192 protein-coding genes, 2 tRNA genes, 4 pseudogenes and 1 riboswitch (2 of these 199 cut by a window edge) are annotated in these 230,686 nt (G+C 61.8%); of the genes and pseudogenes, 79 read left to right on the top strand and 119 right to left on the bottom strand.

Translation table 11 applies throughout. The features are described 5' to 3' along the window. The 11 genes from M1D99_RS27055 to rnr all read right to left on the bottom strand — a co-directional run. On the bottom strand, positions 1–150 hold the 5' end (the start) of the coding sequence (locus M1D99_RS27055; protein ID WP_434572730.1) for a transglutaminase family protein. Its footprint begins 3,144 nt before the window's first position; only the first 150 of its 3,294 coding nucleotides appear in the window; it begins with the start codon at positions 148–150; its stop codon lies beyond the left edge, outside the window. Positions 151–324: 174 nt separating this feature from the next. Next, positions 325–786 (bottom strand): hypothetical protein, encoded by a 462-nt coding sequence (locus M1D99_RS27060; protein ID WP_434572732.1) that lies wholly within the window; start codon positions 784–786, stop codon positions 325–327. Beyond that, positions 783–1,703: an NAD synthetase gene (locus M1D99_RS27065; protein WP_434572734.1), complete on the bottom strand. Its 921-nt coding sequence runs from the start codon at positions 1,701–1,703 to the stop codon at positions 783–785. The genes M1D99_RS27060 and M1D99_RS27065 overlap by 4 nt, the downstream gene beginning before the upstream one ends. Before the next feature lie 284 nt (positions 1,704–1,987). Further along, positions 1,988–4,288 carry a YgiQ family radical SAM protein gene (locus M1D99_RS27070; protein WP_186707857.1) on the bottom strand — a complete coding sequence of 767 codons (2,301 nt, stop codon included), beginning with the start codon at positions 4,286–4,288 and terminating at the stop codon, positions 1,988–1,990. Between the two features lie 189 nt (positions 4,289–4,477). Further along, positions 4,478–5,875, bottom strand: coding sequence for a replicative DNA helicase (dnaB, locus tag M1D99_RS27075; protein WP_027911801.1), 1,398 nt, complete (start codon positions 5,873–5,875; stop codon positions 4,478–4,480). Between the two features lie 117 nt (positions 5,876–5,992). Next, positions 5,993–6,439, bottom strand: coding sequence for a 50S ribosomal protein L9 (gene rplI / locus M1D99_RS27080; RefSeq protein WP_003186385.1), 447 nt, complete (start codon positions 6,437–6,439; stop codon positions 5,993–5,995). An 18-nt stretch (positions 6,440–6,457) separates the two neighbouring features. Next, positions 6,458–7,351, bottom strand: coding sequence for a YybS family protein (locus tag M1D99_RS27085; RefSeq protein ID WP_024618455.1), 894 nt, complete (start codon positions 7,349–7,351; stop codon positions 6,458–6,460). Between the two features lie 36 nt (positions 7,352–7,387). Further along, positions 7,388–7,618 carry a 30S ribosomal protein S18 gene (rpsR, locus tag M1D99_RS27090; RefSeq protein ID WP_002551829.1) on the bottom strand — a complete coding sequence of 77 codons (231 nt, stop codon included), beginning with the start codon at positions 7,616–7,618 and terminating at the stop codon, positions 7,388–7,390. A gap of 28 nt (positions 7,619–7,646) precedes the next feature. Next, the gene (gene rpsF, locus M1D99_RS27095) at positions 7,647–8,075 is read right to left on the bottom strand and encodes a 30S ribosomal protein S6 (protein ID WP_003186395.1); all 429 of its coding nucleotides are present in this window, start codon (positions 8,073–8,075) and stop codon (positions 7,647–7,649) included. A gap of 307 nt (positions 8,076–8,382) precedes the next feature. Next, entirely contained in the window at positions 8,383–9,141 is a 759-nt protein-coding gene (gene rlmB, locus M1D99_RS27100; protein WP_060739416.1) for a 23S rRNA (guanosine(2251)-2'-O)-methyltransferase RlmB, read from the bottom strand. Next, positions 9,138–11,768, bottom strand: coding sequence for a ribonuclease R (gene rnr, locus M1D99_RS27105; RefSeq protein WP_186707859.1), 2,631 nt, complete (start codon positions 11,766–11,768; stop codon positions 9,138–9,140). Before rnr ends, rlmB begins: the two co-directional genes overlap by 4 nt. Positions 11,769–11,995: 227 nt before the next feature. Here rnr and M1D99_RS27110 point away from each other — a divergent pair. After that, positions 11,996–12,082: transfer RNA gene (locus M1D99_RS27110), tRNA-Leu, on the top strand. Positions 12,083–12,257: 175 nt separating this feature from the next. Continuing rightward, positions 12,258–12,344 (top strand) — tRNA-Leu (locus M1D99_RS27115). Positions 12,345–12,567: 223 nt separating this feature from the next. Here M1D99_RS27115 and M1D99_RS27120 read toward each other — a convergent pair. The 14 genes and pseudogenes from M1D99_RS27120 to M1D99_RS27185 form a co-directional block, all read right to left on the bottom strand. Next, on the bottom strand, positions 12,568–13,452 hold the full coding sequence (locus tag M1D99_RS27120; protein WP_434576627.1) for a methyl-accepting chemotaxis protein: 885 nt from the start codon (positions 13,450–13,452) through the stop codon (positions 12,568–12,570). Positions 13,453–13,473: 21 nt separating this feature from the next. After that, a pseudogene (locus M1D99_RS27125) lies at positions 13,474–14,166 on the bottom strand (methyl-accepting chemotaxis protein); the annotation flags it as partial. Between the two features lie 17 nt (positions 14,167–14,183). Next, on the bottom strand, positions 14,184–14,501 hold the full coding sequence (locus M1D99_RS27130; RefSeq protein ID WP_458131061.1) for a hypothetical protein: 318 nt from the start codon (positions 14,499–14,501) through the stop codon (positions 14,184–14,186). Between the two features lie 150 nt (positions 14,502–14,651). Continuing rightward, positions 14,652–15,944: an adenylosuccinate synthase gene (locus M1D99_RS27135; protein WP_003186407.1), complete on the bottom strand. Its 1,293-nt coding sequence runs from the start codon at positions 15,942–15,944 to the stop codon at positions 14,652–14,654. Positions 15,945–15,998: 54 nt separating this feature from the next. After that, positions 15,999–17,186: an ATP phosphoribosyltransferase regulatory subunit gene (locus M1D99_RS27140; RefSeq protein WP_186707978.1), complete on the bottom strand. Its 1,188-nt coding sequence runs from the start codon at positions 17,184–17,186 to the stop codon at positions 15,999–16,001. 326 nt (positions 17,187–17,512) lie between these two features. Beyond that, positions 17,513–18,382 (bottom strand): protease modulator HflC, encoded by an 870-nt coding sequence (gene hflC, locus M1D99_RS27145; RefSeq protein ID WP_053117908.1) that lies wholly within the window; start codon positions 18,380–18,382, stop codon positions 17,513–17,515. Next, complete coding sequence (gene hflK / locus M1D99_RS27150; RefSeq protein ID WP_186707980.1) at positions 18,382–19,554, bottom strand: FtsH protease activity modulator HflK; 1,173 nt, start codon at positions 19,552–19,554, stop codon at positions 18,382–18,384. The genes hflC and hflK overlap by 1 nt, the downstream gene beginning before the upstream one ends. Positions 19,555–19,639: 85 nt before the next feature. After that, positions 19,640–20,941 carry a ribosome rescue GTPase HflX gene (gene hflX, locus M1D99_RS27155; protein ID WP_053117904.1) on the bottom strand — a complete coding sequence of 434 codons (1,302 nt, stop codon included), beginning with the start codon at positions 20,939–20,941 and terminating at the stop codon, positions 19,640–19,642. Between the two features lie 12 nt (positions 20,942–20,953). Continuing rightward, positions 20,954–21,214 carry an RNA chaperone Hfq gene (gene hfq, locus M1D99_RS27160; RefSeq protein WP_003186419.1) on the bottom strand — a complete coding sequence of 87 codons (261 nt, stop codon included), beginning with the start codon at positions 21,212–21,214 and terminating at the stop codon, positions 20,954–20,956. 91 nt (positions 21,215–21,305) lie between these two features. Continuing rightward, the gene (gene miaA / locus M1D99_RS27165) at positions 21,306–22,277 is read right to left on the bottom strand and encodes a tRNA (adenosine(37)-N6)-dimethylallyltransferase MiaA (RefSeq protein ID WP_434572740.1); all 972 of its coding nucleotides are present in this window, start codon (positions 22,275–22,277) and stop codon (positions 21,306–21,308) included. Further along, complete coding sequence (gene mutL / locus M1D99_RS27170; protein WP_458131062.1) at positions 22,277–24,190, bottom strand: DNA mismatch repair endonuclease MutL; 1,914 nt, start codon at positions 24,188–24,190, stop codon at positions 22,277–22,279. The genes miaA and mutL overlap by 1 nt, the downstream gene beginning before the upstream one ends. Beyond that, complete coding sequence (locus tag M1D99_RS27175) at positions 24,187–25,617, bottom strand: N-acetylmuramoyl-L-alanine amidase (RefSeq protein WP_186707988.1); 1,431 nt, start codon at positions 25,615–25,617, stop codon at positions 24,187–24,189. Before M1D99_RS27175 ends, mutL begins: the two co-directional genes overlap by 4 nt. A gap of 3 nt (positions 25,618–25,620) precedes the next feature. Next, the gene (tsaE, locus tag M1D99_RS27180; protein ID WP_186730683.1) at positions 25,621–26,088 is read right to left on the bottom strand and encodes a tRNA (adenosine(37)-N6)-threonylcarbamoyltransferase complex ATPase subunit type 1 TsaE; all 468 of its coding nucleotides are present in this window, start codon (positions 26,086–26,088) and stop codon (positions 25,621–25,623) included. Next, a complete protein-coding gene (locus M1D99_RS27185; RefSeq protein WP_458131063.1) occupies positions 26,076–27,575 on the bottom strand; it encodes an NAD(P)H-hydrate dehydratase in 1,500 nt (499 codons plus the stop codon). The genes tsaE and M1D99_RS27185 overlap by 13 nt, the downstream gene beginning before the upstream one ends. Before the next feature lie 63 nt (positions 27,576–27,638). Between M1D99_RS27185 and queG the strand changes: the two genes are divergently transcribed. Next, on the top strand, positions 27,639–28,718 hold the full coding sequence (gene queG, locus M1D99_RS27190) for a tRNA epoxyqueuosine(34) reductase QueG (protein WP_458131064.1): 1,080 nt from the start codon (positions 27,639–27,641) through the stop codon (positions 28,716–28,718). On the opposite strand, the gene M1D99_RS27195 is transcribed toward queG, so the two are convergent. After that, positions 28,700–29,314, bottom strand: a complete 615-nt coding sequence (locus M1D99_RS27195; protein WP_186708082.1) for a TRIC cation channel family protein — start codon at positions 29,312–29,314, stop codon at positions 28,700–28,702. The two genes, queG and M1D99_RS27195, sit on opposite strands and share 19 nt — an antisense overlap. Positions 29,315–29,547: 233 nt before the next feature. After that, positions 29,548–30,090, bottom strand: coding sequence for an oligoribonuclease (gene orn / locus M1D99_RS27200; protein ID WP_186730685.1), 543 nt, complete (start codon positions 30,088–30,090; stop codon positions 29,548–29,550). Positions 30,091–30,199: 109 nt separating this feature from the next. Between orn and rsgA the strand changes: the two genes are divergently transcribed. Next, positions 30,200–31,231, top strand: a complete 1,032-nt coding sequence (gene rsgA, locus M1D99_RS27205; RefSeq protein ID WP_458131065.1) for a small ribosomal subunit biogenesis GTPase RsgA — start codon at positions 30,200–30,202, stop codon at positions 31,229–31,231. Positions 31,232–31,451: 220 nt separating this feature from the next. On the opposite strand, the gene motB is transcribed toward rsgA, so the two are convergent. Further along, positions 31,452–32,498 (bottom strand): flagellar motor protein MotB, encoded by a 1,047-nt coding sequence (gene motB / locus M1D99_RS27210; protein ID WP_458131066.1) that lies wholly within the window; start codon positions 32,496–32,498, stop codon positions 31,452–31,454. A 3-nt stretch (positions 32,499–32,501) separates the two neighbouring features. After that, a complete protein-coding gene (motA, locus tag M1D99_RS27215; RefSeq protein ID WP_186707998.1) occupies positions 32,502–33,353 on the bottom strand; it encodes a flagellar motor stator protein MotA in 852 nt (283 codons plus the stop codon). A 166-nt stretch (positions 33,354–33,519) separates the two neighbouring features. Here motA and M1D99_RS27220 point away from each other — a divergent pair, with 166 nt between their 5' ends. The 6 genes from M1D99_RS27220 to M1D99_RS27245 all read left to right on the top strand — a co-directional run bounded on the left by M1D99_RS27220 (position 33,520) and on the right by M1D99_RS27245 (position 40,543). Next, a complete protein-coding gene (locus tag M1D99_RS27220) occupies positions 33,520–35,058 on the top strand; it encodes an HDOD domain-containing protein (RefSeq protein ID WP_434572750.1) in 1,539 nt (512 codons plus the stop codon). A 42-nt stretch (positions 35,059–35,100) separates the two neighbouring features. After that, a complete protein-coding gene (gene rhdA, locus M1D99_RS27225) occupies positions 35,101–35,916 on the top strand; it encodes a thiosulfate sulfurtransferase (protein WP_434572752.1) in 816 nt (271 codons plus the stop codon). Positions 35,917–35,935: 19 nt separating this feature from the next. Beyond that, complete coding sequence (asd, locus tag M1D99_RS27230) at positions 35,936–36,796, top strand: archaetidylserine decarboxylase (RefSeq protein ID WP_186708005.1); 861 nt, start codon at positions 35,936–35,938, stop codon at positions 36,794–36,796. A 107-nt stretch (positions 36,797–36,903) separates the two neighbouring features. Continuing rightward, positions 36,904–38,124, top strand: a complete 1,221-nt coding sequence (locus M1D99_RS27235; protein WP_458131067.1) for an O-antigen ligase family protein — start codon at positions 36,904–36,906, stop codon at positions 38,122–38,124. Further along, positions 38,114–38,692, top strand: a complete 579-nt coding sequence (locus M1D99_RS27240; protein WP_458131068.1) for a serine acetyltransferase — start codon at positions 38,114–38,116, stop codon at positions 38,690–38,692. The genes M1D99_RS27235 and M1D99_RS27240 overlap by 11 nt, the downstream gene beginning before the upstream one ends. Before the next feature lie 90 nt (positions 38,693–38,782). Further along, positions 38,783–40,543 (top strand): molecular chaperone, encoded by a 1,761-nt coding sequence (locus M1D99_RS27245; protein WP_458131069.1) that lies wholly within the window; start codon positions 38,783–38,785, stop codon positions 40,541–40,543. A 171-nt stretch (positions 40,544–40,714) separates the two neighbouring features. Here M1D99_RS27245 and serB read toward each other — a convergent pair whose 3' ends face one another. After that, on the bottom strand, positions 40,715–41,929 hold the full coding sequence (gene serB, locus M1D99_RS27250; protein WP_053117868.1) for a phosphoserine phosphatase SerB: 1,215 nt from the start codon (positions 41,927–41,929) through the stop codon (positions 40,715–40,717). A 133-nt stretch (positions 41,930–42,062) separates the two neighbouring features. Between serB and M1D99_RS27255 the strand changes: the two genes are divergently transcribed. Next, the gene (locus M1D99_RS27255) at positions 42,063–43,577 is read left to right on the top strand and encodes an AhpA/YtjB family protein (RefSeq protein ID WP_458131070.1); all 1,515 of its coding nucleotides are present in this window, start codon (positions 42,063–42,065) and stop codon (positions 43,575–43,577) included. 256 nt (positions 43,578–43,833) lie between these two features. On the opposite strand, the gene M1D99_RS27260 is transcribed toward M1D99_RS27255, so the two are convergent. The 10 genes from M1D99_RS27260 to M1D99_RS27305 form a co-directional block, all read right to left on the bottom strand. Next, positions 43,834–44,541, bottom strand: coding sequence for a PqiC family protein (locus tag M1D99_RS27260; protein ID WP_186708017.1), 708 nt, complete (start codon positions 44,539–44,541; stop codon positions 43,834–43,836). Positions 44,542–44,720: 179 nt separating this feature from the next. Beyond that, the gene (parC, locus tag M1D99_RS27265; protein WP_411386333.1) at positions 44,721–46,985 is read right to left on the bottom strand and encodes a DNA topoisomerase IV subunit A; all 2,265 of its coding nucleotides are present in this window, start codon (positions 46,983–46,985) and stop codon (positions 44,721–44,723) included. Between the two features lie 10 nt (positions 46,986–46,995). Beyond that, the gene (locus tag M1D99_RS27270; protein ID WP_434572762.1) at positions 46,996–47,517 is read right to left on the bottom strand and encodes a retropepsin-like aspartic protease family protein; all 522 of its coding nucleotides are present in this window, start codon (positions 47,515–47,517) and stop codon (positions 46,996–46,998) included. Beyond that, positions 47,514–48,500 carry an esterase-like activity of phytase family protein gene (locus tag M1D99_RS27275; RefSeq protein WP_434572764.1) on the bottom strand — a complete coding sequence of 329 codons (987 nt, stop codon included), beginning with the start codon at positions 48,498–48,500 and terminating at the stop codon, positions 47,514–47,516. The genes M1D99_RS27270 and M1D99_RS27275 overlap by 4 nt, the downstream gene beginning before the upstream one ends. Continuing rightward, positions 48,500–50,404 (bottom strand): DNA topoisomerase IV subunit B, encoded by a 1,905-nt coding sequence (parE, locus tag M1D99_RS27280; RefSeq protein WP_122567328.1) that lies wholly within the window; start codon positions 50,402–50,404, stop codon positions 48,500–48,502. The genes M1D99_RS27275 and parE overlap by 1 nt, the downstream gene beginning before the upstream one ends. A 41-nt stretch (positions 50,405–50,445) precedes the next feature. Next, positions 50,446–51,054 (bottom strand): YqiA/YcfP family alpha/beta fold hydrolase, encoded by a 609-nt coding sequence (locus M1D99_RS27285; protein WP_198726995.1) that lies wholly within the window; start codon positions 51,052–51,054, stop codon positions 50,446–50,448. Positions 51,055–52,189: 1,135 nt separating this feature from the next. After that, positions 52,190–53,337 (bottom strand): IS3 family transposase gene (locus tag M1D99_RS27290; RefSeq protein ID WP_458131071.1). Its coding sequence is split into 2 segments (ribosomal slippage): positions 52,190–53,082 and positions 53,082–53,337, totalling 1,149 coding nucleotides; the frame shifts between segments, so codons are not numbered across the junction. Positions 53,338–53,770: 433 nt separating this feature from the next. After that, positions 53,771–54,586: a 3',5'-cyclic-AMP phosphodiesterase gene (gene cpdA / locus M1D99_RS27295; RefSeq protein WP_186708027.1), complete on the bottom strand. Its 816-nt coding sequence runs from the start codon at positions 54,584–54,586 to the stop codon at positions 53,771–53,773. A gap of 99 nt (positions 54,587–54,685) precedes the next feature. After that, positions 54,686–55,138: a DUF1249 domain-containing protein gene (locus M1D99_RS27300; RefSeq protein WP_458131072.1), complete on the bottom strand. Its 453-nt coding sequence runs from the start codon at positions 55,136–55,138 to the stop codon at positions 54,686–54,688. Then, on the bottom strand, positions 55,129–55,746 hold the full coding sequence (locus M1D99_RS27305) for an NUDIX domain-containing protein (protein ID WP_186708029.1): 618 nt from the start codon (positions 55,744–55,746) through the stop codon (positions 55,129–55,131). Before M1D99_RS27305 ends, M1D99_RS27300 begins: the two co-directional genes overlap by 10 nt. A gap of 214 nt (positions 55,747–55,960) precedes the next feature. Between M1D99_RS27305 and M1D99_RS27310 the strand changes: the two genes are divergently transcribed. Next, the gene (locus M1D99_RS27310) at positions 55,961–56,707 is read left to right on the top strand and encodes a DUF3298 domain-containing protein (protein WP_186708031.1); all 747 of its coding nucleotides are present in this window, start codon (positions 55,961–55,963) and stop codon (positions 56,705–56,707) included. On the opposite strand, the gene cytX is transcribed toward M1D99_RS27310, so the two are convergent. Next, positions 56,676–57,968, bottom strand: coding sequence for a putative hydroxymethylpyrimidine transporter CytX (cytX, locus tag M1D99_RS27315; protein ID WP_458131073.1), 1,293 nt, complete (start codon positions 57,966–57,968; stop codon positions 56,676–56,678). The two genes, M1D99_RS27310 and cytX, sit on opposite strands and share 32 nt — an antisense overlap. Positions 57,969–58,139: 171 nt before the next feature. After that, on the bottom strand, positions 58,140–60,029 hold the full coding sequence (thiC, locus tag M1D99_RS27320; RefSeq protein WP_186708035.1) for a phosphomethylpyrimidine synthase ThiC: 1,890 nt from the start codon (positions 60,027–60,029) through the stop codon (positions 58,140–58,142). A gap of 161 nt (positions 60,030–60,190) precedes the next feature. Continuing rightward, a riboswitch (TPP riboswitch) is annotated at positions 60,191–60,296 on the bottom strand. Positions 60,297–60,452: 156 nt separating this feature from the next. Between thiC and M1D99_RS27325 the strand changes: the two genes are divergently transcribed. Then, positions 60,453–61,892 carry a TolC family outer membrane protein gene (locus tag M1D99_RS27325; protein ID WP_186708037.1) on the top strand — a complete coding sequence of 480 codons (1,440 nt, stop codon included), beginning with the start codon at positions 60,453–60,455 and terminating at the stop codon, positions 61,890–61,892. 188 nt (positions 61,893–62,080) lie between these two features. Here M1D99_RS27325 and waaA read toward each other — a convergent pair whose 3' ends face one another. Together waaA and M1D99_RS27335 are read right to left on the bottom strand one after the other, a co-directional pair. Further along, the gene (waaA, locus tag M1D99_RS27330; RefSeq protein WP_434572770.1) at positions 62,081–63,355 is read right to left on the bottom strand and encodes a lipid IV(A) 3-deoxy-D-manno-octulosonic acid transferase; all 1,275 of its coding nucleotides are present in this window, start codon (positions 63,353–63,355) and stop codon (positions 62,081–62,083) included. A 22-nt stretch (positions 63,356–63,377) separates the two neighbouring features. Beyond that, positions 63,378–64,268: a LysR family transcriptional regulator gene (locus M1D99_RS27335; protein ID WP_434572772.1), complete on the bottom strand. Its 891-nt coding sequence runs from the start codon at positions 64,266–64,268 to the stop codon at positions 63,378–63,380. Positions 64,269–64,371: 103 nt separating this feature from the next. Between M1D99_RS27335 and M1D99_RS27340 the strand changes: the two genes are divergently transcribed. The 4 genes from M1D99_RS27340 to M1D99_RS27355 all read left to right on the top strand — a co-directional run bounded on the left by M1D99_RS27340 (position 64,372) and on the right by M1D99_RS27355 (position 67,949). Beyond that, entirely contained in the window at positions 64,372–64,704 is a 333-nt protein-coding gene (locus M1D99_RS27340; RefSeq protein WP_046065574.1) for a DMT family transporter, read from the top strand. Between the two features lie 260 nt (positions 64,705–64,964). Next, positions 64,965–66,140 (top strand): NAD(P)/FAD-dependent oxidoreductase, encoded by a 1,176-nt coding sequence (locus tag M1D99_RS27345; protein WP_434572775.1) that lies wholly within the window; start codon positions 64,965–64,967, stop codon positions 66,138–66,140. Beyond that, positions 66,137–66,949, top strand: coding sequence for an aldo/keto reductase (locus tag M1D99_RS27350; RefSeq protein ID WP_186708045.1), 813 nt, complete (start codon positions 66,137–66,139; stop codon positions 66,947–66,949). Before M1D99_RS27345 ends, M1D99_RS27350 begins: the two co-directional genes overlap by 4 nt. Before the next feature lie 34 nt (positions 66,950–66,983). Next, on the top strand, positions 66,984–67,949 hold the full coding sequence (locus tag M1D99_RS27355) for a hypothetical protein (RefSeq protein WP_053117832.1): 966 nt from the start codon (positions 66,984–66,986) through the stop codon (positions 67,947–67,949). 164 nt (positions 67,950–68,113) lie between these two features. Here the strand turns inward: M1D99_RS27355 and hldE are convergent, their stop codons facing one another. From hldE to M1D99_RS27390, 7 genes are all read right to left on the bottom strand, one after another. Beyond that, a complete protein-coding gene (gene hldE, locus M1D99_RS27360) occupies positions 68,114–69,535 on the bottom strand; it encodes a bifunctional D-glycero-beta-D-manno-heptose-7-phosphate kinase/D-glycero-beta-D-manno-heptose 1-phosphate adenylyltransferase HldE (RefSeq protein ID WP_186708047.1) in 1,422 nt (473 codons plus the stop codon). Between the two features lie 94 nt (positions 69,536–69,629). After that, entirely contained in the window at positions 69,630–70,232 is a 603-nt protein-coding gene (cysC, locus tag M1D99_RS27365) for an adenylyl-sulfate kinase (RefSeq protein WP_434576629.1), read from the bottom strand. Between the two features lie 79 nt (positions 70,233–70,311). Then, positions 70,312–71,745, bottom strand: coding sequence for a PIG-L deacetylase family protein (locus M1D99_RS27370; protein ID WP_458131074.1), 1,434 nt, complete (start codon positions 71,743–71,745; stop codon positions 70,312–70,314). Between the two features lie 37 nt (positions 71,746–71,782). After that, positions 71,783–72,679: a GNAT family N-acetyltransferase gene (locus M1D99_RS27375; RefSeq protein WP_186708084.1), complete on the bottom strand. Its 897-nt coding sequence runs from the start codon at positions 72,677–72,679 to the stop codon at positions 71,783–71,785. Further along, positions 72,679–74,469, bottom strand: coding sequence for a lipid A export permease/ATP-binding protein MsbA (gene msbA, locus M1D99_RS27380; RefSeq protein WP_434572780.1), 1,791 nt, complete (start codon positions 74,467–74,469; stop codon positions 72,679–72,681). Before msbA ends, M1D99_RS27375 begins: the two co-directional genes overlap by 1 nt. A 133-nt stretch (positions 74,470–74,602) precedes the next feature. Further along, complete coding sequence (locus M1D99_RS27385) at positions 74,603–75,799, bottom strand: O-antigen ligase family protein (RefSeq protein ID WP_458131075.1); 1,197 nt, start codon at positions 75,797–75,799, stop codon at positions 74,603–74,605. Next, positions 75,800–76,906, bottom strand: coding sequence for a capsular polysaccharide export protein, LipB/KpsS family (locus M1D99_RS27390; protein WP_434572783.1), 1,107 nt, complete (start codon positions 76,904–76,906; stop codon positions 75,800–75,802). Between the two features lie 153 nt (positions 76,907–77,059). Here M1D99_RS27390 and M1D99_RS27395 point away from each other — a divergent pair, with 153 nt between their 5' ends. Then, the gene (locus tag M1D99_RS27395; RefSeq protein WP_434572785.1) at positions 77,060–77,692 is read left to right on the top strand and encodes a BUD32 family EKC/KEOPS complex subunit; all 633 of its coding nucleotides are present in this window, start codon (positions 77,060–77,062) and stop codon (positions 77,690–77,692) included. Positions 77,693–77,700: 8 nt separating this feature from the next. Here the strand turns inward: M1D99_RS27395 and M1D99_RS27400 are convergent, their stop codons facing one another. From M1D99_RS27400 to glnE, 11 genes are all read right to left on the bottom strand, one after another. Next, a complete protein-coding gene (locus M1D99_RS27400; protein ID WP_458131076.1) occupies positions 77,701–78,987 on the bottom strand; it encodes a capsule biosynthesis protein in 1,287 nt (428 codons plus the stop codon). Continuing rightward, positions 78,984–79,889, bottom strand: a complete 906-nt coding sequence (locus M1D99_RS27405) for a glycosyltransferase family 2 protein (RefSeq protein WP_186708063.1) — start codon at positions 79,887–79,889, stop codon at positions 78,984–78,986. Before M1D99_RS27405 ends, M1D99_RS27400 begins: the two co-directional genes overlap by 4 nt. Beyond that, entirely contained in the window at positions 79,882–81,630 is a 1,749-nt protein-coding gene (locus M1D99_RS27410) for a carbamoyltransferase C-terminal domain-containing protein (protein ID WP_186708065.1), read from the bottom strand. The genes M1D99_RS27405 and M1D99_RS27410 overlap by 8 nt, the downstream gene beginning before the upstream one ends. 366 nt (positions 81,631–81,996) lie before the next feature. Continuing rightward, positions 81,997–83,457 (bottom strand): lipopolysaccharide kinase InaA family protein, encoded by a 1,461-nt coding sequence (locus M1D99_RS27415; RefSeq protein ID WP_458131077.1) that lies wholly within the window; start codon positions 83,455–83,457, stop codon positions 81,997–81,999. Beyond that, positions 83,457–84,209: a lipopolysaccharide kinase InaA family protein gene (locus tag M1D99_RS27420; protein ID WP_458131078.1), complete on the bottom strand. Its 753-nt coding sequence runs from the start codon at positions 84,207–84,209 to the stop codon at positions 83,457–83,459. Before M1D99_RS27420 ends, M1D99_RS27415 begins: the two co-directional genes overlap by 1 nt. Then, positions 84,206–84,940, bottom strand: coding sequence for a lipopolysaccharide kinase InaA family protein (locus M1D99_RS27425; RefSeq protein WP_250962795.1), 735 nt, complete (start codon positions 84,938–84,940; stop codon positions 84,206–84,208). The genes M1D99_RS27420 and M1D99_RS27425 overlap by 4 nt, the downstream gene beginning before the upstream one ends. Beyond that, the gene (gene rfaP / locus M1D99_RS27430) at positions 84,940–85,746 is read right to left on the bottom strand and encodes a lipopolysaccharide core heptose(I) kinase RfaP (protein ID WP_186708074.1); all 807 of its coding nucleotides are present in this window, start codon (positions 85,744–85,746) and stop codon (positions 84,940–84,942) included. Before rfaP ends, M1D99_RS27425 begins: the two co-directional genes overlap by 1 nt. Then, positions 85,743–86,867 carry a glycosyltransferase family 4 protein gene (locus M1D99_RS27435; protein WP_186708076.1) on the bottom strand — a complete coding sequence of 375 codons (1,125 nt, stop codon included), beginning with the start codon at positions 86,865–86,867 and terminating at the stop codon, positions 85,743–85,745. Before M1D99_RS27435 ends, rfaP begins: the two co-directional genes overlap by 4 nt. Further along, the gene (gene waaC / locus M1D99_RS27440) at positions 86,867–87,925 is read right to left on the bottom strand and encodes a lipopolysaccharide heptosyltransferase I (protein ID WP_458131079.1); all 1,059 of its coding nucleotides are present in this window, start codon (positions 87,923–87,925) and stop codon (positions 86,867–86,869) included. Before waaC ends, M1D99_RS27435 begins: the two co-directional genes overlap by 1 nt. 1 nt (position 87,926) lies before the next feature. Then, positions 87,927–88,961, bottom strand: coding sequence for a lipopolysaccharide heptosyltransferase II (waaF, locus tag M1D99_RS27445; RefSeq protein ID WP_186708080.1), 1,035 nt, complete (start codon positions 88,959–88,961; stop codon positions 87,927–87,929). 799 nt (positions 88,962–89,760) lie between these two features. Then, positions 89,761–92,700, bottom strand: a complete 2,940-nt coding sequence (gene glnE, locus M1D99_RS27450) for a bifunctional [glutamate--ammonia ligase]-adenylyl-L-tyrosine phosphorylase/[glutamate--ammonia-ligase] adenylyltransferase (RefSeq protein ID WP_434572795.1) — start codon at positions 92,698–92,700, stop codon at positions 89,761–89,763. A 382-nt stretch (positions 92,701–93,082) separates the two neighbouring features. On the opposite strand from glnE, the gene aceE reads away from it, so the two are divergent. From aceE to msrA, 5 genes are all read left to right on the top strand, one after another. After that, a complete protein-coding gene (gene aceE, locus M1D99_RS27455) occupies positions 93,083–95,728 on the top strand; it encodes a pyruvate dehydrogenase (acetyl-transferring), homodimeric type (protein ID WP_053117793.1) in 2,646 nt (881 codons plus the stop codon). A gap of 11 nt (positions 95,729–95,739) precedes the next feature. Beyond that, positions 95,740–97,368 carry a dihydrolipoyllysine-residue acetyltransferase gene (gene aceF, locus M1D99_RS27460; protein ID WP_434572797.1) on the top strand — a complete coding sequence of 543 codons (1,629 nt, stop codon included), beginning with the start codon at positions 95,740–95,742 and terminating at the stop codon, positions 97,366–97,368. A 486-nt stretch (positions 97,369–97,854) separates the two neighbouring features. Further along, entirely contained in the window at positions 97,855–99,246 is a 1,392-nt protein-coding gene (locus M1D99_RS27465) for an alkaline phosphatase D family protein (protein WP_458131080.1), read from the top strand. A gap of 182 nt (positions 99,247–99,428) precedes the next feature. After that, positions 99,429–102,122, top strand: a complete 2,694-nt coding sequence (locus M1D99_RS27470) for a putative bifunctional diguanylate cyclase/phosphodiesterase (protein WP_434572799.1) — start codon at positions 99,429–99,431, stop codon at positions 102,120–102,122. 84 nt (positions 102,123–102,206) lie between these two features. Next, a complete protein-coding gene (gene msrA, locus M1D99_RS27475; protein ID WP_186706022.1) occupies positions 102,207–102,854 on the top strand; it encodes a peptide-methionine (S)-S-oxide reductase MsrA in 648 nt (215 codons plus the stop codon). A gap of 273 nt (positions 102,855–103,127) precedes the next feature. Here the strand turns inward: msrA and M1D99_RS27480 are convergent, their stop codons facing one another. From M1D99_RS27480 to M1D99_RS27490, 3 genes are all read right to left on the bottom strand, one after another. Beyond that, positions 103,128–103,967 (bottom strand): 23S rRNA (adenine(2030)-N(6))-methyltransferase RlmJ, encoded by an 840-nt coding sequence (locus tag M1D99_RS27480; protein WP_186706023.1) that lies wholly within the window; start codon positions 103,965–103,967, stop codon positions 103,128–103,130. An 81-nt stretch (positions 103,968–104,048) separates the two neighbouring features. Then, entirely contained in the window at positions 104,049–104,780 is a 732-nt protein-coding gene (locus M1D99_RS27485) for a DUF4123 domain-containing protein (protein WP_458131081.1), read from the bottom strand. After that, on the bottom strand, positions 104,777–106,822 hold the full coding sequence (locus tag M1D99_RS27490; RefSeq protein WP_458131082.1) for a type VI secretion system Vgr family protein: 2,046 nt from the start codon (positions 106,820–106,822) through the stop codon (positions 104,777–104,779). The genes M1D99_RS27485 and M1D99_RS27490 overlap by 4 nt, the downstream gene beginning before the upstream one ends. A gap of 266 nt (positions 106,823–107,088) precedes the next feature. Between M1D99_RS27490 and M1D99_RS27495 the strand changes: the two genes are divergently transcribed. After that, a complete protein-coding gene (locus M1D99_RS27495) occupies positions 107,089–107,583 on the top strand; it encodes a DUF2165 family protein (protein WP_186706026.1) in 495 nt (164 codons plus the stop codon). Positions 107,584–107,654: 71 nt separating this feature from the next. On the opposite strand, the gene putP is transcribed toward M1D99_RS27495, so the two are convergent. After that, the gene (putP, locus tag M1D99_RS27500) at positions 107,655–109,139 is read right to left on the bottom strand and encodes a sodium/proline symporter PutP (RefSeq protein WP_186706027.1); all 1,485 of its coding nucleotides are present in this window, start codon (positions 109,137–109,139) and stop codon (positions 107,655–107,657) included. 462 nt (positions 109,140–109,601) lie between these two features. Here putP and putA point away from each other — a divergent pair, with 462 nt between their 5' ends. Together putA and M1D99_RS27510 are read left to right on the top strand one after the other, a co-directional pair. Continuing rightward, positions 109,602–113,555, top strand: coding sequence for a trifunctional transcriptional regulator/proline dehydrogenase/L-glutamate gamma-semialdehyde dehydrogenase (putA, locus tag M1D99_RS27505; RefSeq protein WP_458131083.1), 3,954 nt, complete (start codon positions 109,602–109,604; stop codon positions 113,553–113,555). Positions 113,556–113,841: 286 nt separating this feature from the next. Beyond that, complete coding sequence (locus M1D99_RS27510) at positions 113,842–115,644, top strand: acyl-CoA dehydrogenase (RefSeq protein ID WP_458131084.1); 1,803 nt, start codon at positions 113,842–113,844, stop codon at positions 115,642–115,644. Between the two features lie 208 nt (positions 115,645–115,852). Here the strand turns inward: M1D99_RS27510 and M1D99_RS27515 are convergent, their stop codons facing one another. Further along, positions 115,853–116,155, bottom strand: a complete 303-nt coding sequence (locus tag M1D99_RS27515) for a cell division protein ZapA (RefSeq protein ID WP_186706030.1) — start codon at positions 116,153–116,155, stop codon at positions 115,853–115,855. Beyond that, positions 116,152–116,382 carry a hypothetical protein gene (locus tag M1D99_RS27520; RefSeq protein ID WP_458131085.1) on the bottom strand — a complete coding sequence of 77 codons (231 nt, stop codon included), beginning with the start codon at positions 116,380–116,382 and terminating at the stop codon, positions 116,152–116,154. The genes M1D99_RS27515 and M1D99_RS27520 overlap by 4 nt, the downstream gene beginning before the upstream one ends. A gap of 324 nt (positions 116,383–116,706) precedes the next feature. Here M1D99_RS27520 and M1D99_RS27525 point away from each other — a divergent pair. From M1D99_RS27525 to selO, 5 genes and pseudogenes are all read left to right on the top strand, one after another. After that, a pseudogene (locus M1D99_RS27525) lies at positions 116,707–117,363 on the top strand (MCP four helix bundle domain-containing protein); the annotation flags it as partial. 303 nt (positions 117,364–117,666) lie between these two features. Beyond that, positions 117,667–118,266 (top strand): annotated as a pseudogene (locus M1D99_RS27530) (methyl-accepting chemotaxis protein); the annotation flags it as partial. 282 nt (positions 118,267–118,548) lie between these two features. Continuing rightward, on the top strand, positions 118,549–120,291 hold the full coding sequence (locus M1D99_RS27535) for a potassium/proton antiporter (RefSeq protein WP_186706033.1): 1,743 nt from the start codon (positions 118,549–118,551) through the stop codon (positions 120,289–120,291). Between the two features lie 34 nt (positions 120,292–120,325). Continuing rightward, positions 120,326–123,688 carry a mechanosensitive channel MscK gene (gene mscK / locus M1D99_RS27540; protein WP_186706034.1) on the top strand — a complete coding sequence of 1,121 codons (3,363 nt, stop codon included), beginning with the start codon at positions 120,326–120,328 and terminating at the stop codon, positions 123,686–123,688. 37 nt (positions 123,689–123,725) lie between these two features. Continuing rightward, positions 123,726–125,189, top strand: coding sequence for a protein adenylyltransferase SelO (gene selO / locus M1D99_RS27545; protein WP_434572812.1), 1,464 nt, complete (start codon positions 123,726–123,728; stop codon positions 125,187–125,189). Between the two features lie 162 nt (positions 125,190–125,351). Here the strand turns inward: selO and M1D99_RS27550 are convergent, their stop codons facing one another. The 3 genes from M1D99_RS27550 to M1D99_RS27560 form a co-directional block, all read right to left on the bottom strand. After that, the gene (locus M1D99_RS27550; protein WP_434572814.1) at positions 125,352–125,753 is read right to left on the bottom strand and encodes a helix-turn-helix domain-containing protein; all 402 of its coding nucleotides are present in this window, start codon (positions 125,751–125,753) and stop codon (positions 125,352–125,354) included. A gap of 236 nt (positions 125,754–125,989) precedes the next feature. After that, the gene (locus M1D99_RS27555) at positions 125,990–126,268 is read right to left on the bottom strand and encodes a hypothetical protein (RefSeq protein ID WP_434572815.1); all 279 of its coding nucleotides are present in this window, start codon (positions 126,266–126,268) and stop codon (positions 125,990–125,992) included. A gap of 247 nt (positions 126,269–126,515) precedes the next feature. After that, complete coding sequence (locus tag M1D99_RS27560) at positions 126,516–127,421, bottom strand: LysR family transcriptional regulator (RefSeq protein ID WP_217884362.1); 906 nt, start codon at positions 127,419–127,421, stop codon at positions 126,516–126,518. A 204-nt stretch (positions 127,422–127,625) separates the two neighbouring features. Between M1D99_RS27560 and ycaC the strand changes: the two genes are divergently transcribed. Together ycaC and trxC are read left to right on the top strand one after the other, a co-directional pair. Then, positions 127,626–128,252, top strand: a complete 627-nt coding sequence (ycaC, locus tag M1D99_RS27565; RefSeq protein WP_018603387.1) for an isochorismate family cysteine hydrolase YcaC — start codon at positions 127,626–127,628, stop codon at positions 128,250–128,252. A 174-nt stretch (positions 128,253–128,426) separates the two neighbouring features. After that, positions 128,427–128,849 (top strand): thioredoxin TrxC, encoded by a 423-nt coding sequence (trxC, locus tag M1D99_RS27570; protein WP_434572817.1) that lies wholly within the window; start codon positions 128,427–128,429, stop codon positions 128,847–128,849. 152 nt (positions 128,850–129,001) lie between these two features. Here the strand turns inward: trxC and M1D99_RS27575 are convergent, their stop codons facing one another. Next, positions 129,002–129,772, bottom strand: coding sequence for a ParA family protein (locus tag M1D99_RS27575; RefSeq protein WP_186706040.1), 771 nt, complete (start codon positions 129,770–129,772; stop codon positions 129,002–129,004). 360 nt (positions 129,773–130,132) lie between these two features. Here M1D99_RS27575 and M1D99_RS27580 point away from each other — a divergent pair, with 360 nt between their 5' ends. From M1D99_RS27580 to queC, 21 genes are all read left to right on the top strand, one after another. Next, entirely contained in the window at positions 130,133–130,852 is a 720-nt protein-coding gene (locus M1D99_RS27580; protein WP_458131086.1) for a beta-ketoacyl synthase chain length factor, read from the top strand. Further along, complete coding sequence (locus M1D99_RS27585) at positions 130,828–131,637, top strand: lysophospholipid acyltransferase family protein (protein ID WP_186729476.1); 810 nt, start codon at positions 130,828–130,830, stop codon at positions 131,635–131,637. Before M1D99_RS27580 ends, M1D99_RS27585 begins: the two co-directional genes overlap by 25 nt. Beyond that, positions 131,618–131,875, top strand: a complete 258-nt coding sequence (locus tag M1D99_RS27590; RefSeq protein WP_186706043.1) for a phosphopantetheine-binding protein — start codon at positions 131,618–131,620, stop codon at positions 131,873–131,875. The genes M1D99_RS27585 and M1D99_RS27590 overlap by 20 nt, the downstream gene beginning before the upstream one ends. Before the next feature lie 8 nt (positions 131,876–131,883). Beyond that, positions 131,884–132,138: an acyl carrier protein gene (locus tag M1D99_RS27595; protein ID WP_458131087.1), complete on the top strand. Its 255-nt coding sequence runs from the start codon at positions 131,884–131,886 to the stop codon at positions 132,136–132,138. Beyond that, positions 132,135–132,680 carry a COG4648 family protein gene (locus tag M1D99_RS27600; protein ID WP_434572820.1) on the top strand — a complete coding sequence of 182 codons (546 nt, stop codon included), beginning with the start codon at positions 132,135–132,137 and terminating at the stop codon, positions 132,678–132,680. Before M1D99_RS27595 ends, M1D99_RS27600 begins: the two co-directional genes overlap by 4 nt. After that, positions 132,677–134,356, top strand: coding sequence for an AMP-binding protein (locus M1D99_RS27605; protein WP_458131088.1), 1,680 nt, complete (start codon positions 132,677–132,679; stop codon positions 134,354–134,356). Before M1D99_RS27600 ends, M1D99_RS27605 begins: the two co-directional genes overlap by 4 nt. Positions 134,357–134,496: 140 nt before the next feature. After that, positions 134,497–135,231: a glycosyltransferase family 2 protein gene (locus M1D99_RS27610; RefSeq protein WP_458131089.1), complete on the top strand. Its 735-nt coding sequence runs from the start codon at positions 134,497–134,499 to the stop codon at positions 135,229–135,231. Next, positions 135,228–136,172 carry an LpxL/LpxP family acyltransferase gene (locus M1D99_RS27615; RefSeq protein ID WP_186706048.1) on the top strand — a complete coding sequence of 315 codons (945 nt, stop codon included), beginning with the start codon at positions 135,228–135,230 and terminating at the stop codon, positions 136,170–136,172. Before M1D99_RS27610 ends, M1D99_RS27615 begins: the two co-directional genes overlap by 4 nt. Then, complete coding sequence (locus M1D99_RS27620; RefSeq protein WP_186729472.1) at positions 136,153–137,697, top strand: HAL/PAL/TAL family ammonia-lyase; 1,545 nt, start codon at positions 136,153–136,155, stop codon at positions 137,695–137,697. Before M1D99_RS27615 ends, M1D99_RS27620 begins: the two co-directional genes overlap by 20 nt. Then, on the top strand, positions 137,690–138,115 hold the full coding sequence (locus M1D99_RS27625; RefSeq protein ID WP_186706050.1) for an acyl-CoA thioesterase: 426 nt from the start codon (positions 137,690–137,692) through the stop codon (positions 138,113–138,115). The genes M1D99_RS27620 and M1D99_RS27625 overlap by 8 nt, the downstream gene beginning before the upstream one ends. Beyond that, positions 138,112–138,705 carry a LolA family protein gene (locus M1D99_RS27630; protein ID WP_186706051.1) on the top strand — a complete coding sequence of 198 codons (594 nt, stop codon included), beginning with the start codon at positions 138,112–138,114 and terminating at the stop codon, positions 138,703–138,705. Before M1D99_RS27625 ends, M1D99_RS27630 begins: the two co-directional genes overlap by 4 nt. Then, positions 138,689–141,028 carry an MMPL family transporter gene (locus M1D99_RS27635; RefSeq protein ID WP_458131090.1) on the top strand — a complete coding sequence of 780 codons (2,340 nt, stop codon included), beginning with the start codon at positions 138,689–138,691 and terminating at the stop codon, positions 141,026–141,028. The genes M1D99_RS27630 and M1D99_RS27635 overlap by 17 nt, the downstream gene beginning before the upstream one ends. 23 nt (positions 141,029–141,051) lie before the next feature. Next, positions 141,052–142,311 carry an NAD(P)/FAD-dependent oxidoreductase gene (locus M1D99_RS27640; protein ID WP_458131091.1) on the top strand — a complete coding sequence of 420 codons (1,260 nt, stop codon included), beginning with the start codon at positions 141,052–141,054 and terminating at the stop codon, positions 142,309–142,311. Next, complete coding sequence (locus M1D99_RS27645) at positions 142,308–143,036, top strand: class I SAM-dependent methyltransferase (protein ID WP_458131092.1); 729 nt, start codon at positions 142,308–142,310, stop codon at positions 143,034–143,036. Before M1D99_RS27640 ends, M1D99_RS27645 begins: the two co-directional genes overlap by 4 nt. Beyond that, positions 143,033–143,515 (top strand): DUF3261 domain-containing protein, encoded by a 483-nt coding sequence (locus M1D99_RS27650; protein WP_458131093.1) that lies wholly within the window; start codon positions 143,033–143,035, stop codon positions 143,513–143,515. The genes M1D99_RS27645 and M1D99_RS27650 overlap by 4 nt, the downstream gene beginning before the upstream one ends. Before the next feature lie 196 nt (positions 143,516–143,711). Next, positions 143,712–144,908, top strand: a complete 1,197-nt coding sequence (locus M1D99_RS27655) for a beta-ketoacyl-[acyl-carrier-protein] synthase family protein (RefSeq protein WP_434572836.1) — start codon at positions 143,712–143,714, stop codon at positions 144,906–144,908. Further along, positions 144,905–145,372 (top strand): ApeP family dehydratase, encoded by a 468-nt coding sequence (locus M1D99_RS27660; RefSeq protein ID WP_434704707.1) that lies wholly within the window; start codon positions 144,905–144,907, stop codon positions 145,370–145,372. The genes M1D99_RS27655 and M1D99_RS27660 overlap by 4 nt, the downstream gene beginning before the upstream one ends. After that, entirely contained in the window at positions 145,369–146,097 is a 729-nt protein-coding gene (gene fabG, locus M1D99_RS27665; RefSeq protein ID WP_186706058.1) for a 3-oxoacyl-ACP reductase FabG, read from the top strand. Before M1D99_RS27660 ends, fabG begins: the two co-directional genes overlap by 4 nt. Beyond that, positions 146,097–147,323, top strand: a complete 1,227-nt coding sequence (locus M1D99_RS27670; protein ID WP_458131094.1) for a beta-ketoacyl-ACP synthase — start codon at positions 146,097–146,099, stop codon at positions 147,321–147,323. Before fabG ends, M1D99_RS27670 begins: the two co-directional genes overlap by 1 nt. A 31-nt stretch (positions 147,324–147,354) precedes the next feature. Further along, entirely contained in the window at positions 147,355–147,801 is a 447-nt protein-coding gene (locus M1D99_RS27675; protein WP_250962275.1) for an excinuclease, read from the top strand. Between the two features lie 677 nt (positions 147,802–148,478). Continuing rightward, positions 148,479–149,174, top strand: coding sequence for a 7-cyano-7-deazaguanine synthase QueC (gene queC / locus M1D99_RS27680; protein WP_458132170.1), 696 nt, complete (start codon positions 148,479–148,481; stop codon positions 149,172–149,174). Positions 149,175–149,215: 41 nt separating this feature from the next. On the opposite strand, the gene M1D99_RS27685 is transcribed toward queC, so the two are convergent. Beyond that, on the bottom strand, positions 149,216–150,094 hold the full coding sequence (locus M1D99_RS27685) for a queuosine precursor transporter (protein WP_458131095.1): 879 nt from the start codon (positions 150,092–150,094) through the stop codon (positions 149,216–149,218). After that, positions 150,084–150,683 carry a helix-turn-helix transcriptional regulator gene (locus M1D99_RS27690; RefSeq protein ID WP_434572843.1) on the bottom strand — a complete coding sequence of 200 codons (600 nt, stop codon included), beginning with the start codon at positions 150,681–150,683 and terminating at the stop codon, positions 150,084–150,086. The genes M1D99_RS27685 and M1D99_RS27690 overlap by 11 nt, the downstream gene beginning before the upstream one ends. Positions 150,684–151,117: 434 nt before the next feature. On the opposite strand from M1D99_RS27690, the gene M1D99_RS27695 reads away from it, so the two are divergent. Together M1D99_RS27695 and M1D99_RS27700 are read left to right on the top strand one after the other, a co-directional pair. Next, positions 151,118–151,462, top strand: coding sequence for a DUF6124 family protein (locus M1D99_RS27695; protein WP_458131096.1), 345 nt, complete (start codon positions 151,118–151,120; stop codon positions 151,460–151,462). A gap of 27 nt (positions 151,463–151,489) precedes the next feature. After that, complete coding sequence (locus M1D99_RS27700) at positions 151,490–151,741, top strand: hypothetical protein (RefSeq protein WP_434572847.1); 252 nt, start codon at positions 151,490–151,492, stop codon at positions 151,739–151,741. Positions 151,742–151,818: 77 nt separating this feature from the next. Here M1D99_RS27700 and M1D99_RS27705 read toward each other — a convergent pair whose 3' ends face one another. The 3 genes from M1D99_RS27705 to M1D99_RS27715 all read right to left on the bottom strand — a co-directional run bounded on the left by M1D99_RS27705 (position 151,819) and on the right by M1D99_RS27715 (position 154,144). Continuing rightward, positions 151,819–152,004: a hypothetical protein gene (locus M1D99_RS27705; protein WP_434572849.1), complete on the bottom strand. Its 186-nt coding sequence runs from the start codon at positions 152,002–152,004 to the stop codon at positions 151,819–151,821. Between the two features lie 200 nt (positions 152,005–152,204). Continuing rightward, positions 152,205–153,614: a PAAR domain-containing protein gene (locus tag M1D99_RS27710; protein WP_458131097.1), complete on the bottom strand. Its 1,410-nt coding sequence runs from the start codon at positions 153,612–153,614 to the stop codon at positions 152,205–152,207. Continuing rightward, positions 153,611–154,144 carry a hypothetical protein gene (locus tag M1D99_RS27715; protein WP_458131098.1) on the bottom strand — a complete coding sequence of 178 codons (534 nt, stop codon included), beginning with the start codon at positions 154,142–154,144 and terminating at the stop codon, positions 153,611–153,613. The genes M1D99_RS27710 and M1D99_RS27715 overlap by 4 nt, the downstream gene beginning before the upstream one ends. A 397-nt stretch (positions 154,145–154,541) precedes the next feature. On the opposite strand from M1D99_RS27715, the gene M1D99_RS27720 reads away from it, so the two are divergent. Continuing rightward, a complete protein-coding gene (locus M1D99_RS27720) occupies positions 154,542–155,519 on the top strand; it encodes an alpha/beta fold hydrolase (protein ID WP_458131099.1) in 978 nt (325 codons plus the stop codon). Between the two features lie 145 nt (positions 155,520–155,664). On the opposite strand, the gene M1D99_RS27725 is transcribed toward M1D99_RS27720, so the two are convergent. Together M1D99_RS27725 and M1D99_RS27730 are read right to left on the bottom strand one after the other, a co-directional pair. After that, positions 155,665–156,108: a DUF2846 domain-containing protein gene (locus M1D99_RS27725; protein WP_186706062.1), complete on the bottom strand. Its 444-nt coding sequence runs from the start codon at positions 156,106–156,108 to the stop codon at positions 155,665–155,667. A 123-nt stretch (positions 156,109–156,231) separates the two neighbouring features. Beyond that, positions 156,232–157,137, bottom strand: a complete 906-nt coding sequence (locus M1D99_RS27730) for a LysR family transcriptional regulator (protein WP_434572856.1) — start codon at positions 157,135–157,137, stop codon at positions 156,232–156,234. A gap of 141 nt (positions 157,138–157,278) precedes the next feature. Here M1D99_RS27730 and M1D99_RS27735 point away from each other — a divergent pair, with 141 nt between their 5' ends. Beyond that, positions 157,279–158,535 (top strand): MFS transporter, encoded by a 1,257-nt coding sequence (locus M1D99_RS27735; RefSeq protein ID WP_434576636.1) that lies wholly within the window; start codon positions 157,279–157,281, stop codon positions 158,533–158,535. Positions 158,536–158,746: 211 nt separating this feature from the next. On the opposite strand, the gene gspM is transcribed toward M1D99_RS27735, so the two are convergent. The 24 genes from gspM to M1D99_RS27855 all read right to left on the bottom strand — a co-directional run bounded on the left by gspM (position 158,747) and on the right by M1D99_RS27855 (position 186,365). Further along, entirely contained in the window at positions 158,747–159,202 is a 456-nt protein-coding gene (gene gspM, locus M1D99_RS27740; protein ID WP_458131100.1) for a type II secretion system protein GspM, read from the bottom strand. Then, on the bottom strand, positions 159,202–160,305 hold the full coding sequence (gspL, locus tag M1D99_RS27745; RefSeq protein ID WP_434572859.1) for a type II secretion system protein GspL: 1,104 nt from the start codon (positions 160,303–160,305) through the stop codon (positions 159,202–159,204). Before gspL ends, gspM begins: the two co-directional genes overlap by 1 nt. Further along, entirely contained in the window at positions 160,305–161,150 is an 846-nt protein-coding gene (locus M1D99_RS27750; RefSeq protein ID WP_458131101.1) for a type II secretion system protein GspK, read from the bottom strand. The genes gspL and M1D99_RS27750 overlap by 1 nt, the downstream gene beginning before the upstream one ends. After that, positions 161,147–161,680 carry a type II secretion system protein GspJ gene (locus M1D99_RS27755; protein ID WP_434572863.1) on the bottom strand — a complete coding sequence of 178 codons (534 nt, stop codon included), beginning with the start codon at positions 161,678–161,680 and terminating at the stop codon, positions 161,147–161,149. Before M1D99_RS27755 ends, M1D99_RS27750 begins: the two co-directional genes overlap by 4 nt. Continuing rightward, entirely contained in the window at positions 161,673–162,059 is a 387-nt protein-coding gene (gene gspI, locus M1D99_RS27760; RefSeq protein ID WP_458131102.1) for a type II secretion system minor pseudopilin GspI, read from the bottom strand. The genes M1D99_RS27755 and gspI overlap by 8 nt, the downstream gene beginning before the upstream one ends. Then, complete coding sequence (gene gspH, locus M1D99_RS27765; protein ID WP_458131103.1) at positions 162,052–162,519, bottom strand: type II secretion system minor pseudopilin GspH; 468 nt, start codon at positions 162,517–162,519, stop codon at positions 162,052–162,054. Before gspH ends, gspI begins: the two co-directional genes overlap by 8 nt. A 2-nt stretch (positions 162,520–162,521) precedes the next feature. Then, complete coding sequence (gene gspG / locus M1D99_RS27770; RefSeq protein ID WP_434572869.1) at positions 162,522–162,980, bottom strand: type II secretion system major pseudopilin GspG; 459 nt, start codon at positions 162,978–162,980, stop codon at positions 162,522–162,524. A gap of 3 nt (positions 162,981–162,983) precedes the next feature. Further along, a complete protein-coding gene (gspF, locus tag M1D99_RS27775) occupies positions 162,984–164,192 on the bottom strand; it encodes a type II secretion system inner membrane protein GspF (RefSeq protein WP_434572871.1) in 1,209 nt (402 codons plus the stop codon). 4 nt (positions 164,193–164,196) lie between these two features. After that, complete coding sequence (gene gspE, locus M1D99_RS27780; RefSeq protein WP_458131104.1) at positions 164,197–165,669, bottom strand: type II secretion system ATPase GspE; 1,473 nt, start codon at positions 165,667–165,669, stop codon at positions 164,197–164,199. Beyond that, positions 165,666–167,591 carry a type II secretion system secretin GspD gene (gspD, locus tag M1D99_RS27785; RefSeq protein WP_458131105.1) on the bottom strand — a complete coding sequence of 642 codons (1,926 nt, stop codon included), beginning with the start codon at positions 167,589–167,591 and terminating at the stop codon, positions 165,666–165,668. The genes gspE and gspD overlap by 4 nt, the downstream gene beginning before the upstream one ends. Before the next feature lie 8 nt (positions 167,592–167,599). After that, the gene (locus M1D99_RS27790; RefSeq protein WP_434572874.1) at positions 167,600–168,127 is read right to left on the bottom strand and encodes a type II secretion system protein N; all 528 of its coding nucleotides are present in this window, start codon (positions 168,125–168,127) and stop codon (positions 167,600–167,602) included. Continuing rightward, positions 168,124–168,672, bottom strand: coding sequence for a cytochrome b (locus tag M1D99_RS27795; protein WP_434572876.1), 549 nt, complete (start codon positions 168,670–168,672; stop codon positions 168,124–168,126). The genes M1D99_RS27790 and M1D99_RS27795 overlap by 4 nt, the downstream gene beginning before the upstream one ends. Positions 168,673–168,739: 67 nt before the next feature. Then, the gene (gbpA, locus tag M1D99_RS27800) at positions 168,740–170,203 is read right to left on the bottom strand and encodes an N-acetylglucosamine-binding protein GbpA (protein WP_434572878.1); all 1,464 of its coding nucleotides are present in this window, start codon (positions 170,201–170,203) and stop codon (positions 168,740–168,742) included. Positions 170,204–170,531: 328 nt separating this feature from the next. Then, a complete protein-coding gene (gene hemE / locus M1D99_RS27805; protein ID WP_434572880.1) occupies positions 170,532–171,599 on the bottom strand; it encodes a uroporphyrinogen decarboxylase in 1,068 nt (355 codons plus the stop codon). A gap of 264 nt (positions 171,600–171,863) precedes the next feature. Continuing rightward, positions 171,864–173,282: an FAD-dependent oxidoreductase gene (locus M1D99_RS27810; protein ID WP_003196992.1), complete on the bottom strand. Its 1,419-nt coding sequence runs from the start codon at positions 173,280–173,282 to the stop codon at positions 171,864–171,866. A 33-nt stretch (positions 173,283–173,315) separates the two neighbouring features. Further along, positions 173,316–177,764 carry a glutamate synthase large subunit gene (gene gltB, locus M1D99_RS27815; protein WP_458131106.1) on the bottom strand — a complete coding sequence of 1,483 codons (4,449 nt, stop codon included), beginning with the start codon at positions 177,762–177,764 and terminating at the stop codon, positions 173,316–173,318. Positions 177,765–178,114: 350 nt separating this feature from the next. Continuing rightward, on the bottom strand, positions 178,115–179,704 hold the full coding sequence (locus tag M1D99_RS27820; RefSeq protein WP_458131107.1) for an AAA family ATPase: 1,590 nt from the start codon (positions 179,702–179,704) through the stop codon (positions 178,115–178,117). A gap of 10 nt (positions 179,705–179,714) precedes the next feature. Then, positions 179,715–180,815, bottom strand: coding sequence for a 3-dehydroquinate synthase (gene aroB / locus M1D99_RS27825; RefSeq protein WP_458131108.1), 1,101 nt, complete (start codon positions 180,813–180,815; stop codon positions 179,715–179,717). 148 nt (positions 180,816–180,963) lie between these two features. Beyond that, a complete protein-coding gene (gene aroK, locus M1D99_RS27830; protein WP_458131109.1) occupies positions 180,964–181,482 on the bottom strand; it encodes a shikimate kinase AroK in 519 nt (172 codons plus the stop codon). A gap of 4 nt (positions 181,483–181,486) precedes the next feature. Further along, complete coding sequence (gene pilQ / locus M1D99_RS27835; RefSeq protein ID WP_434572888.1) at positions 181,487–183,574, bottom strand: type IV pilus secretin PilQ; 2,088 nt, start codon at positions 183,572–183,574, stop codon at positions 181,487–181,489. Between the two features lie 13 nt (positions 183,575–183,587). Then, entirely contained in the window at positions 183,588–184,118 is a 531-nt protein-coding gene (locus M1D99_RS27840) for a pilus assembly protein PilP (RefSeq protein ID WP_272972270.1), read from the bottom strand. Then, on the bottom strand, positions 184,115–184,738 hold the full coding sequence (gene pilO, locus M1D99_RS27845; protein WP_186706083.1) for a type 4a pilus biogenesis protein PilO: 624 nt from the start codon (positions 184,736–184,738) through the stop codon (positions 184,115–184,117). Before pilO ends, M1D99_RS27840 begins: the two co-directional genes overlap by 4 nt. Next, positions 184,735–185,301, bottom strand: coding sequence for a PilN domain-containing protein (locus M1D99_RS27850; protein ID WP_186706084.1), 567 nt, complete (start codon positions 185,299–185,301; stop codon positions 184,735–184,737). Before M1D99_RS27850 ends, pilO begins: the two co-directional genes overlap by 4 nt. Beyond that, positions 185,301–186,365: a type IV pilus assembly protein PilM gene (locus M1D99_RS27855; protein WP_186706085.1), complete on the bottom strand. Its 1,065-nt coding sequence runs from the start codon at positions 186,363–186,365 to the stop codon at positions 185,301–185,303. Before M1D99_RS27855 ends, M1D99_RS27850 begins: the two co-directional genes overlap by 1 nt. Positions 186,366–186,573: 208 nt before the next feature. On the opposite strand from M1D99_RS27855, the gene M1D99_RS27860 reads away from it, so the two are divergent. Continuing rightward, positions 186,574–189,018 carry a penicillin-binding protein 1A gene (locus M1D99_RS27860; RefSeq protein ID WP_434576639.1) on the top strand — a complete coding sequence of 815 codons (2,445 nt, stop codon included), beginning with the start codon at positions 186,574–186,576 and terminating at the stop codon, positions 189,016–189,018. A 1,027-nt stretch (positions 189,019–190,045) separates the two neighbouring features. Here M1D99_RS27860 and M1D99_RS27865 read toward each other — a convergent pair. From M1D99_RS27865 to rpmE, 3 genes are all read right to left on the bottom strand, one after another. Further along, positions 190,046–191,314: a malic enzyme-like NAD(P)-binding protein gene (locus M1D99_RS27865; protein WP_003186625.1), complete on the bottom strand. Its 1,269-nt coding sequence runs from the start codon at positions 191,312–191,314 to the stop codon at positions 190,046–190,048. A gap of 184 nt (positions 191,315–191,498) precedes the next feature. Beyond that, positions 191,499–192,281: a thermonuclease family protein gene (locus tag M1D99_RS27870; protein WP_458131110.1), complete on the bottom strand. Its 783-nt coding sequence runs from the start codon at positions 192,279–192,281 to the stop codon at positions 191,499–191,501. A gap of 41 nt (positions 192,282–192,322) precedes the next feature. Continuing rightward, positions 192,323–192,547: a 50S ribosomal protein L31 gene (rpmE, locus tag M1D99_RS27875; protein WP_014336159.1), complete on the bottom strand. Its 225-nt coding sequence runs from the start codon at positions 192,545–192,547 to the stop codon at positions 192,323–192,325. A 297-nt stretch (positions 192,548–192,844) separates the two neighbouring features. On the opposite strand from rpmE, the gene M1D99_RS27880 reads away from it, so the two are divergent. The 10 genes from M1D99_RS27880 (at position 192,845) to M1D99_RS27925 (ending at position 206,026) form a co-directional block, all read left to right on the top strand. Next, a complete protein-coding gene (locus tag M1D99_RS27880) occupies positions 192,845–195,064 on the top strand; it encodes a primosomal protein N' (protein WP_458131111.1) in 2,220 nt (739 codons plus the stop codon). A gap of 243 nt (positions 195,065–195,307) precedes the next feature. Next, complete coding sequence (argS, locus tag M1D99_RS27885; RefSeq protein WP_458131112.1) at positions 195,308–197,044, top strand: arginine--tRNA ligase; 1,737 nt, start codon at positions 195,308–195,310, stop codon at positions 197,042–197,044. A gap of 1 nt (position 197,045) precedes the next feature. Then, positions 197,046–197,750, top strand: a complete 705-nt coding sequence (locus M1D99_RS27890) for an SPOR domain-containing protein (RefSeq protein ID WP_053117638.1) — start codon at positions 197,046–197,048, stop codon at positions 197,748–197,750. Between the two features lie 257 nt (positions 197,751–198,007). Beyond that, entirely contained in the window at positions 198,008–198,538 is a 531-nt protein-coding gene (hslV, locus tag M1D99_RS27895) for an ATP-dependent protease subunit HslV (RefSeq protein ID WP_003196958.1), read from the top strand. A gap of 43 nt (positions 198,539–198,581) precedes the next feature. After that, entirely contained in the window at positions 198,582–199,919 is a 1,338-nt protein-coding gene (hslU, locus tag M1D99_RS27900) for an ATP-dependent protease ATPase subunit HslU (RefSeq protein WP_186706092.1), read from the top strand. Positions 199,920–200,114: 195 nt separating this feature from the next. Further along, the gene (locus tag M1D99_RS27905; protein WP_434572900.1) at positions 200,115–200,492 is read left to right on the top strand and encodes a gamma-butyrobetaine hydroxylase family protein; all 378 of its coding nucleotides are present in this window, start codon (positions 200,115–200,117) and stop codon (positions 200,490–200,492) included. A gap of 278 nt (positions 200,493–200,770) precedes the next feature. Further along, positions 200,771–202,450: a class II poly(R)-hydroxyalkanoic acid synthase gene (gene phaC, locus M1D99_RS27910; protein ID WP_186706094.1), complete on the top strand. Its 1,680-nt coding sequence runs from the start codon at positions 200,771–200,773 to the stop codon at positions 202,448–202,450. A 242-nt stretch (positions 202,451–202,692) separates the two neighbouring features. Beyond that, the gene (gene phaZ, locus M1D99_RS27915) at positions 202,693–203,550 is read left to right on the top strand and encodes a poly(3-hydroxyalkanoate) depolymerase (RefSeq protein WP_458131113.1); all 858 of its coding nucleotides are present in this window, start codon (positions 202,693–202,695) and stop codon (positions 203,548–203,550) included. Between the two features lie 112 nt (positions 203,551–203,662). After that, positions 203,663–205,345, top strand: a complete 1,683-nt coding sequence (gene phaC, locus M1D99_RS27920) for a class II poly(R)-hydroxyalkanoic acid synthase (RefSeq protein ID WP_434572903.1) — start codon at positions 203,663–203,665, stop codon at positions 205,343–205,345. 60 nt (positions 205,346–205,405) lie between these two features. Then, positions 205,406–206,026, top strand: coding sequence for a TetR/AcrR family transcriptional regulator (locus tag M1D99_RS27925; RefSeq protein WP_186706096.1), 621 nt, complete (start codon positions 205,406–205,408; stop codon positions 206,024–206,026). Between the two features lie 236 nt (positions 206,027–206,262). Here the strand turns inward: M1D99_RS27925 and M1D99_RS27930 are convergent, their stop codons facing one another. From M1D99_RS27930 to M1D99_RS27940, 3 genes are all read right to left on the bottom strand, one after another. Continuing rightward, complete coding sequence (locus M1D99_RS27930) at positions 206,263–207,171, bottom strand: phasin family protein (RefSeq protein ID WP_458131114.1); 909 nt, start codon at positions 207,169–207,171, stop codon at positions 206,263–206,265. 10 nt (positions 207,172–207,181) lie between these two features. Then, positions 207,182–207,604 carry a phasin family protein gene (locus M1D99_RS27935; protein ID WP_186706098.1) on the bottom strand — a complete coding sequence of 141 codons (423 nt, stop codon included), beginning with the start codon at positions 207,602–207,604 and terminating at the stop codon, positions 207,182–207,184. A 267-nt stretch (positions 207,605–207,871) separates the two neighbouring features. After that, entirely contained in the window at positions 207,872–208,147 is a 276-nt protein-coding gene (locus tag M1D99_RS27940) for a polyhydroxyalkanoic acid system family protein (protein ID WP_053117622.1), read from the bottom strand. A gap of 155 nt (positions 208,148–208,302) precedes the next feature. Between M1D99_RS27940 and ubiE the strand changes: the two genes are divergently transcribed. The 10 genes and pseudogenes from ubiE (at position 208,303) to M1D99_RS27990 (ending at position 216,556) form a co-directional block, all read left to right on the top strand. Next, positions 208,303–209,073: a bifunctional demethylmenaquinone methyltransferase/2-methoxy-6-polyprenyl-1,4-benzoquinol methylase UbiE gene (gene ubiE, locus M1D99_RS27945; RefSeq protein ID WP_003196937.1), complete on the top strand. Its 771-nt coding sequence runs from the start codon at positions 208,303–208,305 to the stop codon at positions 209,071–209,073. Then, positions 209,073–209,697 (top strand): annotated as a pseudogene (locus tag M1D99_RS27950) (ubiquinone biosynthesis accessory factor UbiJ). The gene ubiE and the pseudogene M1D99_RS27950 overlap by 1 nt, the downstream one beginning before the upstream one ends. Further along, positions 209,694–211,298 carry a ubiquinone biosynthesis regulatory protein kinase UbiB gene (ubiB, locus tag M1D99_RS27955; RefSeq protein WP_411386260.1) on the top strand — a complete coding sequence of 535 codons (1,605 nt, stop codon included), beginning with the start codon at positions 209,694–209,696 and terminating at the stop codon, positions 211,296–211,298. The pseudogene M1D99_RS27950 and the gene ubiB overlap by 4 nt, the downstream one beginning before the upstream one ends. A 131-nt stretch (positions 211,299–211,429) precedes the next feature. Next, positions 211,430–211,828 (top strand): phosphoribosyl-AMP cyclohydrolase, encoded by a 399-nt coding sequence (gene hisI / locus M1D99_RS27960; protein WP_003196931.1) that lies wholly within the window; start codon positions 211,430–211,432, stop codon positions 211,826–211,828. Continuing rightward, a complete protein-coding gene (locus M1D99_RS27965) occupies positions 211,821–212,153 on the top strand; it encodes a phosphoribosyl-ATP diphosphatase (RefSeq protein WP_186706101.1) in 333 nt (110 codons plus the stop codon). Before hisI ends, M1D99_RS27965 begins: the two co-directional genes overlap by 8 nt. A gap of 24 nt (positions 212,154–212,177) precedes the next feature. After that, positions 212,178–212,465 (top strand): twin-arginine translocase TatA/TatE family subunit, encoded by a 288-nt coding sequence (locus tag M1D99_RS27970; RefSeq protein ID WP_186706102.1) that lies wholly within the window; start codon positions 212,178–212,180, stop codon positions 212,463–212,465. Between the two features lie 10 nt (positions 212,466–212,475). Continuing rightward, positions 212,476–212,895 (top strand): Sec-independent protein translocase protein TatB, encoded by a 420-nt coding sequence (gene tatB, locus M1D99_RS27975; protein ID WP_186706103.1) that lies wholly within the window; start codon positions 212,476–212,478, stop codon positions 212,893–212,895. Beyond that, the gene (gene tatC / locus M1D99_RS27980; protein ID WP_186706104.1) at positions 212,892–213,689 is read left to right on the top strand and encodes a twin-arginine translocase subunit TatC; all 798 of its coding nucleotides are present in this window, start codon (positions 212,892–212,894) and stop codon (positions 213,687–213,689) included. Before tatB ends, tatC begins: the two co-directional genes overlap by 4 nt. After that, the gene (locus M1D99_RS27985) at positions 213,686–214,393 is read left to right on the top strand and encodes a 16S rRNA (uracil(1498)-N(3))-methyltransferase (protein WP_458131115.1); all 708 of its coding nucleotides are present in this window, start codon (positions 213,686–213,688) and stop codon (positions 214,391–214,393) included. The genes tatC and M1D99_RS27985 overlap by 4 nt, the downstream gene beginning before the upstream one ends. 246 nt (positions 214,394–214,639) lie before the next feature. Further along, entirely contained in the window at positions 214,640–216,556 is a 1,917-nt protein-coding gene (locus M1D99_RS27990) for a methyl-accepting chemotaxis protein (RefSeq protein ID WP_458131116.1), read from the top strand. A 572-nt stretch (positions 216,557–217,128) separates the two neighbouring features. Here the strand turns inward: M1D99_RS27990 and mdoH are convergent. The 10 genes from mdoH to hutH (M1D99_RS28040) form a co-directional block, all read right to left on the bottom strand. Next, entirely contained in the window at positions 217,129–219,699 is a 2,571-nt protein-coding gene (mdoH, locus tag M1D99_RS27995) for a glucans biosynthesis glucosyltransferase MdoH (RefSeq protein WP_186706110.1), read from the bottom strand. Beyond that, positions 219,692–221,431, bottom strand: coding sequence for a glucan biosynthesis protein G (locus M1D99_RS28000; RefSeq protein ID WP_189656173.1), 1,740 nt, complete (start codon positions 221,429–221,431; stop codon positions 219,692–219,694). The genes mdoH and M1D99_RS28000 overlap by 8 nt, the downstream gene beginning before the upstream one ends. Positions 221,432–221,781: 350 nt before the next feature. Then, complete coding sequence (dtd, locus tag M1D99_RS28005; protein ID WP_186706112.1) at positions 221,782–222,219, bottom strand: D-aminoacyl-tRNA deacylase; 438 nt, start codon at positions 222,217–222,219, stop codon at positions 221,782–221,784. Next, positions 222,216–223,187: a prolyl aminopeptidase gene (gene pip / locus M1D99_RS28010; RefSeq protein ID WP_458131117.1), complete on the bottom strand. Its 972-nt coding sequence runs from the start codon at positions 223,185–223,187 to the stop codon at positions 222,216–222,218. The genes dtd and pip overlap by 4 nt, the downstream gene beginning before the upstream one ends. Positions 223,188–223,291: 104 nt before the next feature. Then, positions 223,292–224,203, bottom strand: coding sequence for an alpha/beta hydrolase (locus tag M1D99_RS28015; RefSeq protein ID WP_458131118.1), 912 nt, complete (start codon positions 224,201–224,203; stop codon positions 223,292–223,294). 183 nt (positions 224,204–224,386) lie between these two features. Continuing rightward, the gene (locus M1D99_RS28020; RefSeq protein ID WP_458131119.1) at positions 224,387–225,334 is read right to left on the bottom strand and encodes a choline ABC transporter substrate-binding protein; all 948 of its coding nucleotides are present in this window, start codon (positions 225,332–225,334) and stop codon (positions 224,387–224,389) included. Between the two features lie 294 nt (positions 225,335–225,628). Continuing rightward, positions 225,629–226,432, bottom strand: a complete 804-nt coding sequence (hutG, locus tag M1D99_RS28025) for an N-formylglutamate deformylase (RefSeq protein WP_458131120.1) — start codon at positions 226,430–226,432, stop codon at positions 225,629–225,631. Between the two features lie 11 nt (positions 226,433–226,443). Beyond that, positions 226,444–227,646, bottom strand: coding sequence for an imidazolonepropionase (hutI, locus tag M1D99_RS28030; RefSeq protein WP_458131121.1), 1,203 nt, complete (start codon positions 227,644–227,646; stop codon positions 226,444–226,446). A gap of 205 nt (positions 227,647–227,851) precedes the next feature. After that, positions 227,852–229,384 carry a histidine ammonia-lyase gene (gene hutH, locus M1D99_RS28035; RefSeq protein WP_434572923.1) on the bottom strand — a complete coding sequence of 511 codons (1,533 nt, stop codon included), beginning with the start codon at positions 229,382–229,384 and terminating at the stop codon, positions 227,852–227,854. 131 nt (positions 229,385–229,515) lie between these two features. Next, positions 229,516–230,686: the 3' portion of a histidine ammonia-lyase gene (gene hutH, locus M1D99_RS28040; RefSeq protein WP_458132171.1), read on the bottom strand. Its footprint extends 353 nt past the window's final position; 1,171 of the gene's 1,524 nt are visible here — the last part of the coding sequence; its start codon lies off the right edge, out of view — the gene reads right to left on this strand; the stop codon is at positions 229,516–229,518.

Raw genomic sequence — 230,686 nt, forward strand, 5'->3', positions numbered from 1 at the left:
ATGCTGCTCGGGCGAAACCTTCAGCGCATAGGAAAGGATCCGCGTGCGGCTGTGGGCCGCCGGGCGCAGGCGAACGATCTGCGGGCCGAGTTCGACCGCGCGGTCGTAGCGGTAATGCGTGACGTGATGCAATGCGACATGGATCGACACGACGTGCCTCCTGCGAGCCTGAGCGGTAACGAAAGCGGCGCAAGACTTATGCCATGCAGGCAGGCCGGACACTTTCTTTGTCTACTCAAGGCAGTAGAGCACTAAAAACGCGCGATGCCCGAATTCATCTGCAACGCAATGCACATAAATGCGGCGCTGGCCGTGCGAATTGACTCAACGGCGCGGGCGTGGGGCCTTGGCGGCCTGGATGATGAGTTCGCGCTGACGGCGGACTTCTACCAGTTTGCCGCGCATCTCCCGGTGGCGTCTGCTGTTGAGCAGCAGCAACGCAAGCAACGGGAACAGCAGGCTCAAACTGTAAATCAACCTATCAGGCCGATAAGCGATCGTGGGCAGGACGCCAAAAAAACACAGCCCCAAGACCCCAACCATCGGCCACATCCAAACGGGGCGCCCACGAGCAATCATGAAGTTGCAATGCACGATGACAAGCGTAAGCGCGACGCCCCCAAAAAAAGACCACTTCACGTTATCCGCCAATGAAAGATCTTGAAAATAACTTTCAAAAAAAAGGGGAACAGCAAAAACCAGAGCGAAGACCGACGCAAATATCGCCCCCATGAAGACCGGAAAATATTGGATGAGAAAAACCCGAACACTGGGCTGTCCATTCATTCTTCGATCTCCTCGTACAACCCCACTGCAATGGTCCGGACATTCCCGGAAATCGCGCTTCCAGTGAAGCCGATGGCAGCTCCCAAGGCATCCCGAATCTGTGTGACGGTGGCATGCCTGATTTGAGTGGGCGTAAAGCGCTTGGGTAGCTCGCCAGACAACTGCTTGAGTTTGAGCAGTTTGGAGGTCAGGCGAGGGTCCTGGATACTCAGCAACTCTTTGGTCAGCTTGGCTCGCTCCTGTCGATTCAGGCCCCGGAGCACCTCCCTCACACTTTTGCCCGTGGCAGCTTTATTCAATCTGACCAGTTTGAGAGTCGTCAGCGACGATGCCCCGACCCCAACCAACGCCGCGGCATCCAACACAATCATGGTGTTCTGGTACCACGCCTCACTGTCGAGCTGATCGTTTAGTGCCGGGTTACTGATTTCATTGCGCATGCGATAACCGCTCGCAAAACATTGCGCAGTGCTGGCCGCGGCGGCGGTATAACCCAACACAGCAATCGCGGTGCTTGCCCCTGCTGAAAATGGGATAGCTACAGAACCGCTGAGTACCACGACCCAACCGATAACGGCCCCCGCGCACGACAAGGACGTATTGATCGCTTCGCCGACCAATCGCGATTCCCGTGGATTGTCCTGGACCTGCTGAGCAAACTGAGCCGGCGCGATGTATTTCTGTGCCTCGCGCAAAATGATCCGCTTGGGCTTGATGCTGCAGATCGGCTTGAACTCACGCAGGGTCACTACATTGAACTCGGCGTCGATATACACCACGCCTGCACCGACGATACTCGGATCGGCATCAATGGAGGCAAACAGGCGTGGTAGGTTGATTTGGCTTTCAATGCGGCGGCGGGCCATCATTTGGGAGATGCTGCTGTCCATGCCGATGCCGGGTAACGGAGTGCTCATATGAATCGTCCTTGAGAATCGGAAGAAGTAAGTCTTTATCCACACACAATACTGTGGCGAGGGAGCTTGCTCCCGCTCGGCGGCGAAGCCGTCGTAAACCGGGCGGCACGGTCTATCTGGAAACCTTGTATGGGATTGTTTGGGGCCGCTTCGCAGCCCAGCGGGAGCAAGCTCCCTCGCCACAAAGGCTATGCGGGCGCCACGATAACAAACGGCCAGCACCGCCGCTAGAAAGCAAAACGCCAGCACTCAAGGCTGGCGTTTTTTGCGGGGCTGCAAGGCGATCAGCGCGGCACGACGGGCTTGCGCGCTGGTTTCGGTCCTTTGCCCTTGGCGGCATCCTTGCGTTCCTTGGCGGCCTGCTGGTTGCGGGCGAATGCCGCGGCCTTGGCCTGCTCGCGCTTGTCCCATGGGTTGCCACCGTCGCTGGCTCGCGGCGGCAGGCCGGTGTGCTGGGTCAGGATCTTGGTGGTTTCCTTGCCCACCTTGTGGCTGCCGGCTGGCGTCGAGTTCTTGCGACGGGCGCTCTGGTAGCTGTCGGTGGCCGGCTGGTGCAACGGAATCAACTGGTTCTTGCCCGGCCCGATCAGGTCGGCGCGCCCCATGCGGGTCAACGCTTCGCGCAGCATCGGCCAGCCTTTCGGGTCGTGATACCGCAGGAAAGCCTTGTGCAGGCGGCGCTGCTCCTCGCTCTTGACGATGGTCACCCCGTCGCTCTTGTAGGTGACCTTGCGCAGCGGGTTCTTGCCCGAATGGTACATGGCGGTGGCGGTGGCCATCGGCGACGGATAGAACGCCTGCACCTGATCGGCCCGGAAACCGTTGCCCTTGAGCCACAGCGCCAGGTTCATCATGTCTTCGTCGGTGGTGCCCGGGTGGGCGGCGATGAAGTACGGAATCAGGTACTGCTCTTTCCCGGCTTCCTTGGTGTACTTCTCGAACATCCGCTTGAACTTGTCATAGCTGCCGATGCCCGGCTTCATCATCTGGTTGAGCGGACCTTCCTCGGTGTGTTCCGGGGCGATCTTCAGGTAGCCGCCGACGTGGTGGGTCACCAGCTCCTTGACGTATTCCGGCGATTCGACTGCCAGGTCGTAACGCAAGCCAGAGGCAATCAGGATCTTCTTTACCCCAGGCAATGCCCGGGCGCTGCGGTACAGCTGGATCAGCGAAGAATGGTCGGTGTTCAAGTTCGGGCAGATGCCAGGGAACACGCACGACGGCTTGCGGCACGCGGATTCGATTTCCGGGCTCTTGCAGGCAATGCGGTACATGTTCGCGGTCGGCCCGCCGAGGTCGGAAATCACCCCAGTGAAACCTGGAACCTTGTCGCGGATCTCTTCGATCTCGCGAATGATCGACTCTTCGGAACGGTTCTGGATGATCCGGCCTTCGTGCTCGGTGATCGAGCAGAAGGTGCAGCCACCAAAGCAGCCGCGCATGATGTTCACCGAGAAACGGATCATCTCGTAGGCAGGGATCTTCTCCTTGCCGTACGCCGGATGGGGAACACGTGCGTAAGGCATGCCAAACACGTAGTCCATTTCTTCAGTGGTCATCGGAATGGGCGGCGGGTTGAACCAGACGTCGACTTCGCCGTGCTTCTGCACCAGCGCACGGGCGTTGCCCGGGTTGGTTTCCAGGTGCAGCACGCGGTTGGCGTGGGCGTAGAGCACCGCATCGCCACGAACCTTTTCCACCGATGGCAGGCGAATCACGGTCTTGTCGCGGGTCATTTTCGGGCTCGCCAGGATCTGCACGACCTTGGCTTCGCTCGGGTCTTCAACCGGACCCTTCTCTTGCTCGATGGCGCAGGCTGCGGTGTCCTGGGTATTCACGTACGGGTTGATGATCTTGTCGATCTTGCCCGGACGGTCAATGCGCGTGGAATCGACTTCGTACCAGCCTTGCGGCGTGTCACGACGGATAAACGCAGTGCCGCGCACATCGGTGATGTCTTCGATCTTGTGGCCATAGGACAGGCGCTGGGCGACTTCGACAATCGCCCGCTCGGCGTTGCCGTAGAGCAGGATGTCGGCGCAGGCGTCGATCAGGATCGAGTTGCGCACCCGGTCCTGCCAGTAATCGTAGTGAGCGATGCGGCGCAGGGACGCTTCGATGCCGCCGAGCACGATCGGTACATGCTTGTAGGCTTCCTTGCAGCGCTGGCTATAGACCAGGCTCGCACGGTCCGGCCGCTTGCCCGCCAAACCACCCGGGGTGTAAGCGTCGTCGGAGCGGATTTTCTTGTCGGCGGTGTAGCGGTTGATCATCGAGTCCATGTTGCCGGCCGCGACGCCGAAAAACAGGTTGGGCTCGCCAAGCTTCATGAAGTCGTCTTTGGACTGCCAGTTCGGCTGGGCAATGATCCCGACACGGAAGCCCTGGGCCTCCAGCAAACGGCCAATGATCGCCATGCCGAACGACGGGTGATCGACGTAGGCATCACCGGTCACGATGATGATGTCGCACGAATCCCAGCCGAGCTGATCCATCTCCTCCCTGCTCATGGGCAGGAACGGCGCCGGGCCGAAACATTCGGCCCAGTACTTGGGATAGTCAAATAACGGCTTGGCTGCTTGCATGTCGATGACCGGTATAAAGGATGAAAAATCGCGGGCGCGGAATATAGCACAAAAAATAACCAATTCCGACGGCTATGGTCGGAAATTGCGCACTCCCCTGTGGGAGCGGGCTTGCTCGCGAAGGCGGTGTGTCAGTCGCCACTGAGGTTTCTGGCACACCGCCTTCGCGAGCAAGCCCGCTCCCACAGGTTATTCGTCGTCATCAAAATTGTAGCTACCCGGCGCCAGGTTTTCGAAACGCGTGTATTTGCCGATGAACGCCAGGCGGATAAAGCCGATCGGGCCGTTCCGCTGCTTGCCGATGATGATTTCGGCGATGCCCTTGTGTTCGGTCTCGGGGTGATACACCTCGTCCCGGTAGACGAACATGATCACGTCGGCGTCCTGCTCGATCGCTCCGGATTCCCGCAAGTCGGAGTTCACCGGGCGTTTGTTGGGGCGCTGTTCCAGGGAACGGTTCAACTGGGACAGGGCGACCACCGGGCAGTTGAATTCCTTGGCCAGGGCCTTGAGGGAACGGGAGATCTCGGAAATCTCGTTGGTCCGGTTGTCACCGCTGGAACCGGGGATCTGCATCAATTGCAGGTAGTCGATCATGATCAGCGCAATGTCGCCGTGCTCACGCACCAGGCGCCGGGTCCGGGCGCGCATTTCCGACGGGCTGATGCCCGCCGTATCATCGATGAACAGCTTGCGGTCGTTGAGCAGGTTGACCGCCGAGGTGAGGCGTGGCCAGTCGTCGTCTTCCAGTTGGCCGGAACGGACCTTGGTCTGATCGATACGCCCCAGGGACGAGAGCATACGCATGATCAGCGATTCGCCTGGCATCTCGAGGGAGTACACCAGCACCGCCTTGTCGCTGCGCAGCACGGCGTTTTCCACCAGGTTCATCGCAAAGGTGGTCTTACCCATGGACGGACGACCGGCGACGATGATCAGGTCGGACGGTTGCAGGCCGCTGGTCTTCTCGTCGAGGTCGGTGTAACCGGTGGACAGGCCGGTGATGGCGTTGTCGGTGTTGAACAAGGTGTCGATACGGTCGATGGCCTTGGTCAACAGGTCGTTGACACTCACCGGGCCACCGGTTTTCGGCCGGGCCTCGGCGATCTGGAAGATCTGCCGCTCGGCTTCGTCAAGGATCTCGGCGGCGGTGCGGCCTTCCGGGTTGAAGGCACTGTCGGCGATCTCGGTGCTGATGCCGATCAACTGGCGCAAGGTCGCCCGCTCGCGCACGATCTGGGCATAAGCCTTGATGTTGGCGACCGACGGCGTGTTTTTCGCCAGTTCACCCAGGTAACCCAGGCCGCCGACCTGGGACGTCTGCCCTTCCTTGTCCAATTGCTCGGCCAGGGTCACGACGTCGATCGGCATGTTCTGATCGGCCAGACGGGCGATCGCACGGAAAATCAGGCGGTGGTCATGCCGGTAGAAATCGCCATCGGAGACTTGATCGAGCACACGTTCCCAGGCGTTGTTATCCAACATCAGGCCGCCCAGCACGGCCTGTTCGGCCTCGATGGAATGCGGAGGCACCTTCAGGGCAGCGGTTTGCAGATCGTATTGCTCGGGGGCGGTGATTTCGTTCATGGCCACGTCTGGTTATGAAAATCAGGAATTGCAGAAAGACAAAGGGCACGACCTGTAAACAGGATCGTGCCCGATGTTACCGGCAAGCACCCAAGGGTGCCAGCCGACAGGTGTTGCTTAGGCTGCTACCACGACAACGCGTACGGTGGCTTCAACTTCGGCGTGCAGGTGCACGGCTACGTCGAATTCACCTACGTTGCGGATGGTGCCGTTCGGCAGACGAACTTCGCTTTTCGCAACTTCAACGCCGGAGGCGGTCAGTGCGTCAGCGATGTCGTGAGTACCGATCGAACCGAACAGCTTGCCTTCGTCGCCAGCGGTGGCAGTGATGGTCACTTCCAGCTCGGCCAGTTGGGCAGCACGGCTTTCAGCCGATGCTTTACGGTCTGCGGCGGCTTTTTCCAGCTCAGCGCGACGCTCTTCGAACGCAGCCAGGTTGGCAGCGGTCGCAGCGGTGGCTTTGCCGAAAGGCAGCAGGTAGTTACGACCGTAGCCGGCCTTAACGTTTACTTTATCGCCCAGGTTGCCCAGGTTGGCGATTTTTTCCAGAAGGATCAGTTGCATGTGAAAATCCTCTAACTTTTAACCTTCACCGTTCGCGTTGTCGGCGTCTTTCGGCGCCATACGACCGCGAAAATCAATCAGGCTGTCGACGATGGCCAAGACCACCAGCAACGGATAGATCAGCTGCATGAACAGCAACAACGTGACGTACAACCCCACCAGCCAGAACCTGGCCAGTCGCTTTTGCGCCACCAGCCCGTGAATCAGGGCCAGGGCGGCAAAGACCAGCGGTACACTGCACAACGGCGTGAGCATCGCCATCTGCGGACCGAAGTTCGGCCCCAGAAGCATGCCCGCCAACAGCAACATCGCCAGCCCAAGCGGGAAACGGATGGCGCGAAACTCGCGACCAAAACCACCCGGGTTGTACAACAACGCCTGCCAGTAGCGCCCGATAACCAGGCTCAGCACACTGACGATTTGCAACAAGGCCGCAATCAGTCCGGTCAGGACGGGGGCGATCAGGGACGCGAAACGCGCCTGCTCTTCTACCGACATCTGCTGGTAGAGATCACCGAGCGCCTCGGGCAGGATTTTTATCAAAGCCTGCGACAGCATCTCGATCTGGGGTGCGAAAGCCACCCCGAGCACCACTGAAAACACCACGCCTATCGCTATGCTGACCAGCAGCACGCGGTTCCAGGATTCGCTAGCGCGCAACACCAACGCCAGCGCCGAAGTCCCCAGCAGTACCATGACTGCACGCGGGTCCGCGGAATACAGCCACCAGAGCAAGGCCGGCAGCAGTCCTAGAGCAAGAACGCCCAAGGCGTCCCTCAATCCGCGCCGCAGGAGTACAAGACTCCCGGCGGCAGCACCCAACCAATACAACAACGGCAATGCCGCGCATCCAGCCACTACCAGAGTGGCCTGCATACGACCGCGCATGATGAACTCAGCTAAGGCGCGCATGCATTCAATCCCTTACTACTCGTCGACTGCCCGGTCTCAGCGGCCGTGGCTGTCGGTGTAGGCCAGCAGGGCCAGGAAGCGGGCGCGCTTGATAGCGGTGGCCAGCTGACGCTGATAACGAGCTTTGGTACCGGTGATACGGCTTGGAACGATTTTGCCGGTCTCGGATACGTAGGCTTTCAGAGTGTTGAGATCTTTGTAATCGATCTCTTTCACGTCTTCAGCGGTGAAGCGGCAGAATTTACGACGACGGAAGAAACGTGCCATGTGATTGGCTCCTTAAAAGGTCCGTGGATTACTCGTCAGCGTTATCGCTGTTGTCGCTGTCGCTATCGCTGTCATCGCCATCGGCGCTGTCAGAGTGCTCAGGACGGTCGCGACGCTCACGGCGCTCACTGCGGTTTTCTTCAGCCTTGAGCATCTCGGATTGGCCAGTGACGGCTTCTTCGCGACGGATGACCAGGTTACGGATCACTGCATCGTTGTAGCGGAAGTTGTCTTCCAGCTCGGCCAGGGCCTTGCCAGTGCACTCAACGTTCAGCATCACGTAGTGAGCCTTGTGAACATTGTTGATTGCGTAGGCCAGTTGACGACGGCCCCAATCTTCCAGACGGTGGATTTTGCCGCCGTCTTCTTCGATCAGCTTGGTGTAACGCTCAACCATGCCGCCGACTTGCTCGCTTTGATCCGGGTGGACCAAAAAGATGATTTCGTAATGACGCATGAATGCTCCTTACGGGTTGTAGCCTGCCGCTCAAAAACGGTCAGACAAGGAGTGAATGACACTTATGGACTTGAGGACGCTAGACACATAAGTGCCTGCCATCACAGCAAGGGGCGCAATTGTAGAGAAGGGGCGAAGGCGGCGCAAGGCAATTGGCGATTATTTGAACAACCGCTGATTTCCACCTCAACACAAAACAATGTGGGAGCGGGCTTGCTCGCGAAAGCGGTCCGACATTCAACATATTTGCCGAATGACGCTCCACTTTCGCGAGCAAGCCCGCTCCCACAATTGATTTACGCCTGGATCAAGGCTTTTTGGCGACAGCCTTGACGCTACGCTGGCGCAGCGCCTCGAACAGGCACACGCCGGTGGCCACCGAGACGTTGAGGCTGCTGACGCTACCGGCCATCGGCAACTTGACCAAATAGTCGCAATGCTCGCGGGTCAGGCGGCGCATGCCCTTGCCTTCGGCGCCCATGATCAGGATCGTCGGGCCCGTCAGGTCCTGGTCATAGATGCTGACCTCGGCCTCGCCCGCCGTACCGACGACCCACAGGCCGCGCTGCTGGAGTTTTTCCAGGGTGCGCGCCAGGTTGGTCACCGCCACCAACGGAATCACTTCCGCCGCGCCGCAAGCGACTTTACGCACCACCGGCGTCAACGTCGCCGACTTGTCCTTGGGCACGATGACCGCCAATGCTCCGGCGGCATCCGCCGAACGCAGGCAGGCGCCGAGGTTGTGGGGATCGGTCACGCCGTCCAGCACCAGCAACAGCGGAGCGCCTTCGGTACGGTCGAGCAACTCGTCGAGCATGGCTTCGCCCCAGACCTGGCTCGGACTGACGTCCGCGACCACGCCCTGGTGAACGCCCTCGACCCACGCGTCCATTTCACGACGCTCGGCCTGACCGATGGCAACCTTGTTTTGGGTAGCCAGTTCGACCAGCGCTTGCACACGCGGCTCGCTGCGACCTTCCGCCAACCACACTTGCTTGACACGCTTGGGGTGGTGACGCAGCAGGGCTTCTACGGCGTGCACGCCGTAGATTTTTTCCAGACTCATGACTTGGCCTTAGGTTTGCGCGACCCGCCGCTTTTCGCGGGGGCCGAACCCGCTTTTGGCGGGCCTTTACGGTGTTTGCTTGGCTTGCTCGACGACTTTTCCGCCCCGTGGGACTTTCCCCCAGACGCCGCTTTACCACCGCTCTTGGCTTCGTTGAGCAACTGCTGCTTCAACTCGCGACTCTTGCGCAGTTCGGCGTTTTTCGCCGCTGCGTCGCTGGGGCGGTAGGCTTCGGGGGCCTTGTCCTTGGTAGACGAACGGCGACCAGCCTTGGCTGGCTCAGGCGCTGCGGTTTTGGCCGGGGCACCCTTGCCCTTGCTCGCAGGCGCTGCGGTCTCGCTGCCGCGCTTTTTACGGCCAGTCGGCGCTTCGGCCGGCTTGTCGGACATTCCGAAGTCGATCTTGCGCTCGTCGAGGTCGACGCGCATGACCTGCACTTCCACGGTGTCGCCCAGGCGGAAGCTGCGACCGGTGCGCTCGCCCGCCAAGCGGTGATGCACAGGATCAAAGTGGTAGTAATCACCCGGCAAGGCGGTGACGTGCACCAGGCCCTCGACATAGATATCGGTCAGTTCGACGAACAGACCAAAGCCGGTCACAGCCGTGATCACGCCAGGGAACGACTCGCCCACGCGATCCTTCATGAACTCGCACTTGAGCCAGTTCACCACGTCGCGGGTCGCTTCGTCGGCACGGCGCTCGCTCATGGAGCACTGCTCGCCCAACTGTTCCAGGGCCGCCTCGTCGTACGGATAGATCCGTGCCTTCGGAATGGTCATGGCACCGGCGCGCTTGACGTGCGGGGTGTTCTGCTTGGAATGGATCACGCTGCGGATCGCGCGGTGCGTGAGCAGGTCCGGATAACGACGGATCGGCGAGGTGAAGTGGGTGTACGCCTCGTAATTCAGACCGAAGTGGCCCTGGTTGTCGGCGCTGTACACCGCCTGGCTCAGGGAGCGCAGCATCACGGTCTGGATCACATGGTAATCCGGACGATCCTTGATGCTGGCCAGCAGTGCCTGGTAGTCCTTCGGCGTCGGGCCGTCCTTGCCTTTGTGCAGGGACAGGCCGAGCTCGCCGAGGAAGGCGCGCAGTTTTTCCAGGCGCTCCGGCGGCGGGCCGTCGTGCACGCGGTACAACGCCGGAATCTCGTGTTTCTTGAGGAATTCGGCAGTGGCCACGTTGGCCGCCAGCATGCACTCTTCGATCAGCTTGTGCGCATCGTTACGGGTGGTCGGGGTGATCGCGGCGATCTTGCGCTCGGAACCGAAGACAATCCGGGTTTCCTGGGTCTCGAAATCGATCGCGCCACGCACGTGACGGGCACCCAGCAACACCTTGTACAGCGCGTAGAGTTGCTTGAGGTGCGGCACCACGCCAGCGTATTCGGTACGCAGGGCCTTGGCTTCACTGGTCTTCGGCGTTTCCAGGATGGTGCTGACCTTGTTGTAGGTCAGGCGCGCCTGGGAGTGGATCACCGCTTCGTAGAACTGGTAGTCGGTCATTTCGCCGGTTTTGGAGATGGTCATCTCGCACACCATGGCCAAACGGTCGACTTTCGGGTTCAGCGAGCACAGGCCGTTGGACAGCTGCTCAGGCAGCATCGGGATCACGCGCTCAGGGAAATACACGGAGTTGCCGCGCACCTGGGCTTCGTTATCCAGGGCCGAACCGATCTTCACGTAGCTGGACACGTCGGCAATCGCGACGAACAACTTCCAGCCGCCGGAGAACAGGCGCAGCTTGCCGGGCTTGGCTTCGCAGTACACCGCATCGTCGAAGTCGCGGGCATCTTCGCCGTCGATGGTGACGAACGGCAGATGGCGCAAGTCGATGCGTTTTTCTTTATCTTTCTCTTCGACTTCCGGCTTGAGCTTGGCGGCTTCCTTGAGCACAGCGTCGGGCCAGACGTGAGGAATGTCGTAGGTGCGCAACGCAACGTCGATCTCCATGCCCGGCGCCATGTAGTTGCCGACCACTTCAACGATATCGCCCTGGGGCTGGAAGCGCGCAGTGGGCCAGTGGGTGATTTTAACCTCGACGAACTGCCCCACCTTCGCGGCGCCATTACGGCCCGGGGTAATCAGCACTTCCTGCTGGACCTTCGGGTTATCCGGCACAACGAAACCGATGCCGCCTTCTTCGAAGTAACGGCCAACGATACTTTCATGGGCGCGGGACACCACTTCGACGATCACGCCTTCACGGCGACCGCGGCGGTCCAGGCCGGACACACGAGCCAGGGCCCGGTCACCGTCGAACACCAGGCGCATTTGCGCCGGGCTCATGAACAGGTCGTCGCTGCCATCGTCCGGGATCAGGAAGCCGAAGCCGTCACGGTGACCGGCGATGCGACCGAGGATCAGGTCGAGCTTGTCCACCGGCGCATAGGTGCCGCGCCGGGTGTAGATCAGTTGAGCGTCGCGCTCCATGGCGCGCAGACGGCGGCGCAGGGCTTCGAGTTGGTCCTCGGTGGTCAGACCGAACTCTTCGACCAACTGCTCGCGGCTAGCAGGCGAACCCCGATCGGCGAGATGCGCCAGGATCAGTTCACGGCTAGGAATAGGGTTTTCATATTTTTCCGCTTCACGAGCGGCCTCGGGATCGAGGGACTGCCAATCGGCCATTAGAGAGTTTTCACCTTGTCTATATGCGGGTTAGTTTGGCATAGGCTTAATGAAACGGGAAATTTCAAGCATTCGATAGCGTTTCCAGCGTCATTTGGCCAGCCCTTTGGTACCCCGGGAAGCACCGCTCGTGAAATTTAGCGGTTTTTTTCTCCGCAGGGGTTTACAGTTAAAAACACGCTCCGTATAGTGCGCGCCATCGACGACGTACACACGTTGCCGATACTGCCCAGATGGTGAAATTGGTAGACACGCCAGCTTCAGGTGCTGGTGACCGCAAGGTCGTGGAAGTTCGAGTCTTCTTCTGGGCACCAATTTCGAGCAGCAGGTCAATGGCTTGCAAGCTCAACAAAACCCGCGAAAGCGGGTTTTTGCATTTCTGCCCCTTGGATTTGCGCCTGGCAATTACTAAAACAAAAACAGGGGTTTACAGATCAAAACGCGCTCCGTATAGTGCGCGACATCAACAGCGGCAACGCTGAAGATGCTGCCCAGATGGTGAAATTGGTAGACACGCCAGCTTCAGGTGCTGGTGACCGCAAGGTCGTGGAAGTTCGAGTCTTCTTCTGGGCACCAATTCAAGCTTCAAGATCATGATCTTGAAACTCACAGAACCCCGCGAAAGCGGGTTTTTGCGTTTCTGGGGCTGCCAGATTATTGGCTGACGACTCGAATGTATCCGAGCCACTAAAGCCGCCTTCGCGAGCAAGCCCGCTCCCACAGGAGATTGAGTACTCATGAGTACACCATCAACTGTGGGAGCGGGCTTGCTCGCGAAGGGGCCAGCCTGATCAGCCCATCAAGCCCTGAACTGCCCCAGGCTCGCCTTCAACTGCGCCGCCAGGCTGTCCAGCACCTTACCGCTGGCGGTGGTCTCGACCACGGCCTGGGCCGCTTTTTCAGCCTGGGCATGGATCGTCTCCACCCGCCCACGCACCGCTTGCGCGCCCTGGGCTTGATGGGCCGCCGCCTGGGTCGCCAGACCGATGGCCGCATGCACCTGCTCGACGGACGCCTGCACCGACTGCTGCAGCCGCGCGCTGTCACGCAACACCAACAAACCTTCGCTGGCCTGACGCCCCGCCTGGCCAATGGCGGCCACCGCCTCGCGAGCGCCTTGCTGCAAGGCCACGATGTGCGCCTGGATATCGCCCGTCGAGCTCTGGGTCTTGCTCGCCAACGCCCGCACCTCGTCCGCTACCACCGCAAACCCGCGCCCGGTTTCCCCGGCCCGCGCCGCCTCGATGGCCGCGTTCAGGGCCAGCAAGTTGGTCTGCTCGGCAATGCCATGAATCACCGTCAGCACCACTTCAATCTGTTCGCTCTGCTGCGCCAGGCGCTCGATCACTTTCGCCCCGGTGTCCACCTGGCCGGCCAGCGCCTCGATCAAGCCGCCGACCTTGGCCGAAGTCCGGGTGTTTTCATCGGTGGCCTGGCGGATTTCCACCACTTGTTGCAGCGCCGCCTGCATTGCCTGACTTTCCGATTGAGCTTCGTCAGCCATTTGCGACAGCGCACGCAGGCTCTCGGCCACTTCATCGCGCTGCATCCCGGCCGCCGCGTCGGCGCCGGAGTTGCGCAAGGTCATCGCGCCGATTTCCACGCCGGTACGCTGGGCCACATCGCCCGCCTCGCGCACGATGGGTTGCAACTTATCCACAAAGCGATTGACCGCCGAGGCCATGTCGCCGATTTCGTCCTTGCTGTTGATTTGCACCCGCTTGGTCAGGTCACCCTCGCCCGCCGCCAGGTCGTTCATGGCGGCGATCAGCAGCTTCAAGCGATTGACCACTCGACGCCCCAGCACCACGGCCAGCAGCGCCAGCACGCCGAAGCCCACCAGCGCCAAGCCCAGGCCGATGCGCCAGCGCAAAGTGCCTGCGGCCTCCTGGACAGTGGAGGCGGTATTGGTTTGCATCTGCGTGGCCGTGGCCTGGGCCGACTCCAAGCGACCGCGCATGGCGGTGGCGCTGTCAGCCGCCGCGCCTTTGAGACTGTCGCCGACCAATTGGTCGCTGCTGGCGATCAAGGCCGAGAAGCGCTGGTCCAACGCCTTTAGGTCGGTTTCAACGGAAGCCGTGGAAACCCCCATCAAGACCTTGCCGATCTCTACGCCGTTGGGGTTGATCGAGGCTTCCAGGTAATACACTGACGGATCGTTTTTCGCCGCGTCCAGCACCTTGTCCAACGCCCGCTCGCCTTTGCCCTTCTCCAGCAGCGCCTTGTTGATCGGGTTTTCCCGGTTCAGGTAGCGAGTCAAGTGCTCACCATTGGCGTCGTCATAGATGACGAACAGCACGTTGGGATTGCGCTGGGCCCGACGGGCGAATTCAGAGAGGGTGGGCACGTCGTTATCCCACATGGCGCGCGGCGCAACGGACGCCAGGAGTTGCGCCATATCATTGGCGGAATCCCTCAAGTCCTTCTCCAATGTCCACGCAACTGCGCCTGCTCGTCCTTCAGGCGAGCGGACAGCCCGGCGTTCAGTCGCTGGCGGGTATTGGCGGACAAGCTGTCCAGGCTCGACGTGACTTCGCGCCCGGCCTGCTCCAGCTCGGTGGAAAGCTTCTGGCTGTCCGCCCCCAGCCGCGTGCCAAGGTCAGCTTCCAGCGCCGTGACGGTGCTTCGGGTCAGCGCAACGGCCACCAGCACCTGCACCAAAAGGGCGATACCCAGGGTAACGAACACAGGCCGCAATAAACGGCTTTGTAACAGTGAGAGAACGGCCGACACGTGAAATCCCTCTACCAAACGCCATTAATTTGATGGCACTCGGAAAAGCGGTGCCTTAATGGAGTTGCTTAGCAAGTGTCGTGCCGCCCGGCAGGCAGAAACGACAAAGGGCCCTAATGAGGGCCCTTTGTGTGTTACATCAACGACTTATCAGGCAAACGGATGACGCAGAACGATGGTTTCGTTGCGGTCCGGCCCCGTCGAAATAATGTCGATCGGCGCACCGACCAACTCTTCGACGCGCTTGATGTAGTTGCGCGCGGCCACCGGCAGCTCTTCCAGGGTCTTGGCGCCCACGGTCGATTCGGTCCAGCCCGGCATCTGCTCGTACACCGGCTCCAGGCCGATGTAGCTGTCGGCATCGGTCGGTGCGTCGATGACAGCGCCATCCTGGTTCTTGTAGCCCACGCAGATGTTGATGGTTTCCAGGCCGTCCAGCACGTCCAGCTTGGTCAGGCACAGGCCCGAGATGCTGTTGACGTCGATGGCGCGACGCAGGATGACGGCATCGAACCAGCCGCAACGACGGGCACGGCCGGTGGTGGCACCGAACTCGTGGCCACGCTTGGCCAGGAAAGCACCGACGTCGTCGAACAGCTCAGTCGGGAATGGACCCGAACCGACGCGCGTGGTGTAGGCCTTGGTGATACCCAGGATGTAGTCCAGGTACATCGGGCCGAAACCCGAACCGGTGGCGATGCCGCCGGCGGTGGTGTTGGAGCTGGTGACGTACGGGTAGGTACCGTGGTCGATGTCCAGCAGCGAACCCTGGGCACCTTCGAACATGATGTCCTTGCCGGCGCGACGCAGCTCGTGCAGCTCGGCGGTGACGTCGAGCATCATCGGCTTGAGCAGCTCGGCGTATTCCATGCACTCATCCAGGGTTTTCTGGAAGTCGATGGCCGGCTCTTTGTAGTAATTGACCAGGACGAAGTTGTGGTAGTCCAGCAACTCACCCAGCTTGGCGGCGAAACGCTCACGGTGGAACAGGTCACCGATGCGCAGACCACGACGGGCCACCTTGTCTTCGTAGGCCGGGCCGATGCCACGACCGGTGGTGCCGATCTTCAGCTCGCCACGGGCCTTTTCACGGGCCTGGTCCAGCGCAACGTGGTAGGACAGGATCAGCGGGCAGGACGGGCTGATACGCAGGCGCTCGCGCACCGGTACGCCTTTTTCTTCCAGCTTGATGATTTCCCGCAGCAAGGCGTCGGGCGCAACCACCACACCGTTGCCGATCAGGCACTGGACGCCTTCGCGCAGCACGCCCGACGGAATCAGGTGCAGGACGGTTTTCTCACCGTCGATGACCAAGGTGTGGCCTGCGTTGTGGCCACCCTGGTAGCGCACTACGGCGGCAGCATGTTCGGTCAGCAGATCAACGATCTTGCCTTTGCCCTCATCACCCCACTGGGTGCCCAGGACTACGACATTCTTACCCATAACACTTGTCCTCATTCGCGCAAACTTGGTGCCGGCTTCGGCCGGCGGGAAAACTCAAGAAGCCAGCGGCAATACTTGCCAAAGCCCGTTCTGCTGAATCAATTGCCGGTCGCAGTCCGCTTCACGGGCGGCGGCCAAAGGTTGCCCTGGCAAAGCCTGGACAACACGCTGACCCTCACTGCGCAACTGGCAGACCGCCTGCCAGAGTGCCGCATCCGTACTGTCAGGCATCCAGATACCGCCAGACGGTAGCTCGACTTCAGCACGCCCCAGGGTCACCAGGGTTTTCAAATCGGTGGAGAAACCGGTCGCCGGACGGGCACGACCAAAGTCAGCGCCGATGTCGTCATAACGGCCGCCCTGGGCGATGGACTGCCCCACGCCCGGTACGAACACCGCGAACACGACACCGGTGTGGTAGTGATAACCGCGCAACTCGCCCAGGTCGAAATACAGCGGCAACTCGGGGAAGCGCACCGACAGACGCTCGGCAATCGCCAGCAAGTCGTCCAGCGCGGCCAACACCGGCGCCGGTGCATGGGCCAGGCGTTCACGGGCCGCGACCAATACTTCACGTCCGCCGCACAGGTCCACCAGCGCCCGCAGCATGCCCGACAGATCGGCCGGCAAGCCCTCGGTCAGGCTGATGACTTCGTCGATGGCCTTGCGCTGCAGGGCATCGAACAGCTGCTGTTCAACTTCGCCGGACAAACCGGCCGCACGGGCCAGGCCGCGATAGATACCGACATGCCCCAGGTCCATGTGGACATCCGGCACGTCAGCCAGTTGCAGCATGGCCAGCATCAGGCTGATGACTTCCACGTCGCTGCTCGGGCTGGCATCGCCATACAACTCGGCGCCCAATTGGATCGGGCTGCGCGAAGAGGACAAGGCGCGCGGCTGGGCATGCAGCACACTGCCGGCGTAGCACAGGCGGCTCGGGCCCTCGCGGCGCAGGGTGTGGGCGTCGATGCGCGCCACTTGCGGCGTGATGTCGGCACGAAAGCCCATCTGCCGACCCGACTGCGGGTCGATTACCTTGAAGGTGCGCAGGTCCAGGTCCTGGCCCGCGCCGGTGAGCAGGGATTCCAGGTACTCGATATGCGGGGTGACGACGAACTCGTAACCCCAGCTCTGGAACAGATCCAACACCTGCCGACGCGCCACTTCGATACGCGCAGCTTCCGGTGGCAGTACTTCTTCGATGCCATCTGGCAGCAGCCAGCGGTCTACCGTTGCCATTACGCCATTCCCCTATGGTCCGGGCGGCCAGCTTTCGGACTGGCCTTGAGTGAAGCAGAAAATACCTGCGCCAGGCGCGCAGCTTGGGCAAAAAACGCGCAAGAGCGACGTGACGAATGGCCCATCATCGGCCTCGCCCGGCACTTTCCTCGAAAAACCTGTCGAGTCGTTCAACCCGACGCCTGCACCTATAAAACCGCAATCGAACGTGCAGACGCAAAAAAGCCGGGAATTTCCCGGCTGCCGCATCATACACACGTTTTCCCAAAGGATCACCCCGCCCGACGTTTTAGCCGCCGGGCGGAGTGTCTCAGGTCAACGCCGCATCAAGGCTTGGACTTTTCCAGGTAGTGGAAGAAGTCGCTGCTTGGGTCCAGGACCAGGACGTCGGATTTGTTCGCGAAGCTTTCACGGTAGGCACGCAGGCTACGGTAGAACGCGTAGAACTCCTGATCCTGACCATAAGCCTTGGCGTAGATCGAAGCGGCCTGGGCATCACCATCACCACGGACCTCTTCCGATTCACGATAGGCTTCGGCCAGCAGCACGCGGCGTTGGCGATCGGCGTCGGCACGGATGCCTTCGGCCAGCTCGTTACCCTTGGCGCGGTGCTCGCGAGCTTCACGCTCACGCTCGGTGCTCATCCGCTCGAACACGCTGCGGTTCACTTCCTTCGGCAGGTCGATAGCCTTGACCCGGACATCGACCACTTCGATACCCAGCTCTTTTTCCGCCATCGCATTCAGCGAACGGGTGATGTCGGCCATGAGCGCATCACGCTCGCCGGACACCACTTCATGCAGCGTGCGCTTACCGAACTGGTCACGCAGGCCCGATTCCAGACGACGGGACAGACGCTCGTCGGCGATCTGCTTGAGGCCCGAGGTCGCGGTGTAGAAGCGCTCGGCATCCTTCACGCGCCACTTGGCGTAGGCGTCCACCATCACGGCTTTCTTTTCCAGTGTCAGGAAGCGTTGCGTCGGCGCATCCAGCGTCATCAGGCGAGCGTCGAACTTGCGCACCTTGTTGACGTACGGCACCTTCACATGCAGCCCCGGCTGGACATCAGCCTGGACCACGCGACCGAATTGCAGCAACACCGCGCGCTCGGTCTGAGCCACGATGTAGAAGCAGTTCCAGGCAGCGATCGCCACGACGACACCGACAATAAGGGCGATCAGCGATTTATTGCTCATCAGCGACTCTCCCTGGTACGTGCTTGCTGTTGTTGCAGGTCCGCCGCCGCACGGGTGCTGGCCTCATTGCTGGCCGCCGTCGAACTGGCCGGTGGCGTACTGGTGTTTCGACCGCTCTCGACCATCTTGTCCAGCGGCAGGTACAGCAGATTGCTCTGGCCGTTCTTGTTGCCGGTCACGAGGACCTTGCTGGTGTTGCTGAAGACTTCCTGCATGGTGTCCAGGTACAGACGCTGGCGGGTCACTTCAGGGGCCTTGCGATATTCGGCCACCAGCTTGGTAAAGCGATCGGCCTCACCCTTGGCACGGGAGACCACTTCATCGCGGTAACCGTTGGCATCCTCGATAATGCGCTGGGCTTGGCCACGGGCTTCCGGCACGACGCCGTTGGCATAGGTTTCGGCCTGGTTGCGCGAACGCTGCTCGTCTTCACGGGCACGGATCACGTCATCGAAGGCTTCCTGGACCTCACGCGGTGCCGCTGCGCTCTGGACGTTGACCTGGGTGACGGTGATACCGGTGCGATAGGTATCGAGGAAACGTTGCAGACGCTCCTTGATTTCGCTCGCCATCAGCTCGCGACCTTCGGTCAGCACCTGGTCCATGGCGGTGGAACCCACCACATGGCGCAAGGCACTTTCGGTCGCGTGCTGCAAGCTGATCTCCGGCTGGTCGACGTTCAGCACGAAGTCCTGCAGGTTGGTGATCTTGTATTGCACGGTCAGCGGCACTTCGACGATGTTCTCGTCTTCCGTGAGCATCTGGCCCTGCTTGGTGTACGCCCGCTCACGCGTGACGTTCTCCATGTACTTCTGGTCGATCGGCGGGAAATAGATGTTCAGGCCCGGGCCAACCGTCTCGTAGTACTTGCCGAAGCGCAGCACCACGGCTTGCTCCTGTTCGTCCACGACATAGACCGCGCTGTACAGCCAGACAGCCGCCAGCACGACGAGGCCGATGCCGAGCAGGCCGAAACCGCCGCCCTTGCCCGAGCGACCACCGCCCTCATCGCCGCGTTTTTTACCACCACCGAACAAACCGTTCAGGCTTTCCTGCAGCTTTCGGAAGGCCTCGTCGAGATCCGGCGGCCCCTTGCGGTCGCCGTTGTTACGACGCTTGCCACCCCAAGGATCCTGATTATTCGAGTTGCCACCCGGCTCATTCCAAGCCATAGCGCTCTCCATCTGATAAAGCAAAGACGCACCCACGGCGCGCCGACCAATGCTACAGAATGCCTGACACCGCTTTCTCAGGCTTTTATTGCAAAGTGTGTTGCTCGATGAATTCCATCGGTTGCAGCCCTTCGCGACTGACCAGCCGGTTGAGCTCCGACCGAGGCAGGCGAACAGCCAGCAGGCAGACACCTTCTTCGTCGTGTTCTTCTTTTTGCACGGCCCCCAGCTCGAAAAACTGCGCACGAAGCCGGGCGAAACGTTGCGGCAACTTCAGGGTGCCGACAAACAGATCATTGCCCAACAGCTCGGCCACGGCCTGCTTGAGCAGGTCCAGGCCGGTGCCGTCACGGGCCGACAGCCAGACCCGTTGCGGCTTGCCATCGGCATCGCGCTGGATCTGCGGCTCCACGCCTTCGAGCAAATCGAGTTTGTTGTATACCTCGAGGATCGGCAAGTCCTGGGCTCCGATCTCGCCCAGCACCACCATCACCTGCTCGATCTGCAGCATCCGATCCGGCTCGGCGGCATCGATCACGTGCAACAGCAGGTCGGAGTTGCTCGACTCTTCGAGCGTAGCCCGGAAAGCCTCGACCAGCTTATGCGGCAGGTGACGGATGAAGCCCACGGTGTCGGCCAGCACGATCGGCCCGAGGTCGTCCAGGTCGAGCCGTCGCAGGGTCGGGTCGAGCGTGGCGAACAACTGGTCGGCGGCGTAGACGTCGGATTGGGTGACATTGTTGAACAGGGTCGATTTGCCGGCGTTGGTATAACCCACCAGTGAAACCGTCGGGATATCCGCGCGCTTGCGACCGCGGCGCGACTGCTCGCGCTGGCTGCGGACCTTTTCCAGCCGCCCCTTGATCTGGCGCAGGCGAACCCGCAACAGGCGTCGGTCGGTTTCCAGCTGGGTTTCACCCGGGCCGCGCAGGCCGATACCGCCTTTCTGCCGCTCAAGGTGAGTCCAGCCGCGAACCAGCCGCGTACTCATGTGCTCAAGCTGGGCCAGTTCGACCTGGAGCTTGCCCTCATGGGTGCGGGCGCGCTGGGCGAAGATATCGAGGATCAACCCCGTGCGGTCGATCACGCGACACTCGAAGACACGTTCGAGGTTACGTTCCTGACTGGGCGTGAGGATGTGATTGAAAATCACCAGATCGACCTGCTCGGCCTTGACCAGGTCGCGCAACTCCTCGACCTTGCCACTGCCGATCAGGAACTTGGCGGTTGGCCGATGACGCGGCACGTTGAAAAACGCGACGGTCTCGGCGCCGGCCGAAAGTGCCAATTCCTGAAACTCCTGCGGATCTTCGCGCGCCTCAGGGTCCTGTCCATCCAAGTGAACGAGAATGGCTCGTTCACCACCACCGTGGCGCTCAAAGAACAAAGGAGGCTCCTATCAGGCGTTACCCGGTTCAGCGTCACCGCCTTCGGATTCGGTTGCGCTAGGCAGACGAATTGGACGAACGGGCACCACTGTCGAGATCGCGTGCTTGTAGACCATCTGGCTGACGGTGTTTTTCAGAAGGATGACGAACTGGTCGAAAGACTCGATCGTGCCTTGCAGTTTGATCCCGTTGACCAGATAGATGGACACCCCAACTTTCTCTTTACGTAAAGTGTTCAAGTAAGGGTCTTGTAGCGAATGCCCTTTTGACATGTGCCGCACTCCTTTAAGGATCAATAATAAAAATCGGAATCAGATGGCTTGGGCCGTCACACCCCCAAGGATAGACGGCAATTGCAAGGACTCAGCTCAATATGGAGATGGTCCCGAGGTATTTCAAGGCGCGTGGCAGATTGTCGCAATCGAGACTGTCGAGCCAATGCAGGTCAGTCCAGCTGCGCAGCCAGGTGAACTGGCGTTTCGCCAATTGGCGCGTGGCAATGATCCCACGCTCCTGCATCTCGGCTGACGTCAGCTTGCCGTCCAGGTAATCCCAGACTTGTCGATAACCTACCGCACGTATAGACGGCAACCCGGCATGCAGGTCACTTCGCTCACGCAGGGCTACGACCTCGTCTATGAACCCCTGTTCCAACATTAATGTGAATCTTTGTTCAATTCGCCGATGCAGCACTTGCCGGTTCGCCGGAGCGATGGCCAGATTCGCGACAGTATAGGGCAATTGTTGCAGTCCCGAAGCGGCTGCTTCAGTACTTTGCGCAGTTTGTCGCTGGCGCAGGGCAGTCATGCTCTGGCCACTGACCCGATAAACCTCCAGGGCTCGACTCAGTCGCTGCGGGTCATTGGGGTGAATACGCGCTGCCGATTCCGGGTCGATGACCGCCAATTGCTCGTGCAAGGCTTGCCAGCCGAGGCGCGCGGCCTCCTCTTCGATCTGCGCGCGCACTTCGGGATCGGCCGCCGGCATGTCCGCCAGCCCCTCGACCAAGGCCTTGTAATACAGCATCGTGCCGCCCACCAGCAGGGGGATCTTGCCCCGCGCGGTGATTTCGGCCATGGCCTGGAGCGCGTCACGGCGGAAATCGGCCGCCGAATAGGACTCGGCCGGGTCGAGGATGTCGATCAGGCGGTGGGGGAATTCGGCCAGCAACGCTTTCGACGGCTTGGCGGTGCCGATGTCCATGCCCCGGTAGACCAAGGCCGAATCGACGCTGATCAATTCGCAGGGCAGGACCTTGGTCAACTCGATGGCCAAGTCGGTCTTGCCGGCGGCGGTCGGGCCCATCAGGAAAATCGCGGGTGGCAACGGGTTCATCAACGACCGCGCAGGAACAGTTTGTCCAGGTCGTCCAGGCCCAATTGGGTCCAGGTCGGCCGGCCATGGTTGCATTGACCACTGCGTTCGGTGTTTTCCATGTCCCGCAGCAGACCGTTCATTTCCGGCAGGGCCAGGCGCCGGTTGGCGCGGATCGCGCCGTGGCAGGCCATGGTGCCGAGCAGTTCGTTCAGGTGCGCCTGGATCCGGTCGCTGGTGCCATATTCCATCAAGTCCGCCAGCACGTCACTGACCAGGCGATTGGCCTCGGCCTGCTTCAGCAACGCCGGGATCTGGCGGATCGCCAGGGTTTCCGGGCCCAGGCGCTGCAATTCGAAGCCCAGGCGCTGGAACCAGGCCACATGTTCTTCGGCGCAATCGGCTTCGCGCTGGCTGACGGCCAGGGATTCGGGCACCAACAGCGGCTGGCCGCTCAGGCCTTCGCTGGCCATGGCAATTTTCAAGCGCTCGTACATGATCCGCTCATGGGCGGCGTGCATGTCCACCAGGACCAGGCCCTGGGCATTTTCCGAGAGGATATAGATGCCCTTGAGTTGCGCCAGGGCGTAGCCCAGCGGCGGGATATCGCCCTGGCCATCGGGCATCGCCGCCGCGCCGGCTTCCGGCAAGGGCTTGAAGAACTGGCGATAGGCCGCCTGGGCCTCGGCTGCGGGCACAGTGGATTGTGGACGCGGGGTGTATTGATACTGATAGCCGCTGCCAGCGCCGCTGCCGGCCGTGTTGTAGCTCGGCTGAGGCTGGGGTTGCTCCAGCAATGCGTTGGCCGCCAGGCGCATTTCGCCCTGGGGCCCGAATTCGCCCGCCTCCAGCCCCGTTGGCCGGACCATGCCCGCCACTGCCGCTGGCGCCGCCAGTTGATCTTCCGGACGTACATCGCCCAAGGCGCGGTGCAAGGTGCCGTAGAGGAAATCGTGGACCATGCGCCCATCACGGAAACGCACCTCATGCTTGGTCGGGTGCACGTTGACGTCCACCACCGCCGGATCGACTTCAAAAAACAGCACGAAGGTCGGATGCCGGCCATTGAACAGCACGTCGCGATAGGCCTGGCGCACCGCGTGAGCCACCAGTTTGTCGCGCACCGCCCGGCCGTTCACGTAGAAATACTGCAGGTCCGCCTGGCTGCGGGAGAACGTTGGCAAACCGACCCAACCCCACAGGTGCAGGCCATTGCGCTCCACCTCGATGGGCAAGGCCTGCTCCAGGAAACCCGCTCCGCACACCGCGCCCACGCGCCGGGCGCGGGCTGCATCGTCGCGGGCCTCGTGCAGGCTGAGGATAGTCTTGCCGTTGTGGCGCAAATGGAACGCCACGTCAAAACGCGCCAGGGCCAGGCGCTTGATGACTTCTTGCAGGTGATCGAATTCAGTCTTCTCGGCCTTGAGAAATTTGCGCCGCGCCGGGGTGTTGAAGAATAAATCGCGCACTTCCACCGAGGTGCCCACCGGATGGGCCGCGGGCTGGACGCGAGAGGCCATGTCGCGGCCTTCGGTCTCGACCTGCCAGGCCTGCTCGGCGTCGCGGGTGCGTGAGGTGAGGGTCAGGCGCGACACCGAACTGATGGACGCCAGCGCTTCACCCCGGAAACCCAGGCTCATGACCCGCTCAAGGTCTTCCAGGTCGCGGATCTTGCTGGTGGCGTGACGCGCCAGGGCCAGCGGCAGGTCGTCGGAGGAAATACCACCACCGTCGTCGCGCACCCGCAACAGCTTGACGCCACCTTGCTCGACATCCACATCGATGCGCTTGGCTCCGGAGTCGAGGCTGTTTTCCAGCAACTCCTTGATGACCGATGCCGGACGCTCGACCACTTCCCCGGCGGCGATCTGGTTCGCCAGCCGAGGGCTGAGCAGTTCGATGCGGGCGGTGCTGCCGATCACTTCGTCACTCATTGCTTGACCGCCACTTCGTTGCCCGGAATGGTCAAGGTCTGGCCAATCTTGAGCTCATCGCTCTTGAGATTGTTGGCGCTGCGCAAGGTGGCGGGCGACACCTGGTAGCGCACGGCAATCATCGCCAGGGTTTCGCCAGGGTTGACGCGGTGGTCCCGTGGCCCTTGGGCGATCTTGCCGGAATCCCGCAGCCAGGCGATGTAGGTGCCCGGCGGTGGGTTCTGCTGGAAGAACTGTCGCACGCCGCTGCTGATGGATCGGGCCAAGGCCTGCTGGTGGCTGGAGGACGACAGCTTGGACGCCTCGTTTGAATTGGAGATGAAGCCGGTCTCCACCAGGATCGACGGGATGTCGGGCGACTTGAGCACCATGAACCCGGCCTGTTCGACGCGCTGCTTGTGCAGCGGCGTGACACGACCGATGTTGCTCAGGACTTTCTGGCCGACGTTCAAGCTGGAGGTCAACGAGGCGGTCATCGACAAATCGAGCAAGACACCGGCAAGCATGCGGTCCTTGTCGTCGAGGCTGACGTTGCCTGCACCGCCGATCAGGTCGGAACGGTTTTCGCTGTCGGCCAGCCAACGGGCGGTCTCGGACGTGGCGCCACGGTCGGACAGGGCAAACACCGAGGCCCCGAACGCGGCTTTCGAAGGCGCGGCGTCGGCGTGAATGGAGACGAACAGGTCGGCGCCCTTCTTGCGGGCGATCTCGGTACGACCGCGCAAAGGAATGAAATAGTCGCCGGTGCGGGTCAGTTCGGCGCGGAAGCCTTTCATGCCGTTGACCTGGCGCTGCAATTCACGGGCGATGGCCAGCACCACGTCTTTTTCACGTTGCCCGCGCGAGCCCGAGGCCCCCGGGTCCTCGCCGCCATGACCGGCATCGATCACCACGATGATATCGCGCTTGCCGGCCGGGGCCGGTGGCAGCTTGAGCGCAGGCTCGGTCGGGGTCACCGGCACCGCGGGCACCGTGGCAACCTTGGTCGGCGGCGGTGGCGGTGGGTCGGCATCGGCCGGGTTGTCGAACAGGTCCACCACCAGCCGGTTGCCGTACTGGGCGTTGGGGGCCAGTGTGAAGCTTTTCGGGGTCACGGCTTTTTTCAGGTCGATGACCACCCGCAGGTCGGTGGGCGTACGCTGGGCCGAGCGCATCGCGGTAATCGGCGTATTGGCGGTAGCGACGTTCAATGGCGCGCCCAGGGAGGCACCGTTGATGTCGATCACCAGGCGATCCGGGGCGGTCAGGGTGAATACGCTGTGCTGCACCGGCCCCGTCAGGTCGAACACCAGCCGTGTGTTGTCCGGCGCCCGCCAGAGGCGAACGCTGTTGACCTTTGTCTCGGCCACAGCATCGACGGCCAGTGCCGTAAGCAACAGTCCTACGACAGCAACCACCGCGCGAAAGCGCATACCAAACCCCATCATCAATTAGTTTTCCAATGCCAAAGCGGCACACCACGACTCACCACGGGCGCCTTGCGGCGTCAGTTTCAGCGAACGCCCGCCGTGCTGCGCGCCAATGGTAATGGTCAGGTCGGGCTTTGGCAAAAAGCCTGCACCCTTCTGGGGCCATTCGATCAGGCACAAGGCGTCATCTTCGAAATAATCGCGAATGCCAAGGAATTCCAGCTCCTCAGGATCCACCAGTCGATACAGGTCGAAATGGAAGGCGCGAATGTCGCCGATCTCGTAGGGTTCGACCAAGGTGAACGTGGGGCTCTTGACCGAGCCGACGTGCCCGAGGCCGCGGATGATGCCACGGGACAAGGTGGTTTTCCCCGCGCCGAGGTCGCCTTCGAGAAAAATCAGGCCGTGGCCGGCAGTGATCTGCGCGATGCGGGCGCCAAATTGTGTCATGGCTTGTTCGTCCGCCACGTACAGGGTTACTTCAGACACGGTGAATGCTCCTCCAACAACTGACGAATGGCCGGGATCAGATCGGTCGCCGCCAACCCCCGGCCCGAGCGACCGACCTTGGCACCGGCATTGGCATGCAGCCAGACCGCCAGGCACGCGGCCTCGAAGCTTTCCATGCCCTGGGCCAGCAAGGCCCCGACCACGCCAGCCAGCACATCCCCCAGGCCGGCGGTGGCCATGGCCGGATGGCCCTGGCCGCAGACTGCCAGGCGACCATCCGGGCTGGCAACCAGGCTGCCGGCTCCCTTGAGGATCACCGTGGCGGTGTATTTCTGGCTCAAGGCATGAGCCGCCGCCGGACGATCGGCCTGCACCTGGGCGGTGGATATCTCCAGCAGCCGCGCCGCCTCGCCCGGATGCGGGGTGATCACGCAATGTTCAGGCAGACGGACGTCGCCGGCGCTCAGCAGGTTCAGCGCATCGGCATCCCACACTTGCGGCAGTGGCGCATTGGCTGCGGCCGATAACAGGCTACGTCCCCAGGCAGCCTGGCCCAGGCCCGGCCCGACCACCAGCACGCTGGCCTGCTGGAGCAAGCCCATCAATTGGTTCGCCGAATGGGTGCCCTGCACCATGACTTCCGGCAAACGCATCAGCGCGGCGGACACATGCTCGCTGCGGGTCGCCATCGAAATCATGCCCGCCCCGCAGCGCAGCGCGCTTTCGGCGCTCATCTGGATGGCGCCACCAAAGCCCCGGTCGCCACCGATCAACAGCACGTGACCGAACTTGCCTTTGTGGGAAGTGGCGGCGCGAGGTGTCAGATGCCGCAGATTGTGAGGTAGGAGCAGTCGGGCATTGGCCGGTGCTGCTTCAACGATATCCGGATCGGCGTGCAGGTCATTGAATACCAGCTCACCCACCCGGTCCGCCGCTTCGCCCGTGAACAACCCCAGCTTCAAGCCAATGAAGGTCACGGTCAGGTCGGCCGCCACTGCCGTACCCAACACCCGGCCGGTGTCGGCACACAAACCCGAGGGAATATCCACCGCCGCGACCGGCAGGCCGCTGACGTTGATCGTATCGATGGCCTGCACATACGGCTCACGCACATCGCCACTCAGGCCCGTGCCAAGCAACGCGTCCAGCAGCACGCCACGCAACTCGGCTTCATCCGACCACGGTTCCATCGGCACGCCCACCGCCACCGCCTCGGCGTGGGCATTGGCCGCGTCCCCCTGCAATCGCCGGGGTTCGCCCACCGTCAGCACCCGCACCGACCAGCCGGCACGCCGGGCCAGGGTCGCGACCAGGTAACCATCGCCGGCATTGTTGCCATGGCCGGCCAGCACGGTCAGCTCATGGGCGTCAGGCCAGCGTCGGACGATCGCGCGCCAGGTGGCACGGGCAGCGCGCTGCATCAATTCGAAGCCAGCAGTACCCGCGGCGATCAGTTGTGCGTCGAGGGCCCGGACCTGCGCGGCGCTGTACAGCGCGTCGGGAAAATCATCTTTAGTGTGCGGCATGCGTCTTCGGGCTCCGATGTCTGGCAGAATTATACGCATCTCAGCTCTGGTTTCTCTCGCCTCATGCCTGCCATTCCCACAGACCTCCCCGCCCTCGCCCAATCCATCAAGGAATGGGGCCGCGAGCTGGGTTTCCAGCAGGTCGGCATCAGCGGCCTGGACTTGGCCGAGCATGAGCAACACCTGCAACGCTGGCTCGAGGCCGGCTACCACGGCGAAATGGACTACATGGGCGCCCATGGCAGCAAACGCTCGCACCCTGAGGAGTTGGTGCCGGGCACATTACGCGTGGTGTCCCTGCGCATGGATTACCTGCCGGGCGACACCCAGATGGCGCAGATGCTCGGCCAACCGGAAAAAGCCTACGTCTCGCGTTATGCGTTGGGCCGCGATTACCACAAATTGATCCGTAAACGCGTGCAACAATTGGCGGAAAAAATCCAGGCGGTCATCGGTCCCTTTGGCTACCGCGCCTTCGTCGACAGCGCGCCGGTCCTGGAAAAAGCCATCGCCGAACAGGCCGGCCTGGGCTGGATCGGTAAAAACACCCTGGTATTGAACCGCAAGGCCGGCAGTTATTTTTTCCTGAGCGAGCTGTTCATCGACTTGCCGCTGCCCATCGACCCGCCCCACGGCACCGAACATTGCGGAAAATGCACCGCGTGCCTGGACATTTGTCCGACGAATGCCTTCGTCGGACCCTACGTGCTCGATGCCCGCCGCTGCATTTCCTACCTGACCATCGAGCTGAAAAGCGCCATTCCCGAAGAGTTGCGGCCACTGATCGGCAACCGGGTGTTCGGCTGCGACGATTGCCAGATTGTCTGCCCGTGGAACCGCTTCGCCCGTCCGTCGGGGGAAAGCGATTTCAAGCCGCGGCACAACCTGGACAATGCCGGGCTGGCCGAGTTGTTCCTGTGGGACGAAGACACATTTCTCAGCAGCACCGAAGGTTCACCGCTGCGCCGTGCGGGTTACGAACGCTGGCTGCGCAATCTGGCGGTGGGCCTGGGCAATGCGCCGTCGACGATTCCCGTGCTGCAAGCGCTGGAGGCGCGGCGTGACTATCCGTCGGAGCTGGTGCGCGAGCATGTGGAATGGGCGTTACGCCAACATGCCGAGCGTCAGACTTCGTCGTTGTAGACGAACTTCGGCATTTCCCAGTGAAAGCGAATTGCCAGGAGCCGCAGCAGGAAACCGCCAAACAAGGTGATGAGGATCGCCTGCTCGTTCGGCAGTTGCAGGAAGACACACAGCAGATAACACCACGCCGCGGCAAACGAGACGCTGGCGTAGAGTTCGCGACGGAAGATCAGCGGAATATCGTTGCAAAAGATGTCCCGCAGAATGCCACCGAACACCCCGGTAATCACCCCGCTAACCGACGCCACCAGCATGCCATGGCCCATTTCCAGGGCCGTCATGCAACCGATCAGCGTGAACGCCACCAGGCCCACGGCGTCGAGCACCAGGAACAGTGAGCGCAGATGGCGCATCCAGCGCGCCATGAACACCGTCAACATCGCCGCCGCGGTGGTCAGCACCAGGTATTCCGGATGCTTGACCCACGTAAGCGGGTAATGACCGAGCAACACGTCACGCACCGAGCCGCCACCCAGCGCCGTGACACAGGCGATAAGCACCACGCCGAACCAGTCCATGCCCCGCCGCCCGGCAGACAAGGCGCCGGTCATGGCTTCAGCGGTGATGGCGATCAGATAAAGCATCAGCAACATGATGGCGGTCCATACGAGGAGGCGCGCAGTCTAGCCAGTTTGGGCTGGCACCAAAAGAGGGCAGCCATTGACCATGCCAAACAAGGAACCTGCGGCCAGGAGATCTGTGGGAGCAAGGCTTGCCCGCGATGAAGGCGATGCGGTCTTCCGGGACCGAGTCGCCTGTTTCGCGAGCAAGCTTTGCTCCCACAAGTCCTGCTCCCAAAACTCTCTCGCCAGCCGCTTGAAGGGGCGACTCAGAACTTGATGAAGTGCTTGCGGTAATGCTGCAACTCGGCAATGGACTCGCGGATGTCGTCCAGGGCCAGGTGGGTGCTGCCTTTCTGGAAGCTGTCGCGCACTTGCGGTGCCCAGCGGGCGGCCAGTTCCTTGAGGGTGGAGACGTCCAGGTTGCGGTAGTGGAAGTAGCTTTCCAGGGATTTCATGTGGGTATAAAGGAAGCGACGATCCTGGCAGATGCTGTTGCCACAGATCGGCGACTTGCCCTTGGGCACCCACTGCTCCAGGAACGCGAGGGTCTGGGCTTCGGCTTCGGCCATGCTGATCTTGCTCTCGCGCACCCGTTGGGTCAGGCCCGAGCCGCCGTGCTGGCGGGTGTTCCACTCGTCCATGCCGGCCAGGATCTCGTCGCTGTGATGGATCGCGATCACCGGGCCCTCGGCCAGGGTGTTGAGGTCGCTGTCGGTGACGATGGTGGCCATTTCGATGATGACGTCAGTGTCAGGGTTCAGACCGGTCATTTCCAGGTCGATCCAGATCAGGTTCTGCGGGTTTTGCATAGGGAGGCTCCTCGGCGTAGCCACGCAGTTTAGCCTAGGCAGCCCCTTGGGCGTGCTAAACTCGCCGCCGTTTTACCCTATTCGCTGTATTTCTTCATACGGAACACCCATGGCCAAACGCCAACTCAATCGTCGTCAAAACTGGCGCATCGAAAAGATCCAGGGTGAGCGCGCCGCCCGCGCCGCCAAACGCGAATCCAGTGCTGTCGAAGCCCTGGAGGGTGGCGACCTGGGTCCTGAACAGACCGGCCTGGTGATCGCCCACTTCGGCGTGCAGGTCGAGGTCGAGGCCCAGGAAGGCGAACTGGCCGGCCAGGTGTTCCGCTGCCACTTGCGCGCCAACCTGCCGGCGCTGGTGACGGGCGACCAGGTGGTCTGGCGTGCCGGCAACCAGGGCATCGGCGTGATTGTCGCGCAACTGCCGCGCCACACCGAGCTGTGCCGCCCGGACAGCCGGGGCCAGCTCAAGCCCGTGGCCGCCAACGTCGACATGATCGTTATTGTGTTCGCGCCGTTGCCCGAGCCCCACGCCAACCTGATCGACCGCTACCTGGTGGCCGCCGAGCACGCCGGCATCCGCCCGTTGCTGCTGCTCAACAAGTTCGACCTGATCGACGAATACAACGCCCCGGCGCTGAACGCCCTGCTGTCGGTCTACCGGGACTTGGGTTATCCGGTGCTGGAAGTCTCGGCCCACCACGGTAACGGCATGGAACAATTGCAACAGCAGTTGGACGGGCGCATCAGTGTGTTCGTCGGCCAGTCCGGCGTCGGCAAGTCTTCGTTGGTCAACAGCCTGCTGCCGGAAGTCGAGACCCGCGTCGGGCCGTTGTCCGAGCTGTCCGGCCAAGGCACCCACACCACGACCACGGCGCGGCTGTTCCACTTCCCTGGTGGCGGTGAACTGATCGACTCGCCGGGTATCCGCGAATTCGGCCTGGGCCACGTCAGCCGGGCCGATGTCGAAGCCGGGTTCATCGAGTTCAACGAGCTGATCGGTACCTGCCGCTTCCGCGACTGCAAGCACGACCGCGAACCCGGTTGCGCCCTGCTCAAGGCCCTGGAAGAAGGTCGCGTGCATCAGCAACGGATGAACAGCTACCGCTCGATCATCGCCAGCCTGCCGGAAAGCAGCTACTGACCTGCACGCAGTATCAAGCCGATCACTCTTGTGGCGAGGGAGCTTGCTCCCGCTGGACTGCGAAGCAGGCCCCAACAGTCTCCAGCCAGACCGAGTTGTCCGGTCTTGCGACTGCTGCGCAGCCGAGCGGGAGCAAGCTCCCTCGCCACAAAGGCAAGCAATCCTCAAGTAAACAGTGGACCCACAAAAAAGCCGACATCGAGGTCGGCTTTTTTGTGGGTCACTGCGCCGGCGGTTCGGCCGGCTTCGGCGCCGCGTCGTCGAACAGGTTCAGGCGCTCGCGCAACTCATGGGCCGGTACGGGTTGCTGGTCCGCCGGCAACGCATTCGGATCGACCGCTGCACCTGGTATAGCCTGTGGAGCTGGCACTTCACCCGGTGCACCCTCACCCGGAACCGAATCGGGCGCCGGATCGTCGGTTTGTGAGCCCTCGATGGCTTTCTGCGCCTTCTTGGTCAACACCACGATGTCGATGCGCCGGTTGACCGGGTTGAACGGGTCCTTGCGGTCGAACAGCGCCGAAGAGGCATAACCGACCACCCGTGCCACCTGCTCGTCCGGATAGCTGCCGGCCACCAGGGCGCGACGGGCCGCGTTGGCGCGGTTGGCGGACAATTCCCAGTTTCCGTAGTCACCCTTACCGATGTAAGGCTTGGCATCGGTATGACCACTGATGCTGATTTTGTTCGGCACCGCCTTGATGGTGTCGGCCATGGCCAGCAGGATATCTTCGAAATAAGGCTTCAGACGTGCGCTGCCAGAATCGAACATCGGCCGGTTCTCGGCGTCCATGATCTGGATGCGCAAGCCATTCGGGGTAATTTCGAACAGGATCTGGTCCTTGAACTTCTGCAGTTCCGGGTTCTCTTCGACCTTGTTCTGCAATTCCTGCAGCAGCAACTCCAAACGCTCGCGCTCGACCTGCTCGGCCATGCCCTCGACCTGCTCGGAATCCACCGTGACCTTGTCGGGCTGGGGCTGGGACTTGACCTCGGGATTGAGGGTCGTGTCCGGCGCCAGGGTCGGTGAGCCGCCCAGGTCGATGATGTAGGGCGTGCCGCTTTCGGAAAAGCCGACCGGGTCCTTGAAGTAACCGGCGATGGCGATCTTCTGTTCCGGGGTTGCCGTGGACAGCAGCCACAGCACCAGGAAGAACGCCATCATCGCCGTGGCAAAGTCGGCGAAGGCAATTTTCCAGGCACCGCCATGGTGCCCGCCGGCAATGCGCTTGATGCGCTTGACGATGATCGGCTGGTTATTTTCCATGACTTAGCGACCGCGAACCGCTTGTTCCAGCTCGGCGAAGCTTGGACGGTGCGCCGGGTACAGGACCTTGCGACCGAACTCCACCGCCAGCGATGGCGGCATGCCCGAGGCCGAGGCCACCAGGGAAGCCTTGATGGCTTCGTAGACGTTGAGTTCTTCCTTGGCATCATGGGCCAGGGAATGGGCCAGCGGGCCGAAGAAGCCATAGGCAGCCAAAATACCGAAGAAGGTACCTACCAGCGCCGCACCCACGTGCAGGCCGATGGACGCCTGGTCGCCTTCGCCCAGGGAGGCCATGGTCACCACGATCCCCAATACCGCCGCGACGATACCGAAGCCTGGCATGCCGTCGGCGATGCCGTTGACCGCGTGGGACGGGTGCTCCAGGTCTTCCTTGAGGCTGTACAGTTCCATGTCGAACAGGCCTTCGAGCTCATGGGGCGCCATGTTGCCGGACGACATGATGCGCAGGTAATCACAGATGAACGCCGTCATGCGGTCATCCTTCAGCACCGACGGATACTTGGCGAAAATCGGGCTGGCGGCGGCGTCTTCGATGTCGCCTTCGATCGCCATCATGCCTTCGCGGCGGCTTTTATTGAGGATTTCGTAGATCAGCCCCAGCACCTCCAGATAGAAGGTGTGGCTGAAACGCGAGCCGAACATGCTCAAGGACTTCTTGAGCACGTGCATCGTCATATAGCCGGGGTTGGCCTGCAAGAATGCACCGAGGGCCGCGCCACCGATGATCAACACCTCGAAGGGTTGAATCAGGGCGGCGATCTTGCCGTGGGAGAGCACGTATCCGCCGAGCACGCTCGCGAACACGACAATGATGCCGATAATTTTAGCCATAGATAGAAAGTACTTACTTAAGTCGGGTTCAAGGTCATATTCGGAAGCTGAAAAATCTCTTCTTCTACTTATCGGCAAAACTGCGCCAGACTATAGGCTGTTCTGGCGAAAAGCCAATTAGCCCCGTTCCGGGCGTAGAGAATTCATACGATGATCACGTCCAGCCATGACTAACGAAACCAAGGTTCCAACGCCCCGACCGACCACCCTCGACGGCTGGGTGAAGCTGCTCAACGGCGTGCATCTGCCGGTGCCCCAGGCCAGCCACGACCTGGTCTGCAAGGCCCTCGCCGATAGCCGTCGCTCATTGCGCGACATCGCCGACCTGATGCAGGACAGCCCCGCGCTGGCCCTGAGCGTCATCCGCGAGGCCAACCATCACACCCATGGCAGCCTCGCTGAGCCTGCGGAAAATCTCGAAGTGGCCATCAACCGCCTCGGCCTCAAGCGCACCGAGGAGTTGCTCGCCCGCCTGCCGTCATTGCCGGGGCACGAAATCCCTGTTGCCTTGCGCCAACTGCAATTGATCAGCCAGCACGCCACGCAACAGGCCAATGGTTTTTTCGCCAGCCGCCTGGCGCGGCTGTGGCAAGACATCCACTGGGGCAGCCTGTTGTTCCTGTCGCCGCTCTGGCCGTTGGCCTTGACTCACCCACGGTTGCTCGGGGAATGGGAATTGCGGGTCGTCCATAAAGGCGAGTCCGCACGCAAGGTCGAGCGCGAACTGTTCGGCGTCCGCCTGCTGGAGATCTGCCTGGCGCTGGTGGAGACCTGGCGTTTGCCGATCTGGGTGGCGCAAGGTTATCGCCTGTTGATCAACGAACGCCGCGAACTGGTGAAAGTCCTGCGCATCGCCCGGGACAGCGAACATCCGCTGCGCCAGCAGAATCGCCTGGACGACGACCCAACCCTGCGGCGCTGGCTCAACCAGCCGGCCAACACCGTGTTGCTGGCCAACGGCCTGGCCCTCGCGGCGCAGCAGGCCTGGGACAGCCCTCACAACACTCGCTGGCAGTACCTCACCAGTTTGTATCTGCAAATGTCGATGGATGAAATCCAGCAGCAGTTGCACCAACAAGCCGCCAACAGCGCACGTCATCACGCCATGCCGGACCTCTGGCACCCGGCCGTGGCGCTGATCTGGCCTTGGGGCAGCCGCCGTATCCACCCCGGCTTGCTGCCCGCCGCGCCGCCCAGCGCCCAGGACCTGAGCCAGTGGCGCAAGCAATGTTCCGCCATGCTGGTGGAGCCGAGCCCCTTCCTCAACGCCATGCACCTGACCACGTCGGCACGGGACGCCCTGGTGGCCTGTGGCATGCGCCGGGTGATGATCCTGATGGCTGACCGCAGCCAGACCAGCGTGCGCGCTCACCAGACCGCCGGTTTGCCCAAGGAAGCTGCGGCCATGAGCTTTACCATCAGCCAGAGCAAAATCTTGCAACGATTACTGGCCCAGCAGGCCCAGGTTCGCCTGAACCCGGACAACAACGCGCAGTTTTCGGCGCTATTACCGCCGGGCCTGCGCAGCCTGTTCCGCGGCGAACACCTGCTGTTGCGCTCACTGACCTGCAATGGCCGGGTGATCATGCTGGTGGCGGTGGACCAGGGCGGCGGGCCGTTCTCGGACGTGACCGTGCAAGCCTTCGGCAAAACCGTGCAATGCATCGAAAGGGCCCTGCATACCTTTACCAACCGCGGCCGCTGAACTTGATACAATCCTTTCCCTTTGCGCCCCTGGAGACCTCACATGCCTGACTTCTCTGGCTTGCCGTTGGTGATCGAGCCGAGCGAGCTGCTGCCGCGCCTCGACGCCCGCGAACTGATTCTGGTGGACCTGACCAGCGCCGCCCGCTACGGCACCGGGCATATCCCTGGCGCACGTTTCGTCGACCCCAAGCGCACCCAGCTCGGCCAACCGCCGGCGCCGGGCCTGCTGCCGGCCAAGGCCGACCTTGAAGCCCTCTTCGGTGAGCTCGGGCACCACCCGGATGCGGTCTACGTGGTCTATGACGACGAAGGCGGCGGCTGGGCCGGGCGGTTTATCTGGCTGCTGGACGTGATCGGCCACGGGAACTACCACTACCTCGACGGCGGCTTGCTGTCGTGGCTGGACGAGGGCCTGCCCGTGTCCATCGACGTCCCTGCGCCCGTTGGTGGGCCGGTCAGCCTGACACTGCACGACGCGCCCACCGCCACCCGTGAGTACCTGCAAAGCCGTCTCGGCGCTGCCGACCTGGCCATCTGGGACGCGCGCGGCCCGCTGGAATACTCCGGCGAAAAAGTCGTCGCGGCCCGGGGCGGACACATTCCCGGTGCGGTCAATTTCGAATGGACCGCCGGCATGGACAAGGCGCGCAACCTGCGCATCCGCAAAGACATGCCGCAAATCCTCGAACGATTGGGCATCACCCCTGATAAAGAAATCATCACCCACTGCCAGACTCACCACCGCTCTGGCTTCACCTACCTGGTGGCCAAGGCGCTCGGTTATCCACGGGTCAAAGGCTATGCCGGTTCCTGGGGCGAATGGGGCAACCACCCCGACACACCCATCGAGCTTTGAAGGTTCTTAAGGACAGTTAATGAAAAACCGTTTATTCATCCTCACCCAATACCTGCTGCCCCACCACCTGCTGTCGCGGCTGGCCGGCTGCATTGCCGAATGCCGCGTGCGCTGGTTCAAGAACGCCTTCACCACGTGGTTTGCCAAGCGCTACCAAGTGGACATGTCCCAGGCCCTGGTGGAAGACCTGACGGCCTACGAGCATTTCAACGCCTTCTTCACCCGCGCCCTGAAGGACGGCGCCCGCCCGCTGGACGAAACCCCGGGCGCGATTCTCAGCCCCGCCGACGGTGCCGTCAGCCAGCTCGGCCCGATCGAGCACGGCCGGGTATTCCAGGCCAAGGGCCACAGCTTCAGCGTGCTGGAACTGCTGGGCGGTGACGCGGCCAACGCAGCGCCGTTCATGGGTGGCGATTTCGCCACCATCTACCTGTCTCCCAAGGACTACCACCGCGTGCACATGCCATTGGCGGGCACCCTGCGGGAAATGGTCTACATCCCCGGACGGATTTTTTCGGTCAACCAGACCACTGCCGAAAACGTGCCGGAGCTGTTTGCCCGTAACGAGCGCGTCGCGTGCATTTTCGACACCGAGCGTGGACCGATGGCCGTGGTGCTGGTGGGCGCGATGATCGTGGCCTCTATCGAAACCGTCTGGGCCGGGCTGGTGACGCCGCCCAAGCGCGAGCTGAAAACCTTCCGTTACGACGAAGCCGCACGTGCGCCGATTCATCTGGAAAAAGGTGCCGAACTGGGGCGCTTCAAGCTGGGTTCGACCGCCATCGTGCTGTTCGGTCCGGACCAGGTGAAATGGGCCGAGGACCTGGTGGCCGGTTCACCGGTGCAGATGGGTCAAGGACTGGCACTACCCAACGCTTGATGAGATAGCTAGCGGCGCAATCAACATGAGTCGCTACCCTCGCCGACGCTGCCACACTACGCCTTGGAGTTTTGTCCTGGCCCCCTTTCACTACCCTTGGAATAGGTATGACACGTTCGGCTTTTTCCAGATTCACCTTGCTTGTCTTGATGATCGGCTTCACTGCGCACCTGACGGGACTGCTGTTCATTACCGACGGCAGCACTTACACCACGATATCCAACGCGAGTCTTTTTATACCCGCGTTGCTTTTATGTGTGCTCGATGCGCGCCTACGTCAAGGCATTGTCCAAAAGCCCTACTGGCCGGTACTGCTGGTACTGGTCTTTTCGCTGCTGGTAGCGCTGCTGAATCCCGGGTCCGAAGCCTCCGCCTACGGACAATTCAAAACCGTGTTGTACGTAATGTTGTACCTGAGCGCGATTCATATACTGGCCCGGGAAGAACTGCTTGAGAAATGCCTGACGTTTGCCTTTGTGATCGCGGGTTTATTTGCGATTGCCGGTTTGATCATCCACTTCACCCAGCAAGACCAGAACATTTTTTTCTCTGGCAAACGTTTATACAAATTGGGCTATGGCAACTATGCCAACTTCAAGAACCCCATCATTGCGGCGCTGTATTACGGGTTCTTCGGCATTTACGGGTTCCACTTGTTAATGACCAAAACCTTCGGACCGTGGGTCAGAACGTTGTTCATGGCCTGTGTGCTAGGCCTTTCGCTGTACCTGTTCTGCACGCTTTCAAGAGCCGTCTGGCTTGGATATGGCTTGGCAATCGCTACGAGCATTCTTCTTCACCATAGTTTGAGGTCGAGGAAATGGTTGTGCCTGGCCGGCGTAATATTCCTTGCCGTGTCGGTATGGCTATGGCCCGTCATTGTCACACAGCAAAGTCGTGGCTTCAGCCTTCGCGACGTGATCTGGACAGGCTGGTTGGACCGCATTGACGAGTTCTGGCTGTTTGGTGCCGGGGCGGGCAGTAATTTTGATATCTGCATATCCGAAGTGCGTTGCTACAACCAAGTCCATAATCTCTTCCTGCAGTATTTTTACGAATTCGGCGTGACAGGTGCAGTACTGTTGTTGGTGACCATCGCTTATGTTTTCAAGCGCGCGATCGACAGGAAGACCTGGCACCATCCCGTCGGTTCGGTAGGCTTGCCCCTGCTTATCTTTGGGGTTGTAACGGCTCTATTCGATTACCACACGGTGTTCAACAGGCCTGGCGTCTATTGGATCGTTTTCTGGCTGCCTATTGGAATGATTCTGTCCCAGAGGTTCGTACCCAGCACACCTCGCGGCAAAGAGGGCGTCGATGCTTCTTGATATTTTCCGATCAGCCAAACGCTACTGGCATATCGAAATCCTCGGCGGTCTCGATAAACCGTTCAGGTGGAGACGGCTTTACCAAAAATGTCAGCGCATCAACAGGTACCGCTACCTTTTCTGGTTCCGCCTGGCATACGCCATGCACCAGCAGGACAGCAAATTCTGGAGACGGCGCGGCAAGCTGCTCAACGAACGCATCAGCCGCCAGTTCAATGTAGAGATCATGCTGGGCGCCACCGTCGGGGAAGGCCTATGGATTGCCCATCCGAATGGAATCGTCATCACATCGCACGCCATCATTGGAAAAAATTTCAAGATCTGGCAGAACTGCACGCTGGGTATCAAGGGGCAAAGCGATGCCGCAGTATTGCGCATTGGCGACGGCGTCCGGATACATGCTCATGCCTGCATCATCGCTGACCATTTGGAGCTGGGTGACAATGTGATCATTGGCGCAGGCGCCTTCGTCAACAAGAGCATCCCGGCCAACCACCTGTACATCACCCGAAGCGTTGGTGAAATGAAGGAATACGATCCCACTTCAATGGGCCGCCTGCAGGACTAGTCACTAGGGGTCGCGGTAGCATGATCTTTCGGCTACACCTGCTAGAGTTGGATACATCCTTTTCGTTTCCCGCCGGAGCCCGTCCACGGCATGAATGAGACCAGCCCTCTCCAGCTATTGCGCGTCCTGACCCCGACACAATCACGCCTGTCGTTCTGCGATGCTACGCCAAAGGACCTCAAGCGCTGGATCGCCAACCTGCCCAAGGCCAACATCGGCGAGACTGCCCGCCTGCTGTACCAGGCCCTTGGCGAACTCAACCAACTGCTCACCCCCAGCGACAATCGCCTGCAACTGCTCGAACTGCTGCGGCCCGAGGTGTACTACGTCTGCAAGCACCTGGAGCGGCACTTCCTGCAACAGGCCATCGTGCTGGACGATCGCTCGCGCAAGATCGTCAACCTGTGCCAGGCCCTGCAAACCCAACTGGCGATGGGCTACAAACAGATCGTGGCGCGTATCGCGTCCAAATACACCAAGGACCGCGCCCGCCTGCTGAGCACCGCGTTGCAACGGGCGCTGCATGCCCTCAACGGCCCGCTGCTGCGTGCCAGCCAACTTTACAGCCCTGTGCCCGAGGGACTTTGGCTCGATCTGCATCAGTTGTACCGGATCGCCTGCCAGCACCGGCTACAGCACCTGAGCGTGAGTGACGAACTGGCCAGCCAGGTTCATCAACTGAATGCCGAGCAAACCTATGTCGTCGCGCTGTTGCTGGGCGCATCACGCAGCAATCAGCTGCGCCAGAGCCAGATCGGGCGACTGACCGAAACGCTCGAATCCTGGAGCCAGTGGGTCAAGCTGGACCCTGCCACCAACGCTACCAGCCTGTTCGCGGTCGCTCCGGAGCTGGATGTCGGGCCACGCTATCGCTCCAAGTTCCGCGCCGAACAACAGCCGACCTTGCAGGGCTTCGATCCACAGCCACTGGTGCGGGCAATTGCCACACATTTGGAACAGCCTGCCGCTAACACCTTGCCAGTCCCTGGCGGCATGAGTGCCGACACCTTGCACCACCTGCAAGCCGCCTGGGGCGAAGCGGCTGAGCGCAGCTTCCAGCGCACCGAGGGCAATGGCACGCTGACGCTGTGCGTAGGCATGAGTGCGCTGCACTACTACCTCGGCGGTGAGCGCTCGTTCAACGAAATACTGAAAAGCCCGACTGCTCGCAAAGCCCGCTTCGAAGCCACGCCAAGCAAGACCAACGACACCTGGAGCCAGGCTTTTGACGCCGCCCCGACAGGCGACAACGACCTGTTGCCCTACGAAGAAATCGAATACCCGGTCAACCCGAGCGATGACGACGGCAGTCACTCCGACAACCAGCATCACTTCCCCACCTACGACCTGCCGATCATCAACCACAGCCCTGGCGGCTACTGCCTAGGCTGGCCCAAGGAAGTGCCGGAACAACTGCAAGCCGGGGAAATGATCGGCATCCGCGACGCCAGCGACCAAGCCTGGAGTGTCGCCGTGGTGCGCTGGATCCGCCAGGTGCGCAACGGCGCCATGCAAATGGGTATCGAACTGGTCGCCCCCCATGCCCAGCCGTGCGGACTGCAGCTGGTGCGGGACGAAAATGATCACGGCCATTATCTGCGCGGGCTGCTGCTTCCCGAGATCAGTGCGATTGACCTGCCCCCGACCATGATCGCCCCACGCCTGCCGTTTCAGGAGGGCCAGCGGGTATTGATCAACACCAATGGCCAGGAACGCCGCGCCGGCCTGGACCGACGAGTGACCAGCACGCACAGTTTCAATCAGTTTTCCTACCACCCGGAAGACTCGGCCGAAACCGGGGACGGCGGCGATCAGGAAGGGAATTTCGATTCGTTGTGGAAGTCGCTGTAGACAGCGCACGAACGCTTCGTGGCGAGGGAGCTTGCTCCCGCTGGCCTGCGCAGCAGGCCCAATACGGTCAGACTGACATCCCCGGGCGTGTCAGGTTTCGGGGCCGCTTCGCGCCCCAGCGGGAGCAAGCTCCCTCGCCACAAAAGCATGCGCTCCAAACCGGCGTGTGATTCAGAGCTGCCCGTCCCGATCCCGGAAACCCAGCAGGTACAACACCCCATCCAGCCCCAGGGTGGAAATCGCTTGCCGGGCCGACTGCTTGACCAGCGGCTTGGCACGGAACGCCACGCCCAGGCCCGCGATCGCCAGCATCGGCAAGTCGTTGGCGCCGTCGCCCACGGCGATGGTCTGCTCCAGGCGCAGGCCTTCTTTTTCCGCCAGTTCGCGCAGCAGGTCCGCCTTGCGCTGGGCATCGACGATCGGCTCGACGGCCACGCCGGTCACCTTGCCGTCCACCACTTCCAATTCGTTGGCAAACACGTAGTCGATGCCGAGCTTGGCCTGCAATTGCTTGGCGAAGTAAGTGAAGCCACCGGACAGGATGGCGGTCTTGTAGCCCAGGCGCTTGAGTTCGGCGAACAGGGTCTCGGCGCCTTCGGTCAGGCGCAGGGAGGCGCCGATGGAGTCGAGCACGCTGACGTCCAGGCCTTGTAGCAGGGCCAGGCGCTCCTTGAAGCTGGCGCGAAAATCCAGCTCGCCGGCCATGGCTCGCTCAGTGATGGCCGAGACCTTGTCGCCGACGCCGGCCGCCTTGGCCAGTTCGTCGATGACTTCAGCTTCGATCAGCGTCGAGTCCATGTCGAACACTGCCAGGCGGCGGTTACGGCGGAACAGCGAGTCTTCCTGGAATGCGATGTCGACGTTCAGTTCCTGGGCAACGCTGAGGAACTCGGCACGCAACGCCTGGGGGTCGGCGGGCTCGCCGCGCACAGAAAACTCGATGCAGCCCTTGCCCTTGTCGGCCGGCGTGTCCAGGGGCATGCGCCCGGACAAGCGGTCGATGTGGTCGATGTTCAGGCCATATTGGGCGGTGATCGAGCTGACGCGCTGCAATTGCTCGGCGGTCACCTTGCGGGTCAACAGGGTCACGATGTGGCGCTTCTTGCCCTGGCCGGCCACCCACTGCTGGTAATCGTCCTCGGACACCGGGGTGAAGCGCACCTGCTGGTCGAGCTTGTAGGCGGTGAACAGGATGTCCTTGAGCACGGACTTGCTTTGTTCGGCGTCCGGGATTTCCACCAGGATGCCGAACGACAGCGTGTCATGGATCACCGCCTGACCGATGTCGAGAATGTTCACACCACCCTGGGCCAGAACGCCGGTAATGGCCGCAGTCAGACCCGGACGGTCGCTGCCAGTGATGTTTATCAGGACGATTTCGCGCAAGGCGCACCCCCGCAGGTGGAAAAAAACCGCATTCTACCCACATTCAGTGACCATCGGGCACCGCCAGTGCTTTGCCGGTCATGGGGCTGTCGCTATACTGCGCGTCAATTTCACGGACAAAGAGCCGAGCTCAGTGAACCGGCCCACGCCAGTCAAAACCGACAACTTCTTCCTGCTGATCTTCCGCGCACTGCGTCACCGTCGTGTGCCGATTGCATTGCGTATTGCCAGCCATAACGTAATCCTGGTCGCCCTGGCCCTGGTCATCTATGCCTGCGTGATGGGTTTGCAATTCAAGCAGGCGATGCACGAGCAGGCCGATGCCCTGGGGGAAAGCCTGACCACCCAGACCGCCACGTCCGCCACCGAGCTGCTGGTGTCCAACGACATCCTCAGCCTCAACGTGCTGCTCAACAACCTGACCAAGAACAAGCTGGTGGCCCACGCCGCCATCTACAGCGTGGACAACCGCATCCTCGCCGAGGCCGGGCAGCGGCCCAAGCCTGGCCTGCTGGGCGAGTCCGGCGGCATGTACCAGAGCAAGATCACCTTCCAGGACGTGAGCGCCGGGCAACTGCGCATCAGCCTGGACATGGACCAGTTCCAGCAACCGATGACCATCAGCCTGCAAAGCATGGGCATCCTCAGCGCGATCCTGCTGGCACTGGCATTGGCCTTGAGCCTGCGCCTGGGGCGGCACATCTCCACGCCGCTGTTGCAATTGCGCGTCTGGCTGCGGGACATCGACGAACACACGCCCGCCACCCAGCGCCAGGACGAAATCGGCGACCTGGCCCGGCAACTGCACGCCAGCTTCGCGCCGGAACCTGAGCCGGTGCCGGAACCTGAAGACATTGACTACGTGGACGACGAGGCCGAGCCGGGTTTCGAAGTGCGTAACCTGCGCGATCCGGGCTTCGACGAAAGCCAGCCGATGCCCGCCTCCAAACCGGCACCACGCCATGTGGTACGCACGGCAGAGGACGAGGAAGACGATGACGCCTTCGCCGACCTGCGTGACGAATCCGTCGAGGGAGCACCTCGACCGGTCGCCAGGCCTGTTGCCTCGGACCTGCCCCAGCACAGCGCCGTATTGGCCGTGCAGTTGGGCGCCCAGGATCAACTGCGCCGCCTGCCCCAGGCGCGCCTGAAGGAGTTGCTCGAGCGCTACCGCGACTGCCTCGACCAGGCCGCATCGCTCTATCAGGGCGAATTGCATACCCTGAACGACGGCAGCACGCTGATGCTGTTCCACACCGAAGACAGCGGCGACGATTACCTGACCAACGCCATTTGCTGCGGTGAGTTGTTGCGCGCCTTGGGTCACCAGTTGCAGATCGAAGTCGCCGACAGCGGCATTACCCTGCAATTGCAATTGGGCCTGACCTTGGGTGATGGCTTGTTCGGCCTGAGCCAGATCGACCTGCTGCTGACCGAAACCGCCCAGGACGCCCTGGCACTGTCGCAACACAGCCGCAACCTGCTGCTGGTGGAGCGCAAGATCAATGACGACGCCCTGATCCGCCAACGCGCCCGCATCCGCCCCATCGCCAGCCCCGAAGGCGCGTGCTGCGTGGAGCGCTTGATGGAGCCTTACCCGTCGATGCTGGAGCGGCAACTGGCGCGGATGCATGAGCGCCAGGTCTGAATCCCGGTACCTGAAATAACAAGCCCGCAGATAAGTGATTGTCTGCGGGCTTTTTTGTTGGCGTCACTGACCTCTTCGCGAGCAAGCCCGCTCCCACAGTGAATCTCCATGGACCACAAGATCTACGTCCCACTGAAAATCCAGTGTGGGAGCGGGCTTGCTCGCGAAAGGGCCAGCACAGACACCAGAGATTCCGAATGGCAGAAACAACAAAGCCCGCATCACTGCGGGCTTTGTCGTATATCCGGTCCAGGCATCAGAACCTGAACACTTCCATGTCCGTACGAATTGGCAAGGCCATGGGGATCTTGTCTTTTTCCTTTTCCACCGGTTTGGCCGGGGCAGGCGCGGACTTACGGGGCACTGCTTCAGCGACAGGCGGCTGGTTGGCCAACGGCTTGAGCGACACGGACAGCTGTTCGGCCAGGCGTTGCAGAAGCACGCCCTGGGCTTGGACCTGCGCCGCGGTGGTGCCGGCATGGACCTCTTGCAGATGTACGATGCGGTTTTCACGCACCTTGCCACGACGGTCGATCAACCGCCATTGGGCATCGAGCACTGCCGGCTGATCCTTGCCCGAGTCCAGGCGGGTAATCGACAGCAGCACTTGTACATCCGGAGTGAAGCCCTGGGTTGCTGGGGCCAGCACCACGCGCTGGCTGTCCAAATGCCCGGCGACCTGGCGCAGCAGCAATTGATCGATGTCAGAGGACAGGCTGCCGGCCCAACGGCCGTCAGTGGCGGCTTGCAGGCTGCCGTCCGGTTGACGTTGCAACAAGGTTTCACGCTGCAGGTAGTCAGCGATCAGAACCGGGCCGAGCAATACGGCCATGCCTGTGCTTTGCGCAGGCTGGGACGGGGTTCCGCTGTCCAGTTGGTACAGCGACACCGGCTGGTTCATGCTGCAGCCCGCCAGGCCAAGCAGGCCGGCGAGCCACAAAATAGGGAGGCGCAGAGCAGTCATCGTTCCGTCCAGGTGGCAGCCACAAGGCTTGCCACAGTGAAAAAATACTCGGTCATTATGAAGAACGCTCGGCCACGCCGGCGCTTGAAAGGGCCTATCATCCGTGAATATGCGCGCCGACTCCAGCGCGAAAGCAACGATCTGCGGCATTTAATCGCAGACCGGGCCCTCTAGTACGCCTAACTGAGGTTTTCGACGAGCAGCGCATCGACCCGCTGAAACCCTCTCGGAAGCTTATTGCCCCGACGACCACGTTCACCCTTGTAATGCTCAAGATCGTCTGCTTTCAACGAAAGCGTGCGCTTGCCTGCCTGCAGCACAAGCGTCGCACCCTCCGGTAATACTGCAATATCCGTGACAAATTCCTCACGACTGGCGACCCGTTCGCCGGAAATACCAATAATCTTGTTGCCCTTGCCTTTACCCAGCTGTGGCAGGTCACTGATCTTGAACACCAGCAACCGACCTTCGGTGGTGACCGACGCCAGCCAGTTGCTCTCCCGATCGGCAACCGGGCGCGGCGCAATCACCTTGGCGTTGTTCGGCAGGCTCAACAGCGCCTTGCCCGCCTTGTTCTTGGCTTGCAGGTCCTCGCCCTTGACCACGAAACCGTAACCCGCGTCCGATGCGATTACGTAGAGCCCATCATCATCAGGCATCAGCACGCATTCAAAAGTTGCACCCGGTGGCGGTGTTAAACGACCGGTCAGCGGTTCGCCCTGGCCGCGAGCCGATGGCAGGGTATGGGCCGGCACCGAATAACTGCGTCCGGTGGAGTCGACGAACACCGCAAACTGGTTGGAGCGCCCGGCCGCCAAGGCCTTGAAGCCGTCCCCGGCCTTATAGGAAAGCCCCGTCGCGTCAATATCATGACCCTTGGCCGAACGCACCCAGCCTTTTTCCGACAGCACGACAGTCACTTTCTCGTTCGGCAACAGATCGTGTTCGCTCAGCGCCTTGGCTTCAGCACGCTCGACGATCGGCGAGCGACGGTCGTCGCCGTAAGTTTCGGCGTCCTTGAGCAGCTCGGTGCGCACCAGCTTCTTGAGCTTGGCTTCGCTGCCCAGCAAGGCTTGCAGCTTGGCCTGCTCCTTGAGCAACTCATCCTGCTCGGCCCGCAGCTTCATCTCTTCCAACCGCGCCAACTGCCGCAGGCGGGTATCGAGGATGTAGTCGGCCTGGATTTCGCTCAGGGCGAAACGCTCGATCAGGCTGGCCTTGGGGTGCTCCTCGGTACGGATGATGTGGATCACTTCATCCAGGTTGAGGTAGGCGATCAGCAAGCCGTCCAACAGGTGCAGGCGGCGCTCGACCTTGTCCAGGCGAAATTGCAGGCGCCGGCGCACGGTCTTGACCCGGAACTCCAGCCACTCCACCAGCAAGGCCCGCAAGTTCTTCAACTGCGGCTTGCCATCCAGGCCGATGATGTTGATGTTGACCCGGTAGCTGGACTCCAAGTCGGTGCTGGCGAACAGGTGCTGCATCAGCGCGTCGTGGTCGACCCGGCTGTTGACCGGGATGATCACGATGCGGCACGGGTTTTCGTGGTCGGATTCGTCGCGCAAGTCAGCCACTTGCGGCGCTTTCGACGGTTTTGCCTGCATCATCGCGGCAATCTGTTCCAAGACCTTGGCCCCGGACACCTGATGCGGCAGCGCCGTGACAATGATGTCGCCATCTTCGATGTGGTACACGGCGCGCATGCGCACCGAACCACGACCGGTCTCGTAGATTTTCAGCAGGTCTGCGCGCGGGGTGATGATTTCGGCTTCGGTCGGATAGTCCGGGCCCTGGATATGCTCGCAGAGCTGCTCCACCGTGGCTTTCGGTTCGTCCAGCAGACGCACGCACGCCGTGGCCACTTCCCGCAGGTTGTGGGGCGGCACGTCGGTGGCCATGCCCACGGCGATGCCGGTGGTGCCATTGAGGAGGATATTCGGCAAACGTGCTGGCAACACCAGGGGTTCGTCGAGGGTGCCGTCGAAGTTCGGCCCCCAGTCCGCGGTGCCCTGGCCCAGCTCGCTGAGCAGCACCTCGGAATAACGCGACAGCCGCGCCTCGGTGTAACGCATGGCCGCGAAGGACTTGGGATCGTCCGGCGCACCCCAGTTACCCTGGCCGTCCACCAAGGTGTAGCGGTAGCTGAACGGCTGGGCCATCAGCACCATGGCTTCGTAGCAGGCCGAGTCGCCGTGGGGGTGGAACTTACCGAGCACGTCACCGACGGTACGCGCCGATTTCTTGTGCTTGGAATCCGCATCCAGCCCCAGTTCACTCATGGCGTAGATGATCCGCCGCTGGACCGGCTTCAAGCCGTCGCCGATGTGCGGCAAGGCGCGGTCCATGATCACGTACATGGAGTAATTGAGGTAGGCATTTTCGGTGAAGTCAGCCAGCGATCGGCGTTCTACGCCGTCTAAGCTGTCTGCAAGAATGTCGCTCATGCGGGCCTCATCAGTTCGTTGTCTGGCGCAGCAGCATGGTGCCGTCGCGCTGGGTAAATTCAAGTTTGTTCAGGGCGCTCATGCCCAGCAGCACTTGCGTGCCGCCCAGGCCCGGCGCCACCAGGGCACGGACATCGCGCAGCACGATGTCACCCAATTGCAGCCGGTCGATGCGCGTGCGGTAGCCCTCGCTCACACCATTGGCGGTGCTCAAGGTCACGCCGAAACCTTTTTCCAGCTTGAGGCGTTCGGCCAATTCCAACGGAATCGCCACGTCGGTGGCACCGGTGTCGAGCATGAAGTCCACCGGCTGGCCGTTGATCTGGCCGCTGGCGACGAAATGCCCCTGCCGGTTGCCGACCAGCTTCACCTCGATAAATCCTTCGCCTTTTTGCGAATGCACCTGGGCATTGGGGTTCAGTTCCCGCTGCTCCCACTGGGCAAAAAACCGTGTTGCCAGAAACAGCGCCGCGCACCAGGCCAGGATCATCAGTACCCGGCCGGCGCGCTTGCCCGGTGGTTGCTGGCTCACGGCGAGGCGCTCCAGCCACCGTCAGGCGCGGCGAAGCGCCAGACAATCGGCCGCTGTTCGCCATCGGCCCGCTTACCGTCGTTGTTGTCCTGGCCGATCCAGGCTCCGTCGGCGTCCACCACCAGCGCTTCGGCCAGCCCATAAGGCTGGGGATAACGACGGCTATCCTGCAACGCCTCGGCGGCGAACGACCAGCAACGTTCCACCTGGGCGGTCTGCGGGTCACGCCGGCAGATCTGGTAGGCATTGCGCTCCAGGGTAAACAGCTTGCCATTGAACAATGACAGGTCGGCGAAATCCCGGGAAACCGCCTTGGCCTTGGGGAACTGCGCCGGCTGCATTTCCTGGCCCGCTTCGCTGAGCAAGACACAATTGCCGTCGCAGTCCCACACCGTTTGCTGGCGCTTGATCAACAGCAGGCCGCGACGCTCACGCTCGGCCGCCAACCACAACTGGTCGCCGGCCGGGCTGACCGCAAGGCCTTCGAACAAGGCGTTGAAGTGCAGCAACATGCCACTGCCCCGCGCCTGCCGGATCATCGTCGGGGCAATTTTCAGCCAGGATGCGGCCCCCGTCGGCGGTATGTACAGCACGGCGGCATGAGACTCGCTGACCACATAACGATTGCCGGCGCTGTCACAGCTGATGCCTTCGAAATCCAGCTCGCCACCGCGCAGGAACGACGCCGCCCAGGTTCGCGATCTCAAGCCCCAGGGCAAACCGCTGTCCGGTACCTCCGGCACCTCGATTCCAACCGCCTCGGCCTGCCAGACCAGCGCCTCGGAGGGCATGAGGCGATAGATCCGGTCATCATCGCGATCGGACACGGTCCACATCTCGCCGCCGCACAGCGCCAGCCCGGACAGGTTGCCACCGCGCATGCCGTCGACGGCATGCTCGGACAGCAGCTTCAATTCCGGCGCCGGCCCTGCGACCACCATCCCCGCCCACAGCCACAACGCCAGGGCGAAACCGTTGCGCATCAGGCCAGCACCTCGGCCAGGTCCCCTTTGGATTCAAGCCAGGACTTGCGGTCGCCGGCGCGTTTCTTGGCCAGCAACATGTCCATCATTTCCGAAGTCGCTTCAAAATCATCCAGGGTCAACTGCACCAGGCGGCGAGTGTTCGGGTCCATAGTGGTTTCGCGCAACTGCGGCGGGTTCATCTCACCCAGGCCCTTGAATCGGGTGACCTGCGGCTTGCCCCGTTTCTTCTCGGCCACCAGGCGGTCAAGGATGCCGTCGCGCTCGGCTTCGTCCAGGGCGTAGTAGATTTCCTTGCCCAGGTCGATGCGGTACAGCGGCGGCATCGCCACGTAGACGTGGCCGGCATCCACCAGTGGGCGGAAATGCTGGACGAACAAGGCACAGAGCAGCGTGGCAATGTGCAGGCCGTCGGAGTCGGCGTCGGCGAGGATGCAGATCTTGCCGTAGCGCAGCTGGCTCATGTCCGCGGCGCCCGGATCGACGCCAATGGCCACGGCGATGTTATGCACTTCCTGGCTGGCCAGCACTTCACTGCCGTCCACTTCCCAGGTGTTGAGGATCTTGCCCCGCAGCGGGAGGATTGCCTGGAACTCTTTATCCCGCGCCTGCTTGGCCGAGCCGCCGGCGGAGTCACCTTCCACCAGGAACAGCTCGGAACGCATCGGGTCCTGCCCGGCGCAATCGGCAAGCTTGCCCGGCAAGGCCGGCCCTTGGGTGATGCGCTTGCGCTCGACTTTCTTGCTCGCTTTCAGACGACGACCGGCGTTGTTGATCGCCAGCTCCGCCAGGGCCAGGCCGGTTTCCGGGTTGGCGTTGAGCCACAGGCTGAACGCGTCCTTGACCACGCCGGAAACAAACGCCGCCGCTTCGCGAGACGACAGGCGTTCCTTGGTCTGGCCGGAGAATTGCGGTTCCTGCATCTTCATCGACAAGACGAAGGCGATGCGCTCCCAGACGTCTTCCGGCGCCAGCTTCACGCCGCGAGGCAGCAGGTTGCGGAACTCGCAGAACTCACGCATGGCGTCGAGCAGTCCCTGGCGCAAGCCGTTGACGTGGGTACCGCCCTGAGCCGTGGGGATCAGGTTGACGTAGCTTTCCTGGACGCTTTCGCCGCCTTCGGGCAGCCACAACAGCGCCCAGTCCACGGCTTCCTTGTTACCGGCCAGGCTGCCACAGAACGGCTCGTCGGGCAGGCGTTCGAAACCGCTGACCGCATCTACCAGATAAGAGCGCAGGCCGTCTTCGTAATGCCATTCGACTTTTTCGCCGGTGGCCTTGTCCTCGAAACTGACCAGCAGCCCCGGGCACAATACGGCCTTGGCCTTGAGCACGTGCTTGAGGCGGCTGACGGAAAACTTCGGCGAATCGAAATACTTCGGATCCGGGGCGAAATACACGCTGGTCCCGGTGTTGCGCTTGCCGACGGTGCCGACCACTTCCAGCTCGGTGGCCTTGTAGCCGTCGGCGAACGTCATCTGGTATTCATTGCCGTCACGCTTGACCCGCACCCGCACCTGGGTCGACAAGGCGTTGACCACGGAAATACCCACCCCGTGCAGACCGCCGGAGAACTGGTAGTTCTTGTTGGAAAACTTGCCGCCGGCGTGGAGCTTGGTGAGGATCAGCTCGACGCCCGACACACCTTCTTCAGGGTGAATGTCCACCGGCATGCCGCGGCCGTCATCGCTGACTTCCAGCGAGTGATCGGCGTGCAGGATGACCTGCACCGACTTCGCATGCCCGGCCAAGGCTTCGTCGACACTGTTGTCGATGACTTCCTGGGCGAGGTGGTTCGGCCGACTGGTGTCGGTGTACATGCCGGGGCGCTTGCGCACCGGGTCGAGGCCCGAGAGGACTTCGATGGCGTCTGCGTTATAAGAGCTAGCGCTGGGAGTGGCCATGGGGTCTCGTCGTCAGTGTTCAATGAAAAAGGGGCGATGGCTCACAGCGACGTGAAGTCGATCGCCTGGTACAAATCGGCGCCAATGCCGGCAAAACTCAACAATGCCGGTAACTGCTGGGCAAACCCTTGGAAACTGTGGTCGCCGCCGGCCTGGATGCGCAAGGCACAGGCGCGGTAATACTGCTGGGCGTGGCGATAATCCAGCGTTTCGTCACCGGTTTGCAACCATACCTGAAACCGCTGCGGATCCCGGGGCGCCGGCACTTCCAGCTCGGCCAGGGCCGTCACGTGGTCGTGGGTCAATTCCCAGGTTTCGTCGGTGTATAAATTCTTCTGCGTACCCAGGTACCCGTCGAACATCCGATGCGGGCTCACGGCAGGATTGACCAACAGGGCCTTGAGCCCGTGGCGCTCGGCCAAGTGAGTCGCATAGTAGCCGCCGAGCGAGCTGCCGACCAGCAGCGGCCGCCCCAGTTCTGTAATCGCCTGTTCCAGCTGACCGATGGCCTGGCGGGGGTGGTGATGCAGGGCCGGCACCTGTAGCTGGTCGCTGAGGCCAAGGCGTGCCATCACTTCGACCAGTTGGCAGGCTTTGGTCGATGCTGGGGCGCTGTTGAAGCCATGGATATAAAGGATCGAACCCGACATTGCCGACTCCCTGGGTGCTGGGCAAAGGCCGGAGTTTACAGGGAGATTGCGGGGGTTGGGGGGATTTGACCGTGTTGTCGCCCTCTATGAACCGTCGATCACAGCGCCTGTGGGAGCAAAGCTTGCTCGCGAGGCGGCCTTGTAGCCAACCTGTTTCTCCCGGTTGTACTTCGATCAAACTGTGGGAGCGAGCCTGCTCGCGATGGCGGCCTGACAGCCGGGCAGGATTTTGTTGACCGGGTATATATCCATTTCTGCGGTAACGGCCACTTAGGGTTCCGCCCTGACGGCGGCTCACTTTTGAAAAGCGCAAAAGTAAGCAAAACGCTCCTGCCCCACCACTCGGTGCCTCGCTAGGGCTCGGCATGCCCTCACTCCGGCATTGCTCCGTGGGCCGCCGCGAAGGGCCATCCATGGCCCAGCGCGGCTAACCCGGCATCCATGCCGGGTTGCCCACTCCACAATGCCTGCGTTCGGCCAGCGTGGTTAACGGGGCGCCGAGATCAACGTCCACCACGAGGCGGCCTTAGAGCCGACCTGGTTCTTGGTGAGACCGCGTTTCCCCTGTGGGAGCGGGCTTGCTCGCGAATGCGTCGGGTCAGCCAACATCAATCTTGATAGCACACCATTTTCGCGAGCAAGCCCGCTCCCACAGAGGATTTATAGTGAATGCGATACCTGAGAACAACTCCGAAAAAAATGTGGGAGCGAGCCTGCTCGCGATGGCGGTGAACCAGCTTGCATCAGCGTTGGATGTGCCGCCGTCTTCGCGAGCAAGCCCGCTCCCACACAGATTTTGGGTCGTTTATAAGATCAGTGTCCACCGCCGATCCCTGTGGGAGCCGAGCTTGCTCGCGATGGCGGTGGGGCTGCTTGCATCAGTATTGGATGTGCCGCCTTCGCGAGCAGGCTCGCTCCCACATTGGGTCAGTGGTGACCTATGGATTTGCGACCACCGCCGATCCCTGTGGGAGCGGGCTTGCTCGCGAAAGCGGTGGGCCAGCTTGCATCAGTATTGGATGTTCCGCCGTCTTCGCGAGCAAGCCTGCACAATCGGATCGGGTATGACCGGAGAATCAGGTCGGCTGTCAGGCCTGAGGTGGTCAACTTTTTCCGGACACCTCAATCGGTGTTTTCAGGCTGTTTGCCGCTCGTACTGATTGGGCGGCAAATAGTCTAACGATGAATGCATTCGTCGTTCATTGTAGAACCGCACAATGTAATCCGTGACGTCCTTGACTGCTTCATCATGGTTGGCATAGTCCTTCCTCCAAACGCGCTCCATCTTCAGGTTCAAGAAGAAACGCTCCATGACTGCGTTGTCCCAGCAGTTGCCCTTGCGGCTCATGCTGCAGCGCAAGCCATGTCGTGTCAGCAAGGCTTGGTAAGTAACGCCTGCATACTGGCTGCCTCGGTCTGAATGCGCGATCAAACCCGGTTCAGGTTGTCTCTGGGTGATAGCCAGTTGCATAGCGCTGCACACCAACTCGGCGCGCATATGCGGTGCCATGGCCCAGCCCACGATCTTGCGTGAATACAAATCCATGACAGCCGCCAAGTACAGCCAGCCGCTTCGGGTGCGAATATAAGTGATATCAGCAACCCATGATTGGTTGATCTGCTCGGGGTTGAACTGGCGGTTGAGCAGGTTTTCAGCTATCGGAAAATTATGATTACTGTCGGTGGTATGGACGAACTTGCGCTTCCAGATCGGGCGTAAATCCTGTTGTTTCATCAGCCGACGGACCATGTGCCGCCCAATGGATACGCCATCGCTACGCAGCGCTTTCATCACCCGACGACTGCCATAACAGTGCTCATTGGTTACGAACGTAGCTTTGACCTGAGCTGCAACCGCACAGACAACTTTCGGCTTAAAAGACCTCTGACGAGCTTCATAGAACCCCGAACGGCTGATCCGCAAAACCCGACAGATACGTATTACCGGGTAGGCCTTGCATTGCATTTGGTGAACCAATTGGTGGATCACTTCAATTCGCGGGCAAAGAAGGCCGTAGCTTTTTTTAATATGTCGTTGTCCGTCTTCAGCTCGCGGATCTGCTGCTCAAGCTGACGAATACGCTGTTGCTCGCTGGTTAACGGTTTGCCAATCCCTGTACCACCTAACTGCTCGGCTTGGTACTGCTGGACCCAGCGGCGCACGGCCGTGTCACTCAAGTCTAAATCGGTACAAACGGAGTTCACGCTCAGGCCCTGGTCAACAATCATCTTGCAGACTCTTAGCTTGAAAGCGGCGTCGAATTTTCTGTACTTCTTGGTCATGGAATATTCCTCAATAGGTGTAGTTTCACCTATTGAGGTGTCCGGGACTATTAGACCAGCTCAGTCAGGCCGCCTCGCGAGCAAGCTTTGCTCCCACAGATCTCCCACAGTTCTGACGGGTGTACGACTAGGAGAGCCAGGTCGGCTATAAGGCCGCCTCGGCTTGGCTTTTGATCTTGGGGCCCCGTTAACCACGATGGCCGAACGCAGGCATTGCGCAGTGGGCATCCCGGCATGGATGCCGGGATAGCCGCGCTGGGCCATGGATGGCCCTTCGCGGCGGGCCCACGGCGCAATGCCTTCGTTCGGGCATGCCGAGCCCTAGCGAGGCACCGAGTGGTGGGAACCCTAAGCAGCCGTTACCGCAGAAATGGATATGTACTCAATCAAGCCTTCGCGAGCAGGCTCGCTCCCACAATAAACAGGATCGAACTCAGTACCCGTTGGAGCCATAGTCCGGGGTAAACGCAAACCCAACCACCCGCTCAACCCCCGTCTCCAACCGCCCATCCGGCAAAAGCCGCAACCACCGATACCCCGGTGCCTGCGAGCCCACCGCAAAATCCTCACTCCCCGGCTCAAACTGAATACAAGTCGAAGGCGAAGCCAACAAACGAACCCCCTCGCGCACCCGGTCTATCTCCTGATGCACATGGCCCCACAACACCGCCCGCACTTGGGGAAACCGATCCAACACCGCAAACAGCGCCTCCGGATTACGCAACCCGATCGGCTCCATCCACACACACCCAATCGAAACAGGGTGATGATGCAGACACACCAGATGATGCCGCTCCGGCGCCTCGCTCAAGGCATTGGCCAACAGAATCAACTGTTCCTCAGCCAAAAACCCCGGCACCGAACCCGGCACGGCCGAATCGAGCATCGTCACCCGCCAATTGCCAATGTCCACCACCGGATCGAGCAACGCACTCTTGACCGCCGCCTCAAGCATCACCTGCGGCTCATCATGGTTGCCGGGAATCCACCGCGCCGGCGCGTCGATTCGCGCAGTCAGTTGCCGAAACGCCTCATAGGATTGCAGCGTGCCGTCCTGGGACAAATCCCCGGTAGCGAGCATCAGGTCAATGTTCGGCTGCTGCTTGAGCACCAAATCAATGACTGCCCGCAAACTGTCACGGGTATTCATGCCCAGCAACGAGGCATCGGCCTCGGCGAACAAATGGCTGTCGGACAGTTGGACCAACAACGCCGCATCGGCCGTGGTCAAGCTGGATACGCTCGGCAAATCGCTTTCTCCCAGGCGCAATCACGCCGTTGCATGAAGCGGCAATTATGCTGGGGGACGATCGAAAGGGGAAACCCGCGAACCGGAACCGGTTCACAACTACCGAACGACTTCGAACTCGTGGCCCAGCGCCAGGCAATGACTCAGCCATTCGCCCAGGAACAGGTTCAACTGGGCTTTTTCATCCGGCTGGTGCATTGACGCATTGGGATAAGGATAGATGCCACGAAAGCGTCGTGCATGTTCGGCGCTGACGACTTCGGCCATGCGCGCGTCGTGATAGACCTGCACTTCCAGTTGCGGCACCGGCAGCCAGGGCAGGCTGTGCTCCTGGCGCACTTGCAAGGTGGTGGTGTAGGGACAGGCCTGCAGCACTTCCAGGGCCAACACGCCAAGCATCTGGTCGCCGTGCGTGACGGCGATGCGGCGTGGCAGCGGATCGCTGCGCATGTCTGGCAACAAGCGCATCAGGCGGGCGTAGTTGGCCTCGCAGGCGGCCTGCAATCCCACCAGATCGACGCGATAGCGGTCGCGCAGCTTGTTCAGGACCATAGCCCCCTCACTTCATCGCGATTCAAGGCCAGCCATTGCAAGGCAATGATGCTGGCCGCGTTGCAGATACGTCCGTCGCGCACGGCTTGCAAGGCATCTTCGTAGGCCCAGGCCTTCACCCGAATGTCCTCGGCTTCCTCCAGAAGGCCATGCAGGCCGCCTGCCCCCGTGCTGTCGCAACGCCCCAGGTACAAATGTACGAATTCATTGCTGCCGCCCGGCGATGGAAAGTATTGGGTCATCGGCCAGAGCGCAGCGAAGACAAGCCCAGCTTCCTCCTGCGCTTCGCGATGAGCAACCTCTTCCGGTTGCTCATCCTTGTCGATCAGCCCGGCCACCAGCTCTACCAGCCAGGGGTTGGTGGTCTTGCCAATGGCCCCCACGCGAAACTGCTCGATCAACACCACTTCATCGCGCTGCGGGTCGTAGGGCAGCACACACACCGCATCATGACGCACGAACAATTCACGGTTGATCTCACGGCTCATGCCACCGGCAAACAACTCGTGGCGCAAGACGAGGCGGTCGAGCTTATAGAAACCCTTGAAGCAGGTCTCCCGCTTGACGATGTCCACGGCGTTCGGTGTGGCGTTGGCGAAATCGGTCATGACAATCCTCGTGTGCAGTCGATCAATACGAGGTTCCAACCTCGGCTTCGCGCCATCCTAACGCGCTCGAACCCTTTGGGGCAGCCCCCTGCCAGTGATCGGGATGGACGGCTGCGCTTAAAATCACTCTAATGAGCTTAGTGGCGAACTGATTGCCTTGCCGACAGTCGAAGCGGGTAACTTTTTGCCTTTCCGTGTTTCATGAAGGACGCCCATGTCGCTTTTCAAAACTGCCTCCGTGGCCGCCATTGCCCTGACCCTGGGCGCTTGCCAAAGCCTGTTCCAACCCAACTATCGCGCGCCGCTGGAGACCACTCGCGACGCTTCGGAACAACTGCAACAAGGTTGCGCCAGTGCCGACTGCCCGTTGGTGAACATCGATACCCTGCACTTTCCGGCCGAACCCGCCCTGGATGGCATCATCGAAAAACGCCTGCTGCAAATGACCCGCACCACCGCGGACGCCCCGGTGGCGCCGACGCTGGCGGCCTATCGCGAGCAGTTCCTGCGCAACGCCGCGCCAGGCAACAGCAGCTATTTGCAGGCCAAGGTACGTGAGCAACATGACGGCCTGGTGATCATCGAACTGTCCAGCTACCTGGACACCGGCGGTGCCCACGGCACGCCGGGGCGCGGTTTCATCAACTATTCGCGCCAGCAGCACAAGGTGCTGACGCTGTCGGACATGCTGCTGCCGGGCCAGGAAGAAGCCTTCTGGAAAGCCGCGCAAGTGGCTCACAACAGCTGGCTGATCAGCACCAAGCTGGATCAGGAACCCGAGTTCCTGAAACAGTGGTCCTTCCAGAAAACCCCACACATCGCGCTGACCTACGGCGGGGTGATCCTCAAGTACGAAGTGAGCACCATCGCGCCATACGCCCTGGGCCACATCGAACTGAAGATCGCCTATCCACGCCTCAATGGCATCCTCAAGCCCGAGCTGTTTCCCGGCCGTAGCTGAAGGCCCGGCCCAGCAACAGTTGCAGCAACCCTGCCAGGATCAACGATGGCAGGGTTGCGCCGACGTCCGGATAGAAATTGGCCAGCAGGTGATAGGTGCTCACCCCACCCAACCAGGCCAACAGGGCCGGCCAGCGCAACGCGGCTGACACCACTTGGCTGCTGCGTTTGCGCAGGATGAAGTGGTCCACCAACACCACGCCGAACAGCGGCGCGAACACCGAGCCGATCAGCAACAGGAAGTTCTGGTACTGCGCCAACGGTGCAAAGCAGGCGATCAAGGTGCAGATGACACCAATCGCCAAGGCCAGGTGCTCGACCTTCAACCCCGACAACATGCCTGTCGATACCGCCGCCGAGTGGATGTCGGCGAAGGCATTTTCCGACTCGTCCAGCAGAATCAGCAACAGCGGAATACCCAATCCAGCACCCGCCAGGGCCAGCAGCAACGCGTTGACTTCACCGCTCGGCGCGAACGCCAGGGTGTAGGCCACGCCCAGGCTCATCAGCCAGAAATTACCGATGAAGAAGCCCACCGCCGTACCGCCGAAGACGTTTTTGGCGCGCTTGCCGAAACGCGAGTAGTCGGCGATCAGCGGCAACCACGACAGCGGCATCGCGATGGCGATATCGAACCCCACCGCCAACGGCATCGAACCATCGCCCGCCTGGGCCCACAGCGTGGCCAGGTCAGCCTTGGCGAACAGGTTCCAGGTCAACCAGATGCAAGCCGCCAGCAGCAACCAGATGCCCCACTTGCGCAGAACCTTGCGCACAAAGGTCAGCGGCCCGCTCACGGCGAGCAAAGTGGCCAGGGCGCCGAAGAACAGCGTCCACAGCAGTGGGTTCGAACCCAGGCTGCCTTCGCTGAAAGCCCGGGCACCCAGCAGGCTGGCGGCGTCGCGCATGACGATGATTTCGAACGAGCCCCAGCCGATCAGCTGCAGCAGGTTCAATACCGCCGGCACGCTCGCGCCCTTGCTGCCGAGGCTGAGCTTCAGCGCGGCCATGGCCGACAGGCCAGTGTCGCTGCCGATCACCCCGACCGCCGCCAGCAGCAGGACGCCCACCAGCGTGCCAAGGAAAATCGCCAGCAACGAACCGCTCAGGCCCAGGCCCGGCGCGAGCAAGGCACCGACCTGCAAGACCATCAGGCCGATGCCGAGGGAAAACCACAGGGAAAACAGATCGCGGGCGCCGAAGACGCGTTTGTCCAGGGGCACGGCGGTGTCGGGGGAGTAGGTGCTGGGTTGGATGTTCAAGGGTGGTTATCTCAGGGGGATATTTGTTGTTCTGATGATCGCTTTCGCGAGCAAGCCCGCTCCCACAATGGACCTGTTGTGATCACAAAATCCGTGTCCACCAGCGATCCATTGTGGGAGCGGGCTTGCTCGCGAAGGCGGCAGCAAGGTCACCACCGCCTTCAGCTCAAATCACACTTTCTTGTAAAGCTGACTTCCTTCCTTCTTGAACCGCTCAGCCTGCTCCGCCAAGCCCTGCGCGACATCGACATCCACCGCTTCAATACGCTGGTTCGCCGCGTACTCGCGCACTTCCTGGGTGATTTTCATCGAGCAGAATTTCGGCCCGCACATCGAGCAGAAATGCGCCACCTTGGCCGAGTCCTTCGGCAGGGTTTCGTCGTGGTACGAGCGGGCGGTGTCCGGGTCGAGGCCGAGGTTGAACTGGTCTTCCCAACGGAACTCGAATCGCGCCTTGCTCAGGGCGTTGTCGCGGATCTGCGCGCCCGGGTGGCCCTTGGCAAGGTCGGCTGCGTGGGCGGCGATCTTGTAGGTGATGATCCCGGTCTTGACGTCATCCTTGTTCGGCAAGCCGAGGTGTTCCTTCGGCGTGACGTAGCAAAGCATGGCGCAACCGAACCAGCCGATCATCGCCGCACCGATGCCGGAGGTGATGTGGTCGTAGCCCGGCGCTATGTCGGTGGTCAGCGGGCCGAGGGTGTAGAACGGCGCCTCGTCGCAGCACTCGAGCTGCTTGTCCATGTTCTCTTTGATCAACTGCATCGGCACATGGCCAGGGCCTTCGATCATGCATTGCACGTCGTGCTTCCAGGCGATCTTGGTCAGCTCACCGAGGGTTTCCAGCTCGCCGAACTGCGCTTCGTCGTTGGCGTCGGCGATCGAACCCGGACGCAGGCCATCGCCCAGCGAGAAGCTGACGTCGTAGGCCTTCATGATTTCGCAGATGTCTTCGAAATGGGTGTAGAGGAAGTTTTCCTTGTGGTGCGCCAGGCACCACTTGGCCATGATCGAACCACCACGGCTGACGATACCGGTGACGCGCTTGGCGGTCATCGGCACATAACGCAGCAACACGCCGGCGTGGATGGTGAAGTAGTCGACGCCCTGTTCGGCCTGCTCGATCAGCGTGTCGCGGAACAATTCCCAGGTGAGGTCTTCGGCCACGCCGCCGACTTTTTCCAGGGCCTGGTAGATCGGCACGGTGCCGATCGGCACGGGCGAGTTACGGATGATCCACTCGCGGGTTTCATGGATGTGCTTGCCGGTGGACAGGTCCATGACCGTGTCCGAACCCCAACGGATACCCCAGGTCAGCTTCGCCACTTCTTCTTCGATGGACGAACCCAGCGCACTGTTGCCGATGTTGCCGTTGATCTTCACCAGGAAGTTACGGCCGATGATCATCGGTTCCAGTTCGGTGTGGTTGATGTTGGCCGGGATGATCGCGCGCCCCCGGGCGATTTCGTCACGCACGAATTCCGCGGTGATGACCTTCGGCACGCTGGCGCCGAAGCTGTGCCCGGCGTGTTGCTGGTCAAGCAGGCCAGCGGCGCGGGCGACTTCAAGCTTCATGTTTTCGCGGATGGCGACGTATTCCATCTCGGCGGTGATGATGCCTTTGCGCGCGTAGTGCATCTGGCTGACGTTGGCACCCGGCTTGGCGCGACGCGGGTTGTTCACGTGGGCGAAGCGCAGCTTGGTCAGCTCGGGGTCGGCCAAGCGCTCCTGGCCGAAGTTGGAACTCAGGCCCGCCAGGCGCTCGGTGTCGCCACGGGCTTCGATCCACGGCGAACGCACGTCGGCCAGGCCTTTGCGCACGTCGATGATCACGTTCGGGTCGGTGTACGGACCCGAGGTGTCGTAGACCACCACCGGCGCGTTGATTTCGCCGCCGAAGTCAGTGGGGGTCACGTCGAGGCTGATTTCGCGCATGGGCACGCGGATATCCGGGCGGCTGCCCTGGACGTAGATTTTTTGCGAGCGGGTAAAGGGCTGAACCGATTGCTGATCGACTTGGGCCGATTCACTGAGGTTGGTCGCGTTTTTTGATTTTGTCGTCATCACGGGCTCTCCAGACACACATCCAGGCAGTGGATTTTTGTCGGAGCGAACCTGTAACGAATGGACGCATCCCTGCACGGAAGTGCGGACGCTGTGCTTGCAGCTCGAGTGCGTTCGATGGTCGAACGACATCCCGGACGAAGCACAAGAGGACTCGCCGGGTGACGAGAAATCTTGTTCCCTACGCAGGCGCTAACCTGATCAGGTTCAACGGGATCCGAAATTATTCGATCTCAGCCTCATAGCAAGGCACCCCGACAAGAACCCGGCCAGTCTAGACACAACCACGACAGAACGCCATCGCCCGGGCAAAAGGCGTGATGAATGGCGCATATACAGGATTGTTGCCGTGCCCAGGCGCAACTACACTCGCTACGCCGCGCGCCTGTTATGCGCATTCAATTTGAACGTAGGGATCGCCTCATGTTGCGCAAACTCTCACTGGCCCTCGCCGTGTCTTGTGCGTCCAATGGAATGGCCTGGGCCGCCGAAGCGCCTTTATCCACCCTGACCGACCTGGTCAGCGTGTACCAGGAAGCGGTGGACAACAACGCCGACCTGGCCGCCGCCCGCGCCCAGTATGGCGCCCAGAAGGAAGTGGTGCCCCAGGCCCGCGCCGGGCTGCTGCCCAACCTTTCGGCCGGTGCCGACCTGAACAACACCCGTACCGAGCTCGACCAACCGGCGATGACCGCCACCCGCAGCTCCACGGTCTACCAGGCCACGCTGTCCCAGCCGATTTTCCGCGCCGACCGCTGGTTCCAACTGCAAGCGGCCAAATCGGTCAATGAGCAGGCATCGCTGCAGTTGTCTGCCACCGAGCAGAACCTGATCCTGCAAAGCGCCGAAGCCTATTTCAATGTGCTGCGCAGCCAGGACAACCTGGCCTCGACCAAGGCCGAGGAAGCCGCGTTCAAGCGCCAGCTCGACCAGTCCAACGAACGTTTCGACGTGGGCCTGTCGGACAAGACCGACGTGCTGCAATCCCAGGCCAGCTACGACACCGCGCGGGCCAACCGGATCATCGCGCAACGCCAGGTCGAAGATGCCTTCGAAGCGCTGATCACCCTGACCAACCGCCAGTACAACTCGATCCAGGGCGTCGTCCACACCCTGCCGATCCTGCCGCCGGCGCCCAACGACGCCAAGGCCTGGGTAGACACTGCCGCCAAGCAGAACCTCAACCTGCTGGCCAGCAATTACGCCGTCGACGCCGCCGAAGACACCTTGCGCCAGCGCAAGGCCGGCCACGCGCCAACCCTCGATGCAATCGCCCAGTACCGCAAAGGTGACAACGACGGCCTCGGCTTTACCAACCCGAGCCCCACCGGCCAGCGCTACGGCGGCGACGCGGAGCAACGCACCATCGGTCTGCAATTGAGTATTCCGATCTACAGCGGCGGGCTGACCAGCTCCCAGGTTCGCGAGTCCTATTCGCAACTCACCCAGACCGAGCAGCAACGCGAAGCCCTGCGCCGCCAGGTGGTGGAAAACACCCGCAACCTGCATCGCGCGGTGAACACTGATGTGGAACAGGTCCAGGCCCGGCGCCAATCGATCATCTCCAACCAGAGCGCGGTGGACGCCACGGAAATCGGCTACCAGGTGGGCACTCGGAATATCGTCGATGTACTGGACGCCCAGCGCCAGCTGTACACCTCGGTGCGCGACTACAACAACGCCCGATATGACTACATCCTCGACAACCTGCGCCTCAAGCAGGCCGCCGGGACATTGAGTCCAGAGGACCTGCAAGCCCTGTCCCGCTACCTCAAGCCCGACTACAACCCGGACAAGGACTTCCTGCCGCCGGACTTGGCACAGGCGGCGGCACAGCAGTTGCGCTCGCGGCCAGCGCAATAACCTACCGACCTCACTGGCAACGAGGACTTCCTGGGGCGGGGCGGCCTACCTGTGGCGACGGAGCTTGCTCCCGCCGGCCTGCGAAGCAGGCCCAAAACCGGTCACTGCGTTCTGCCAGGCAGAACCGTAGTGCCCACTTTACGGCTGCTTCGCAGCCGAGCGGGAGCAAGCTCCCTCGCCACAAAAGCTCAACCCATCGACCTACCTAACCCCTCCAGCAACCGCTGCAACGCGCCCTGATTGCGACGCATCACCGCAAGCCCCGCCTCGGCCATGCGCTGGGCGTCCCGGGGCAGTTCGAACAGGCGCTGGACCGCCAGGGCCAGGCTTTCGGCGTCCTCCACTTCCGCCAGCGCACCGGCGGCACGCAGTTGCGCGGCGATTTCAAGGAAGTTGAACAGGTGCGGCCCACTGAGCACCGGTTTCGCCAGGGCCGCCGGTTCGAGCAGGTTGTGCCCGCCATTGGGCACCAGGCTGCCACCGACAAACGCGCTGTCGGCCAACGCATAGAGAAACAGCAGTTCGCCCATGGTGTCGCCAAGCAACACCGAAGCCTGGGCGGTAACCGGTTGCCCACCGGAGCGCCGCACCGTGACCAGACCCTCACTTACACACAGTTGATGCACTGAGTCGAAGCGTTCGGGGTGACGCGGCACCAGGATCAGCAACGCATCGGGATAACTGTCGAGCAGCCGACGATGGGCGGCCAGCACCACTTCGTCCTCACCCTCATGGGTGCTGGCGGCGATCCACACCGGGCGGTCCATCGCGTGCCACTCACGGCGCAAGGCACTGGCACTTTCGAGCAACTGCGGATCGATGGTCAGGTCGAACTTGATCGAGCCGGTGACCTCGACGGTTTCCGCCCGAGCCCCCAATTGGCGAAAGCGCTCGGCCTCGGCTTCGGTCTGTACGGCGAACAGGCTCATCTCGGCGAGCATCGGCCGGGTGAGCTTGGGAAAGCGGGCATAACCCCGCGCCGAACGCTCCGACAGCCGCGCGTTGGCCAGGGCCACGGGAATGCCGCGCCGGGCGCATTGGTGAATGTGATTGGGCCACAGCTCGGTTTCCATGATCACCGCCAGGGATGGGCGCACCCGGTCGAGAAAACGCTTGGCCGCACACGGCAAGTCATAAGGCAGATAGCAATGCTGGATGCGCGGCTCGTTGGCGAACAGCGCCCGGATCCGCTCCGATCCGGTGGGCGTCATGCAGGTGACGGTGATTGGCAGCTGTGGATAACGTTGCAGCAAGGCGCGGATCATTGGCGCGGCGGCAATGCTTTCGCCCACCGACACCGCGTGCACCCAGATGCCCCCTGGGGCCATGACCGGCAGCCCCCAGGAGAACCGCTCGCCAATGCGCCGGGCATAAGCCGGCGCCTTGCGGGCCCGCAGCCACAGCCGAATCGCTACCAGTGGCAGCCCCAGATAAAACAACGCGCTATAGAGAGTTCTGTTCATGGCGGCGGAGTTTATCGGTTTTTCAGCCGATCGCCTGCAACTGCACGGCAAAACGTTCCGCCAGCCAACGAGCGGCCGGGCCCAGGGGTTCATCGCGGCGCCAGACCAGTTCCACCACCAGGGCCGGCGGGGTCCATTCGCTGTTGAGCTCGATCATATCGCCCAGGTACGCCGGGTATTGCACCACATGCCGTGGCAGCCACGCCCAGCCCAGGCCACTCCTCAGCCATTCGGCCAACACATAGAAACTGTCGGCCCGCCAGACCTGCGGACTGGCCTGCTCGCTACCGGGATAGACACTCGATTGAGTCGCCATCAGCAACTGGCGGTGCCGGGCCATGTCCCGGCAGCTCACATACGCATGGTTCGCCAAAGGATGGCCCCGGCTACACACCGTGACCATCTCGACGCTGCCCAGCACCCGGCGCTCCAGCGCCTCGGGGATCTGGTCGTGATAGAACAGCAAGCCGAGGTCGGCGCGCCGCTCCACCAGTTTGCGCGCCACGTCGCCCTGGGCGGCGCTGGCCAGTTGCACTTCGAGGGTGGGGAATTGCTCGGCCAGGGCCGCCAGGCTGTCGATGACCGGCTGATAGGGCATGGCCTCGTCCTGGGCCAGGCGCAGCGACGCTTCCTGCCCGCGCATCAAGGCCAGGGCGCGGCCATTGAGGCGCTCGCACTGGCGCAGCACTTCCCTGGCCTCCTCAAGCAGCGCCACGCCCGCATCGGTGAGTTTAGGCTGGCGACCGCTGCTGCGGTCGAACAGGCTCACCCCCAAATCGTCCTCCAACAAGGCAATCGCACTGCTGATGGCCGATTGCGCCTTGCGCTGGCCCCGGGCCACGGCGGAAAACGAACGTTTCTCGGCAACTTCGGCAAACAACCGTAATTGCTCCAGGTTCCACTGCACGTTCATGGCTCAACCTATCTCCAATACAGATAGGTAATGACTTTACCGCATCTGAGTGATCTCTAGAATGGCCACATCGAAAGACGCAACCGCCAAAGAGGAATCGCCCATGAACGCCTACTACTACCTGGCCATTGCCATCTGCGCCGAAGTGATCGCCACCGTTTCGATGAAAGCGATCAAGGGCCTGAGCACACCCCTGCCCTTGCTGCTGGTCATCGTCGGCTACGCTACCGCTTTTTGGATGCTGACGCTGGTGGTGCGCACCGTACCGGTGGGCGTGGCTTATGCAGTCTGGGCCGGGCTGGGGATTGTCATGGTCAGCGTGGCGGCGCTGTTCATCTACGGGCAAAAACTGGACGTGCCGGCGATGCTGGGGATGGCGTTGATTGTTCTTGGGGTTGTCGTGATCCAACTCTTTTCCAAGACTGCTGGGCACTGAAAACACTGCCATTGAGTTGGAACACACCGATATTGAGCTGGAACGCACTTGTGGCGAGGGAGCTTGCTCCCGCTGGGCTGCGCAGCAGCCCCAAAAAGCTTGGGACCGCTACGCGCCCCAGCGGGAGCAAGCTCCCTCGCCACAAGCAAGCTCCCTCGCCACAAAAGCGTTGCTCCCATGTGGCCGACGTTGATCGCCAACAAATGCCCTGCGCAGCGAGTCTGTATACTGCGCCCTCGTCTTGAACACTGAGGTCGCTCATGTCATCCGTTATTTCCACCGACATTCTGATTGTCGGCGCAGGCGTCGCCGGCCTCTGGCTGAACGCCCGCCTGCGTCGCCAGGGGTTCTCGACTGTGCTGGTGGAAAGCGCCAGCCTCGGCGGCGGGCAGAGTGTCAAATCCCAGGGCATCATCCATGGCGGCGCCAAGTACGCCTTGCATGGCGCCCTGACCGGGGCCTCGGAAGCCATCGCCGACATGCCGCGCCGCTGGCGCGAAGCCCTGAAGGGTGAAGGCGAGCTGGACCTGTCCGGTGTGCGCATGCTGTCCGATGCCCATTACCTCTGGTCTCCCGGCACCCTGGCCGGCAACCTCACCAGCTTCTTCGCCAGCAAGGCCGTGCGCGGACGAGTGGATCAGGTCAAGGGCGATCAACTGCCGCCGGCCCTGCAAGACAAGCGCTTCAAGGGCAAGGTCTATCGCTTGGCCGAACTGGTGGTCGATGTCCCCAGCCTGATCGCGCGCCTGGCGGAGCTGGCCGGCGACAGTCTGTTGGCCGGGCAGCGCATCGAGCCACTGCGCGAAGCCGGTGAGCTGGTCGGGCTGAAGGTCGACGACCGCGAGATCCGTGCCCAACGCATTATCCTCAGCGCGGGCGCTGGCACCGCCGACCTGCTCAAGGCCCTGGGCCTGGACAAACCGGCCATGCAAACCCGGCCGTTGCACATGGTCCTGGTCAAGGGCCCGAGCCTCAAGCCGCTTTACGCCCATTGCCTGGGCGGCGGACCGAAGCCACGCGTCACCGTGACCACCCACCCCGCCGCCGATGGCCAATGGGTCTGGTACCTAGGGGGCGACCTTGCCGAAGGTGATGCCGTCGCCCGCGAGCCCGCCGAGCAGATCGCCGCCGCGCAGAAAGAACTCGGCCAACTGTTGCCCTGGGTCGACCTCAGCACCGCGCAATGGGCCACGCTAAGGGTTGACCGCGCCGAACCGCTGCAATCAGGCCTGACCCGCCCGGATAACGCCTTCCTCGCCGAGCAGGAGCGCCTGCTGGTGGGCTGGCCGACCAAACTGGCCCTGGCCCCGGACTTCGCCGATCGGGTGTTCAACGCGCTGCAACGCGATGGCATCCAGCCCAGCCACCCGGCCCCGCTGCCGGACCTGCCGAAGCCGCCCATGGGCGTACCTGCCTGGGAGCAACTGCTGCCATGATCCAAGCGACCCTGCATGATCTCTATCGCCCCCTCGGCCATAACGGCCCGCGGGTTTCCCCCCTGGGCCTGGGCACCGTCAAGCTGGGCCGCGACCAGGGCGTCAAATACCCCAACGGTTTTCAGATTCCCGATGACAACGAAGCGCGCATGCTGCTCAAACTGGCGCGTGACCTGGGCATCAACCTGATCGACACCGCGCCCGCTTACGGCCGCAGCGAAGAACGCCTTGGCCCGCTGCTGCGCGGCCAACGCCAGGACTGGGTGATTGTCAGCAAGGTCGGCGAAGAATTCAGTGACGGCCAGTCGCGCCATGACTTCAGCGCCGCCCATACCCGATTCTCGGTGGAGCGCAGCCTCAAGCGCCTGGAAACAGACTATATCGACCTGGTCCTGGTGCATTCCGACGGCAACGACCTGGCGATCCTCAACGACAGCGAGGTCTACCCGACGCTGGCGGCGCTCAAGCGCGAGGGCAAGATCGGCGGCTTCGGTTTTTCCGGCAAGACCGTCGACGGCGGCCTCAAAGCCTTGGAGCAAGGCGATTGCGCGATGGTCACCTACAATCTGAACGAACGAAACGAAAAGGCTGTCATTGACTACGCCAGCAAACACGGCAAAGCGATCCTGGTGAAAAAAGCCCTGGCCAGCGGCCACGTCTGCCTGAGCCCCGGGGTAGACCCGGTTCGCGCCAGTTTCGAACTGTTGTTTGAGCATCCTGGGGTCGCCAGTGCTATTGTCGGCACCATCAATCCGCTGCACCTCGCCCACAACGTCGCGACCGTCGCCACGGTCCTGCGTAAACACTGACGCCGCCCTACGCGGCCTGAAGGAAGGAGCCGACATGCCGCGTACGCTCATCAGAAAGAACCCAAGCAACTTCAAGACCCTGCCCCTGTTCGTCGAAGCGACCCCCGAAGGCCTGACTTACCAGAGTGTCGGGATGCCGCTGAATTTCGCCCAGACCTTGCAGCGCCGCCGCCCTGTCGCGGTGGCCGACGCCGAGCGTTTTTCCCTGGAGCTGGCCAACCTGGGCGTCTCGGTGCGCCTGACGCTGCATTGGCAGAACCGCGATTATTGGGTGTTGGTACGCCAGCGTCGGCAGGATCGCGGCGACGTGGTGCTCAAGCTGATTTCGGGCTATGTCCCGGCCCACGAACTGAACCTGCCGCTGCTCACCGCCATCAGCGAAATTGCCGAAGAGTGCCTGCTGGAAACTCCTGAAGGCTGGCTAGGTGGACGCTTCAACGACACCTGGCTGCCGGCCCCCTACGCCACGGCCCTGCATTACCGCGAAGCCTTGCCGTTTCGCCTGACGCCGCTGTCGGGCTCGGCCCGCCCGGTGCGCAGCGCCAATCTGCAGCTGATCGAGCGGCCACGGGCCTACGTGCACCTGCCGACGGCATCGCTGCAATTGATTTATGACTTGCGCCTGGATGTGCCCAAGGAAGCCAAGTCCCTGAGCCTGTTTCACGTCGATGAACGCTTGGAAGGTGACCAACTGGTGGCCCGCCTGGACCGCAAGCGCCCGGACCTGTACCTGATGCCCTTGCAGGACGGGCAGCCCTTGCCCGAGCTGTACACCTTGAAAAAGGATCAGCTGCACCCGGCCAGCACCCGTGGCCTGTACCTGGCGGAAAGTTTCGCCCGGCAGGACGGCTGGCTGGTGCGCGACGAGCGGATTCGCTGGAAGGACTGGCTGCGCCAGCAAGGGCTGACGCCACCGGGCAAGGAGTCGGGCCTGACCCGACTCAAGGGCAAGGCCCGGCAGTTGCTCAAGAAGATCGTGCCGCGCAAGGTGGCTCGTTAGAAACCACACGACTCAGAGCGCTTTTGTGGCGAGGGAGCTTGCTCCCGCTGGGTTGTGCAGCAACCCCATTTTTTATGGGCGCTTCGCACCCAAGCGGGAGCAAGCTCCCTCGCCACAAGAAAGCGCCCTAGCAACAACAGCCCCCAGGCGCTACAAATTACGACTCAGTTATTGCGGATCTTTTCCACAATCGCCGTCGTCGAGCTGTTTTCCACCAGCCCCAACACTTTCACGGTACCGCCGTAGGCCGTGACGATGTCCGCGCCCACGACCTGATCGATCCCGTAGTCACCGCCCTTGACCAGCACATCCGGCTTGACCTGGCGCAGCAGGTTTTCCGGCGTGCCCTCGCTGAAACTGATCACCCAGTCCACCGCGCCCAGGCCAGCCAGGACCGCCATGCGCCGGTCAACGCTGTTGATCGGACGCCCGGGTCCTTTGAGACGGCTGACGGAGGCATCGTCATTGACCGCGACGATCAGGCGATCGCCCTGGGCCCGGGCCTGCTCGAGGTAGGTCACGTGGCCGGCGTGCAGGATGTCGAAGCAACCGTTGGTGAAGACAATGCTTTCGTTATGGGCGCGGGCGTCGTCCACCGCCAGCAGCAACTGCTCCAGGCCCAGCACGCCGCGCTCGGAGCCTTCCTCGCGCTGGATGGCGCGACGCAGCTCGGGGGCGCTGATGGCGGCCGTGCCAAGCTTGCCGACGACAATGCCTGCCGCCAGGTTCGCCAAGGCCACCGCGTGGGGCAATTCCTCACCGGCAGCGATCGCCGCGGCCAGGGTGGAAATCACCGTGTCGCCGGCGCCCGTCACGTCGAACACTTCACGGGCACGGGCCGGCAGGTGCAACGCCGGGTGATCGGGGCGCAGCAAGGTCATGCCGTGCTCGCCACGGGTCACCAGCAAGGCACCGAGGTCGAGGTCTTGCATCAACTGCGCGCCTTTGCTCACCAACTCATGCTCATCGACGCAACCGCCGACGATGGTTTCGAATTCGCTGAGGTTCGGCGTGATCAGGCTGGCGCCCCGGTAGATGGAAAAATCCTTGCCCTTGGGATCGGCCAGGACCGGGATGCCACGGGCACGGGCGGCCTGGATCAGCGACTGGTGGTTTTTCAACGCGCCTTTGCCGTAGTCCGACAACACCAGGACCTTGACGCCTTCGAGCAGCTTGTCGACCTCGGCACCGAGGGCCAGGGGATCGGTGGCGAACGGCTCTTCGAAATCGATACGCAGCAGTTGCTGGTGACGGCTCATGACCCGCAGCTTGACGATGGTCGGCTGGTGCGCAACGCGCTGGAATATCGCGCGTACGCCCGCCCCCTTCAGGCTGTTGGTCAGGCTGTCGGCGGCCTCGTCGTCACCGGTGACACCCACCAGGGACGCCGGCGCCCCGAGGGCAGCGATATTCAAGGCAACGTTGGCGGCACCACCGGGGCGGTCCTCGATGTGCTCGACCTTGACCACCGGTACCGGCGCCTCAGGGGAAATCCGTGAGGTACCGCCATGCCAGTAGCGGTCGAGCATGACATCGCCGACCACCAATACAGGGGCTTGATCGAATCGCGGCATGGACAACTTCATGGAGCATCCCACATACAAAATGAACAGGGGCGCGATATTAGCACAGGGTTGAGGAAGGCTCTTGCACGGCTGCAACCGGATGCAATAGCCGCTTTCAGGGGCAACGCCGTACCAATGCCCACAACCGCTCGCAGGCCTCGCTCAGCGCCAGGCCGCCCGTGTCGATATTGCCCTCGGGGGCCAGGGGAGCTTCGTACGGGCTGTCGAGGCCAGTGAAATTCTTCAAGCGGCCGGCACGCGCTTCCCGATAAAGCCCCTTTGGATCCCGCTGGGCACAGACCTCAAAGGACGTGCTGACATAGACTTCCAGGAAGCTGCCCTCGGGAAACAACTTGCGCGCCGCCTCACGGTCGGATCGAAAGGGTGAGATGGCCGCAACGATGACAATCAACCCTGCGTCGACCATCAACCGCGCCACCTCGGCGATGCGTCGGATATTCTCATTGCGCGCTTCAGGCGTCATGCCCAGGTCACTGCACAAACCCCGGCGCAGGTTGTCACCGTCAAGCAGGCAGGTGTGAAGCCCCTGCTCGTGCAGCCGCACTTCCAGCGCATTGGCCAGTGTCGACTTCCCCGCCCCGGAAAGCCCGGTCAGCCAGACGCATAGCGGTTGTTGGCGTTTGATCGCGGCCCTGGCCTCGGGGGAAACCGTCGAGGCGTGAGGCGAATTCTGTTGATGTGTCGATACCTTTGACATCTTTTCCATGAATCAAGCATCTCCCACGCTGCCGGCTGCTCAAAAGTAAAGCACAGGCGGGCTCGGGCACGTCAACGAATCAGGAGCGGCTGGCCTGGCGATCATCCTGCGAAGAGGCGTCCAAATGCCGAACCCAGAAAAGCTCATGCCGCCGGACCGCCTTGCGGAAGAACTCGTCTTCTCCGGTGCGCGGCCAGCGGCGCCCGGCCAGCAGGCGCTGGATGGCGCGGCGCAAACGCCGCTTGAACGGAGGACGCCCCTGCAAGTCATGTTGCATGCCCAAGGCCATGGCCTTGTCCATACGGGTGGAAGCGTCCAACGACGGACTCCACAACCCATCGGCCGGCAAGGGTTCGATGGCCGGCGGCAGCGCAATGCCATGGCCTGCCGGCCCCATCGGCCAGCGGTCGTTGTCGTGCAGATGATTGGCATAGAGCAGCAAGGTCCGCGGCCGCCAGGCACTGAGCTCGATCGCCTCCATCAGCGCTCGGGTGCTGGCGACATGATCGCTGTGCGGGTCCAGCTCGGGATGCGGCGTCAGCACCACCTCGGGCCGGTGATGTTCGAGCAGACGTGCCAGGTCGGCCACCAAGTTGCGCCACGTCGGCAAGCCATCACTGTCACCCGGCAGGCTCAAGGCATTGAACCTGCGGACCTGGCGGATATCGCTCTCGCCTGATTCCCGCGAGCCGAAGCCTTGGTCCGGTGCCTTCGCCATGGCTTCCAATTGCAGGCAGTAATAACCCAGCTGCACGCATTGCTGTTGCGCCACGCCTCCCCATAACGGCACGGCCAGGCTGTCCCAACTGCGCAAGCGCCCCTTGAGACGAGCGGCCTCGGCGGGGTCCAGGCCCATGTCGCGATAGCGCTCGGCTTCGATTTCCCCTTGGGTCAGCGTCACGATAGCCACATCGCTGGCACGGCTGTACAGCCCGAATGCAGCGAGCTCGGCATCATCGGCGTGGGGCGCGACGATGAGCAGGCGCTGCTGGCCGAAATCCGGATTGCTCAGCACATGCAACGTAGCCTGCGGGGCAATGCTGCAAAAACGCCCGCGCAATGCCAGGGTGCCATCCGCGAGTGCCGAACCTTGTCCGGACAGGTTGAGAAAACGCTCGCCGAAAACGCCCCGTTCGAGATCCTGGCGATCATCTCCAATCCAGACTTGGGGGTCGAGGAAGCGTCCCAGCCAATGGCTTTTTACCCGTACCTGCAAGATCAGCGTCTGCCCGGCATCGAATTCGCCCGTGAGTTGCAGCTTCCCCCCCGTCAAACTGACGGGAAACCGAGGCGTACCTGGCGGGAAATCATAGCGATAATCGTCCCCCGGGGCATAGAACAGATGGTCGGAGAACCAGGCTTCGTGGGCAACCCAGCCCAGCAGGAGAAATACCGGCAACGACCACCACGAAACCGTAAAACCGAGCACCAGCGCCGCCAGCAGCACGCCAGCGAGTACCAGGCGCTTGCGTTGACGATGGCGTTTGAGCAGTAGCTGCTTGCGTGCGCTCACGGTTCTCTTCTCTCTCTCATGGGCTGCGTGTGCTCCCTCAAACCTGATAGACCGGAACCCGGTTGCACCAGCGATCCTTGTATTCGCGATCGGCGCGGCCGAACGAGTAGCGCAGCGGCTTGCCCGCTGCCCGGGCGAGTTCCCACTCTGTCTGGGTGTTGACGAAACTGAGCACGCTGCCCGGACTGAAGTCGCGGCTCTGCGGATCAACCCCGCCATTGATATATTCCAGGCTGAACCAGCCGGGCGCCTCGACCCGATACAGAATCTGGATCGCCACTGGTTCGTCATTCAGATAAATCAGCGACCCAGTCATGAATTCGCGCATCAGGCTGAACACCTCGGCCAGATGCGTCTTGCCCGGGACTTCGAAATTCCAGCGACGCTGGAACAGGTCGGCATACACGGCGGCCTGTTCGCCGGGGGTCAGTTCGAGCATGGGCCGGATACTGCCCCCCGCGTCTTCCAGCAGCCGCTGTTCGCGGCGCTGGTTGTAGCGGAACTTCTTGCTGTAGTCCTCTGGCTCGCGCGCCAGCGCCAGGCCTTCCGGTTGCTCGACGAGGCCAGTGACGTGCGGTGCATTGAGTTCGGACACATACCGCACGCGGTGCCGCAGGCGAACCTGGGCGCCTTGGCTGACCGGCAGGATGACCTCGGCATTGCCCAGGTCGAGCATGCCACGCTTACCCTCACGCTTGAGCACATCCTTGGATAGCGCCACATGCCGCCCCCAGGTGGGCATGGCGGCGCGCAGTTGGCCATCGACGAGCCATCCCAGGTAGCGCACCGGAATACCCACCAGCCCGGCCAGGCGCTCGACCACATCGGGGTGTGTCGCCACGCTGCCGCCGAACTGATGCCAGGCTTGGGCATAAGTCGCTGCGTCTATCGGGGTCCAACCGCTTTCTCGCCAGGCCCGCCAGTAACTCAAGATCAAACGAAGGACTCCTTCGCCGGCTCGTCGGCGCCCTCGACGAAATCCTTTTCGTGCAGGCGTGCATAGAAGCCATTCAGCGCCAACAGCTCGGCGTGGGTGCCGCGCTCGACGATACGGCCCTTGTCCATCAGCAGGATCAGGTCGGCTTTTTCGATCGTCGACAACCGGTGGGCAATGACGAGCGTGGTGCGTCCTTTCATCACCTGGTCCAGGGCGGCCTGGATGTGGCGCTCGGACTCCGTGTCCAGGGCCGATGTCGCCTCATCGAGGATCAACAGCGGAGCGTTCTTGAGCAACGCCCTGGCAATCGCCAGGCGCTGGCGCTGGCCACCGGAAAGCAGCACGCCGTTCTCGCCCACCAGCGTGTCGTAGCCCTGCGGCATCTGCTCGATGAATTCGGCGGCGTAGGCATCTTCGGCCGCCCTGCGGACATCTTCGAACGGTGCACCGGCGAGATCGCCATAGGCAATGTTGTTCGTCACGCTGTCGTTGAACAACGTGACCTGCTGGTTCACCAAGGCAATGTGTCGACGCAGGTTGTTCAGCCGGTATTGCTCGACATCCACGCCATCGAGCAGTATCTGCCCCTTGTCGTGGTGATAGAAACGCGGGATGAGGTTGGCAAGGGTCGACTTGCCGCTGCCCGAGCGCCCTACCAGGGCGATCATCTGGCCTTCTTCGGCAGTGAAGGAGATATCGTCGAGCACGAGCTTTTCCGTGCCTGGGTATTGGAAGCTCAGGTTGCGCACTTCCAGGCGGCCATTGACCCGGGCCATCTCCTGGGTCCCCGTATCGACTTCAGGCTCTTCGTCGAGTTGCTCGAAAATGCTCTCCGCCGCGGCAAGCCCTTTCTGGATCGTGGCGCTGACTTCGGACAACTGGCGGATAGGCTTGGGTAGCAAGCCGGCGGCGGTGATATAGGCCACCAGCTCACCTGCCGAGGCATCGCCACGCAGGTAAAGCACCAGGTACATCAACACGGCCATGCCGATGTAGATCACCAGTTGCAGCATCGGCGTGTAGATCGACTGGGTGCGCGTCATGCCCAGGCTGCGGTTCATGTTATCGGCACTGGCCTTGTGGAACCGTTCGATCTCATAGCCTTCGCCACCGAAGCTGCGCACCACGCGGTAACCCTGGATGGTTTCCGAGGCCACATGGGTCACATCGCCCATCGCCACTTGGATTTTCTTGCTTTGCTTGCGGAATTTCTTGCTCGCGCTGCTCACCAGCAGGGCAATGACCGGCAGGATCGCCAGCAACACCAGGGTCATTTTCCAGTTGCTGTAGAGCAGATAGCCGAACAGGAACACCACGGTCAACCCCTCCCGGATGACGACCTTGATGGCATCGGTGGCGGCGCCGGTGACCATGGTCACGTTGTAGGTAATGCGGGAAATCAGGTGACCGGAGTTGTGGTTGTCGAAGTAGCGGTTGGGCAAGGTCAGCAGGTTATCGAACAACGCGCAACGCAGGTCATGGACCACACCCCGGGCGACCTTGGCCAGGTAGTAGTTGCCCAGGAAAGAACCGATACCCTGGTAGACCGCGATCAGCACGATCAGCAGCGGCACCCCCAGTACCAGCGACACACCCATGAACTGGGTGTCATTGGGCTTTTGCAGTGCGTCGAGGAAATGCTTGAGCATGTCCGCCAGCATCGGCTGGCTGGATGCGAACAACACGAAGCCAACGATACTGACGGCGAAAGCGCCCCAATACGGGAGTACGTACTTTAGCAATCGCACGTAAATCTTCATGCTCGATTGCTGGTCGGAATTGGCCATTCGGTGCGCCTCGCACGTTTGAAAAGACAGACAAGCTGCAGATTGTAACAGCGAACCAATTGCAACATTGGCCCAGCCAGGACGAAGGAGTGGGAGTGCCGTCAGGAGGGCTCCTCACGGCACGGCCGCATGGTCAGGAGGCAGGAGCACTCCCACTGGGAACCTCGATGTCGGGGTGACCCCGAGCCGCCAATACTATGCTCAGCGCAATGGGCAGCCAAGTAATCAGCCAGTCCGCGTTGGGCTTGAGCCATAGGCCAATGCCATCTGTCAGTAATGACACGCCGGAGAAGACCCACAGTATCAGCAGCACCTGACCCAGCGGTTGCGCACGCGAAATCCAACCACGCCAGCCCGCAGCCAGCCATAGCAAGCCATACAACATCAGGCCAGGCACACCGAGACGCACACCGGTATCCAGGAAAAGGTTATGGGGGTGCTTGAATGGTCGCCGGATTTCGGCGATAGGAATGAGATATTCATGGAAACCCAGCCCTGTTGCCCAATGCTCCAGCATCAATCGAATGCCAGCGCCCCATAGTTCTGGACGGTAGGACACACCACGCTGCAGAAAGATTTCCGGCGCGAATACAGCGATCAATGCGATCCCGGCAATCACCGGGGCGATCAATGCTGCGGTCAGTCGCGACGGTCGCGCCACGCCCGCCATCAACAGACCGGCCAGCAGGCCGATCCATACACCACGGGTCTGGTTGAAGCCCAAAAATACCGCGTACCCCAAGGCAGGAATGATCAGAAGCATCATCACCCAAGGGCTGAAACGTTTGGTCTGCAACATGAATGTGCCGATGATCGCAAGGGCTCCCACCGCATGCGCGGCAGGGATGGCGGTGTCCCACAAACCGATGGCAAGTACTCGCGCGCTGAAAGGCCGGGCGCTGAACGGATAGAAATAGACCCAAGAGGCCAAAGCAAAAAAACCGCCCACGATCGATGCATACAGCAACATCGACTCGAACCGCCATGCACGGTTCTGTGCCGCCAACAATATGCCAGACAGCGTCAGTGTCACATAGATCGTGACCTTGACCTTGCCAAGGACGTTCTCTCCTCCCTCGATCCAAAGCACCAGCAACGTCCAGGCCATGAACAATGCGTAGAACACGCACTCGGGCTGCTTGAGCAACAACCGAAAATCCCGACGGAACAACGCCAGCAAGGCAGGCAGCCACAGCAGGAAAATCAACAACTGGTGATAAAGCTTGTTTTCCGGCAGTACCCAAGCACCACATAGAAGAACCAGAAAGCCAATGGATGCCCATGCCACCAGGACATCCTGGTCGATAAGTCTTTTTATATTTTTGAACATTCAGGTTCTGCTCAAAATCCGATCGGCGACCCGTTGCAATTGAGCCTGATCGGCATTTTTCCAGCTGCCCTTGATGCAGTAGCTCTCGGAAAGATAATGAAGGAAGTTGCGCCTCAAGCGCTCATCGAGCGGCCATTGCGGGAATCCACGGGCCAGCGCCATGACCTGGTCGGCATTATCAGCATGCATCACCAGCCCTTCCACATTGAAAAAGGCTTGGCCAAGCGTGAGCACGGGCTTGCCCAGCAGCAGGCTTTCCAGCCCCACGGTCGAATTGACCGTGATCACGAACTGACTGGCCTCGATCAACTGTTGCGTGGCATTGCCGTTGGCGAAGAGCAGGCGTTCATGGGTGCGCTCGTGCAGCTCGGGGTAGGTCTCGCGGCTGGACGGGTGCTCCTTGAACACCACTGTCATGCCTGTCTCCTCGGCGAGTCGCTCGCCTAAGGCAAACATATCGCGCATGTTCCTGATCCAGGGGGAAAACAGGCGGACCTGACTGTCGCGATCATCCTGGAACGGAATGAAGACGAACTGAGCGGGCAGCATGATCGGGGCCGGTCCGGCGCTGCGTGGCGCACGAGGAATCAGCACCGGCGCAGCTTGGCTTTCTGGCACTGGATGCGGGTAATCAAGGTAGAAACTTGCGTCGCGCGGAACCGCGTTCAGATAGTTCACGCCACGCGGATCCACCGTGGTGGTGTCGGGCAACAGGCCGTTTTCGAAGAAGAAGGTCTTGCAACCGGCCGGCGCCAGTGCCGCCAGCAACCGGCAGTAACGATGGGCGCCGTTCCAGAACGCCAACGCATCGGGGCGCTCCCGGTCAAGCAAGGCCTGGGCGCGCAGCGCCATCCACAGGAGTTCGAGGCGTAGCAACAGGCGATACAGCGCGCCATTGTTTTTTTTCTTGACCCGACGCTCCTCGCATTTCTCTTCGATCAGGCTCGGCCAATCGATGCGCGAAACAATCCTGGAAATTCGCAGAGACCTTGGCCAGGGCATGTGTTGAGGAGAAACGACTTTACCTTGCAGCTCGGTTTCGTTGAGCAAGCGATTGAAATAAAGACCCTGGTGCTTGGCCAGGGAAATGAACAGCGTTTTCGTCATGGAATATCCAGAAAGACGGCGCCAGGCGAGCCGTGAACAAGGCGAACGCCCCGGTGAAAATTGACGCGACTATACCACAGCGGTTTTTGCCGCCTGCACACTGCGCTAACATACCCGGCTGCCCCTCCCATCGGGCCAAGCCTTGGAGCCTTGATGCAAACGCTCGATCCTACTGTTTACCTCGACCTGCGCGAAGGTGCCGATGTCCTCGAAGCCGATCGCCAAGGGGATAAAGTGCTGCGCCTGGCCGATGGCTCGATACTCAAGCTGTTCCGGCGCAAGCGTCTGCTGACCTCCGCGCTATGGTCGCCGTATGCCAGGCGCTTTGCCGACAACTGCCAGGCCTTGCACGAGCGCGGGATTGAGTGTCCGCGGGTTCGCCAGGTCTTTCGCATTCCCTCCATCGAGCGTGACGCGGTCCATTACGACCCGCTGCCTGGTCGCACCCTTCGGCAATTGCTGGACGGGGATGCCCCTGCCGACCTTCAGGCACGACTCGGTGAGTTCATGGCTGGCCTGCACCAGAAGGGCATCTATTTTCGCTCCGCGCACCTGGGCAACGTCGTGCTGACACCTGAAGACACGCTGGGGCTGATCGACGTCGCCGACCTGAGGGCCTATGGCAAGCCGCTGCGCAAAGGGCTGCGCCTGCGCAACTTCAAACACATGTTGCGCTACCGCCAGGATCGCGAATGGCTGCTCAGGGACAATCGGTTCCTGGAGCACTACCTCAGCCATCAGCAAACCTGCAACGAACGGGAGCTGAGGCTCGCGCTCGGTACCTGAATCGCCAGTCAGCCGGCGGCAGGCAGCCTGGATAATTCGAAGTCCTGCGCGGGATCTCTGTCGCGCAACAAATCATCGACCAGCTCGACGGTTTTTGCCAACCCCTTGGAACCGTGCACCAAGTGATAATCGGCGAAGCCGCGGGCCTTGACCACGCAATCCGTATAATCGCGCTCTAGCGCTTGCAACTGCTGGGAAAAAGCCTGCTCGTCGCGCACTTGCGGCCCGAAGAACAACGCGTGGGAAAAAATATCCACATCGTTGCCAGCATTCACATGTATCACCGGCCGGCCTGCCAGCCCCGCCTCGATGCCGGCATTGGACATGATATTGACGACTACGCTTGCCTGGGCAAGCGCCTGTGCCAGCGAGCAGTCGATATCCAGCAGCTCAATGTTGGCGAATCGCGTCGCCGCGTCGATCCAGAATTGCGCCTTGCTGCGCGGGTGGCGCTTGAACAGCAGGCGATAATGCGGATTGCGCCCGGCCCAATCGCGCAGCAGCCGATAGGTATCCTCATAACCGGACTCTTTTTCTCGATCAGGCCCTACCCCCAAGACCAACAATGTCTTGATACAGGGATCAGCGACGGGCAGGTCATAGCTTTCATCGACAAGGTAGGAACCGACCAGCACCACTGTCGACTCACCGAACCGCAGCCGACGCTCTTGCAAGGCTTCCAGCGAACTGCGCCCGAAAACGCCGTAATAATCGTAGTCGTTCATGCCCAGCCGGCGGGATGACTCCAACGTCGTGGCATGGGCCAGGTGCAGCAACCGGGCACCCCGCGCGGCCAACGCCAGGCGCAGGAACGGCGCGTGGAGACTGCCATTGCGTTCGTTGATCAATACCTTGGGTTGATAGGTCTGCACCAGCCATTGAGCGTGGGCGGCATAGACCAGGTAACGCAGGGGGACGGCCTGTGGCGGCGCCACGAGCATGCGCTGGGCGCACGCGTCGGCGGGAGCGCGCAGCGCGGCCTCCGTCAGTTGATGGCCGCGCTTGCGCAGGGCATCGATCAGCACGTTCTTGCGCTGCAGCGCCATGGACTTCGGGGCCGAATGCAACAGCAGCACTTGGCAGGGTGCCGCGCCTGTCGGACGCTTCAGGCACGCCTTGGCGCGCAGTCCAATCGCGATATCCACCAGCACATCACGAGCCAGTCGCAACAGACTGCCAAGGCGACCGTGACGCTCGCGTAGCACTTTCCAGCGATAGCGGTCCAGTTCACGCGCCTTTCGGGCCCAGCTTCCGTCGGCCTGGAACCTATTGTCGTCAGACCTCGAGGCGCTCACTTGAACAACAACCGGATGGCCTTGCGCGTGTAGGACCAGCGCGTGATAGACCGAAGATCGGTACGAATGGCCTGGGCATAAAAAACCTTGGCATTGGCATAGTCGCCGGCACTGTAGCAATCGCGGAACAACGACAGGCATCGCTGGGCCATGAAGGCTTGGCGCAGGTCCTGCAGTTCCTGCGGCATGCGTACCGGGGAAAACACTTCGTCCACCATGCCCACGCCCGCCGCCAGGCTCTGCCTGAGGTCATGGCGCATGCTGTCGCCGTGCTTGTAGATCAGCGCCAACGGCTTTGGGAGTACGGTGCACGGAAAACGCGCCAGCACCTGGGCAAACACCGGGATATCCTCGACGTTGCGCAGATGCTCTGGGTAGTTGCCCGGCCCGAATACGTCGCGATGCATTGCACAGGCGCCGTTGGACAGCGTCACCGTCTTGTCCAGCAGATAACCCCGAACACGCCCACGCGGGGTGGCCGGTAGTGGTTTTACTTCATGCTCGACGCGACGTCCGTCCGCAAACACCGACCAGTGGCCGCCGATGACCAGGCGAGTCTCGGGATGACTGGTTATATGCTGGGTCACCGCGGCAAGGGCACCGGGTGCCATCTCATCATCGGCGTCGAGGAAGATCAGGTATTGCCCCCGAGCCTCCTCAATCCCGCGGTTGCGGACCGACGACAAACCGCCGTTGGGCTTGCGCAGGGCTCGGAAGCCCCCGGCATGTTCGGCCTGCAATTGCGCCAGGACCTGGGGCGTTGCATCGGTGGAACCATCGTCGATCACCAACAACTCAGCCTGGGCTTCGCTCAACTGCGCAATGACTGAATTCACCGCACGAGGCAAGGTCTCGGCGTAGTTGTAGGCCGGAATGATGACACTGACCAGCACCTCAGTCATAAGCGTCCACACCGTCCTTGACCACCAGAATGTCTTCCATGATCAGGTACTGCAGGTCGGAACCGAAGAACATGTTCAGCGCGTCGGTCGGCGAGCAGATCATCGGCTCGCCACGACGGTTGAGCGAGGTGTTCAGCGACACGCCGTTGCCAGTCAGGACTTCCAGGGCCTTCATCATGTCGTAGTAGCGCGGGTTGTATTCACGCTTGAGCACTTGGGCGCGGGAGGTGCCGTCTTCATGGACGACTTCCGGCACGCGGGTTTTCCATTCCTCGGCCACTTCAAAGGTGAAGGTCATGAAAGGGGCCGGGTGGTCGACCTTGATCATCTGCGGCGCAACGGTGTCGAGCATCGACGGGCAGAACGGCCTCCAGCGCTCGCGGAACTTGATCTGTTCGTTGATGCGATCGGCCACGCCGCTGGCGCTTGGGCACCCGATGATCGAGCGTCCGCCCAAGGCACGTGGGCCAAACTCCATGCGCCCCTGGAACCAGGCCACGGGGTTGCCGTCGACCATGATCTTGGCGATGCGCTCCGGGGTGTTGTCGATTTTGCGCCACTCAGGCTTGCTCGGATGACGAGCGCACGCGGCGATCACATCTTCGTTGCTGTAGGCGGGGCCGAGGTAGACGTGTTCCATCTTCTCCACCGGCACGCCGCGGGCGTGGGACACATAAGCCGCCGCCCCCACCGCCGTACCGGCGTCGCCGGAAGCCGGTTGCACGAACAGCTCCTTGACGTCGTCACGGGCGATGATCTTCTGGTTCAGCTTGACGTTCAACGCACAACCACCGGCGAAGGCCAGCTTGCCGGTTTCCTTGAGCACGTCGCCCAGGTAGTGGTCGATCATTTGCAGTGCGAGCTTCTCGAACAGCGCCTGCATGCTCGCCGCGTAGTGGATGTACGGTTCGTCGGCAATGTCGCCTTCACGTTTCGGGCCGAGCCACTCGATCAGCTTCGGCGAGAAGTAGAAGCCCTTGCCCTTCTCTTTATAACGGCGCAGGCCGATGACGTTGGCGTAGTCGGTGTTGATCACCAATTCGCCGTTTTCGAACGAGGCCAGGCGCGAGAAATCGTACTTGCTGGCATCGCCGTAGGGCGCCATGCCCATGACCTTGAATTCGCCATCGAGCATTTCGAAACCGAGGAACTCGGTGATCGCGCCGTACAGGCCACCCAGGGAGTCCGGGTCGAAGAATTCCTTGATCTTGTGGATCTTGCCGTTTTCGCCATAGCCGAAGAACGTCGTGGCGTACTCACCCTTGCCGTCGATGCCCAGGATCGCGGTTTTTTCCTGGAAACCCGAGCAGTGGTAGGCGCTGGAAGCGTGGGCCAGGTGGTGCTCGACCGGTTCGATCTTGATCTTTTTCGGATCGAAGCCCAGTTGTTCCAGGCACCAGACAATCTTGCGGCGATAACGCTTGTAGCGACGGTTGCCCATCAGGATCGCGTCGAGGGCGCGGTCCGGGGCGTACCAGTAACGCTTGGCGTAGTGCCAGCGCGCTTCGCCGAACAGGCTGATCGGGGCGAAGGGGATCGCCACCACATCAACGTCGGAAGGCTTGATGCCGGCCTGCTCCAGGCAGAACTTCGCCGACTCGTAGGGCATGCGGTTCTTTGCATGTTTATCGCGTACGAAGCGCTCTTCCTCGGCCGCCGCGATCAGCTTGCCGTCAATGTACAGCGCTGCGGAAGGATCATGGCTAAGGGCGCCGGACAGGCCAAGAATCGTCAATGCCACAGGGTCTAGCCTCTTATGTCTGCATACGGGCGACAAGCGCCGCGAAAAATGGATGTGCCGCGCACCAAGGGTGCGGGGCAGCTAAAGGGCGGGATTATAGCTTAAAAGCGGCCTTAAGCCTCTAGCGGTGAGTGGCGAACGTGCAGCAGACGATTGCTTGGCGCTGTTTGCAGGGCAGCGCATCGCACCTGTGGCGAGGGAGCTTGCTCCCGCTCGGCGGCGCAGCCGTCGTAAACCGGTTGATGCGGTTTTCCTGTGGGAATGCGCCGGTCTTTTGGGGGCCGCTGCGCAGCCCAGCGGGAGCAAGCTCCCTCGCCACAGGGGCATCGGCGACCTCAAGTGAGCTAAAGGGTCTTCATCTGTGGTTCATAGGGCGGACGAAGCGCTATCGACCGTTTTGGGCAACCGCTGATCGATCACCCGATACAACCCACTGTCCTGCGGCCAATTGCGCATGAACCTGGCCCGATCCCGGGCGTAGGCCGGGGCGAAGCTGGCCTGGCTACGGTGCTGGCACATGGAGTCCAGGTCGATCAGCGCCCAGCGGTCGTCTTGCCAGAACAGGTTATGCCCTTTGAAGTCACCGTGACTGATGCGCTCGCGAATGAGGTCGGCGAACAAGCGATCCAGTGCCAGCAGCTCCGTCTCGGGGGCTTCGCCGCTCTCCACGTAAGGGGCGAAGCGCTCGATGATATCCGGGCCAGGCAGGTGCTCAGTGACCAGATAGGCACCACGACGCAGCCACAGGAAACGCTTTTCCAGCAGCGCCAGCGGCTTGGGCGTGGCGATGCCGAGGAAGGCCAGGCGATGGCCTTCGCGCCAGGCATGCCAGGCACGGCTCGGACGCCAGAAGCGCTTGAGCCAATGGGCGAATCCCTTGATGTTGTAGCGCTTGATGATCAGTGTGCGGCCGTTCGCAACCACCTTTCCGACACTCGCCGCGCCGCCGGTCTTGTACAGGTGGCCTTGGTCGAGCAAGGCATCGGCCTGCTCGAGCACTGGCATCATCGCGGCCTGTTCTTCACGGCGGATCGCCCGCAGCCCGAACGGCCCGCGCTGCACACTGAAAAGGCTGCACTCGCGCCCGACTTTTTCAAGAAAGTCCTTCAGCCGCCAGGCGTGCACATTGTCGATCTGTTTTTGCAGCGCTTCCATGGGCAGCGCGTGTTCAGCGTTGCCCAGCAAGTAATGCACCAGTAATTCTTCGTTGAACGGCTCGATGGATTTGGGAAGCTGGGCGAAAAACACGCCCAGATTCTCCAGCACCGTCTGCCGCGACAATGGCTGGCCGGGGGTTTCGACGCGAATGCCAGCGCCATCGATAAGATAAAGCTTGCCGCCGTGGCGCAGCAGATTGTCCAGGTGCAGGTCTTCCTGCCACAGGCCTTTGCTGTGCAGCCGCGCAATCGCATCCAAGGCCTCGGCCAGCACCGCCGTTTGCTCATCCGCCAGTATCGGCAGATGTTCGACCTGCTTCCAGGCGTCACCAAGGCTCTCGGCATCTTCCAGCAGCTCGAACAGCAACCAGCCACCTTCGCCTTCCTTCAAGCCATCGGCCAGTAGCAACGGCGTCGTCAGCCCCTGCTCCGCCAGCAGGCGAACGCCTTGAAGCTCACGCTGGAAATGTCGGGGTGCCTTGCTGCCCACCAGCAACTTGGCCAACACCGGGCGGCCTCGCCATATGCCGGCGCCCACGTAGCGCTGCCCTGGCAAAACCCGCAGTAGCGTCAACAACTGCAACTGCGCCGGGCCGGCGGCGTCCTCCAGCTCCAGGCTCAGGGGCAGGCCAGGATTGCGACCGGCATTTTTCAGTTCGGACAAAAGCATCAACGAGCCTCCTTGTCGCTACGTCGGGCGGCCAGCCGGGTCATCCAGCTGTCGACCAGAGCGCTGTCGAGCGGCTGCTCTAGATAAACAGACAGCAATTGGCGCACATCGTCGCTCTTCCAGGCGCCTGCCCGTCGCAACAGCGGCTCGAGGTCCTTGACCCGGTCACGTTGGCCGAACAACAGCGGCCGGGTTTTCTCCAGGTCAATCAGCTGTGCCTGGTAGCTGCCGTCGATGGTTTGCAGGAAAATATGCTTGGGATAGAAACAGCCATGCATTTGATGGGCATTGTGCAGGCGACGCGCCAAGTGACCACAGGCTTGAAGGATGCCTGTACGTTGTCCGGCACTCAGCGTCGACCAGCGCTGCAGCAGTGAATCAAGGTCATCCCAGCCGTCCAGCGCACGCGTCAGCAGGACCGCCCGCGCCTCGCCGTTCACTTTGCGCTGACCGTAGAACACCGCTTGCAGCGCGGGAATGTGCAACTGCCGATAACGGCTGATATTGCGAAATTCCCGGGAAAAGCTCGGTTCGCCAAACGGGTGGGACCAAGTCCGGGTCAGGTAATTGCTCTGGCGCTTGAGGTAATAACCCTGCCCTTCCAGTTCCAGGCGGAACACGCTGCTCCAGCCATCGCCCGAGGTGTTGGGTTCGTCCACCGCGTCCAGTTGCCGCGCCCACAAGGCCTCGAAGCTGTCCAGGCCATGACGTTGCAACAACGCCCGGTCTTCAGCGGCCAAAAAATCAGTCATTCGCGCCCCTCGAAAAATCTCACCACGTGGCGGATGCGCTTCTTGTCGCACGCATCGAGCCGGTCGCGCTGGCGGTATTGCAGGTAAAAACGCAGGCGCTGCGTGGCCGACAAATGGTACTTGGCCACTTTATCCAGGCACGCCAAGTCCTTGGTGATACGGTACTTGAGCCAGAAACCGCGCCAGAAATCGCCGTTCGGGCAGTCGATCAGAAACAGCTGCGAACGGTCGTCGATGAGCAGGTTGCGCCATTTGAGATCGTTATGGGTGAAGCGGTGGTCGTGCATGGTTCGCGTATAACCGGCCAGTTGCCGGCTGACGTTATCGACCCAGGCACGGTCCGCCAGCCTCGGATCGTGGCGCTCGGCGAGGGCCGAGAGGTCTTCGGTATGCGGCAGTTCGCGGGTGATCAGCGCCCCACGGGCATAGGTCGCGCCGTTTCGCTCCAAGCCCCAGCCCACGACTTCAGCGGTGGGGATGCCCCATTTGGCGAAGCGCTTGAGGTTCTGCCATTCGGACTTGACCCGTGGCTTGCCCAGGTAGCGCCGCAAGCCTTTGCCGGCCCCGACGTAGCGCTTGACGTAATAATTCACGCCGTTGCGCTGTACCCGGATCACCTCGGACAACGGGTCGCGGGTCAAGCGCTCCCCTTGCAACGCGAACACCGCTTCGAGGCTGCCAAAATCCTCTGCCAACTCGGCATATGCCGGTTCCAGATTCCAACCCGACATCAGAGCGCGTCCCCGTACCGCTGCTTGCGGGCATACAGTTTGTTGGCCTTGCCTTCGAGCCAGGCCAGCAGCGAAGCCTCTTCGGCGAGGATTCGACGCAGCGGCTGTTGGAAATAGCCCTTGAGAAAACGCAGTTTGTCGCGGCGGGTCAGACCGATGTCCAGTGCCGAAAAATACAGCGCCGCCAGGTCCTTGTTGCGCCAGCGAGTGGTGATGGCAGGACGGGTCTGGGCGCGGTGCAGGTCGATCACCGAGAGCTTGAAATCCCCAGGCGTCACCGGCTTGTCGGTGTGCAGGAGGAAGTGGCAGATGTAGCAGTCACGATGGTTGACCCCGGCGCGGTGCATCATGCCGGTCATGCGCGCCACTTCGGCGATCAGCGCCCGCTTGAGCGTCGGCTGCGGCGGCTGCTTGACCCAGTCGATGCTGAAGTCTTCGAGGCTGACGGTCGGCGCCAGCTCCTCGGTGACGATGAACGAGTGCTGGTCCGCCGGGTTGCTGCCCTTTTCGCCGTAGGCGACCGCCGTCATGGTCGGCACACCCGCTTCCTGCAAGCGCTGAATCGCCTTCCACTCCTGCCCCGCGCCGAGTACCGGCAGCTTGGCGGTGAACAAGTTCTTGAAGATCTCGCCCCAACCGATTCCGCGGTGGATCTTCACGAAAAAACCGCGACCGTCCACCTCCGTGCGCAAGGTGCGCCGGGCCTCCAGTTCGCGATAGACCTCGCCCTTGAGCGCTTCGACTTCGGCGAACGCATCGCGCCCAGCCCAAAGGCTCTTGAACGGTTCGGCCAGCATCAACTTCATTGCGCGTGCTCCGCCAATATCACATCCGCCGCGTGCTGCGGCATGCTGTAGAGGTCGGCCGTCTCGGCGAAGGCCAGACCGTTGCGGCTCCAGGCCGCCCGTGCCTGGGCGTCGTTCAACATGCGCCCCAGGTAGTCGGTGAGCTGGGCTTGTTCGAACGGCTCATCCAGCACCAGGCCACTGTCGGCCTCGGCGATGTAATGGGCGTACCCACACACCGCGCTGACCAGCACCGGCAACCCGGCCACCAGTGCTTCGAGCAATACGGTGCCGGTGTTCTCGTTGTACGCCGGGTGGATCAACAGGTCGGCGCCCAGCAGGAAACGCGGGATATCGCTGCGGCCCTTGAGGAACCGCACGTTGTCGCCCAGGCCCAGCGCGGCGCTTTGCAGTTGGAATACTTTGGGGTCGTCCTGGCCAATTACAAACAGCCGGGTGCGTTTTCTCAGCTCGGCTGGCAACGCGGCCAGGGCCTTGAGGCTGCGATCCACGCCCTTGGTCTTGAACCCGGAACCGATCTGCACCAGCAGCAGGTCGTCGTCGGCCAGCTCGAATTCGGCCCGGAACGCGGCGCGGATCTCGTCGGCGTCGGCGGGCCGGCGACGGTCCTGGGCGATGCCCGGCGGCAGCAGGTGGAAACGTTCCAGCGGCGTGCCGTAGTGCTTGATGAACAGCGGCTGCTGGACTTCGGAGATCATCAGGACTTCGGTCTTGGCATCCTTGGCGAACACGGCCCGCTCATACTCGGCGAAATGCCGGTAGCGGCCCCAGCGCCGGTACAGCGAATTGCGCAGGTTCTGCGCCTTGTCTTCGAAGCAGCCGTCGGCGGCGTAGTACACGTCCAGGCCGGGCATCTTGTTGAAGCCAATCAACCGATCCACCGGGCGCTTGGCCAGGTCGGCCTCCATCCACGCACTGAGTTTCTCGTTGCGACGATGATTGAACAGCGCCTTGACCGGTGCCACCAGCACCTCGAAGCCTGGCGGCACGTCACCTTCCCAGATCAGCGTGTAGACGCGGATCTGGTGGCCGCGTCGCTGACACTCCAGGGCGATGCGCATGAAGTCACGCTGCAGGCCACCGAAGGGGAAATACTTGTAAAGGACAAAAGCCAATTGCATCAGCGCGGCTCCTCAGCCAATAACGTGCTCAGGTGGCTGGCAACACGCTCGGGGTTCAGACGCGTGAAGCACAGGGGCTGCTCGCGTTTCAGGTCAAACCGCCGGGCATCCTCGGCGGTTGGCGGATAAGTGCAATGTTTCTGCATGCACGGCGCACAAGGGAAATCACTGGCGAGGTGAATCTGGCCCCTGCCATAGGCGCCGGTCAGCACCGGATTGGTTGGGCCGAGCAAGGAAATGGTCGGCACGTCCAGGGCCGCGGCCAAATGGCCGAGACCGGTGTCCACGGCCACGCAAGCCTGGGCCCCGGCAAGCACCTTGCCCATGCCGCCGAGGTTCAGCTTCGGCAGTACCAGGGCGTTGCGCAGCCCGTTGGCGATGCGTTCGGCCCGGGCCTTCTCGGCAGGGTTGCCCCACGGCAGTTTGACGACCACGCCGAACTGGCCCATGCGCTCGGTGAGCTGGCGCCAGTAAAGTTCGGGCCAATGCTTGGATTCCCAGGTCGTGCCATGCAGGAACACCACATAAGGGTAAGGACGCGGCAATTCGACCAGTCGGTCGATGTCGAGGCCATAGCTGCCTTGGGTTTTCGGTAAGTCATAGCCCAGCGCCAAGGCGAACAATTGACGCACCCGCTCGACCGCATGCTGACCACGGGCCACGGCCAGGCGACGCGAATAGAAGCGCGCCGCGAGGGGCTCACGCGCAGAGTCCTTATCCAGGCCAGCCACCGGCGCCTTGACGTAGCGGGTCAGCCAGGCACTTTTCAACAGGCCTTGGGCATCGATCACCAGGTCGTACTTTTCGGCGCGCACGCTCTGCTTGAAACGTCGCCATTCGCCACTCTTGATGGTCTGCCAAAGGTTCTTGCGCCAGCGACGGATCGCCACGGGAATGACATTGCCCACGGCCGGGTGCCAGGTGGGGATTTCGGCAAAGCCTTCTTCCACCACCCAGTCGAACTTGATGCCGGGAATCGCCCGCGCCGCGTCGGTCAGCGCCGGCAACGTGTGGACCACATCCCCCAGCGAAGAGGTCTTGATCAGCAATACCCGCAAGTTACCGGACCTCCACGGGGGTGCCCTGCAAACGCTCCAGGGCCTCGTTCACCGACGGCGGCATGAGCTGGCGCAGGCAGTTGTAATGACCGAAACGGCAGGTACGATCGAAGCATGGACTGCACTCGATGCCCAGGCGCACGACTTCGACCTGGTCGGCCAACGGCGGCGTGAAGCCTGGCGAGGTGGAACCGTAGACCGCCACCAACGGGCGGTTCAGGGCCGCAGCCACATGCATCAGGCCCGAGTCGTTGGAGACCACCGAATCGGCGCAGGACAGCAGGTCGATGGCCTCGGCCAGGGACGTGTCGCCACTGAGGTTCACCGACTCTTCCCGAAGACCCGGGATCAGCCGCGAGCGGATGTCCTCGCCCACCGGGTGATCTTTTTTCGAACCGAACAGCCAGACTTGCCAGCCTTCGCGAATTTTCGCCTCGGCCACCTGGGCGTAGTGCTCCGCCGGCCAGCGCTTGGATTCGCCGAACTCCGCACCTGGACACAGGGCGAGCACTGGGCGATCCAGGCTCAGGCCGAACTTGGCCAGCGCCGCGTCACGGGTCACCGGGTCGATCCGCAGGCTCGGCCGCGGATACGGCTTGGGCAACTCGGAGCCAGGTTCGTAGGCCAGGGCCATGAAGCGCTCGATCATCAACGGATAACGTTCTTTGTCCAGCTTGCGCACGTCGTTGAGCAGGCCGTAGCGAAACTCGCCACGCCAGCCGGTGCGCTTGGGGATGCCGGCGAAGAACGGCACCAGCGCCGACTTCAACGAGTTGGGCAACAGAATCGCCTGGTCGTACTGACCGGCCAGGGATTTACCGATGCGCCGACGGGTCGCCAGCTCCAGCGCGCCGTGGCCGAGCGGGAAGCTCAAGGCCTTGCGCACTTCGGGCATACGTTCCAGGATCGGCCGGCTCCACTCAGGGGCCAGGACGTCGATTTCGCACTGCGGATGACGCTGTTTCAAACACTGGAACAGTGTCTGCGCCATCACCATGTCACCGACCCAACTGGGCCCAACGATCAAAATATTCATGTGCTTTCCAAAAACGATACGGGGAGGCCTACGCCTCCCCGCCTCGAGAATCACTGTGGCTTAGGTCGTTGCCTGTTGCCCTAATCTACAACACACCGCCAATCAACTGTGGCAGTACTCATCTGTTTCAAGTACCGCGCAGCACCGCCAATCCACTGTGGGAGCGGGCTTGCTCGCGAAAGGGCCAGCCCATCCAACATCATTGTCGGTTGACACTCCGCTTTCGCGAGCAGGCTCGCTCCCACAGGGGTTCTGCATACGTTTCCAGCACCGTGCAGCACCACCAATCCATTGTGGGAGCGAGCCTGCTCGCGAAGGGGCCAGCACATCCAACATCAATGTCGCCTGACACTCCGCTATCGCGAGCAGGCTCGCTCCCACAGGGGGCCTGCATACGTTTCCAACACCGTGCAGCACCGCAAATCCATTGTGGGAGCGAGCCTGCTCGCGAAGAGGCCGGGACATCCAACATCAATGTCGCCTGACACTCCGCTATCGCGAGCAGGCTCGCTCCCACAGGGGTTCTGCATACGTTTCCAACACCGTGCAGCACCGCAAATCCATTGTGGGAGCGAGCCTGCTCGCGAAGAGGCCGGCCCATCCAACATCAATGTCGCCTGACACTCCGCTATCGCGAGCAGGCTCGCTCCCACAGGGGGCCCGCAGAGGTTTCAAGCTCTGCGCAACACCACCAATCCATTGTGGGAGCGAGCCTGCTCGCGAAGGGGCCGGGACATCCAACATCAATGTCGCCTGACACTCCGCTATCGCGAGCAGGCTCGCTCCCACATTTAAAGCTTCAGCTCAGCCCCAGCTCCCGCCAGATCCGCACTACCTGCCGGCGCTCATCCACGAACTGATCGCCTGCGATCACCCCGGCATCTTTCTGCAAGGCTTGGCGGTGAGCGGCGGAGCGGTAGGCTTTGTAGGCCTCGCGCAACAGCGTCGCGTCTTCGGACGGCATCAACCCGACTTCCTGCAACCCGTCCAGGATGCGGATGTTATCGGTGTAGCGCACCAGCGACGGATGCTCTTCGGACCACGCCAGGGCCGCGTATTGCACCATAAATTCAATATCGACGATACCTCCGGCATCCTGCTTGAGGTCGAAGGGCGCCGCGGCCTCGAAGGCATTCGGCGCGGTCCCGGCGGCGGTGGCCTTGCTGCCAAGGTTGTCACGCATCTTGGCGCGCATCTCGCTGACTTCCTGGCGCAGCGTCGGCAAGTCACGCTTGCGTCCCAACACCTGGATGCGGACCTTTTCGAACGCCTGGCCCACGTCCTGACTCCCCACCAGCACACGGGCTCGCACCAGCGCCTGATGCTCCCAGGTCCAGGCTTCGTTCTCCTGGTAGCGGGCAAACGCCCCGAGGGAACTGACCAGCAACCCCGACGCCCCGGACGGTCGCAGGCGCATATCCACTTCATACAACTGCCCGGAGTTGGTCTGGGCGGTCAGCAGGTGAATGATCCGCTGGCCAAGCCGGGTGAAAAATTGCGCGCCGTCGATGGGTTTCGGGCCGTCGGTTTCTGCCTGCGGGTCGCCATCGTGGATGAACACCAGGTCCAGGTCGGAACCATGGCCCAATTCCAGGCCGCCGACTTTCCCATAACCGACAATAATGAAGCCCGGGTCACACAGGCTGCCGTCGGTGCGCAACGGCACGCCGTGCTTGGCGGCCGTCTGGCGCCAGGCCAGGGCCAGCACTTGTTCGAGAATCGCCTCGGCCAGCCAGGTCAGGTAGTCGCTGACCTTCATCAACGGCAGGCTGCCGGCGATTTCCGACGCCGCCACCCGCAGACGGTGCGCCAGCTTGAAATGCCGCAACGCCTCCATTTGCTGCTCCAGATCATCCTCGGGAATGCGCGTCAGGCGCTCACGCAACTCCGCCGCCAATTCCGGCGCCAGGGGCGGCTTGAACAGCCGGCCCTCGTTGAGCAACTCATCGAGCAGCAGCGGGAAACGGGTGATTTGCTCGGCAATCCACGGGCTCGCCGCGCACAGCGTCAGCAAGCGCCGCAGGGCCCCGGGGTTTTCCGTCAACAACACAAGGTAGGCCGAACGGCGAGCCACGGCTTCTACCAAGGGCAGCACCCGCTCCAACACCAGGTCCGGATCGGCATGCTCCACAGCCTGGGCCAGCAGGCGCGGAATGAACGCATCCAGGCGTTCGCGCCCCAAGCGCTGCATGGCGCGCAATTGCGGGCTGCCGCGCAGGACGGCCAGGGCCTTGAGGGCTTTGGGCGCATCGACGAAGCCGCCCTCTTCCAACTGACGGCACGCCACTTCTTCATTCTGGCTGTCTTCCCACAACGGCAACCATTCGCCGCCGACCACCACTTCGCTTTCACCACCCTCTTCTTCATCCGGGTCGGCGATGACCTGGCCGAAATGCCAGGCCACGCGCCCGCGCCAGTACATCAATCGCTCATGAAAGGCCGACCAGTCGGCAAAACCCAGCATGAACGCAATGCGCGCCTGATCCTGCGGGCTGTCCGGCAGCATCTGGGTCTGGCGATCGGCAATGGCCTGGATCGCATGCTCGGTATACCGCAGGAATTCGTAGCCCTGGCGCAGCTCATCGATCACCTTGGCCGGCAGGTAACCCTGGCCCTCCAGGGTGTTCAACACCTTGAGCAGCGGTCGCTGCTGCAAGCTCAAGTCGCGTCCACCGTGGATCAGCTGGAACGCCTGGGCAATGAACTCGACCTCGCGAATGCCGCCCGAGCCCAGCTTGATGTTGTCGGCCATACCCTTGCGCCGCACCTCCTGCTGGATCAACTGCTTCATGGTGCGCAGCGCTTCGATGGCGGAGAAATCCAGGTAACGGCGATAGACGAACGGACGCAGCATGTCGAGCAGTTGCGCGCCGGCCACCTGGTCGCCGGCCACCACTCGCGCCTTGATCATGGCGTAGCGCTCCCAATCGCGGCCCTGGTCCTGGTAATACTGCTCTAGGGCATTAAAGCTCAGCACCAGCGCACCGGCCGAGCCGTAGGGGCGCAGGCGCATGTCGACGCGGAATACGAAGCCGTCGACGGTCATCGGGTCGAGGGCCTTGATCAGGCGCTGGCCGACACGGATGAAAAATTCCTGGTTATCCAGCGGCCGCTTGACGCCCACGGTTTCACCGCCCTCGGGGTACGCGAAGATCAGGTCGATGTCCGACGACAGGTTCAGCTCCACCGCCCCCAGCTTGCCCATGCCGAGGATGACCATCTGCTGCGGCTCGCCGCTGCGCCGCCCGGTGGGCGTGCCGAACTGCTGGCTGAGGCGCTGATACAACCATTGGTAAGCCTGGTCGATGCAGGTGTCGGCCATGTCCGAGAGGTCGCGACAGGTCTGGACCAGATCGGCCTGGCGGGTCAGGTCGCGCCAGATGATCCGCACTTGCTGGCGGGTACGTTGGCGGCGCAGGACGCGGCCCAGTTCGTCTTCGGTTTCGGCGGCCTGGACGGCGGCGCCGATCTGCGCACACATTTCGCCGGGTGCCAGGCTACGGTCCAGTTCGCCGCTGCGCACCAGCTCCATGAGCATCACCGGGTCACGAACACTCTGCTCGATGACAAAGTCGCTGGCGGCGGCAATGCGGTTGAACGCCTCCCAGCGTTGCGGGGTCCAGGCCGACAGCCCATGATCGTCGTCGAGGCAGGCGACCGCCGCACGGAACGACTGCTCGGCACGACTGACCAATGACTGGAGAATCGCAGGTACTTCGACAAGCGAAGGCAGGCTCATGGTCTATCCTTGATCGGCGCGGGAAAGGCTGGATGTAGTGTTTTTTCAAAAGACACTACCTGATCGACTGTCGAACAAAGATGATAAATAGCTGAAAATCTGATTTTATTGGCAGCCGGCATCAAGTTTTTACCTGTTCGAGTTGGCTAAAGACCAACAGTAACGATTATTCTCACAACGAAACGAGGGGCCACGAGCCGCTCAGGTGTAGTTTTACTACTCGTCTATACATTCGAAAGGCTGAAACGGCCGACGATTTGTAGTAAAACTACACGCCGCCGAAACAACCTTCGGCAATCCAAGAATTTATATCGTCTGCCCACAAGGCCAGTCGCAAACTCAGGCAACCGATTCTGGTAGCCTTTCCGCCCTGGAGCAAGCCATGCAAGACCTCGATCCCGTCGAAACCCAGGAATGGCTGGACGCCCTGGAATCGGTTCTCGACAAAGAAGGCGAAGACCGTGCTCATTATCTGATGACCCGTATGGGCGAACTCGCGACCCGCAGCGGTTCGCAACTGCCCTACGCCATCACCACGCCGTACCGCAACACGATCCCCGTTACCCACGAAGCACGCATGCCTGGCGACCTGTTCATGGAACGCCGCATTCGCTCGCTGGTACGCTGGAACGCGTTGGCCATGGTCATGCGTACCAACCTGAAAGATTCTGACCTGGGCGGTCACATCTCCAGCTTCGCCTCCAGCGCGACGCTGTATGACATCGGCTTCAACTACTTCTTCCAGGCCCCGACCGACGAACACGGCGGCGACCTGATCTACTTCCAGGGTCACGCATCGCCAGGCGTCTACGCCCGTGCGTTCATGGAAGGCCGCATTACCGAAGACCAGATGAACAACTTCCGCCAGGAAGTGGACGGCAACGGCCTGTCCTCGTACCCGCACCCTTGGCTGATGCCGGACTTCTGGCAGTTCCCGACCGTTTCCATGGGCCTGGGCCCGATCCAGGCGATCTACCAGGCACGCTTCATGAAGTACCTGGAAGCCCGTGGCTTCATCCAGCCAGGCAAGCAGAAAGTCTGGTGCTTCATGGGCGACGGCGAGTGCGACGAGCCGGAATCCCTGGGCGCAATCTCCCTGGCCGGCCGCGAGAAGCTGGACAACCTGATCTTTGTCATCAACTGCAACCTGCAGCGCCTCGACGGCCCGGTTCGCGGCAACGCCAAGATCATCCAGGAACTCGAAGGCGTGTTCCGTGGCGCCCAGTGGAACGTCAACAAAGTCATCTGGGGCCGCTTCTGGGACCCACTGCTGGCCAAGGACGTCGACGGTATCCTGCAACGTCGCATGGACGAAGTCATCGACGGCGAATACCAGAACTACAAGGCCAAGGACGGCGCGTTCGTCCGCGAGCACTTCTTCAACTCGCCTGAACTCAAGGCCATGGTCGCCGACCTGTCCGACGACGAGATCTGGAAGCTCAACCGTGGCGGCCACGACCCGTACAAGGTCTACGCGGCGTACCACCAGGCGGTCAACCACAAAGAACAGCCGACCGTCATCCTGGCCAAGACCATCAAGGGTTATGGCACCGGTGCCGGCGAAGCGAAGAACACCGCGCACAACACCAAGAAAGTCGATGTCGACAGCCTGAAGTTGTTCCGCGACCGCTTCGACATTCCGGTCAAGGACAGCGAGCTGGAAAACCTGCCGTTCTTCAAGCCTGAAGAAGGCAGCGCCGAAGCCCGTTACCTGGCCGAGCGCCGTGCCGCACTGGGCGGTTTCGTGCCACAGCGTCGCGCCAAGAGCTTCAGCATCCCGACCCCGCCACTGGAAACCCTCAAGGCGATCCTGGACGGCTCGGGCGACCGTGAAATCTCCACCACCATGGCCTTCGTGCGAATCCTCGCGCAACTGGTCAAGGACAAGGAAATCGGCCAGCGCATCGTCCCGATCATCCCGGACGAAGCCCGTACCTTCGGTATGGAAGGCATGTTCCGCCAATTGGGCATCTACTCGTCCGTCGGCCAGCTCTACGAGCCAGTCGATAAAGACCAGGTGATGTTCTACCGCGAAGACAAGAAGGGCCAGATCCTCGAGGAAGGCATCAACGAAGCGGGCGCCATGAGCTCCTTCATTGCCGCCGGTACTTCGTACTCCAGCCACAACCAGCCGATGCTGCCGTTCTACATCTTCTACTCGATGTTCGGCTTCCAGCGTATCGGTGACCTGGCCTGGGCCGCTGGCGACAGCCGTACCCGTGGCTTCCTGATCGGCGGTACCGCCGGCCGTACCACGCTGAACGGTGAAGGCCTGCAGCACGAAGACGGCCACAGCCACATGCTGGCCGGGACCATCCCGAACTGCCGCACCTATGATCCGACCTACGGCTACGAGCTGGCGGTGATCATCCAGGACGGCATGAAGAAGATGACCGAAGAGCAACAGGACGTCTTCTACTACATCACCGTGATGAACGAGTCCTACCAGCAGCCAGCCATGCCGGCCGGCGTGGAAGCAGGCATCGTCAAGGGCATGTACCTGCTCGAGGAAGACACCCGCGAAGCGGCGCACCATGTCCAACTGATGGGCTCCGGCACCATCCTGCGCGAAGTGCGTGAAGCGGCGAAGATCCTGCGTGAAGAGTTTAACGTCGGTGCCGACGTCTGGAGCGTCACCAGCTTCAACGAACTGCGTCGCGACGGCCTGGCCGTAGAACGCAGCAACCGCCTGCACCCTGGCCAGAAGCCAAAGCTGAGCTACGTCGAAGAGTGCCTGAATGGCCGCAAAGGTCCGGTCATCGCCTCCACCGACTACATGAAGCTGTTCGCCGAGCAGATCCGCCAGTGGGTGCCTTCCAAGGAATTCAAAGTGCTGGGCACCGACGGTTTCGGCCGTAGCGACAGCCGCAAGAAGCTGCGTCACTTCTTCGAAGTCGACCGTAAGTTCGTTGTGTTGGCAGCCCTGGAAGCCTTGGCTGACCGTGGCGATATCGAACCTAAAGTGGTGGCCGAAGCCATCGCCAAGTTCGGCATCGATCCAGAAAAACGCAACCCACTGGACTGCTGAGGAGAATTTTCGTGAGCGAACTCATTCGCGTACCTGACATCGGCAGCGGTGAAGGTGAAGTAATTGAACTGTTTGTGAAGGTCGGCGACCGTATCGAAGCCGACCAGAGCATCCTGACGCTTGAATCGGACAAGGCCAGCATGGAAGTGCCTGCGCCGAAGGCCGGTGTCATCAAGAGCCTGAAAGTGAAGCTGGGCGACCGCTTGAAGGAAGGCGACGAACTGCTGGAGCTGGAAGTCGAGGGCGCCGCTGCGGCGCCTGAAGCGGCCGCCCCTGCGGCTGCCCCGGCAGCGGCTGAAAAGCCTGCCGCCGCGCCGGCTGCCGAAGCGGCTCCCGCTCCCGCTGCGGCGCCTGCCGCTGCCAGCGTCCAGGATATTCATGTCCCGGACATCGGTTCGTCGGGCAAGGCCAAGATCATCGAAGTGTTGGTCAAGGCTGGCGACACCGTCGAAGCCGACCAGTCGCTGATCACCCTGGAATCCGACAAGGCCAGCATGGAAATCCCATCGCCGGCCGCCGGTGTGGTGGAAAGCGTCGAGGTCAAGCTGGACGACGAAGTCGGCACCGGTGACCTGATCCTGAAGCTGAAAGTAGCCGGCGCCTCGGCACCTGCCGCGCCTGCGCCAGCCGCCAAGGCTGAAGCCGCTCCAGCACCAGCCGCCGCGCCTGCGACCAAGGCTGAAGCAGCCCCTGCTCCTGTCGCCGCTGCGCCTGCGCCTAGCGGTGCCAAGGTGCATGCCGGCCCTGCGGTGCGTCAGCTGGCCCGTGAATTCGGTGTCGAGCTGTCCGCCGTAGGCCCGAGCGGCCCTCACGGTCGCGTGCTCAAGGAAGACGTGCAAGCCTACGTCAAGGCCATGATGCAGAAGGCCAAGAACGCACCGGCCGAAGGCGCCACCGGCGGCGCGGGCATCCCGCCGATCCCGGCGGTGGACTTCAGCCGCTTCGGCGAAACCGAAGAAGTGGCCATGACTCGCCTGATGCAGATCGGCGCGTCGAGCCTGCACCGCAGCTGGCTGAACATCCCGCACGTGACTCAATTCGACCAGGCCGATATCACCGAGCTGGAAGCTTTCCGCGTCGCGCAGAAAGCCGTGGCGGAAAAGGCCGGCGTGAAGCTGACCGTGCTGCCACTGCTGCTCAAGGCCTGTGCACACCTGCTCAAGGAACTGCCGGACTTCAACGCCTCCCTGGCCCCAAGCGGCAAGGCTGTGATCCGCAAGAAATACGTGCACATCGGCTTTGCCGTCGACACCCCGGAAGGCCTGCTGGTACCGGTCATCCGCAACGTCGACCAGAAGAGCCTGCTGCAACTGGCTGGCGAAGCCGCTGCCCTGGCCGAAAAAGCCCGGAACAAGAAGCTCACCGCCGACGACATGCAGGGCGCCTGCTTCACCATCTCCAGCCTCGGCCACATTGGCGGCACCGGCTTCACGCCGATCGTCAACGCGCCGGAAGTGGCGATCCTGGGCGTCTCCAAGGCCACCATCCAGCCAGTCTGGGACGGTAAAGCCTTCCAGCCGAAGCTGATGCTGCCACTGTCGCTGTCCTACGATCACCGAGTGATCAATGGCGCCGCCGCCGCTCGCTTCACCAAGCGTCTGAGCGACTTGCTGGGCGACATCCGCACCATCCTGCTGTAACACCGGGCGGCCCTCCCTTGGGAGGGCCATTCGGCGCACCGTTTCCGAGCGCCACGCTCGTACCTCAACCCCGTCCGTTTGGCGGGGCTTTTTTTTGCCTGGAATTCAGACCTGTGGGAGCGGGCTTGGTGGGAGCAAGGCTTGCCCGCGATGAAAACACCGCGGTCTCTTGAGTGCTGCGGTGCCTGGATCGCGAGCAAGCTTTGCTCCCACCAGGCTCGCTCCCACAATGGATTTGTGGCGCTGCATCTTAACTTGAAACCAACCAAGCCCCCCCCTGTGGGAGCGAGCCTGCTCGCGATGGCGGTAGGTCAGGCGACGCGGTAATTTCCTACAGCTCAAGTTTTAAATGACTACCCACCTTGTAGTCATTCCCCACAACCCGTGCCCCCTTCCCTATCGATATTTATCGCCCGCCGAGCTTTAGCATCGAACCGCCAAGGCACCTTGATGGGTGTCCCATTAAAACTTCGAATGGATTCGAATATGTTCAAACCTACCGTCGGCCCGATTGTCGGGCACACGACCACGGACCATGCCCGGATATTCCTGCGCGGTGATCATGGCAACAGCCAGGTATTTGCCGGCATTCGCCACCGACGCCGAGGGGACACAGGCTGGTCGATAGGGCAATTTGTCCAACTGAAGGCCTACCGCGACATGTCCGATGTCATCGTGTTGAAAGGTCTTCAACCCGACACCGCCTACGGATACCAGGCCGGCTGGTTCAGCCCCCTGAGCCCGACCCATACCGTGCAAACCATCCAGGAACTGCCCTTGCAATGGCCCAGGAACACCTATTGCTTGCGCACGCCGACCGATAAAACCGATGCGCCGCGGACTTATATCGTGGGCTCGTGTCGCTACTTGCGGATCGTCGCCAATACCCCGCTGCTACCCGCGCTCGGGGATCGCACCTTTGCCGGCATCAATCGTGTCGTCGAACAAGCCGACCCGCCGATCAGCGCGGTAGTGATGACCGGCGACCAGGTTTACCTCGATGACCTGAATGTCATCGGCCCGGACCGAACCTATGAAAACATTCTCTTCAGATACCGAACGGTATTTGCCCAGCCGCAGATCCGCAAGCTGATGGCTGGCACCCCGACCTACATGATCCTCGACGACCATGAAATCGAAGACAACTGGCCCGCCAGGAGAACCGCCCAGGACGACCTCCTGTATGCCAATGCCATGAGCGCTTATCGGCTTTACCAGGCCAGCCACGGGCCCGTCCATGAACTGTCAGGCGACGGAACATTGAACAGGGCGTTGACCCGCTACTGGTACACCTTTGCCCACGGGGATATCCATTGGTTCGTTACCGACAGCCGGACGCAACGCAACCTGTCGGCGGACGACCGGCGCATCCTCGACCAGGAACAGGAACAGGCCCTGCTTGAATGGCTCGTCAGCAGCCCCGCCCGGGTCAAGCTCGTCGTCACCAGTGTGATGTTTTTCCCTGACCACAAGCGCAATGACGGCGATGCCTGGCAGGCGTTTCCGGCACAACGGCTGCGACTGCTGGACAGCATCCGTCGCCAGCGGATCAAAAACGTAGTGTTCATTTCGGGTGACGTCCACGGTTCCATGACCAGCCGGCTGCGGCACAGCGAGGATCCTGATTTCGAGGTCAACACCGTCGTTTCCTCGCCCTTCTACAACAGCAAACTGCTGCCTTTTGCAAAAGCCGCGGATTTTATTTTCCACCGGCCCATGGCCCGCACGGACAGCGGTGAGTACCGCTATGAACTGACCAGCGAAGTAGTGAGCCAGGACAACTTCGCCCGCCTGCATGTCACGGCGCAGAGCCTCCAAGTCACCTTCCACGACCGTGACGGCAGGCCCTTGCAGACGGTCGATATCCCGCTGCAATGAACTTCCATGCCCTCTGATCGGCTGGCGACTGGAGAAATCCCGTTGTCGGCCGATAAAAGGTTTATAGCACTTGGCCTTCATCTCTCTTGTCAGCCAGTGCCGCAATGATGCAACCTTGCGCCAATCCGTAATAACGAGGGCGTCAGCCCGGCGCGATCAGCATTTTCGAAGCGAGTTTCCCCATGAAAAGCCAACCCGATGCCGCCAGCCGTATGGCGGCCGAGGTAGTGACGCAGTTACCGGTGCCCGCGCGGCTCGGTATGCTGCGTTTCGAACGGCTGAATGAAGCTAGCTGGGCGCTGTTGTTCCTCGACCCCAATTGCGAGCGACACTTCGGCCTGCCGGCGGTAGAGCTGTGCTCGCTGGTCAGCTCGCCCTACGCCAGCCTGATGGAACCCGAAGCGCGCTATCAACTGCATGACGCCATCCAGCAGCAGTTGGCCCAGGCCGCGCATTACCAGATTCGCTACACGCTCCACACCGCCAAGGGGCCGATGAACGTACTGGAGACGGGCGAAGCCTATAAACAGCACAATCGCCACCTGCTGCGCGGCTACCTGCTGGTGGTGGACGATTTGCTGCAAAGCGAACCCTCCATGCCGGCCCTGGACCTCGAAACCCAGAACTCGCGCCTGCAGATCGCCCTGGAACTGAACCAGCGCGCCCAGCAAGAACAGCTCCAGCACCTGGACCGTGTACGCGCCCAACAGGACCTGATCCTGCTGCTGACCCGCCAACGCTACAGCGCCAACAATTCCCTGCTCGAAGCGGCCGAACTCATCACCCGCAGCGCCTGCGACATCTACCAGATTGATTGCGCCAGTATCTGGAACCTCGACGATGGCAAGCTGGTGCCGATTTCCGCCTATAACCGCGCGTCCCAGGAATATTTCCTGCCAGCGGTGATCGACGCCAACGAGTTTCCCGACTACATGGAGGCGCTGCAGACCTGCCGCGCCATCGACGCCCACAATGCGATGCGCGACCCGCGTACCCGGGAAATGGCCGGGAACCTGCGCGCTCGCGACGTCAATGCCATTCTCGACGCCAGCGTGCGTATCGACGGCCAAGTGGTGGGCGTGCTGTGCCTGGAACAAGTGGGCGCCACCCGCGCCTGGCAGTCGGATGAGATCGCCTTTGCCGGCGAGCTGGCGGACCAGTTCGCCCAAGTTATCAACAACCACAACCGACGCACCGCCACCAGCGCCCTGCACCTGTTCCAACGGGCCGTGGAGCAGAGCGCCAACGCGTTCCTGCTGGTCAATTGCGACGGCGTGGTGGAGTACGTCAACCCGAGCTTCACCGCGATCACCCAGTACACCACCGAGGAAGTCCACGGCCAGCGCCTTTCGGAACTGCCGGCCCTGGAAAACCTCAGCGAACTGCTGTTCGATGCGCCCTCGGCACTGGCCCAGAGCAACAGCTGGCAGGGTGAGTTCAAGAGCCGGCGCAAGAACCTGGAGCCCTACTGGGGCCAGTTGTCGATTTCCAAGGTCTACGGCGACAACCGCGAGTTGACCCACTATATCGGCATCTACGAAGACATCACCCAGACCAAGCTGGCCCAGCAGCGCATCGAGCGCCTGGCGTACACCGACAACCTGACCAACCTGGGCAACCGCCCGGCGTTCATCCGCAACCTCGATGAACGCTTCGCCCGGGACAGTGACTCGCCCATCAGCCTGCTGCTGGTGGACATCGACAATTTCAAGCGCATCAACGACAGTCTCGGCCACCAGACCGGCGACAAACTGTTGATCAGCCTGGCCCGGCGCCTGCGCAACAGCTTGAGCCCCAGTGGCAGCCTGGCGCGCTTCGCCAGTAACGAATTCGCGGTGCTGCTGGACGACACCGATCTGGAGGCCGGGCAGCAGATCGCCAGCCAGTTGCTGATGACCCTCGACAAACCGATGTTCGTCGACAACCAGTTGATCAGCGTGACCGGCTCCGTGGGCCTCGCCTGCGCGCCGCTGCACGGTCGCGACCCGCAGACCCTGATGCGCAATGCCGGCCTCGCCCTGCACAAGGCCAAGGCCAACGGCAAGCATCAGGTCCAAGTGTTCACCGAAGCACTGAATGCCGAGGCCAGCTACAAGCTGTTCGTGGAAAACAACCTGCGACGTGCCTTGACCCAGAACGAACTGGATGTCTTCTACCAGCCCAAGCTGTGCCTGCGCAGCGGTCGCCTGTTGGGCATGGAAGCGCTGCTGCGCTGGAACCATCCGGAAAAAGGCATGATCCGCCCGGACCAGTTCATCAGCGTGGCCGAAGAAACCGGCCTGATCATCCCCATTGGCAAATGGATCGCCCGCCAGGCCTGCCGGATGAGCAAACAGCTGACCGCCGCCGGCCTGGGTAACCTGCAAGTGGCGATCAACTTGTCACCCAAGCAGTTCTCCGACCCGGACCTGGTCGCCTCCATCGCCAGCATCCTCAAGGAGGAACAACTGCCGGCGCGGCTGCTGGAGCTGGAGCTTACCGAAGGCCTGCTGCTGGAAGCCACCGAAGACACCCACTTGCAGCTCGACCAGCTCAAGCGCCTGGGCCTGACCCTGGCCATGGACGACTTCGGCACCGGTTATTCGTCCCTCAGCTACCTGAAGAAATTCCCGATCGACATCATCAAGATCGATCGCAGCTTCATCCATGAGATCCCCGACAACCAGGACGACATGGAAATCACTTCGGCGGTGATCGCCATGGCCCACAACCTGAAACTCAAGGTCGTGGCCGAAGGCATCGAAACCGCCCAGCAACTGACGTTCCTGCGGCGTCATCGTTGCGACGTCGGCCAGGGCTACCTGTTCGACCGGCCAATCCCTGGCGCGGAGCTGATCGAAAAGCTCAAGCGCTACCCGCGCGGGCCTCTGGTCTGACAGCTGCGTATAGCTTGCGGCGGCTTTTCTGAGGCACACTGACGGTCTATTTCGCTCAACTCCATCTGACTGAGAGGACTGATCATGGTCTTGCGCTCGGAAATCCTGGTGAATAAAAACGTGCTTCCTACTCCTGATCAAGCTCTGCCTGGCCGTGAAACCCCGATGACCGTGCCGGAAAAACACTTCGTCCACGACGCGCCCCTACTGGGCCCGTTTGCCATGGACGTAGACTTCGCAATCTTCGGCCTCGGTTGCTTCTGGGGCGCAGAGCGCAAGTTCTGGCAGCGTGAAGGCGTGGTCAGTACCGCGGTGGGTTACGCCGGCGGTTTCACGCCGAACCCGACGTATGAAGAGGTCTGCTCGGGCCTTACCGGCCACAGCGAAGTGGTGCTGGTGGTCTACGAGCCAGCGAAAGTCAGCTACGAAGAGCTGCTGAAGATGTTCTGGGAACTGCACAACCCGACCCAGGGCATGCGCCAGGGGAACGACATCGGCACCCAGTACCGTTCGGTGATCTATGCCACGAACCCGGCTCAACTGGCAGCGGCCAGACACAGCGAGCAAGTCTTCCAGGCTGAGCTGACCAAGGCCGGCAAAGGCACCATCACCACCGAAATCGAAGAAGCGCCGACGTTCTACTTCGCCGAGGCCTATCACCAGCAATACCTGGCGAAGAACCCTGAAGGCTATTGCGGGATCGGCGGCACCGGCGTGACCTGCCCGATCTGACTACAAGCTTCGCGAGCAGGCTCGCTCCCACAGGTCCAGCGGCATATCCAAATGTTGCATGCACACCAGGGCCAATGTGGGAGCGAGCCTGTGGGAGCAAGGCTTGCCCGCGATGCAAACACCTCGGTGTAGCTGGTAGACCCAGGCGATGCCATCGCGAGCAAGCTCGGCTCCCACAGGGGCCCGGGGCGGGCACGATAAGGGGGTACACCCCAAAAGCCATGTGGGAGCGGGCTTGCTCGCGAAGGCGCCCTTCCAGACGCCATCAAACCATCAGCTCTCAGCGATCAACCAATCCATCTGCCACCCACCTTGGGTCTGCCCGAGCTTTTTCGACAGCCACGGCAGCAGCTCACGCAACTCTTCTTCCAGTCCCCACGGCGGGTTGGCAATCGCCAGGCCGGAACCGTTCAGGCTGTTGGGCGTCGCCAGCGGGTGCACCAACAGTTCCACCCGCAACAGCTTCGGCGCGCCCGTGCCAGCCAGGTCCTGGTAGAAGCGGCGCAACATCCGCTGGTCCTTCACCGGGTACCAGATGGCTGCCACCGTCTGGCGCATCCGGCCAATCGCCTCCTTGAGCGAGGCGGCACAGCGCTGCATTTCGTCAAGCTGTTCGAAGGGTGGATCGATCAGCATCAGCGCACGCTTTTCCGCCACCGGCAGCAACGCCCGCGGCACATGCCAGCCTTCACCCAGGTGCACCACCACGCGACGGTCGCCTTTCATGTTGTCCTTGAGCAACACGCCGTCTTCCGGATGTTTCTCATTAAGCAGCACACGGTCCTGAGGCCGGGTCAGGCGCCGCGCCAGCTCCGGCGAGCCCGGGTAGTAGCGCAATTGGCCGTCCGGGTTCATCTCGTGCAGCACTTTCATGTAGTCGGCAGTCAACGGCGGCAGGTCGCCCTCGCCCCACAACCGCGCGATGCCTTCCAAATACTCACCGGTACGATTGGCCTGGTCGCCCTGCAAGTCATACAGCCCGGTGCCCGCGTGGGTATCGAGGTAGGCAAAGGGCTGTTCCTTGCGCGACATCAGCGCGATGAGGCGGGTCAAGGTCAGGTGTTTGAACACGTCGGCGTGATTGCCGGCGTGGAAGGCGTGGCGATAATTCATGGCGGCTCCTGCGAAGGGCGACGAGTTTACCTTGAAGCGCGCCGAACGTCAGGGGGTGGCAGCCCGGCGGACACGCCACGATCAGCCTAGCTCGCGCAGCAAGTACGCCTGCAAGGGCGCCTTGGGCGCGGCAAGCGGCTTCGATCGCTGAAGAAAGTGGGCAATCTTGCACCGCAGGATGCGCTGGTCGACCCGCTCACACAGAGACGGATGCTCTTCGCCCAGCCATGTGAGCAAGTTATCCACAAGACACTCCGTCGGCGCCTCGGCCATGGCTTCCAGCAGCGCCACCGGTACGTCCCACCAAGGAAAAATCCGGGCCGGCCGCTGGGCATCTCCCACGAACTCAAGGGATCGACCGTTGATCAGGCAACGGTTGATCACCGGCAAGAGCTGCCCGGCGTCCATCGCCGTCGATTGCAGGATCGGCCCCATGAACCGCCCATCCCAAAAGCGCAGGAAAACCGCCTTGCCACCTGGCAGCAACACCTGGGTGAGCCCACGCAAATGCTCGGCAAGGTCTTCCTGGTCGGCACGCGACACTGCCAGCCACCCCCAATCGAGTGAATCGGTGGCCGCTATCCAGTCAAGGAACTCACTGTCTGCGCGAACAAGCCCCACATAGGGCATGACCGCTTCCCACCCGGCATACGGCGTGTCGGCCCAGATCGGTGTGGGTGTCGCGCCAATCGAGCGCCGCCAGGCCGATAACGCCCCGGCGCTGCTGGCGTTGCTGAATATAGCGAAAAGCTGCTCGGACGCCAGCAACGGATGGTGCTCAAGCCAGGCGCGGGGCGTTTGATCGCTGCTCATGGGCGCTCCTGTATGTCGACAGATGTGTGAAAGCCCGACGGCACTGCGCAGACGCCGTTTCTGCAACGTTCACATTCCTCGCAGAACGGCGCCGAGCCTTGGAAACTGAGGATTTGCGCCAGGGAAAGCCGAGGTGCCGCCGCAGGGACCGGCTTTCCGGCGCTGCCCGGCGAAACCGCTGACGCGCCCATGACCGCCATCGGCGCCCCACCGACCTCGATCGGCACGCTGCTGAAAATCCCGTCGGCGCCAATGTTGATCCAATGGCCGCCAGCCTGCAGGGTCACACTGGCGCCAGCCTCCAGGACCACTTGCTGGCCGGCACTGACATGAAACTGCTGGCCGGCGTTCAAGACCTGACTGGTCACACGGATATGCCGATCGCCACTCACCAGCAAGTGATCGTCCTGGCGGACTTCAGCCCGGCGCCTTCCGTGGGTCACGCGCTGCTCATCGGCCTTGAGCTCGTGCCGCGCCGTGCCGGTGACGACGATACTGCGCTCGTGATCGACCTGCACCCGCTGGTCGTGCAGCACATGCTGGGTCCAGTTTCGCTGGGCCCGCAGGTAGATCTCCTCGGCCCCCTTGCGGTCCTCGATGCGCAGCTCGTTATAGCCTTCCCCACCAGGGCTGCTCCGGCTGCGCCAGATACTGCGGGTGTTGTCCGCCGGCAGTTCCAGCGGAACCTGGTTGGCGCCATTGGGCAGGCAACCGACCACCAACGGCTTGTCCACGTCGCCATCGATGAACCCCACCAGCACTTCCATGCCGACCCGGGGAATCATCACTGCACCATAGTGATCATGGGCCCAGCCCGTGGCCACGCGCAGCCAGCAACTGGAATGCTCATCGCGCCGGCCGTGACGATCCCAGACCAGTTGCACCTTGACCCGCCCGAATTCATCGCAATGGATCTCGCTGCCCTGCGGCCCGGTCACCACCGCTGATTGATAGCCGTGGGCATGGGGCTTTTCGTGCTGCAAGGACGGACGAAAGAACACGTCCCATGGCGTGGCGAGGAAGGTATTTCTATAACCCTGGAATTCATCCGGACTGGAGGAGGCTGTTTCTTCCAGCACCTGGGGTTGACGGCCATGATGGTTGATCTGGGTCAGGAGCCACAGATCGTTCCACTGTTCCCGGGGATGGTCCTTGATGCGCATAAAATGCCCGCTGACGAAGGCGCTGTCATCGCTGTCGCCCTGTGCCACGCGATAATTGGCGCCGTGACGCTCAAGGGTGCGTCGGGTCAGGTGCTTGCCATCGTCACGGTCGCAGAACCCACCAGGGTACCGATAGTCCTCAAGAACAGGACGTTGCCGATTGTAGAGCTCGGCTTGCAATGTCACGCCAGGCTTGCGGAAGTCGTAGTCGCGCAACGTCACGGCCGTGGTATGGGTCTGAATTTGCACCGCCAAGCGCTTGATGGCCGGCGCGTCGGCAGCCATGCCGCTGTCGGAAAGGTACAGCGTCGATTCGGGCAGGCAAGGAAACACGGTCTGGTCATCACCGAACACCAGCAGATGACCGTCAGGGCGGTGGCGAAAATGGTAGTGGATACCGACTTCAGCGCAGACCCGCTCAATGAACGCCAGGTCGCTTTCACCGTACTGCACACAGTATTCACGCTCGGGGTATTGCCCTGCGAGGGTGAATTCGTAGGCACCCGCCAGGATCCCGTGATCCTTCAAGACTTGGGCGACGATAGCGGGCACGCTCAAGTGCTGGAAGATCCGCTGGTTGATACGATGGCGCAAGTAGGCCAGGCGCGGTACCAAAGTGACCTGGTAGCGGGTCAGACGCTTGCCCGAGTCGCCTTGGGCGACGCTATAGAGCTGACCGTGTATGCCACCCTCCCGGTCGTCGAACCCCAGAAATGCCTGACGATGCAGAAGCTCTTCCAGTGCCAGGTCGGACCGTTCGCTGACCAGTTCCAAGTCAAAACGATAGGGCTGGCTGATGGCTTCCGTGCCCTTGAACTCAAGCACCTTGAGCTCGCTCGGCGGGTTGTCGAGCGTCAGCGTGAATCGCGGCGGGAACATCCTATGTGCCTCTGCTGAATGGAGGCGGATGATTCTGCATGAGCACCAGGGACGTGTATTGGAGGCGCAAAAAAACAGATTTGCCCTACATCCAAGAAGCTAAAAGCTGCTAAGCGTGATGCATTTTCCGATAGACATTCGAAGCATCACGACCAACCGCTACCGTCCTACAAACGAATCAGCAGTTTCTTGCAACGTGCTCGATCTCTTGCCAACAGTGGGCGTGATAACGTGCGCCGGTCGCAAAAAAGCAAAGGACGCAGGACATGACGACACGCTACGCAAAAATCGCAATGACCCTGGCACTCGCTGCATTCGCCTTCCTGACGGTGTTCAACAACCTCACGGACTACCGCTCCAACTTCAATTTCGTCCAGCATGTACTGAGCATGGACACCACCTTCCCCGACAATGCCGCCCGGTATCGCGCCCTCGATAAACCGTGGATGTGGCACGGCGCCTATTGGCTGATCATCTTCGGCGAGGCATTGACGGCGGGGCTGCTGGGCTACGGCGCAGTGAAACTGTGGCAGGCACGCCGGGCCGAGGCCGGGGCATTTGCCCGCGCCAAACGATGGACCGTGGCCGGCTTGACGGTCGGTTTCTTCGTCTGGTTCTTTGGTTTCATGGTGGTCGGCGGCGAATGGTTCCTGATGTGGCAATCAGAAATCTGGAATGGCCAGGACGCTGCGTTCAGGTTCTACATGGCGATCCTGGGCGTGTTGATCTTTCTCAACCAGCCTGATGCCGAGATGAAGTGATATCCGTGGCGAGGGAGCAAGCTCCCTCGCCACATTGGATCACCTGCGGGCTCAAGGCCGCGCAGAAAGTCTTACTGGTTCAGACGGAAATCTTTCTCGGCCGCTTCGAAGCGCTGCACCATACCGGTGGTAGGCGTGCCCATCTTGCTGACGAAGTAGATAGCCAGGCTGGCGAAGATGAAGCCTGGGATGATTTCGTACAGACCCAGCAGCTCGAAATGCTTCCAGACCACGACGGTGATCGCGCCGACCAGGATACCGGCCAGGGCGCCGTTGCGAGTCATGTTCTTCCAGACCACGGAGATCAGGACCACCGGACCGAAGGCGGCACCGAAGCCGGCCCAGGCGTAGCTCACCAGGCCCAGTACGCGGTTTTCCGGGTTGGCGGCCAGGGCAATGGCGACCAAGGCCACCAGCAGCACCATGGCGCGACCGACCCAGACCAGTTCCAGCTGGGAAGCGCTCTTGCGCAGGAAGGTCTTGTAGAAGTCTTCGGTCAGGGCACTGGAGCACACCAGCAGCTGGCAGCTCAGGGTGCTCATCACCGCCGCCAGGATGGCCGACAGCAACACGCCAGCAACCCATGGATTAAACAGGATCTTCGCCAGCTCGATGAACACGCGCTCAGGGTTTTCGGTCACGGGACCGGCCACTTCAGGGTGCGCCGAGAAGTAAGCAATACCGAAGAAGCCGACCGCCACGGTGCCGCCCAGGCACAGGATCATCCAGGCCATGGAGATACGACGCGCCTTGGCAATCGACTTGACCGAATCCGCCGCCATGAAGCGCGCCAGGATGTGCGGTTGACCGAAGTAGCCCAGGCCCCAGCCCATCAGCGAGATGATGCCGATGAAGGTGGTGTTTTTCAGCATGTCGAAGGACGTAGGATCTTTCGCTTCGATCGCCAGGAACGTGGTGTCCACGCCGCCGGTGGCCAACAGTACGATGATCGGCGTGAGGATCAGCGCGAAGATCATCAGGGTGGCTTGTACGGTGTCGGTCCAGCTCACCGCCAGGAAACCACCAACGAAGGTATAGGCGATGGTCGCGGCAGCACCGGCCCACAGCGCGGTCTCGTAGGACATGCCGAAGGTGCTTTCGAACAGACGGGCACCGGCCACGATGCCGGAAGCGCAGTAGATGGTGAAGAACACCAGGATCACCACCGCAGAGATGATCCGCAGCAGGCCGCTCGTGTCTTCGAAACGGCTGGAGAAGTAATCCGGCAGCGTCAGGGCGTCACCGTTGTGCTCGGTCTGCACTCGCAGGCGACCGGCCACGAACAGCCAGTTCAGGTAGGCACCGATGACCAGGCCGATGGCGATCCAGCTTTCCGACAGGCCGGACATGTAGATGGCACCCGGCAAACCCATCAACAACCAGCCGCTCATGTCGGAAGCACCGGCGGACAACGCCGTGACCACGCTGCCGAGGCTGCGACCGCCCAGGATGTAGTCGGAAAGGTTATTGGTGGAGCGGTAAGCCATCAGGCCGATCAGGACCATGGCTGCGATGTAGATCACGAAAGTGATCAAGGTGGGATTACTAACACTCATGAGTTACGCCCTGGCTTTGTTTTTATGATGCGGTGGCAGTTGAAAACGTCGACAACGCTGAAGTTGTAGCAACGATTTGCAGTCCCGCGAATTTATGACTGATGTTTCCCCAGGAAAGCCATCAGCCGATGCCCCTCGGCTTGGAACCGGTTGCACCTTGGCCGCGAATGCTATTCAACAAATCAAATAAGGTGCAACCAGTTTCGCTCGAATAAGTTGCACCTGATCGGTTTTGTCGCGAAATCGCTGTTTTTTGCTCCCTTTTAGTGCAGTGAACGGCCCTTCTCTAGAAGCCAAAGCACTAAGGCGGTGCAGGAACGACCGGGCAGTATTTACTTCCAGATGAGCTGCCTGTCATTTCGAGAAAAAAAGGGTTGCACCCGGTTGCACCTCAATCAGCGCGCAGCTAATCTTGCCGCCAGCTGATGCCACGCCATACGTGGTAAACATGAGGATAAAAATATGGCTACCACCACCCTTGGGGTCAAACTCGACGACCCGACCCGCGAACGCCTCAAGGCGGCCGCAACCTCGATTGATCGCACGCCGCACTGGCTGATCAAGCAGGCAATTTTCAATTACCTGGAAAAACTCGAGGGTGGTGCAACCCTGACCGAGCTGAACGGTTCCCCTCGTGCCGACAGCGACGACGCTGGCGATGTACAGGTCGACCACGCTCACCAATGCTTCCTCGAGTTTGCCGAGAGCATCCTGCCGCAATCGGTCCTGCGCGCCTCCATCACCGCTGCTTACCGTCGCCCGGAGCCGGAAGTGGTGCCGATGCTGATGGAGCAGGCCCGACTGCCGGCCGAAATGGCCGAAGCCACCAATAAGCTGGCGGCGTCGATTGCTGAAAAACTGCGTAACCAGAAGAGTGCCGGCGGCCGTGCCGGTATCGTTCAGGGCCTGTTGCAGGAGTTTTCCCTGTCTTCCCAGGAAGGCGTGGCGCTGATGTGCCTGGCCGAGGCGCTGCTGCGCATCCCGGACAAAGGTACCCGCGATGCCCTGATCCGCGACAAGATCAGCACCGGCAACTGGCACCCACACCTGGGCAACAGCCCGTCGCTGTTCGTCAACGCCGCCACCTGGGGCCTGTTGCTGACCGGCAAGCTGGTCGCCACCCACAATGAAGCAGGCCTGACTTCGTCCCTGAGCCGCATCATCGGCAAGAGCGGCGAGCCGATGATCCGCAAGGGCGTCGACATGGCCATGCGCTTGATGGGCGAGCAATTCGTCACCGGCGAAACCATCGCCGAAGCCCTGGCCAACGCCAGCAAGTTCGAATCCAAGGGTTTCCGCTATTCCTACGACATGTTGGGTGAAGCCGCACTCACCGAACATGACGCCCAGAAGTACTTGGCCTCGTACGAACAAGCCATTCACTCGATCGGCAAAGCCTCCCATGGTCGTGGGATTTATGAAGGCCCGGGCATTTCCATCAAGCTCTCGGCCCTGCACCCGCGCTACAGCCGCGCCCAGTACGAGCGCGTCATGGACGAGCTGTACCCGCGCCTGCTGTCGCTGACCCTGCTGGCCAAGCAGTACGACATCGGCCTGAACATCGATGCCGAGGAAGCCGACCGCCTCGAACTGTCCCTGGACCTGCTGGAGCGCCTGTGCTTCGAGCCGCAACTGACCGGCTGGAACGGCATCGGTTTCGTGATCCAGGCGTACCAGAAGCGTTGCCCGTATGTGATCGACTACGTCATCGACCTCGCCCGTCGCAGCCGCCACCGCTTGATGATTCGCCTGGTAAAAGGCGCGTACTGGGACAGCGAGATCAAGCGCGCCCAGGTCGAAGGCCTGGAAGGCTACCCGGTCTATACCCGCAAGGTGTACACCGACGTGTCCTACATCGCTTGCGCCCGCAAGCTGCTGTCGGTGCCGGAAGTCATCTACCCGCAGTTCGCCACGCACAACGCCCATACGCTGTCGGCCATTTACCACATCGCTGGTCAGAACTATTACCCGGGCCAGTATGAATTCCAGTGCCTGCACGGCATGGGTGAACCGCTGTACGAACAGGTTGTAGGCAAGGTCTCCGAAGGCAAGCTGAACCGTCCGTGCCGTGTGTACGCCCCGGTCGGCACCCACGAAACACTGCTGGCCTACCTCGTACGTCGCTTGCTGGAAAACGGCGCGAATACTTCGTTCGTCAACCGCATCGCCGACCAGTCGATTTCCATCCAGGAACTGGTCGCCGATCCAGTGGCCAGCATCGAGCAGATGGCAACCCTGGAAGGCGGTTTCGGCCTGCCGCACCCGCGCATCCCACTGCCACGCGACCTGTACGGCAGCGACCGCGCCAATTCCAGCGGCATCGACCTGGCGAACGAACATCGCCTGGCATCGCTGTCTTGCGCCCTGCTGGCTACCGCCCATAACGACTGGAAAGCCGTGCCGATGCTCGGTTGCGCCGCTAGCGAAGAAAGCCCGGCAGCGGTGCTCAACCCGTCCGATCACCGCGATGTGGTTGGCCATGTGCAGGAAGCCACGGTTGCCGACGTCGACAACGCCATTCAGTGCGCCCTCAACGCCGCACCGATCTGGCAGGCCACGCCACCGGCCGAGCGCGCTGCGATCCTCGAGCGTGCCGCCGACCTGATGGAAGGTGAGATCCAGCCGCTGATGGGCCTGCTGGCCCGCGAAGCCGGCAAGACCTTCGCCAACGCGATTGCCGAAGTACGTGAAGCCGTGGACTTCCTGCGCTACTACGCAGTGCAGGCGCGCAACGATTTCACCAACGACGCCCACCGCCCATTGGGCCCGGTGGTCTGCATCAGCCCGTGGAACTTCCCACTGGCAATTTTCAGCGGCCAGGTCGCTGCCGCTCTGGCCGCCGGCAACCCGGTTCTGGCCAAGCCCGCCGAACAGACCCCACTGGTCGCGGCCCAGGCGGTGCGCCTGATGCTCGAAGCCGGTATTCCGGAAGGCGTCCTGCAACTGCTGCCGGGTCGCGGCGAAACCGTCGGTGCCCGCCTGGTGGGTGACGAGCGCGTCAAGGGCGTGATGTTCACCGGTTCCACCGAAGTTGCCCGCCTGCTGCAACGCAACATCGCCGGACGCCTGGACAACCAGGGCCGGCCGATCCCGCTGATCGCCGAGACCGGTGGCCAGAACGCGATGATCGTCGATTCCTCGGCCCTGACCGAACAAGTGGTCATCGATGTGGTGTCATCGGCCTTCGACAGCGCCGGCCAGCGTTGCTCGGCCCTGCGGGTCCTGTGCTTGCAGGAAGATTCCGCCGACCGCGTCATCGAAATGCTCAAGGGTGCCATGGCCGAATCGCGCCTCGGCAATCCTGAGCGCCTGTCCGTGGACATCGGCCCGGTAATCGACGCCGAAGCCAAGGCCGGCATCGAGAAACACATCCAGGCCATGCGCGACAAGGGTCGCGCCGTGTACCAGATGGCAATCGCCGACAGTGACGAGTGCAAGCGCGGCACCTTCGTGATGCCGACCTTGATCGAACTGGAAAGCTTCGACGAGTTGCAGCGTGAAATCTTCGGTCCGGTGCTGCACGTGGTGCGTTACAAGCGCAAGGAGCTGGATCAGTTGATCAACCAGATCAACGCTTCCGGCTATGGCCTGACCCTGGGCGTGCACACCCGCATCGACGAGACCATCGCCAAGGTCATCGACAATGTGCATGCGGGCAACGTGTACGTGAACCGCAACATTGTCGGTGCTGTGGTCGGTGTGCAGCCGTTTGGTGGCGAAGGCCTGTCGGGCACCGGTCCCAAGGCCGGCGGTCCGCTGTACCTGTACCGCCTGCTGTCGACACGTCCTACCGATGCGATCCAGCAATCCTTCGCCCGTGGTGATGCCCTCACCGCGCCGGACCTGCGTTTGCGCGACGCCATGAGCAAACCGCTGACCGCGCTGCAAGCCTGGGCCGACAGCCAGAAGCTCGCCGAGCTGAGCGCCCTGTGCGTGCAGTTCGCAGCCCAGTCGCAAAGCGGTATTACCCGGACCCTGACCGGCCCGACCGGCGAGCGCAACAGCTACGCCATCCTGCCGCGCGAGCACGTGTTGTGCCTGGCCGACGTGGAAGGTGACCTGCTGACGCAACTGGCGGCCGTACTGGCCGTGGGCGGCTCGGCCGTGTGGCCGGAAACCGAGACCAGCAAGGCTTTGTTCGCACGCTTGCCAAAAGACCTGCAGGCACGCATCCAGCGGGTGGCCGACTGGACCAAGGACGATGTGCTGTTCGACGCGGTCCTGCATCACGGCGATTCAGACCAACTGCGCGGCGTTTGCCAGCAGGTACCCAAGCGCGCCGGTGCCATCGTCGGGGTCCATGGCCTGTCCCAGGGCGAAACCGGCGTGGCGCTGGAGCGCCTGGTGATCGAGCGGGCCTTGAGCGTCAATACCGCGGCCGCGGGTGGTAACGCCAGCTTGATGACTATCGGCTAAACCGCTGTAAACCAGGCACCTGCAAGGGGTGCCTGGCAATCCAATCCCTGTGGGAGCCGGCTTTGTGGGAGCAAAGCTTGCTCGCGATTCAGGCGCTGCGGTCCTCAAGAGACCGCGGCGTTTTCATCGCGGGCAAGCCTTGCTCCCACAAAGCCTGATCCCACAGAGCTCGCTCCCACATTGGGATTAGTGTCGCCCTCACCTCTGCATCACTACCATCAATCATCCTGTTCAGCCTCCATTCCCACGCCTAGACTCGGCCCATCCCAAGAAAAGGTAAGCCGCCATGTCCGAGACGCTGCTCAGTTCCCGCAATCTGGCTTTCGAGCTGTACGAAGTCCTCGATGCAGAGGGCCTGACTCAGCGCGAGCGGTTTGCCGAGCACAATCGCGAAACCTTCGACGCTGCCCTCGGCACGGCCCGCAGCATCGCCGAGAAATTTTTCGCGCCTCACAACCGCAAGAATGATGAAAACGAACCGCGCTACGAGAACGGCGAGGCGATCCTGATTCCCGAGGTGAAACCTGCGGTGGATGCCTTCCTGGAGGCCGGGTTCCTCAATGCCGCGCGCAGTTTCGAGGCCGGTGGCATGCAACTGCCAACATTGCTGTCCCAGGCCTGTTTCGCGCACTTCCAGTCAGCCAATGCCGCGTCGACCTCTTACCCGTTCCTGACCATGGGCGCGGCGAACCTGATCGAAAGTTTCGGCAGCGATGATCAGAAGCAACGCTTCCTGCAACCGATGATCGACGGACGCTTCTTCGGCACCATGGCCCTGACCGAGCCCCACGCTGGCTCATCGCTGTCGGATATTCGTACGCGCGCAGAGCCGGCATCCGACGGTACCTATCGACTCAAGGGCAACAAGATCTTCATCTCCGGCGGCGACCATCCGCTGTCGGAAAACATCGTGCACATGGTCTTGGCGAAATTGCCGGATGCACCGCCGGGCGTGAAAGGCATTTCGTTGTTTATCGTGCCCAAGTTCCTGGTCAACGACGACGGCAGCCTCGGCCCGCGTAACGACGTGTTGCTGGCCGGGTTGTTCCACAAGATGGGCTGGCGCGGCACCACGTCCACCGCGTTGAATTTCGGCGACAACGGCGACTGTGTCGGTTACCTGGTTGGCAAACCGCACCACGGCCTGAGCTATATGTTCCAGATGATGAACGAGGCGCGGATCGGCGTCGGCATGGGCGCGGTGATGCTCGGTTACGCCGGTTACCTGTATTCCCTTGAGTACGCCCGCGAACGCCCGCAAGGACGGGTGCCCGACAGCAAGGACCCGACCACCCCCCCCGTGGCAATCATCCAGCACGCCGACGTGCGGCGCATGCTGCTGACCCAGAAGGCCTACGTCGAGGGTTCGTTTGACCTGGGCCTTTATGCAGCCCGGCTGTTCGACGACACCACCACCCTGGAAAGCGAAGCCGAACGTCGGCGCGCCCATGAACTGCTGGACCTGCTGACCCCCATCGTCAAATCCTGGCCCTCGGAGTTCTGCCTGAAAGCCAACGAACTGGCGATCCAGATTCTCGGCGGCCACGGCTACACCCGCGAATACCCGGTGGAGCAGTACTACCGCGACAACCGTTTGAACCCGATCCATGAAGGCACCCACGGCATCCAATCCCTGGACCTGCTGGGACGCAAATTGGCGCAGAACGGCGGTGCCGGTCTCAAGCAGTTGATCCGCCTGGTGGCCGACACCACGGAGCGGGCCCAGGCGCACTCATCGCTGACGCCGCTGCGCCAGCCGCTGGAAGCGTTGGTGGCGCGCCTGCAAACCGTCACCCTCGGTTTGCTGACGGACTTGGCCCAGGGCAAGGTCAACGGCAGCCTCGCCAACTCGGCGCTGTACCTTAAGGTGTTCGGGCACATGGTGATTGGCTGGCGCTGGCTGGAGCAAGCGATTCGTGCCGAGGAAGGCCTGGCCAAGGGCAACGCGGCGGACAGCGACTTCTATAAAGGCAAGCTGCAAGCGGCGCGCTATTTCCTGACCTGGGAAGTACCGGGGTGTCACCATGAGCTGGCGATTCTTGAGGCGCGGGATGATACGTGCCTGGGGATGCGGGATGAGTGGTTCTGAGCCAGCGCTTGTGGTGTGGCTGAGATCCAATCGCGAGCAGGCTCGCTCCCACAGGGACAGGTGTGAATACAGATTTTGTGTTCACCAATATCTAACTGTGGGAGCGGGCTTGCTCGCGAAGGCGGTGGATCAGGCAAATCAATTGCAACTGACATACCGCCTTCGCGAGCAAGCCCGCTCCCACAATTAGCTCACGGCCAGACCTTGGTCAGACCTGCTGAATCGTCTTGGCAATCACCTCGACCGTGGCGCTGACCTGCTCTTGGTAACGGTCGAGTTCCGCTTGATGCTGCTTCTGCATTTCCATCTGCTGCGAACACAGGTTCATCGCCGCCAATACCAGCAGGCGATCACCGATCAGCGTCGGGTATTTCCTTTTGGTATCGGCCAGTGCGGCCTTGAGCATCGAAGCGGCGTCCAGCAGGGCCTGTTCCTGCCCGGCCGGCGCTTTGATTGAATAGTCTTCTCCCAGGATCGAGATGACCGTCACCCCATCGGCGCCGTGCTTCATGCGCTGACAGGACCGGCGCTGGCGCGCTCGATCAGGGCCTGGATGCGGGCCGCAGTGGCGCCGTGCAGTTCTTCCTGTTCCATCAGGCTCAGTTGCAGGCTTTCGTTTTCATCCTTGGCCTTGGCAAGTTCGGCGCTCAGGGCTTCGTTCAGGCCGGTGAGTTGCAGATTCTGTTGCACCAGGTCGTTGACCAGTTGCTCCAGTTGGCTGAGGGATGCTTCCAACATATTGATTTCCAGGCTTTTCCAAGGGGCGCGTACGATAAAGAAAAGTCACCGCCGATGCCACGCTTTACGCAGTGGCGGCGCTTCGCTCGCGAGCTGTAGAGACTGCGATTCAAGCATCTGGTTCCTACCCTTCGTCGCACGGCGACCGCTGCACTGCGACAAAAGCACGCACGGCACTCAAGACTTCGGTCGCTGGACCGATAAGTCAGTGAAACCAGTCACAGCCCCGCACGGACGCGCTTCTTCACGGTAACTTCCATGTCCCTACGTAATATGAACATCGCGCCGCGGGCGTTCCTGGGGTTTGCCCTGATCGGCGCCCTGATGCTGGCCCTTGGGGTGTTTGCCCTCAGCCAGATGAGCAAGATTCGGGTATCTGACGACAACATCGCCCAGAACAGCGTCCCCAGTATCAAGGCCCTGAACGACTTCACCCAGCTCACCCTGCGTTTGCGCGTGTTGTCCTATCGCCTGCTGACCAACCGCGAAGCGGATACCCAGCAAAAAACCCTGGATCTGTTCGAGCAGCGCAACCAGCAGGTCCGCGCCGCACAGACGGCCTATGAAAAACTCATCAGCGCGCCTGAAGAACGGGCCGCGTATGAGCAGTACGTGCAGCTGCTCAATCAGTACCGCCAGCTCGAAGAGCGGATGAAAACCCTGTCACGCAACAATCAGGTCAACGAACTGCAAGCGCTGCTCAACACCGAGCTGATGAGCAATTCCGACGCCATCAACGCCGTGCTGGCTCGTTTGACAGACATCAACAACCAGCAAGCGGAAGCATTCAATAAAAACGCGGCGCAACAATATTCCACCGCGTTCAACTGGGTCGTCACCCTGCTGGTCATCGCCACTGGCCTGACCGTGCTGTTCGCCTGGCTGCTGACCAACAGCATCACCAAGCCGATCGCCAACGCATTGGATGCCGCCGAGGAAATCGCCAAGGGCAACCTGACCCGGCCGATCACCGTTGACGGCAGCGACGAAGCCGGCCGCCTGCTGCGGGCGATGTCGACCATGCAGGACAAACTGCGCGACACCTTGCAGCGGATCTCCGGTTCGGCTACGCAATTGGCCTCCGCCGCTGAAGAACTCAACAGCGTCACCGACGAAAGCGCCCGTGGCCTGACCCAGCAGAACAACGAAATCGAACAGGCCGCCACGGCGGTCAACGAGATGACCAGCGCCGTGGAAGAAGTCGCCCGCAACGCCGTCAGCACGTCAGAAGCGTCCAGGAACGCCACTACGTCCGCTGGCGACGGCCGCGACCTGGTGCAGGAAACCGTCGGCGCCATCGAACGCATGAGTGCCGACGTACAAAGCACTGCCTCGTTGATCGGCAACCTGGCCAACGAGTCCCGGGATATCGGCAAGGTTCTGGATGTGATCCGCGGCCTGGCCGACCAGACCAACTTGCTGGCCCTGAACGCCGCCATCGAAGCCGCTCGCGCCGGTGAGGCCGGACGAGGCTTTGCCGTGGTCGCCGACGAAGTCCGTGCCCTGGCCCATCGCACCCAGCAGTCGACCAGCGAAATCGAACGCATGATCGGCAGCATCCAGAGCGGCACCGAACAGGCCGTGGATTCGATGCGCAACAGCACCGAACGCGCCGAGTCGACGCTGAACATCGCCCGCGGCGCCGGCATGTCCCTGGACACAATCAACAGCGCCATCGTCGAGATCAACGAACGCAACCTGGTGATCGCCAGCGCCGCCGAAGAACAGGCCCAGGTGGCCCGTGAAGTGGATCGCAACCTGGTGAACATCCGCGACCTGTCGGTGCAATCGGCCACCGGCGCCAACCAGACCAGTGCCGCCAGCGCCGAACTGTCGCGTCTGGCCGTGGACCTGAACAGCATGGTTGGGCGGTTCAGCCTTTAATCCGCGCAGTTGTTGATCGCTCACCAAATGTGGGCGATCAACTATCCGGCTTTTGTGGCGAGGGAGCTTGCTCCCGCTGGGTCGCGCAGCGGCCCCGTCCTGAAAAGCGACGACTGCTTCGCAGCCGAGCGGGAGCAAGCTCCCTCGCCACATGGGCTGCACCCAGAACCCGATCTCCCAAACCTTTTTTGACAGCATCACATTTCAACAGGTTAGAATCGCTGGCACGCAGACTGCATGGTCAGTTTGCGCCCGTCCTTCAGTTCTCCCGGAGTAACGCCTTTGACTGCAACGACCATCAACAGCCTGTTCTTGATCGGCGCGTTGCTGGTAGGTGCGAGCATCCTGGTGAGTTCTCTTTCGTCCCGCCTGGGCATTCCGATCCTGGTGATCATCCTGGCCGTGGGCATGGCGGCCGGTGTCGACGGCGCCGGTATTCTTTTCGATAACTACGCCACGGCCTATCTGGTCGGCAACCTCGCGTTGGCGGTCATCCTGCTCGATGGCGGCTTGCGTACGCGGGTGTCGAGCTTTCGCGTGGCGCTGTGGCCGGCGTTGTCGCTGGCGACGGTCGGGGTGTTGATTACCACCGGACTGACCGGCCTGGCGGCGGCGTGGCTGTTTGACCTCAATCTGATGCAGGGCTTGTTGATCGGCGCCATCGTCGGCTCCACCGACGCCGCAGCGGTGTTCTCGCTGCTGGGCGGCAAAGGCCTGAACGAACGGGTCAGCGCCACCCTGGAAATCGAGTCCGGCAGCAACGACCCCATGGCGGTGTTCCTCACCGTCACCTTGATCGGCATGCTGTCCAGCGGTGAAACCGGCCTGCACTGGAGCTTGTTGGGGCATCTGGTGCAAGAGTTCGGGATTGGCGCCGTGATCGGCCTGGGCGGTGGCTGGCTCATGCTGCAGATGGTCAACCGCATCAACCTGGCCAACGGGCTCTACCCGATCCTGGTTATCAGCGGCGGCCTGGCCGTGTTCGCCCTGACCAACGCCCTGCACGGCAGTGGCTTCCTGGCGGTGTACCTGTGCGGCCTGGTACTGGGCAACCGTCCGGTGCGCAGCCGCCATGGCATCCTGCACATGCTCGATGGCATGGCATGGCTGGCGCAGATCGGCATGTTCCTGGTGCTGGGGCTGCTGGTCACGCCTCACGACCTGTTGCCGATCGCCCTGCCGGCCCTGGGGCTGGCGTTGTGGATGATCCTGTTTGCCCGCCCGCTGTCGGTCATGGTCGGCCTGCTGCCGTTCAAGGCGTTCCATGGTCGTGAAAAAGCGTTTATCTCCTGGGTCGGGCTGCGCGGCGCGGTGCCGATCATCCTGGCGGTGTTCCCGCTGATGGCCGGCCTGCCCCAGGCGCAGCTCTATTTCAACCTGGCATTTTTTATCGTGCTGGTTTCGCTGCTGGTACAGGGCACGAGCTTGCCGTGGGTCGCCAAGTTGTTGCATGTGACCGTCCCGCCCGAGCCACTGCCGATTTCCCGGGCCGCGCTGGAAGTGCACGTCACCAGCGAGTGGGAGCTGTTCATCTATCGCCTGGGCAAGGAAAAATGGTGCATCGGTTCGCCCCTGCGGGACCTGAAAATGCCCGATGGAACCCGCATCGCGGCCCTGTTTCGTGGCCAGCAATTGCTCCATCCGTCGGGTAGTACGGTGCTGGAAGTCGATGATTTGCTGTGTGTTATCGGCCATGAACACGATTTGCCAGCCCTTGGAAAACTGTTCAGCCAGGCACCGCAACGAGGCTTGGATTTGCGCTTCTTCGGCGACTTCGTACTCGAAGGAGACGCCCAGCTGGCCGCGGTTGCCGCACTCTACGGGTTGAAGCTGGACGGCATCGATCCAGACATGACCCTGGGCCGCTTCATTGCCCAGAAAGTGGGCGGTGCGCCAGTAGTCGGCGACCAAGTGGACTGGAACAATACCCTGTGGACCGTCGCGGCCATGGACGGGAACAAGATCGGCAAAGTGGGCGTCAGATTCCCCGAAGGAAGTCGCCCGGGTCCCGGCTTGTTCCTCTAAACTGCTCCCACTCTCACTTGCTTGACCGGTCTCTATGCCTACCCTGCGCTCCTTTTTCGCCATTGCCCTGCTCGGCCTGAGTCTTTCCATCTGCACGGTGCACGCCGCCGAGCCGCCCACCAGTGCCTCGGTACAGGCCAGCCTGGACAAGATCGGCGACCGCAAACTGCCGGAAGCCGACCAGAAAGCCCTGCAGGCCGTGTTGCAGAACACGCTGACCCAGCTCAACAACAAGGCTGATTACGAACAGAAGCTGCAGGCACTCAAACAGCAACTGGCCACGGCGCCCAAGCAGAACATCGAGAACCAGCGCGAACTGGCGCGGCTCAAGGGCACCACGGTGGTGCCGGTGGCGCAACGCTATGCCAACTTGCCGATTCCCCAGCTCGAACAAATGCTCACGGAGCGCTCCACCCAGCAGAGCGACCTGCAAAAAGCCCTGGCCGATGCCAACAGCCTGGTCATCACCGCCCAGACCCGCCCCGAGCGCGCCCAGGCGGAAATCTCCACCAGCCAGACCCGCATCCAGCAGATCAACACGATTCTCAAGGCCGGTCGAGATGCCGGCAAGGCCCTCAGCGCCGAGCAGCGCGACCAGCTCAACGCCGAGTTGGCGGCACTCAATGCACTGATCCCGCTGCGCCGCCAGGAACTGGCCGGCAACAGCCAACTGCAGGACCTGGGCAACGGCCAGCACGATCTGCTGATGGAAAAAATCGCCCGCATGGAGCAGGAAATCCAGGACCTGCAGAACCTGATCAACCAGAAGCGCCTGGCCCAGTCCCAGGAGACAGTGACTCAGCAATCCATTGAAGCCCAGAAGGCCGGTGGCAGCAGCTTGCTGGCGACCGAAAGCTCAGCCAACCTGAAGCTCTCCGACTACCTGCTCAAAAGCACCGACCGCCTCAACGAAGTCACCCAGCAGAACCTGCAGACCAAGCAATTGCTGGACAGTGTGACCCAGACCGACGCGGCCCTGGACGAGCAAATCAGCGTGCTCAAGGGCAGCCTGCTGCTCTCCAAAATTCTCTACAAGCAGCGCCAGACCCTGCCGCGCCTGAAGCTGGACCAGACCCTGGCCGACCAGATCGCCGACATCCGCCTGTACCAGTTCGAAGTCAGCCAACAACGTGAGCTGCTGAACAACCCCAGTGCCTATGTCGACAACCTGCTGGCCTCGCAACCCTCGGAACAAGCCACGCCGCAACTGCGCAAGACCTTGCTGGAGCTGGCACTGACCCGCGTCGACCTGCTGGAGCGCCTGAACCGGGAGTTGAGCGCGGTACTCAACGAATCCATCACCTTGCAGCTCAACCAGAAGCAGCTGCTCAGCACCGCCCAGAACCTGCGGGCGACGCTTGAAGAGCAGATGTTCTGGATTCCCAGCAACAAGCCGCTGGATTTCGAATGGATGCGTGCCGTGCCGACGCGCCTGGAGAAACAGATCGACTCGCTGCCTTGGGCGTCGAGCCTCAGTGAACTGGCCGATGGCCTGACCCAACGCCCGTTGCTGTTCCTGCCCCTGGTGCTGCTGATCGGCGTGCTGCTGTGGCGGCGCAAGAATCTCTATGCCCGCTTGAACAAGGTTCACCAGGACGTTGGCCACTTCAAGCGCGACAGCCAGTGGCACACGCCCCAGGCGATCCTGATCAACATCCTGCTGGCCATGCCGGTAGCCCTGGCACTGACCCTCTGCGGTTATGCCTTGCAGATCGACGCACGCGGCCAGAACGCCAACCTCGGCGCGGCGCTGCTGCAGATCGGCCAGGCCTGGCTGGTGTTCTACACCGCCTATCGGGTGCTGGCGCCTGGCGGCGTGGCCGAGTTGCATTTCCGCTGGGAGAAACCCCAGGTCGAATTCCTCCAAGGCTGGATTCGCCGGCTCGGGCTGGTGGTACTGGCATTGGTGGCCGTGGTAGCGGTGGCCGAATTGCAACCTTCGACCCTGGCCGATGACGTGCTCGGCATGCCGGTGGTACTGACCTGCTACGCGCTGATGGCGTGGCTGCTCAGTCGCCTGTTGCTGAGCAGTCCGACGCACAAGAACACTTCGCTGTTTCGCAAGGCCGTCGGGGTGCTGTTCACCGCACTGCCGATCGCGCTATTCGTGGCGGTGTGCTTCGGCTACTACTACACCGCGCTGAAACTCAGCGACCGACTGATCAATACCTTGTACCTGCTGATGTTCTGGCTGGTGATCGAAGCCACCTTCGTGCGCGGCCTGTCGGTCGCGGCGCGGCGCCTGGCCTACCAGCGCGCCCTGGCCAAGCGCCAGGCGGCCAAGGAAGCCGGCGACGGCGAAGCCGTGGTCGAAGAGCCGACCCTGGATATCGAGAAGGTCAACGAGCAATCCCTGCGCCTGATCCGCCTCGCCCTGCTCGGCGGCTTCATGGCCGCGTTGTATTGGGTCTGGTCGGACCTGATCAGCGTATTCTCGTACCTGGACAACATCACCCTCTACGAGTACACCAGCGGTACCGGCGTCAACATGAGCATGGTGCCCATCAGCATTGGTGACATGCTCGGCGCGCTGATCATCATCGGCATTACCTTTGCCCTGGCACGTAACCTGCCGGGCTTGCTGGAAGTGTTCGTGCTGTCAAAGCTCAACCTTGCCCAAGGCAGCGCTTACGCGACCACCACGCTGTTGTCCTACGTCATCGCCGGCGTCGGTTTCGTCACTACGCTCTCCACTCTGGGCGTGAGCTGGGACAAGCTGCAATGGCTGGTGGCGGCACTGTCGGTAGGCCTGGGTTTCGGCATGCAGGAGATCTTCGCCAACTTCATCTCCGGCATCATGATCCTGTTCGAGCGCCCGGTGCGGATCGGCGACACCATCACCATCGGCAACCTGTCGGGCACGGTCAGCAAGATCCGCATTCGCGCGACCACCATCACCGACTTCGATCGCAAGGACATCATTGTCCCGAACAAGACCTTCATCACCGGGCAACTGATCAACTGGTCGCTGACCGACACCGTGACCCGCGTGACCCTGAAGCTGGGCGTGGACTATGGCTCGGACCTCGACCGAGTGCGCGAACTGCTGCTCAAGGCCGCCCGCGACAACCCGCGCGTGCTGAAGGAGCCAGAGCCGATCGTGTACTTCCTGAACTTCGGTGAAAGCACACTGGACCATGAACTGCGCATGCACGTACGCGACCTGGGCGACCGCAACCCGGTGCTGGACGAGATCAATCGCTTCATCAACCGGGAATTCAAGAAGGAGCACATCAACATCTCCTTCCGGCAGATGGAAATCTATCTGAAGAACCTGCAAGGCCAGGAATACAAGCTGGTGCCTGCCGAGCCCGACAAAAAGACCATTCCGCCCGTGCCCTCGGCTGTCGCCAGCATCAAGCCGGTGCCTGAGCCGCCGCAAGGCACACTCGACTGATTGCGGGTTGCCTGCGAGCGTCCCGCCGGAGAAGGCCATGAAAACGCTGGAAACGCTGACCTTCGATAACCGTTTCGCTCGCCTGGGCGACGGTTTCTCGGCCCACGTGCTGCCCGAGCCCATCGACAATCCACGGCTGGTGGTCGCCAGCCCGGCGGCCATGGCGTTGCTGGACCTCGACCCCGCTGAAGCCGACGCACCGCTGTTCGCCGAGATCTTCGGCGGCCACAAGCTCTGGGCTGAAACCGAGCCTCGGGCGATGGTGTATTCGGGGCATCAGTTCGGGCATTACAACCCGCAATTGGGCGATGGCCGCGGGTTGCTGCTGGGCGAGGTGTACAACGAGGCCGGCGAGCACTGGGACCTGCACCTCAAGGGCGCCGGCCAGACGCCGTTTTCACGCATGGGCGACGGGCGCGCGGTGCTGCGCTCCTCGATCCGCGAATTCCTCGCCTCGGAGGCCTTGCACGCCCTGGGCATCCCCACCACTCGCGCCTTGTGCGTGATCGGCTCGGACACCCCCGTGTGGCGCGAAAAACAGGAGCGCGCCGCCATGGTGCTGCGCCTGGCGCCGAGCCATGTGCGTTTCGGCCATTTCGAATATTTCTACTACACCAAGAAACCCGAACTGCACGCAGCCCTCGCCGAGCACGTCTTGAACCTGCATTTTGCCGAGTGCCGTGAGCAGCCGGAGCCGTACCTGGCGATGTACCGCGAAATCGTCGAGCGCAACGCCGAGCTGATTGCCAAATGGCAGGCCTACGGTTTCTGCCACGGCGTGATGAACACCGACAACATGTCGATCCTGGGCATCACCTTCGACTTCGGGCCGTTCGCCTTCCTCGATGACTTCGACGCCAACTTCATCTGCAACCACTCCGATGACCAGGGCCGCTATTCATTCAGCAACCAGGTGCCCATCGGCCAGTGGAACCTCAGCGCCCTGGCCCAGGCCTTGACCCCTTTCATCAGCGTCGACGCGCTGCGTGAGACCCTCGGGCTGTACTTGCCGCTGTACCAGGCTCACTACCTGGACTTGATGCGCCGCCGCCTCGGTTTGACCGTCGCCGAAGAGGATGACCAGAAACTGGTGGAACGCCTGCTGCAACTGATGCAGAACAGCGGCGTCGACTACAGCCTGTTCTTCCGTCGACTCGGCGACCAGGCGCCCGAGCAAGCCATTGCCACCCTGCGCGACGACTTCGTCGACCTCAAGGGCTTCGACGCCTGGGGCGAGCTCTATACCGCCCGCGTCAACCGCGAAGGCCCCGTCGATCAAGACCAACGCCGCGCCCGCATGCACGCCGTCAACCCGCTGTACGTGCTGCGCAACTACCTGGCACAGAAAGCCATCGACGCCGCCGAATCAGGCGACTACGACGAAGTCCGCCGCCTGCACACTGTCTTGAGTCACCCATTTGAAGAACAACGGGGCATGGACAGCTACGCCGAGCGCCCGCCGGAATGGGGCAAACATCTGGAGATCAGTTGCTCGTCGTAGCGCAGGCCCTGGCTAAAACAGACCTCCCACCAAACACATAACCCTGTGGCGAGGGAGCTTGCTCCCGTTGGGTTGCGCAGCGGCCCCAAGCCCTCAAAAGCGACGACTGCTTCGCAGCCGAGCGGGAGCAAGCTCCCTCGCCACAGTTAGTGCGCCAAGCCATCAAATAAAGGTCTCAACCGATACGCCGAAGCGCTCCGCCAGCCAGCGGATCTGCCTTAAATTGAGCTGACGCTTGCCGCTCAATATCTCCGATACCACCGACTGGGTACCGACACCCGGCAAGTCGCTCTGGCTCTTCCCATGCTCGCGCATCAGATAACGAAGCGCCTCAACGCCAGTGGCCTTGGGCATCGGCCGGTGTTGATGATCCCAGGCCTCGATCCATTCACCGATAATGTCCACCAGGCTCGTCAGCGGATGGGCTTCCTCTTCGCCAACCAACTCCAACAATTCATCGAGCGCTGCGACCAACCGGTCGTAATCCTCTTCGCTCCTGGGCTTACGCAGCAAGGGAGACACAAACTCCCAATGGGCGGCGACTTGTTCGATCAGTGCACTCATCCCTTTTCCTCATCGCATTTTGCTATGGACGAGTTAAACACAAATCGCATTTATCGCAAATTGCGATAACGCTAGGAAGAAAGATGACAGCTTTTACGGCGAGGATTGTCTGGACGAGAGTCATCGCGAGCAAGCTCGCTCCACAGGGGTGGGGTGTTGTCGCAAATATCGCGGTCACACAGCCATCCATGTGGGAGCTTGCTCGCGATGGCAATCTTCAATTTATCGCAGGTTACTCACCCAACTTTATCGTTCCCCTGCTCAGGCGTCTCGATCCCCGGCTCTGCCTCTTCAACCCCCTTCTCCCTGGGTTTTGCCGGCGGCTTTTCCTCGGGATAACCGGGCATGCCGCGGGCGTCTTCCGGGGTCAATTCGTCCCGATCATGGCGACGGTCGGTGGCGTAGGCCGGGGCGGCGTTGGGGTCCTCGTCGCGGCCGGCGGTGCCGAGGACGAAGCCGTCGTCGTTGGGGTTGTCCACTGTTTGGGGAGTGGCTGGGTCTTGAGGATGGCTCATGGGACCTCCTGAGTCTGCAAACAGGTACGTGGTGTCTTTTTGAGGCCGCGACAGCGTTTCAGTGCGGCGCACCTGATGAATGGCCCCTTTGATAAATGTCCTTGGAAAAGCCTGGAGTGTGAGTTCCTGTGGGAGCGGGCTTGCTCGCGAAGGCGGCGTATCAGACACATAGATGTTGACTGACACACCGTCTTCGCGAGCAAGCCCGCTCCCACAAGGAGAATCCGGTGGCATTACTGTCTCCATCCTACGCCATATCACTGTGGCTGAACTCCTCGGCCAGAAAGTCGATCAGCGTACGAACCGACGGCAGCAACCCGCGGCGCGAGGCGAAGATCGCATGGACGATCCCGCACTTGGGCGTCCAGCCCGGCACCAGTTCCACCAGCCGGCCGGCCGCGATGTCTTCGCGCACCACCACGGTGGGCAGGTGGGCGATGCCGATGCCTGCCAGCACCGCATGACGCAGGGCCAGCAGGTCGTCGGTGACCATGCGTGGCGCGTGACGGATCAGCGCGCGGGTGCCATCCGGGCCGAACAACTCCCACTGGTATTCCCGCTGCGCCGCGCCCCAGTGCACGCTGGGCAAGCCGTTGAGGTCCGCCGGGGAGGCCGGTGAAGACAAGCGCTCAAGGAACGCCGGGCTGCCCACCAGGCACTGGGTGCTGTTGCTCAGCACCTTCATGACCATGTCGGTGTTTTCCAGCGGCGGAAAGCGCACCCGCAAGGCGATATCGAACCCTTCATGGATCAAGTCGACCCGGCGGTTGGTGCTCTCGATGAACAACTCCACCCGCGGGTACTTGAGCATGTAGCGGGTCAACATCGGCCCGACCCAACTGTTGAGCAGCGCCGTCGGGCAACTGATGCGCACCAGCCCCTGGGGTTCGGAGCGGTTGCGCTCGATCACTTCCGCCGCGCTCTCGGCCTCGACCCGCATCGCCAGGCAGCGCTGGTAATAGGCCTGGCCGATCTCCGTCAGCGTGCAATGGCGGCTGGTGCGATGGAGCAACCGTACCCCGAGCCGCTCTTCCAACTGGGCGATACGCCGGCTGAGCTTTGACTTCGGCATGTCCAGCGCCCGGCCGGCCGCGGCGAACCCACGGTGCTCGACCACCTGGGTGAAATAGTAAAGCGTGTTGAGGTCTTCGATGATCGTTCTCCAGATAGAACGCTAAGGCTGATTTTCGCAGTCTAGCGCTTCAAAGGTGCCAGTTTTAATCTACACACATCGAAACGCAACACGGATTCAAACCGGCGCTTCGGCCAGATGTGTCACCCAATAATCGCTGCACCGAATTCAAAACCTTAACCACGCCGAAACCTTCGGCAAACAAAACTTAATGAGGGCTACGCCATGACTACTTCCTACAACCGTCTCGACAAAGATAACGCCGCCGTTCTGCTGGTCGATCACCAAGCCGGTCTGCTGTCGCTGGTACGCGACATCGACCCGGACCGTTTCAAGAACAACGTGCTGGCCCTGGCTGACCTGGCGAAGTACTTCCAACTGCCGACCATCCTCACCACCAGCTTCGAAACCGGCCCCAACGGCCCGTTGATGCCCGAGCTCAAGACATTGTTTCCGGACGCGCCGTACATCGCCCGTCCTGGCCAGATCAACGCCTGGGACAACGAAGATTTCGTCAAGGCAATCAAGGCCACTGGCAAGAAACAACTGATCATTGCCGGCGTCGTCACCGAAGTCTGCGTAGCCTTCCCGGCCCTGTCAGCCCTGGCTGAAGGTTTCGAAGTGTTCGTGGTCACCGATGCATCTGGCACGTTCAACGAACTGACCCGTCAATCGGCCTGGGATCGCATGTCTTCCTCCGGTGCGCAATTGATGACCTGGTTCGGCCTGGCCTGTGAACTGCACCGCGACTGGCGCAACGACGTGGAAGGCCTGGCGACCCTGTTCTCCAACCACATCCCGGACTACCGCAACCTGATGACCAGCTACAACACGCTGACCAACGCAAAATAACTGGCAACACTGAACTAAATGTGGGAGCGGGCTTGCTCGCGAAGACGGTGTGTCAGTCGACATCTATGTGTCTGACACACCGCATTCGCGAGCAAGCCCGCTCCCACAGGTTTTTGCAGCGGTTTCTATATAGTGTTCAATCTGTGCAATTGCTTTTTCGAGGAGAACGTCCCGATGCTGATCCCCTGCCCCCATTGCAACGGGCTCAATCGCATACCCGCCGAACGCCTGGGCGACCAGCCCAAGTGCGGGCGCTGCAAGGCCCAGGTGTTATTGAGCAAGCCGTTCGAACTCAAGCAAGGCGACTATGCCAGCCAGATCAAAGGCGACCTGCCGTTGCTGGTGGATGTGTGGGCCGATTGGTGTGGGCCATGCAAGTCCTTCGCGCCCGTGTTCGAACAGGCCGCCGCGCAAGTGGCGGGCAAATGTCGGCTGGCCAAGCTCGACAGCGAGGCCAACCAGCAGTTGTCGGCACAGTTGGGGATCCGCTCGATTCCCAGCCTGATTCTGTTCAAGGATGGCCGGGAAGTGGCGCGCCAGAGTGGGGCGTTTCCCTTGCCTCAATTGATGAGCTGGTTGCGCAGCCAGGGGATTTGAAGCCATGAGATGAATGTGTGCGAGCTTTGTGGGAGCAAGGCTTGCTCGCGATCCAGGCGCTGCGGTCCTCAAGAGACCGCGGCGTTTTCATCGCGGGCAAGCCTTGCTCTCACAAAGCCCGCTCCCACATCTTGGTTTTGCACAGGTCAGATTCAGGCGCTTTCCAGCAGGCTATGCAACTCCATGAACTGTTGGGTCAGTTTGTGTCGCGGGTCGAGGTGGATCAGCGGCAGGCTAGCCTGGTGGGATTCGCGCATGCGCACCGAACTGCTCAGGTACACCGGCAACACCGGCAGGCCTTCGGCGATCAGTTCGTCGAGAATCTGCTGCGGCAGGCTGGCGCGGGCCTGGAACTGGTTGACCACGATACCTTCGACTTCCAGGCCTTCGTTATGGTCGTCCTTGAGCTCTTCGATTTCCGCCAGCAGGCCGTACAGGGCCTGACGGGAAAAACTGTCGCAGTCAAAAGGTATCAACACCCGATCAGCGGCGATCAGCGCCGAAACCGCATAGAAATTCAAGGCTGGCGGGGTGTCCAGGTAAATCCGGTCGTAATCCTCCTCCAGCTCTTCGAGCAATTTGCGCAGCTTGTTGATCTTGTGCTTGGCCTCGAGCTTGGGCTGCAGGTCCGTCAGCTCCGCCGTGGCGGTGATGACATGCAGGTTGTCGAAGGGTGTTTCGTAGATATCCACCTTGTTCTTTTTCGAGAACGGCCCGGACGACAGGGTCTGCTTGAAGAAATCGGCAATGCCCATGGGGATGTCATCGCCGGTCAGGCCAGTCAGGTATTGAGTGGAGTTGGCCTGGGCATCCAGGTCTATCAATAGCGTGCGATAGCCTTCGCTGGCGCTGACCGCCGCCAGATTGCAGGCGATGCTGGACTTGCCCACGCCACCTTTCTGATTGAACACCACACGCCGCATGTCAAAACCTCCGTGTATCAAAGATTCCCGAGTGTAGTAGGGCGCGACACCGCTTAGCTACCTTCTGCGTAGAAGGACTACAGCGACGGTGGCTTTTCCAACGATTCAGGCGTCAATTAAGTCCAGTCAATGACAGGAACAACCGACAGACAAACTCGCGATGATCGCGACAATGGTCTTGCCTGGCACTGAGCGGACCAACCCGTACGTTTTTGCTGGACAAAATGTAACCAGTATTTGCTACAAGCCAACCGCACCGGGATAATGCGCGCCACTTGGGTCGCAAGGCCATGCAGGGTTGGACGCGGGTCAAACCACTGAACCGTGACAATAAAAGCCCGCAGGGGTGGGGTGAAGTTTGTGATCAATTTCAATATCGCCCAATGGCGCGCATGGGCCCCTGGGCTCGAAAGCGTGGATGATTGGCAGGCATGGAGCCGACAGCCGGTCGTATTGCCAGCCAACGATGCCGCCCCTGACGTCTCGTTCCTGCCCGCCATGCAACGCCGGCGCCTCAGTCGCCTGGCGCGGATGGCCTTCAGCGTCGGCTGGCCACTGGCCGAGGGCCGTCCGGCCCTACCGTTGGTCTTTATTTCCCGTCACGGTGAAACCCCGCGCACTTTCGAGATTCTGAAGGACCTGGCGGCCGACCTGCCCTTGTCGCCGACCCAATTCAGCCTGTCGGTCCATAACGCGGTGATCGGCCTGTGGTCGATCATGCGCGGCGAAACCAGCGAAATGACCGCCCTGGCCGCCACGGGCGATGGGTTGGAGCACGGCGTGCTGGAGGCCGCAGCGCTGTTGAACGAAGGCTCGCCGGCGGTGTTGCTGGTGATTACCGAAGAACAACCGCCGCAGGTCTACGCACCGTGGGTCGATGACGTGCCTTTTCCCTATGCCGTGGGCCTGCTGCTGACCCCGGGCGACGATTGGCAACTGGACCTGTCCGCACAGGCCGACCACTCGCCTGGCGGCGACTGGCCCCATGCCCTGGATCTGTTGCGTACCCTGCTGAACAACGAAACCACCTGCCAACATGCCTGGAAGAATCGTGTATGGACCTGGCAACGCAACCGGTGACCGGCAAACATCGCGACGCCTATTACTGGCGCCTGGTCGCGACCGCCGCCAGCTTCGCCCTGTTCGGGCTGGGCGGGCTGTGCCTGCGTTTGCTGGTGTTCCCGTTGCTGGCCTGGTTGCCCGGGGATGCCAAGGCCCACCGACAAAGGGCTCGTCGCACCGTCGGGCGGTTGTTCTGGTTCTTTATCCGATTCATGGCCCGCACCGGGGTGCTTACCTACCAGATCGATGGCGCCGAACGGCTCGGGCGTCCCGGGCAGATGATCATTGCCAATCACCCGTCGCTGATCGACGTGGTGTTCCTGATCGGGCTGGTGCGCGACGCCAACTGCGTGGTCAAGCAAAGCCTGTGGGAGAATCCTTTCACCCGTGGCCCATTGCGTTCTACCCAATACATCAGCAACGACGGCAGCATGGACATGCTCGATGCCGCCAGCGACGCCTTGCAAAATGGCCAGACGCTGATCGTCTTTCCCGAAGGGACGCGCACTCAGCCAGGCCAGGTGCCGGCCTTTCATCGGGGAGCCGCGGCCATTGCCCTGCGGGGTGCGAAAATCCTCACGCCCGTCACGATCAAGGTCAACCCCACGACCCTGACCAAGGCCGAACCCTGGTATCGCATCCCTCGGTGTCGCGTGCACTTCAGTTTTCACGTCGGGGCCGATATAGACCCACAGGCGTTCGCCGCGCTCGGCCCGCCACCCCAGGCTTCGCGCAGGCTCAACGATTTCTTGCATCACTATTACATCAAGGAGCTCGCCGAAGATGAGCGATCTGCACCGTGACATCAAACAGCTGATCATCGAAGCCCTTGGCCTGGAAGACATCGGCATCGACGACATCGGCGACCATCAGACCTTGTTCGGCGAAGGCCTGGGCCTGGACTCGGTGGATGCCCTGGAGCTTGGCCTGGCGATCCAGAAAAAATATGGCATCAAGATCGACGCCGACGCCAAGGACACCCGTAACCATTTCAGCAATGTGGCAAGCCTTGCGGCCTTCGTCACTGCAAAAAGCGCCTGAGACCGACCATGCAAACTCGTGACGACATTTTCAACACCCTGCGTGATGCCCTGGTCGAACTCTTCGAACTGGACCCAACGCGCGTGACGCTGGAATCGAACCTGTACCAGGACCTGGAAATCGACAGCATCGATGCGGTCGACCTGATCGATCACATCAAGCGCCAGACTGGCAAGAAAATCGCAGCCGAAGAATTCAAGTCGGTGCGCACCGTCAATGACGTGGTCGAGGCGGTCTATCGACTGGTCCAACCGGCCGCATGACCCGGCTGATTGGCCTCGGCCTGCTACTGGCAGGCCTGCTGTACCCCTTTGCGGTGTATTTCGGCATGGAGCATTTCGCCCCGTGGCAGTTCGGGCTGCTGCTGGGGAGCCTGTGGCTGGCCCGGGCGTTGCTTGGCAAGGGCGGCGCCGGCAGCCGCTGGATGGCTGTCACGGCGATCGGTTTTTGTGTGTTGCTCGCGCTGTTCGACAGCCCGCTCCTGCTGCGCTGGTACCCGGTGCTGATCAGCGGGTTCATGCTCGGGCTGTTCGCCCTGAGCCTGAAATACGGCCCGCCGATGATTGAACGCCTGGCCCGCCTGCGCGAACCGCAGCTGCCGGCCAAGGCCGTGGTGTATACCCGCCAGGTCACGGTGGCCTGGTGTGTGTTTTTCCTGTGTAACGGTTTGCTCGCCGCCGCCCTGACCATTTGGGCGCCGCTGAGCTGGTGGATGTTGTACACCGGCCTGATTTCCTACGGATTGATGGGGCTGCTGTTTGCCATTGAATGGCTCATACGACAACGGGTAAGAGGCCGCCCATGAATTGGATAACACTTGAGCAGATGTTGCTCAGGGCTCAGCCGGAACGCACCGTTACGGTCGCTCCGGCGCTGGATCACTCGCAACTGCGGGACGCGGCGTTGTGCCTGGCGGCCGGCCTGCAAGCCCGGGGCGCGCGGCATGTGGCGGTGCACCTGGACGATGCCGCCGACCTGGCCATCGCCCTGCTCGGCGCTTGGCGTGCCGGGGTGCGGGTCCTGCTGCCCGCCGACCTGCAAGCGCAGACACGCCAGCGCTGGGCGGCGGACGTGGACCTGTGGTTGACCGACCAGCCCGGCGACACCCATCCCGGCGACGTGCGACACGCGCCGATGGATGGCGCCGAACTCGACCTCGATCACTGCTGGCTGAGCCTGTGCACCTCCGGCTCCAGCGGCGAGCCCAAGCGCATCGAGAAAACCCTGCGGCAGTTGAGTAACGAAGTCCAGGCCCTGGAACAGCTGTGGGGCGCCGACCTCGGCCCGGCCTGCATGATCGGCAGCGTGGCCGCCCAGCACATCTACGGACTGCTGTTTCGGGTGCTGTGGCCGCTGTGCGCCGGGCGTCCATTCATGCGTCGGCAACTGGCGTTTCCCGAAGACCTGCAACGGGCCAGCCGCGAACAACCGGCGTTCGCCTGGGTCGCCAGCCCGGCATTGCTCAAGCGCATGGGCGACAACCTCGATTGGCCGGCCTTGAGCAGCGTGCGTCGAGTGTTTTCCTCTGGCGGCGCCTTGCCCTCCGAGGCCGCACAAAGCTTGCAGCGACGCCTGGGACAATGGCCGACGGAAATTTTCGGCAGCTCGGAAACCGGCGGCATCGCCTGGCGCCAGGGCGGCGGATTGTGGCAACCCTTTGCCGGCGTCGAGTTGAGCCAGGACAGCGACGGCGCCTTGCTGATCGCTTCGCCTTATCTGCCGGCCGGGCATGTGGAACATACCGCTGACGCAGCGCGGATCGCCGACGACGGGCGCTTCGAGCTGCTCGGGCGACTGGACCGTATCGTCAAGCTTGAAGAAAAACGCATCTCCCTGCCGATGCTGGAACAAGCACTGGTGGCCCACGACTGGGTCAGCGAAGCGCGATTGGGCGTGGTGCAGGAGAATCGCGCCTCCCTTGGCGCGCTGGTGGTGCTGAGTGATGCCGGCCTGCATGCCTTGCGCAACCAGGGCAGACGCGCCGTTACCGAGGGCCTGCGCCGGCACCTGAGCGCCCACTGCGAAACCCTAGCCCTGCCACGGCGCTGGCGCTGGCTGCGGCAGTTGCCGCTCAACGCCCAGGGCAAGTTGCCCCAGGCCGAGGTCGAGGCGCTGCTGCTGGCGCCACGTCCAAAAGGCCCCGAAGTCCTGGAGCGAGTCGAAACCGATGGGGAGTGGAGCCTGCAATTGATCGTGCCGCCAGACCTGGCGTACTTCAGCGGTCATTTTCCCACCGCGCCGGTGTTGCCGGGCGTGGTGCAGGTCGACTGGGCCCTGAGCCTCGGCCGACAACTGCTGGACCTGCCGCCCCGATTTGTCGGCATGGAAGTGCTGAAATTCCAGCAACTGGTGCGCCCCGGCGATGAAATCCAGCTGCACCTGCGTTTCGACCGCGAGCGCGGCAAGCTGTACTTTGCCTTCCGCAATGACACGGCGGCGTGCTCCAGTGGGCGGATTGTGTTGGGGGGCAACAATGCTTAGGCATCTGCACAAATCACTGTGGCGAGGGAGCTTGCTCCCGCTGGGCTGCGAAGCAGCCCCTGGTTTTGCAAGAGCGAGCGCTTCGCACTCGAGCGGGAGCAAGCTCCCTCGCCACAATGGATTTGTGGAGGGCAGAAAACATGCATAACCCCTGCGCCGTCATCCCGGTCTACAACCACGAAACCGCCATCTCGGCGGTGGTCACGGCGTTGCTCGCCAACGGCCTGCCCTGTGTGCTGGTGGATGACGCCAGCAGCCCGGCGTGTGCCGCGGTGCTGGAACGGCTGGCCGAAGGCGAGCAGGTGCATCTGCTCAGGCTGGCCGTCAACCAAGGCAAGGGCGGTGCAGTGATGGCCGGCCTGCGCGAAGCCTCGCGCCTGGGTTTCAGCCATGCGCTGCAGGTGGACGCCGACGGACAGCACGATCTTGGCGACGTGAAAACGTTCATCGAGCAATCCCGGGCCCACCCGGACGCGGTGATCTGCGGGTATCCCCACTACGACGCCAGCGTGCCGAAAGGCCGCCTGTATGCGCGCTACCTCACTCACGTCATGGTCTGGATCAACAGCCTGTCCCTGAAAATCCGCGACTCGATGTGCGGTTTTCGGGTCTATCCCTTGGCACCGACCCTGGCCGTGATCGACTCGGCCAACATCGGCAAGCGCATGGATTTCGACTCGGACATCCTCGTGCGCCTGGCCTGGCGCAATCAGCCGATGCACTGGCTGCACACCCGGGTCCATTACCCCCAGGATGGGGTTTCGCACTTTCGCCTGTTTCACGACAACGTGCTGATTTCCAGCATGCACACCCGGTTGTTCTTCGGCATGCTGGTGCGCTTTCCCCTGATTCTCTGGCGACGGTGGCGGGCATGAGTCTTCAGGCAGACAAACAACATTGGGCCGACCGCCAGGAGCGCGGCAGTTACTGGCTGATGAAACTCACCGCCCTCGCCGCCAAGGTGCTCGGCCGGCGCTTGCTGACGCCGGTGCTGTACGGCATCGTCCTGTACTTCTTCATTTTCGGTCGTAGCGCCCGGCAGGCAGCCTGGCAATACCAGCAACGCCTGGCCGACTGGAGCGCACGTCCCGAATTGCGCCCGACCCGCTGGCGGGTGTTCGGGCAGTTCATGGCCTTTGCCGACTCCCTGCTCGATAAACTCGACGTCTGGAACGGCAAGCTGAGCATCGACCAGATCGAGATCGTCGACCCGGCGCTGTTGCGCAATCACCTGCGCGATGCCCGCGGACAAATGCTGGTGGGCGCGCACCTGGGCAACCTGGAGATGTGCCGGGCCCTGGCCGAGCTGGGCGAGAAAGTCACCATGAACGTGCTGGTGCACACCAAGCACGCCGAGCAGTTCAACCGCTTGCTGGGCGAAGCCGGCGCCACGCACCTGCGGCTGATCCAAGTCAGCGAACTGGACCCGGTGATCATGTTGCAGCTGAGCGAACGCCTGGAGCGCGGCGAATGGCTGGCGATTGCCGGCGACCGCGTGCCGCTGCACGGCGGGCGCAGCGTGACCGTGGATTTCATGGGCCACCCGGCGGCATTCCCGCAAGGCCCGTGGTTGCTGGCCGGCCTGCTCAAATGCCCGGTCAACCTGCTGATGTGCCTCAAGCACGAGGGGCGCTATCGCGTCACCCTCGAACCCTTCGCCGATGCCGTGACGTGGAAGCGCAACGAGCGTGAGCAAGTGATCGCCCACTGGGCCGCCCGCTACGCCGAACGCCTGGCGCAGTACTGCCTCCAGGGCCCGCAACAGTGGTTCAACTTTTACCCTTTCTGGAAGACCGATGACGATGCCCACTCTTGAGCCGGTAACCTTCGGCGAACGCCCCTTGCGCATTGAAGACGTGCTGGCCCTGGCCAACCGTCAGGCACCGACGCAGTTGCAAGATGACCCGGCGTTCCGCCTGCGCATCGCCAAGGGTGCGCAATTCCTCGATTCCCTGCTGGACAAGGAAGGCGTGATCTATGGCGTGACCACCGGTTACGGCGACTCTTGCGTGGTGGCCGTGCCGCTGCACCACGTCGAGGCCCTGCCCCGTCACCTGTACACGTTCCACGGCTGCGGCTTGGGCAAGCTGCTCGACGCCCAGGCCACTCGCGCCGTGCTCGCGGCGCGTTTGCAGTCGCTGTGCCACGGCGTGTCGGGGGTGCGGGTGGAACTGCTGGAACGCCTCCAGGCCTTTCTCGAACACGACATCCTGCCGCTGATTCCGGAAGAAGGTTCGGTGGGCGCCAGCGGCGATTTGACGCCGCTGTCCTACGTCGCCGCCACGCTTTCCGGCGAACGGGAGGTCATGTTCCGTGGCGAGCGCCGCCTGGCCGCCGACGTGCACCGTGAACTGGGCTGGACGCCGCTGGTGCTGCGGCCCAAGGAAGCCCTGGCGCTGATGAACGGCACCGCGGTGATGACCGGCCTGGCCTGCCTGGCCTTCGCCCGCGCCGACTACCTGCTGCAACTGGCGACCCGCATCACCGCGCTGAACGTGGTCGCCCTGCAAGGCAACCCGGAACACTTCGATGAACGCCTGTTCGCCGCCAAACCACATCCGGGGCAGATGCAAGTCGCCGCGTGGCTGCGCAAGGACCTGGCAATCGACGCGCCGACCGCGCCACTGCATCGCCTGCAAGATCGCTATTCCCTGCGCTGCGCCCCCCATGTGCTCGGGGTATTGGCCGACAGCCTGGGCTGGCTGCGCGGGTTCATCGAAACCGAACTCAACAGCGCCAACGACAACCCGATCATCGACGCCGAAGCCGAGCGCGTGCTCCATGGCGGGCATTTCTACGGCGGGCATATCGCCTTCGCCATGGACAGCCTGAAGAACCTGGTGGCCAACGTCGCCGACCTGCTGGACCGGCAACTCGCGCTGCTGGTGGACGAGCGCTACAACCATGGCCTGCCGAGCAACCTTTCCGGCGCCAGTGCCGAGCGAGCGATGCTCAACCACGGCTTCAAGGCCGTGCAGATCGGCACCAGCGCCTGGACCGCCGAAGCCCTGAAAAACACCATGCCGGCCAGCGTGTTCTCGCGCTCCACCGAGTGTCACAACCAGGACAAGGTGAGCATGGGCACCATCGCCGCCCGGGATGCGATCCGCGTGCTGGAACTGACCGAACAAGTGGCCGCCGCCACCTTGCTCGCCGCCAACCAGGGCGTCTGGCTGCGCAGCCGGGCCGAAGACGCACGTCCACTGCCACCGGCCCTGGCCGCCATGCACCAGCAACTGGCCGAGGATTTCCCGCCGGTCATCGAAGACCGCGCCCTGGAAGGCGAACTGCGCCTGTGCCTGCAACGCATCGCCGAGCAACACTGGAGGCTGCATGCGTAGCCAAGGTGTTTTGCACGTCGACACGCAGATCGTGGTGCCATTTTTCGACGTCGATTCAATGAACGTGGTCTGGCACGGCCATTACGTCAAATACCTGGAAGTGGCCCGCTGTGCCCTGCTCGACCTGATCGGCCACAACTACAATGACATGCTCGAATCGGGGCATGCGTGGCCGGTGATCGACCTGCAGTTGCGCTACGTACGCGGTGCCGTGTTCGGCCAGGCTCTGACCGTGCGCGCCAGCCTGGTGGAGTGGGAAAACCGGCTGAAGATCAACTACCTGATCAGTGACGCCGCGACAGGCGAACGCTTCACCCGGGCCAGTTCAGTGCAAGTGGCCGTGGACATGGCCACTCGCGAGATGCTGCTGGCCTCGCCACGGGTCTTTGTCGAAGCCGTCGAGAGGAAACTGTCATGAAGCGCCTGTTCATCTGGCTGCTGCTGTGCAGCCTGTCGCCGCTGGCCCAGGCGTTCGATCTACAGCAATTAAGTGACCAACTGGCCCGCCCGGAGGTGATCCACGGCCAGTTCATCCAGGAAAAACACCTGCGCGCCCTGCCCCAGCCCCTCACCAGCAAGGGCCGCTTCGTGCTGGCGAAAAACCACGGGCTGCTGTGGTTGCTGCAGACCCCACTGCAACAGGACTACCGCATCACCGCCCAGGGCATCGCCCGGCGGGACGGCAATGCCTGGCAAATGCTGCCGAACAAGAGTGCCGGCGCCGAGCAGAACCGGTTGTTCCTGGCGGTATTGCAGGGCGACAGCAGTGGCCTGCAACGGGATTTCGAGCTGAGCCTGTCGGGCGAGCCGCAGCAGTGGAAGCTCACCTTGACCCCGCGCTCGGTGCTGCTCAAGCAAGTCTTCAACCAGATCAACATTGACGGCGGCGAACTGGTCCAGCGCATCGAATTGCTGGAAACCCAGGGCGACAGCACCGTGCTGCGCATGCTGGACGCTACCGCCGCGCAACCTTTGAGCGAAGCGGAGCAACATGATTTTGCCGAGTGAACGGATGCTGCCCCGGCTGTTCCTGATCCTGCTGCTGGCGGTGCTCGCGCTCGCCGGCTGGCAATGGCGCAACGGCGCGCCGCTGTCGGCCAACCTCATGGAGCTGGTGCCGGGCACATCGCCCGACGCCCTGGAACTGATCGCCGAGCAGCGCATGCAGGAGCCGCTCAACCGCGAGGTGCTGGTGCTGGTCGGCCATACCGATCGCCAGCAAGCCATCGCCCTGGCGCAAACCCTGGGCGAGCAATGGCAGGCCAGCGGCCTGTTCGACAAGGTGCAGTGGACGCTGCAGGCCGACGTGCCGGCGCTGCGCACGCAACTGCTCAACGGCCGGCTGGCGATGCTCTCGGCGGCGGACCGGGAGCAATTGATCGAGCAGCCCCAGGCGTTCATCCAGCAGCGGGTGCAGGCCTTGTTCGATCCGTTCAGCGGTTTCAGCCTGGTGCCGAACCAGGACGATTGGCTGGGCCTGACCGGGCGTATCCAGAACAGCCAGCCACAACGCGGCGCGATCCAATTCGACATCGGCAGCGGTGCATTGGTCGCCGATGCCGACGGTAAAAGCTGGGTGATGCTGCGGGCCCGCGCCCAGGGCAACGCGTTCGACATGAACCTGCCGCTGCAAGTGGCCGAACTGCTGCAACGCAGCCGCGACCAGGCGAGCCAGGCCCAAGGGCAATTGCTGGCCGCCAGTGGCCTGCTGTACGCCGCCAGCGGCCAGCAACAGGCGTCGCGGGAAATCACCTGGGTCGGCGGTGGCGCTACCATCGGCATCCTGCTGTTGCTGTTGCTGGCTTTCCGGCGCTTGCGCGTGTGGCTGGCGTTCATGCCGGTGCTGGTCGGCATGCTGTTCGGCGCGGTGGCGTGCGTGGCGTTGTTCGGACGCATGCATGTGATGACGTTGGTGCTGGGTTCGAGCCTGATCGGTGTCGCGGTGGATTACCCGCTGCACTACCTGTCCAAGAGCTGGAGCCTCAAGCCGTGGCGCAGCTGGCCGGCCTTGCGCCTGACCCTGCCGGGGCTGAGCCTGAGCCTGGCGACCACCTGCATCGGCTACCTCGCCCTGGCCTGGACGCCGTTCCCGGCCCTGACCCAGATCGCGATATTCTCCGCCGCCGGGCTGGTCGGCGCCTACTTGACCGCGGTCTGCCTGTTGCCGGCGCTGCTCAAAGGCGCAGACCTGCGTCCGGCCCAGTGGCCGCTGCGGCTGTGCGAATGCCTGCTCCAGATCCGCCAAGCGTTATTGGCAAGGGTGCCCACGCCGGTGCTGCTGGTGCTGTTGCTGAGCTTCTGCGCGGGCGGCCTCTGGCACCTGACCACGAAAAACGACATCCGCCAATGGATCGGCACGCCCCAGCACCTCACCGACGAAGCCCGCGACATCGCGCGCATCACCGGCTTTCAGCCCACCAGCCAGTTCTTCCTGATCCGCGCCGATGATCAGCCCCAACTGTTGGAGCGCCAGACCGCCCTCAACGAGCGACTGGACCAGTTGATCGCCCTGGAAAAACTCCAAGGCTACCTGTCACTGAACCAACTGATAAGCCCGCCCGCCGACCAGCAGAAAGTGCGCCAAGCACTGGCCCGATTGCCGGACTTCTGGCAACCGCTGCTTGACCTGGGCGTGCCGGTCGCCGCACTGCAAGGGGAGCTGGCGCAATTGCAGGCCTTGCCGGTGACAGACATCGATGCCGCGCTGGCCGGTCCCCTGGCCGAGCCGTACCGCACACTCTGGCTCGGCCCCACGACGCAAGGCGTGGCCGCTATGATCAGCCTGCAAGGCTTGAACGATGCCGCGCTGCTGCGCGTGCAAGCCGTAGACCTGCCGGGCGTGCAACTGGTGGATCGCCTGGGTGACCTGAACCGGGTCTTCGCCGCCACGCAGGTCAGCGCCGCCGAGTTGAAACTGGCCTCCTGCGTGCTGATTGTGCTGCTGCTGATCTGGCCTTTCGGGGTTAGCGCGGCCTTGCGCATCGTTGCCCTGCCGTTGCTGGCCGCGCTATGCAGCCTGGCGAGCCTCGGCTGGCTGGGACAACCACTGACGTTGTTCAGCCTGTTCGGCCTGTTGCTGGTGACGGCCATCGGCGTCGATTACGCGATCCTGATGCGCGAACAGATCGGCGGTGCCGCCGTGAGCCTGCTGGGCACCCTGCTGGCAGCGGTCACCACCTGGCTGTCGTTCGGCCTGCTGGCATTGTCCAGCACACCTGCGGTGAGTAACTTCGGCCTGGCGGTGAGCCTGGGGCTGGCCTTCAGTTTCATGCTGGCGCCGTGGGTCGGGCGCCAGGAACACCCTATACCTGCTCAAGAAGATCAACGATGACCCAGGATATTCAAGGAATCCCCATGCCTGTCACTGAAACGGAATATCGCCAGGTCGTCATCATCGGTGCCGGCCCCTCCGGTGCCATCGCCGCCGCCCTGCTCAAGCGCAAGGGCCACGATGTGCTGGTCATCGAGCGCCAGCTATTTCCACGGTTCTCCATCGGTGAGAGCCTGTTGTCCCATTGCCTGGATTTCGTTGAAGAAGCCGGCATGCTCGACGCGGTGAATGCCGCCGGCTTCCAGCGCAAGAACGGCGCCGCGTTTGCCTGGGGCGAACGCTACAGCGCCTTCGATTTTGGCGAGACCTTCAGCAACGGCAAGCCCACGACTTTCCAGGTGCAACGCGCCGACTTCGACAAGTTGCTGGCCGACCAGGCCGCCCTGCAAGGCGTGGAAATCCGCTACGGCCAAGCGATCACCAGCGCCGACTTCAGCCTCGCCAAGCCACGCCTGGGCGTGCAGCGCGAAGACGGCAGCGAGTACCGTGTCGAAGCCGACTTCGTGCTCGATGCCAGCGGCTATGGCCGCGTCCTGCCGCGCCTGCTGGACCTTGAGGCGCCGTCGAACTTCCCGGTGCGCCAGGCCGTGTTCACCCACATCGAGGATCGCATCGACGCCCCGGCGTTCGACCGGGAAAAAATCCTCATCACCACCCACCCGAGCAAACGCGACGTGTGGTTCTGGACCATTCCGTTCAGTGGCGGACGCTGCTCGGTGGGCGTGGTCGCGGCGGCGGAACATTTCGCCGGCCGCACCGACGACCTCGATGCGTGCCTGCGCGGTTTCATCGACGAAACCCCGAGCCTGGCCGGCGTACTGCAGAACGCGGTGTGGGATACTCCGGCGCGGACCATCGGCGGCTACTCGGCCAACGTCAGGACCCTGCACGGCCCGGGCTTTGCCCTGTTGGGCAACGCCGCGGAATTCCTCGACCCGGTGTTCTCCTCCGGCGTGACCATTGCCATGCGGTCGGCGAGCATGGCCGCCGACGTGCTCCACCGTCAGCTGCAAGGGGAAAGCGTGGATTGGCAAAGCGAGTTCGCCGAGCCGCTCAAGCGCGGCGTCGATACCTTCCGCTGCTACGTCGAAGGCTGGTACGCCGGGACGTTCCAGGACGTGATTTTCTACACTGAAGGCTCTGACGACATCCGCCGCATGATCAGTTCGATCCTGGCCGGCTACGCCTGGGATCAGCGCAACCCGTTCGTCAGTGAACCCAAGCGGCGCCTGCGCATGCTCTCGGAAATCTGCGCGAGCCCGGCGCCGAGTCAGCAACCATGAGCTACCTGAGCGACAACTACGTCGAAGAAACCCGCTTCGGCTTCTGGTTCCTGCGCAGCCACACCTGGCAGCACCATGTGTTGCGCGTGGCGATCAACGACCTGCGCAGCCTGTTCAGCACCGCGCTGCCGGCCAACCCGGTACTGCTGGACGCCGGCTGCGGCCAGGGCAAGTCGTTCCAGTACCTGCGCCAGGTATTCGCGCCACAACGCCTGATCGGCGTGGATGCCGACCCCCACAGCCTGGACCTGAGCCGGGAGGAGGCCACGCGCCAGGGCATGACCGTGGAGCTGATTGGCAGCGACTGCGCGACCTTGGCGGTGCCCGATGCCAGCGTCGACCTGCTGTTCTGTCACCAGACGTTCCATCACCTGGTGGAGCAGGAAAAAGCCCTTGCCGAGTTCTACCGCGTCCTCAAGCCCGGCGGCTATTTGCTGTTCGCCGAATCCACCGAAGCCTACATCGACACCTGGGTGATCCGCTGGCTGTTCCGCCACCCGATGCACGTGCAGAAAAGTGCCGCGCAGTACCTGCAGATGATCCGCGATCAAGGGTTCCAGTTCGAAGAACGCAACGTGTCCTACCCGTACCTGTGGTGGAGCCGTGCCAAGGATTTCGGCCTGCTGGAGCGCTTCGGTCTACGCCGGCCCAAGCCCTTTGGCGAACGTGAGGAAACCTTGGTCAACGTGGTGGCGCGCAAGCCTTGCGAAGGGGCTGCCGGATGATCCGTGGCCTGCTGATCGCCTGCGTGTTGCTGCTCAGTGCCTGCGCCAGCCAGGCACCACTGCCCGCCCGCACGCCAACCCTGGCATTGCCGATGCAACTGCACATCGAGCGGACAATGGCCGGCCAACGTCAGGACTGGTTGCTGGTGGTCCAGCGCGAAGGCACCGGCATCCGTTGGTCGATGATGGACCCGTTGGGCATTCCCCTGGCCCGCCAGCGCCTGGTCGATGGCCAGTGGCAGGCCGACGGTCTGCTGCCCCCCAATGCCGAGGCCCGGGAGTTGTTCGCCGCGTTGTTGTTCGCGCTGACGCCTGAGGTCGAGCTGCCCGGCAACTACCCGGCGGCGCGACAACAGGCGTCGCAACGGAGCCTCGAGAATCGTTGGCAGGTGCGCTACATACAACCGCTGGATTTTGAAATGAGCCTGCCCCAAGGCCTGCGCTACCGCATCACATCGTTGACCGAGAACGCCCCATGACTCATGCCGATCAGCCAAGTGGCTACCACGGGAAAACACATAAACCGTGGCGAGGGAGCTTGCTCCCGCTGGGTCGGTCCGACGCCTCGGGCGCAGCAGCCCCAAAACAGGGCCGCTTCGCGCCCCAGCGGGAGCAAGCTCCCTCGCCACAGGATTATTGCTCGGCTTTATTTCTCTTACTGACTGGCATTAGCCCATGACCGCCTATTTGAATGCCCTCGGGGTGATCTGCGCCCTGGGTCGCGACAAACACACCGTCGCGCGCAACCTGTTTGCCGGAGACTGCTCGGGCGTGCGCAGCGAGGCTGGCTGGGTGGCCGAACGGGCCTTGCCGGTCGCCGCGGTGCCCGGTGAACTCGCGTCCATCCCCCCGGCCCTGGCAGCGCAACGCAGCCGCAACAATCAACTGCTGCTGGAGGCAGGGCTGCAAATCCGCGCCGAGATCGACCAGGCCATCCAGGCCTACGGTCGCGCCCGCATCGGCATCGTCCTGGGCACCAGCACGTCGGGTATCGATGAGGCCAGCCAGGGCATCGCCCATTACCTGCGCGAGCAACGCTTCCCTGACGGCTATGACTACCAGCAACAGGAGCTCAGCGCGCCGGCCAACTTTCTTTCCGACTGGCTCGGCCTCAGTGGCCCGTCCTACGTGATTTCCACGGCCTGCACCTCCAGCGCCCGCGCCTTGATGAGCGCCCGGCGCCTGTTGGACCTGGGCCTGTGCGATGCCGTGCTGTGCGGTGGCGTGGACAGCTTATGCAAATTGACCCTCAACGGTTTTTCCGCACTGGAGGCGGTGTCGAACGAGCGCTGCAATCCGTTCTCGGTGAACCGCAGCGGCATCAACATCGGCGAAGCAGCGGTGCTGTTTCTCATGAGCAAGACGCCAGGCGAGGGTGTACCGATTGCCTTGCTCGGCGACGGCGCCAGTTCCGATGCCCACCATATTTCCGCGCCTGAGCCCAGCGGTCGCGGCGCGCGCCAGGCCATGGAAAAAGCCCTGCGCTGCGCCGGCCTCGACGCCAGCCAGATCGATTACCTGAACCTGCACGGCACCGCCACGCAACACAATGACGCCATGGAAAGCCAGGCCGTGGCCGGGCTGTTTCCGGCGGGCGTGCCCTGCTCGTCCACCAAGCCCATGACCGGCCATACCCTCGGTGCGGCGGGGGCGTTGGAAGCGGCGTTCTGCTGGCTGGCCTTGAGCACCGAAAACACCGCCCTGGCCCTGCCGCCGCATGTCTGGGACGGCCAGGCCGATCCTGCCCTGCCGGCGCTGGACTGGGTCACCATCCACACCCGCCTGGACCCGGCCACCCCGCGTCGCCTGATGAGCAACTCATTTGCCTTCGGCGGCAACAACGTCAGCCTGATTATCGGAGACGCCCCATGATTGACTGGCCGCTCGCCGAACTGCTGCCCCATGCCGGCGACATGATCCTCATCGACCGGATCCTGTCGTTCGATGACGAACAGATCCACACCCACGCCACCGTCACGTCCGGCGGCTTGTTCAACCGCGACGACGGTGCACTGCCGGCCTGGGTCGGCATCGAGTTGATGGCCCAAAGTGTCGCGGCGTTTGCCGGTTGCCACGCACGCCAACGCGGCGATGCCGTGGCGCTGGGTTTTCTGCTCGGCACCCGCAAGTTCGAATGCAACGTCGACTGTTTTCCCCTTGGCACCGAGCTGAGCATCCATGGCGTGCGCTCCCTGGAAGACGACAACGGCATGGGCGTGTTCGAATGCCACATCCACGCGCCAGGCATCCATGCCACGGCCCGGCTCAATGTCTTCCGTCCGCCCCAGGCCGCCCATTACCTTCATGAACCGTCCGCAACAGGAAACCCGTCATGACTGAATCCGTACTGGTCACCGGCTCCAGCCGTGGCATCGGTCGCGCGATCGCCCTGCGCCTGGCCCAGGCTGGGCATGACATCGTGCTGCACTGCCGCAGTGGCCGCGCCGAGGCCGAAACGGTCCAGGCCCAAATCCAGGCCCTGGGCCGCAACGCCCGGGTGCTGCAATTCGACGTGGCCGACCGCGCCGCCTGCAAGGCCGTTCTCGAAGCCGACGTGGAAACCCACGGCGCCTATTACGGCGTGGTGCTCAATGCCGGCCTGACCCGCGATGGCGCCTTCCCGGCCCTGAGCGAGGACGACTGGGATGTGGTGATGCGCACCAACCTCGACGGTTTCTACAACGTGCTGCATCCGGTGATGATGCCGATGATCCGTCGCCGCGCCGCCGGGCGGATCGTCTGCATCACCTCGGTTTCCGGGCTGATCGGCAATCGTGGCCAGGTCAACTACAGTGCCTCGAAGGCTGGGTTGATCGGCGCAGCCAAGGCATTGGCAATCGAGTTGGGCAAGCGCAAGATCACCGTCAATTGCGTCGCGCCGGGGTTGATCGACACTGCCATGCTCGATGAAAACGTACCCGTGGAAGAACTGATGAAAATGATCCCCGCCCAGCGCATGGGCACCCCGGAAGAAGTGGCGGGCGCGGTGAACTTCCTGATGTCCGCCGAAGCCGGCTACATCACCCGGCAGGTCCTGGCCGTCAACGGAGGCTTGTGCTGATGAAGCGCGTCGTCGTCACCGGCATGGCCGGCATCACGTCCATAGGCAGCGACTGGGACACCATCGCCGCCAACTTCGCCGCCAACCGCAGCGGCATCCGGCGCATGGATGAGTGGGACCGTTTCACCGAACTGAACACCCGCCTGGCCGGGCCCATCGACGACTTCCAGGTTCCGGCCCACTGGACCCGCAAGCAACTGCGCAGCATGGGCCGGGTCTCGCGCCTGGCGGTGGGCGCGGCGGAACAGGCCCTGGCCGATGCCGGCCTGCTGGGCGACGAATCGATCAAGGACGGGCGCATGGGCGTGTCCTGCGGTTCGTCCACCGGCAGCACCGACGAGATCAAGGCGTTCGGCAACATGCTGCTCAACAGCGTGGCCGAAGGGTTGAACGCCAACTCCTACGTGCGAATGATGCCCCACACCACGGCGGCCAACATCAGCATCTTCTTCGGGCTGACCGGACGCCTGATCCCGACGTCCAGTGCCTGCACCAGCGGCAGCCATGGCATCGGCTATGCCTACGAAGCCATCAAGTTCGGCCGCCTGCCGTTGATGCTCGCCGGCGGCGCGGAAGAACTGTGCCCGACCGAAGCGATGGTCTTCGATGCGCTCTATGCCACCAGCCTGAAAAACGATGCGCCGCAAACCAGCCCGCGGCCCTACGACAAAGGTCGCGATGGCCTGGTGATCGGCGAAGGCGCCGGCATGCTCGTGCTGGAAGAACTGGAGCACGCCCTGGCCCGGGGCGCACGGATTCACGCCGAGATCGTCGGCTTTGGCAGCAACGCCGACGGCCAGCACGCCACCCGCCCCGAACTGATCACCATGCGCCGGGCCATGGAACTGGCCTTGGAAGACGCCGGCCTCGAACCCTCGGCCATCGGCTACGTCAATGGCCATGGCACCGCCACCGAACAGGGCGACATTGCCGAAACCCAGGCCACGAGCAGCCTGTTTGGCAAACACATGCCCATCAGCTCGCAGAAGAGCTTCCTCGGCCACACCCTGGGCGCCTGCGGAGCGCTGGAGTCCTGGTTCAGCATCGAAATGCTGAACCGCGACCTCTACGTGCACACGTTCAACCTCGATGAAGTCGACCCCCAGTGCGGCAAGCTCGATTACCTGCGCAACGAATTCCGGCCGATGAGCCATGAATACGTGATGAACAACAACTTCGCCTTTGGTGGGGTCAACACCTCGCTGATCTTCCGCCGCTGGCGCTGATAACCGCTATCCCTGGTCAAGGAGACTGATGATGTCATTGAAGAAAATCGCTGTTACCGCCGCCCTGTTGCTCAGCGCCATGCCGACCCTCAGCCAGGCCCGTGATACCACGCTTTACCTGCCTTTCGACAAAGTCGTCAACGAAGCCATCCGCACCGGCAAGATCGACCGCAGCGTGAAGTTTTACCTGGCGGGCGACGAGCCTCAGGGCAAAGTCAGCGTGCTCAGCGCAGGCGAGGTCACCAATAAAAAAACCAATGCCTTCAACAAATCCGACGTAGAAGCCTGCGAATGGGTAGTGCAATCGGCGCTGATCAGCCTGCACCAAGCCGCCAAGGCCGCGGGCGCCAACGCCGTTATCAACATCGTCAGCTTCTACAAGCGCAACGAACGCCGGGATGCCACCACCTATGAATGCCACGCCGGCGCGATCATGGCCGGTGTTGCGTTGAAAGGGGATCTGGCGAAGGTGCAATAAAAAGCGCCTGGAGCTGTGTAGGAGCGGTAGGAGCTGACGAGTGCAACGAGGCTGCGATCTTTCCTCAGATATTTAGTCCCAAAAAGATCGCGGCCTTCGGCAGCTCCAAGGCCGATAGCGGTGGGGCAGCGCCGATGAGGCTGATGTGCCGCCGTCATCGCGAGCAAGCTCAGCTCCCACAGGGTTCATTGGCACACCCAAACATTGCCGACACCCCAGATCCACTGTGGGAGCGAGCCTGCTCGCGAAAGCGGTGGGTCAGCACCGGTAATGTTGGCTATACAGCCATCATCGCGAGCAAGCTCAGCTCCCACAGGGTTCATTGGCACCCCCAAACATTGCCGACACCCCAGATCCACTGTGGGAGCGAGCCTGCTCGCGATAGCGGGTCAGCACCGGTGATGTTGGCTGTACAGCCATCATCGCGAACAAGCTCAGCTCCCACAGGATCTGGCCCTGACACCGCCCTTGTGGCGAGGGAGCTTGCTCCCGCTGGGCTGCGCAGCAGCCCCAAACCACCGCAAGAAATCAAATACCGCAAGCGCATCCCAGGACGCCAAAAAGCAAAACTCGGAAAACGGAGCACCACATTTCCGAAACTTCCCACACCAAACCCCTTGAACTTCGCGCTACGGTCACATCCCAACCAAAAGCCGGGAATTCCAAGGATGAATGAAGTGACCAAGAAAGCCGTGATCGTTTTCAGCGGCGGCCAGGACTCCACCACCTGCCTGATCCACGCGTTACCGAAGTACGACGAAATCCACTGCATCACTTTTGACTATGGGCAACGCCATCGAGCAGAAATCGAAGTAGCGAGAGACCTCGCCCGGCACTTTGGCGTTGCGGCCCATAAGGTACTGGACACAACCTTATTGAACGAACTGGCGGTCAGCAGCTTGACCCGCGATAACATTCCCGTCCCGTCGGCGAACAGCGCAAAAAATGGCCCACCCAATACATTCGTGCCGGGTCGCAATATTTTGTTTTTGACGTTGGCGTCTATTTACGCTTATCAGGTGGGGGCTGAAGCGGTCATCACCGGCGTGTGCGAAACTGATTTTTCGGGGTATCCAGACTGTCGGGACAGTTTCGTCAAAGCCATGAACACCGCCATTGAATCCGGCATGGATTACAAACTGCGCATCGAGACACCGTTGATGTGGCTGAATAAAGCCGAGACGTGGGCGCTGGCGGATTACCACAATCAACTGGAGTTGATCATGAACTGCACCCTGACTTGTTATAACGGAATAGTGGGGAATGGATGTGAGGATTGTGATGCCTGCAGTCTTCGCGCAAAAGGGCTGAATGAATTCTTGGAAAATCGCAAAAAAATCACAGGCACATTTAAAAGCAAGCTAGGGTTATAAACTTAGAAGAGCCTGCGGCTATCTACCGATAGCCGCCCTGCTCAGGCAGGTTGAGCGCCGACAACGTATTTCTTGAATAGCGACCTTGCTGCATAAGCGGGGAAAATATTAAAAATGGCAAAACACATCTTTATAGCTATTTGCACATAGACTATCTTCAGTATTTCGTCATTCGCCAGCGCCCCATAAAATGCAATAAAGCAAAAAAGAAAACTGTCTATGATTACCGCAAAACAGGTGCTAAGCAGCACCCGCAAAAACAGATACCTTGAGTTAGTCAACTCTTTTATCTTACTTAACAAATATGAATTGATGTATTCAGAAAACAAAAATGAGATAGATGAAGCAACGAGCGCCGACAACACATGATCTATGACTTTTTCATAAGGGGCCTCAAGGTGCCAACCTGCCAAACCCGGAAGCCAGCTAGTAAAACTCAGCAATACTAGAATGAAGGCGTTGCTCGCGAAAGCAAAGTATATAGCTTTCCTGGCAAGCCTGAGACCGTAAGACTCATTTAATATATCAACCACAAGAAATGTCAACGGATAAAGAAACACTCCAGGAGTTACCACTATATCCAAAGCCTCTATATACACCAACTTGGCCGCAGCAACGTTGGTAAAAACGTATAACGCAAACAGCGCTAGATTCAGAACAACATAAGTCATCCATGAACGCTCGTGACGATCATTAACGTCATACACCGTCAACGTATTCTCTCCCGAATAAAACTTTCTATACACCTCCTTCACTTCCACCTTACTTAAATCATCTACAATTTCACTTTTCAACAAATCGGCCAGCTCTACCTTTAAAACTCTGCCGGTCGAAACGACCATTATGACAGCAAGATTTTTATTTTTCTCGAAGCCCAGCAGCTTATATTTGCCATTCTCGACATCCTTGTTATAGACCATTGAATCGCTCCTCGATTATGCTTCCAACAATCAAATCAGTATCATTTTCATGGTAGTTCTCCCTAACCACAAAAAGCCTTTTTGTCTCCTTATTACAAACCAAGGTCTCCCCTTCGCCATTCAGCTCTCCCTTCTTTACTATCAGTAGATCTCCTAAATCGTACATCCCGTCGATGTCTGCTTCAAGACGCACACCAATCAAATTGCTGGCTGCACCAAAGTAATAGGTCAAAGGAAAAATGGTGACCAACTCGCCAATCCTTTTACTCATGACCTGCACTAACTGATTTTGTTTAATTACCGGAACCGCTGCCGGATTCATATTTCCGTATAAAGAAACGGTACTCTCTATTACTTCCCTACCCTCCAAATCAATAGTCTCGATCTCTTTGTAAGACACGCCAAAGAAATCAGATATTTTCCGAATGGTAGATTGTTGTACGTTAATCACCCTGCCTTCTAGAATATTATATATGGTGGTCCTGGTCAGCCCACTGGCATTGCATAAAGAGATCCGCGTCTCACCGCGACTTTTCATGAGGTACCTAATATTATTTTTTAGATTTTCTGTTCTCGCTCTTTTATACATACGCCCTTCACCATCTTCATACTATTGCGACAAGCACAGCTCCACAAATGTGCTCAGATAGGCACTTTACGGAAGCGGCATCTTACACACCTTGACTTCCAGAAAAAACAAACAGAACACAAAAACATCTCTGCGGGTTCGTTGAGAGCATGTGCAACAACCACAGCAGGGATATTTCCTACAAACAAGAATAATCTTTCTTACAGAAACATTAACCTTTTTAGAAAATCATCCTCACCCACCTGAACGATCAAAAAATGCAAAATTAAACAGCCTGTAAGAATCATTTATTTACACAGATGTTCAATATTATGATTAATAAAATTGAATTTTCTGGTAATAAATAGACCGGACCGTCACCCCCAACGTATGGCTATCACCCTCCCTGTATGACGCGGGGTTGGCGCCTTCTTAAGTATTGCAAGGAGCTGCAAATGAAAAAGGTCACCTTAGTCGCCCCGCCCCTCGAAGACGCTGCTACCGAACACCTCACTCCCATCAGCCGCCACAATCAGGAGCAACCTGAGCACGTCAGCCACGTCTCCACCATCCTCCCCAACGTCGACACCCAATCCCTGCTCTGCCACGCCAGCGAAACCCTCGCCTCGCTGAACGTCATGTCCACCGACCTCGCCGGCGAACTGCAAGGCGCACAACGCAGCATGGCAATGGCCCTGCAACAACTGACAGAGCTGGGCGAGTTGCTGGTCAATCGTGCTTTGGAGAACCTGGAGCCACCCGTAGGCTTGCCGGACGCTTCGTTAAACACTCAACGTTAACTCTCTTGAACCCACGAAGGTTTTGCCATGGAAAGATACAGGCCTGTCACCGGCATCGACTGCACCATCGCCTCGTTATTGATCGACACCGAAGCGCCCCTGGATGTCTTGCATGAAACCGCGACCGATCGCATACGCGCCGCCACTCAACTCCTTGAAAACCTAGCGTTCGAAGAGGGTGCCTACAGTGAATTGGCTCGCGTGCTGGTGATTTCTTTGCGTGAGGGTTGCGATTTGCTGGATGTCGTCGGCCGACGTCTGCAGACGCAGACAACTTGAAAAGAAAAGGCGCCTTACGGCGCCCTTCGAAACATCAGCTCTTAACTCATAACTTCCTCTGATTCATTTTTTCCGTCTCATTTGAACTTGATCAGCAGGGCCACAACAGCCATCCCAGTGAAGGAAATAATCGTCACCGTCACCTTGACGATCAAAAGACGCTTCAAATAAGGCGGGAAACTCTCGATATCGGCAGGATCCACATCGCCAATGCGGATATATGCCCTTGGCCATACCACCATACCGGCAATTGAAATGATCAATACGCACCCTCCAAACCAGCCTCGCCCCCGCCATGCGGGGCCCCATAGATATATGTAGCGGCTGTTTTTCAAGGCCTCCATCATCGCATCCAGATGTCGGTGACTTAGGTATAAGCTAAATATGATACCGACAAACGCTAGCAGGAATGGACTAATCACAATCCAGAAAGCTAGCCAAGATTTCCAGAACTCAGCAGCTATCACGGCAAAGTCTTTTCATACAATATTTCACCTCCTATTTCACCTCCCTTACTACCAATCGTTGTCCCCACCCATGCACCAGTCCCTATCACTGCGGCAACACAAAAAACGCCCCCAATCCCTGTTGAAACACCAAGCGCCAGGCAGATCGGCCCGCTTGCTAATTTGCCTATCTCTCCACCCGCCATACCACCAAGGGTTGAACCTCCGAATTTCCCCCCTTCAGTAAACCTGACCCGCTCGCAAGCCTCCCCTGATCCCCCGTTACAAACCTCTTGAAGCGCCAGTAACGAAGACACCCCGCCAATCCCAATACCGATGTACCCGCCTGACTTCATGTACTTCGCAGCCCGGCTGGTCGCCTCCACATGCGTGGCATACCCCGGTATCTGCCCCGGTGTTCCGGCCTTGTTCCAGTGGTGCACTAGACTGCGGCTCGAAATGCCGAGGGCGGTTTTCAGTTTGGGATGGTCGCCCAGCGTCGTATGGCCGCGCAGGCGGGTGGGGTTCAGCAGGTGGGCATCCAGTTGAGCGAGCAGTAGCTTGCGCTCGGCGAAGAATTGCGGCGATCTAAGATGGCCGTATTGACGAAAGCTGTTCTGGTGCAAGCGTTCCATGGCCTGGAGCGTATCGCGCAGGTTGCTCAGGTGTTTCTCCATCATCACCGCGCTGACGCCCAACCAAGTCGAGGTCTGGCCGGTGAAACTGGCGATCTCAGCCGCGTGGCGATGCATGAAGTCGGCTTGCTCGGCGGTCAGGTCGTCAAGGGCGGCATTCACCGTTTCCGCCGCCGCCATCACCTGCGCCTCTTCGCGGGTGCATTGATAGTTGTTCGGATCGCTCAGCACGATCATCGAACCGGCCTTGACCACATCGCGATAAGGATTGAGTGCGCGGAATTTGCGCATCACTTGCGGATCGGGTGCGGGAAAAAGGGTGGCTTCCAGTGCTTCACGGGTCACGCTTTTGGGCACGATATAGAAGCCCGGCTCCTGCGGTTCAACGCGGGTGAATGCCTCGAATGTTGGGTTGCTTGAAGGGGGGACGCCCGATTGGCGCGACGTAGCGGGAGCGCCGGTAGCAGGCTGTAAAACCGGTTCAGCGGCTCGGCTGGCTTGCGGTGCAGCGTCGGCGTTTCTGTAGGTGGCCGAGTGCAGCGATGGAATCAACTGAGCATTACAAGGGCAACTGCTGACGCTGTCCAACGTGCCAGCGTTACGCCGGTCATTGCTGGTCATGCCCGAGATGCCGCCCACAATCTGATAAGTCTTTCCGTCCTTGCCACAAGAAACCGGATCACCTTCACGGGCACGGGCGATACCATTCATTCTGTTGTGCGCATCCCCATCCATGACTTGGCCGCCACAGGTGGTTTGGTCGCCCAGTCCAATGTAACACCCCCTGTTCATTGGGCTTTCTCCTTTGCGTCACCTGCATGCAAGCGATGAACCTCCGCCAACCTAAGCGCAGGCAAAAAATCCTCCGCCATCGGCACCCCCTCCCGCACGATGATCATGAAACGCCTCTGAAGCGTATTAATGATCTCGTCACCATTGCTCAGGCGACTACCGACCAGCGCAATGTCGCTATTGTTTTTCCCGGCGCCGGTGATGATCCGTGCCGTGCTGCCATCGGCGTACACCACCTCATCACCTTTCTGCGCGGCGCGTACTTTCCAGCCATTGTCCAAGGTGAACGTCAACGACGATGACACTTGCTGGATCGTTCCGCCGTCCCGCGTCTGGCTGCCCTCGGTGGCCACTCGATAGATGGCGATTGGCGGATGAGCTTCGACGAAGGCTTTTTGTCGACTCACGAATGCCGCGACGTCTTCGCCGTAACCCTCAAGTAGCCGGGGCTCCAAGTACAAGTCATCCAGATGACGAAGAGCTTCATGGGAGATTTCGTTGGTGTAGGGGGCATCCAAAGATGAGTGCATTTCCAGGGACCTCATTCATGGGCCTCAGACTGCATCCCTTGCACGGGGAAGGAGCACTGAGCCGGCGGCTTCGGAATGATGAATGAGACGTTGTAGCGCAGGCGAGTCGCAACCCCTGCGGAGTGGTCTGCGCAACGAATCGGAAGCGTCGTAACTGGAAATGTGCGTTTTCCTACAATCGAAGGGTATTCGACACAGCTTTTCGTCCCGCCCCGGTCCTGCTGATACCAATCGAAGCAGCGTTCTTTGCCGCTTGTCGGAACTGTTAACTCTGACAGTTTCGATGGGCTTCGCAATCGCTTCAGGCTTTTAGCCGTTATCCAGGTCAACGCTCAATAAAACTGTTCGACCTCATGAGCTGCAACTCGCATCTCAAGAAAATTAATCTGGTCCAAACATGGATAAAAAATTGATGAGCACAATAGCCTGGTCGGGCCGCACAGCCATGTCTCGCAAACACCCCTCCACATCACCTTCTGCGGAACAAGGCAGCGTCGTGGTCGACGGTGCGGAATTTATACATGGCTATGCGTGCGTGAACGGTATTCGCCTCCACTACCTTATGGGCGGTGACGGTGAACACCCGATTTTGCTGGTGCATGGTTTTCCGGGCAGTTGGCGTAGTTGGGAACCGTTGATGGGCACGTTGGTGCGTGCCGGTTATACGCCCGTGATTCCTGATTATCGTGGAGCGGGGGCAACTGATGTATCAGCCAGTGGCTACGATAAAAAAAGCATGGCGCATGACTTACATGAGCTGATAACGCTCTTGGGTTTCAAGCAGGTCGATATCGTAGGTCACGACATGGGTTTAATCGTTGCCTACGCCTACGCGGCACTGTATCCGGATGAAACGAAACACATCGTATTGATGGATGGGTTCATTCCAGGCATCCCCGGGTGGGAAAACGCTTATAACGGAAACCCTGCTGCGGGCACTACCAGCAAATGGCATTTTCGCTTCTTTGGCAAAACGGCCATTGGCATGATCAAAGGGCATGAAAAAACCTACCTGGATATGTTTTTTGATGACTTTGTATTCGAGGGCAACGATAAAGTGTCCGATGAAGTGCGACAGGCATTGGTAGACGACTACGCCCGGCCAGGCCGCATGGAAGCGGCATTCAAGCTTTATGCAGCCTGGATAGAGCATGACGCGAACGACAATCTGGCGTTTGCCAAGCATAAATTGACTGTTCCGCTACTCACCATCGGCGGCGACCACTCGAGAGGAAAAACCTTGGCCGAGCAGGCCCTGTGCATTGCGACACAACCGCACTCATTGATATTGGTCAATACCGGCCATTGGGTGCTGGAGGAGCAAACGCAAGCGACCAGTGAGGCAATCCTGGCGTTCCTCACAATAAAAAAATGACAAGTGCGCCCACTATCAAATCAACAAGCCTGCGACTGTCTGGAGGATGACCGAAAGAGAAAGCTCCCCAGGTTCATGATGGAGTCATGAACGAGGAAGGCGCCTTTCGGCGCCCTCTCAAACAGCACGAATCAAGACAGCCGGGTTATTGCGCTTGAATCAACTTGCTTTCCGCCACGCCGGCACGGCCGGTTTTATCATCGACGACCTGCAGGTTGTTACGAGCCTTGATGAAACCCACTTTCACTTCCTGCCAGACGAAATAGTTCTTGCCGGCCTCTGCGCTGAGCTTGAGCTCTGAATCGTTTTCCGCAGATGAGACCAGCGTCTGCTGGCCAGCCGGTACCGTTAGCATCAAGTACGACTTGGCAACGGTCTGTCCGACGGCTTTGCCGTTGAGTGTTACCGGCATTTTTACCCCGGCACCCATGCTCTCGTTGCGGTAAACGTAGATATTCGCTTTGTCAGGGACAGTCTGGAAGGTTTTCGCCTGCGCATCCTGGGTGTCATCCGCCATTTTTACCGAAGCACACCCTGTGGTCAGCGCGGCGACTGCCAGCAAGGCGGTAAAGGTCAACTGCTTGAACATCCTGTTTCTCCATGATTGGGTTGGTCGAACAACTGAATATCGGCCGAGACGTTGGAAAACTAAAGCAATCTTCCTATGCCGGCCAAGGGTGGATGCTGCCATGGCGCCTGGCAACAGCAAGCCTCAAGCCCAGACAGGTAACGCCACCCCATCGGTCAACAACGCCACAAACGCCGCCGCCATCGGCGAACGCTGGTCCTTGCGTTGCACGAGCCACACCGCCGACACCGCCGCCGGGTCGAGTAGCGGGCGATAAACCACCCCATCGATACGCATCCGCTGGTAGGACGCCGGCAATACCGAAACGCCCAGCCCCGCCGCGACCAAGCCAATGATGGTCATGGCTTCACCGGCTTCCTGGGCGAAATGCGGGCTGAAACCGGCGTCGCGGGCCAGGCTCAGGAGTTGAGCGTAGAGGCCGCTGCCGTAGCTGCGGGGGAAAAATACAAACGGTTCCTGGGCCAAGGCCGAGAGGAACAGACCATCGTCATTGCCTTGGGCCAAGGGATGCTTGGCGCTGAGCACGGCCACCAGCGGTTCGCGGCTGAGTTCGATTTCCGTCAAGGTGTCGGGCAGGGGCAGCGGGCGCATTATGCCCACCTCGATCACTTCATCGAGCAGTGCGTCGGCGACTTGGGTACTGCTCATTTCCCGCAGGTTCAGGTGCACCGCCGGGAAGCGTTGACGGAATGAAAAAATCGCCTGGGGAATGGTGGAATTGAACGGTGCCGAAGAGGTGAAGCCTATTTTCAGTTCGCCCAGCTCCCCCAGTTGGGCACGGCGGGCTACGTCGGCGGCCTTTTCGACTTGGGCCAGTACCCGTCGCGCCTCCTCGAGGAACAACCGCCCGGCCTCGCTCAATTCGACCCGACGATTGGTACGCTCGAACAACCGCGCACCAATCTCTTGCTCCAGCGCTTGAATCTGCTGGCTCAACGGCGGTTGGGAGATGCCCAGGGCCAATGCGGCACGGCCAAAATGCAGTTCTTCGGCCACAGCGATGAAGTAACGCAGGTGACGCAGTTCCATGGGCCATCCAATAGGTCGTTTAACGACTTAAACAGGTCGAACAATATATTGGATAGAAACATTAGCCGGCTATATGCTTTTTTTCATTGCCTGCCTGATCGTGCTCTTGCGAGGTCCACCGTGAAAACTGCTGTCGCTCCACTGGCCCACGAAATTCCGCCGCGTGCGCAGGACGACCTCGCCGCCGAACTCAAGGACATCTACATCGAAAAGGGCACGCCGTTGTTCATGCGCACGGTGCTGGCGCTGTTCTGCGGTGGCTTTGCGACCTTCGCCCTGTTGTATTGCGTGCAGCCGATGATGCCGCTGCTGTCCAGGGAGTTTTCCATCAACGCGGCGCAGAGCAGCCTGGTCTTGTCGGTGGCGACCGGCCTGCTCGCCATCGGCCTGTTGATCACCGGTCCGATTTCCGACCGCATCGGCCGCAAATCGGTGATGGTCACGGCGCTGTTCGCCGCGTCGCTGTGCACGATTGCCAGCGCGATGATGCCGACCTGGGACGGTGTACTGCTGCTACGCGCCTTGGTCGGGCTGTCGTTGAGCGGGTTGGCGGCGGTGGCGATGACTTACCTGAGCGAGGAAATCCACCCCAAGCACATCGGCCTGGCGATGGGGCTGTACATCGCCGGCAACGCCATCGGCGGCATGTGCGGACGCCTGATCGCCGGGGTCTTGATCGACTTTGTCAGCTGGCACACCGCGATGCTGGTGGTAGGTGGCCTGGCGCTGATTGCGGCGGCGGTGTTCTGGAGGATTCTTCCCGAGTCACGCAACTTCCGTCCCCGTTCCCTGCACCCGCGCAGTCTGTTGGACGGTTTCACCCTGCACTTTCGCGATGCCGGTTTGCCGCTGTTGTTTCTCGAAGCGTTCGTGCTGATGGGCGCCTTCGTGACGCTGTTCAACTACATCGGCTATCGCCTGCTGGCCGAGCCTTATCATCTGGATCAGGCCTTCGTCGGGTTGCTGTCGGTGGTGTATCTGTCGGGTATCTACAGCTCAGCAAAAGTCGGCGCACTGGCGGACAAGCTCGGTCGGCGCAAAATGCTCTGGGCGACCATCGCGCTGATGCTCGCTGGCCTCTTGCTGACCATGGCCACGCCGCTGTGGCTGGTCATCCTGGGCATGCTGGTGTTCACCTTCGGTTTCTTCGGCGCCCATTCGGTGGCCAGCAGTTGGATCGGCCGCCGCGCTCTCAAGGCCAAGGGCCAGGCCTCGTCGCTTTATCTGTTCAGCTATTACGCCGGGTCCAGCGTTGCAGGGACGGCGGGCGGCGTGGCCTGGCACCTGGGCGGCTGGAACGGGATCGGTTTGTTCATTGGTGGCTTGCTGGTGATTGCGTTGTGCGTGGCGGTGAAGCTGGCGAAATTGCCGTTGTTGCCGGGGAATGTGCAGGTCTAGCCATCGTTATCCACCTTTGGGACAGCGTGGCTACTGTGTGGCGAGGGAGCTTGCTCCCGCTGGGTGGCGCAGCCGCCCCAAAAACAGACACCGCGGTGCAACAGGTAAGCCCTGCAGACCGCTCTTCGGCTGCTGCGCAGCCGAGCGGGAGCAAGCTCCCTCGCCACAGAAGCTCATATTCTTGATCAAAAGTTGTTGTGCAATCAGTCGGTCATTGACGCAACACCACCCGCGCGCCCAACACACCATTCTCCACTTCCAAGGTCAGCGACCGAAGCCCCGCGCCCTCCCGCTCTTGTTGATCCAACCACTGGAGCAACGCACTCGCGTCACCACTGGCGGTGAGTCGCAACGAGTCGCCATCGACTTCCATTTCCGCTATGTCCAACCCCGCCGCCGTCGCACTCTCGTTGACGCGCACCGACAAGGGCCGGGTGCCGGCCGTTGTTTCCCGGCTGGGTTCGGCGCGCTGGATCCGGGCGTTCAGTTCGGCTTGTTGGCGATGCTGTCGTTCGGCAACTTCCAGTCGTTGCCGGGTCGGTTGCCAAATCGCGGTGTAGGCCAGCGCCACCGACAACAATCCGGCAAGCCCCAGCAACAACCCTTGCTCTCGGCGCGACAGGTTTCCCCAGGCCTGTTTCAAGAGCCGCCATCCATCGATGTTCATCAACGGCTCTCCAGTGTGAGGATGGCCTGCACGCGGTTGTTTTGCTTGCTGGCGCTGCCCAGGGAGACGGGCAATCCGTTTTGCTGTCCGCGTTCACGCAGTTGTTCAAGCTCGACAAAACTGTTCGCCGTCAGCTGGAATTTCCAGCCTTCGCCTTCGCGAAAATCGATGCGCTGCACCTCAACGGTGCTGGCACCGATGACCTGCTCGGTCAGACGGGTCAGATGCGCAACCTGAGTGTCCGGACCTGGCCCACGCCGGCTCTGCAATGCCTGGAACTGCGCCGCCAGGTCGACGATCCGCTCCTGCTCCGGATGCAACGACCTGAATCGCTGTTCGCTTTGGACGTACAGACGCCGGGTTTCACTTTCAAGAAAGCCTATGCGCGCTTCACTGAAGGTCCAGGTGAGCATCAACGCGCCTAGCGCAGCCACCGAGGTGCCCCGCCACGGCAGCGGTTGGCGGCGCCGACGGAACTCGCCTTGCAACAGGTCAATGGGATGTCCGCCCGTGCTCAACAGCCACTCATCGATGCCTTGGCAGTCACGGTCCTCGTCCAGCCAGTGCATCTCCTCAGGCAAGCCAGGCTTGAGCGTTGCCAAGCCTTGTACCGACAACGACAACCGCGCCGACAGTCCTCCACCCAACAGCCAGCGCCCGAACCAGCGCACCCCAAACGCCTGGTCATCAGCAATCAGATCAGCATCGACATGCACCGCACGGGTATCGATGCCTTGTTCGGCAAGCAGCGCCAACAGCGCCTGGAACCGCGCCCGCGCCGTCACCATCAGCGGATAGCGGTGCTGACGGTCCCGCGGGCCGATGCTGATGTGCAGCGCCTCCAGGTTTTCACTCAGTTGCTCTTCGATGGCGAACGCCAGGGCCTGGGGCCGAGGGTGGCGTCGAGACGGCCATGGATCGCTGCGCAACCAGCTGCACATTTCCATCGGCAATAGCACGTCGACGGGCCGGCCGTTCAACTCGCCGGCCGCCTCGTGCAACGGCAGGCGACGACGCTCGCCGGTGGGCGACCACACGCAGCACGGCCAGTTGGCGCAAGGCGCGTCCAGCCCTTCGGCGGTCAGGTAAAGCCAGGCTTTCATCAAGGAAACTCGCTGGGGTTGAAGGGTAAGAAACGACGCTGACGAACCGTCCAGCGTCCACTAACAGAATCGCGCTCGATATCCGAGGTCAGGCGCAGACGGCTGTCGGCATGGATCACGCTCACAGTGATTCGAAACCAGCGGCTGCCCACGCCCAACCCATGGCTGTTGAGGCCGACTCCGGACAGCAACGGGTCGTTGGTAAACGCCTGCACGCTGGCGTATGGCACGTGACGACGTTGCTTGACCAATGCCTGGGTGGGCCCGGCTTCCATCCCATCGAGGGTCATCAGCACACGCTGCGAGGCGGTATTGATGTTCAGCCGCGCGTCCTTGGGCAGCAACACCACCCAGGGCTCCAGGCGCCGCAGCGTCTGGCCGTCGACGCCCGGCAGCAGACGCAATTGACTCAACTCCTGAACCGGCCCGACCTGGGGCAACGTCAGTGGCGGCAGATCCAGCAAGGCCAGCAGGCGACTCCAGCGATCGAGGCTGACCTGATCGATTTGCCCCAGCGCCAGCAACGTGTTGAGATTCAGGCGCCCGGACAAATCCTCGATAGCGATGCGCAGCTCGGCGCCATCCACCTCCAACACGGGCTCGAGCCGAGCCCAATCCTGGCTCAGGTCAACGGGCCCGGACGACGTGATCCCACTGCCTTCCAACACCACCCGCGCCCAGTCTTCACCCGCCAACCCTAGTTGCCGCAACTGGACCTGTTGCAGTTGCTGCGCACTGCTGTGCAACAACAGGCGATGGCTGCGCAACAGGCCACCGACCAGCAGCAAGGCCAGGCTCAGCACCAGCAGCACGCTGATCAGCGCCACGCCGCGTTGGCGCTTCATGGCAGCGCCTCTGGCAACAGCAACACTCGACGGACCTGCTCGAAACGCCCCGCCGACACGATCAATTCCAGCGCCAGCGGCGCGCTGCCCCTCGCGGTTTCGCGGTGCCAGCCCCGCTGGCGATCGAATGCGCGCCAGCTCAGGCTGTGGACGTCGTCGAGCAGTTTCTGCCGCTGCGCAAGCGTCGTGCCTTCACCGACACTCTCGCGCCATAACGCACCGCCCTGGAGCTGATAGCTCACCGCTTGCCGTTCGCTGCGCGGCTGGTCCAATGGATTGCGCCAATGGCTGCGCTGCAACCGCAAGTGCCCCGGCGCGAGCACGACCGAGTCGACAACCGCCTGCCACACATCCCGTTCGATCACGCCGACAGCACGCTGCAAGGCCCGGATGTCGCGCTCATGCTGACCGGCTCCCTGCTGGGTCCGCACCACGCCATCGAACAGCCGCCAACTGGCCAGGCCGAGCAAGGCAAAAATGGCGATGGCGATGACCAGCTCCAACAAGGTGAAACCCGACTGCTTATTCATGATGGCCTCGGATCCACCCAATGGTGCGGTGCGCGACGGTCGCGCTATCGCCGCGGCTAACCTGGATCTCGACCTGCAACAGCCGCCCATCACGGGCCGGGGCAATCCGCTGTTGCAAGACCCAATCGCGGCGATCAAGGTACCGGCTCAGTCGCTGTTGTCCGGGCGCCGTGATAGCTTGCAGGCGCAGTTCGCTCAACTGATTGTCCGCCAGCCAGGCGCCGAACAGACGGTCCTCCAGGCTAGCGCTTTGCTTGAGCGCGAACTGGCTGGCCGAAAGCACGGCCGCCGCCAGCGTCGCGAAAATCGCCAGGGCAATCATGACTTCCAACAGCGTGAAACCCTGGCAACCGGCGGCCTGCCTGCGCGCGTTACTCATCGATCAGCAGCTCCGCCAGACCATCACTCGAGACCCGGGCAATCGCCTGCCCAGCGACTTTGATCAGCAGCCTGAACGGGCTGATCTCGTCACTGCTGAGCATCAGCAATTGCGGCGGGCCTTGAACGTCGTCGAGGCGCAGGACATGACCCTCCTGCTCCAGCCCGAGCGTCAGGCCCTCGGGCAATCGATGCAACGCCGATACCGCCGTCCAGTCCTGGGCTTCGAGCCGCAACGCCTGATAACCGTCGGGCTGCACACGCACCCCGTATTCCTGCCCGTCCAATACCGCCCGCTCGCGCAACTGCTGCACTACTGCGGCAAATTCCCGGGCCTGCTGCCGGGCTTCACGCGCCGGGCTCGGTCCCGTGGCGAAGCGGACCATGCCCGCCAGGACGCCGATCAAGACGATGACGACCATCAGCTCCAGCAAGGTGAAACCCCGGCAACGATGCTGCATGTTCACTCGACCCAATTGCCGATGTCGGCCGCCATCCCTTCACCACCCGACACGCCATCGGCGCCCAGGGAATAGAGGTCATAGCCGCCATCGAGGGATTTGTGCCCGGGATTGAGGTACTGGTAGGGCGTGCTCCAGGGATCGACCGGCAGGCTTTTCAGATAACCTTGAGGGTTCCAGCTCCTCGCCACGGGCGTGCCGGACGGGCGCTTGCTCAACGCCTCCAGGCCTTGTTGGGTCGAGGGGTAATGGAAGTTGTCGAGACGGTACATTTCCAGGGCCGTGGCGATTGCCTGGATGTCGGTACGGGCGGCTGTCACCTTGGCCTGGTCGGGGCGGCTCATGACCTGCGGCACCACGATGGCGCCCAGCACGCCAATGATGACCACCACCACCATGATTTCGATCAGGGTGAAGCCGCGTTGTGGATGACGGGCGGATCGGTTGCTTTGGAGTTTCATCGGTCAATTCACCAATTGGTTGAGACTAAGGATCGGTAGGAGAATGGCCATGACAATCAGCAGCACGACGCCGCCCATCAACACCAACATGGCCGGTTCGAATAGGCTCACCACCAGCGCAATACGCGCCGCGAGGCTGGCTTCCTGTTGTTCGGCGGCCCGGGCGAGCATGTTGTCGAGTTCGCCGGCCCGCTCACCGCTGGCGATCATGTGCAGCATCAACGGCGGGATATCGCCGCCCTGCTCCAGGCCACGCGTAAGCGTCCCGCCTTCGCGGACCGAACGGGCGACGTCGGCCATGCGGGCGCGGATCGTCAGGTTGCCGATCACCTGCGCGGCGATGTGCAAGGCATCCACTAAAGGCACGGCGCTTTTGCTCAGGATCGCCAGGGTGCTGGCGAATCGGGCCGCTTCCATCGCCCGCAGCACTTCGCCCAACACCGGCAGCCGCAGCAACACACGGTGCCAGCGCAGGCGCCACGCCGGTTGGCGCAGGCTCCAACGCCACAGCCCGAGCAGCCCGGCCAGCGCACCGAGCATCAACAGGCCATAGCGGCGCAAGCCATCGCTTACGGCGATCAGCGCCTGGGTCAGCCAAGGCAATGGCTGGCCGCTGTCGATGAAAATCTTCACCACATCTGGCACCACGTAGCCCAGCAGGAAGCCAACAATCGCGACACAGGCCAGCATCAGGATCAGTGGATACACCAACGCCAGTTGAATGCGCTGGCGCGATGCCTGCCGCGCTTGGGTGTAGCTCGCCAGCTGCTCCAACACTTGCCCCAGGTGCCCGGATTGCTCGCCCGCCGCGACCGTGGCGCAGAACAGCTCGGGGAAGGCCTGGGGAAAGCCCCTCAGGGCCGTCGCCAATGCGTGGCCTTCCATCACCCGGCTGCGCACCGCCGCCAGCAGGTGGGCGACGCGGCGCTTCTGGCTCTGTTGCGCCACCGCTCCCAGGGATTCTTCGAGGGGCAGGCCGGCCTGGATCAACGTGGACAACTGCAACGTCAGCAATGCCAGATCCGCCGGGCTCAAACGCGCTCCGGCATGCCGCCCGCCCAAGGTTCGCGGTTCCTTGGCTTCAGCCAGTTCGCTGGGCAGCAAGCCGCGCTCGCGCAGCAACTGGCGAGCATGGCGCGGGCTGTCGGCTTCCACACGGCCCTTGCAGCGGCGGCCCTGGGCGTCTTCGGCCCGATAGTCGAAGGTCGGCATGGTGCTAATCCTCCTGGGTGATACGCAGCAGTTCGTCGACGCTGCTCAGGCCTTCCAGCACCCGCTGGCGACCGTCCTGGAACAGGCTGCGGGAGGTCTTGCGCGCCTCGGCGGCCAGCACATGCTCGGTGGCGCCCTGATGAATCAGTTGCGACAGGGCGGCGCTGACATTGACCAGCTCATAGATCCCGAAGCGCCCGCGGTAGCCTTTCTGGCAGTGCTCGCAGCCCCGGGCCTTGAACAACCGGGGCGCGGCAGTGGCGTCGAGGCCCAGGCGCCGGCAGGTGGCGGCGTCCGCCACATAGGGCGTCTTGCAGGACGGGCACAGACGACGCAGTAAACGCTGGGCGACGATGCCAGCCAGGGACGACGCCAGTAGATAGGCATCCACGCCCATGTCCACCAGCCGCGTGACCGCGCCGACGGCGGTGTTGGTGTGCAGGGTCGAGAGCACCAGGTGCCCGGTCAGCGACGCCTGGACGGCGATTTCGGCGGTCTCGCGGTCGCGTATTTCGCCGACCATCACCACGTCCGGGTCCTGGCGCAAAATGGCCCGCAAACCGCGAGCGAAGGTCATGTCGACTTTCGGGTTGACCGGCATCTGGCCGATGCCCGGCAAGTGATATTCGATGGGGTCTTCGACGGTGAGGATGTTGCGGCTCTGGTCATTGATGCTGCTCAGCGCCGCGTACAGGCTGGTGGTTTTCCCCGACCCCGTGGGCCCGGTGACCAGCACGATGCCGTGGGGCTTGCCGAGCAACTGGCGCAGACTCGCCAAGGTGTCGTCGGGCAGGCCCAGGCGCTGCAGCTCCAGGCGCCCGGCCTGCTTGTCGAGCAGGCGCAACACCACGCGCTCGCCATGGGCCGAAGGCAGGGTCGAGACCCGCACATCGACCTCGTGCCCGGCCAGGCGCAACGCCATTCGCCCATCCTGGGGCACGCGTTTTTCGGCGATGTCCAGACGCGCCATGACCTTGATTCGCGACACCAGCAGGTTCGCCAGTTCCCGGCGTGGCCGGAGCATTTCCTGCAACTGACCGTCGATGCGCATGCGCACCGACAGGTACTGTTCGAACGTTTCCAGGTGCACATCCGAGGCGTGTTCGCGGACGGCCTCGCTGAGCAGCGCATTGATCAGCCGGATGATCGGCGCATCGCCCTGCTGCTCCAGCAGGTCGGTGGTCTGCGGCATCTGGTCGGCCAGGCTGAGCAGGTCCAGTTCCTCGTCCAGGCCTTGGGCGACCTGTTCGGCGGCGCTCTGGCCCTGGCGATAGACGCTGGCCAGGCGCGCAGCGAACTGTGCCGGCTCCAGTATCTGGATCGGCAAGTCCCGCCCGCACAGACGCTGCACTTCGGCCACGGTGGTGAGCGGTGTATCGCGGCGCATGACCAGGCTCAACGTCGGCCCCGCACCTTCCAGCATCACGCCCAAGCGCCTGGCGAAACCAAAGGGCAACGGGGCTTGCGGTTCAGTCACAGGGCACCCGAGCGCTGTTGCGGATCAACCGCCGCGGCATCTGTGGATGACTCGAACAGCTGGCGGGCGTCCCGGGGCAGCAGCAGCGAATTGTTTTTTCGCGAGCCGGGCTTGCTCAACTCCCGAAGCGCGTCATAGCGCTGGCGGCTGACCTCGGCAAGGTCTTCGTTGCTGCGCACGATGGTCGGGCGCAGGAACACCATCAGGTTGCTCTTGGTCTGGGTGTCGCGGTTCCAGCGAAACAACGCACCCAAATACGGAATGCTGCGCAGCAATGGCACACCGCTTTGCTGGGTGCGGACACTGTCGCGGATCAGGCCGCCAATCACGATGATCTCGCCGTCGTCCGCCAGGATCGTGCTCTTCAAGGCGCGCTTGTTGGTGATCAGGTCGGAGGAGTCCACGCCGGAAACAGACGGTGCGATGTCCGAAACCTCCTGCTCCACTTCCAGGCGCAAGGTCGAGCCTTCGTTGATGTAGGGCTTGACCTTGAGGCTGATGCCGACGTCCTTGCGCTCCACGGTGGTGAACGGGTTGTCCGCGCCGTTGCCACTGGTGGCGTAGGAGCCCGTCTTGAACGGGACGTTCTGGCCCACGATGATTTCCGCTTCCTGGTTATCCAGGGTCAGCAGGCTGGGGGTGGACAGCAGGTTGCTGTGAGTGTTGCTCGCCAGCGCCGAGATCAGCGCACTGAAGCGGTCGCCGCCCAGCCGCAGGATCGCACCTTCCGGTCCTTTATCCAGCTCACTGAGGTTCAGGTTGCCGATAATCGGGATGTCGGTACCCGGAAAGTTGATAAACCCGGTCGCGCTGCCTCTGTCGAGCCCCCACTGCACGCCCAAGGCTTCGGTAATGTCCCCGGAAACCTCCACGATGGCCGCGTGGATAAGCACTTGGGCCCGAGGTTGATCCAGTTCACGGACGATGTTTTCAATGATACGAATCTGGGCCGGCTCGGCGATCAGCACCAGGGCATTCTGGCTTTCATCGGCCTTGATCATGAACGGGCGGGTGGCGGCAATGTCTCGCTGGCCAGCGAGTGCCGGTGTGGTTTTTTTATCCTGCCCGACGCCTTCCAGCACTTCGGCCAATTGCTTGGCATCGCTGTGGCGCAGGCGGATGACCCGGGCGTTGTCCTGGGATGCCGCAGCCGGGACATCCAGGCTCCGGGCCAGGTCGACCAGGCGCTGGCGCACCGCCGGCGGGCCGATGATCACCAGTCGATTGCTGCGGGCATCAGCGATCACCACGCCCGCCATGTCACCCTCGCGCTTGCCGACGGAGGCTTCCATCAGCGGCGCGATGTCCCCGGCCTGGGCATGCCGCAACCGCACCACCAGATGATTGCGGTTGCGCCCTGAGTCCAACTGCCGAACCACGTCGGCGAGGCGCTGGACATTGGCAGCGGTGTCGGTGACCACCAGGGCGTTGGACGATACCGAAGGGCCGACGTAACCATTGGCCGACACCAGGGGCCGGATCAACCCGGCGACGTCGGCGGCGATGCTTGATTGCAGGTCCAGGACCCGGGTGACGAACTGCGACGGCGTGGCGTTTTTTGCATCCGCGATTGCGGCGCGCGTCTTGGCATCGCTGACCGGGGTGATCAGGATGCGCTCGCCCTCGTCGATCACCGTGAAGTTATGCGCATCGAGGACCGAATAGAACAACCGACGCACACCTTCGCGGTCCAGCGCCTCGCGGGACATGACGGTGATACGCCCCGACACGCGGGGATCGAGCACCACGGTCTTGCCCAGGATCGCTGAGAACTCCTCGACCACGTCGCGCAGTTCCGCGTTGTTCATCGCCAGTTGCCACTGGGCCTCTTCGGCCTGCAGTAAACCGACGGGCATCAGCAGGCAGGACGCGGCGAGGCAGAACAGGACGCGCGAAACACGGCCCCGGATAAAGCTGTTCATGAATTCGATCACTCTAATTGCCCGGCCACCGGGCGTAGGTATTGCGAGGAGTGGATAGCCGCATGGCGCCCATCTTCGGGGTCCAGCTGGCGCAACAAGGGCTTGGCCGCCGGTTGCAGGGCCAATCGCTCTTCACGTCCATTGCGCCACAGCGTCACATGGCTGGTCTCGACCCGGCGCAGCACGCTGCCACTGGGCAAGCGCTCGCCCACCTGATAAATGCGCGGGCCGGCAGCGTCCGCGAGCAATGCCCGGGACAAGCCTTGATCGGCGACAAAACTGGCTTGCAACGTAATCGGTTCGGCGCTCGGGGCGTGGGCACCTTCGGGTGCCAGGCCTAGCACCGTGGCCACGGCCTGGACGTTGGGCACGTTGCGAACAGGAGCCACCGGCGGGGTGGTCAGCACCGGCACATCACGACCCAATACCTGGCGAAAGCGCCACTCTTGCCCGGCCAGGAAGATCCCGTACAGCAGCGGCAGGAGCACCAGCAGCAGCTTCGGCAGACGGCTGCCGACCCGAAAATACAGGCTCACCGTTGTGCGCTCTGGATCGTGCCCGCAGGCTTGGGCTTGGCGAAGGACATTCGCCGCACCACCCGGCGTCCGGAAAACTCGTGCCAGAGCACCGCGCACAGATGCAGCGCGACGAGCATCGAAAGCACCACGCAAGACAGCCTGTGGACGGTGTTGGCCAGGTCGATCAACACCGGATCAGCCAACGGCTGGGGGAATCGAACGAGGCCAAAGACACTGATGGGGCTTTTCATCATCAGCACACCGGTCACCAGTACGACACCGATGACCAGATAGATAAGCCCATGCACCGCCAAGGCCAGCCGCTTGTCCAATGAAAGCGTCGCGCCACGGGGCGCCAGCTCGCAAACGAACAGCCAGGCCCGCCATAGGAAAAACGGAATGAACAGCGTCGTCAGCGACACATTGAGTGAGCCGACCCACTGTTCGGTCGAAGCGGATACCGAGTTGGACGCCACATAAAAACCGGACGCCAGCGCCCATAAGATAATGACCGCCGACAACCAGTGCAGCAGCACACGTCGCCTGGAGTAAGGAATAGACATCACTGCGTTCTCATCTGAAAGCCCCAGGCAACCCGTACGGATCGGCTGGGGCTATGCCTGTCAGGACTTACAGCTTGTCCCAGGCGCTCTGCCAGGAGGCACCGACACCTGGCTCAAAGCCGTTCGCTGTCGGGGAGTACTGCTTGCAGTAGCCGGACGCGGGGAACGGCTTGCATTCGAAGACTTCGTCAGTCTTGGGCTGCAGCACTTTCGTGCCGGCGGTGTAGTCGTTGGCACCTTCAGGGAACACGAAGTCATACTCGATGTCGGCGCCCTCGCCGGTCAGGGTGACCGTCTGGGTCTCCTGGCGCGTGGTGCGGCCGTCTTCGGTGGTGCCCACCAGCGTCAGGGTATGAACCCCTGGGGCGCTGCGCACGTCCAGGCTCAGCGCAGTGCTGCCTTCACCCACCTTGCTCACGACACCCACTTGCTTGTTCTTCTCATCGAACAACGTGGCTTCGAGGTTCATCCGGCGGTTTGTCTGCGCGGCGAACGCCATGCTGACCCGACCTTTGTCGAGTACGTACTCTGGCTGCAGGGAGGAAATCCCCAAGCTGGCGCCCGTGTCTTCCTGCATGTCCAGTTGCACTTCATAGCGGGTCACACCGCTTTCTTCCTGGGCGTACAGGCTGTTGGCGCCCTTGATCGGCGTGATATTGCCTTCGTCGTCACGAACACCGGCACGAATCGGGGAATGGGCGTTGTTGATGGCTTCGGCCAGTTTGAACGACCAGTTTCCAGCCTCGCCTTCTTCGGCGTTGTCGATGCTGATCTCTACGCTGTATTGGGCATTTTCGCCGGTGGCGGAGAATGCCCGGGCCTTGACCTTGTCCCCTGCCAGCAACGGGGTGGATGGGGTAATGCTGCCCACCGGTTTCCAGCCGCCCGGCAATGCGGCTTCGGCGAGGATGTTCACATCCACAGGGTTATAGAACGCGTTATCGGTATCACCCACTGTCCAGACGCCCAGGATGACGTGGTGACCCGATTTACTGTCAGGAATGACGCAGTTGTGTGGGGCACCGGCTACCGGGGGTTGATGACCACCATCCACCGTGCAGAACGGCGTGTTGTCGAACGAGGCGCGCTTGAGCGCTTCGTTCGGGTTCCAACCGTCGCGGGTAATGAAGTATTCGTGTTTGGTCGCAGGGTGCGCGGCGGAGTATTGCCATTGAAAGGTGATGTTGCGGTCCCTGATTTCAGTCAGGTGCCAGCGCGTGGCAGATTGCGCATCGAGGGCAGAAAAATTGGCTTTGCCGCCGCTGGCGATTTTGCCGTCGACAGGGCCTTGCAGCGGTGCACCACCGACGCCACTCGGGAAGCCCTTGAAGGTTTCGCCGGTACTCTGCGGTTCGTACTGCGCGCCGCCGCAGTTCAGGTTGACACCTTGCTTGCACAACAGCGCACGAGAAGGCGGTACTTCGACGAAGCCATGGGCCAGCACACTTTGGGATGCCGCCAGGGCCGACAACAGAACTAATGAAGACGCACACCCCGTTAATACATTGCCTTTGTTGAAGTTATTTTTCATATAAATTCCAGACTAGTCATCAAAATGAAAGACGTGTCACCGCCTGCTTGAAAGGCGCGCCGGACTGCTCAGCGCCCGCCCTTACAAGTGCCCGGAACTTTATAGAAACTTATGGATTCTCTATGTAGGATAAATCTCTCAACATAGAAGGAATGATCTCTGATTCGATTTCCCTTACATAATTAGAGAAACATCTTACGAACAAAAATGCCCAACAAACAAAAGCAAACAACCCAAAAAATAATCGACTGGTTATAGGTTGGACGGTTAACAGCGGACAAAAAAAATCCTGTCCGGCACGGGTCCGGACAGGCTGGGTGACGGGGAATCAAATGTGGTATTGCGCCGACAACTCATGCACCGCCCGCAGGAAAGCACCGGCGTGTTCCGGGTCGACTTCCGGGGTGATGCCATGGCCGAGGTTGAACACATGGCCGCTGCCACTGCCGTAACTGGCCAGGATCCGCCCGACTTCCGCGCGGATCGCTTCAGGCTTGGCGTAGAGCACGGTCGGGTCCATGTTGCCTTGCAAGGCGACCTTATGACCGACACGCTCGCGAGCGTTGCCAATGTCGCAGGTCCAATCCAGGCCCAAGGCGTCGGCGCCGGCCTCGGCAATGCTTTCCAGCCACAGGCCGCCGTTCTTGGTGAACAGGATCACCGGGACTTTGCGACCTTCGTGCTCGCGGATCAGGCCGCTGACGATCTTGCGCATGTAGGCCAGGGAAAACTCCTGGTACGCCGCTGCCGACAGGTTGCCACCCCAGGTATCGAAAATCTGCACCGCTTGCGCACCGGCCATGATCTGGCCGTTGAGGTAGGACGTGACCGACTGCGCCAGCTTGTCCAATAACAAGTGCATGGCTTGCGGGTTGTCGTAGAGCATCGCCTTGGTCTTGCGGAAGTCCTTCGACGAGCCGCCTTCGACCATGTAGGTCGCGAGGGTCCACGGGCTGCCGGAGAAACCGATCAGCGGCACACGGCCGTTGAGTTCACGGCGAATGGTGCTGACCGCATCCATGACGTAGCCCAGGTCCTTCTGCGGATCGGGAATCGGCAGGGCTTCGATGTCGGCCAGGGTGCTGACGACTTTCTTGAAGCGCGGGCCTTCGCCGGTCTCGAAGTACAGGCCTTGGCCCATGGCATCGGGAATGGTGAGGATGTCGGAGAACAGGATCGCCGCGTCCAACTGCGGGTAGCGGTCCAGCGGCTGCATCGTGACCTCGCAGGCGAACTGCGGGTTCATGCACAGGCTCATGAAGTCGCCCGCCTTGGCGCGGCTGGCGCGGTATTCCGGCAGATAGCGACCGGCCTGGCGCATCATCCACACCGGGGTGACGTCTACGGGTTGCTTGAGCAGGGCGCGAAGGAAACGGTCGTTCTTCAGGGCAGTCATGTCGGCATCCGGAAAAAAAGTGCGGGCATTTTCTCAGAGCGCGACGCAAAAGGCACGGCAAGAGCCGTGCCTTTTATCTATCGGGGCAATTTGTCGCGGTGCAACACAGTCTTCTAACACCACAAAAGACCTGTGGGAGCTTTTTTGTGGGAGCAAGGCTTGCCCGCGATGAAAACACCGCGGTCCCTTGATTACCGAGGCGCCTGTATCGCGAGCAAGCTTTGCTCCCACAAAGCTCGCTCCCACAGGATTGGTGTCGTTCGGTCAGACCTGCAAGTAATCCAGGATCCCTTCCGCCGCATTGCGGCCTTCGAAGATCGCCGTCACCACCAGGTCGGAACCGCGGACCATGTCGCCACCGGCGAAGATCTTCGGGTTGCTGGTCTGGTGTTTGTACTGGCCCTGTTCCGGGGCGACGACACGGCCCTGGCTGTCGGTCTGGATGCTGAACTGCTCGAACCACGGCGCCGGGCTCGGGCGGAAACCGAAAGCGATGACCACGGCGTCGGCCGGGATGATCTCTTCGGAGCCCGGGATCGGCTCGGGGCTACGGCGGCCACGGGCGTCCGGCTCGCCGAGACGGGTCTCGACCACTTTCACGCCTTCGACCTTGTCTTCACCGACAATGGCAATCGGCTGGCGGTTGTAGAGGAATTTCACGCCTTCTTCCTTGGCGTTCTTCACCTCTTTGCGCGAGCCGGGCATGTTCGCTTCGTCACGACGATAGGCACAGGTCACCGACTTGGCGCCCTGGCGAATCGACGTGCGATTGCAGTCCATCGCCGTGTCGCCACCGCCGAGCACCACAACCTTCTTGCCCTTCATGTCGACGAAATCTTCTGGCGACTTTTCGAAGCCCAGGTTGCGATTGACGTTGGCGATCAGGAAGTCCAGCGCGTCGTAGACGCCCGGCAGGTCCTCACCGGCAAAGCCGCCCTTCATGTAGGTGTAGGTGCCCATGCCCATGAAGACCGCATCGTATTCTTCAAGCAGTTGCTCCATGGTCACGTCCTTGCCCACCTCGGTGTTCAGGCGGAACTCGATGCCCATGCCGGTGAAGACCTCGCGGCGATTGCTCAGCACGGTCTTTTCCAGCTTGAACTCGGGAATGCCGAAGGTCAGCAGACCGCCGATTTCCGGGTTCTTGTCGAACACCACCGGGGTCACGCCACCGCGTACCAGCACGTCGGCACAGCCCAGGCCCGCCGGGCCCGCGCCGATGATCGCCACGCGCTTGCCGGTCGGCTTGACCTTGGACATGTCCGGGCGCCAGCCCATGGCGAACGCGGTGTCGGTGATGTATTTCTCCACCGAACCGATGGTCACCGCGCCAAAACCGTCGTTGAGGGTGCACGCACCTTCGCACAGGCGATCCTGCGGGCACACCCGGCCACAGACTTCCGGCAGGGTGTTGGTCTGGTGGGACAGCTCGGCGGCCTGGAGGATGTTGCCCTCGGCCACCAGTTTCAGCCAGTTGGGAATGAAGTTGTGCACCGGGCACTTCCATTCGCAATACGGGTTACCGCAGCCCAGGCAGCGGTGGGCCTGGTCGGCCGACTGCTGGGGTTTGAAAGGCTCGTAGATTTCCACGAACTCTTTCTTGCGTTGACGCAACAGTTTCTTCTTCGGATCCTTGCGCCCGACATCGATGAACTGGAAGTCGTTATTCAGACGTTCAGCCATTGTTAAAACCTCATCAAACTCTTCAGGCGCATATCACTGCGGGTTGGCACGAGTGCTGGAAAGCAACGATTTCAGGTTGGCAGCCTTGGGCTTGACCAGCCAGAAACGGCGCAAGTAGTCATCGAGGTTCTCGGCGAGCTCACGACCCCACTCGCTGTCGGTTTCCGCGACGTACTCGTTCAGCACGTTTTGCAGATGGCTGCGGTAGGCCTCCATCGCCTCGCCGCTGATCCGCTGGATTTCCACCAGTTCGTGGTTGACCCGGTCAACGAAGGTGTTGTCCTGGTCGAGCACGTAGGCGAAACCGCCGGTCATGCCAGAGCCGAAGTTATAACCGGTCCTGCCCAGCACGCAGACAAAACCACCGGTCATGTACTCGCAGCAGTGATCGCCGGTGCCTTCCACCACGGTGTGGGCGCCGGAGTTACGCACGGCAAAACGCTCGCCCGCGGTGCCGGCGGCGAACAGCTTGCCGCCCGTGGCGCCGTAGAGGCAGGTGTTGCCGATGATTGCACTGTCCTGGGTCTTGTAGACGCTGCCCTTGGGCGGAACGATGACCAGCTTGCCGCCGGTCATGCCCTTGCCCACGTAGTCGTTGGCATCGCCTTCCAGGTACATGTTCAAGCCACCGGCGTTCCAGACGCCGAAGCTCTGGCCCGCGGTGCCCTTGAAGCGGAAGGTCACCGGTGCCTTGGCCATGCCTTGGTTGCCGTGCTTGCGCGCGATTTCGCCGGAGATCCGCGCACCGATGGAACGGTCGCAGTTGCAGATATCCAGTTCGAACTCGGCACCGCTCAGGTCGTTGATCGCCGCAGCGGCCATGTCGACCATCTTCTCGGCCAGCTCACCCTTGTCGAAGGGCGGGTTGCGATCAACCTGGCAGAACTGAGGCTTGTCTGCCGGAATCAGATCGCTGCCCAGCAACGGGGTCAGGTCCAGGTGATGCTGCTTGGCGGTCTGCCCCTCGATGATGTCCAGCAGATCGGTACGGCCGATCAGCTCTTCAAGGGAGCGCACGCCCAGTTTCGCCAACCACTCGCGGGTTTCCTCGGCCACGTAGGTGAAGAAATTCACCACCATGTCGACGGTGCCGATGTAGTGGTCCTTGCGCAGCTTGTCGTTCTGGGTCGCCACGCCGGTAGCGCAGTTGTTCAAGTGACAGATGCGCAGGTATTTGCAGCCCAGGGCGATCATCGGCGCGGTGCCGAAGCCGAAGCTCTCGGCGCCGAGGATGGCGGCCTTGATCACGTCCAGGCCAGTCTTCAGGCCACCGTCGGTCTGCACCCGGACCTTGCCGCGCAAGTCGTTGCCGCGCAGGGTCTGGTGGGTTTCAGCCAGGCCCAGCTCCCACGGCGCACCGGCGTACTTGATCGAGGTCAACGGCGATGCACCGGTGCCGCCGTCGTAGCCGGAGATGGTGATCAGGTCGGCATAGGCCTTGGCCACGCCGGCGGCGATGGTGCCAACGCCCGCTTCCGCCACCAATTTCACCGAGACCAGCGCCTTGGGGTTCACCTGCTTGAGGTCGAAGATCAGTTGCGACAAATCTTCGATCGAATAAATGTCGTGGTGCGGCGGTGGCGAGATCAGGGTCACGCCGGGAACCGCATAGCGCAGCTTGGCAATCAGGCCGTTGACCTTGCCGCCGGGCAGTTGGCCGCCTTCGCCGGGCTTGGCACCCTGGGCGACCTTGATCTGCAGTACTTCAGCGTTGACCAGGTATTCCGGCGTCACACCGAAGCGGCCGGTGGCCACCTGCTTGATTTTCGAACTCTTGATGGTGCCGTAGCGCGCAGGGTCTTCGCCGCCTTCACCGGAGTTGGAACGCGCACCGAGGCGGTTCATGGCTTCGGCCAGGGCTTCGTGGGCTTCCGGGGACAACGCACCGAGGGAAATACCGGCCGAATCAAAGCGTTTGAGCACCGACTCCAGCGGCTCTACTTCACTGATGTCCAGCGGCGTGTCGAGGGTCTTGACCTTGAGCAGGTCGCGGATCATCGACACCGGACGGTTGTCCACCAGCGAGGTGTATTCCTTGAACTTGCCGTAGTCGCCCTGTTGCACGGCGGCTTGCAAGGTGTTGACCACGTCCGGGTTGTAGGCGTGGTATTCGCCACCGTGAACGAACTTCAGCAAACCGCCCTGCTGGATCGGCTTGCGCGGGCTCCAGGCCTCGGCGGCCAGGGCTTTCTGTTCGGCTTCGATGTCGACGAAGCGCGCGCCCTTGATACGGCTCGGCACGCCACGGAAGCTCAGCTCGCAGACTTCCTCGGACAGGCCGATGGCCTCGAACAATTGCGCGCCACGGTACGAGGCGATGGTCGAGATGCCCATCTTCGACAGGATCTTGAGCAGGCCCTTGGTGATGCCCTTGCGGTAGTTCTTGAACACCTCGTAGAGGTCGCCCAGCACTTCACCGGTACGGATCAGGTCGCCCAGCACTTCATAAGCCAGGAACGGATACACCGCCGAAGCGCCGAAGCCGATCAGCACTGCGAAGTGATGCGGATCGCGTGCGGTAGCCGTTTCCACCAGGATGTTGGAATCGCAGCGCAGGCCTTTTTCGGTCAGGCGATGGTGCACCGCACCGGTGGCCAGCGAGGCGTGGATCGGCAGTTTGCCCGGGGCGATGTGACGGTCGGTCAGCACGATCTGGGTACGCCCGGCGCGCGCCGCTTCTTCAGCCTGGTCCGCAACGTTGCGGATCGCCGCTTCCAGGCCGATGTTCTCGTCGTAGTTCAGGTCGATGACCTGACGCTCGAAGCCGGGACGATCGAGGTTGGTCAGCGAGCGCCACTTGGCCGGGGAAATGACCGGCGAACTGAGGATCACCCGCGAGGCGTGTTCCGGCGACTCTTGGAAAATGTTGCGCTCGGCACCGAGGCAGATTTCCAGGGACATCACGATCGCCTCGCGCAGCGGGTCGATCGGTGGGTTGGTCACCTGGGCGAACTGCTGGCGGAAATAGTCGTACGGCGTACGCACGCGTTGCGACAACACGGCCATCGGCGTGTCGTCGCCCATGGAGCCGACCGCTTCGTAGCCCTGCTCGCCCAACGGACGCAGCACCTGGTCACGCTCTTCGAACGTCACCTGGTACATCTTCATGTACTGCTTGAGCTGGTCGACGTCATAGAAAGCCGAACCGTGGTCGTTGTCTTCCATGGTCGCCTGGATGCGCAGGGCGTTCTTGCGCAGCCATTGCTTGTACGGATGACGGGACTTGAGGCGGTTGTCGATGGCATCGGTGTCGAGGATCTGGCCGGTCTCGGTGTCCACGGCAAAGATCTGGCCCGGACCTACGCGGCCCTTGGCGATGACGTCCTGGGGCTGGTAGTTCCAGACCCCGATTTCCGAGGCCAGGGTGATGAACCCGTTGGTGGTGGTGACCCAGCGCGCCGGACGCAGACCGTTACGGTCCAGCAGGCAGACGGCGTAGCGACCGTCGGTCATGACGATACCGGCCGGGCCGTCCCACGGCTCCATGTGCATGGAGTTGTATTCGTAGAAGGCGCGCAGGTCCGGGTCCATGGTCTCGACGTTCTGCCAGGCTGGCGGCACGAGCATGCGCACGCCACGGAACAGGTCGATGCCACCGGTCACCATCAGCTCCAGCATGTTGTCCATGCTCGAGGAGTCCGAACCCACGCGGTTGACCAGCGGGCCAAGCTCTTCGAGGTCCGGCATCAAATCGTTGGCGAACTTGGTGCGACGGGCCACGGCCCAGTTGCGGTTGCCGGTAATGGTATTGATCTCGCCGTTGTGGGCGAGGAAGCGGAATGGCTGGGCCAGCGGCCATTTCGGCAGGGTGTTGGTGGAGAAGCGCTGGTGGAACACGCAGATCGCGGTTTTCAGGCGCTCATCGCTGAGGTCTGGATAGAAGGCGGTGAGGTCCGCCGGCATCATCAGGCCTTTATAAATGATGGTCTTGTGGGAAAAGCTGCAGATGTAGTGATCGGTGTCGGTGGCATTGGCCACGGACGAACGACGACGGGAGCTGAACAGCTTGATCGACATGTCCTGGTCGCTCAGGCCTTCGCCAGCGATGAACACCTGCTCGATCTGCGGCAGGCGCTCGAGCGCCAAGCGGCCGAGGACGCTGGTGTCGATCGGCACTTTGCGCCAGCCAACCAGTTGCAGGCCGGCGGCCAGGATCTCGCGATTCATGTTTTCGCGAGCCGCCTCGGCCTTCACCGGGTCCTGGTTGAAGAACACCATGCCCACGGCGTACTGCTTGGGCAGGGTTACCCCAAACGTTTCCTGGGCTACGGCACGCAGGAACTCGTCGGGTTTTTGAATCAGCAAGCCACAACCGTCACCGGTCTTGCCGTCGGCGTTGATCCCACCGCGGTGGGTCATGCAGGTCAGGGCCTCAATGGCCGTTTGCAAAAGGGTATGACTGGGCTCGCCCTGCATATGGGCTATCAGGCCAAAACCGCAGTTATCCCTGAATTCATCTGGTTGGTACAGACCTGCTTTCATAGACACTTTCTCACCAGGCTGCCTCTTATCGAGACAAATTTCTTTTCAATTCAACCAGTTGCATGCCGCGCCGAACGTACGCCAGCTTTGCGGGGGCAAAAGGGAGGTCATTGTACACACCGACACAGGGGCTCACAAATTTGACGACGAACTGTCGCAAATCCATGTCGCATTTGTGAAAGGTTTAAAGCTATATGCTGTGCTAGTCAAAACTTTTTTGGGTTCGACCGCTACGACTCAAACGCTACTGTGACGCAGACACCACAAGGCGCGCGGCCTGAAAGGCCGCCCGCCCTTGCGGAAATTTTGAGGTTGCCGGGAGAGGCGGCCTGGGTAAGGCCGCCGAATCTTCAGCGAGTTGCTGCCAGTTCCTGTTGGACGCTGGCGACAGTGCGAGGCCAAGGTTTACCAGCCTGAACCTTCGCTGGCAAGGCCTTGATGGCGGAAACGGCTGCATCACGGTTGGCAAAGCTGCCGTAGGTGATGACATAGAGCGGCTTGCCGTTGAGCACTTTCTTGAAATAACGGTACTCGCCGCCCTGTTCCTTGACGAAGTTCTGCGCCGCGGTTTCGGAGCTTGTGCCGAGGATTTGCACCACGTAGTTGCCCGGCGCCTGGCCGGCGTACCAGCTACCGCCCGCGGCCTTGGCCGGGGCAGCGGCAGGCTTGGCCGCCGGTGCTGGCGCTGCCGGCTTGGCCGCAGGCGCTGGAACCGGTGCAGGCTTGGCGGTGGCGACCTGAGTGGGCGCTGGGGTCGGCTTGGCGGCTGGAGCTGGTGCAGGCGTCGTCGGCGCAGGACCGGCCGGTACGCCCGCAGGCGGCGCGGTGGTGGTCACGGTAGGTGGCACGTCGCTGGTGTCTTCGATCGGAGGCGGCGCACCGTCGTCACCCTCGGTGATTCCACCTGCGGCTTCCGCCAGGGGCCCACGCATGACCGGTTGCGAGTTGCCGACCAGCGGCAGCGGCATCGGCTGGGTATTGCCGGCAAATTCCACCGCCGGTGCACCGCCGTTGGGTTGCGGTGTACCTTGGCCAAGGGGCAGTTGCGCCTGTTCGTTGGCAGGTGCGCCGGTGGTTGGCGCCTTGCTGCGACCCGGCATCAGCCAGGCGGCGGCAACTGCAACCACGACGACGGCGGAAATTGCCAATACGTGTTTCTTCGGCATGTTGAACCCCATACTTGGACGCTTCACCGCTGAGCGGCTGGCAATCATGACTTCGATGAGAGCATCGCGGGCAACCTGGTTGATGTTGCCAGGCCAACCGTCGGCGCTTTCGTGAATCTCAGAGATCTGATCGGCGGTGAAAAGTTCGATGCCCCGCCCCGCACCTTCAAGACGCTGGGCCAGGTATTCACGGGTTTCTTCCTCGGTGTAGGGCGCCAGTTCGATGACGTGGAAGCGCTCTTCCTCGAGGTTCAACTGGTCCAGGTCGGCGATCAGCGACGACTCGCCGAACAGGAACACATGGGGGCGACCCTCCGGCGCACCGGCCGCCAGGGCCAGCAGGGCTTCGAGGGCCGATTCGTCAAGTTGCTCGGCATCGTCCACCAGCAGATAGACTTCCTGCCCGGTCAGCGCCAGTTGCACGATCTGATCGAGAATGGCACCGACTTCAGCCTGGGCGACGTTCAGCGCCTGGGCCACCTGGCGCAACACGCCGGGGGCATCGCCGGCGCCACGGGCCGATACCACCACGCTTTGCACCGACTGTTTGTTGGTGCTGGCCACCAGGGCCTGGCGCAGCAAGGTCTTGCCGCTGCCCTGGGGACCGGTGACCACCAGGAGCAACTGGCTGTAGCGCGCCAGATGATGCAACTGGCCCAGCACCGGCTTGCGCTGGGCGGGGAAGAACTTGAAGCCCGGGACCCGTGGGGCAAAAGGGTCATGACTCAATTGGAAATGGCCGAGGAAAGCCTCGTCGGCATGCAAACTAGTCATCGCAGTCTTATTAACCTTTAAGCTGAGCCAGGGCGCGGTAGTCCGCTCCCAGCGTGGCCTGTAGAACTTCTTTCGGATAATCGTCGGTCACCACCGCTTCGCCCATGTGGCGCAGCAGCACCAGGCGCAGACGACCGTCGATCACTTTTTTGTCGATTGCCATGTGTTGAAGAAAATCCGCCTCGCTCATTTCCTCGGGCGGAACCACCGGCAGCCCGGCGCGCTGGAACAGACGAATACCGCGATCGCGCTCCTGCTCGCTGATCCAGCCCAGGCGCGCGGACATCTCCAGGGCCATGACCGTACCGGCCGCAACCGCTTCACCGTGCAGCCAGACACCATAGCCCATGTGGGTTTCGATGGCATGGCCAAAGGTGTGCCCCAGGTTGAGCGTGGCGCGCACCCCGGACTCACGCTCATCGGCACCGACCACGGCGGCCTTGGCGGCGCAGGAGCGCTCGATGGCGTAGGTCAGCGCCGTTTGATCCAACGCACGCAGGCGGTCGACGTTCTCTTCGAGCCAGCCCAGGAACGGTTCGTCGCAGATCAGCCCGTACTTGATGACTTCCGCCAGCCCCGCAGACAGCTCGCGAGCCGACAAGGTATTGAGGGTGGCGGTGTCGATCAGCACCACGTTGGGCTGATAGAACGCACCGACCATGTTCTTGCCCAGCGGATGGTTGATTCCGGTCTTGCCGCCCACCGACGAGTCGACCTGCGACAACAGCGTAGTGGGGATCTGGATGAAATCGACACCACGCTGGTAGCAGGCGGCGGCAAAACCGGCCATGTCGCCGATCACACCGCCGCCCAGGGCAATCACCGTGGTACGGCGATCGTGCCGTGCGGTCAGCAGGCCGTCGAAAATCAGTTGCAGGGTTTCCCAATTCTTGAAGGCTTCGCCGTCGGGCAATACCACGGAAATCACCGAAAAGGCCGACAGGCTGCGGGTCAGACGCTCCAGATACAGAGGCGCGACGGTTTCATTGGAAATGATCGCCACTTGCCGCCCGGCGATATGCGGCGCCAGCAGTTCAGGCTGGTCCAACAAGCCTTCGCCAATGTGAATCGGGTAGCTGCGCTCGCCCAGGTCGACCTTAAGTGTCTGCATGTGTCCCCACAGTGAAGATGGAATCAGGCGTCCTGCCTGCAATTAACGAAAGTCCACGGTGCTTGTCCTGACGCCAGTTAATGGCCATACGCCACGCCCCAGACGGGCCAAAACGGGACGTCGAGGATAGCGCATTTCGCCAGGCGCATTAACGGGGCGGTAGCTGCTGAAGGCGATCGAGAATATCCAGCACCACCATCCGCGGCGGCCGCTCATCGGTTTCCACCACTAGGTCGGCGATCTCCCGATACAGCGGATCACGCAGCTCCAGCAGGTCGCGCAGGGTCTTGGCCGGGTCAGCGGTGCGCAACAGCGGCCGGTTGCGGTCCCGGGCAGTGCGGCCGACCTGCTGCTCGACAGAGGCGTGCAAATAGACCACTCGTCCGCCGGCATGCAGCGCCTGACGATTGGCTTCGCGCATCACCGCACCACCGCCGGTGGCCAACACCACGCCCTCGAACGCGCACAGCTCGGCAATCATCGCCTGCTCACGGTCACGAAAGCCCGGCTCGCCTTCCTTATCGAAGATCCATGGGATATTGGCACCCGTGCGCAATTCAATTTCCTTGTCGGAATCTTTGAACGGCAGGCGCAGCTCTTTGGCCAGCAAACGGCCGATGGTGCTTTTTCCAGCGCCCATCGGCCCAACAAGAATCAAATTTCGCACAGAATCAACGACTCACAGCAATCGCCTGGTTATTCATGATACGCGGAGTGAGGAACACCAGCAGCTCGGATTTTTTCTCCGAAACCACATCACGCCGGAAAAGGCGGCCAAGATACGGCACATCGCCAAGAAATGGCACCTTATCTACGACCTTGCTCTGAGTATTTGAGAAAACCCCGCCAATCACAATGGTCTCGCCATCATTGACCAAGACCTTGGCGTTGACTTCGTTTTTCTTGATCGGCGGCACATCCTGCACCTTGTTCAGGTAGTCCGGCTCATCCTTGGTGACCTTGACCTCCATGATGATGCGGTTGTCCGGGGTGATTTGCGGGGTCACTTCCAGGGACAGCGAGGCCTCCTTGAACGACACCGAGGTGGCACCGCTGGAGCTGGCTTCCTGATAAGGAATCTCCGTGCCCTTGAGGATCTTGGCCGTCTCCTTGTCGGACGTCACCACCTTGGGCTGGGAGACGATTTCCCCGTTACCGGTTTTCTCCATGGCCGTCAGCTCAAGGTCCAGCAATACGTTGTCGGTGATGAACGCAATGCCGATCCCCGAAGTATTGCCCGAGGCGCCCAGATCCACGAACGGCTGATTGGTGCCGGTACTGCCCGGCGTGCCGATGGTGGTGGAGGTGCCGGTGGTCACCCCCGAGGAGTTCCAGTTGCCCTTGTTCTGGATCGAACCGCCCCAGCGCACGCCCAGGCTTTTGTCGTAGTCGACGTTGGCCTCGACAATTCGCGCCTCGATCATCACCTGGCGTACCGGAATATCCAGCTGCGCCACAATCCGGCGCAGTTCGTCGAGCCGGTCCTGGGTCTGGTAGGCAATGATGTTGTTGGTGCGCTCATCCACCGTGATCGTGCCGCGCTCATCGGCTTTCGCCTCGGCGCTGGTCACCGACTGGAACAGCTTGGCGATGTCCGCCGCCTTCGCATAGTTGACCTGCAGCAGCTCACGCCGCAGTGGCGCCAGGTCGGCAATCTGCTTTTGCGACTCCAGCTCCTGGCGCTCCCGCGCCGCGATTTCATCGGCCGGGGCCACCAGCAGCACGTTGCCGACCTTGCGCTTGTCCAACCCCTTGGTCTTGAGCACCAGGTCCAGCGCCTGGTCCCACGGCACATTTTGCAGCCGCAGGGTGATGCCACCCTGTACCGTGTCGCTGGCCACCAGGTTCAGGTTGGTAAAGTCGGCAATCAATTGCAGAACCGAACGCACCTCGATGTCCTGGAAGTTGAGCGAGAGTTTTTCGCCGCTGTAGGCAGCGCGGTCGGCGTTGCGTTTTTGCAGGTCGTCGACGGTCATGGGCCGGACGCTGACGGTGAGCTTGTTGTCGGTCTGGTAGGTCGAGTAGTCGAAGGTGCCGCTGGGCTCGATGCTGATGGTCGCTCGGTCGCTACCGGCGCTGGCATTGACGAATTGCACCGGGGTGGCGAAGTCCTTGACGTCCAGGCGCACCCGCAGCGGCTCGGGCAATTGGGTCTTGGCGAAATTGAGAATGATCTTGCCTTCGCGCTCCTGGATGTCCGGGGCGATGGACGGATCGGACAAATCGATCACCACGTTGCCTTCGCCCTGGGTCCCGCGCTGGAAATCCACCCCACGGATCGCCTTGCCCACCGGCGCACTGCTCCTGGCAGGCGCCGCGCTGGCCACCGCCGGGCGCGGAGCCTGGGCGGTGCTGTTGCGGGCAGTGCTCTTCGGGGCGGCGCCCTTGCCGACCACCACGAACAGGTTATTGCCTTCGACCCGGGTGTCATACGGCGCCAGTTGAGTCAGGCCGATGATCAACCGGGTGCGATCCCCCGCCTCGACCACGGTGGCGCTACGCGCATTGCCCCCACCCAGGTCGCGGCTTCTACTGGCCAGTTGATTGGTCACGCCCGGCAGGTCCAGCGCAATCCGGGCTGGTTGTTCGGTGGTGTAGCCCCGCGGTGTCGGCGGCGGTCCGTCGAAGATAAGTTTCAACTCGACACGGTCCCCCGGCAACGCCGCCACATCCAGCGTCTTCAGGCCGGCCCCAAGAACCATCGGCGATAACAGCGCTGTCCATAGCGAAATACCGAGGGCTGAAAAAAACCTGTTCATTGTTCGACTTCCACTATGAATGCTCTTTCAAAGGAATGGTCCGGGGTCGCTCCAGCCAGGCACCCTCGCCATCGGGAACGATTTCGACCACATCGACCTGGGTGGCGCTGATGGCGACTATCCGCCCGTCGTTGCGTCCCAGATAGTCACCGACCTTGAGCCGGTGCACCCCGCCCGCGCCCCGCAGGAGCGCGAAGGAGCCCGCGGCGTTGGAGATCGTACCGACCATTTCGAACTGTTCGATGTTGAAGCCTTCCAGGTACTGCTTGACCCGGTTGGGGTCGGGCCGGACGTTGCGCGAGCCGCGCTGCCGGTCGGCCTGGTCCACACGGACCTGCCGGGAAAACGGGCTGCGCAGGTTGGCGGCGCTGTAGGTAAAGGTCTCCTGGGGCCTGAACGTCGGCGTCGGCTCGATCTTGCCGGGCGGGCGCAGGCGCACTTCGTTCATGTAGGCGTCCAGGTCGCTGAACCCGCTGTCATTGTTGCAGCCCGCCAACACGACCAGGCCTGCCAGCAGACAGAGACGGCACACCATCGGCCTCATGGCTGCGCCTCCTGCTCGTTGTAGCGGTAGGTCTTGGCCTGGATGCTCATGCGCAGTTTCGTGCCAGCCTCGGGCTCCATCGGGGCGATCTCGAAATCATGCAGCGTGACGATCCGGGGCAGCCCCGCCACCCCACTGACGAACGTCGCCAGGTCGTGGTAGCCGCCGGTCACGGTGATCTGGATCGGCAGCTCGATATAGAAAGGCTGGGTGACTTCCGGCAGCAGCTTGATTTCCTCGAACTCCAGGCCGCTGCCCAACCCGGTGCGGGTAATGTCTTCCAGCAGGCCCGGCACCTCGGTATCGCTGGGCAATTGCCGCAACAGCACACCAAAAGACGTTTCCATCTGTTTCATCTGCTCGGTGTAGCGTTCCAGGTTCGCGGCCATGTGGGCCTTGCCCGCGAATTGCGCCTTGAGCGTGTTCTCTTCCTCGCGCACCTGCTGCAATTGGTTTTCCAGGTCACTCAAGGCAAAGTTATAGCCCAGCCCCAGCACCAGGGCCACCAGCAGGATGCCGGCCAGCCATTTGATCGGTGCCGGCCAGGAGCCGATATTGTTGGTGTCCAGATCATTGATGTCGATCTTGCGCAGCGCGTCGAACCACTCCCCCGGCTTCATTCGGCGTCCTCCACTTCGACCGGGCGGGTCTGGCGAACCGTCAGCTGGAAAACGTTGGCCTGGTCGAGCTGGCCAGCGGTGGTCGCCTTCACCTCCGTCAAACTGGGCGCATCGAACAGGTCCGACGAGTCCAGGTTGCGCATCAGGTCCGAGACCCGGTTGTTCGATTCCGCAGCGCCCTTGATGAAGAGCGTCCGGTCTTCCATTTTCACTTCGGTGAAGTAAACGCCATCCGGCAGGGTCCGCACCAACTGGTCGAAGATGCGTCCGCTGACCGGTCGATTTCCTTGCAAGTCCTGGATAATGCGCATGCGCTCCAGCAATTGCTGGCGACGGGCTTTCAATTCGCTGATCTGCTTGATGCGCTCATCGAGCACGGCGATCTGGCCGGAGAGATGGCTGTTGCGAGCGACCTGATGGTCGATGGCGTTGTCGATGTAGCGGACGGCGACCAGAATCACCCCGACCGCTCCGACGAGCGCACCCACCAAGGCCAGCAGAAAGCGTTTGCGCCGCTCTTCGCGCAGCTCTTCGCGCCAGGGAAGCAGGTTGATCCGCGCCATCAGTCGAAACTCCTGAGGGCCAGCCCGCAAGCGATCATCAGCGCCGGCGCATCACTGGCCAGGGCACCGGCATTGACCTTGCTGCTCAGGGCCATGTTGGTGAACGGGTTGGCCACCTGCGTCGGCGTGCCCAGGCGTTGCTCGATCAGCCGGTCCAGGCCAGCGACGGAAGCCGTGCCCCCGGCCAACAGAATGTGATCCACCGCGCTGTACTGGCCCGAGGCGAAGAAAAATTGCAGGGAGCGCGAAACCTGCTGCACCAGGGCCTCGCGAAAAGGTTGCAACACTTCGCCGAGATAATCGTCCGGCAGCCCACCCTGCTTCTTTGCCAGGCCCGCCTGCTCGGGTGTCAGGCCGTAGCGGCGCTGAATTTCCTCGGTCAACTGGCGGCCGCCGAACAGTTGTTCGCGGGTATAGATGATGCGCCCGTTGTGCAGCACGCTGAGGGTGGTCATGGTGGCGCCGATGTCGATGACCGCCACGGTCAGCCGCTCCTGGGACGCGGCCAGTTGCGTGGCGAGCAGGCCAAACGCCCGTTCCAGCGCATACGCCTCCACATCTACCACCCGGGCCGTCAACCCGGCGAGCGCCAACGCCGCCTCGCGGACCTCGACGTTTTCCTTGCGACAGGCCGCCAGCAGTACTTCGACGCGTTCGGCGCTGCGGGGCGAAACGCCCATCACTTCGAAATCGATGGCCACCTCATCCAGCGGATAGGGGATGTATTGATCGGCCTCGATCTTGAGCTGGTTCTCCATCTCGTCGTCGGACAGGCCGGCGTCCATCTCGATGGTCTTGGTGATCACCGCCGAGCCCGCCACGGCCACCGCCACGCTGCGCAGGGGTGTCCGGGCCTTGGCCAGCAGCCGCGACAACGCCTGCCCCACCCCTTCGAGCTCGGCGATGTTCTTCTCGATCACGGCGTTGGCCGGCAACGGTTCGACCGCGTAGGACTCGACGCGGTATCGCTCGCCCTGGCGACTCAACTCGAGCAGCTTCACCGACGTCGAACTGATGTCGATCCCCAGAAGCGCATGGGCTTTTTTATTGAAGAGTCGTAGCACTACCAATTCCCTATGACTATCCGTGAGTTACGGACTCTCTAATATGCATTGCGTTCAATCACGGCCGTCCGACGGACGTCCGGATGGCATGCCTGACGAAAAAAAATGCTTATAATGCCCAGCGTTTTTTTTCGCTTTGTTGCAAGCACGGGTCCATCCCTGCACCTGGCGCCTTTTTCATTCTTTGCCTGGATATCCAAAAGCCTTGATTCGTCTGCTGAAATTTTTCGGATGGTCCATCGTCGCCGTTTTCTGCGGACTGCTCTTGGGCCTGAGCGGTGCTTTTCTTTACCTTAGTCCGGGTTTGCCGTCCGTGGAGGCGCTGAGAAGTATTCAGTTGCAGATTCCTTTGCGGGTGTACAGCAGCGACAACAAGTTGATCGCCGAATTTGGCGAAATGCGCCGCACACCGATCCGTTTCGCCGACATTCCCCCCAATTTCATCAATGCGTTACTAAGTGCTGAAGACGATAACTTCGCCAACCACTATGGCGTCGATCCTGGCAGCCTGATGCGCGCGGCCAGCCAGTTGGTCAAGAGCGGGCACATCCAGTCCGGCGGCAGCACCATCACCATGCAAGTGGCCAAGAACTTCTTCCTGACCAGCGAGCGCAGCTTTTCGCGCAAGACCACCGAGATCCTCCTGGCCCTGCAGATCGAACGGCAACTGACCAAGGATGAAATCCTCGAGCTGTACGTGAACAAGATTTACCTGGGCAACCGCGCCTACGGCATCGAGGCGGCGGCGCAGGTGTATTACGGCAAGTCGATCCGCGATGTGAGCCTGGCGCAGATGGCGATGATCGCCGGCCTGCCCAAGGCCCCGTCGCGCTTCAACCCGCTGGCCAACCCGACGCGCAGCAAGGAGCGACGCGACTGGATCCTGGGACGCATGTACAAGCTCGGCAAGATCACCGAGGCCGACTACACCGCCGCGATCAATGAGCCGCTGAACGCCAGCTATCACGTGCCGACGCCGGAAGTGAACGCCCCGTACATTGCCGAGATGGCCCGTGCCGAGATGGTCGGGCGTTATGGCAGCGACGCCTACACCGAAGGTTTTCGCGTGACCACCACGGTGCCGAGCAACTTGCAGGAAATGGCCAACACCGCGCTGCACGAGGGCCTGATGACCTACGACCAGCGCCACGGCTACCGTGGCCCTGAATCGCGCCTGCCGGGCAAGACCAAGGAAGCCTGGGCCCTGGAACTGACCAAGCAACGCACCATCAGCAGCCTGGAGCCAGCGATCGTCACCTCGGTGGACAAGGACGGCATCAAGGTGCTGACCCGCAATGGCGAGCAGGAAGAACACGTAGCCTGGGACACCATGAAATGGGCCCGCCCATTCCTCAACACCAACAGCATGGGCGCCAACCCACGGCAACCGTCGGACGTGGCCCAGGTCGGCGACCTGGTCCGCGTCCAGCGCCAGGCGGACAATACGCTCAAGTTCAGCCAGATCCCGGCCGCCCAGGGCGCGCTGGTGTCCCTCGACCCACAGAACGGCGCGATCCGCTCGCTGGTGGGTGGCTTCGCCTTCGAGCAAAGCAATTACAACCGCGCCTTGCAGGCCAAGCGCCAGCCAGGCTCGAGCTTCAAGCCGTTTGTCTACAGCGCCGCCCTGGATAACGGCTATACCGCCGCCAGCCTGGTGAACGATGCGCCGATCGTGTTCGTCGATGAATACCTGGACAAGGTCTGGCGACCGAAGAACGACACCAATACCTTCCTCGGCCCGATTCGCCTGCGCGAGGCGCTGTACAAATCCCGTAACCTGGTCTCGATCCGCTTGCTGCAAGCGCTGGGCGTGGACCGCACCATCGACTACATCAGCAAGTTCGGCTTCAACAAGCAGGACCTGCCGCGCAACCTGTCCCTGGCCTTGGGCACCGCGACCTTGACGCCGATGGAAATCGCCATGGGCTGGAGCACGTTTGCCAACGGCGGCTACAAGATCACCCCGTACATCATCGACAAGATCGAAAGTCGCAATGGCGAGACACTGTTTGTTGCCAACCCGCCACGGGTCCCCACGGGCGAGCCGGCCAGCGATGGCGTCGCCGCACCGTCCACCGAGACGTTCACGGTCAATGCGACACCAGGTGAAGCCGCGACGGCCCCAGGCCTGCCGCAAGCACCCGCCATCGCGGAGCGCATTGTCGATGGCCGCACCACCTACATTCTCAACAGCATGCTGCAGGACGTTATCAAGCTCGGCACTGGCCGTCGCGCCCTGGCCCTGGGCCGCACTGACCTGGCGGGCAAGACCGGCACCACCAATGAATCCAAGGACGCCTGGTTTTCCGGCTACAACGCCGACTACGTGACCACCGTCTGGACCGGTTTCGACCAGCCTGAAAGCCTGGGCCGCCGCGAGTTCGGCGGCACCGTGGCGCTGCCGATCTGGATGAACTACATGGGTGCCGCCCTCAAGGACAAACCGCCGCACACCCAGCCGGAGCCGGAAGGCATCCTCAGCCTGCGGGTCGACCCGGTCAGCGGCCGTGCGGCCACGCCAGGCACCCCAGGGGCGTACTTCGAACTGTTCAAGAGCGAAGACACGCCACCGTCGGTCAACGAGCTGGGCAACGGCGTCGCCCCGGGCAGCCCGCTGCCGGCGGACGAAGCGGCACCGATCGATTTGTTCTGACCCATCCACATCCCTGTGGGAGCCGAGCTTGCTCGCGATGGCGGCAGCCCAGGCAACCCAAAACCCGTGGCGAGGGAGCTTGCTCCCGCTGGCCTGCGCAGCAGGCCCTGCATGTTTATAGACCGACCGCATTGCCCGGTTTGCGACTGCTACGCAGCCGAGCGGGAGCAAGCCCCCTCGCCACAGGGTTGGATTGAGGCTCGAGCGTTGGGCTGAGAGGCCTTGGGTGATTGAAGCGCGCTCCCACAGAGGGATTTGTGGCGGTCGCACAATCAACGTCCACCACCGAACCAATGTGGGAGCCGAGCTTGCTCGCGATGGCGGCAGCCCAGACAACCCAAAACCCGTGGCGAGGGAGCTTGCTCCCGCTGGCCTGCGCAGCAGGCCCTGCATGTTTATAGACCGACCGCATTGCTCGGTTTGCGACTGCTACGCAGCCGAGCGGGAGCAAGCTCCCTCGCCACAGGGTTGGATTGAGGCTCGAGCGTTGGGCTGAGAGGCCTTGGGTGATTGAAGCTCGCTCCCACAGAGGGATTTGTGGCGGTCGCACAATCAACGTCCACCACCGAACCAATGTGGGAGCCGAGCTTGCTCGCGATGGCGGCAGCCCAGGCAACCCAAAACCCGTGGCGAGGGAGCTCGCTCCCGCTGGCCTGCGCAGCAGGCCCTGCATGTCTATAGACCGACCGCATTACCCGGTTTGCGACTGCTGCGCAGCCGAGCGGGAGCAAGCTCCCTCGCCACAGGGTTGGATTGAGGCTCGAGCGTTGGGCTGAGAGGCCTTGGGTGATTGAAGCTCGCACACAGAGGGATTTGTGGCGGTCGCACAATCAACGTCCACCACCGAACCAATGTGGGAGCCGAGCTTGCTCGCGATGGCGGCGGGTCAGCTTGCCTCGATGCTGAATGCCAGACTGCAATCGCGAGCAAGCTCGGCCCCCACAGGGATCTGCGGTGCTCATACAAAACCGGCACAAAAAAGCCCCGACTCACAGAGCCGGGGCTTTTTATTTGACGCTACAACGGCTTAGCCGTTGAACACGTCATCCACGCTCTTGAGCGGGTAGTTCTTTGGATACGGCAGGGTCGCCACGCCCGTCTCGATGGCGGCCTTGGCCACGGCATCGGAGATCAGGGTAATCAGGCGGGCGTCCATTGGTTTCGGGATGATGTACTCACGACCGAATTCCAGCTTGATGCCGCCGTAGGCGTCGCACACTTCCTGAGGCACCGGCAGCTTGGCCAGTTCACGCAGGGCGTTGGCGGCCGCGACTTTCATTTCTTCGTTGATGCGCTTGGCGCGAACGTCCAGGGCACCACGGAAGATGAACGGGAAGCCCAGTACGTTGTTGACCTGGTTCGGGTAGTCCGAACGGCCGGTGGCCATGATCACGTCGTTGCGGGTCGCGTGGGCCAGTTCCGGGGAGATTTCTGGGTCCGGGTTCGAGCAAGCGAACACGATTGGGTTCGGTGCCATGCGCAGCAGGTTTTCCGCGCTCAGCAGGTTCGGACCCGACAGGCCGACGAATACGTCGGCACCGTCCAGCGCGTCCGCCAGGGAGCGCTTGTCGGTCGCGTGGGCGAACACGGCTTTGTACTGGTTCAGGTCGTCACGGCCGGAGTGGATCACGCCGGTACGGTCGACCATGAAGATGTTTTCGATCTTGGCGCCCATGCTCACCAGCAACTTCATGCAGGAGATGGCCGCAGCGCCGGCACCCAGGCAGACGATCTTGGCTTCCGGCAGGGTCTTGCCGGCGATTTCCAGGGCGTTGATCATGCCGGCCGCGGTAACGATCGCGGTGCCATGCTGGTCATCGTGGAATACCGGAATGTCGCACTGTTCGATCAGGGCGCGCTCGATCTCGAAGCACTCAGGAGCCTTGATGTCTTCCAGGTTGATGCCACCGAAGGTGATGGAGATGCGCTTGACGGTGTCGATGAAGGCTTGCGGGCTCTCGGAATCGACTTCGATGTCGAAAACGTCGATACCGGCGAAGCGCTTGAACAGCACGCCCTTGCCTTCCATGACTGGCTTGGACGCCAATGGGCCGAGGTTACCCAGGCCGAGGATCGCGGTGCCATCGGAAATGACTGCAACCAGGTTGCCTTTACCGGTGTATTTGTAGGCCAGTTCAGGGTCGCGAGCGATTTCGCGGACTGGTTCGGCTACGCCGGGGCTGTAGGCCAGCGACAAGTCGCGAGCAGTAGCGGTGGCCTTGGTGAGCTCGACACTCAGCTTTCCTGGACGAGGATGAGCGTGATATTCGAGAGCGGCAGTTTTCAGATCAGACATGTGGGCATTCCGCTTTTTACTGTGTTGGACAGACGGACCGCCGAGGATACGCGCCTCGCAAAGTCCCCACAAGACTGACCAGTCACTGCTGTCAAGCGCCCTGCCCTACGACTTTGGGCCAAGAGCCGCGAAACACAAGGGCTACATGCATACAATATAGCGACGGAATGTCTACAATTTTTTCCTACAGAACCGCTTCCAGCATGGCCGGATCCGTCAACGGCAACATCCATCGCGCTTGACCGGCTTTATTTCCGCCACGCCGGGCGCGGTCGATAACCCAGCCACGCGCCTCGATTGTCCGCCCTTTGAGCCGCTCCAGGGCCGAGGCATCAAAACGTCTCTGCAAATTGGGCGCAATGTGCAGGACAACCGCCCCCTGCAATTTAATCCAGATACCACCGCGATTGCGTTGCACGCTTTCTACTCGCCCACGGGTCAGCACGAAGCCGGGGGCATTGATCTGCTCCGCTCGCACCACTGGGGATTTTTTCCAAACACCTGATCCGGCCTGGCGCGCATGACGTTCGGCCATTTGCTGACAACTGACCAGATCAACGTTCGGCGCGACTGCCACCAGAAACCCCAACCCTTCGGCAATCAGGCGCTCTTCGAGGTTCTCGCCCTGGGCGTTGTAGACATGGGCCAGGGTGCGACCGTAATCGTCGCGGTCGTCCTTGCCAGGCAATACGCCCACCCGGCCACCGCTGGCAGCCACCAGGGCCTCGAGTCGCTGGCGCGCCGCCACGGCGAACGGCTCGTCGGCGCGGCCGCGCTTGCCCAGCTCAGGGCTATTGAGGCCGATCATCCGAATGCGGCGGCCATCCTCCAGGTACAAGGTGTCGCCATCCACCACGCGCTGCACCGCCACCTGGGGCAGGTTGCCCGGCACAGGACAGGCGCCCTGGGCACCGCAGAGCCAAATCGCAGACACAAAAAAGGCGCCCGCGAGGGACGCCTTCTTCATCAGTCTGGAGCAGTCGAGACGACCATCCAAAATGATCAGCCTCAGGCTTTTGGAGTAACTTTGCCGAAAGCACCGAAACGATCGGCGAACTTCTGAACACGGCCGCCGGTATCCAGAGTCTTCTGCTTACCGGTGTAGAACGGGTGGCATTCGTTGCAAACGTCGATCGCCAGGGCTTTGCCGTAGGTCGAACGGGTTTCGAACTTGTTGCCGCAGCTGCAGGTTACGGCAATTGCTGGGTATTCCGGATGGATATCGGTTTTCATGCTGTTTTCCTCAGGCTAGCGTGCCGCCACCCAACACTATTGTTGAATACCGCACGTAATTAGGCCGCGGATTCTACCAGACATCGTCATTCGCGCAAGCTATGCCTTGTACCAACCGTCTGCTAGGCTCCCGGCCTCATGCGCGATCCTTCTTGTGGGACTTGTGGGAGCGGGCTTGCTCGCGAAGGCGGTGTGTCAGGCACATCATTTCTGCCAGATAATCCGCCTTCGCGAGCAAGCCCGCTCCCACATTCAGCGCCAGCCTCACCCAATGTCTGTTTATTGAGATTGCCCCGCGTGCCCGACGCCATCCTGCGCCTCGCCCTGCCTTCGCCCCTGCGCCGCCTGTTCGACTACCGCGCCCCGGCCGGGATCCTGCGCGCCCAGTTGCAGCCGGGCATGCGCCTGCGGGTGCCGTTCGGCCGGCGGGAAATGATCGGCATCCTGGTGGAAGTCACCGACCACAGCGAGGTCCCGGCCGACAAGCTCAAACCGGCCCTGGCGCTGCTCGATGCCACGCCGCCGCTGCCCGCCTCGCTGTTCAAGCTGTGCCTGTGGACGTCCCAGTATTACCAGCACAGCCTCGGCGATACCCTGAGCTGGGCGCTGCCGGTGCTGCTGCGCCAGGGCGAGCTGGCCGAGGCGCGCCAAGAGCGGTTCTGGTCGGTGGCCCCGGGGGCCTCGCTGGACGATCCCCGCATCGCTCGCGCCCCGCGCCAGCGCGAAGCCTTGGCGACCCTGGCCCAACACCCCCATGGCGTGGCCCATCAACTGCTGAGCAAACTGATACTCAGCAAGGACAGCCTGGACCTGTTGCTGGCCAAGGACCTGGTCCAGGTGGAAATCCGTCGGCACGCCCCCGGCGCCCGCCATGAACATTGGCTGGCCCAGCCGGAACTGCCACTCAATGCCGAGCAGCGGGCCGCTTGCGAAGCGATTCGCGCAGGTTTTGACAGTTATCACGCCTTTCTGTTGGCAGGCGTCACCGGCAGCGGCAAGACCGAGGTCTACCTGCAACTGATCCGCCAGACCCTGGAGGCCGGCAAGCAGGCCCTGGTGCTGATTCCGGAAATCAACCTCGGCCCACAAACCCTGGCGCGCTTCGAACAGCGCTTCAATGCGCGGATCGCCCTGGTGCACTCGGCGGTCAACGACCGTGAACGCCTGGAAGCCTGGCTCGCCGCCCGTGATGGCGAGGCCGACATCATCATCGGCACCCGCTCGGCCCTGTTCACGCCGATGAAGAACCCTGGCCTGATCATCATCGACGAAGAGCACGATGGCTCTTATAAACAGCAGGAAGGCCTGCGCTATCACGCCCGCGACCTGGCATTGGTGCGCGCCCGCCAGGAAAACATCCCGATCGTGCTCGGCTCGGCCACGCCCTCGCTGGAAAGCCTGCACAACGCCTACACCGGCCGCTACGGCCTGTTGCGCCTCAACGAACGGGCCGGTGGCGCCAAACAACCGCGCTTCCTGCGCCTGGATGTGAAAAGTCGTCCGCTGGACAGCGGTATTTCCGGACCGATGCAGCAAGCCATCGGCCAGACCCTGGCCGCCGGGCAACAGGTGCTGGTATTCCTCAATCGTCGCGGTTTTGCCCCGACCCTGCTGTGCCACGACTGTGGCTGGATGTCTGGCTGCGAACGCTGCGACGCGCGGATGACCGTGCATCAACGCCATGGCGAGCTGCGTTGTCACCATTGCGGCCACGTCGAGCGCGTGCCAAGGCATTGCCCGCAGTGCGGCAAAGTGGATTTGCGCCCGGTCGGCGCCGGCACCGAACGCGCCGAAGAACGGCTGGGCATCCTGTTTCCGGACTACCCGGTGTTGCGGGTCGACCGTGACAGCACCTCGCGCAAGGACGCGATGAACCAACTGTTCGCGACGATCCAGAAGGGTCAGCCGTGCATATTGGTGGGCACGCAGATGCTCGCCAAGGGGCATCACTTCCCACGGGTCACCCTGGTGTCGATCCTCGACGCCGATGGCGGGCTATTCTCCGGCGACTTCCGCGCCAGCGAGCGCATGGCGCAGTTGATCGTCCAGGTCGCGGGCCGGGCCGGTCGGGCCGAGGAACCGGGCAAAGTGATCATCCAGACGCACCTGGCCGACCACCCACTGCTGATCCAACTGACCGAACAGGGTTACTTCGCCTTCGCCGAGCAGGCCTTGAGCGAACGCCGCAGCGCCGGCCTGCCGCCCTTTGCCCACCTGGCGCTGTTGCGGGCCGAAGCCCACAAGCCGGGGCAGGCCGAAGGTTTCCTCGATGAGGCTTGCAGCGAGGCGGAGCGTTTGCTGGCCGAGCAGAGCCTCACCGGCATCGAACTCCTGGGGCCGGTGCCAGCGCCGATGGAACGGCGAGCCGGGCGCTATCGCGCGCAACTTTTATTGCAGGCCAATGCCCGGGCGCCGCTGCATCGACTGCTGAGCGCCTGGCTACTGGTACTGGAACAGATGCCCAGCGGGCGGGCGGTGCGCTGGTCGCTGGATGTGGATCCGGTGGATTTGTATTGACCACTGCCCCCCTGTGGGAGCGGGCTTGCTCGCGAAGGTGGTGGGTCAGTTGCGGTGATATTGGCTGTGCCACCGCTTTCGCGAGCAAGCCCGCTCCCACAGGGTCCGAGTGCATGCTGACCATCTGGAATAGTTACCAACCAACCCGCTACAGTTGGCAAGCTCGCCCGCGCCACGGATAATGCCCAGTTTTTCCACCAGCGCATCGAAGCGCCGCCGCGCCTGCGGTTGAAAGAGAAGACCATGAAAGACACCATTCGCCAGCTCATCCAGCAAGCCATCACCCAACTCGTCGCTGAAGGTGTGCTGCCAGAAGGCCTGTCGCCGGCGATTCAGGTCGAGAACACCCGCGACAAGACCCACGGCGACTTCGCCAGCAACATCGCGATGATGCTCGCCAAGCCGGCCGGCATGAAACCTCGCGACCTGGCGGAAAAAATCATCGCCGCGCTGCCGGCCGACGAGAACGTCAGCAAGGCTGACATCGCCGGCCCCGGGTTCATCAATTTCTTCCAGAACACCCAGGCCCTGGCCTCGCGCCTGGACGCGGCGCTGGCCGACGAACGCATCGGCGTGCGCAAGGCCGGCCCGTTGCAGCGCACCGTGGTCGACCTCTCGGCCCCCAACCTGGCCAAGGAAATGCACGTCGGCCACCTGCGCTCGACCATCATCGGCGACGGCGTGGCCCGGGTCCTGGAGTTTCTTGGCGACACCGTGATCCGCCAGAACCACGTCGGCGACTGGGGCACCCAGTTCGGCATGCTGATGGCCTATCTTCAGGAAAACCCGATCACCAGCGATGAGCTGTCGGACCTGGAGAACTTCTACCGCGCCGCCAAGCAACGCTTCGACGAGTCGCCGGAGTTCGCCGACCGCGCCCGTGGCCTGGTGGTCAAGTTGCAGGCCGGCGATGCCGAGTGCCTGGCGCTGTGGACCAAGTTCAAGGACATCTCCCTGTCCCATTGCCAGAAAATCTACGAGCTGCTGAACGTCAAATTGACCATGGCCGACGTGATGGGCGAAAGCGCCTACAACGACGACCTGGTCAACGTGGTCAACGACCTCCGGGCCAAAGGCATGCTGGTGGAAAGCAACGGCGCCCAGTGTGTGTTCCTCGATCAATTCAAGACCGCCGATGGCGAGCCGCTGCCGGTGATCATCGTCAAGGCCGACGGCGGCTACCTCTACGCCACCACCGACCTGGCGGCCGTGCGCTACCGCAACGGCGTGCTCAAGGCCGATCGGGTGCTGTATTTCGTCGACCAGCGCCAGGCCCTGCACTTCCAGCAAGTGTTCGAAGTGGCACGCCTGGCTGGTTTCGTGACCCATCCGATGGAGATGGAGCACATGGGCTTCGGCACCATGAACGGCGCCGACGGTCGTCCGTTCAAGACCCGCGACGGCGGCACGGTGAAGCTGATCGACCTGCTGACCGAAGCCCAGGACCGCGCCTACACCCTGGTCAAGGGCAAGAACCCGGACCTGGCCGAAGACGAACTGCGCAAGATCGCCAAGGTCGTGGGCATCGACGCGGTGAAATACGCCGATCTGTCCAAGCACCGCACCAGCGACTACAGCTTCAACTTCGACCTGATGCTCAATTTCGAAGGCAACACCGCGCCGTACCTGCTGTACGCCTACACCCGCGTGGCGGGCGTGTTCCGCAAGCTCGGCAAAGACTTCAATGAAATAGACGGCCAGATTGTGCTCCAAGCCCCGCAGGAGCAGGAGCTCGCGGCGAAACTGGCGCAGTTCGGCGAAGTGCTGAACAACGTCGCCGACAAAGGCACGCCGCACACGCTATGCGCCTACCTGTACGATGTCGCCGGCCTGTTCTCCAGCTTCTACGAGAACTGCCCGATCCTCAACGCGCAAACCCCGGAGCAAATGCAGAGCCGCCTGCGTCTCGCCGCACTGACCGGGCGCACGCTCAAGCAAGGCCTGGAACTGCTCGGCCTGGAACCCCTGGAGCGCATGTAAGTTGGCCGCCAAGAAAAAACCTGCACCCAAGCGCGGCGCCAGTCGTTACCAGCCCCCGGCCAAACAGCCGATTCCGGGCTGGTTGTGGATGGCCATCGGCCTGACCGTCGGCGCGTTCATTGTGTTTTTGATGAAGCTGGAGCCGGGCCAGGGCGATGACGTCAAGCGCGTCCGCCAAGAGCAGCAGAAAGCCACGCGCATCGCCGAGGCCAACAAGACCCCGCCGAGTCCGACGCAACCGGTGAAGCCGAAGTACGACTTCTACACCTTGCTGCCGGAATCGGAAGTCATCGTGCCGCCCGACGCCGTACCGGAGAAGACCCTGCCGACGCCACAAGTGCCCCAGGTGCCCACCACACCGGTGACCCCGGCCGAAGCGGCGAAAATCGACACCGCCCGCGCCCAGGCGGCCCTGGCGGGCATCACGCCGCCACCGGCCCCGCCCGTGCAGAAAGCCGCGCCGGTGACGAAGTTCTTCCTGCAAGCCGGTTCGTTCCGCAAGGAAGCCGACGCCGACAAGGTCCGGGCGCAGATCATTCTGCTGGGCCAGTCTGTATCGGTGGAGTCCGGTACGGTGAAGGATGAAACCTGGTACCGGGTACTTGTCGGCCCGTTCAGTAACCGCGAGGAACTGACCAAGGCCCAGAAACAATTGGCGGGCAGCGGGTTCAGCAACCTGTTGTTACAACAACGCCAGAGCCGCTGATTTTCGCTGAGCCCCCTGTGGCCGGGGGGCTTTTGTGGCGAGGGAGCTTGCTCCCGCTGGGCTGCGCAGCAGCCCTAAAAGCTTGGGACCGCTGCGCGGTCCAGCGGGAGCAAGCTCCCTCGCCACAAAGAAGTCCTCTGCCAAAAACAGCGAGGGACCACTCATCCCCTCCGCCACCCCACAGTTGAAAAACCCCACGCCACCCCCATATGAGTTCCATCCGGGCATTTTCGCCCCGCTGCGTGGAGACTCTTCCCTTGACCACCATCGTTTCAGTCCGCCGTCACGGCAAAGTCGTCATGGGCGGCGACGGCCAGGTTTCATTGGGCAACACCGTGATGAAAGGCAACGCGAAGAAAGTCCGCCGCCTGTACCACGGCGAGGTCATCGCCGGTTTCGCCGGGGCCACTGCCGACGCCTTCACGTTGTTCGAGCGTTTCGAAGGTCAGCTTGAGAAACACCAGGGCCACTTGGTCCGTGCCGCCGTGGAGTTGGCCAAGGAATGGCGCACCGACCGCTCCCTGAGCCGCCTCGAAGCCATGCTCGCGGTCGCCAACAAGGACGCCTCCTTGATCATCACCGGCAACGGCGACGTCGTTGAACCCGAGGACGGCCTGATCGCCATGGGTTCCGGCGGTGCCTACGCGCAGGCCGCGGCCAGCGCCCTGCTGAAAAAGACCGACCTGTCGGCCCGCGAGATCGTCGAGACTGCCTTGGGCATCGCCGGCGACATCTGTGTCTTCACCAACCACACCCAGACTATTGAGGAGCAGGACCTCGCGGAGTAAGCCCTTCCAGGCCCAGACTTCCGCTTGAGGACCGCCAATTATTATGTCCATGACTCCCCGCGAAATCGTCCACGAACTCAACCGCCATATCATCGGCCAGGACGATGCCAAGCGCGCCGTCGCCATCGCCCTGCGTAACCGCTGGCGCCGGATGCAGCTGCCCGAAGAGCTGCGCGTCGAAGTGACCCCCAAGAACATCCTGATGATCGGCCCGACCGGTGTCGGCAAGACCGAAATCGCCCGGCGCCTGGCCAAGCTCGCCAATGCGCCGTTCATCAAGGTCGAAGCCACCAAGTTCACCGAAGTCGGTTATGTCGGCCGCGACGTCGAATCGATCATCCGTGACTTGGCCGACGCTGCGATCAAGTTGCTGCGCGAACAGGAAATCACCAAGGTCCGCCATCGCGCCGAAGACGCTGCCGAAGAACGCATTCTCGATGCGCTCCTGCCGCCAGCGCGCATGGGCTTCAACGCCGACTCCGCCGCGACACAGGATTCCAACACCCGCCAGTTGTTCCGCAAGCGCCTGCGCGAAGGCCAACTGGATGACAAGGAAATCGAGATCGAAGTGGCCGAAATGGCTGGCGTCGACATTTCCGCGCCACCGGGCATGGAAGAAATGACCAACCAGTTGCAGAGCCTGTTCGCCAACATGGGCAAGGGCAAGAAGAAGAGCCGCAAGCTCAAGGTCAAGGAAGCGCTGAAACTGGTGCGCGACGAAGAAGCCGGCCGCCTGGTCAACGAAGAAGAATTGAAGGCCAAGGCACTGGAAGCGGTCGAGCAGCATGGCATCGTGTTTATCGATGAAATCGACAAGGTTGCCAAGCGCGGCAATGTCGGCGGTGCCGATGTGTCCCGCGAAGGCGTTCAACGCGACCTGCTGCCGCTGATCGAAGGCTGCACGGTCAACACCAAGCTGGGCATGGTCAAGACCGACCACATCCTGTTCATTGCGTCCGGTGCGTTCCACCTGAGCAAACCGAGCGACCTGGTGCCGGAGCTGCAGGGTCGCTTGCCGATCCGTGTCGAACTCAAGGCGCTGACGCCGGAAGACTTCGAGCGCATCCTCAGCGAGCCCCATGCGTCCCTGACCGAACAGTATTGCGCGCTGCTCAAGACCGAAGGCCTGAGCATCGAGTTCACGCCAGAAGGCATCAAGCGCCTGGCGCAGATCGCCTGGCAGGTCAACGAAAAGACCGAGAACATCGGTGCCCGTCGCCTGCACACGCTGCTCGAACGCTTGCTCGAGGAAGTGTCGTTCAGCGCCGGCGACCTGGCCAGCGCCCACAACGAAGCGCCGATCCTCATCGACGCCGAGTACGTCAACAGCCACCTGGGTGAGCTGGCGCAGAACGAAGACCTGTCGCGGTATATCCTGTAAGCCACCCCCAGTGTGAGCGAGCTCCTGTGGCGAGGGAGCTTGCTCCCGCTGGGCTACGAAGTAGCCCCAAGAACCAGAAGCCACCGCTCAATCAGGTGGATCGCAACGAGTTTTTGGGAGGGCTTCGCCCTCCAGCGGGAGCAAGCTCCCTCGCCACATAATGTTCACACATGGCTTCAAGAGACTGACGACCCCATGACCAAACTCCCCACCGCCATCAACCTGCACAAAGCCTCCAAGACCCTGACGCTCAAATACGCGCCGGACGAGGAGTACCACCTGCCCGCCGAATTCCTGCGGGTGCACTCGCCTTCCGCCGAGGTCCAGGGCCACGGCAAACCCATCCTGCAATACGGCAAGCTCAACGTTGCCCTGACCAAGGTCGAACCGGCCGGCCAGTACGCACTGAAACTGACCTTCGACGACGGCCACGACAGCGGTTTGTTCACCTGGGACTACCTCTACCAGTTGGCGGTGCGCCAGCAAGACTTGTGGAACGATTATCTTGGCGAACTCAAGGCCGCCGGAAAAACCCGCGATCCGAACGAGTCCGTCGTCAAGCTGATGCTCTAACTCAAGGGCTGGCGCTTTAGGGCGAACTTTCTAGACTCATCTGCTTGAATGCCCGCGCAGCAACGTCAATGACTGGCCTGCTTGCGAAAAAAATTAAACTCGGGTAACCAATGGAGCTGGCAAGTTCCCTGCAAAGGAACCGGCGAGTTCCTGGCACACGTTTCCTCATTGCCCTCGATGCGGAATTTATGGTCACCCCGAGCAGCGTACCTGGTATTGGCCTTGCGGCTTCATGGCACGATCCCGGTACTCGTCTGAAGGACAATGGAGCGTCGTAGATGAGCAACAAGAACAACGATGAGTTGAAGTACCAAGCCTCGGAAAACACCCTGGGCTTGAATCCCGTCGTCGGCTTGCGCAGGAAAGACCTGCTGGCCTCTGCCCGGATGGTGCTGACCCAGGCCATCAAGCAACCACTGCACAGCGTCAAGCACGTCGCCCATTTCGGCGTCGAGCTCAAGAACGTCCTGTTCGGCAAGTCCGAGCTGCAACCGGCCGGTGACGACCGTCGCTTCGCCGACCCGGCGTGGAGCCAGAACCCACTCTACAAACGTTACCTGCAAACCTACCTGGCGTGGCGCAAGGAGCTGCACGCCTGGATCGACGACAGCAACCTGCCGCCCGCGGACATCAGCCGCGGGCATTTCGTGATCAACCTGATGACCGAAGCCATGGCCCCGACCAACTCGGCGGCCAACCCGGCGGCGGTCAAGCGCTTCTTCGAAACCGGCGGCAAGAGCCTGCTCGACGGGCTGTCCCACCTGGCCAAGGATATCGTGCACAACGGCGGGATGCCGAGCCAGGTGAACATGGGCGCGTTCGAGGTCGGCAAGAGCCTGGGCGTGACCGAAGGCGCCGTGGTGTTTCGCAACGACGTGCTGGAGCTGATCCAGTACCGGCCCATCACCGAGCAGGTCCACGAGCGACCGCTGCTGGTGGTGCCACCACAGATCAACAAGTTCTACGTCTTCGACCTGAGTCCGGACAAGAGCCTGGCGCGCTTCTGCCTGCGCAGCAACGTACAGACGTTCATTGTCAGCTGGCGCAACCCCACCAAGGCCCAGCGCGAATGGGGCCTGTCGACCTACATCGAGGCGCTCAAGGAAGCGGTGGACGTGGTCACGGCCATCACCGGCAGCAAGGACGTGAACATGCTCGGTGCCTGCTCCGGTGGCATCACCTGCACCGCGCTGCTGGGCCATTACGCCGCCCTCGGCGAGAAAAAGGTCAATGCCCTGACCTTGCTGGTGAGTGTGCTCGACACCACCCTGGACACCGACGTGGCGCTGTTCGTCGATGAACAGACCCTGGAAGCGGCCAAGCGCCACTCCTACCAGGCCGGCGTACTCGAAGGCCGCGACATGGCCAAGGTCTTTGCCTGGATGCGCCCCAACGACCTGATCTGGAACTACTGGGTCAACAATTACCTGCTGGGCAACGAACCGCCGGTGTTCGACATCCTGTTCTGGAACAACGACACCACACGGTTGCCGGCGGCGTTCCACGGCGACCTCATCGAAATGTTCAAGAACAATCCACTGATCCGCCCCAACGCATTGGAAGTGTGCGGCACGCCCATCGACCTCAAGCAGGTCACCGCCGACATCTTCTCCCTGGCCGGCACCAACGACCACATCACGCCATGGAAGTCCTGCTACAAGTCCGCGCAATTGTTCGGCGGCAAGGTGGAGTTCGTGCTGTCGAGCAGCGGTCATATCCAGAGCATTCTCAACCCGCCCGGCAACCCCAAGTCGCGCTACATGACCGGCGAGGACATGCCGGCCAAGGCCGAGGACTGGCAGGAAAACTCCACCAAGCACACCGACTCCTGGTGGCTGCACTGGCAGGCCTGGCAGGCCGAGCGCTCGGGCAAATTGAAAAAAGCCCCGACCGTGCTGGGCAACAAGGCCTACCCGGCCGGTGAAGCGGCGCCGGGCACCTATGTGCATGAGCGGTGATGGATGCAACTCGTCTGCTGGGGCGTGGGCGTGCTCACGAATGCACTCCGGCAGCCGACATTAACGGTGAATGCAAGGCCGTCTTCGCGAGCAAGCCCGCTCCCACATTGGGTTTGGCTGTGAACATGAGTTTCAGGTTCGCAACCGATCTAATGTGGGAGCGGGCTTGCTCGCGAAGGCCGCGACTCGGTCCGACAGACCGAACACTGGTAACCCGAGACATGACCCACAGGGCTTGAAGCATGCTGCAACCGTACATCTTCCGTACCGTCGATCTGGATGGCCAGACCTTGCGCACCGCGGTACGTCCCGGCAAGCCTCACTTGACGCCATTGCTGATTTTCAACGGCATCGGCGCCAACCTGGAGCTGGTGTTTCCGTTCATCCAGGCCCTGGACCCGGACCTGGAAGTCATCGCCTTTGACGTGCCCGGCGTCGGCGGTTCATCGACGCCCAACCGGCCGTATCGCTTTCCGGGCCTGGCCAAACTCACCGCACGGATGCTCGATTACCTCGACTACGGGCAGGTCAACGTGATCGGCGTATCCTGGGGCGGCGCCCTGGCCCAGCAGTTCGCCTACGACTACCCGGAGCGCTGCAAGAAGCTGGTACTGGCGGCCACGGCGGCTGGGGCGGTGATGGTGCCGGGCAAACCGAAGGTGCTGTGGATGATGGCCAGCCCCCGGCGCTATGTTCAACCGTCCCATGTGATGCGTATCGCGCCACTGATCTATGGTGGTTCGTTCCGCCGCGACCCGAGCCTGGCGGCCAGCCACGCAGCCAAGGTGCGTTCGGCGGGCAAGCTCGGTTACTACTGGCAACTGTTCGCCGGCCTCGGCTGGACCAGCATCCACTGGCTGCACAAGATCCACCAGCCGACCCTGGTGCTGGCCGGCGATGACGACCCGCTGATTCCACTGATCAACATGCGCATGCTGGCCTGGCGCATTCCCAACGCCCAATTGCACATCATCGATGACGGCCATCTGTTCCTGATCACCCGGGCCGAGGCGGTGGCGCCGATCATCATGAAATTCCTGGAGGAAGAACGTCAGCGCGCGGTGATGCATCCGCATCCCTCGCCGCTGGGCGGTGGCTGAAACCGCCCATTAGCGCCTGGCAGGACGCCGGATTGCGCAGCAACCCGAAACAGCGACTATGTTGTCTGGTTCGGTGTGTTTGTTTTTAGCCTGATGACGAAGGAGTTGACTCATGCGCGACAAACCGGCGAAGGGTTCCATGCCCGCACCTGCCAGTTTCATCAACGCACAAAGTGCGGTCACCGGACTGCGTGGCAGGGACCTGCTGTCCACCCTACGGAGCGTGGCCGCACACGGCTTGCGCAACCCGGTGCACAGTGCCCGGCATGCGTTGAAACTGGGCAGTCAATTGGGCCGTGTGCTGCTGGGCGAGACCCTTCACCCCACCAACCCCAACGACCCGCGTTTCGCCGATCCCACCTGGCAGCTCAACCCCTTCTACCGCCGCAGTTTGCAGGCCTACCTGAGTTGGCAAAAACAGGTCAAGAGCTGGATCGACGAAAGCGACATGAACGAGGACGACCGCGCCCGCGCCCACTTCGCCTTCGCCCTGCTCAACGACGCCGTAGCGCCGTCCAATACCTTACTCAACCCGCTGGCGGTCAAGGAACTGTTCAACTCCGGCGGCTCCAGCCTGGTCCGAGGCATCAGCCACCTGGTGGACGACCTGCTGCACAACGACGGCTTGCCGCGCCAAACCACGCCCCACGCCTTTGAAGTCGGCAAGACCCTGGCGACCACACCCGGCGCGGTGGTGTTTCGCAACGAACTGCTCGAACTGATCCAGTACCGGCCCATGAGCGAAAAGCAGTACGCCAAGCCATTGCTGATCGTCCCGCCGCAGATCAACAAGTTCTATATTTTCGACCTCAGCCCCTCCAACAGCTTTGTCCAGTACGCCCTGAAAAACGGTTTGCAGGTCTTCATCATCAGTTGGCGCAACCCGGACGTACGCCACCGCGAATGGGGCCTGTCCAGCTATGTCGAGGCCGCCGAAGAGGCGATGAATGTGTGCCGGGCGATCACTGGCGCTCGCGAGGTCAACCTGATGGGCGCCTGCGCCGGGGGCATGACCATCGCCGCCCTGCAAGGCCACCTGCAAGCCAAGCGCCAGCTTCGCCGGGTCGCCAGTGCCACGTACCTGGTGAGCCTGCTGGACAGTCAGATCGACAGCCCGGCCACGCTGTTCATCGACGAACAGACCCTCGAAGCCGCCAAGCGCCGCTCCTACCAGAAAGGCATCCTCGATGGTCGCGACATGGCACGGGTGTTCGCCTGGATGCGCCCCAACGATCTGATCTGGACCTACTTCATCAACAACTACCTGCTGGGCAAGGAACCGCCAGCCTTCGACATCCTCTACTGGAACAACGACTGCACGCGGCTGCCGGCGGCCTACCACGGCGACCTGCTGGACTTCTTCAAGCACAACCCACTGACCCATCCCGGCGGCCTGGAAGTGTGCGGCACGCCCATCGACCTGCAAAAAGTGACAGTGGACAGCTTCAGCGTGGGCGGTATCAACGACCACATCACGCCCTGGGACGCGGTGTATCGCTCGACCCTCCTGCTGGGGGGCGAAAAACGCTTCGTGCTCTCCAACAGCGGCCATGTCCAGAGCATCCTCAATCCGCCAGGCAACCCCAAGGCCAACTACATCGAAAGCGCAAAGCTGAGCAGCGACCCGCGAGCCTGGTACTACGACGCCACGCATGTCGAAGGCAGCTGGTGGACGCAATGGCTGGGCTGGATCCAGGCACGCTCCGGCGCCCAGCACGAAACCCAGATGACCTTGGGCAACGTTAATTACCCGCCGCTGGACGCCGCCCCTGGAATCTATGTTCGCGTGCGCTGAAGGCCTCACGCCACGGCCAGGCGCTTGGCCGTGGCACGACTTGACCATTAAGAAGACCGGATGAAAACCCGCGACCGCATCCTTGAATGTGCCCTTCAATTATTCAACGAAAAGGGCGAGCCGAACGTATCGACGATGGAAGTTGCCAACGAAATGGGCATCAGCCCAGGCAACCTCTACTACCACTTCCATGGCAAGGAACCGCTGATCCTGGGGCTGTTCGAGCGCTTCCAGAGCGAGCTGGCGCCGCTGCTCGACCCACCGGCGGACGCGCAGTTGGCGCCGGAAGACTACTGGCTGTTCCTGCACTTGATCGTCGAGCGCCTGGCCCAGTACCGGTTTCTGTTCCAGGACCTGTCCAACCTGGCCGGACGCCTGCCGAAGCTGGCCAAGGGCATCCGCCAATTGCTCAACGCCCTGAAGCGAACCCTCGCCTCACTGCTGGCGCAACTCAAGGCGCAGGGGTTGCTGGTCAGCGACACCCAGGCCTTGGGGCAACTGGTGGAACAGATCACCATGACCTTGCTGTTCTCCTTGGACTATCAGCGGATCCTCGGTCGCGAGGGCGAGGTTCGATTGGTGGTCTATCAGATCATGATGCTGGTGGCCCCACACTTGCCGCCCGCAACCAAGGTGGCGACAGAGCGACTGGCGTTGCGGTACCTGGAAGAACACGATTAACCAGTGGCAGTGGCAGTGGCAGTGGCAGTGGCAGTGGCAGTGGCAGATCCATTGTGGGAGCGAGCTTTGTGGGAGCAAAGCTTGCTCGCGATCCAGGCGCTGCGGTCCTCAAGAGACCGCGGCGTTTTCATCGCGGGCAAGCCTTGCTCCCACAAAGCTCGCTCCCACAGGTTGCCCTGCGTACAAATAAAAAAGCCCGGCCTACATAGACCGGGCATTTTTGTCAGCCCTTGATATCAGGACTGGGTAGATGGCGGCGTTGGAGCCTGCGCCGGTGCTGGAGTGGCGACCGGGGTCGGAGCCGCGGCGGAGTTCGTCGTGGTCGCGGTTGCCGGTTTGGCGGCCGCGGTGGGTGCCTTGGGTGCGGCAGCTTTTGGCGCGGCCGGTTTTTTCACGGCAGGCTTTTTCGCCGCAGCTGGTTTGGCCGCCGCTTTTGCCGCAGGCTTGGCAGCGGGTTTAGCCGCTGGTTTAGCCGCAGCAGGTTTAGCTGCTGCCGTCTTGGCCGCCGGTTTGGCTGCAGGTTTTGCAGCGGGCTTGGCGGTCGCTTTCGCCGCTACCGGTTTGGCTGCCGCCTTGGCAGCGGGTTTGGCCGCTGCGGTTTTAGCCGCTGGCTTGGCCGCTGCTTTCGCCGCAGGTTTGGCAGCGGGTTTTGCCGCAGCCTTGACCAGTGGCTTGGCTGCCGTTTTAGCGGCCGGCTTGGCCGCCGCCGTCTTGGTCGCCACCGGTGCGACTTTGGCGCCGGTGAGTTTTTCGATCTGCTTGGTCAGTGTGTCGACCTTGCTGTGCAGCGCCTTGACTTCATTACGGCTCGGCACGCCCAGGCGGGAGATCGCACTGTTCAGGCGCTTGTCGAAAGCCCCTTCCAGTTCGTCCCATTTGCCCATTGCACGATCTTTTACGCCGCCGATTCGCGACTTGGCGGACTCGGCAGAGTCCTTGGCTGCATCGACTTGTTTGCCGACCGCCGTCTTAGTGAGTTTTTCGGCCTTTTCGCCGTCCTTAACCAGAGACTCGAAGAGCTTGCTGCCGTCAGTGTCGATCTTCGAGTACACGCCTAAACCAGCCAGCCAGATTTTGCGGGAATACTTTTCAATCTTCCCGGCCCACGAGCTGCCTTCTTTTTCTGTGATTTTTTTGCCAGCCATCCCGTTCTCCTTAATGTTTACGCGCGACACGTTCGAGCAATGCTGTCAGCTCATCGAGCTTAGCAGAGAGTGCCTCAACGTCATGTTTAGACGGAATGCCGATACGATTCAAGGCACTTGCAACACGGGCATCGAATACCTTCTCGACTTTATCGAGTTGTACTTCAACCCGAGCCTTGAAAGTATTGACGTCGGTCTTGGCTTCAATCAATTCGCTGTTGGCCGCTTCAAGTTTCCCGGCAATTTTCTTTTTGCCTTTGGTTTCAATAACTTCGCCAGCTTTTACCAACTCTTGAAAATACTCTCCGCCTTCCTGGCCGACCTTCGTGTAGGCGCCCAGACCCGCCAGCCAGATCTTGCGCGCGTACGTTTTCACGTCGCTGAGCGTGGAAGATTCAACGTCGGTTTTTTTCTTGAAAATAACTTTGGCCATGGTGCACCTCACTCGAAAAAGGTTTGAGGAACTGCCCGCACAGGGACGGGCTCAGGCACAAAGTAGTGGCAATAATTAGAAACGGCACCCTAACAACTGACACAAATCCCGAGGCATTTGATGTCCCGATGTGGGAGCGGGCTTGCTCGCGAATGCGGTGAGTCAGTCAACATCAATAATGACTGACCCACCGCATTCGCGAGCAAGCCCGCTCCCACAGTATTTGGTGGTGAACTTTGATTCCGTGTTCGCCATCCTTCCGAGCAGTTAAGCCAACGCCTTATCCAGCGCCTTTTCGATTTCGCCTTTGATCGTGCCGCTCATGGCCGACATCAACATGCCCAGCTCCACGTCGACGCGGATCGAATCCTCGCCCACGTGCACTTCGCCCTTGACCCCGGAACGCTTGAGTTTCAGGGTATCGCCCACCCACTGCGGCTCCAGGCCATAGCTGTCGGACAACTTCTGCGCCAGCTTGTCGGCCTTCTCTCGCGCCGCTTCCTTGCCCAGGCCATGGGCACGTTCAACCGTTATACGGGCCATCGGATGACTCCTGTTTTATCGGGACTTGCCTGAACGTTTCAAACCCTGGCTGCGTCAAAACGTCCCGGCGGTTGCCCATCTTACCTTCAGCCTTGCCAAGACAAAGCCCTCCACCGGGATTAGAATGTCCCGCATTCTTTTTTGGTGACCGCGATATGACTGATCAGCGCAAAGGCAGCGATGCCGAACCCACCACTCACTTCGGCTTCAAGAACGTGCCGGAAAGCCAGAAGGCGGAAAAAGTCGCCGAGGTTTTTCACTCCGTAGCCGCCAAGTACGACTTGATGAACGACCTGCTCTCGGGCGGCATGCACCGGCTCTGGAAGCGTTTCGCGATCGAGCTGTCGGGCGTGCGCAGCGGTAACCGCGTGCTGGACATCGCCGGCGGCACGGGCGACCTGACGAAGAAGTTCTCCCACATCGTCGGGCCGACCGGCCAAGTGGTCCTGGCCGACATCAACGAATCCATGCTCAAGGTCGGTCGCGACCGCCTGCTGGACCTGGGTGTGGCCGGCAACGTCGAATTCGTCCAGGCCGACGCTGAAAAGCTGCCGTTCCCCGACAACCATTTCGACTGCGTGACCATCGCTTTCGGCCTGCGCAACGTCACCCACAAGGAAGACGCCCTGCGTTCGATGCTGCGCGTGCTCAAGCCCGGCGGTCGCCTGCTGGTGCTGGAGTTCTCCAAGCCAACCAACGCGCTGATGTCCAAGGCCTATGACGCCTACTCGTTCGCCTTCATGCCGTTGATGGGCAAGCTGATCACCAATGACTCGGAAAGCTACCGCTACCTGGCCGAATCGATCCGCATGCACCCGAACCAGGAAACCCTGAAGTCGATGATGGTCGAGGCCGGTTTCGACCGCGTGACCTACCACAACATGACCGCAGGCATCGTCGCCCTGCATCGCGGTATCAAGCCCTGATGTTGCTCACCGGCCTGCTCGCCAGCGTCGAACTCGGCCTCAACCGGGTGCTGCGCCTGGACAGCACGGCGCTCCCGCGCCTGGCGCACTTGAGCGGCAAAGTGATCGCCGTCGACTGTCGTAGCCCGGCGTTGCGGTTGTTCATCCTGCCCAGCGACGAAGGCCTGATGCTCGCCGCCCACTGGGAAGCCGAAGTGGACTGCACGCTGCGCGCCCCGGCGGCGAGCCTGCTGAGCCTGGCCCTGGGCAAGGACAAGAGCGCGGTGCTGCACAGCCCCGACGTCGAGCTCGACGGCGACAGCGGCGTACTGCTCGAACTGGCGGCGATTCTCCAGGATCTGGAGCTGGACTGGGAATACGAAGTGTCCCGCTGGATCGGCCCGGTGGCGACCCAGCTACTTAGCGGCCATTTGAACAGCCGCCGCCGCTGGTATCGCCAGGGCTTCGCCAGCCTGGGACAGAATCTGAGTGAATACCTGGCTGAAGAATCGCGTACCCTCGTAGGCCAACGCGAGGCCCAGGCCCGTTTTGATGAACTGGACCAGGTCAAGCTTGACCTGGAACGACTCGAGGCGCGTTTCGAGCGCCTTTCCCGATCCCTTGAAACCAAGCGATAACGCATGAAGCTGCTTGCCGTCCGCCGTTTGTTGCGCATCCAGCGCGTCGTGATCCGCTACCGCCTCGATGACCTGCTGTTCGCCTTGCCGCTGCCCTGGTTCCTCCTGGCGCTGCGCTTCGTGCTGCCGTGGCGCTGGTTTCCCCGGCGAACCCTGGACCTGACGCGCGGCGCACGCCTGCGCCTGGCGCTACAGGACCTGGGGCCGATCTTCATCAAGTTCGGGCAAATCCTCTCGACCCGTCGCGACCTGTTGCCCGAAGACATCGCCGACGAGCTGATGTTGCTGCAAGACCGCGTGCCGCCGTTCGATTCCAAGCTGTCGGTGGCACTGATCGAGGAACAGTTGGGCAAGAAGATCAGCGAAGTCTTCAGCCGTTTCGATGTCGAGCCCCTGGCCTCGGCTTCCGTGGCCCAGGTGCACGCCGCGCAACTCAAGAGCGGCGAAGAAGTGGTGGTCAAGGTCATTCGCCCAGGCCTCAAGCCGATCATCGCCCAGGACCTGGCGTGGCTGTTCATTCTCGCTCGCGCCGCCGAGCGGTTGTCGGCCGATGCCCGCCTGCTGCACCCGGTGGACGTGGTCCAGGATTACGAAAAAACCATCTACGACGAACTCGACCTGCTGCGCGAGGCCGCCAACGCCAGCCAGTTGCGTCGCAACTTCGAAGGCTCGCCGCTGCTCTATGTGCCGCAAGTCTATTGGGACTGGTGCCGGCCGAAAGTATTGGTGATGGAGCGCATCTACGGCATCCAGGTGACTGACCTGGCGACCTTGGCCGACCAGCGCACTGACATGAAATTGCTGGCCGAGCGCGGCGTGGAAATTTTCTTCACCCAGGTGTTTCGCGACAGTTTTTTCCACGCCGACATGCACCCGGGCAACATCTTCGTCAGCACCGTGCAGCCATGGAGCCCGCAATACATTGCCATCGATTGCGGCATCGTCGGCAGCCTGACCCCTGAGGACCAGGACTACCTGGCACGTAACCTGTTCGCCTTCTTCAAGCGTGACTACCGTCGCGTCGCCCAACTGCACATCGATTCAGGCTGGGTGCCGGCCGAGACCAAGCTCAACGAATTCGAAGCGGCGATCCGTACCGTGTGCGAACCGATCTTCGAAAAACCGTTAAAAGATATTTCCTTCGGCCAGGTGCTGATGCGCCTGTTCCAGACTGCGCGTCGCTTCAACATGGAGGTCCAGCCGCAGTTGGTGCTGTTGCAGAAAACCCTGCTGAACATCGAGGGTCTGGGCCGTCAGCTGTACCCGGACCTCGACCTGTGGAACACCGCCCAACCGTTCCTCGAACGCTGGATGCGCGAGCGCGTCAGCCCGCGAACCTTGCTGGGCAACGTGCAGAGCCAATTCGAGCAGATCCCGCACCTGGCCAATATGACCCGCGACCTGCTCGAACGCATGTCCCAGCCCCACGCCCACGACCCGGCGCCCCCGTGGCATCGACGCAAGGACGACTGGCTGTTGCGCCTGCTTGGCGCGGCTCACCTGGGGGGCGGCGCGGTGCTGGCGACCGGCGGGCCGCTGAGCCAACTGGGCCACTGGCCGGCCGGTATCATGGTGGTGGTCGGTCTGTATCTGGTCGTTCGTCGATAGCACGGATCAGTTGCAAGCGATAAGCTGCAAGCCTCAAGCTAAAACGGTTGAACCCATCGCTCAACCCAACACAGAATCGCTTTTATTTGCAGCTTGAAGCTTAAAGCTTGCCGCTGCCGTCAGGACCAACGATGAAAAACTGGCAGGACGAGATCAAGTGGGACGCTGACGGCCTGGTGCCGGCCATCGCCCAGGACCACAAGACCGGGCGCGTATTGATGATGGCCTGGATGAACCGCGAAGCACTGGCCCTGACCGCTGCCGAGAACCGCGCCATCTATTGGTCACGTTCCCGTGGCAAGCTGTGGCGCAAGGGTGAAGAGTCCGGCCACGTGCAGCACCTGCATGAGATGCGCCTGGACTGCGACGGCGACGTCATCATCCTGATGGTCGAGCAGGTCGGCGAGATTGCCTGCCACACCGGCCGTCAAAGCTGCTTTTATCGCGTCTTCGAGAACGGCGATTGGAAAACCGTCGACCCGGTGCTCAAGGACCCGCATGCCATTTATTCAGGACATACCCATGAGTGACACCCTGACCCGCCTGGCCCAGGTGCTGGAAGAGCGCAAGGGCGCCGCCGCCGACAGTTCCTATGTCGCCAGCCTGTACCACAAGGGCTTGAACAAGATTCTGGAGAAAGTCGGCGAAGAGTCGATCGAGACCATCCTCGCCGCCAAGGACGCCGCTGTCAGCGGCGATTGCAGCGACGTGATCTACGAGACCGCCGACCTGTGGTTCCACAGCCTGGTCATGCTGGCCCAACTGGGGCAGCATCCGCAGGCCGTACTGGATGAACTGGACCGTCGTTTCGGTCTGTCCGGGCACGTCGAGAAAGCCTCGCGCCCGTCCGCCTGATCAATTTTTGAGAGGAGTAGCCACATGGGTATCTTTGACTGGAAACACTGGGTCGTCATCCTGGTCGTCGTGGTGCTGGTGTTCGGTACCAAGAAACTGAAAAACCTCGGCACCGATGTCGGCGAGTCGATCAAGGGCTTTCGCAAAGCCATGAACGATGATGAAAAACCAGCCGATCCGACGACCACCCAAGCCCAGCCCGGACAACCGGCCCAACCGGTACACCCGCAGGCCACTCAGCCTGTGAATGCACCGAATACCATCGATGTGCAGGCCCAGAAAGTCGAAGAGCCCATCCGCAAAGACTCGTGAGCACTGACTAATGTTTGGGATCAGCTTCACTGAACTGCTGCTCGTCGGCCTCGTCGCCCTGTTGGTATTGGGCCCCGAGCGCCTGCCGGGTGCTGCGCGCACTGCCGGTCTGTGGATCGGGCGCCTGAAGCGCAGCTTCAATGCGATCAAACAGGAAGTTGAACGTGAAATCGGTGCCGACGATATCCGTCGGCAACTGCACAACGAACATATTCTGTCCCTGGAGCAGGAAGCGCGGAAAATCTTCACGCCGACCCAACAGGAACCGACGCCGGTCCAGCCCGTGGTCGAGCCGACGATGGCTTCCCAAACGCCAGAAAGCGGCGTGCCGGTGGCAGAACCGGCGCCAGCGACACCGACGGTAGCGGACACAGCCTCCACCGCTGCGCCTGCGCCTAACGACCCTACTTTGCCGCCGCGAGCCCCATGAGCGATATCCCTGAAAACGACCAGCCGATGCCGCTGGTATCGCACCTCACCGAGTTGCGCACCCGCCTGCTGCGTTGCGTCGCGGCGGTTTTCATCATCTTCGCCGGGCTGTTTTCCTTCACCCAGCAGATCTACACCTTCGTCTCCACGCCGCTGCGCCAGTACTTGCCGGTAGGGGCGACGATGATCGCCACCGACGTGTCGTCGCCGTTCCTGACGCCACTGAAGCTGACGATGATGGTCTCGCTGTTCCTGGCGATCCCGGTGATCCTGCACCAGATCTGGGGCTTCATCGCACCGGGCCTGTACAAGCATGAAAAACGCATCGCCGTGCCGCTACTGGTATCCAGCATCCTGCTCTTCTACACCGGCATGGCCTTCGCCTATTACCTGGTGTTCCCGCTGATCTTCAAGTTCTTCGCCGCCGCCACCCCGGCGGGCGTGGAGATGATGACGGACATCAGCAGCTACCTGGATTTCGTCATGACGCTGTTCTTCGCCTTCGGCGTGGCGTTCGAAATCCCGGTGGCGGTGGTGCTGCTGGTGTGGATCGGCGTGGTCGATGTCGCCTACCTGAAGAAGATCCGCCCCTACGTGATCATCGGCTGTTTCGTGGTCGGCATGATCCTGACCCCGCCGGATATCTTTTCCCAGACCCTGTTGGCCGTGCCGATGTGGCTACTGTTCGAGATCGGCATCCTGTTCGGTGGCCTGGTGCGCAAACGTCGGCAGGAAGACCCCGAGGACCAACCGGTCGATGACCACAACGATCAGCCGCCAGCGACCCAAGCGTGAACCTGCTGCTGCTCGAAGAGGCCGATTTCATCGGGCCTGACCGCGTCATCCTGAGCGATCGCCGGTTGACCCACATGCAGGAAGTCCACCGCAGCGCGGTCGGCGACAACCTGCGTGTCGGGCGCATTGGCGGGTTGATGGGCACAGCCCAGGTGCTGCGCCTGGAAGCTCGGGAAGCCGAACTGCAAGTGATCCTCGACCAGGCGCCACCGGCCAAGTTGCCACTGACCCTGGTGCTCGCCCTGCCGCGTCCGAAAATGCTCCGGCGAGTGTTCCAGACCATCGCCACCATGGGCGTGCCGCGGGTGGTGCTGGTCAACAGCTATCGCGTAGAAAAGAGCTTTTGGCAGACGCCGTTCCTGGAGCCCGAGGCAATTCGTGAGCAATTGATCCTGGGCCTGGAGCAGGCTCGGGACAGCGTGCTGCCTGAAATCGTCATTGAAAAGCGCTTCAAGCCCTTCGTTGAAGACCGCCTGCCGGCCCTTGTGAACGGGACCCTCGGGCTGGTCGGCCACCCAGGCAACCACCCGCCCTGCCCCCGGGCCCTGACGGAACCCGTCACCCTGGCAATTGGCCCCGAAGGCGGCTGGATCCCCTACGAGATCGACCTGCTGGGCAAGGCCGGCTTGCAACCGGTGCAGCTGGGAGAGCGGATCCTGCGGGTCGAGACTGCCGTTACAGCCCTGCTGGCAAGGTTGTTCTAAATGGCATCGCCGCTTCTCCTGTGGCGAGGGGATTTATCCCCGCCGGGCTGCGCAGCAGCCCCTCTTCGGTGCCCAGTCAATGAGTGGGCACGTCACTGCTTAGGGCCGCTTCGCGTCCCCACGGGGATAAATCCCCTCGCCACAAAATAAACAGCCTTAGAATCCTGAGTTCATTCCTACAGATCGCGCCCAAGCTGCCGATACATTCCCCATAAAACCAATTCAACGCTCCAAGGGAGTATCAGCATGTTCGGGTGGCTTGCCCAGGGTCTGGGAAATGTAAGCGTTAACCGCAAACTCGGCGCAGGCTTCGGCCTGGTGCTGCTCCTCACCTTGATGATTGCGTTCACCGGCTGGTCCGGCCTGGGCAATGTCATCAGCCGGGGCGACAAGCTGGGGTTCATTGCCAGTCTCAATGACTTGAGCAAGGACTTGAACCTGGCCAGCATCGACTACAACACCACGCGGGGCGAGAAAGGGCCGCAACAGGTCAACGACCTGCTTGGCAAACTCGAAGCCGGCCTGAAAACCGCTCGCGAGTTGATCGAACAGCCTGCCGATGTTGCACTGATCGACCAGCAACTGGCCGCCGTGGCCGAATACAAAAGCGCCTTCGCCCAGATGACCAGCGCCACCGTCAGCCGCGAAGACGCCCGCAGCAAGCTGGGCGCCAGCGCCGATAACACCGTGGCCCGCGTCGCCGAAGTGGAAAAAGCGCTGCTGCAAGGTGGCGACATCACCCAGTTCAACAGCATCGTTACCTTGAGCAAGGCCATCCAACAGGCGCGCTATCAGGTTCGCGGCTACACCTACAGCGGTAAAAGCGAGGCCCAACAACCGGCCATCGATGCAATCACCGATGTCTTGAAACTCTTGGCACGCTTGCCGGCGCAGTTGCCCGAAGAGCACGCCGACAAGCTCCAACAGGCCAGCGACTCGATGAACATCTATCGAGCGGCGGTCAGCCAGTTCCGCGATTCCCAACTTGATAACGGCGCCGCATTGCAGAGCATGAGTCAGCAGGGCCAGGTACTGATCGATTCCAGCCAGAAGCTCACCGTGTCCCAGACCGCCGTGCGTGACCACGACACCGCCCAGGCCAAGAGCGTCCTGATCGCAGCCGCCGCACTGGCGCTGCTGTTTGGCGTGATCACCGCCCTGCTCATTACCCGACAGATCGTCGGCCCGCTGGATCAGACCCTGAAGGTGGCAGAGCGCGTCGCCGCTGGCGACCTGACCCACAACCTTACCTCCGACCGCCGCGACGAACTCGGCCAACTGCAACGTGCCATGCAAAGCATGACCGTCGGCTTACGGCAATTGATCGGTGGCATCGGTGAAGGGGTTACCCAGATCGCCAGCGCCGCTGAACAACTCTCAAGCGTGACCGAACAGACCAGCGCCGGGGTCAACAGCCAAAAAGTGGAAACCGATCAGGTCGCCACCGCCATGCACGAAATGACCGCCACGGTGCAGGAAGTGGCGCGCAACGCCGAGGAAGCTTCCGAAGCCGCCGTCGCCGCCGACCAGCAAGCCCGTGAAGGCGACAAGGTCGTTGGCGAAGCCATCGCCCAGATCGAGCGCCTGGCCAAGGAAGTAGGCAACTCCACTGCCGCCATGGGCGATTTGAAGCGTGAGAGCGACAAGATCGGCAGCGTCCTGGACGTGATCAAGTCCGTGGCCCAGCAGACCAACCTGCTGGCCCTCAACGCGGCCATCGAGGCAGCCCGTGCCGGCGAAGCCGGTCGGGGCTTCGCCGTGGTGGCCGACGAGGTCCGTAGCTTGGCCCAGCGCACCCAGAAATCCACCGAAGAGATTGAAGAACTGATCGTGGGCCTGCAGACCGGTACCGAACAGGTCGCGACCATCATGGACAACAGCCGTAGCCTGACCGACAGCAGCGTCGAACTGACCCGTCGTGCGGGGAGTTCGTTGGAGAACATCACTCGGACAGTTTCGGCGATCCAGTCGATGAATCAGCAAATTGCCGCAGCGGCCGAGCAGCAGAGTGCGGTGGCTGAGGAGATTAATCGTAGTGTGCTGAATGTGCGTGATGTGTCGGAGCAGACGGCGGCGTCCAGTGAGGAGACGGCTGCCTCCAGTGCTGAGCTGGCGCGGTTGGGGGTTCATTTGCAGACGTTGGTGGGGCGCTTTCGGGTTTGATGTCCTTTGGGGCTGCTCACTTCTGAGAAGCCCGGAAGCCCGGCCCAGTCAAAAGTAAGCAAAGCCCTCCCGCCCCACCACTCGGTGCCTCGCCTAGGCTCGGCATGCCTGAACGAAGGCATTGCTCCGTGGGCCGCCGCGAGGCGGCCTGGCTCTTGGTGGGCTCGCGTCTCTCCTGTGGGAGCGAGCCTGCTCGCGAAGAGGCCGGCACATCCAACATCACCGCAAACTGACACACCGCCATCGCGAGCAAGCTCGCTCCACCGCCAATCCCTGTGGGAGCCGAGCTTGCTCGCGATGGCGGCGGGGCTATGATCTGGCCTTCACTTCCACTGGAAAAGCCATTTTTCCTGAGCAAACAACAAACCCGTGGCGAGGGAGCTTGCTCCCGCTCGGCTGCGCAGCAGTCGTAAAAAACCACCCTGCTGTTCCCAGACGCACCTTGCAGAATGGTTTTGGGGCTGCTCCGCAGCCCAGCGGGAGCAAGCTCCCTCGCCACAAGGGCGATCCGCAGATAGAAATGCGCCCAACAAAAAGCCCCGCTTCCTTCCAGAAGCGGGGCTTTTTGTGTATCAGGCCACTTGAGGCTGTACGCTCACCGGCTGCAGCGGCAACAACGGTGCATGAGGATCGGCCTTCACCGACTCACGCCACGCCGCCAGCCACTCGGGATGCGCCTCGCTCCAGACCTGCTCGTGCAGGCGGGACAAGGCCACCGGGTCGCTCAGCAAGGCCAGCCGCTCAGCGTTATTGAGACCGGCAGGGCCGACCTTCAAAGCGTGGCGAACGCGTTCGACCCGCAGCCATTCAATCGGCTCGGCCTGGCCGTGACGCGAGGTGGCCAGCGCATACGCCAAGGCGTTCTGTTGTGGATCGACCACCGCCCGGATGAAACCGTCGTTCAGCGCGTGCCAACGGTTCTCATGGGTGTACTGGTCCGTCGACAGCAGCTCCTGGGGCGGTGCGTATTCCTCGGGAATCAGGAACAGGCTCTCATCACGGGATTTCAAGCCCAGGCCCACGCGACTGGAGATCACCGACACCGGGATCGACAGGATCAGCGACCCAACGATCGGCACCAGCCACCAGAGGAAGCTTGGGTTCAGCCAGATCACCAGCAAGGCCCAGAAGAAGCCCAGCAAGGTTTGTGGACCGTGACGCTTGACCGCTTCGCTCCATGGCGTGGAGTCGTCGTCACGTTTCGGCGAGTTCCAGGTCGCGGCCCAGCCCAGGAAAGCGGCGAGCACGAAACGGGTGTGGAAGATCATGCGAACCGGCGCCAGCAGCATGGAGAACAGCATCTCCAGCAACATCGACATGGTCACCTTGAACTTGCCACCGAATTCCTTCGCGCCCTTGGCCCAGATCAGCACGATGCTCAGCAGCTTGGGCAGGAACAGCAACACGATGGTCGTCGAGAACAGGGCGATGGCCTTTTCCGGATGCCATTGCGGCCACAGCGGATACAGCTGGCGTGGCTCAAGGAAGTACTGCGGCTCCATCAGCGTGTTCACCGCCAGCAGCGCGGTGGACAGCACCAGGAAGAAGAACCACAGCGGCGCCGACAGATAAGACATCACGCCGGTCAGGAACACCGCACGGTGCACCGGGTGCATGCCCTTGACCAGGAACAGCCGGAAGTTCATCAGGTTGCCGTGGCACCAGCGACGGTCACGCTTGAGTTCGTCCAGCAGGTTCGGTGGCAGCTCTTCGTAGCTGCCCGGCAGGTCATAGGCAATCCACACGCCCCAGCCGGCACGGCGCATCAGCGCGGCTTCGACAAAGTCGTGGGACAGGATCGCGCCCGAGAACGCGCCTTTACCCGGCAACGGCGCCAAGGCGCAGTGATCGATGAACGGCTTCATCCGGATGATCGCGTTGTGACCCCAGTAATGGGATTCACCCAACTGCCAGAAGTGCAGGCCGGCGGTGAACAGCGGACCGTACACTCGCGTGGCGAACTGCTGCATGCGCGCATACAGCGTGTCCATGCCCGAAGCCCGCGGCGCGGTCTGGATGATGCCGGCGTCCGGCGTGGCTTCCATCAGGCGCACCAGGCTGGTCAGGCATTCGCCGCTCATCACCGAGTCCGCATCGAGCACGACCATATACTTGTAGTCGCTGCCCCAGCGACGGCAGAAGTCGTCGAGGTTGCCGCTCTTGCGTTTCACGCGACGGCGACGACGACGGTAGAAGATCTTGCCGAAGCCCCCGGCTTCACGGCAGACGTCCAGCCAGGCTTGCTGTTCGGCCACGCAGATATCGGTTTCGTTACTGTCGCTGAGCACGAAGAAATCGAAGCGATCCAGGTCACCGGTGGCGGCCACCGACTCGAAGGTGGCGCGCAAACCGGCGAATACCCGCGGCACGTCTTCGTTGCAGATCGGCATCACCAGCGCGGTGCGGGCATCCTTGGGAATCGGCTCGTTGCCGGCGCTGGCGCCGGAGATGCGGTATTTGTCGTGGCCGGTGAGCAATTCGAGAAAGCCCATCAGCGCTGTCCAGAAACCTGCCGACACCCAGCAGAACAGGATCCCGAACAGAATCAGGATGCTGGTCTGCAACGCATACGGCAGCACTTGCGTGGCCGTCTGCAACAGCGGTTGGTGCAGGACTTCTTCCAGGTCGACGAACGACCAGCCCTGATACGGCATGATGCCCTTCATGTACCAACCGGCGACGATGGTCTGGCCGAGCATCAGGATCAACAGGATGTAGCGGCGGATCGAACCCACGGTACGCCAGCGTGCATGGGGCAGCACGCGCTCATCCTTGGGCGGCTTCGGCGGGTTGGTGCGACCGGTCAGGCGCCGCCAGGCGCGCACCAGGATATTGGTGCGCCACGGCTCCGGCACGACCTTGGTCCGACGGATCGGCGGTGTCGCTTTCAGGCACACCCGGCCACTGGCGTCGAGCCCCAGCATTTCCGCTTCTTCAAGCTCTTCGGCGGTGCTCAGGGTCAGCCGGCGGCCCACCGAGGCTTGCACAGCCTCGGTGGGCGCGTCGAACGTCGGCGACGACAGGCGTTCGTGCAATTCGCTGAAGGACTTGCAGCCCGCCAGTTCGGCGCGCTGCTCGTCGGTCATGGGCAAGTGGGCCAGGTACTCACTGAGTGTCTCTGGCTGTACTGGAGTATTACTCATCGGCTGGCAACTGATAGCTCCAGGTCTCGGTCAGGACTTGCTCAGTCGGTTCCGGTTCCTGCTGGGTTGGGGTCGGTTCGACCGCGGCGGTGTCCGCCTGGACAGCCTTGGCTTCGTCTTGCGCTTTTTCTTTCGCGAGCTCTTTTTCAGTCTGCTGGCGGGCGATCTTGTCAGCCTTGGCCAGGGTCGTGGTCGCGGAATGCGAGGCGGCCGGGGCTTCGACAGGCGTCAGCGGACGAACCAGTGCCGCACGCATCTCGGTGGCCTGTTTCGGGTCCTTGATCTTCAGTCGCAGCGTCAGGCGCCAGCCCTTGGTTTCAGGGTTGTAGCGCACGCTGTTCTCGACGATCTCGCCATTGTCGCCAACGCTCACCTGGCTACGCACTTCGGCGTCTTCAGGCAACGCTTGCAGGGACGGCCCTTCGAAATCCACCAGGTAGGCCACGCTGCCGTCCGGTTGACGGATCAGGTTGGACTGCTTCACATCACCGGTGGAGCGCAGGGTCTGCTTGACCCAGGCACTGTCTGGCGAGTGCAGGTTGGCTTCGTCGAGGGTCCAGTGCAGACGGTAGGCGAAGTCCAGCGGCTGGCCTGGCTCAGGCAGTTTTTCCGGGCTCCAGAACGCAACGATGTTGTCGTTGGTTTCGTCGGCGGTCGGGATCTCGACCAGATCGACGGTGCCCTTGCCCCAATCGCCTTTCGGTTCGATCCAGGCGCTTGGGCGTTTTTCGTAACGGTCATCCAGGTCTTCATAGTGGCTGAAGTCACGACCCCGTTGCAGCAGGCCGAAACCACGCGGGTTTTCTACCGAGAAGTTGCTCACGGCCAAGTGTTTCGGGTTGTTCAGCGGACGCCAGATCCACTCGCCGTTGCCGGCATGGATGGACAGGCCGCTGGAATCGTGGAGTTCACGACGGTAGTTGAGCACCTTGGACGGCTGGTTGGCGCCGAACAGGAACATGCTGGTCAACGGGGCGATGCCCAGTTTGTTGACGCGATCGCGCAGGAACACCCGGGATTTCACGTCGACAACGGTGTCGGTGCCCGGACGCACGGTCAGGCGATAAGCGCCGGTGGCCCGTGGCGAATCCAGCAGGGCGAAGATCACCAGGTGCTTGTCGGTTGGTTTCGGACGCTGGATCCAGAACTCGCGAAAGCGTGGAAACTCTTCACCGGATGGCAACGCGGTGTCGATGGCCATGCCACGCGCGGACAAGCCGTAGACCTGGCCCTTGCCGATGACGCGGAAATAACTCGCGCCCAGCATGGTCATGATTTCGTCTTGCTTGTCGGCCTTGTTGATCGGGTACAACACGCGGAAACCGGCGTAGCCCAACTGTTCGGTGGCCTTGGGATCGAACTTCACGTCGCCGAAATCGAACCGTGTCGGGTCGTACTTGATCTCGTCGACGGTGGTCGCGGTGATTTCGTTGATTTTCACCGGCGTGTCGAAATGCATGCCCTGGTGATAGAAGGACAGCCGGAACGGGGTCTTCTGGTCGGCCCATTCCGCTTTTTCGGTGCGGAAACGGATTTTCTGATAATCGGCGAACTTCATTTCGCGGAATTCGTTCGGCAAATTGCTGCGCGGGGCTTCGAATTTCTGCCCGGCCAGTTCTTGTGCCTTCGCCGATACATCATCCAGGCTGAATGCCCACAGTTGGCCCGCGCCGAACAGGCACAGCAGGGCCGAGCCCGCTACCAAGGCGCTTCTAAACCGTTTGGCAGTCATTTTTGGTGCATTACAGGGACTAACAATCACGAGCAACCCTCGCCGAAAACTGATCAAAAAACCAACGGCCAGATAAAGTATCTACACGGTAACGGCGCTGAAAAACCGTTCCTGCGGACCACTCTTGCCAAGTTGGCGAGCATTGTTCCGACTCCGACGGGGCAAAATGATTCCCCAAACGGTTCAGGACAAGTCTCTACCTAAGTCAAATGGACCAGCGAACGCTGATCCCCCGTAGCGCGCGATTATCTAGTAGCCCGCGTGACAACGCATCAGGGGTAGCAAAGTATTTATCGAGAAAACTCCCTGTTTAGCCTCGAAACAGAACGGAAAAGATGTTTCAAACGCTTTCAGGACTGTAACAGGAAGGTTACCGGGCCATCATTGACCAGATGCACCTGCATGTCGGCGCCGAATCTACCTGATGCCACTGTGCCATGCACCTGTTTCGCCTGGGCCAGCAAATAGTTGAACAACTCTTCGCCCAAGGCCGGAGGCGCGGCCGTGGAAAAACTTGGACGCAGGCCGCTTTTGGTGTCCGCCGCCAAGGTGAACTGCGACACCAGCAGCAGCCCACCACCGACATCCACCAGGGACAGGTTCATCTTGCCCTCGGCGTCGCTGAACACGCGATAGTTAAGCAGCTTATGCAGAAGTTTGTCGGCGCTGGCCCGGGTATCCCCGGGCTCGACGGCCACCAGCACCAGCAAGCCTTGGTCTACGGCCCCGACGATCTCACCGGCTACTTCGACCCGTGCGCAGCGCACACGTTGCAGCAGCCCCTTCATGCTTCCTCGGGCGGCAGGTCGAGCAGGCGCCGGGCCATTTGCGCAGCGGCGCGCACCAGCGCGTCGGTAATTCCCGGTTCCGAAGCGGCGTGACCGGCGTCGCGGATCACCTGCAGTTCGCTGTTGGGCCAGTTCTGATGCAGCTCCCAGGCGTTGTCCAACGGGCAGATGACGTCGTAGCGGCCGTGCACGATGACGCCCGGCAAATGGGCGATCTTGCCCATGTCGCGAATCAACTGGTTGGGTTCGAGGAACGCGTTGTTGGTGAAGTAGTGGCATTCGATCCGGGCAATCGACAGCGCCCGCTGCGGCTCGGAGAAACGATCGACCACCAGCGGGTTAGGACGCAGGGTCGCGGTACGACCTTCCCAGGTGGACCAGGCCTTGGCCGCATGCATCTGGGCAATCTGGTCGTTACCGGTCAGGCGTTTGTGGAAAGCGCTGAGCAAGTCGTCGCGCTCATCCAGCGGAATCGGCGCAATGTAGTCTTGCCAATAGTCGGGGAACAGGCGACTGGCGCCAGCCTGATAGAACCACTCGATTTCCTGCGGACGGCAGAGAAAGATCCCACGCAGGATCAGGCCATGCACCCGCTCCGGATGGGTCTGGGCGTAGGCCAGGGCCAGGGTCGAGCCCCAGGAACCGCCGAACAGCACCCATTTTTCGATGCCCAGGTGCTTGCGGATGCGCTCCAGGTCTTCGACCAGATCCCAGGTGGTGTTGTTTTCCAGGCTGGCGTGGGGAGTGGAGCGACCGCAACCGCGCTGGTCGAAGGTGACGATACGGTAAAGGTTCGGATCGAAGTAGCGCCGGCTCTGCGCATCGCAGCCAGCACCCGGGCCACCGTGAATGAATACCATTGGCAGACCTTCCGGGGAACCGCTTTCATCGACATAGAGCGTGTGGGTGTCATCGACAGCCAGATCGTGCCGGGCATGGGGTTTGATCTGCGGGTACAAAGTCTGCATTGCGCGCTCCGTAAGGGTCGAGTCATCCCTGTGGGGACGTCTATTTAATCTGCCGTCCGGCATCATAAACCCGAATCACCTTAATGAGCATGCCCCCTGCGCAGTCAAAGCATGTCAGCCAGGAACGCCAGCAGCGTGCGATACAACTGATCGACCTCTGGCACCTGGCCCCGGCCACGCAGGCAACCGTGGACCAGCCCTTCGCCGATATACAGCACGGAGTCCACCCCTGCGGCTTTCAGCCGCTCGCTGTAACGGACACCATCGTCGCGCAGCGGGTCCCATTGCGCGACGGCAACCAGCGCTGGCGGCAGGCCCCCCAGGTCGTCGGCGAGTAGCGGCATGGCATAAGGCGTGGGCCGGACGCCACACAGGTACAGCGCCTCATAGCGCTCCAGGTCGCGGCCACTCAAGAGCGGGGCATCCATGCACGCTTGGCGTGAGGGCAAATCCGCCGGGCCACCAAGCGCCGGGTAGATCAACACCTGGGCCCGGGGCAACGGCTGCCCGGCGTCGCGCAAGGCCAAGCACAACGCAGCGGCGAGGTTGCCGCCGGCACTGTCACCGGCCACCGCCCGGCGACGCGGGTCGATGGCAAACGGGGTGTCCGCCAAGTGGTGCCACACCGCGAGGCAATCTTCGAACGCGGCCGGAAACGGATGCTCCGGGGCCAGCCGGTAATCCACCGCCACTACCAACGCGCCAAGCTCAGCCGCCAGTTCCATGCAGATGAAGTCATGAGAATCCAGGTCTCCCACCACCCAACCGCCACCGTGCAGGTAGAGAATGCACGGCCAGCCGGCGAGCGGCGGCGCAATGCGCGGGTGATAGGCCCGGATGGCCACGCCGGCCAACTGCAAATCCTCCACCGCGAGCGTTGGCGGACGCGGCGAGGTAAACGCCCGGCACATCTGGCTGTAGGCCTGGCGCGAACCGTCGAGGCTGTCGTCCGGGGCGGTGAAGCTCAGGGTTTTGTCGATGAAGGCGGACATTGCCTGGGAAAGTGGGTAGGCCATCTTGGATTGCCATGCGTCGAAAGAGGATGTGGCTCAGCCGTTTTTGTGGCTTCTGTGGCTTCTGTGGCGAGGGAGCTTGCTCCCGCTCGGGTGCGCAGCGCCCGCTTTTTTTCTAGGGCTGCTTCGCAACCCAGCGGGAGCAAGCTCCCTCGCCACAGGGGTATCAGTGTCCATAAGGTTGTGTCAGTTTTTGAGACTGGCCTGCACCGCCGCAATTCCATCCTTGCCATCGAAGCTGCTCACCCCAACGAGCCAGCGCTGCAAATCCTCGGGATGCTCGCGCAGCCATTGCCGAGCGACGTCCTGGGGTGTCTTGCGTTCCATGATCGGCACCATCAGCTGGCTTTCCTGGGCGGCGGTGAACGTGAGATTTTCCAGCAGCCGCTGAACGTTGGGGCAACGCTGGGCGTAGTCCGGCGCGGTCACCGTGGACACGGTCGCGGCGCCTTCGTTCGGACCATAGACGTCTTCGCTGCCCGTCAGGTAAGCGATGTTCATGTTGATGTTCATCGGGTGCGGGGTCCAGCCAACGAACACCACGAACTCCTTGCGATTCACGGCCCGCTGCACCGCTGCCAGCATCCCGGCCTCACCGGATTCGATCAGCTTGAAATCCTTGAGGCCGAAGTGATTGGTTTCGATCATGGTCTTGATGGTGGTGTTGGCGCCACTGCCCGGCTCGATGCCATAGATCTTGCCTCCGAGCTGATCCTTGAACCGGGCGATGTCGGCAAAGGTCTTGAGCCCCGCCGCGGCCACGTAGTCCGGGACGGCCAAGGTGGCCTGGGCATCGGCCAGGCTGGGTTTATCCAGGACCTTCACCTGGTTGGCCGCCAGGAACGGGGCGATGTTCTTGTCCATCGCCGGTTTCCAATAGCCAAGGAAGATGTCGAGCCGCTTGTCGCGGATGCCGGCGAAGATGATCTGCTGCACGGCGCTGGTCTGCTTGCTTTCGTAGCCCAGCCCGGAGAGCAACACGTCGGCCATGCCGCTGGTGGCAATCACGTCGGTCCAGTTGACCACGCCCATGCGTACGGTCTGGCAGGATGCAGGCTCGGCGGCCATCGCGCCGGAGCTTAGTAGAAAGGTACCGCAGAGGAACGACAGACAGCGCTTGGACAGTCTTTTCATCGCGAGGGGTCTCGTGCGGCAGTGGATTGTTGTAGGTCGGTGTCTAGGTGCACCGTGCCTGGAACATTACGCAGCGTCGAGGAGGTAAAGGTGAACTGTGGCGACTTGGTTTTGCACGGTGGCGACAGGGAGAGCGGCTTGAAATGCTTTTGTGGCGAGGGAGCTTGCTCCCGCTGGGTGGCGAAGCCGCCCCTAGAATCTTCTGAGCGCTACGCACTCAAGCGGGAGCAAGCTCCCTCGCCACAGAAGCCCCTGTTCACAAGAAGTCCTTCACAAAGACTGCTTGGTCACAGGTTAATGTTTGTAGGCCTTTTGCCCCCACGCCAGGAAGCCTTCCAACAATTCCCTGAGCACCACCTGGGTCGGCGCCGCCAGATCCGCGCGGTAATTGAACGGTTCGAACTCTTCCATGTAGGTACTCTGGCACAGTTCCAATTGCACCGCGTGGATGTCCTGGGCCGGGTTGCCGTAATGCCGGGTGATGTGTCCGCCCTTGAAACGCCCGTTGAGCACATGGGTGAACTGGCCATGGCGAGCGCAGATGGCTTCGAGCTGGCTGGCCAGGGTCGGGTCGCAGCTGGCGCCGTTGAACGTGCCCAGGTTGAAGTCCGGCAGCTTGCCGTCGAACAGGTGCGGGATCACCGAGCGGATCGAGTGGGCATCGAACAGCAAGGCATAGCCGAACTCAGCCTTGAGCCGCGCCAGCTCCTGCGCCAGCGCCTGGTGGTACGGCATCCAGACTTGTTGCAGATACGTCGCCCGCTCCTCGGCCGACGGTTCCAGTCCTTCGCGAAACAACGGCACGCCATCGAACAGCGTCGCCGGGTACAGACCGGTGGTGGCGCCGACGTACATCGGTTTGTCATCGGCGGGACGATTCAGGTCGACGACGAACCGCGAGTATTCCGCAGCCAGGGTGCTGGCGCCCAACTCATTGGCGAACTCATAGAGCTTGGGAATGTGCCAGTCAGTGTCCGGCAGGCTCTGGGCCTTGGGGATCAACCCGGCCTGTACCGCCGGGGTCAGGCGCAGGCCGGCGTGGGGCATGCTGATCAACAGCGGCACGCGCCCTTGCTTGAAATTCAGGACCTTCTCCACAACCGTTCTCCTCAATCGATTTCCACGCCGTGACGCACGACGCGTTTTTCCAGATCGCCACCGAGCCAGTACGCCAGGTCGGCTGGGCGGTCGATGTGCCAGGCGACAAAATCCGCGACCTTGCCGGCTTCCAGCGAACCGTGGGTCTGCTCCATGCCCAAGGCCTGGGCCGCATGAATCGTCGCCCCCGCCAAGGCTTCTTCCGGGGTCATGCGGAAACAGGTGCAGGCCATGTTCAACATCAAGCGCAACGACAACGCCGGCGAAGTGCCGGGGTTGAGGTCGCTGGCCACGGCGATTTTCACGCCGTGCTTGCGCAGGGCATCCATGGGCGGCAGCTGGGTTTCGCGCAGGAAATAAAACGCCCCCGGCAGCAACACCGCCACGGTGCCGGACGCGGCCATGGCCATGGCATCGTCTTCGGTCATGAACTCCAAATGATCGGCCGACAGCGCCTGGTAGCGTGCCGCAAGGCTGGAGCCATGCAGCGATGACAACTGTTCGGCGTGCAGCTTCACCGGCAGGCCCAATTGCTGTGCAGTGTTGAACACCCGCTCGACCTGCGCCGGGGAAAAGGCCAGGTATTCGCAAAAGGCGTCCACCGCATCCACCAGCCCCTCTGCCGCCAGGGCCGGCAGCATCTCGGTGCAGATGTGCTCGATGTAATCATCGGCGCGGTCCTTGTATTCCGGCGGCAAGGCGTGGGCCGCCAGGCAGGTGCTGCGTACGCTGACCGGAAGTTCGGCAGCGAGACGGCGAATGACCCGCAAGATCTTGCGTTCGCTGGCCAGGTCCAAGCCATAGCCGGACTTGATTTCCACCGTGGTCACGCCGTCATGCATCAAGCTTTTCAGGCGTTTGGCCGCGCTGGCGAACAGCTCGTCTTCACTGGCGGCGCGGGTGGCGCGCACGGTGCTGGCGATGCCACCGCCGGCTGCGGCGATTTCGGCGTAGCTGACACCTTGCAGGCGCTGTTCGAACTCACCGCTGCGGTTGCCGCCAAACACCGTGTGGGTGTGGCAGTCGATCAGCCCCGGCGTGACCCAGGCGCCCTTGAGGTCGTAGACCGCCGGATAGTCGCCTGCTGGCAACTCGGCGCGCGGGCCGATCCATTGAATGTGCTCGCCCTGGGTGACGATGGCGGCGTCTTCGATGATCGAGTAGACGCCCTGGGCCATGGTGGCGGCGTGGCAGTTTTGCCAGAGGGTTTTCATCCCGGTTTCCTCGAATTATCAAAATCAATCGCGAGCAGGCTCGCTCCCACAAGGACTGCACAGAACCTGTGGGAGCGGGCTTGCTCACGAAGACGGCGGTACATTCGACATTGATGCAAGCTGACCCTGCGCTTTCGCGAGCAAGCCCGCTCCCACAGGTGTCGAGTCGGATCAACATCATGTGTGCCTGCTCGCGATGAGGCCCTTACAGGCTCGGCAACAACTGCGCCGTAACCAATTCGTTCAGGCACCGACTCGCCAACAGCTCGCTGGCTGCATTGATGTCCGGCGCAAAGAACCGGTCCTTCTCATAGAACGGCACTTCTGCACGCAGCAATGCCCTGGCCTGTTCCAGCTTGGCGGAGGTCTTCAAACCATCGCGCAGGTCCAGGCCCTGGCACGCCGCGAGCCATTCCACCGCCAAAATCCCACGGGTGTTCTCGGCCATTTCCCACAGACGCTTGCCAGCGGCCGGGGCCATGGAGACGTGGTCTTCCTGGTTGGCCGAGGTCGGCAGGCTGTCCACCGAATGGGGATGGGACAACGCCTTGTTTTCACTGGCCAGGGCGGCAGCGGTGACCTGGGCGATCATGAAGCCGGAGTTCACCCCACCATTGGCGACGAGGAACGGCGGCAGTTGCGACATGTGCTTGTCCATCATCAGCGAAATGCGCCGCTCGCTCAGGGAGCCGATTTCGGCAATCGCCAGGGCCATGTTGTCGGCGGCCATCGCCACCGGTTCGGCGTGGAAGTTGCCACCGGAAATCACGTCACCCTCGGCGGCGAACACCAGCGGGTTGTCCGACACCGCGTTGGCCTCGATCACCAGCACTTCGGCAGCCTGGCGGAACTGGGTCAGGCAGGCGCCCATCACTTGCGGCTGGCAGCGCAGGGAGTACGGGTCCTGGACCTTGTCGCAGTTCTGGTGCGAATCGGAGACTTCGCTGCGCTCGCCCAGCAGGTCGCGGTAGGCCGCGGCGGCATCGATCTGGCCTTTCTGGCCGCGGGCGGCATGGATGCGTGCATCGAATGGCGAACGCGAACCGAGCACCGCTTCCACCGTGAGGCTGCCCAAGGCCAGGGCACCGGCGAACAGGTCTTCGCCTTCGAACAGGCCACGCAGGGCAAACGCGGTGGAGACCTGGGTGCCGTTGAGCAGCGCCAGGCCTTCCTTGGCGGCCAGGGTCAGCGGCGCGAGGCCCGCCACTTTCAGGGCGTCGACGGCCGGCAGCCATTCGCCCTTGTAGCGGGCCTTGCCTTCGCCCAGCAGCACCAGGGACATATGGGCCAGCGGCGCCAGGTCACCGGACGCACCGACCGAACCCTTGAGCGGGATGTGCGGGTAGACCTCGGCATTGATCAGCGCAATCAGCGCATCGATCACCTGCCGGCGGATGCCGGAAAAACCCCGGCTCAGGCTGTTGACCTTGAGCACCATGACCAAGCGCACCAGCGCATCGCTGATCGGCTCGCCCACGCCAGCGGCATGGGACAGCACCAGGGAGCGCTGCAGGTTCTCCAGGTCTTCGCTGGCGATGCGGGTCGAGGCCAACAGGCCGAAACCGGTGTTGATGCCGTAGGCGGTACGGTTCTCGGCGAGGATCTGTTCCACGCACGCAACACTGGCTTCGATCTGCGCCGACGCGCTGGCGTCCAGGCTCAGGGTGACCGGGTGCTGATAGATGTCACGCAATTGAGCCAGGCTCAATTGGCCGGGAATCAGGTTTAAGGCAGTCATGTATTGCTCCTTTTGAGAGTTTTGTTTTTCACCCGCCAGTCGCTCCGGAATGTTCCGTTATCCGTCACCTTCGCTTTTTGGGCGATGCCTTGTGGGCTATAGGTGCCTTGGCACGCTGGCGCTATTTTTGATCAGTTCAAATGGGGTAGTACGTTGTGCAGCACGTTCGGATCCTTTAGCAGCCCGGCGGCGCTGGCGATGTCCGGCGCCAGCCAGCGATCCTGGTCGTAGGCCGGAACACGCTCGCGCAGCAACTTCCAGGCGATGTCCGTCCCGGCGCCGAAGCGCTGCGTCTTGAGAAATTCAAAGGCCTGGGCCGCCAGCAAGTATTCGATGGCGAGGATCTGCGTGCAGTTTTCCAACGCCCGGTGCAGCTTCAGGGCGGCGTTGGTGCCCATGCTCAAATGGTCTTCCTGCAACCCGGAGGTGACGAAATTGTCCAGCACCGCCGGTTGCGCCAATTGCTTGTTTTCCGCGCACAGCGATGCGGCGACGTATTGCACGATCATCATTCCCGAGTTCACGCCGGGGTTGGCCACCAGGAAGGCTGGCAGGCCGCTGACGTGCGGGTTGATCAGCCGGTCGAGGCGGCGCTCGGCGATAGAGCCGATCTCTGCCATGGCAATCGCCAGCAGGTCTGCCGCCAACGCCACCGATTGGCCGTGGGGATTGGCCTGGGACATGACCCGGAAGTTCTCCGGTGTCCCCAGCAGCAGCGGGTTATCGGTCACCGAGTTGAGCTCGGTTTCGATCTGTTGCCGGGCATGGGCCAATTGGTCGCGAGCAGCGCCGTGTACCTGGGGAATCGAACGGATACTCAAGGCGTCCTGGGTGCGAATGCCCAGGCTCGCGGCGATGACTTCGCTGCCGTCGAGCAATGCCCGCAGATTGACGCCGACCTGCTGCATGCCCGGATGCGGCTTCAGCGCCATGACGTCGGCGTCGAACGCGGCGATCTGGCCGCGCTGGGCCTCGAAACTCATGGCGCCGATCACGTCGGCCCATTGCACCAGCCGCGTGGCATCGGCCAAGGCCAGGCAACTGAGACCGGTCATGCATGGCGTGCCGTTGACCAGGCACAAACCGTCCTTGGCCCCCAGTTGCACCGGTTGCAAATTCTCGGCGGCCAGGGCCTGTTGCGCCGGGACGATTTGTCCGCGATAGCTGACCTGGCCAACGCCCAGCAACGCAATGCCGATGTGGGCCATGTGGGTCAGGTAACCCACCGAACCCTGGGACGGCACTTGCGGGGTGATGCCGCGATTGAGCAGGGCCAGCAGCGCCTCGACCACGCGGCGGTGG

The sequence above is a fragment of the Pseudomonas sp. R3-41 genome (assembly GCF_054161485.1).

Bases quoted from the DNA above. Each gene is read 5' to 3' on its own strand.
- M1D99_RS27645 (WP_458131092.1), top strand. From the start codon at position 142,308: ATGAGCTACCTGAGCGACAACTACGTCGAAGAAACCCGCTTCGGCTTC.
- M1D99_RS27435 (WP_186708076.1), bottom strand. From the start codon at position 86,867: ATGCAATTGGCTTTTGTCCTTTACAAGTATTTCCCCTTCGGTGGCCTG.
- phaC (WP_434572903.1), top strand. From the start codon at position 203,663: ATGCGCGACAAACCGGCGAAGGGTTCCATGCCCGCACCTGCCAGTTTC.
- M1D99_RS27660 (WP_434704707.1), top strand. From the start codon at position 144,905: ATGATTGACTGGCCGCTCGCCGAACTGCTGCCCCATGCCGGCGACATG.
- M1D99_RS27340 (WP_046065574.1), top strand. From the start codon at position 64,372: ATGAACGCCTACTACTACCTGGCCATTGCCATCTGCGCCGAAGTGATC.
- tatB (WP_186706103.1), top strand. From the start codon at position 212,476: ATGTTTGGGATCAGCTTCACTGAACTGCTGCTCGTCGGCCTCGTCGCC.
- hisI (WP_003196931.1), top strand. From the start codon at position 211,430: ATGAAAAACTGGCAGGACGAGATCAAGTGGGACGCTGACGGCCTGGTG.
- M1D99_RS27235 (WP_458131067.1), top strand. From the start codon at position 36,904: ATGACACGTTCGGCTTTTTCCAGATTCACCTTGCTTGTCTTGATGATC.
- M1D99_RS27185 (WP_458131063.1), bottom strand. From the start codon at position 27,575: ATGCCGCACACTAAAGATGATTTTCCCGACGCGCTGTACAGCGCCGCG.
- hfq (WP_003186419.1), bottom strand. From the start codon at position 21,214: ATGTCAAAAGGGCATTCGCTACAAGACCCTTACTTGAACACTTTACGT.
- M1D99_RS27990 (WP_458131116.1), top strand. From the start codon at position 214,640: ATGTTCGGGTGGCTTGCCCAGGGTCTGGGAAATGTAAGCGTTAACCGC.
- M1D99_RS27495 (WP_186706026.1), top strand. From the start codon at position 107,089: ATGACGACACGCTACGCAAAAATCGCAATGACCCTGGCACTCGCTGCA.
- ubiE (WP_003196937.1), top strand. From the start codon at position 208,303: ATGACTGATCAGCGCAAAGGCAGCGATGCCGAACCCACCACTCACTTC.
- M1D99_RS27085 (WP_024618455.1), bottom strand. From the start codon at position 7,351: ATGCGCGCCTTAGCTGAGTTCATCATGCGCGGTCGTATGCAGGCCACT.
- rpsR (WP_002551829.1), bottom strand. From the start codon at position 7,618: ATGGCACGTTTCTTCCGTCGTCGTAAATTCTGCCGCTTCACCGCTGAA.
- M1D99_RS27600 (WP_434572820.1), top strand. From the start codon at position 132,135: ATGACCCGGCTGATTGGCCTCGGCCTGCTACTGGCAGGCCTGCTGTAC.
- M1D99_RS27925 (WP_186706096.1), top strand. From the start codon at position 205,406: ATGAAAACCCGCGACCGCATCCTTGAATGTGCCCTTCAATTATTCAAC.
- M1D99_RS27515 (WP_186706030.1), bottom strand. From the start codon at position 116,155: ATGAAGCACGGCGCCGATGGGGTGACGGTCATCTCGATCCTGGGAGAA.
- M1D99_RS27930 (WP_458131114.1), bottom strand. From the start codon at position 207,171: ATGGCTGGCAAAAAAATCACAGAAAAAGAAGGCAGCTCGTGGGCCGGG.
- M1D99_RS27755 (WP_434572863.1), bottom strand. From the start codon at position 161,680: ATGAATAAGCAGTCGGGTTTCACCTTGTTGGAGCTGGTCATCGCCATC.
- M1D99_RS27590 (WP_186706043.1), top strand. From the start codon at position 131,618: ATGAGCGATCTGCACCGTGACATCAAACAGCTGATCATCGAAGCCCTT.
- mdoH (WP_186706110.1), bottom strand. From the start codon at position 219,699: ATGAGTAATACTCCAGTACAGCCAGAGACACTCAGTGAGTACCTGGCC.
- M1D99_RS27140 (WP_186707978.1), bottom strand. From the start codon at position 17,186: ATGGCAACGGTAGACCGCTGGCTGCTGCCAGATGGCATCGAAGAAGTA.
- hutI (WP_458131121.1), bottom strand. From the start codon at position 227,646: ATGAAAACCCTCTGGCAAAACTGCCACGCCGCCACCATGGCCCAGGGC.
- hslU (WP_186706092.1), top strand. From the start codon at position 198,582: ATGTCCATGACTCCCCGCGAAATCGTCCACGAACTCAACCGCCATATC.
- M1D99_RS27750 (WP_458131101.1), bottom strand. From the start codon at position 161,150: ATGAAGCGCCAACGCGGCGTGGCGCTGATCAGCGTGCTGCTGGTGCTG.
- M1D99_RS27820 (WP_458131107.1), bottom strand. From the start codon at position 179,704: ATGACTAGTTTGCATGCCGACGAGGCTTTCCTCGGCCATTTCCAATTG.
- M1D99_RS27630 (WP_186706051.1), top strand. From the start codon at position 138,112: ATGAAGCGCCTGTTCATCTGGCTGCTGCTGTGCAGCCTGTCGCCGCTG.
- pilO (WP_186706083.1), bottom strand. From the start codon at position 184,738: ATGAAGCCGGGGGAGTGGTTCGACGCGCTGCGCAAGATCGACATCAAT.
- fabG (WP_186706058.1), top strand. From the start codon at position 145,369: ATGACTGAATCCGTACTGGTCACCGGCTCCAGCCGTGGCATCGGTCGC.
- M1D99_RS27715 (WP_458131098.1), bottom strand. From the start codon at position 154,144: ATGCACTCATCTTTGGATGCCCCCTACACCAACGAAATCTCCCATGAA.
- selO (WP_434572812.1), top strand. From the start codon at position 123,726: ATGAAAACGCTGGAAACGCTGACCTTCGATAACCGTTTCGCTCGCCTG.
- M1D99_RS27395 (WP_434572785.1), top strand. From the start codon at position 77,060: ATGCAAACGCTCGATCCTACTGTTTACCTCGACCTGCGCGAAGGTGCC.
- M1D99_RS27480 (WP_186706023.1), bottom strand. From the start codon at position 103,967: ATGAATTATCGCCACGCCTTCCACGCCGGCAATCACGCCGACGTGTTC.
- M1D99_RS27840 (WP_272972270.1), bottom strand. From the start codon at position 184,118: ATGAGGCCGATGGTGTGCCGTCTCTGTCTGCTGGCAGGCCTGGTCGTG.
- M1D99_RS27220 (WP_434572750.1), top strand. From the start codon at position 33,520: ATGACTAACGAAACCAAGGTTCCAACGCCCCGACCGACCACCCTCGAC.
- parC (WP_411386333.1), bottom strand. From the start codon at position 46,985: ATGAGCGACATTCTTGCAGACAGCTTAGACGGCGTAGAACGCCGATCG.
- M1D99_RS27335 (WP_434572772.1), bottom strand. From the start codon at position 64,268: ATGAACGTGCAGTGGAACCTGGAGCAATTACGGTTGTTTGCCGAAGTT.
- gspF (WP_434572871.1), bottom strand. From the start codon at position 164,192: ATGCCGACCTTCGACTATCGGGCCGAAGACGCCCAGGGCCGCCGCTGC.
- parE (WP_122567328.1), bottom strand. From the start codon at position 50,404: ATGGCCACTCCCAGCGCTAGCTCTTATAACGCAGACGCCATCGAAGTC.
- M1D99_RS27350 (WP_186708045.1), top strand. From the start codon at position 66,137: ATGATCCAAGCGACCCTGCATGATCTCTATCGCCCCCTCGGCCATAAC.
- M1D99_RS27870 (WP_458131110.1), bottom strand. From the start codon at position 192,281: ATGAAGAAGGCGTCCCTCGCGGGCGCCTTTTTTGTGTCTGCGATTTGG.
- M1D99_RS27965 (WP_186706101.1), top strand. From the start codon at position 211,821: ATGAGTGACACCCTGACCCGCCTGGCCCAGGTGCTGGAAGAGCGCAAG.
- M1D99_RS27065 (WP_434572734.1), bottom strand. From the start codon at position 1,703: ATGAGCACTCCGTTACCCGGCATCGGCATGGACAGCAGCATCTCCCAA.
- M1D99_RS27490 (WP_458131082.1), bottom strand. From the start codon at position 106,822: ATGTTCCCGCCGCGATTCACGCTGACGCTCGACAACCCGCCGAGCGAG.
- glnE (WP_434572795.1), bottom strand. From the start codon at position 92,700: ATGAGCCTGCCTTCGCTTGTCGAAGTACCTGCGATTCTCCAGTCATTG.
- M1D99_RS27850 (WP_186706084.1), bottom strand. From the start codon at position 185,301: ATGGCGCGGATCAACCTGCTTCCCTGGCGCGAAGAGCTGCGCGAAGAG.
- gspG (WP_434572869.1), bottom strand. From the start codon at position 162,980: ATGAAACTCCAAAGCAACCGATCCGCCCGTCATCCACAACGCGGCTTC.
- M1D99_RS27470 (WP_434572799.1), top strand. From the start codon at position 99,429: ATGAAAAGCCAACCCGATGCCGCCAGCCGTATGGCGGCCGAGGTAGTG.
- M1D99_RS27300 (WP_458131072.1), bottom strand. From the start codon at position 55,138: ATGGTCCTGAACAAGCTGCGCGACCGCTATCGCGTCGATCTGGTGGGA.
- rnr (WP_186707859.1), bottom strand. From the start codon at position 11,768: ATGGCCGATTGGCAGTCCCTCGATCCCGAGGCCGCTCGTGAAGCGGAA.
- M1D99_RS27390 (WP_434572783.1), bottom strand. From the start codon at position 76,906: ATGACGAAAACGCTGTTCATTTCCCTGGCCAAGCACCAGGGTCTTTAT.
- hldE (WP_186708047.1), bottom strand. From the start codon at position 69,535: ATGAAGTTGTCCATGCCGCGATTCGATCAAGCCCCTGTATTGGTGGTC.
- M1D99_RS28020 (WP_458131119.1), bottom strand. From the start codon at position 225,334: ATGAAAAGACTGTCCAAGCGCTGTCTGTCGTTCCTCTGCGGTACCTTT.
- M1D99_RS27310 (WP_186708031.1), top strand. From the start codon at position 55,961: ATGTCGCTTTTCAAAACTGCCTCCGTGGCCGCCATTGCCCTGACCCTG.
- waaA (WP_434572770.1), bottom strand. From the start codon at position 63,355: ATGAACAGAACTCTCTATAGCGCGTTGTTTTATCTGGGGCTGCCACTG.
- ycaC (WP_018603387.1), top strand. From the start codon at position 127,626: ATGACTACTTCCTACAACCGTCTCGACAAAGATAACGCCGCCGTTCTG.
- gspM (WP_458131100.1), bottom strand. From the start codon at position 159,202: ATGAACATCGATGGATGGCGGCTCTTGAAACAGGCCTGGGGAAACCTG.
- M1D99_RS27175 (WP_186707988.1), bottom strand. From the start codon at position 25,617: ATGATGGGGTTTGGTATGCGCTTTCGCGCGGTGGTTGCTGTCGTAGGA.
- trxC (WP_434572817.1), top strand. From the start codon at position 128,427: ATGCTGATCCCCTGCCCCCATTGCAACGGGCTCAATCGCATACCCGCC.
- M1D99_RS27685 (WP_458131095.1), bottom strand. From the start codon at position 150,094: ATGGTCTATAACAAGGATGTCGAGAATGGCAAATATAAGCTGCTGGGC.
- M1D99_RS27690 (WP_434572843.1), bottom strand. From the start codon at position 150,683: ATGTATAAAAGAGCGAGAACAGAAAATCTAAAAAATAATATTAGGTAC.
- M1D99_RS28000 (WP_189656173.1), bottom strand. From the start codon at position 221,431: ATGACTGCCAAACGGTTTAGAAGCGCCTTGGTAGCGGGCTCGGCCCTG.
- M1D99_RS27465 (WP_458131080.1), top strand. From the start codon at position 97,855: ATGTTCAAACCTACCGTCGGCCCGATTGTCGGGCACACGACCACGGAC.
- M1D99_RS27620 (WP_186729472.1), top strand. From the start codon at position 136,153: ATGACGATGCCCACTCTTGAGCCGGTAACCTTCGGCGAACGCCCCTTG.
- M1D99_RS27865 (WP_003186625.1), bottom strand. From the start codon at position 191,314: ATGTCTGATCTGAAAACTGCCGCTCTCGAATATCACGCTCATCCTCGT.
- dnaB (WP_027911801.1), bottom strand. From the start codon at position 5,875: ATGAACGAAATCACCGCCCCCGAGCAATACGATCTGCAAACCGCTGCC.
- M1D99_RS27710 (WP_458131097.1), bottom strand. From the start codon at position 153,614: ATGAACAGGGGGTGTTACATTGGACTGGGCGACCAAACCACCTGTGGC.
- thiC (WP_186708035.1), bottom strand. From the start codon at position 60,029: ATGACGACAAAATCAAAAAACGCGACCAACCTCAGTGAATCGGCCCAA.
- putA (WP_458131083.1), top strand. From the start codon at position 109,602: ATGGCTACCACCACCCTTGGGGTCAAACTCGACGACCCGACCCGCGAA.
- M1D99_RS27640 (WP_458131091.1), top strand. From the start codon at position 141,052: ATGCCTGTCACTGAAACGGAATATCGCCAGGTCGTCATCATCGGTGCC.
- rhdA (WP_434572752.1), top strand. From the start codon at position 35,101: ATGCCTGACTTCTCTGGCTTGCCGTTGGTGATCGAGCCGAGCGAGCTG.
- M1D99_RS27940 (WP_053117622.1), bottom strand. From the start codon at position 208,147: ATGGCCCGTATAACGGTTGAACGTGCCCATGGCCTGGGCAAGGAAGCG.
- M1D99_RS27905 (WP_434572900.1), top strand. From the start codon at position 200,115: ATGACCAAACTCCCCACCGCCATCAACCTGCACAAAGCCTCCAAGACC.
- msbA (WP_434572780.1), bottom strand. From the start codon at position 74,469: ATGGCCAATTCCGACCAGCAATCGAGCATGAAGATTTACGTGCGATTG.
- M1D99_RS27485 (WP_458131081.1), bottom strand. From the start codon at position 104,780: ATGAGCAGCGATCAAACGCCCCGCGCCTGGCTTGAGCACCATCCGTTG.
- M1D99_RS27810 (WP_003196992.1), bottom strand. From the start codon at position 173,282: ATGGCTGAACGTCTGAATAACGACTTCCAGTTCATCGATGTCGGGCGC.
- M1D99_RS27520 (WP_458131085.1), bottom strand. From the start codon at position 116,382: ATGTTGGAAGCATCCCTCAGCCAACTGGAGCAACTGGTCAACGACCTG.
- M1D99_RS27605 (WP_458131088.1), top strand. From the start codon at position 132,677: ATGAATTGGATAACACTTGAGCAGATGTTGCTCAGGGCTCAGCCGGAA.
- rpsF (WP_003186395.1), bottom strand. From the start codon at position 8,075: ATGCGTCATTACGAAATCATCTTTTTGGTCCACCCGGATCAAAGCGAG.
- M1D99_RS27970 (WP_186706102.1), top strand. From the start codon at position 212,178: ATGGGTATCTTTGACTGGAAACACTGGGTCGTCATCCTGGTCGTCGTG.
- tatC (WP_186706104.1), top strand. From the start codon at position 212,892: ATGAGCGATATCCCTGAAAACGACCAGCCGATGCCGCTGGTATCGCAC.
- M1D99_RS27275 (WP_434572764.1), bottom strand. From the start codon at position 48,500: ATGCGCAACGGTTTCGCCCTGGCGTTGTGGCTGTGGGCGGGGATGGTG.
- phaC (WP_186706094.1), top strand. From the start codon at position 200,771: ATGAGCAACAAGAACAACGATGAGTTGAAGTACCAAGCCTCGGAAAAC.
- pilQ (WP_434572888.1), bottom strand. From the start codon at position 183,574: ATGAACAGGTTTTTTTCAGCCCTCGGTATTTCGCTATGGACAGCGCTG.
- M1D99_RS27060 (WP_434572732.1), bottom strand. From the start codon at position 786: ATGAATGGACAGCCCAGTGTTCGGGTTTTTCTCATCCAATATTTTCCG.
- M1D99_RS27285 (WP_198726995.1), bottom strand. From the start codon at position 51,054: ATGTCGGGTTCGATCCTTTATATCCATGGCTTCAACAGCGCCCCAGCA.
- queG (WP_458131064.1), top strand. From the start codon at position 27,639: ATGCCTGCCATTCCCACAGACCTCCCCGCCCTCGCCCAATCCATCAAG.
- msrA (WP_186706022.1), top strand. From the start codon at position 102,207: ATGGTCTTGCGCTCGGAAATCCTGGTGAATAAAAACGTGCTTCCTACT.
- M1D99_RS27425 (WP_250962795.1), bottom strand. From the start codon at position 84,940: ATGTCGGGTTGGAATCTGGAACCGGCATATGCCGAGTTGGCAGAGGAT.
- M1D99_RS27725 (WP_186706062.1), bottom strand. From the start codon at position 156,108: ATGTTCAAGCAGTTGACCTTTACCGCCTTGCTGGCAGTCGCCGCGCTG.
- M1D99_RS27345 (WP_434572775.1), top strand. From the start codon at position 64,965: ATGTCATCCGTTATTTCCACCGACATTCTGATTGTCGGCGCAGGCGTC.
- M1D99_RS27720 (WP_458131099.1), top strand. From the start codon at position 154,542: ATGGATAAAAAATTGATGAGCACAATAGCCTGGTCGGGCCGCACAGCC.
- rfaP (WP_186708074.1), bottom strand. From the start codon at position 85,746: ATGAAGTTGATGCTGGCCGAACCGTTCAAGAGCCTTTGGGCTGGGCGC.
- M1D99_RS27635 (WP_458131090.1), top strand. From the start codon at position 138,689: ATGATTTTGCCGAGTGAACGGATGCTGCCCCGGCTGTTCCTGATCCTG.
- M1D99_RS27420 (WP_458131078.1), bottom strand. From the start codon at position 84,209: ATGACTGATTTTTTGGCCGCTGAAGACCGGGCGTTGTTGCAACGTCAT.
- motB (WP_458131066.1), bottom strand. From the start codon at position 32,498: ATGGAAAATAACCAGCCGATCATCGTCAAGCGCATCAAGCGCATTGCC.
- M1D99_RS27070 (WP_186707857.1), bottom strand. From the start codon at position 4,288: ATGCAAGCAGCCAAGCCGTTATTTGACTATCCCAAGTACTGGGCCGAA.
- gspD (WP_458131105.1), bottom strand. From the start codon at position 167,591: ATGAACAGCTTTATCCGGGGCCGTGTTTCGCGCGTCCTGTTCTGCCTC.
- M1D99_RS27325 (WP_186708037.1), top strand. From the start codon at position 60,453: ATGTTGCGCAAACTCTCACTGGCCCTCGCCGTGTCTTGTGCGTCCAAT.
- M1D99_RS27260 (WP_186708017.1), bottom strand. From the start codon at position 44,541: ATGACTGCTCTGCGCCTCCCTATTTTGTGGCTCGCCGGCCTGCTTGGC.
- ubiB (WP_411386260.1), top strand. From the start codon at position 209,694: ATGAAGCTGCTTGCCGTCCGCCGTTTGTTGCGCATCCAGCGCGTCGTG.
- mscK (WP_186706034.1), top strand. From the start codon at position 120,326: ATGCCTACCCTGCGCTCCTTTTTCGCCATTGCCCTGCTCGGCCTGAGT.
- dtd (WP_186706112.1), bottom strand. From the start codon at position 222,219: ATGAAGGGGCTGCTGCAACGTGTGCGCTGCGCACGGGTCGAAGTAGCC.
- mutL (WP_458131062.1), bottom strand. From the start codon at position 24,190: ATGAGTGACGAAGTGATCGGCAGCACCGCCCGCATCGAACTGCTCAGC.
- M1D99_RS27595 (WP_458131087.1), top strand. From the start codon at position 131,884: ATGCAAACTCGTGACGACATTTTCAACACCCTGCGTGATGCCCTGGTC.
- M1D99_RS27355 (WP_053117832.1), top strand. From the start codon at position 66,984: ATGCCGCGTACGCTCATCAGAAAGAACCCAAGCAACTTCAAGACCCTG.
- M1D99_RS27555 (WP_434572815.1), bottom strand. From the start codon at position 126,268: ATGAGCCATCCTCAAGACCCAGCCACTCCCCAAACAGTGGACAACCCC.
- M1D99_RS27305 (WP_186708029.1), bottom strand. From the start codon at position 55,746: ATGACCGATTTCGCCAACGCCACACCGAACGCCGTGGACATCGTCAAG.
- cysC (WP_434576629.1), bottom strand. From the start codon at position 70,232: ATGTCAAAGGTATCGACACATCAACAGAATTCGCCTCACGCCTCGACG.
- M1D99_RS27700 (WP_434572847.1), top strand. From the start codon at position 151,490: ATGGAAAGATACAGGCCTGTCACCGGCATCGACTGCACCATCGCCTCG.
- pip (WP_458131117.1), bottom strand. From the start codon at position 223,187: ATGCAGACTTTGTACCCGCAGATCAAACCCCATGCCCGGCACGATCTG.
- motA (WP_186707998.1), bottom strand. From the start codon at position 33,353: ATGGCTAAAATTATCGGCATCATTGTCGTGTTCGCGAGCGTGCTCGGC.
- M1D99_RS27730 (WP_434572856.1), bottom strand. From the start codon at position 157,137: ATGGAACTGCGTCACCTGCGTTACTTCATCGCTGTGGCCGAAGAACTG.
- hutH (WP_434572923.1), bottom strand. From the start codon at position 229,384: ATGACTGCCTTAAACCTGATTCCCGGCCAATTGAGCCTGGCTCAATTG.
- gltB (WP_458131106.1), bottom strand. From the start codon at position 177,764: ATGAAAGCAGGTCTGTACCAACCAGATGAATTCAGGGATAACTGCGGT.
- rsgA (WP_458131065.1), top strand. From the start codon at position 30,200: ATGGCCAAACGCCAACTCAATCGTCGTCAAAACTGGCGCATCGAAAAG.
- M1D99_RS27615 (WP_186706048.1), top strand. From the start codon at position 135,228: ATGAGTCTTCAGGCAGACAAACAACATTGGGCCGACCGCCAGGAGCGC.
- M1D99_RS27135 (WP_003186407.1), bottom strand. From the start codon at position 15,944: ATGGGTAAGAATGTCGTAGTCCTGGGCACCCAGTGGGGTGATGAGGGC.
- hemE (WP_434572880.1), bottom strand. From the start codon at position 171,599: ATGACTGCCCTGAAGAACGACCGTTTCCTTCGCGCCCTGCTCAAGCAA.
- waaF (WP_186708080.1), bottom strand. From the start codon at position 88,961: ATGAATATTTTGATCGTTGGGCCCAGTTGGGTCGGTGACATGGTGATG.
- M1D99_RS27655 (WP_434572836.1), top strand. From the start codon at position 143,712: ATGACCGCCTATTTGAATGCCCTCGGGGTGATCTGCGCCCTGGGTCGC.
- asd (WP_186708005.1), top strand. From the start codon at position 35,936: ATGAAAAACCGTTTATTCATCCTCACCCAATACCTGCTGCCCCACCAC.
- M1D99_RS27625 (WP_186706050.1), top strand. From the start codon at position 137,690: ATGCGTAGCCAAGGTGTTTTGCACGTCGACACGCAGATCGTGGTGCCA.
- phaZ (WP_458131113.1), top strand. From the start codon at position 202,693: ATGCTGCAACCGTACATCTTCCGTACCGTCGATCTGGATGGCCAGACC.
- M1D99_RS28015 (WP_458131118.1), bottom strand. From the start codon at position 224,203: ATGGCCTACCCACTTTCCCAGGCAATGTCCGCCTTCATCGACAAAACC.
- gspI (WP_458131102.1), bottom strand. From the start codon at position 162,059: ATGAGTAACGCGCGCAGGCAGGCCGCCGGTTGCCAGGGTTTCACGCTG.
- argS (WP_458131112.1), top strand. From the start codon at position 195,308: ATGAAAGACACCATTCGCCAGCTCATCCAGCAAGCCATCACCCAACTC.
- M1D99_RS27935 (WP_186706098.1), bottom strand. From the start codon at position 207,604: ATGGCCAAAGTTATTTTCAAGAAAAAAACCGACGTTGAATCTTCCACG.
- gbpA (WP_434572878.1), bottom strand. From the start codon at position 170,203: ATGAAAAATAACTTCAACAAAGGCAATGTATTAACGGGGTGTGCGTCT.
- aceE (WP_053117793.1), top strand. From the start codon at position 93,083: ATGCAAGACCTCGATCCCGTCGAAACCCAGGAATGGCTGGACGCCCTG.
- M1D99_RS27670 (WP_458131094.1), top strand. From the start codon at position 146,097: ATGAAGCGCGTCGTCGTCACCGGCATGGCCGGCATCACGTCCATAGGC.
- M1D99_RS27510 (WP_458131084.1), top strand. From the start codon at position 113,842: ATGTCCGAGACGCTGCTCAGTTCCCGCAATCTGGCTTTCGAGCTGTAC.
- M1D99_RS27415 (WP_458131077.1), bottom strand. From the start codon at position 83,457: ATGCTTTTGTCCGAACTGAAAAATGCCGGTCGCAATCCTGGCCTGCCC.
- M1D99_RS27650 (WP_458131093.1), top strand. From the start codon at position 143,033: ATGATCCGTGGCCTGCTGATCGCCTGCGTGTTGCTGCTCAGTGCCTGC.
- M1D99_RS27240 (WP_458131068.1), top strand. From the start codon at position 38,114: ATGCTTCTTGATATTTTCCGATCAGCCAAACGCTACTGGCATATCGAA.
- gspH (WP_458131103.1), bottom strand. From the start codon at position 162,519: ATGCAGCATCGTTGCCGGGGTTTCACCTTGCTGGAGCTGATGGTCGTC.
- M1D99_RS27245 (WP_458131069.1), top strand. From the start codon at position 38,783: ATGAATGAGACCAGCCCTCTCCAGCTATTGCGCGTCCTGACCCCGACA.
- M1D99_RS27610 (WP_458131089.1), top strand. From the start codon at position 134,497: ATGCATAACCCCTGCGCCGTCATCCCGGTCTACAACCACGAAACCGCC.
- hflC (WP_053117908.1), bottom strand. From the start codon at position 18,382: ATGAGCAATAAATCGCTGATCGCCCTTATTGTCGGTGTCGTCGTGGCG.
- rplI (WP_003186385.1), bottom strand. From the start codon at position 6,439: ATGCAACTGATCCTTCTGGAAAAAATCGCCAACCTGGGCAACCTGGGC.
- M1D99_RS27675 (WP_250962275.1), top strand. From the start codon at position 147,355: ATGTCATTGAAGAAAATCGCTGTTACCGCCGCCCTGTTGCTCAGCGCC.
- putP (WP_186706027.1), bottom strand. From the start codon at position 109,139: ATGAGTGTTAGTAATCCCACCTTGATCACTTTCGTGATCTACATCGCA.
- rpmE (WP_014336159.1), bottom strand. From the start codon at position 192,547: ATGAAAACCGATATCCATCCGGAATACCCAGCAATTGCCGTAACCTGC.
- M1D99_RS27795 (WP_434572876.1), bottom strand. From the start codon at position 168,672: ATGTCTATTCCTTACTCCAGGCGACGTGTGCTGCTGCACTGGTTGTCG.
- aroB (WP_458131108.1), bottom strand. From the start codon at position 180,815: ATGCAGACACTTAAGGTCGACCTGGGCGAGCGCAGCTACCCGATTCAC.
- miaA (WP_434572740.1), bottom strand. From the start codon at position 22,277: ATGAACCCGTTGCCACCCGCGATTTTCCTGATGGGCCCGACCGCCGCC.
- rlmB (WP_060739416.1), bottom strand. From the start codon at position 9,141: ATGAGTCTGGAAAAAATCTACGGCGTGCACGCCGTAGAAGCCCTGCTG.
- M1D99_RS27585 (WP_186729476.1), top strand. From the start codon at position 130,828: ATGGACCTGGCAACGCAACCGGTGACCGGCAAACATCGCGACGCCTAT.
- gspL (WP_434572859.1), bottom strand. From the start codon at position 160,305: ATGAAAGCCTGGCTTTACCTGACCGCCGAAGGGCTGGACGCGCCTTGC.
- M1D99_RS27405 (WP_186708063.1), bottom strand. From the start codon at position 79,889: ATGACTGAGGTGCTGGTCAGTGTCATCATTCCGGCCTACAACTACGCC.
- M1D99_RS27550 (WP_434572814.1), bottom strand. From the start codon at position 125,753: ATGAGTGCACTGATCGAACAAGTCGCCGCCCATTGGGAGTTTGTGTCT.
- hflK (WP_186707980.1), bottom strand. From the start codon at position 19,554: ATGGCTTGGAATGAGCCGGGTGGCAACTCGAATAATCAGGATCCTTGG.
- M1D99_RS27385 (WP_458131075.1), bottom strand. From the start codon at position 75,799: ATGTTCAAAAATATAAAAAGACTTATCGACCAGGATGTCCTGGTGGCA.
- M1D99_RS27575 (WP_186706040.1), bottom strand. From the start codon at position 129,772: ATGCGGCGTGTGGTGTTCAATCAGAAAGGTGGCGTGGGCAAGTCCAGC.
- orn (WP_186730685.1), bottom strand. From the start codon at position 30,090: ATGCAAAACCCGCAGAACCTGATCTGGATCGACCTGGAAATGACCGGT.
- M1D99_RS27695 (WP_458131096.1), top strand. From the start codon at position 151,118: ATGAAAAAGGTCACCTTAGTCGCCCCGCCCCTCGAAGACGCTGCTACC.
- M1D99_RS27120 (WP_434576627.1), bottom strand. From the start codon at position 13,452: ATGGCCTCGGCGGTCAATCGCTTTGTGGATAAGTTGCAACCCATCGTG.